Origin of the sequence: Paraburkholderia sp. JPY465 (assembly GCF_050436725.1) — a bacterium.
In the GTDB taxonomy this organism is placed as follows: domain Bacteria; phylum Pseudomonadota; class Gammaproteobacteria; order Burkholderiales; family Burkholderiaceae; genus Paraburkholderia; species Paraburkholderia youngii.
The window spans coordinates 173,015-403,700 of the sequence record NZ_JBNDMT010000007.1; the positions used below are offsets into that span (position 1 = coordinate 173,015).

The window sequence follows — 230,686 nt, forward strand, 5'->3', positions numbered from 1 at the left end:
AGCTCGACCTGGCATCGGGATGGGCTGATGCAGGAGCTGCGCGGTAAACCTCACCTGCTATGGCGTGCAGTCGATGAGGACGGGACTGAACTGTACATCCTGTTACAGAAGCGCTGCAACATGACCCTAAGGAGAACACAATGCCAACATCCGGGATCGTCCTGCGTGGACTTGCCGGCAAAAGGCTCGCGCGCATCGCAATAGGGTCACTTCTCGTGATTGCGCCCGCGTTGGCATCCACGTCAGCGGACAAGTTACGGCCCGTAAAGACACAATGGGGCACAGTCAACGAACCGTCACTACCTGCAACCGTCTGCAGGCGGCTCGAAGCATCGCTTGCGCCGGTCAACGGCTCCATCGATATGTGGGACGCGAATGCATCTTCGTCCAATCCGGACACCGCGCGCATCCAAGACGCAATCGACGCCTGTCCGGCAGGCCAAGCGGTTAAGCTTGTCACCGGTGCATCAGGAGATCCCGGCTTTCTCAGTGGTCCGCTCAGGCTAAAATCCGGAGTATCGTTGTGGATCGACCGAGGCGTGACGCTATTCGCCTCTCGCAATCCCGCAGACTTCGATAATGGTGCGGGAACGTGCGGTACTGCGACTACATCAAATAAAAAATCTTGCAATCCGCTCATACTTGCACAGACAACTACGGGCAGCGCGATTCTGGGTGACGGGACCATCGACGGTCGTGGTGGCAGCTTGCTCACCAGCGGCGCCAATGCGGGCAGGCGCACCTGGTGGGACGTCGCCTATCAAAACAAGATCTCCGGACTACACCAGCAAAATCCCCGGCTTGTCCAGGTGACGGGAGGCTCCGCTTTCACACTCTATCGCATCACCTTGCAGAACTCGCCCAATTTCCATGTTGTCACCGATGGCGTTGCGGGAGTAGTCGCATGGAATATAAAGGTCCTGGCACCAAGCTTCGCGTACAGCGTCAGCGGGTATGCTTGTCCCTCTGGCACCACACCTGACCAGAAGACCCCCGCTACATGTTTCACGCCGGACACCGTGAAGAACACTGACGGTTTCGATCCCGCTCAGTCACGCAACGTGTTGCTGGCTTATTCGTATATCAGCACAGGTGACGACCACGTCGCCATCAAGGCTAGTGCATCACCTGGCAGCAAGAACCTGATGTTCGCGCATAACCACTTCTACTATGGACACGGCATGTCGATTGGCAGCGAGACGAATGCGGGAATCAGTAACGTCGCGATCATTGATCTAACGATGGATGGAGGAGACAGTCCAAACGGAAACGGCTTGCGGATCAAGTCTAGTTCGTCGCGAGGTGGCAAGGTGAGCGCTGTATCATACAGCGACGTGTGCATGCGCAACGTCGCGGAGCCACTAGTGTTCGACTCGTATTACAGCTCATCGTCAGGCACACTGTACCCGAACTTCCTTCAGATTGCCGTCCACCGATTTCACTATCTCGGCAGCAAGAAGTATGGGGGCGGACGGCTGACATTCTCGGGGTATGAAAACAAGAAGCAGAAGAATCCACTCGTGATCAGCCTGGACAACGTGGTGTTCGATGATAAACAGCCAGCTCTCGCGGAAAGTTTTGCAACGCACTATGCGCTCGGTCCCGGCCCAGTGAGCTTTTCTGACAAGATTGTGACCTCAACGTCCAGGGACGTTCAGGTATCCGGATCACCCGGTCAAGCTGCGCCGGTCGATTGCAGCGGCGCCTTCATTCCCCTCAATGCCGTGGTTCAGGCTTCACCTATCTGATTTGGTCCTTGTTTATTCGTTTATGCTTTACTACATTCCGAGGCACAGGCTTAGCGGATGTAGGGACTTCCCCGTCCCGAGGCTGCGGCGGAAGCGCGAGTCGGCATCAATGTGCCACGATGACGTTGCGAACGTTCAGCGACACCAGCGAGAGAGGAAGTCCCTTTCATTCTCCAGGTTCTGTTCACATTCTCACGAGCGGTCCAAAGGCACAGACAAGCGAAGCGAAGGCGAGATAGTTCCCTGCGAGCTTGTCGTAGCGAGTGACGACACGACGAAAATGTTTGATACGACTGCAAAAGCGTTCGACGATGTTCCGGGTCCGATACAGCACGCGGCTATAGCGACGCTTGGTCTTCAGGTTCGAACGCGGCGGGATTACGGCCTTCGCACGAGTAGTGCGGATACTTTCCACAAAGGCGTTCGAGTCGTAGCCCTTGTCAGCGATGACCGCACCGGTGCGCAGATGCTCAACCAGTTCGTTCCCGCACGTAATATCGGAAACCTGTCCCTCGGTGGCAATCAACCGCAGGGGGCGTCCGGCGTCATCGACAGCCAGGTGCAACTTGGTGGTCAATCCATCTCGCGAGCGACCGAGCGCTTGCGGACCGTTTTTTTCGAGCTCCGGACGAATGCTGGTGCGCGCGCACGATGGTCGAATCGATCAACACATGCTTGATCTCGGTTTCGTCGGCCACAGCGTGGATCACGGTTTCCCACGCACCCTTGCGACGCCACCGGGAGAAACGCACGTACACCGATGCCATCTGCCGAACGCCTTCGGCAAATCGCGCCACGGGGAGCCGTCCGGCCGATCCAGAGGACAGCTCAACAAACCGACGATTGTCGGTCGCCGTTCGCCCCGGATCGCCTTCCCTGCCGGGCAAGACGGATTCGATTCGTGAGCTATTGTCGAATCTGGTGTACAGCGGGAGCGGCGGGAATTTGAGAAGGCGGTGGCGGTCTAGCGAGAATGTTGCTTGTCAAAGGCACAACCAGCGAACCCGAGAAGGCCGGACCCGACCACCATGAAGAAGATTACGCAAGAAGCGAACAGCAGTAAAGCGCAAACGAAAAGCGTGCTAGATGAGCTGATCCAGCAAGGCGCGCGGCAGATCATTCAGCAGGCAGTCGAGGTGGAACCGGCGACCATGCTCGAACAGTACAGCAACGTGAAGTCGATCGACGGCCGGCGTGCCGTGGTGCGCAACGGCTACCTGCCCGAGCGCGAGGTCGTCACAGCGATCGGTCCGGTGACGGTTCAGGTGCCGAAGGTGCGGGATCGTTCGGGCTCGGGCATCCGGTTCAATTCGACGATCGTGCCGCCGTACGTGCGCAAGTCCGCGCGCGTGTCGGCAGCGCTGCCGTGGCTGTACCTGCGAGGCATCTCGACGGGCGACATGAGCGAAGCTATGGGCATCATGCTGGGCGGCCAGGTCAGCGGCATGTCGCCGAACGTCGTGAGCCGGCTGAAGGCCCAATGGGCCGATGAGCATGAGCAGTGGAATCGGCGTGAGCTGTCGTCGGCGCGCTGGGTCTACTGGTGGGCCGACGGCATTCACACCGGTGTGCGCAGCGACGATTCCGACGGCCAGTGCCTGCTGGTGATCATTGGCGTCAAACCGGACGGGACGAAGGAACGTGTGGCCATCGGTGACGGCTACCGGGAATCGAAGGCATCGTGGAGCGCACTGCTGCTCGATCTGAAGAAGCGCGGCCTGCCGTCGGGGCCACTGCTGGCCTGCGGCGATGGCGCGATGGGATTCTGGGCCGCGATGGAGGAAGTGTTCCCGCAGACGAAGCATCAGCGCTGCTGGTTTCACAAGATGGGTAACGTGCTCAATGCGCTGCCGAAATCGCAGCAGGCTCGAGGCAAGAAGGCGATGCAGGACATCTGGATGGCGGCCACGCGCGCTGATGCACTGGCCGCATTCAATCACTTCGTCGACGCGTACTCGGCAAAGTACCCGAAGGTCGCCGAAAAGCTGACGGAAGATCGTGACGAGCTGCTCGCGTTTTACGATTTCCCGGCTGAACACTGGCAGCATCTGCGCACCACGAACCCGATTGAATCGACCTTTGCGACGGTGCGCCATCGCACGAAACGCACGCGCAACTGTGTATCGCGCGCGACGTTCCTCGGGCTGGCGTTCAAGCTGATCGAGTCGGCCGAAGAATCGTGGCGGCGCATCCGCGCCCCGGAAAAGCTCACTTCGATGCTTGACGGGATGACGTTCAAGGATGGAGAACCGGTGACCGACAGCACACCGGCTCAGCAATCGCTAGCCGCCTGATTACGCCGAGACCGCATACACCAGATTTGACTTTAACTCCGATTCGTGCCCATACATCATCGCTCAGTAACGTTCCAACCATCTTGGCCTGCTCGCGCAAAAGACGAGATGTACTCACATTTACATCGAATGTAAACAGACCCTGGTCGTGGAGTTCATTGCATCATGGAATTGGAACCCGGAAGCTCGCTCATCGAACCTGAGCGTTGGCGCAACTTTTTGGGGACAGCTCTCATCACTGTACTGCTCGGCGCGTGTTGTGGCGACAACGGGGGGTACGCCCCGCAAAGCCAGTCTCGCACCGACAGCGTCAATAACGCGACGGCGAAACCTTTCTCTTCAAGATCGCCTATCTGGCTGACGATCGCTGACGAGGGCGACGCGCTCACTGTAGACGCCGCGCAGACCGTGCGCTTTGGTGCAGGCGCCGTCTGGGTCGAGAAAACCGTAAATGATTCAGGGCGATGTGACTCTGGCTTCTTTGGGAAGAATCCGCTCTCCGGTGCGCCGAAGGTTTGCCAACGGCTTCAGAGCACTCGCGGTCTGCTCTGGCGTGGCGTCAGTTTGGCCGGCGCCGAGTTCGCGCCTGGCAGCCTACCGGGCAACTATGGCAGTGACTATAGGTATCCGACTGCCGACAGTGTGGCTTACTACAAGAACAAAGGTATGAACATTGTGCGTCTGCCTTTTCTCTGGGAGCGGCTGCAGCCGACCCTCAACGGACCGTTTGATGTCACAGAGCTGTCACGCCTTGTCGCCTTCGTCAAACCCGTGACGGCGTCCGGCGAGACCGTAGTGTTAGATCCACACAACTATGCACGCTATCGCGGCAATGTGATTGGCTCGAGCGCCGTACCTGATAGCGCCTACGCCGATTTCTGGTCGCGCCTCGCATCCCAATTCAAGGACAATAAGCGAGTTGTGTTCGGGCTGATGAACGAGCCGAATTCCATGCCGACCGAGCAATGGCTATCAGCGGCCAACGCCGCGTTGGCCGCGATACGCGCTGCCGGCGCGAGCAATATGGTGTTCGTACCCGGTAATGCGTGGACGGCGGCGCATAGTTGGACCCAGAACTGGTACGGCACTCCCAATGCAACGGTGATGAAGGACGTTAGGGATCCGGGGAACAACTTCGTGTTTCGAGGTGCATCAATATCTCGACAGCAACAGCGCGGGAAGTTCGCCAGATTGTGTGAGCGCCAGCATCGGCGTAGAGCGTCTGCAAGACTTCACCACGTGGTTGGAAAGTAACGGTTACCATGGGTTCCTCGGAGAAATCGGCACGGGTGCAAACGATACCTGCAACCAGGCTCTTGGCAATGTGTTGGCATTCCTGCACGGGAACGCCCATGTGTGGACAGGATTTGCATATTGGGCAGGTGGTCCGCTATGGGGCAACTATCCATATTCGATTGAACCAACCAATGGGGTCGACAAGCCGCAGATGTTCGTGTTGATGCCATATCTGAATCAGGCCTCAGACTAGAGAATGAAAGATCCTCTCAGGGGCTTTGTCCGGATGGCTACGAGTTCCCGTGCCATGGACGCGACTATGCATTTTTGACGCAAACCGGTTTGCCGAAGGCGTTCCACCGGTTCAGCAGGTTGGCGATGATTATGCCTTCGCCTTCCTGCGACGCAAGCTCCTGCGTCAGCAGGCGCTCGCCGATGCAGCGCTTGATGCGCGAGATCTGCGCCTCGACCAGCGAGCGCACACCGTAGCCGTATTTCTTGTGAAATGCATAGATGCCTTTGTCCTCGACGTATCTGACGATCTGGTCATGCCGGCGGGTTCGCTCCTCGCCGTGTACGACAGCGTGAGCTGGCGGTGGGATGACGGGCGTCACGCCCGCGCCTGAAAGCGCTTCGGTACGCTCGATGCTGTAGTACGCGCCATCGGCAATCACCCGATCCATCGGCACGTCAGCGGGCAGCACGGCGTCCATTCGTTCGCTGTCCGATACTTCTGTAGTGGTGATGCGGATCGCGTGTACGTTCATGTCAGCGTAGATCGACAGATGCATCTTGCGCCACGGCGTGCGCGCGGCCTTCTGGGCGTACTTTGCCTCGTACCACTGGCTCGCCCGCCCAAAGCTCAATCCCGTGCTGTCGACCATGAGACTGATCGTCCCGCCGCGCGCGAGACGTCGGGCCAGCTGTTCGCAACGCTGCGTGACGCTCACCTCCAGTGAAGCGAACCGTTCGCCCAGCTGACTGGCGCTGGGCACCGGGATGTCCAGCCCGCGAGTCTTCCAGTAGTCCTCCATATAGCCGGTGATCTGCCGCATCCCCCAACCGAACAGCCGGTAGAAGGTAAAGATCAGCTCGATGTACGCCGTGGTGTAGGTCGGCTCACGCCCCGACACGCCCGGCGTACGGATCTTTGCGTTGATAAGCTGCGCCTTCAGATCGCCGCCCGGCACATACAGGCTGATCATGCCGCCCTTTCTCAGGCTCTGGTTATACGCCCGCGCGTTCGTCACCCGGTACCCCGGCTTCTTGCGCTTGCGCGGTTCACCCGTCTTTAGTCTGGCTTTATATGGCATTATTCAACGCTGGCTTCATGATGTTGCGCTTCTACACAACCCGCACCATCTTTGCAATACCCCCATCCGGACAAAGCCCCTTGCAAGCACTTGTCTTTCGACAGCAATAATTGTCCGCTACGCGCGGCACGGTGGTCGCGCAACTTTTTCGTGACGAAGGGCCTTCCAATATCCCGCCAAAGCAGCGACCAATTTTTGGCCTCCGGCGGTCAGGCGAGCGAGGTTGACCGAGCTGGACACCACTTACGGCAATAGCCACGTAAAGCCGAGTTTCCTCTCAGTAAAGCCGAAGTCAAATGATCGCCCCGTTAGGGCGCCGGCTTGATCCAAGCGGTCGTAAAGCCAAGCTCCCGCAACATCGTAAACGTGTTGCAAACCGAAACGCCATTGTCGTGGCACACGTCTGGCACGCGGCGATTCGCTCGCTTTTTGCCCGGCGCAGATACTTCGATCGACACCACAACGCGGTTGTCGGGGTCCGCTGCTGCGTATGCGATCAAGAAGGGGTCTCGCCCAACTTCTTCAAGCTCCGTTTCATCAAGGTCCGGAGCGTAGCCGTTCGCGATGACATTCGTAACGATTTCTGGGTCGGCATCCTCTCGCAAAACCAGCTTCTCATAAACGTCTGCGCGATTGAGCCATGTAACGAGGGCATCCTTTTTAACTTTCCCGCCACCGTCGCGGACCTCCTCCAAAGTCTCAATCGGCATCTTCACATGCCCTCGCTCGGCCATGTGAAGCAGCCAGTCCCAGAATACCGGTACCATCTCCATCGAGTAGTAGTCGCGGTTGGCGGTGATCAGTACGTTAGCGTCAAGAAGATAGAGCTTCATGCAGCCCCTACCAACGCTTGAACATTGGTCGGCCGGACTCCTAAGATGCGACCCGCTTTGGTCGGTGTCACAAAGCCCTCTGCTATCGCTCTACGTGTGACTTCAACGAGGGCATTGCCTACCCGATGTCGCTTCACCACGTAGTAGTTCGGGCCTCCCGCCGCGTCTGCTAACTGTTCCTTCTTTTTGGCTCGCTCCGCCTCCCAGTTCCGACGGAACTCTTCCGTAAGCTCCGACCACTGCTTGCTATCAATCTGGCGGCGTTTAAGCAGTCTATAGACGACGAGGGCGCGGCTCACTTTACGTTGGCTCGCGAAAGTGCTGACAGCCGAAATCAGTTCGTGCCGATCGCCGCCCAAGTGCCGAAGTTCGTCCATCTCGGCCTCAGGCAGAAGAATCTCACTTGCGACCTCATTGCAGAACTGCTCGATCTTCTGCCCGAAATCGGCTCCGCTCACGCCAGTACGTCCAAGCCAGATATGCGCCAACTCATGAAGCAGAGTGAACGACCATGCGACCTTCGCATCCTGATCGTTGACAACGATGAACGGCGCCACTTTTTCTGCCAACGCGAAACCTCTGAATATCTCCGTGCTAAGTGCCGTGTGATGCGTGCCAAGGTTTCCGATGAGAAGCACAAAGACGCCCAGCTTCTCAGTCAGTCCGCGCAAATAGTTGAACGACTCTTCGACAGTTTTTCTACGCCGAAACTCGTCCAGATCTAACGAGAGCCGTTTGCAGATCACCTTGGCCGCTTCGTCCACAGGTTGAGTCAACGCGATACTGCCGACGAAATTTAGGGGCTCCGCCTCGTCCGCGTCTTCGAGAATCGATTTCACCAGGCGCTGGCGGACGAACACATCGCGGACGAGGGCATCCAACTTGGGGGCACTTTCGAACTCGCGGCCTCCGGGAAGTGTTCGGAAGTCCTCGCCCCGTGCGCTTTTCACGGGAGGTTGCTGGAGATAGAACGTAAGAAGCGGCCGCCGATAGACCTTCGCCATCTTAAGGAGCAAGGGTCGGCTCGGAGCCTTCGCGCCCTGCTCATACTCCTCGAGAGCTTCATGGCCGCTTTGCCGGGCACCTCCGAGTTGCAACGATTTGGCGGCCTCGTCGATGCCGAGGCCCGCAGCTTCTCTAGCCCATACGAGGATTTTGGGGTTGACCTGCGGCATCTTGATTGAATTCGATACTTAATAAGACAGACGCATTATAGGCGCAGATCGCGGCATCCGGCGCGGCGTGGGCGTCGCCGTTAGCTCAATGGCACGTCTGAATCACATCTTTCGGGCGGCGGAAGCGAGCCTCAGCGTTGGACTCCGTTCCGCGTGTCCTGAAACACCTTTCCGGCCGCGAAGTGACCGTCGGGAAGCATGCGTGCTCTCATGCACCGTTCACGGCATCCTTGAACGCCTTGCCCGCCGTGAATTTGACCGTCTTCGCCGCCGCAATCTGGATTTCGGCGCCGGTCGCCGGATTCCGCCCGACCCGCGCGGCACGCGCACCGGTCGAAAACGACCCGAAGCCGACCAGCTGCACGGTGTCGCCCCGCGTGACCGCGGCGGTGATGGTACCGATCACCGCATCGAGGGTTTCGCCGGCCAGCGCCTTGGTGGTGCCCGTCTTCGCGGCGACGGCATCGACCAGTTTCTGCCTGTTCATTGATTGTCCTCCAGAGGTGGAGAAGTGAAGCCGTCATCCTACCCGATCCGCGGGCGTGCCCCAACCGGCGCGGGCAAGCACGGAAGCGGTCCGCCAAGGTGTGGTCACGCGCGAGCGGCGACGACGAACACATTCCGGCTTGGTACCCGTGCCTGGGTCGATGGACAGCTGCGGCGAGGGACGGCGCTTTCCCGGGGAAGCGACACCGTTCGCTTCCCACAGGTGTCGCCCTGGCGGGCGGCCGCCGGCCCCACAGCCCAGCTACCTGGCCCGGAAAATCAGTAAAGTAATTTTCTGACTAATAAAATGTCCGCAAATGAAGGGGCGGATAGCCCCAACTATCCGACCCTTCATTTGCAGTGGGGTTATCGGCTTGATCTTGAGGGAGTCGCCGAACCGCGGCGTGGTGTCCAAGCGCTGTTAGTTTTTCCCTGAGCGTCCGAAACACGGACGAGCGCCTTTGTTTTCCCGTTGCGTCGCAGGCCACAAATGACCCAAGCGGCCTGCTTAAGGACGTCCATCGCAACCATGGCGCTACAGGTTGCAGACGCTCCCGCCGAAGCGTCACCAAGACTGACGCCACTCACGAAGCGCTGTACGGCGCCTTGCGCCAGTAGCTGGCCATTCTCAAGAAGCTGAAGATCGATGCGCTCGCTCCCCTGTCGCTGTCATGTATAACGCCCACCACGCTAGGATGGTTTCCGCTCACCGAGTTTTCATGGGACGAACAGAAAGACGTAAAAGCCGTGCTGGCCTGCCGGGGACTCGATCTACGTGACTTCAGGATCACGGACAATGACAGCCATCCGGCGAGCGCCAGCAAGGCGGTGAGCCGGCGGATCTCCGTAACACGGATCGCTAACGGGAAGACGGCAACCTACGACACCGATCACTTCGCTCCCTGGCTCTCGGATTTCGCTGAAGCACTCGAGGCGGGTGAGTTCGACGACTGAGACCGCGGCGTTCACACGTTTGTCCGACGACTGCTTGCAGAGGTTGCCCCGCCCGTCATGGTGTCTCGCATTCGAATGCTGACTTGTTTCCGTCGCAATTCGTCGCACATCCATGGCAACGACCAGCGGTTCTCCTGATACAACGCCCGGACGCTCGAGGACAGCCCTATCCTGAGCGTCGTGGACTCACCAACGTAGGCCCAGTAGCGCAACCGCACTGATTCGCTACCGCAGTTGAATACCTCAGCCTAGACTCTCAGAAGAATTGGCAACCGCGACTAATAAGGAGACCGTCGTGGAGCGCACCAGATTCCTCGCAGCCTCCCGACAACTGGCAGCCGCCGCCGAAATTCTGGCCAAGGCTGGTCCCCAAGACGGGCGGCTTGATGCGTTCGAAATGCTCGCGTTCTTTCGCCAATTCGACGAGCCTGGCCTCGGTTTGAATGTGGTCGAGACGTCCGACGACGAGCTCTTCGCGCGCACCAGTGACGCCGCTGTAACTATGGCTGGACGTAACGAGTTTGCCGCGTCGCATGCGCTTCTCAAACAAGCACGGTCGCTCCTGCCCTTTACATGAAAAGGCATGTGTGAATTGCGAGTTTCTGCCAAGAATCGCTCGGCAGCAATGCTATTAAGATAAGAAAGATTATCTTAATGGACGCCTTAAGCATTACAGTGTTGAAAGAACTGGACGCTCACACAACTAAAGTTGTTAAGGAAGGTCTGCAAAAGTCCTGGCATTGACGCCCCGTTCAGCTATCCTGGAAGCATCGCGAATTAGTTGAGGAGAAGAGTAATGTCGCAGTTGGGTCTTCACCTGGATCTGTCAACCAAGCGCACGCGCAAGCGGGAATTTCTCGATGAGATGCGGCGTGTCGTGCCTTGGTCGAAGCTGATTGCGCTGATCGAGCCGCACTATCCGGCAGGCAAAACCGGACGGCCGCCTTTCCCGATCGCGACGATGCTGCAAATTCATTTTATGCAGCAGTGGTTCGGTCTGTCGGACCCTGCAATGGAAGAGGCGCTGTACGACGTGCCGCTGTATCGCGAGTTCGCGGGTCTCGACGGCGGCATGGTGCGTTTGCCGGATGAAAGCACGATTCTCCGGTTCCGCCATCTGCTTGAAACACATGGGCTGGCCGCGCAAATGCTCGCACTGGTCAATGAGATCCTGACGGAGAAGGGCTTGATGCTAAAGGCTGGATCCGCAGTCGACGCCACCCTGATTGCCGCGCCCAGTTCGACAAAGAACGGTTCCGGCACCCGGGATCCGGAAATGCACTCGACGCAGAAAGGCGGCAACTGGTATTTCGGAATGAAATCGCACATCGGCGTCGACGCAGACTCCGGACTGGTTCATACAGTCATTGGAACGGCGGCCAATGTGCACGACACCACCGTTGCCCAGGCGTTGCTGCACGGCAAGGAGACGGATGTCTACGCTGACGCCGGGTATCAGGGAATCGAAAAGCATTGTAAGGCCGACGCAGCTCGTTGGCATGTTGCGATGAGACCGGGCAAGCGCAGACTACTGGACCAGAGTAATCCTCTGGACGCGATATACGATCAGATCGAGCGGCTCAAGGCCGGTATCCGTGCCAAGGTTGAGCACCCGTTTCGCGTCATCAAGCGGCAGTTCGGCTATGCGAAGACCCGCTATCGCGGTTTGATGAAAAACACTGCCCAGATCACCACGTTGTTCGCTTTGAGCAATTTGTGGATGGCGCGCAGAGCTTTGCGAAACGCTTAAGATGGAGCCGGTGCGGGCATATGTTTCACCGGTACAGCCTCCGACTGGTGACTGTACCGGGCGATCTCCGCACAAGGAATGTCGTCGCCGTTCAGACTGCGATGCGTGTGGAAAATCGCCGCTACGAAAACGACTTCTGCAGAGCTTCCTTAACAGTAGTGTCCGGTTTATTTGAGGTCGACAGGCTGGAGGGCGCCTGCTGACGCGGGGTTTGAGGATTTCGAGGGTGTCCACGATTTGAATTTCGAAAGCAGCATTTGCGATCCTTTCGGGTTTCGACGACCCGGGGTAGCGCATGAACGTGGGCAAGACGCTGTTTGCGCAAGTTATGGAGTTTGTGCCTTGGAAGACGTTTGGCCGCATCATCGATCGACATCGCGGCGACGCGGGTGTGCGCACGCTGGGTTGCGCGGATCTGTTTCGCATCATGGCCTTCGCGCAGCTGACCTGGCGCGAATCGCTGCGCGACATCGAGGCCTGCCTCGCTGCGAATCAGAGCAAGCTGTTTCATATGGGTTTGAAGAACGTGCCGGCACGCTCCACCTTGTCGGACGCGTTGAACCTGCGAGACTGGCGTATCTATCATGCGCTGGCAATGCGGCTTATCACCCGTGCCCGTGCGCTCTACGCGACCGAGTCGCTGGACATCGACCTCGATGCGACGGTCTATGCGCTCGATGCCACGACGATCGACCTGTGCCTGTCCTTGTTCCAGTGGGCGCCGTTTCGCACGACCAAGGCTGCAGTGAAGATGCATACGCTGCTGGATTTGCGTGGCGCAATTCCCGCGTTCATCCACATCAGCGACGGCAAGATGCACGAGGTGGGCGTGCTTGATTTCCTGCCCATAGAAGCCGGTGCGTTTTACGTCATGGATCGCGGCTATCTCGACTTCGCACGACTTTTCAAGCTGCATCAGGCGGGTGCTTTCTTTGTTACGCGCGCCACGAGCAACATGAACGCGCGCCGCGTCTACTCGACCGCCACCGACCGGAGCACGGGTGTGATCTGCGATCAGAGTATTGCTCTGAACGGTTTCCGCGCTTCGCAGGACTACCCGGGAACGTTTGCGGCGCATCCGTTTCAAGGATCCGGAATCTGGCAAGAACCTGATCTTCCTGACCAACAACACGACGATGCCGCCCTTGACCATCGCCGCGCTGTACAAGAACCGTTGGCAGGTCGAACTGTTCTTCAAGTGGATCAAACGGCACCTGCGCATCAAGCGATTCCTTGGCACAAGCGAGAACGCCGTCAAGATGCAAATCTGGTGTGCGGTCTCCACCCACGTACTGATCGCAATTGTCAAAAAGGAGCTTCAACTCGATGCCTCGCTCTACACATTGCTACAGATTCTTTCGGTCTCCGTGTTCGAGAAAACCGAGATTTCATGCGCCTTGAGGCCTGATCTACAGGCGCCAGAAATGACGCAATCCGCTAACCAGCTGAATCTATTCGAAATTTAACCGGACACTACTGATATTTCTTCACAGGTATGCCGGCCATCCAAATAACGCTTCATGCTAAGGAATTGTTCTCGCGAACCGGCAACCTGTTCAATTTCAAATCTTTCTTTTCCCACGATCATCGTTAAACGACCTGAAACATCGATGACAAGTGTGCAGTGACGCAGACGCGGTCGATTCCAGCGATCGAATGTCATAGTGGATGCCTCGGAAGAAGAGTCTATGCCGGATGGATCATTTAGTCTTTTCTTAACTCAGGTTCTGCTATCGCTGCGCACAACGTTGTACTAGATTAGTAACGGTGCATTCTTTTGGCAAGGAGAGGTTGCTCTCACTTCGACTTTGCTCGCGCCGCTCGAACTGACATTCCATAGGCCGATCGGTACGTCAGCAATCTGCAGACGCAGCCCGTTTCGCCTTTACCGTTCATATTTGGAGAATCAACATGGCTACGCAACCACTGACAGTGGTAGTCCCACGCGGAACGAAAGTCGACATCAAGGAAGTGGACGCACTATCGAGCGAAGACCCACGAGCGACAGACGACCGGGATGCGTTGATAATTGGCGGGGAAAATCTAAAGATTGCCGTCCGAAAAGCCGCCGCCCCCGCTGCTGGTGCTGCTGCCGCGTTCATTACAATGTGCGGGTAAGCATGAAGTGATTTGCATGTCAGCACATCGGAAACCGCTAACGCGGTTCCCGATGAATTGATCGCCGACGCTCTTTTCCCTGCCGAAAATCTATGCTGCTGTAATCGTACCGCTGTTTAACTCTCGCAGACGGATGCCGACGCCCCACTCTGGAGGAGACTTTGAAAGATAAACCTGCATTCAGCTATCCTGCAACCAGTCGGTATGACGGGCCCGAGTTCGAAGAGTACTGTATTAGCGAACAGAAGTACCTACCGGCAACGAGGGACCGCACACCGTGCCTTTCATGTCCACTTTCGAACCTTTGTCAGGCGGGATTCGATGAACAGGTCCGGCGCTTGCAAAAAGGAGAGAACCCAAGCCTTACCGAATGTTGTGCGTTTGATCCAAAAGCCTTGACACCGCAGGCGCTACTCGAAAACCTTACGCGCGAGCAGAAAGCGTTCGTTATATCCAAGATCCCGACGTTCAAGCTATCGGAGCCATCATGAGCCACGATATTGTTGCGTTGCAATTGGAAGCTAAGAAGCAGTTGGCACAGAAAGCAGACCTTCTATCAAAGCAACAACTCGAAGCAAAGAAGCAACTGGCGCAAAAAGCCGACTTAGTATCAAGACAGCAATTGGAAGCGAAGAAGCAGTTGGGGCAGAAAGCTGACCTTCTATCAAGACAACAGCTCGAAGCAAAAAAACAGCTAGCTGAGAGTCCTGATTGATTGCTATCGACTAGAGGCTGTTTGGGACAACGGTCTCGCAATCGAGACCAATTGCAATCTTGGGATCGGCAAAGCCGAAGTGAGCAGCATATTTCTCACTGATCCAGACGACTTTGGCCTGTCGGTCGACGATCAGGGTGCCCTCGCTTGAATTAATGAGGGTGTCGAAGAGCGAACGCACAGCGCGCCGCCAGACATAGCTGTAGTCGCTCAGGATTGTGCCGACCTCGGTTGCCATTCGGATCTTCTCCTCGTGTGACAGCGCCGCCCGGTCCAGCTTGCTATGAACCGTCTCGGACCAGAGACGAAGGCGAGCAGTGTCTCAAGTTGTGGATCCGCGCGGGAGTGGGATTTCCCCTACCAATCCAGTTCTGTGGCTGGTGCTAGCACATTTCCGGAAATGAAGTGTGGATTCCTCAATGTCGGACTGCATAGGGGTGGCGGAAAAGGATGGGAAAGCGGTCTTTGAGCGTTGAGGGACGCGCCTTGCCCGACGGTTACGTGGCTCCGCTGGCGCGATGCCGTATCCACAATGGGCATGGCATGGACGCTGCTTGTGGTTCGCGGCGGTGCTAGGGGCGGCGGTTCTGTCCGTTTGCTTCTCGACGAAGATGGCGAATTGTCACTTCGCATCGCGAACCAATCATCCCATCGAGTCTAAATGCCCCCACGTCCCGGGGTGCTTGCCTCTCGACAGCAGTGTCCATACAACTAAAGGAGACGTTATGCAACCGCTCTCACGACCCCAAAGACGATGGATTGTTGGCTTCTTCGTCGCGCTGGCGACGACTCCTGCGTTGGCCGCGGTCACGCCCGGACCCGGAACCTGGAGTGGGCAGCAGATCTGGGCCACAGATTCGGTGAATGGCGGCAACCTGACCGGCTATTACTATTGGCCGGCGAGCCAGCCCACCACTCCCAATGGCCAGCGGGCACTGATACTTGTGCTGCACGGTTGTCTGCAGACCGCGTCCGGCGACGTGATCAACAGCAGCAGTGCGGCCGGTTTCAACTGGAAAGCAATTGCAGATCAGTACGGGGCGATCATTCTGGCGCCGAACGCGACCGGCAACGTTTATAGCAACCACTGCTGGGATTATGCGAACACGTCCCCGAGCCGCGGTACCGGGCATGTCGGTGTGCTGCTGGATCTAGTGAACCGCTTTGTTTCCAATTCGCAGTACGCGATCGACCCCAATCAGGTGTACGTCGCGGGCCTCTCCTCGGGCGGTGGCATGACGATGGTGCTGGGTTGCATTGCCCCCGACATCTTCGCCGGAATCGGTATCAATGCCGGGCCGCCGCCTGGAACGACCACGGCGCAGATCGGTTATGTGCCAAGCGGCTATACGGCTACGACCGCGGCGAACCAGTGCAGGGCATGGGCAGGATCGAACGTCGGCAAATTCTCAACGCAGATCGCCGGCGCGGTCTGGGGGACGTCGGATTACACGGTCGCGCAGGCGTACGGCCCACTCGACACTGCCACTTTTCGAATCCTCTATGGCGGCACCTTTACCCAAGGGGCGAAGGTGACGATTCAGGGCGGCGGAACGAACACGCCGTATTCCGACAGCAGCGGAAAGGTTCGGACGCACGAGATCTCAGTTTCCGGCATGTCGCACGCATGGCCGGCCGGAACCGGCGGCAACAACGCGAACTACGTGGATGCAACCCGCATCAACTATCCGACATTCCTGATGGACTATTGGGTCAAGAATAACCTCCGCGCGGCGTCGGGGCCTGCACCGTCAGGCTCCGCACCGAGCGGCCTCGCAGTGTCGGGAACAACACAGACGACCGTTTCTCTCTCGTGGAATGCCGTTGCAAATGCCACCAGCTACAGCGTCTATCGCAACGGAAGCAAGGTGGGCTCGTCCGCATCTGCCAGCTATACCGATTCAGGGTTGATCGCTGGGACGACCTATTCCTACACCGTGACCGAAATCGATCCAAATGCGGGTGAGAGCGCCCAATCGTCGTCAGTCTCGGCGACGACGCAATCGAGCTTCGTGTGCACCGAGACGACGACCACTAACTATGCACATGTACAAGCGAGCCGAGCGCATGATTCCGGCGGCACGGCCTATGCGAACGGGTCGAACCAGAGTATGGGGCTGGACAACGTCTTTTATTCGAACACGCTGGCGCAGACGTCTGCCGGATACTATGTCATCGGCAATTGTCCGTAATACGGGACGCGTTTGATGAACGCCTGAACGGACATCCTGTCCGTTCAGGCAAACCTAACGATGGTTGTTTCCGACATGGTGGCCGCGTTTTTCGTTCGACCGGGCTTTGTTCAAGAGGGCCGCTTGCGCGGCGGCCGTGGGTCGGGTAGAAGGAGTCCGGTGATCTATCCGACGAGCGAGCTTTCATGCCTTACAAGGCAAGACTGAAGACGGGCGAACCGCGCAAACGAGCGAAGCCGGGCTATGCGGTAACAAACGCGCACGAGTACAACGAAAGCCTGAAGCGGCGCGGGCAACTCAGCCTGTATTGTCCCGACGGAGACCTGAAGGCGCTGTTCATCAACGACACGCCCTACCAGAAGGGCGTGTCGGGTCAGTCCCGGACGTACAGCGATGCGTACCTCGAACCGATCTTCATCTTCTATCGGCTGTTCGGCTGGGGCATGCGGCAGATCACCGGCCACATGCACGAATTCTGGGCGCTGCGCGGACTCGACATCGGGGTACCGAGTTTCGGGCTTCTGAGCGAGCGGTTCCGTACGCTCGAGGTTCAGGTCAAGCAACGCTGCGCTCGCGTGGCCGAACGCCTGCGCAACGGCGAAGCCATCAGCCTGATCGTCGACAGCAGCGGCATGAACTTTGGCCGGGCCAGCGAATGGCATCGGCAAAAGTACGGGCGCGACGCGAGCCAGACGCCGTAGCGCAAGATGCATCTGTCGATCGACCCGGAGATGAATGTCCACCAGATCGCGATTACCGAGGACAACGTCTCCGACGAGGCGGGCCTGAATGCGATGCTGGCAGTCGACGCGAACGTCGACTGCGTGATCGCCGACGGCGCGTACTACAGTATTGCGCAGACCGAGGCGTGATCAGCCTGCGGCGTGCTGCCGGTGATTCCCCCACCGGCCAATGCGGTCGTTCACAATCAGCCGGCGACGCGCTGGCACGACCATCTCGTTCGGTACATCAAGGACAAGGGCATCCATGCGTTCCGCAACAAATACGGGTACGGCCAGCGCGCGCTGGTCGAGGCGCAGATCTCGCGAATCAAGCGTTGCATCGGCGCGCGGCTACTGACGCGCAAAACCGAATCGCAGCAGCGCGAGGGCGTGATTATCGCGAACCTCGTGAATCTGTGGAACAGTTTCGGCAAGGCTGTTTGCGTCAAAAATGCCTAGTTGCGTCTGCAACCAACTGCGGCTCTGCCCTGCTGAACAAAGCCCACCGATGCCATCTTTGCTGGCTCGGTACAGGCTTCATGACGACAGCCTGCTTGATCTAACGGTTGTTCACGGCGATGGCACCACGACGGCCGCCAAGAAAGGCGGTGACAACCTCGGCTACAGCGGCCACAAACATCTGAAGGGTGACAAGGTGGTGCCATTCTGCGATCGCCACTGCAACGTCATCGCGCCCTTCGTCAGTGCCCCAGGTAACCGCAACGAATCGCCCCTGCTGCGCGAGGCGCTGCCGAAACTCACTGCAATGGCCCGCGCCATCGGCGCAGACCTGCAAGGCGCAATCGTCAGTCTGGATGGCGTCTACGACTGTCGTGCCAACCGACGCGCGATCTTCAATCGTGGCATGGCGCCCAACATGGTTCTGTTGCAGTAACGGTGTCGGGACGAGAAATGTCGATATGATAAGTATTGCTTATGACACAAGGGAGTAAAACTGCTGGGAAGCAGACGACGGGTCTTTGCCCGCACATTTCATCTGTCCTTTCCTGATCATGTGCATTACCTCGATGCCGCCGAGAATGACCCTCGCACGGTGGAAGTTCTTGAATCCCAGCATCGGCCGGATCCGGCGTTTGATAGCCCGATGGTCCTGTTCGACAATGTTGTTCAGGTACTTGATCTGACGGACCTTGATCGGCGTCTCGCAATCGGCATTCACTGCATCCAGTGCGGCCAGATTGGAGCCGCTTTTGTCGATGGTCACGGTCTCTGGCGTACCATTATGGGCGATCGCCTTTTCAAAGAACCGCCGGGCAGCGACCTTGTCCCGCCTGGCCATGAGCAGGAATTCGACCGTGTCGCCCGCCTTGTCCACTGCCCTAAAGATATTTCCACTCGCCTTTGATCTTGATATAGCTCTCGTCCATTCGCCAGCTTTCCCCAACCGGACGCTTGTGCTGGCGGAAGCTCCTTCCGAAGAGCGGCATCAGTTTGATGACCCAGCGGTACACCGTCGAATGATCCACCGCGATACCACGCTCGTCCATCATTTCCGCAAGATTGCGCAAACTCAGCGAATAGGCCACGTACCATCGCACGCACAGCAAAATCACTTCAAGCGGGTAGTGAAGGCGCTTCAGGACCTTGGCCAGGCCCGGCGCGAGGGTGGTTCGCGGTGTCTTCGTCTTCTTCATCGCACAGCTCAAAAATTCGCTACCCAATTTTAGCGTGGGCCTTACTGCAACAGAACCTGTCGGCCCCGGTCGTACCGGTCTTGCCCAGCAGTTCGATCTCGCCCGCGTCGATCGCGTAGGCGACCGTGATCGAGCCTTGTGAAAATCCAGTCCAACGTACACCGTGCTATCGTTTCGCATGCTGGCCTCCGTGCTGGAAATCGCCGGGTGTGGCACCGTCCACACCGTGCGGCTCTGGCAGCGATGCTAACCCGCGTTCAGTTTCCCCACGGCGGGCCAGCCCCTGCCTCACGCAAAGTCATACTGCCTTCCGGTTTAGCCTGAGCCTGCGCGACATCGAGGAGTTGTTGCTTGAGCGTGGCGTTGTGGTCGCATATGAAACGATCCGTTGCTGGTGCGACAAGTTCGGCGCTGGATTCGCTCAGCGTGCCAAACCGGTGCGGCCCAAGCCCGGCAGCACCTGGCATTTAGACGAGGTATTCGTGACGCTGCGCGGTGAGCCGTATCTCCTGTGGCGCGCGGTCGACGAGCATGGCGCCGAACTCGACATGCTGGTGCAAAAGCGTCGCGACAAGGCCGCGGCAAAGCGCTTCTTCCGGCGGGTGCTACGTTCAAACCCGGTGCCACGCAAGATCGTTACCGACCAGCTGCGCAGTTATCCGGCCGCGAAGGCTGATATCCCTGAGCTTGCTCAGGTAAAGCACGTTTTCGTCAAAGCGGCCGCACGCGTGAACAACCGCGCCGAGAACAGCCACCAGCCCACCCGTAGGCGGGAACGCCAGATGTGCGGGTTTCGCGAGGCGCATCGCACGCAGGCTTGTCTTTCGTGCTTCGGCCCGATCCGTCAGCACTTCGCGCTATCAAGACATCAGATGAACGCCGCTCGTCATCGCGCTATCCTGAAAGAACGTCTCGCAACATGGCATGGCTGGACCGTCTCAGACCCGGTTGAGACGGTTGACTGATAAGGATAACTATGCATGTGCCGAGACATTGGCCTACAGTACCCATGACAACGCCGCCCGGATTTCTTCCGCCGTCGCATTGGCAGCGTCCAGATTGAGGTCTGCGATGGCGACCAGCGCGCCTTCGCGTGCATAGGTAATGGCGATTTCCTTGCCGATGCCACTTGCCGCGCCCGTGATAATGACGGACTTGCCTTGCAGTTTCATGATGGTTCTCCTCACTCGGCAAGATAGTCGTGAACCACCGTGCCAAGGCCAAGAGTCAGATCGGAAAGGATGTGCACGCCCGAGATCACTTCCAGTACCGGCAGCGACGCGACAGGCGCGAGCGCATGATGGAACAGTTCTAGCGCTGCTGGACCTTCCCACGCACCCTTGACGGCGATGTCCTCGCAGAAGTAGCGCACGAGTTCGCAGATTCGCGCCGTGCCATCGACATGCGGAATGATCTTGAGTAGATAGTTCGGCGCCGAAAGCGACGCGAGAATCTTGTCGTGCGGCAGCGCGCGATGCTTGTAACCCATCGTCGCGACTGCTACCGGAACCGGGCCGTACCTCAGGACACCGCCAATCGTGTCCTTTTCGATCCGCAATTGCGGAGATGCAAGCTTCTTGGGAAATCCCCAGATTTCGCGTCCACCGGCAATTGGCGGCTCATCGTCGAGAAACATGGCGTGCACATAGTCGCCCACCTGGCCCTGGAACCGGACCGGGATGACCTGGCCGCTTTCCGTGTAATCCCCGAAGCCGGTCGAATCAGGCATCCGGATGAATTCAAATTTTACGAGTGGATCGGTCATCTCCAGCGGCGCGGGTATCACTTCGGCAAGTACGTCCGGATTCAGTCCGATAGGTAATGATGAGGAACTCGCGATCGACGAAGCGATACGGGCCCGGCGGAAACGCAGGGCTCGTGAGCGGCATCGCGAAGGCGCGCTCTTTTACATCGGTTTCGGTCATGATGTGTGCTCCTGTTGCGGAGGTTTATCTATGGTCACCCCCGTTTTTGCAATGCTGAATTTTTTGGCGCGTTGGGTTTGCGTAAATCTATCCGGCGTCAGAGCGGGATGAGCCGTCGCGCCTCGATGAGAATCGCGCCTGATGGTCCTGATAACAGGGGCAGCTTCAGAAGCTGGTTAACCTCTCAGGGTTTCCGTCAGGCCGGTTTGCCGTTCACGTCATCAGTATTCAGCAATCGCAAAACCAGATGGATCGACTTCGGTAAAGCAGTTCGGCGGGAGGTGGCTCATCGAGGGGCGCTTCGCGTGCATGGGTCGAATACAGCGTCGCGACTCGCAATGGCCCAGGCTATTCGCGCGAACTTGTTAGCGAGCGCACAGGCCACTACGTTTGAGTGTCGTCGCGCGAGCATTGAGCGCACCCAGTCGGCCATCTTGCCCGTGTGCCTGTTCAGATGCAGCATGAAGGCACGGGCACACTGGACGAGCAACCGGCGAATGTTCTTGTCCCCCCGCTTGGAAATTCCCAACAGGTTCGACCGGCCTCCCGTACTGTACTGGCGGGGGACCAGTCCGACGGCAGCGGCAAAGTCGCGGCCGCATCGATACTGCTTTCCATCGCCGAGTTCTGAGGCAAGTAAGCTTGCGGTAATCGGTCCAACTCCCGGAATGGTAAGCAGTCGCTGGGCTATAGCGTCATCCGCAAGCTGCCGGTTGAGCTCCTTCTCGATCTCGCCAATCTGCTCCGAAAGATATTTGAAATGCGCATGCAGGCGCTCAAGAATCGCGACGAGACGTGGCGGGAGGGAGTGCTCGGCCAGCAACGCGGGCAGGCGCCTGACAACGGCATTGCCGACAGGTAGCGTGACGCCGAATTCAAGCAGGAATCCATGCATCTGATTGGTCGTGCAAACCTTGTCCCGAACGAGTGAGTCGCGTACCCGGTGCAGGGCAGACAGTGTCTGCTGCGATACAGTCTTCGGCGTTACGAAGCGCATTGACGGTCGGGAAGCTGCTTCGCAGATTGCCTCGGCATCGACGAAATCGTTCTTGTTGCTCTTCACGAACGGGCGTACGAACTGCGGCGAGATCAGCTTTGCCTCGTGCCCGAGTTCGGCGATCTTGCGTGCCATGCAGTGCGCACCAGCACACGCCTCCATGACTATCGTGCATGGATGGAGCGTGGCGAAGAACTCAATCAGTTGCTTGCGCGATAACTTTCTGCGAAACACCGCTTTACCCGCCGCATCCTGACCATGAAGGTGAAAAGCGTGCTTACCCAGATCAATACCGACCAATGTGACGTTTTGCATGGCAGATCTCCCAAGGAATCCCGGCAGAGTACCCCTGCTGCGGGGAGGGGGTGACCATCCCATTACAGGGGGGGAGGTCGTAGATGTGAATGCCAGGGGCGACCTCCATTGCGCTCGGCCATTCCGGATGAGCAGTCGAGTAGCGTACGTCGCTTTGACCGAAGTCCCACAAGTCCATCACAGTGGCGCAAATGCCTTTTGCTGCGGTGGCCCGCGCCGTCGGCGAGTCGTGGCACCGCGTGCACGCGATCTGCAAGCGCTACGTCGAACTGGCGTTGGCCGAGATCGATCTGTCGGACGTGACGAACGCTGCCGTGGACGAGACCTCCTATAAGCGTGGGCACAACTATCTGACTCTCGTGGCCGACGCCAAGCAACGCAAGGTCGTGTTCGTTACCGAAGGCCGGGACGCCGCCACCATCGAGCAGTTTGCCGCCCATCTGCAAGCGCACAACGCCACGCCCGGGCCAATCACCTCGGTCAGCATCGACATGTCGCCTGCCTTCATCAAGGGCGTCAGCGAGCACCTGCCCAACGCCCGCATCATCTTCGACAGATTCCACGTTGTCGCTCAGGCATCGTTTGCTCTGGACAAGACGCGCGGCTCGAACAGAAGACCGACCCGGCCCTCAAGGGCCTGCGCTGGGCACTGCTCAAGGACCGCGATCGGCTGAGCGTGGCGCAGCGTGCCGATCTGGACGCGCTCGTTGCTAACGTCACGACCAAGCGCACCGCCCGGGCCTGGCTCTATCGCGAGCAATTGCGCGACATCCTCGATCGCAAGCAGATCAACGTCGTCTCCGAGATGCTCGAGCAGTGGTGTATCAACGTGATGCGCTCCAAGGTCGAACCCATGAAGGAGGTTGCGCGCATGATCCGCAAGCACTTCGACGGCATCGTCGCCTGGACCCAGACGCGTCAGACAAACGGCTTCCGGGAGGCCCTCAACGGCCTTTTTCAGGCCGGCAAGCGACGCGCGCGCGGTTACGCCAACCTCACGACCATGCGTACGGTGCTGTTCCTGATCGCCGGCAAGCTCGACTTCACTTCGATCAACCCGCACGCGGCACAACCCACTCAAATCTCAACAGAGCCACATTTTTCTTACGATTGTATTCGAACGGTGGTCTTCCACCTGCACACATACGGGCGCGCCCCTCGCCAGTAAAGGCGTCTGAAGATTTTCAGAGGGACGGTTCGCAAGTTTTACGCGCGATCGTTCAGAAGGGTAAGCGACAACTCAGTTTTGTCTGATAATAGTAGACGCCCCCGATCTGGAGCGCAACATCTGTTCGCATGAAGTGTACGTTCCGGTAGGGACCGCGCGCTCTTTGTGGGACAGGTGGTGAAACACCTCAGGCCTCATCGGTCACTTCTCGTGATTGCGCCCGCGTTGGCATCCACGTCAGCGGACAAGTTACGGCCCGTAAAGACACAATGGGGCACAGTCAACGAACCGTCACTACCTGCAACCGTCTGCAGGCGGCTCGAAGCATCGCTTGCGCCGGTCAACGGCTCCATCGATATGTGGGACGCGAATGCATCTTCGTCCAATCCGGACACCGCGCGCATCCAAGACGCAATCGACGCCTGTCCGGCAGGCCAAGCGGTTAAGCTTGTCACCGGTGCATCAGGAGATCCCGGCTTTCTCAGTGGTCCGCTCAGGCTAAAATCTGAACCGCCCCGGGTTTTCCGGAGACTCCACTTCTTGAGAAAATGGAGCTATGGAAAACACGAAGAAGAAATCCCCAAGATACTCGCCGGAAGTGCGTGAGCGGGCTGTGCGAATGGTGCTGGAACATCAAGGCGACCGGGAATCGCAATGGAAAGTGATCGCGTCGATTGCGGCGAAGTTTGGCTGCTCGGGCGAGACGCTGCGTAGCTGGGTGCGCAAGGAGGAGCGGGATCGGGGTTTGCGCCCGGGCACGAGTACGCAGGAGCAGGATCGGCTCAAGGAACTGGAGCGGGAAGTACGTGAGCTTCGGCAGGTCAATGAAATCCTGCGCAAGGCGTCAGCGTATTTCGCACAGGCGGAGCTCGACCGCCGACCGAAGTGATGATCACGTTCATCGATGATCACCGGCACGTCTACGGGGTCGAGCCGATCTGCAGGGTGCTGCCAATCGCACCGTCGACGTACTACACCCATGTGGCTCGCCGCGCCAATCCTGACCTGGTGCCGCCGCGGGCCCAGCGTGACAGGATGCTCAAGGATGAGATCCGGCGCGCGTGGGAAGAAAACTTCCAGGTCTATGGCGCAGACAAGGTCTGGACGCAATTGAAGCGCGAAGGCATTGTCGTGGCGCGCTGCACGGTCGAGCGGCTGATGAAGCAGATGGGCCTGCGCGGCGTGGTGCGGGGCAAGACGGTACGTACGACAGTGAGCGATGGTTCGACGCCGTGCCCGAAGGATCTGGTGAAGCGGCAATTCACGGCCGAACGGCCCAATGCGCTGTGGGTTTCAGATTTTACCTATGTATCGAGCTGGCAGGGCTTCGTCTATGTCGCGTTCATCATCGACGTGTTCGCCCGACGCATTGTCGGCTGGCGCGTGTCGAGCTCGGCGCGCACGGACTTCGTTCTGGACGCACTGGAGCAGGCCTTGTACGAACGACAGCCGGCGCAGCAGGACGGGCTGATCCATCACAGCGACCGCGGCGTGCAATACGTATCGATCCGCTATACGGATCGGCTGGTCGAGGCGGGCATCGAGCCGTCGGTGGGCAGCGTGGGCGACTCCTACGATAACGCACTGGCTGAAACGATCAACGGCTTGTACAAGGCAGAGGTCATCCATCGCCTCGGACCGTGGCGCAATCTGCAGGCCGTTGAAATGGCGACGCTCGAATGGGTGGACTGGTTCAACAATCGTCGGCTCTTCGGCCCCATCGGCAACATTCCACCCGCGCAGGCCGAAGCCGCTTATTATGCAAATCTCGCTGGGTCTGCCGCCGTGGCATGACTCAAGCAAAATAGTCTCCGGGAAACCCGGGGCGGTTCAATCCGGAGTATCGTTGTGGATCGACCGAGGCGTGACGCTATTCGCCTCTCGCAATCCCGCAGACTTCGATAATGGTGCGGGAACGTGCGGTACTGCGACTACATCAAATAAAAAATCTTGCAATCCGCTCATACTTGCACAGACAACTACGGGCAGCGCGATTCTGGGTGACGGGACCATCGACGGTCGTGGTGGCAGCTTGCTCACCAGCGGCGCCAATGCGGGCAGGCGCACCTGGTGGGACGTCGCCCAGCCTATCAAAACAAGATCTCCGGACTACACCAGCAAAATCCCCGGCTTGTCCAGGTGACGGGAGGCTCCGCTTTCACACTCTATCGCATCACCTTGCAGAACTCGCCCAATTTCCATATTGTCACCGATGGCGTTGCGGGAGTAGTCGCATGGAATATAAAGGTCCTGGCACCAAGCTTCGCGTACAGCGTCAGCGGGTTGCTTGTCCCTCTGGCACCACACCTGACTAGAAGACCCCCGCTACATGTTTCACGCCGGACACCGTGAAGAACACTGACGGTTTCGATCCCGCTCAGTCACGCAACGTGTTGCTGGCTTATTCGTATATCAGCACAGGTGACGACCACGTCGCCATCAAGGCTAGTGCTCGTACGAATTCTTCGATCAGTGTCCGCACCGCATGGCTTGCGCACGTTGCGACTTTTACATTCCGAAGGAATCGTCCCGCGCCGACCTGCTCCAATCGAAGACTGGAATGATACGGATGCTGCAGGAGATACCGCTGACCGACGATGAACGTGCAGCAGTGGAAGGCGACCAGAAAGCTATAGACCGTCTACTCCTGCGACTCAAGAAGACGCCGACGCCTGACCGGCTCACCGCACCAGATAGAAAGAAACAAAGGTAGAAAAAGCCCTCAATTCCATATAATGACGAGCAATTTGCCATTCGGCCAGTGGGACCAGACCTTCGCCGACGACGCCACGCTCACGGCGGCACTCCTCGATCGACTGCTTCATCACGCACACGTCGTCCCGATCTCCGGCGACTCGTACAGACTGAAGGAGAAACGTCAGGCCGGCATGATCAACCGTGTCCCGCCGCCATACCTAAGCGACGAGAACGACGTCAAACGCAAACGCAATTCGAAGGAGGTCAGCGCCACCCAATAACCGCAGGACGGGGTGTATCAAACTACGATTGCGTTCGCGTCCGAAGCTGTATCAACTTGAGATTGCGTTTGACATCAGCAACCGGATCGGTCGCAACGGGTGATCTGCCGGGACGAACTCCTCGAGCTTGACCGTCGTGAACAGGGGTTCCTGCATCTCATCCATTCCGCCATCGCAGCCGCTGCCAAAGATCATGAACACGATATCAATAACGCCCGTCCCTCAAACCCCGTTTACACGGGACCCAAATTCAACAGCCTGCTTCTATGAGCAGTAAATTTTCAAGGACTATTTTTAACTGAACCGTTTCTTTCCCCTCCACACATGTGCGTCAAGGGCTAGGCAAAGCCTCGGGGCCGGTCAGGCCCGAACCCTTGACGCCCACCGGGCCAATATGCTGCCTCATGGTGGAGGGCGCGGGGGTATCGCGCCCCCCCACCATGCAGGCACATGGGGTGGCTGCTGTTGGCATCGGAACTGCATCCTCCTCTGGTCTGAAGCCGATGGTCGCGCACGTGAGACATCAACGTCTCACTTCCTTCTATCCGCCGACGGGCATCGCCGGCCTCATCCTATGCGCGTAACGCTGGAAGGCTTGCCAGGAACATGCCCCATCTAGAGAATCGGTTGCGTGGGCAACCCGCAGGCTGTACGGGCATGTTCACTTCGACCAAGTGGAATGTTTTCCTCATCCAACGGTTGTGTTGCTACTCAATAGGTTTCCTCATGGTGTTTTCAGTTGTGCACCCTCAGGAATCACGGCGTCCGTCAGGTAGCGCCACAGTGCAACGACCAGGCGCCGTGCCACCGCGCCGATCGCAATGCGTCGGGCGCGCCGGTTCGGGCCAGTGCCCTGCGTGCGCTCGTTGAACCAGCGGGTGAGCGCACTGCGGGGCTGGTAGCGGATCCACGTCCACGCCGTTTCGATCAGTAACGCGCGTACGCGGCGGTTGCCCTGTTTACTGATGCCCTGGTCCACCTGACTCTCGCCGCTGTCATAGGGCTGCGGGACCAGTCCCGTACAGGCGCCGACCTGACGGCGGTTGGCGAACTGCCTCCAGAAGAGCTCCAGCGCGAGTCTCGAGCCGCTGACCGGTCCAATGCCGCTCAAGCGTGTGAGCTGATCGATACGCTCGCGCGCAGGTTCGGGCAACTGGGCACGGTACGCCTTCTCCAGCGCGGCCAGCTGCTGCTCGGCCAGCGCCAGCCGCTCGCACTCGCGCAGCAGCCGTTGGTGGAGCTCTTCGGGCAGCGGCGCACCATCGTGACAGCGCACTTCACGGCGCGCGAGCCTGGTGGCGAATTTCCTGCTGTCGACGTCATCCCAGCAGCCCAGTGTGGCCAGCAGCTTGCGCATCCGGTCACGGTGCTGCAGCACTTCCTTCTGCAGCTGGCCGCGCTCACGCATCAGGTGGCGTGACGCTTCGTCCTGCGGTGATGGTACGTGGACCACGTGCATGCGGTCGCGTTCGCCGCGCAGCCAGGCACGCAGGTTGATGACCAGCTTCGTGCCGTCGAGCCGGTCGGTCTTCGCGCGCCGCCTGTGGCGCTCCACCGGGATGCTCGCGGGATCCACGACGTAACATTCAATGCCGTGGGTCTGCAGGGCCCGGCAGATCCAGAATGCGTCCTGGCCGGCTTCGTAGCTCACGACGACCCGTGTATTGTGCGGCAGTGACCATGCCTGCCTTTGTGTTGCAATCAGCGTCAGCACCGCCTGCAGGCGGGCAGCCGGGTCCGTTTGCGCGACCGTGTGAATCGACGGACTCTCGCGACATCCGTCATGCAGCGCGACCTTCCACTTGGCCGCCGCCAGTTCAACCGATACAGCCAGCACCGCGTCCGTCGCGTTGACCCAATCCGTTCCGTGTGTACGCATGACGCTCTCCCATAAGCAGCTCCATCCCGACAGGCTGATTCTACCGATCAGCCTATGGCCCCCTGCACATAGGATCTAGGGAACTCTATCCCCCTACATCGCGACCCTCCAGAGAGATATTGTCGCTTTCATTAGGCGATTGACGGGGCGACAGCTGCTAGCGGCGAGCATATCAATGCGGGGCAGCGAGCAGCGATGTGCTGCACAAAGTGATCGGCCAGTTAACGAAAGCAAGTAATGCGGCAGTGTATTGCAATATTTTACATGAAAAATAGTAGCCTTCAGGGATGGTTGGACATTAAATCCATTTGTCATTAAATCATTTAACTTTCTTCGCATTAACAACCTGATTTAAAGGAGATCGCCATGAGTGTTCGTAACTACCTTGCACATCGCAACATTGTCCGCCGCATGGAACGTGAAGAACGTGCCTATCGCAGTTATCACGTTACCTTGACGGATGACGGGGAGTGGATGCACGCGGCCGGCTCGGACTTTCTGTTCGCGTACCTCGAGAACTCCTGGCCTGCGGACGTGAAAACCCAGGTGGTGGACGCGTTCAAGCAGGCGTTGACAATGTCCTCGACCATCAAAACAGCCGTTCTGAATACCTCAGGACAGGCAGTGGAATCGGGGCTGTACCTTGTCGACCAGAGCACGATGACGCAAGCCATGAATTCCGTCGCGGGCATGGGCATTACGAGCGTTGACCAGAATAGCGAGAGCGGTTCCGGTACCGCGGTCTCCATTACCGAGCAGTTCTTTTCTGCAATTCTCGGCGGTCTCGGCGGAGACGTGGCACCGATGCTTGACTATCTCACGACCGAGATGGGCGATGTACAGGCACAAACGAAAAAGAGTACTGTCACGTCGAAATTCGGCACGGTGATCGGGACCATTTCAGTCATGCCTGTGCTTAACGTTCCGGTCACCAACTTCGTCTACGCCTACTCGGACTCTCAAGCGAGCTCATGGTTCGTCAAGGTCAATTGCGGCAGCGAGGAGCACGAATCCTACTCGTACGCCTATACGGCCGTTAATTACAACTACGTCAAACCCGACGCCAAGTAATGGTTAGCCGATGCACAGTAATTGGCTTGCTGCGCATCGGTGCTGTCGATTCCGACGCCTTCAACGTTTTCCGCCTCGCGGGCGTCCAGATCTCGTTTAGAGCGGCGAACACAACCTGGACATCAAGCCCTAGAGGGTGTTAGGCACTTTTGTTAAGGGATGCAAAGTGGACAAGCATAAGCACGGAGAATACGACGAAGTGCAATCCAGCCAGGGTTTCGGGCAACCGCTCGTAGTCTCTGGCCAGTCTGCGGAAGCGGTTGAGCCAGCCGAAGCTGCGCTCGACCACGCAGCGGCGCGGCAACAGCACGAAGCCCTTTTTCGCCTCCGGCAGCTTGATCACCTGCAGTTCAATACCCTCATCGAGTGCCGCCTGCGCAGGCTCTTCGCCGGTATATCCCTGCTCCGCAAACGCCCCCTTGACCGTGCGGCCCGTGGCCTGCTGAACCTGACGCGCCAGTTCACCGACCTGCGCGCGCTCCTGCTCATTGGCCGGTGTCACATGCACCGCAAGCAACTGCCCCAAGGTATCAACCGCCATGTGGACCTTGCTGCCGCGCTTGCGTTTGTAGCCGTCGTAACCGGCTCGAGACCCACTCTCGCAGGTCGACTGCAGCGTACGCCCGTCGAGAATGACCGCGCCGGGTCGACCACGGCGTTCCTGCGCGACGCGGATGATCGAACGCAGGTCGCTCACCATGGCCTCGAAACAGCCTGCCTGAATCCAGCGTTGCGTTTGCTGGTAGACCATCTCCCACGGCGGAAAGTCGTTGGGCAACAACCGCCACGGTGCACCCGCGCGCACGATCCAGCGCAGCGCGTTGAACATCTCGCGCAGTTCGTAGCGGCGCTACGGTGCGTCTTTGCTCATCAAGGTCAGGTATGGAGCGGCGAAGTACCACTCTTCATCCGATACATCCGTTGGGTAAGGCCTGCGTTTTTTCATTCCGCCAGGTTACCAGGTCTGGCCGAAAGTGCCTAACACCTTCTAGCTAAGAGAAAGGAGCAAACAACATGAACGGTAAAGCGATTCGCCGCATTTGCAATCTTGTGCCCTCTAAAGGCACAGAACGCGACTGGCGATTTGAGCATGCGATCGAAGCTGAAGCAGTAGGAGCAGTAGCAGCATTACCGTCCAGTTACGATCTCCGCGTCCCTTGGTGGGCGATCGGTGATCAGCAGGCGACGGGCTCCTGCGTTGGATGGGGGTCGACGGACGGCGTGATGCGCTATCACCTGGTCAAGGCTGGCAAGTTGGGGCAGAACGAATTGCTGTCACCACGCTATACATGGATGGCATCGAAGGAGTCCGATGAATTTGTCGCGCGACCAGAATCCTTCATAGAGGAAGCGGGAACGAGTCTGAAAGCAGCGATGGAGATTTGCCGCAATTATGGTGTGGTAACCAATGAGCTATTGCCTTTTCACATCAACACCTTGATGTATACGGATGGTGAGGAAAAATTTTACGCCACTGCCGCGACACGACGCTTATCCGCGTACTTTAATTTGGGAAAAGATCTGAATCGTTGGCGGGTATGGCTTGCGTCGCACGGTCCGATCCTGGTCGGCGTTAACGTCGATGCCACGTGGGACAATGCAACCACGACGAACGGGAACCTCGACGCGTTCCAGCCCAGTACGGTCGGCGGCGGACATGCGGCGTGCGTTGTGGGTTATACGCAGGACCACCGTTTCATTATTCGGAACAGCTGGGGCGACTCCTGGGGGGACAAAGGTTTTGCTTACGCGAGCGAGGCATATATCAATGCAGGGTTCTTTAACGAGAGTTATGGCATCACGGTATGAGTCCATGTATTGGTGGCTGGCTCCGATTACGCATTCCGCCGCGCGCGGCGACATTGAGATGGTGCCTTGCCATCTTGGGTTTGGTCTTGCTTGTACTCCTATTGAAGGTGCGAAAGCTTTGAGACATAACGATAGCCGGACGATAGCGGAAGCCGACAACGGCACGACCATGGAGCTAGGTGCGGGCGAGACGTTCGTGCTGTATCTGTCTGAAAATGCGACGACCGGCTATCGCTGGGCGTCGATGGATTGGACACCGGCCTCGTGGAACTGCAGGAGAGCGACTATATCGGCGGTTCGGAAGCGGTTGGAAGCGGCGGCAAAGCACACTGGACTTTCCATGTTATGGCACCAGGTACGACTTATCTCAAGCTTAAATTGTGGCGCCCTGGGAGGGCGACCGCGCCATTCTGAAGCGTTTCGCGGTCACGCTGAAGATACTGCCGCCATCAGTAGTGTCCGGTTAAATTTCGAATAGATTCAGCTGGTTAGCGGATTGCGTCATTTCTGGCGCCTGTAGATCAGGCCTCAAGGCGCATGAAATCTCGGTTGAGCTATTGTCGAATCTGGTGTACAGCGGGAGCGGCGGGAATTTGAGATGGCGGTGGCGGTCTAGCGAGAATGTTGCTTGTCAAAGGCACAACCAGCGAACCCGAGAAGGCCGGACCCGACCACCATGAAGAAGATTACGCAAGAAGCGAACAGCAGTAAAGCGCAAACGAAAAGCGTGCTAGATGAGCTGATCCAGCAAGGCGCGCGGCAGATCATTCAGCAGGCAGTCGAGGTGGAACTGGCGACCATGCTCGAACAGTACAGCAACGTGAAGTCGATCGACGGCCGGCGTGCCGTGGTGCGCAACGGCTACCTGCCCGAGCGCGAGGTCGTCACAGCGATCGGTCCGGTGACGGTTCAGGTGCCGAAGGTGCGGGATCGTTCGGGCTGGGGCATCCGGTTCAATTCGACGATCGTGCCGCCGTACGTGCGCAAGTCCGCGCGCGTGTCGGCAGCGCTGCCGTGGCTGTACCTGCGAGGCATCTCGACGGGCGACATGAGCGAAGCTATGGTGAACCGCCCCGGGTTTCCCGGAGACTATTTTGCTTGAGTCATGCCACGGCGGCAGACCCAGCGAGATTTGCATAATAAGCGGCTTCGGCCTGCGCGGGTGGAATGTTGCCGATGGGGCCGAAGAGCCGACGATTGTTGAACCAGTCCACCCATTCGAGCGTCGCCATTTCAACGGCCTGCAGATTGCGCCACGGTCCGAGGCGATGGATGACCTCTGCCTTGTACAAGCCGTTGATCGTTTCAGCCAGTGCGTTATCGTAGGAGTCGCCCACGCTGCCCACCGACGGCTCGATGCCCGCCTCGACCAGCCGATCCGTATAGCGGATCGATACGTATTGCACGCCGCGGTCGCTGTGATGGATCAGCCCGTCCTGCTGCGCCGGCTGTCGTTCGTACAAGGCCTGCTCCAGTGCGTCCAGAACGAAGTCCGTGCGCGCCGAGCTCGACACGCGCCAGCCGACAATGCGTCGGGCGAACACGTCGATGATGAACGCGACATAGACGAAGCCCTGCCAGCTCGATACATAGGTAAAATCTGAAACCCACAGCGCATTGGGCCGTTCGGCCGTGAATTGCCGCTTCACCAGATCCTTCGGGCACGGCGTCGAACCATCGCTCACTGTCGTACGTACCGTCTTGCCCCGCACCACGCCGCGCAGGCCCATCTGCTTCATCAGCCGCTCGACCGTGCAGCGCGCCACGACAATGCCTTCGCGCTTCAATTGCGTCCAGACCTTGTCTGCGCCATAGACCTGGAAGTTTTCTTCCCACGCGCGCCGGATCTCATCCTTGAGCATCCTGTCACGCTGGGCCCGCGGCGGCACCAGGTCAGGATTGGCGCGGCGAGCCACATGGGTGTAGTACGTCGACGGTGCGATTGGCAGCACCCTGCAGATCGGCTCGACCCCGTAGACGTGCCGGTGATCATCGATGAACGTGATCATCACTTCGGTCGGCGGTCGAGCTCCGCCTGTGCGAAATACGCTGACGCCTTGCGCAGGATTTCATTGACCTGCCGAAGCTCACGTACTTCCCGCTCCAGTTCCTTGAGCCGATCCTGCTCCTGCGTACTCGTGCCCGGGCGCAAACCCCGATCCCGCTCCTCCTTGCGCACCCAGCTACGCAGCGTCTCGCCCGAGCAGCCAAACTTCGCCGCAATCGACGCGATCACTTTCCATTGCGATTCCCGGTCGCCTTGATGTTCCAGCACCATTCGCACAGCCCGCTCACGCACTTCCGGCGAGTATCTTGGGGATTTCCTCTTCGTGTTTTCCATAGCTCCATTTTCTCAAGAAGTGGAGTCTCCGGAAAACCCGGGGCGGTTCAATGGGCATCATGCTGGGCGGCCAGGTCAGCGGCATGTCGCCGAACGTCGTGAGCCGGCTGAAGGCCCAATGGGCCGATGAGCATGAGCAGTGGAATCGGCGTGAGCTGTCGTCGGCGCGCTGGGTCTACTGGTGGGCCGACGGCATTCACACCGGTGTGCGCAGCGACGATTCCGACGGCCAGTGCCTGCTGGTGATCATTGGCGTCAAACCGGACGGGACGAAGGAACGTGTGGCCATCGGTGACGGCTACCGGGAATCGAAGGCATCGTGGAGCGAACTGCTGCTCGATCTGAAGAAGCGCGGCCTGCCGTCGGGGCCACTGCTGGCCTGCGGCGATGGCGCGATGGGATTCTGGGCCGCGATGGAGGAAGTGTTCCCGCAGACGAAGCATCAGCGCTGCTGGTTTCACAAGATGGGTAACGTGCTCAATGCGCTGCCGAAATCCGCAGCAGGCTCGAGGCAAGAAGGCGATGCAGGACATCTGGATGGCGGCCACGCGCGCTGATGCACTGGCCGTATTCAATCACTTCGTCGACGCGTACTCGGCAAAGTACCCGAAGGTCGCCGAAAAGCTGACGGAAGATCGTGACGAGCTGCTCGCGTTTTACGATTTCCCGGCTGAACACTGGCAGCATCTGCGCACCACGAACCCGATTGAATCGACCTTTGCGACGGTGCGCCATCGCACGAAACGCACGCGCAACTGTGTATCGCGCGCGACGTTCCTCGGGCTGGCGTTCAAGCTGATCGAGTCGGCCGAAGAATCGTGGCGGCGCATCCGCGCCCCGGAAAAGCTCACTTCGATGCTTGACGGGATGTCGTTCAAGGATGGAGAACCGGTGACCGACAGCACACCGGCTCAGCAATCGCTAGCCGCCTGATTACGCCGAGACCGCATACACCAGATTTGACTTTAACTCCATGGACTGTGCGGGTCGGCGAAGAATACCTGTACCCCGGACTCGACCGTGAAACGGGCGTGATCGGATAGTTCTTTGCCACGATCCCAGGTCAATGACCGCCACAACTGGGCGGGCAGGTCAGTCACGGTCTTCTTGAGCGCATTGGCCATCGTGACAGCTCCGTAGCCAGCCAGCGCAGGACCATTCTTCGTTCTGGGAATCAGCCCGTAGCCCTCCTCGCGAGGCAGATGGACGAGCATGGTGAACCGGCTTGACCGCTCAACCAGCGTTCCGATCGCGGACCGGTTTAGGCCGATGATCAGGTCACCTTCCCAATGCCCTGGCACAGCACGATCTTGCGCTTCAGCAGGCCGGCTGGAGATCATCACCTCCTCGCTAACGTGCGCCCAGGCCTTGGCCTGTGCCCGGGCCCTCGGCACGCGCAACGCCCGCCCAGTGCGCAAGCAGTTGACCAGCTCGCGCTTGAGAGCACCTCGGCCCTGGATATAAAGAGCCTGGTAAATGGCTTCGTGAGAGATGCGCATGGATTCGTCATCCGGGAAGTCGATCTGCAGCCGATTGGAAATCTGTTCGGGCGACCAGCCATTGACCCATTTGCGATCACCGCGATGCGGTTTGTTTCTCCCTTTGAATGGTGCTTGCCGTGGCCCAGAAATCTCACGACCATCAGCGTCGCGAACCTTGCCCTCCAGACGGTCTTGCACGTAGTGGCGCAGCCGCGAGTTAGTCACCAGTTTCGAAGGTTTGGGTCTTTTGGCAACCAGCTCCGCCTTCCACTGCGCAACCGAGAGTTAAAGTCAAATCTGGTGTATGCGGTCTCGGCGTAATCAGGCGGCTAGCGATTGCTGAGCCGGTGTGCTGTCGGTCACCGGTTCTCCATCCTTGAACGTCATCCCGTCAAGCATCGAAGTGAGCTTTTCCGGGGCGCGGATGCGCCGCCACGATTCTTCGGCCGACTCGATCAGCTTGAACGCCAGCCCGAGGAACGTCGCGCGCGATACACAGTTGCGCGTGCGTTTCGTGCGATGGCGCACCGTCGCAAAGGTCGATTCAATCGGGTTCGTGGTGCGCAGATGCTGCCAGTGTTCAGCCGGGAAATCGTAAAACGCGAGCAGCTCGTCACGATCTTCCGTCAGCTTTTCGGCGACCTTCGGGTACTTTGCCGAGTACGCGTCGACGAAGTGATTGAATGCGGCCAGTGCATCAGCGCGCGTGGCCGCCATCCAGATGTCCTGCATCGCCTTCTTGCCTCGAGCCTGCTGCGGATTTCGGCAGCGCATTGAGCACGTTACCCATCTTGTGAAACCAGCAGCGCTGATGCTTCGTCTGCGGGAACACTTCCTCCATCGCGGCCCAGAATCCCATCGCGCCATCGCCGCAGGCCAGCAGTGCCCCGACGGCAGGCCGCGCTTCTTCAGATCGAGCAGCAGTTCGCTCCACGATGCCTTCGATTCCCGGTAGCCGTCACCGATGGCCACACGTTCCTTCGTCCCGTCCGGTTTGACGCCAATGATCACCAGCAGGCACTGGCCGTCGGAATCGTCGCTGCGCACACCGGTGTGAATGCCGTCGGCCCACCAGCAGACCCAGCGCGCCGACGACAGCTCACGCCGATTCCACTGCTCATGCTCATCGGCCCATTGGGCCTTCAGCCGGCTCACGACGTTCGGCGACATGCCGCTGACCTGGCCGCCCAGCATGATGCCCATAGCTTCGCTCATGTCGCCCGTCGAGATGCCTCGCAGGTACAGCCACGGCAGCGCTGCCGACACGCGCGCGGACTTGCGCACGTACGGCGGCACGATCGTCGAATTGAACCGGATGCCCCAGCCCGAACGATCCCGCACCTTCGGCACCTGAACCGTCACCGGACCGATCGCTGTGACGACCTCGCGCTCGGGCAGGTAGCCGTTGCGCACCACGGCACGCCGGCCGTCGATCGACTTCACGTTGCTGTACTGTTCGAGCATGGTCGCCAGTTCCACCTCGACTGCCTGCTGAATGATCTGCCGCGCGCCTTGCTGGATCAGCTCATCTAGCACGCTTTTCGTTTGCGCTTTACTGCTGTTCGCTTCTTGCGTAATCTTCTTCATGGTGGTCGGGTCCGGCCTTCTCGGGTTCGCTGGTTGTGCCTTTGACAAGCAACATTCTCGCTAGACCGCCACCGCCTTCTCAAATTCCCGCCGCTCCCGCTGTACACCAGATTCGACAATAGCTCCGCAACCGAAGCCCGATACTCAAGCTGCCCGCCACGCGTTGCAGCGTTACGTGTCAGTTCCCGGGAGACCGTTGATGGGTTGCGTCCAATACGGCGAGCAATCTCGCGCACCCCGACGCCTTGATGCGAAAGTAGTCCAATCTCTTCTCGCTCCGCGAACGACAGGTACCTCCCGGATATCGGGCTCAACATGGAAAGTGGCATGCCGCCATTATGTCGGAACCAGCGAGTGCCTACTGCCTGCGACACGCCAACCGCCTCTGCAGCCTTCTCGCTTGTAATGCCTGTTGCGATTTGCTCCCAGAATCGCCGCTCGATCTCGCGCCGATGCGACGGCGCACCGGGCGAGCGCATCGCTCCTCGCCCTGTCAACTTATGCATCCAACCCGCTGGTCGTCCCATAAACATCTCCTCGATCAAAGGTGTTGCGACGACCGGTTGAATCCGCCTTGCACGCCGCGGTCGCTGTGATGGATCAGCCCGTCCTGCTGCGCCGGCTGTCGCTCGTACAAGGCCTGTTCCAGTGCGTCCAGAACGAAGTCCGTGCGCGCCGAGCTCGACACACGCCAGCCGACAATGCGTCGGGCGAACACGTCGATGATGAACGCGACATAGACGAAGCCCTGCCAGCTCGATACATAGGTAAAATCTGACACCCATAGCGCATTGGGTCGCTCGGCCGTGAATTGCCGGTTCACGAGATCCTTCGGGCACGGCGTCGAACCATCGCTCACTGTGGTGCGGACCGTCTTGCCCCGCACCACACCGCGCAGGCCCATCTGCTTCATCAGCCGCTCGACCGTGCAGCGCGCCACGACAATGCCTTCGCGCTTCAATTGCGTCCAGACCTTGTCTACGCCATAGACCTGGAAGTTTTCTTCCCATACGCGCCGGATCTCATCCTTGAGCATCCTGTCGCGCTGGGCCCGCGCCGGCACCAGCTCAGGATGGGCGCGGCGGGCCACATGCGTGTAGTACGTCGACGGCGCGATTGGCAGTACCCTGCAGATCGGCTCGACCCCGTAGACGTGCCGTTGATCATCGATGAACGTGATCATCACTTCGGTCGGCGGTCGAGCTCCGCCTGTGCGAAATACGCCGACGCCTTGCGCAGGATTTCATTAACCTGGCGCAGCTCACGGTTCTCCCTCTCCAGCTCCTTGAGCCGATCCTGCTCCTGCGTGCTTGTGCCCGGGCGCAAACCCCGATTCCGCTCTTCCTTGCGCACCCAGCTGCGCAGTGTCTCGCCCGAGCAGCCAAACTTCGCCGCGATCGACGCGATGACTTTCCATTGCGAGTCGTGATCGCCTTGATGTTCCAGAACCATTCGCACAGCCCGCTCACGAACTTCAGGCGAGTACCTTGGGCACTTCTTCTTCGTGTTTTCCATAGCTCCATTTTCTCAAGAAGTGGAGCCTCCGGAAATCCCGGGGCGGTTCAGTTCCGCCGTGACGACTTTCGCGCCGGGGCCGTTCAGCTTACCGGCTTCCGACGCTGTGAGCCAGTTGCGCAGCGTCTGCATCGACATGCCTAGTTCGCGGACCACGGCGCTCACGCCTTGCCCGTCCTTGACTCGTTGCACGGCAGCTTCCTTGAACTCCGCCGTGTACACCTGGTGCGGTACCTTAAAACATTTCTTCTTTCCCTCCTTTCGGTCGAGTTTATACACGACCTGCGGGAAGGCGAAATTTCAGGGGAAGCTCACCAAACGCCGCCTGAATGGGTGGTTGACCAGCCTTTTCTTCTATATTGCTTCAAATGTCGCGTGCTCAATGACGTCGACTCGCCTGCGAGACCGTGAAAGATCGCTTGCGCACATCGGCGGGCTCTCGTCCGCTATACAGCCGCCACCCGGTTGCGACCCTGACGCTTGGCGTGGTAGAGCCGCTGGTCGGCTGCCCGAAGCAGTGCGTCAATCGTACTGCCATCCCTACCGAACTGCGATATACCGATACTGACTGTTATCGACACCTTGCGTCCGACCTCACCGGCGAACGTCGTGCTTGCAATTGCCGCGCGAATGCGCTCGCCAACTGCAAGTGCGGCATCCAGCGACGTACGGGTCAACAGCACCATGAACTCTTCACCACCCACGCGTGCTACGCCGTCGTACGGCCGGATCGCGTCGAGGCATGCTTGCACGAATCCCTGCAGGACTGTGTCGCCGACCTGATGCCCGTAAGCGTCGTTCACCCACTTAAAATTGTCGAGGTCGAGCGCCAGGAGTGAGAACGGGGCACCGTCACTCTTTGCGCGAGCGACCTCTGCTTCTAAACGCTCAATGAAATGACGCCGGTTGGCGGCCCCTGTTAGCGGGTCGGTCGCCGCCAGATGCTCAAGTTTCCGGTTGGTACGCTGCAGCTCCTGCAGAGCGCTTTCGGTGCGGGCCATCGCATGGGCGAGCCGTGCGTTCAGTTCCTCGCGACTATAGATCGTCGCAAATGAGCGTGTTGTCAAAAAGGCATACGCCACGCCATAGCTGAGAAGAAAGAAGCCGCTGGCGAAAATGACATGAGCAAGCCACCACATGTGATTCCATGGGCGACCAAGGAGGAAAGCGACCGACGACAGCGCGAACGACGTGATGGAGATACCGTACACCAACATCAACGGCGACCGAGGCCGACTCAGCATCAAGATGGCGACGTTCAGCGTTGACAGAATGAGTGCCGTAGCCTCCGTGAACCGAAGCAGGACTATCCCAGCAACCGTAGAATGCGCCAGAAGCGCGACCAAAACGTCCACGACGAGGAAGATTGCGGCCCAGCTTAGCCAGTACCGGGCTCCGGCGCGGCGGTCGGCTGGGTCAGGCGGCCGGTGATACGACAGAAGCCCGACTAGCAGCAGGATTGACATCGTCAGGCGCGACGCCGGTCCGTACAACAGGAATAGCCAAATGTTGTCATGTGCGAGCCCGGTGAATGCTCCATGCAAGGCGTAGATCAGTACAAATCCCAGGAAAGCCAGTGTCATCCATCGCAGCAGCGGCTCTCCGGAGGACCGATAACACTGCCATGCCACGTATGTGACAAAAAGGGCCTCAAGCGTCGCTGCTGCAATTGCAAATTCGTGGAACGGATGGTTCTCGAACTTGAGTGTCGGGTTCTGAAATAAATGCAGATAGGCGATCAGATAGGACGGAACAAGAGCGAAAGCGGCCAGCACTAACTGTGCGTAGACTCGCGTGATAAACCGAACAAGCGGAAGTGGCTGGTCAGTCTGCACCGCAGTGGTCGCGCTCATGGATTTGGTTCTCTCGGTCTGTCGTTGGCATACCTCGATGTACTCGCCCGAGTGTTTGCGTGGTTGCCGCAAACGACGAGAACGCTGCCAACTCCCATCTTCAGTACAATCCGACAAGCTTTCGCTTGTGTTCCTGACACACCTTCGTCGAGAGGCCCACGTATTGCCGGGCTTGCGATACGCGGCCTGAATCTGATGTGCAAAGCGAGCGCCGAATTTGTCGCATCAGCGTCGTACGGTTTCGCAACTCATACGGCTCCCCGCACAGGCAACCCTCAATGTCGCGCAGAGTCAACTGGAAGCACCTCGGCGATTCTTACCTGACCGGTGTATCAAATAGTGCGCACTTGATCAGTGCGGCGTAGCGGACATGCTTTTCCTTGAACAGGTTGCGGATCACGTGCGGCTCCTTCTGTCGACGATGCAGATGCCGGCGGACGGTGCCGATCATTTCCGCCTTGCTGGTCGGTCGGCTCTTGCCGAGCGCATTGGATTTCACATCCTGATTCAGGAGTTCGTCCGGGTTCAGCTCGGGACAATACCCCGGCAGCCGGATCAGGCGCAGACGTTCGGCGTTATCGGCGACGAACTGCCTGACGGCAACGGATCGGTGCACTGGGTGTCCATCGACGATCAGGTAGATCTTGCGCGTGACCTGCCTGAGCATGCGTTTCATGAATTCGATGACGGTCGCGTTCCTGAAGGTTCCCTCAAAGACCATGAAGCTCAACTCCCCGCGGTTCGTAATGGCCGAGACCATGTTGCAGCCGAAGCCTTGTCCTGTCGCGCGCACCACCGGCGTTTGGCCCTTAAGCGCGAAGCTCGTGCCGCTGATGTGATCACTACGCAAGCCCATTTCGTCACCCCAGTAGATCGTTGCTTTCTCAAGCTTCGCCTCTTTCGCTGGCACTGTCACGTTGGCGAGGTAGTCACGTAAGATGTCACGATGAAGAAAAGAAAATCGCTTTATCACGGCCACCGGTTGCCGGCGGCAATCATTAGTCTCGCGGTTCGGTGGTATTTCCGGTTCCAACTTGGCCTGCGTGATATTGAAGAACTGCTGTTCGAGCGCGGTGTCGTTGTCCGTTACGAGACGATCCGCCGCTGGTGCGACAAATTCGGCGCGGGCTTCGCACATCGCGTCAAAGCTGCTCGCCGCAAGCCTGGCTTGCACATGGCATCTTGACGAAGTCTTCGTGACGTTGCGCGGTGAGCCTTATCTGCTCTGGCGGGCAGTCGACCAGCACGGCGCCGAACTCGACATCCTGCTGCAGAAACATCGCGACAAGGCCGCAGCAAAGCGCTTCTTCAATCGCGTGCTGGCCGCCTGTGCCGACGCGCCACGAAGGATTGTCGCCGATCAATTGCGCAGCTATCCGGCCGCGAAGGCCGAAATTCCCGAACTGGCAAACATCAAACACGTCTTCGTCAAAGCCAGTGCCCGGGTGAACAACGGTGCCGAAAACAGCCATCAACCTACGCGTGAGCGCGAACGCCGGATGCGTGGTTTCCGCGATCCTGATCGCACACAAGCGTTCTTATCGAGCTTCGGTCCGATTCGCCAGCACTTCGCGCTCAAGCGACATTTACTGCGTGCATCACTCTATCGCAAACAGCTCGCCGCACGCTTTGTCGGGTGGCATCGCTTCACTGGGCTCACCTAGGATCCGTCCAATTTCTGAGCAAATGTACGTCCCGTGCGCTCTTGCGTCTCGTATACCTTAACGTGACAACGCCTGAAAAAGGCTTTTGCCGCCTCCACGTCGCGCTTTGCATGGAACAAAATCAGTCTATTCGAAAACTCTGAATAGGCATCGAGAAAAATACATAATTGTCGACGTGGATCAAATTTTAGTTCACTTCCTTTATAGGCACGTGTTGCCTACAGATCGAAGCGTTCTTCGCCGCTCATCCGCAGCTCACGGAACGCCCCCGGGCATTGATTGCTGTCGCACAGCGAAGCGCAATCGTGCCATGGGAACAGTTGCGCCTGCCCCACGAGGTCGATGGTTCGCACGGCAGTTTCCGGGCCCCGCGCGAGGCCTGCACGCTGAACGCAACGAACGACTACGAGGCGGTGCAGGCGTGGCTTGCACTGCACGAGACGGTTGCCACGCAACGCGCCTACCGCAAGGAAGCCGAAGGTCTCATCCTGTGGGCCATTGTTGAACGTGGACGGGCGCTGTCGTGCCTGACGACCGACGATGTGATCGCGTATCGGGCGTTCGTCAGGCGGCCGACGCCGCGCGAGCGCTGGGTCGGTCCGCCCCGATCGCGCGATTCGGTTGAGTGGCGACCCTTCGCGGGCGGACTGTCGGCGCGCCTATCTCTTCCTCTCGCTTTGCTACCCTCCCTTGCTGCCTAGTCTGTTCGCGCTCATCGAGACATTTGTTAGCGGCACCAACTTACGAATGGCGTACTCGGCGTACGATAAGATCACACTCCGCCTTGGCAACAAGCCGACATATTTCGTCGTGGATTGAACAAAAAGGACAGCCACCTTCAAAGCTTGTCGACAAGCTGATTGTTTTTCGCGGTTTCACGCGGGGTGACTATAAGGCATACAGATTGCGCGTGTTTTCACCAAGCACGGTGAACTTTCCGTCACGTTCGCGTGAGCGGAGATGGTGCGCTCATTTCTAAGTCCCACTTGACCAAATCGTGCTGCGATTCAACCATGCTGAGGAAAGTAGCTGACGAATTGCACCCAAAGAAAGGCTAATAACCCAACGTTTTGGGGCACGTTTATGGTGAAGCAAAACAGTATGGCTCCCGATAGGGCTGGCTTGCGGTGTGGAATCATACGCGGGCTACCGATGCCGCCAGAGCCGCACGGTGTGGACGGACACCTCCGCGGGGAGAATGGGACTCGATCATAGCTGATAATCGGTTGGCTCGAGCGAAGTCGAATTGTTTGACAGGGGATGGACAACGCGGACCGACATCTCGCTGAAAAAGCGGCGCGAACAAGTCCTCTATCAAGCAGAGCCGGAGGTTAGCAAATCGGACCATATCCGTTGCGCAGTCCGTTCGCGGGTCGGGCAAGCTGCCTTCAGGAGAGACTTCCTCCAGTGGTTACGTTGATTTCAATGGACTACTCGGCAGCTGCATTGCATCGCACAGACCTCATGCGACCTAGGAACGACATCCAAAGACGAACGCCTTGAGCCATCGGACGATCGGGATCACCGCAATGTTTTCTCGTTGCCGCACGCGACGAGTTTACGATAGCGTCGGCACAGTCGAAACTGCGTCTTATCCACAGTCGATGATGGGCTTGGGAAAGGCGATTAGTTCGCCTGAATGCACGAAGAGCGAGAGATCGCCCAATTCGGCGAGCATGCCCACGGTAGTAGGATTCTGCGCGATGGGTGCGACAGGACTGCTTTACGAGACGGATGCAGGCTCGTTCGCACGTAGGTAACGCAGATAGGCGTCCGCGTCGCTTTGCCACGCCGCAGCGTGCGGCCGAGCATAACTGACCCAAGTCGCTCTTCTGTAATCAAGCTGATAACTATTTGATCTTCACTGACCAAGTGTTTCACCATCGTGACGCTCATATGGTAAAAATTTCGACAAGGTCTACGGAAAAATCGGCCCAACGGCTGCGTTGAAGCACGCGGAGATTTGAATGTCTTTTCAAGAGCTTACAGATGAGGAATGGGCGCAATTGTCGGCGCTTTTGTCAAACCCGCCAGACGGCCGCCGCGTGCTTCGACGCGGACGACCCTGCGCGCCAGCCCGCACGATCGCCAATGCCATTTTGTGGCTCCTGTCAACTTGTCAGCCGTGGTCGAAGCTTCCCCCTTACTATCCGTCCCAGCCCACTTGCCGGCGGCGTCTTACGGAGTGGCACACCAATGGTACGTTGGCCGAGATGATACGACTGCTGACACTCAACGGCCGCAGTCTCTCCTATGTGCCTGAAACGCCGCGCGCCGCGGCAAAACCAGTACAGTCAAAAATAGTGCACAGGCCGCCGGAAACATTCGAGCAGTCTGTTTTCTGGAGTAGTCCTGAAACGTGGCAACGTGGCACTCAGCAAGAAGACGATACGCTCCCGCTGTGTTCACTTGAGCCTCTGGCACGCATTACGCATCAGCTGACTTCCCCTGTCGCCATTGAAGCATGTAAAACCACCTCCCTAGCCAAAACTGCTGAGGTGTACCCGCCGTTCTCCTCCTTGGAAAAGTACAACTTTCATAGTCGACCAGACCAGACTTTTAGCCTCGAGAGCAAAGACTGCCGACAACCACTTGCCGGTGCGCAGCGTAAGACCAGCGAGACACATAACGAACTCGAACCCAACAGCCGGCAGCAGATGCCGTTGTGGATGAGTTGCGCAAGGCCGCGCGGCGTGCGTGTGATTGGACCTAATGGCTACATTATCTACGTTGTCGCAGAACTTGTGCGTAACGGTGAATATCGCACAAGTGTTGAAATCGTCAGGAACGGCGAGCGCATTGAACGCTCCGGCCTCATCGGACCGCCTTTCGCCGATATGGATACCGCGCATCAATTTGCTCTTGAACGGGCACGCGAATGGATCGATCAATGCCAACTGGATGCCACCCGTCGGCGGTAAAACTCGGATTGGTTTGCGCCTTGATTTCGAGGCTCTCCCAGTATTCCAGCGGACCGAGTATGCCTAGCGAGACCTTGACCCGGTTTTGGAACGATTGCCAAAAGTGGGGCATGTATGTGGTCCGACATGATCGGGCGGCCTGCACGTGAGGCGTTAGTCTTTTTTAATCGCCGGGGGTGCGTCCTCGCGGAGTATCCCTTCAGAAGGGTCTTGATCTTCTCCGTACCGCGGATTTTCCTCTCTACTGGTTGCAGGTTTGATTTGATCGGCCATGATGGGGTTTTCTTCATATCGTACGGAATGCAAATTGATTCTACACTGCTGAATTGAAGACCGGATTTAGATGATAAGGGGAATGTGGGGCAAGACACACGTGACGTGTGATGGATCATGGCGCACTGCGCCGGATCTGAAAGCTGCGACGACGCCGTTCGATTAACTGCGACAGTAGTGCCGCAGGTTGATCATCGTGCAGGCGAGTGTCTTGAACGCGTAGTGAAGAGGGCTGAGACGTTCGAAGCGCAACAGCAGGCGGCGAAACTTGAAAATCATCTAGGGGGCCTCCCACCGTCGTCGTGGAGGCGGCGGGGTTAAAGTGAGTTTGCGAACAGCTTTAACCAGAGGGAGGCTGAGATGAAATATAGCGGAATCGACCTGCATTCGAACAACAGCGTCGTAACGGTGACCGATGAAAATGGCCGGGTGGTGGCCGAAAAGCGCCTCCCCAACGATCTGGCGAAGATTCGCGGAATACTCACGCCATGGCGCGACGAGCTGGCGGGAGTCGTCGTCGAATCAACGTTTTATGGACGCCCCGGAATTATGCACGGTTTGTCGGTCATTCTGAGGTGCAACACCCAATTCCTCTGGGTGCCAAGTAGTGAGCCGCCCCGGGTTTTCCGGAGACCGTTTTGCTTGCGTCATGCCACAGTGACAGACTCAGCGAGATTTGCATAGTAAGCGGCTTCTGCCTCGGCAGGTGGAATGTTGCCGATGGGGCCGAAGAGCCGACGATGGTTGAACCAGTCCACCCATTCGAGCGTCGCCATTTCAACGGCCTGCAGATTGCGCCACGGTCCGAGGTGATGGATCACCTCTGCCTTGTACAAGCCGTTGATCTTTTCAGCCAGTGCGTTATCGTAGGAGTCGCCCACGCTGCCCACTGACGGCTCGATGCCAGCCTCGACCAACCGATCCGTATAGCGGATCGATACGTATTGGGCGGATTCAACCGGTCGTCGCAACACTCGATTATTGAGCAGACCTCAGGTATTCGTCCAGTGCTTCGGCAGGTGTCTTCCAACCAAGTGTTTTCCGGGGTCTGGTATTCAGTGCATTGGCAACGGCCTGGATTTCTCGAGCGCTCCACCGGGACAGGTCTGTACCCTTTGGGAAGTATTGTCGCAAGAGACCGTTCGTGTTCTCGTTCGTGCCGCGCTGCCATGGACTGTGCGGGTCGGCGAAGAATACCTGTACCCCGGACTCGACCGTGAAACGGGCGTGATCGGATAGTTCTTTGCCACGATCCCAGGTCAATGACCGCCACAACTGGGCGGGCAGGTCAGTCACGGTCTTCTTGAGCGCATTGGCCATCGTGACAGCTCCGTAGCCAGCCAGCGCAGGACCATTCTTCGTTCTGGGAATCAGCCCGTAGCCCTCCTCGCGAGGCAGATGGACGAGCATGGTGAACCGGCTTGACCGCTCAACCAGCGTTCCGATCGCGGACCGGTTTAGGCCGATGATCAGGTTACCTTCCCAATGCCCTGGCACAGCACGATCTTGCGCTTCAGCAGGCCGGCTGGAGATCATCACCTCCTCGCTAACGTGCGCCCAGGCCTTGGCCTGTGCCCGGGCCCTCGGCACGCGCAACGCCCGCCCAGTGCGCAAGCAGTTGACCAGCTCGCGCTTGAGAGCACCTCGGCCCTGGATATAAAGAGCCTGGTAAATGGCTTCGTGAGAGATGCGCATGGATTCGTCATCCGGGAAGTCGATCTGCAGCCGATTGGAAATCTGTTCGGGCGACCAGCCATTGACCCATTTGCGATCACCGCGATGCGGTTTGTTTCTCCCTTTGAATGGTGCTTGCCGTGGCCCAGAAATCTCACGACCATCAGCGTCGCGAACCTTGCCCTCCAGACGGTCTTGCACGTAGTGGCGCAGCCGCGAGTTAGTCACCAGTTTCGAAGGTTTGGGTCTTTTGGCAACCAGCTCCGCCTTCCACTGCGCAACCGAAGCCCGATACTCAAGCTGCCCGCCACGCGTTGCAGCGTTACGTGTCAGTTCCCGGGAGACCGTTGATGGGTTGCGTCCAATACGGCGAGCAATCTCGCGCACCCCGACGCCTTGATGCGAAAGTAGTCCAATCTCTTCTCGCTCCGCGAACGACAGGTACCTCCCGGATATCGGGCTCAACATGGAAAGTGGCATGCCGCCATTATGTCGGAACCAGCGAGTGCCTACTGCCTGCGACACGCCAACCGCCTCTGCAGCCTTCTCGCTTGTAATGCCTGTTGCGATTTGCTCCCAGAATCGCCGCTCGATCTCGCGCCGATGCGACGGCGCACCGGGCGAGCGCATCGCTCCTCGCCCTGTCAACTTATGCATCCAACCCGCTGGTCGTCCCATAAACATCTCCTCGATCAAAGGTGTTGCGACGACCGGTTGAATCCGCCCAATACGTATCGATCCGCTACACGGATCGACTGGTTGAGGCTGGCATCGAGCCGTCAGTGGGCAGCGTGGGCGACTCCTACGATAACGCACTGGCTGAAACGATCAACGGCTTGTACAAGGCCGAGGTGATCCATCGCCTCGGGCCGTGGCGCAATCTGCAGGCCGTCGAAATGGCGACGCTTGAATGGGTGGACTGGTTCAACAATCGTCGGCTCTTCGGTCCCATTGGCAACATTCCACCCGCCGAGGCAGAAGCCGCTTACTATGCAAAACTCGCTGGGTCTGCCGCCGTGGCATGACTCAAGCAAAACAGTCTCCGGGAAACCCGGGCCGGTTCAATCGCGGTGGATCATTCGACGGTGTACCGCTGGGTCATCAAACTGCTGCCGCTCTTCGAAAGGAGCTTGCGCAAGCACAAGCGTCCGGTTGGGAAAAGCTGGCGAATGGACGAGAGCTATATCAACATCAAAGGCGAGTGGAAATATCTTTACCGGGCAGTGGACAAGGCGGGCGACACGGTCGACTTCCTGCTCAGGGCCAGGCGGGACAAGGTCGCTGCCCGGCGGTTCTTTGAAAAGGCGATCGCCCATAATGGTACGCCAGAGACCGTGACCATCGACAAAAGCGGCTCCAATCTGGCCGCACTGGATGCGGTGAATGCCGATTGCGAGACGCCGATCAAGGTCCGTCAGATCAAGTACCTGAACAACATTGTCGAACAGGACCATCGGGCTATCAAACGCCGGACCCGGCCGATGCTGGGATTCAAGAACTTCCACCGTGCGAGGGTCATTCTCGGCGGCATGAGTTAAAGTCAAATCTGGTGTATGCGGTCTCGGCGTAATCAGGCGGCTAGCGATTGCTGAGCCGGTGTGCTGTCGGTCACCGGTTCTCCATCCTTGAACGTCATCCCGTCAAGCATCGAAGTGAGCTTTTCCGGGGCGCGGATGCGCCGCCACGATTCTTCGGCCGACTCGATCAGCTTGAACGCCAGCCCGAGGAACGTCGCGCGCGATACACAGTTGCGCGTGCGTTTCGTGCGATGGCGCACCGTCGCAAAGGTCGATTCAATCGGGTTCGTGGTGCGCAGATGCTGCCAGTGTTCAGCCGGGAAATCGTAAAACGCGAGCAGCTCGTCACGATCTTCCGTCAGCTTTTCGGCGACCTTCGGGTACTTTGCCGAGTACGCGTCGACGAAGTGATTGAATGCGGCCAGTGCATCAGCGCGCGTGGCCGCCATCCAGATGTCCTGCATCGCCTTCTTGCCTCGAGCCTGCTGCGGATTTCGGCAGCGCATTGAGCACGTTACCCATCTTGTGAAACCAGCAGCGCTGATGCTTCGTCTGCGGGAACACTTCCTCCATCGCGGCCCAGAATCCCATCGCGCCATCGCCGCAGGCCAGCAGTGGCCCCGACGGCAGGCCGCGCTTCTTCAGATCGAGCAGCAGTTCGCTCCACGATGCCTTCGATTCCCGGTAGCCGTCACCGATGGCCACACGTTCCTTCGTCCCGTCCGGTTTGACGCCAACGATCACCAGCAGGCACTGGCCGTCGGAATCGTCGCTGCGCACACCGGTGTGAATGCCGTCGGCCCACCAGTAGACCCAGCGCGCCGACGACAGCTCACGCCGATTCCACTGCTCATGCTCATCGGCCCATTGGGCCTTCAGCCGGCTCACGACGTTCGGCGACATGCCGCTGACCTGGCCGCCCAGCATGATGCCCATAGCTTCGCTCATGTCGCCCGTCGAGATGCCTCGCAGGTACAGCCACGGCAGCGCTGCCGACACGCGCGCGGACTTGCGCACGTACGGCGGCACGATCGTCGAATTGAACCGGATGCCCCAGCCCGAACGATCCCGCACCTTCGGCACCTGAACCGTCACCGGACCGATCGCTGTGACGACCTCGCGCTCGGGCAGGTAGCCGTTGCGCACCACGGCACGCCGGCCGTCGATCGACTTCACGTTGCTGTACTGTTCGAGCATGGTCGCCAGTTCCACCTCGACTGCCTGCTGAATGATCTGCCGCGCGCCTTGCTGGATCAGCTCATCTAGCACGCTTTTCGTTTGCGCTTTACTGCTGTTCGCTTCTTGCGTAATCTTCTTCATGGTGGTCGGGTCCGGCCTTCTCGGGTTCGCTGGTTGTGCCTTTGACAAGCAACATTCTCGCTAGACCGCCACCGCCTTCTCAAATTCCCGCCGCTCCCGCTGTACACCAGATTCGACAATAGCTCTCCTCCCCCGCACATCCTAACAGCATTAAGAAGTGGGACTTTGTGCGACCAGGGAAGGCAATTCCCCTATTTTGGTGAAGTTCCGTTGGGTAACCTGCACTCGTTGGACAAGAGGAGAAATCCAGTGTGGCAAATCAATCATCACCCGATCAATGATGCAGACCCCGCCGCGATACCAGAGGAGGAAGGTTTCATTCACTCCATCGGAGGCGCGGGCCTGTTCGCAGAGAAATCTCGCGAACCGTGTATCCGATTTTGCGAGCGCAATCGCGACCGCGTGTAAATTTGTCTGCCCAACTCGTTGGCTGACGTGGTGCGTCCAACCAGCTTTGGCATGATGCTTGATCTGGTGAAAGCCCATGGTGGGTGTCGACTTTACCTACCAACGCGCCACGAAAAGTTCTTCCACCGAACCGGCCTGTACGTGCCAGAACCAATATACATCCGGTGGCGCGATACTGCCGACGTGAACGGCCAGATCGATATCCCCAACGTTTGGGGGCTGCTCCAGGCACTTAGGCGTGCCGCTATCCGAACGGCGCTCGCGCGCGGCTGGTCTCCAGACGCGTTGCACTCAACATTTGGCATATCCCGTCGTCAAATCAAGGCTTATCTTCTCGACGAATACGAGACGGCACCGTCCTAGTTTCTCTCAGGCGGGCGATGTATTTCGCCGATGTGGCACCCGTAGGCCCACTGCGATGAGCAGTGGATTTTCTTTACCGTCGCACTAACGAACAGACCCCTAATACCCGTAGACACAGGAGTATCCCATCATGCCTTCGGCGATTCCCTACGATCCCGCGCTTGCGCTCGGAAATCTCGTCAGTATAGAGCGCCTGCATTTGCTCGAGCAGGTTGTGGCTGCTTGTGCGCCTGCCGATGCCGCAGAAGACACTCTCAATTCCCTAATTTCCGCCAAGCGCTCGCTTGACATGACGTCTCAGGAACTGGCGGGGATGGGTATCGACACCTCTCATGTCGATGCCGAGTCCGTAGCGGTAGGCAAGGATCTCGCCGCCGCAGCGCAGGAGTTTGCAAAAGCGAAAGTTGCTGCGATCAAGTCAGTCCAGCCGCTCAAGAAAAAAATGTCCAGTATCAGCGACTCGGCGGAGAGTCCGGTCGACTTCGATCGCTCGCAGATCAAGCAGATACCACTGTCAGCTGACAGTCTCAAGATGAACGTTCAGTTCTTTTCCAATGATGCAAGCGACTTCCGATCAGGGACACATTCGTCCATAATTGGCTCATTCGTCAGCGGTCAGGTCGGTATTTTCGGAGATGAGTTCGCGACACATACCTCCAGCGCTGCCACGAGCCAGGTTATCAGTCAACTCCAGAACCACGACATCGCCGGTACGCTCGTCATCAGCGTGACATGTTCGCATAAGAATGCCGCACTCCTAGCACCGTTCATTCTAGATGTGGACAAAGGCATCCGTGCGTTCAATTCCTCTTTCCCTGATGCGATGATTAAGACTGACTCGATCGCCTCAATGCAAAAGATTGCAGCCCAGTCCGACACCAAGGACGAAAAGGCGCTAACCATTCTATCCGGCGCGACGATGGGTTCGTGCTTTATTGGCATGGTCCACGTGCTAAACACAACTGAAACGCGAAACCGCCAAGCCATGGAGAGCGTTACTGCGTCGCTTCAAACGCAATTCAAAATCGCGAGCTGGTTTGAAAACGCCTCGGGTGGCTTCGGCGTAAACAGTTCGTTCAGCAAGGACGCGAAATCGCTGCTCTCCGCGCAGAATGTTACTTCCCACTGCACGCTCGTCACTGTCGGTTCTATTCCTTCGATCAAGTCGAACGAAGTGCAGATGGGGGTCAAGCAATTCGCCGATGCGGATGGCGCCAAGTCGATGACAGCGCTGCTCAAGCTGCAAGGAGCTACGGCGACGGACCAGGAATCGGTCTCATCGGCAGCCGCTCGCGCCCGTACCGGCCAGGAATTGCTGGCCATGAAGTCGAGCCAGGTCGAAAGCGCACTGTCCGCGCTCTCGGACATCGATGATGGCAGGAACAAGATCATCGATACGAATTCAATGATGAATGCTCTTGACGACTACATCCAGAAATGTCTTGCGGGCAATATGGGCGCTCCGATCACTTACTACCTCAAAAGGATCACTGCCTCGCAACTTGCGCAAGCATGGATGGCGAAGTACTTCCCGGCAAAGTTCATCAGCTTGCCGGCTGATGATTCCGGCACAGGTCGCGACGGTGGTGCCAGGGAGGCGTCGGGGGGTAACAGTGGCGGCAAGGGAAGCGGCGATGGCGGCGACACCTAATCGCGCAAGGTATTGCATCAACTAGCCACTGTAAGGCCGTGAAGGGATCGAGGACCGCGCAATCGCTGGCTGCAACCTCGGGAACATTTTCGTATCGGGATAGGCCACGTCCTGCCTGCCCCGATATCGATCGTACTAGGGCTCTAGCTATGGATATGCATCGCATCGCCCGCGTCATCCAGTCGCTCACAGAAGCCCGAACACGCGCGTGAGATCGAGCGGACGCTGAAAGTCGCGATGTTGTTTGACCTGCTCCTCACAGCAGGTCTCATGCAGGTACACCATTCACGCGAGACGTCGCGGAGCGTCATCCGCTGCATTGGGGCCATCTTCAGCGAGCCGCGTATGGAAGTCGTGCGCGGTAAGCCACGCATCGTGATTAATCAAGCCGGAGACTATACAGAGGACCCAACTACGATAGTTAACTGCGCCGGGGAGGTTCTGTACCGCAGCGCGCGACTCGGGCAGGACGCTTTTGATCTTCTTGAAGAGGCGACTCACGGGATGTTGCAAATTCAACCCGTCGAGCGGGCTGCATTGCTCGCTGCTATCGGGGTACCGGACCGCCCGAACGCAATGGTGAGTTCTCCCGAAGGAGGCCATGCACTGAATCAAACTGACGTTGGGGAGGTCACCGACGACCGAGACGATGACGAACGTACGCAAGCGCGCCGCAGTATGCCGAGCGCGGATGCTCTACATACAGAAGAGCATCCGAGCCGGCGAGAACCACAGGCAGTTGCTGTCTCTCGAATTGAGAACAGCGGTCAGAAACAGTCGCAGTCCGCGCGGATGCGCGCCCCGAGCACTCCGACAAGATGGCCCCGATGTTGGTTAGTCATATTGTCCATACTCGCTCTTCTTTGCGTCCTAGCGGCTGAATTCACGGTTGCAAATCGCAACTGCAATCACGCGGCGCATAAGAGTGAGGGCGAAGCGCCGAAAACGAGCGAACCCACATTACAAGCGCCAGCGCCTGCTGTCGAGAGCTACGGCAAATTGAAAGGTTCTGTTGCAGTAAGGGTGTCGGGACGAGAAATGTCGATATGATAAGTATTGATTATGACACAAGAGAGTAAAACTGCTGGGAAGCAGACGACGGGTCTTTGCCCGCACATTTCATCTGTCCTTTCCTGATCATGTGCATTACCTCGATGCCGCCGAGAATGACCCTCGCACGGTGGAAGTTCTTGAATCCCAGCATCGGCCGGGTCCGGCGTTTGATAGCCCGATGGTCCTGTTCGACAATGTTGTTCAGGTACTTGATCTGACGGACCTTGATCGGCGTCTCGCAATCGGCATTCACTGCATCCAGTGCGGCCAGATTGGAGCCGCTTTTGTCGATGGTCACGGTCTCTGGCGTACCATTATGGGCGATCGCCTTTTCAAAGAACCGCCGGGCAGCGACCTTGTCCCGCCTGGCCCTGAGCAGGAATTCGACCGTGTCGCCAGCCTTGTCCACTGCCCGGTAAAGATATTTCCACTCGCCTTTGATGTTGATATAGCTCTCGTCCATTCGCCAGCTTTTCCCAACCGGACGCTTGTGCTTGCGCAAGCTCCTTTCGAAGAGCGGCAGCAGCTTGATGACCCAGCGGTACACCGTCGAATGATCTACCGCGATACCACGCTCGCCCATCATTTCCGCAAGATTGCGCAAACTCAGCGAATAGGCCACGTACCATCGCACGCACAGCAAAATCACTTCAAGCGGGTAGTGAAGGCGCTTCAGGACCTTGGCCAGGCCCGGCGCGAGTGTGGTTCGCGGTGTCTTTGTCTTCTTCATCGCACAGCTCAAAAATTCGCTACCCAATTTTAACGTGGGCCTTACTGCAACGGAACCGTTTGGTCTGCTAAAATCTGCACCGACTCGAGACCTGATTATCGGGATTCTTCTGGAGACGTATCACTTCGTGCGGTTGAGCACACGACACATTGGGGCCGCCATCAACTCTGCCGAGGATGATTTTGCCGCTGGACTACTAAGTCGTTATCTCACTGAGGAATATTCTCACTATTCGCTCATAGCGACATGTTTACGGAAACTCGGCCTTGCGGAAGAGCATATCGTCACTGCGCATCCACTCATTGGTACGGCGTCGCTCGTGAGCATGTTTTCAGATGTCGCGCGTAGTTCCACCCTCGGCTATCTTTGCTGTCTGAACCTCATCGAAATGCGGTCGGAAGACGTTGCCGAAGCGGAGGACGCATGGGTCGACATTGCTCGCAAAGCCAATTTGCCGCCTGATACATTTTCTGGATTGCTGCTGCATATGCAGACAGACGTCAATTCAGGCCAATATGCACGATATTAAGCACTCTTTCGATCAATATCATGACCAAATTGTTCAATATTACTCGGACGTTTCAAACTACATTCCACGGTTAAAGGTAGACTACTTTTCGTTTTGAAGTGGTGCCGATAGGAGCGTTCACGGGCTTCGTCCGCCTTCGGTTTTCGGGCAGCATGATCCCCCTCAACATTGCGGTCGGAATAACGTCCGTGAAATAGTGCACCTGATAACTGCCGTTGACCGGTTGCCAACCCCAACAGCCGAGAAAAGTCGTCAAGGTAAGCCGCTGCGGGGCGACTAAGGCAACGCTGAACAAGCCGTTGTATTCATCGATTCGGGCGCAAACGGAGGCAGATTCATCGTGAGTGAAGCTTTCCGGCTGCATTTCCTGCCCACCAGGGCGTTGCGCACGGGCCTGCGGCCCGCTTTTCGCCCATTGCGGGCGTACCTGTGCCATCAATCGCCTGCGCGAGAGATAGACGTTGGTCAACGCGAGCGCGACGAAGGCGCGATTGGCGTTCTTCGCCAGACCGCGATAGCGCACCTTCGTGAAGCCCCACAGGCGCTTGACAACAGCAAACACGTGCTCAACCCGAGCGCGGATCTTCGACTTGTTGCGATTCTTGCCGCGCGCTACCTCGTCAACTTCGCCCGCACGGCGCGTACGCTGATTGGTGAAGTCGCGTGCCTTGGGGGCCTTGCCGCGGATCAGCGCTTTCTGGCTCGCAACAGATTGCGGGTTTCGGCCTCTTGCAACTCACGGATTTTTCGCGACATTCATGAGCGGGCGAAATGGGCGGGACCGTTGCGAAAAATGATGGCTATAAAATCATACGACGACGTATTATCATTAGGAATGCGAACGTAATGGACGTTGCATTGCATGGCACGGTGAACCGACCATGGAGCCGTAGGTCCTGCGATGATTTTCAGCAATAGTGCCGAAGGTTGATCATCGTATAAGCGAGCGTCTTGAACGCGTAGTGCACCTCGCTGATGCGTTCGAAGCGCAGCAACAGACGGCGAAACTTGTCTTCCAGGCGAAGACGCGCTCGAAGGTTCTGAAGCGCTCCTCGGAGATGGCCGGATCAAAGCGCCGCTTGCGACCGCGTTTAGGCGTTTTGCGCCCACGCGGGTTCTCGGGAATGTTGGGCGCCATGCCACGATTGAAGATCGCGCGTCGGTTGGCACGACAGTCGTAGACGCCATCCAGACTGACGATTGCGCCTTGCAGGTCTGCGCCGATGGCGCGGGCCATTGCAGTGAGTTTCGGCAGCGCCTCGCGCAGCAGGGGCGATTCGTTGCGGTTACCTGGGGCACTGACGAAGGGCGCGATGACGTTGCAGTGGCGATCGCAGAATGGCACCACCTTGTCACCCTTCAGATGTTTGTGGCCGCTGTAGCCGAGGTTGTCACCGCCTTTCTTGGCGGCCGTCGTGGTGCCATCGCCGTGAACAACCGTTAGATCAAGCAGGCTGTCGTCACGAAGCCTGCTTACCGAGCCAGCAAAGATGGCATCGATGCAACCCTCGGCCTGCCAGCGACGAAACGATCGATAGATACGCGTATAGTGAATTTCGGGGAGACCTTTTGCATTCCTCTCGATAGGCAACATCTTCCATTGACAGCCCATGTACAGCACCTGCAAGATGTAGTTGAAGGTCTTGTGCAAGGGTCAGTGAGGCCGTGGTCCGCGCCGACCCGTGCTCAGATGCGGCAAGACAAATTCTTCGAACTGCGCCTGGCTGAATTTCACGGGAATTACCTGCCAGCGTGGGTTTCCGGTCATGCGCTGCGTCCAGAAATCTGGACGTTATAGCTGATCTCGCGACCTGATCGGAAATCCAGTCCTCAGCGGCTCGCACGCAAATTCGATGGCATTGAAAAACTAGCAACCAGTTGCATGAAATCCAGCATTGGCGCGGCCCCAGACAAATCGGGCTGCCCGGAAAGACTAGCAACCAGTTGGCAATTTGCGCACCCTATCAACCTGGACAGGGGCCAGCACGGGAACCATGAAGTAAGCTCAATTCGTTCGGATAACAGATTGTTCGTTTGGTCGATGCACTCTCGCTCCGACGACCGGTGATCGGGCGTCGATTGACAAGACCGTGTGCCTGCAAAGCGTAACCGGTCTTTCATTCCGAACAGGAAAGTTACAACAAGATTTTGCTTACACGTTGGCGTCGGCCGCCTTACGGGCAGCGGTTGCATTGCCCACCACCCCGCGTTGTGTGGCGAGACGAGGGCTGAAGAACGCCGCACGATACCAAGGAGATCCCATGTCCACCCCCCTGTCTGCAGTCGAATTCAAGGAAGCCGAGTTTGCGAGGTTGTCCGTCAGTCCCACCTCGGAGTGGGCAAACCTCGGCGGGCAGTTTCGCGGCTTGCCCACACCCGTCTACGGCATTGTCACGTTATCGAGATGGTCGGGTAAGATCGCATGATGAAAAATGCAAAATCGCTGTACCGCGGTCATCGCTTTCCCGCATCGGTCATCAGTTGCGCGGTGCGTTGGTATTTCAGGTTCCATCTCAGCCTGCGCGATATCGAAGAGCTGCTGTTCGAGCGCGGGGTTATCGTCAGCTACGAAACGGTACGACGCTGGTGCGATAAGTTCGGCGCGTGCTTCGCACACCGTGTGAAAGCGTCGCGTCGCAAGCCCGGCACCACATGGCACCTTGACGAAGTATTTGTGACGTTGCGCGGTGAGCCGTACCTGTTGTGGCGCGCCGTCGAACAACACGGTGCCGAACTCGATATCCTGCTACAGAAGCACCGCGACAAGGCAGCAGCGAAGCGGTTTTTCGAGCGCGTGCTTGCCGCGTGCTCTGAGGCACCGCGCAAGATCGTTACTGACCAGCTGCGCAGCTATCGGGCGGCGAAAGCCGAGATTCCCGCACTGGCTTGCGTCAAGCACGTCTTTGTCAAAGCCAGCGCGCGGGTCAATAACCGGGCTGAAAACAGTCATCAGCCGACCCGCGAACGCGAGCGACGCATGCGTGGCTTTCGCGATCCAGAGCGCACGCAGGCTTTCCTATCGAGCTTCGGTCCGATCGGGCAGCACTTCGCGCTGAAGCGACACCTGCTACGCGCCTCGCTCTATCGCAAACAGCTTGCCACACGCATCGCCGCCTGGCATCGCTTCACAGAGATCACCCAAGTTCCGCCGGTTTTCTGAGCAAGCGCGTTGCCCCCCACTATTACGTCGCGAGCAAATTAACGTGACAGTGCCGTCCCGACATTTAAAAATGGCCTTGACAACGCATGCGCCGATTCAGGGAAAATAATTGCACATGCCATTAAATAGATCTTGAACCGCGCAAACGTTGTACTAAATTATCAAGTGCGGACGAATATCTACCAATGAATCATCCGCACAACGGATGAAAGGAAATAAACCCACGTTCTCATTTCATTCCGGATTTCACTGTAAATCATCCAGCCCGATTGTTCGAATCAGATCGGATGCCCTTTCATTTTTTAAACGGTGATCGATATGGCAAATTCACATCAGCCAACGGTTCATGAAGTGAAAAACGCCGAACCGGCCAAGAACGTGTTCGACGGCCACAAGGTGGATCTCTACATCAATACGGGCACGCTCGGCGGCAAGCACTACCTTGTCACCGTCAACAAGCCCGACGGCACGCCGACGCTGATCGCGATCCACCTGTAATCGCCGCGGCACAGGTTCCGCCAGTTGCGGGGCGAGCCGCGCGCCCGCCCCGTGCGCCCACTTCGGGAGCCTCATCATGGAACAGATCGAATCGCCCGCAGCCCGCCCGCGGCTGGTGGCGCCCGTGACGCTGCGGCAGGTCGACGCGCCGCCCGACAGCCCGTACGCCGCCGTCGCGCTGGCCCGCACGCTCGACCAGTTCGACGGCCGCCACGATCTCGACGAGATCGCGCGCGATGAGCCCGCGTTGCCGCGCGCGCTGCTCGACGAGCTGGTCGGCACGCTCGACGAGGCCGGCCTGATCGACGACGACGCGCCGGTCGCGAGCCGCGCGGGCTCGGAAGTGATTCTCGAGATCGAGGATCTCGTCGAGCAGTACTGCGAAGAGACGCTCTACCGCAATCCGTTCTGGCGCGCGTGCCTCGACACACGCTCGCCGGGCGACCTGCCCGAGCGGCTCGCGATCGGCATGGTGATCGAGAACTGGCACTTCCTGTTCCGCGAAAGCTATTTCGATGCGCCCGTGCTGTCCTACGTGCCGAGCACGCCGGTGCGACTGACGCTCAACCGTTTCTTCTCCGAAGAGTACGGACACGACGAAATCCTGCTGCGCGCGCTGAATTTCGCAGGGCTGAGCCGCGCCGACATGCTCGATGCGATCCCACTGCCAGAGACGATGGGGCTGTGTAACGCGCTCGCGTACTGGTCGCACAGCGATCCACTGTTCTTCTTCACGACGCTTGGCTTGCTCGAAGGCCAGGGCATGCAGCACGACAGCTTCATCCAGGCGTGCGAGCGCGCGCAACTGCCCGACGGGCTCGTCGGCCCGCTCAAGACGCACGCGAACATCAACCTCAACGCCGCGCACGGTAGCCTGACACGCGCGATTTTCCAGGACGTCCCTGTGCTCGATGCCGTCACCGTCGCGCGCGTGAAGGCCCAGCTACGGCTGTTCGTCGAGCTCTACGACGACTTCTACACGGCCGTCTGGCACTACTACACTTCCGACGCGCCACTGCTGCGGCGTGTGTCCGACCTGTGAGGCGACCACCATGGACAGCTCGCTAGCAGCTCCCGCGATGCCGAAATTCCGCGGCATCGTCACCTCGCAGCTCACGGATAGCGACGCCGTGCTGAGCGCCGGCGGCCGGCAATGCGCGTTCCGCTTCGCGCCGGACGAGGCGACCGACGTCGCGCGCCTGATCGGCGACCTGCACGTGGGCGGCCTGACGCCCGAGGAACTGGCCACGCGCTCGCCCCGCATCGCCGACAAGATTCCACCGCTGCTCGCCGATTTCAACGTACTGCGCCTGCTGATCGAATCCGATCCGCGCCGCGCCGCGGTGGCGACGAGCGGCGCGCAGCTCTACCGCGACATCCGCCGGATCGCAGACCGCACCGCCGCGCGCAGCGCGCGCTCGGCATTCCTGCGCGCGCTGGTCGAACAGCGCGCGACGCGCCGTCAGTTGATCGGCTATGCGCTCGAGTATTACTGGATCGTGCGCGCGGCGCCGGGGCTGATCGGCCCCGCGCTCGGCTGGGCCGCCAGTCCCGCGGAGCGCACGCTGCTGCAGGACTTCCTGAAATCGGAGCTCGGCCACGACCGGTTTCTCGAGGGGTCGCTGAAGGCCGCAGGGCTCGGCGATGCCGAGATCGAGCAGCACCAGCCGCTGCCCGCGACTTTCTCGCTCGCGGCCGCGCTCGGCGTGCACGCGCGCCAGCATCCGCTGTCGTTCAAGGCGAACCTGTTTCTGTTCGAGCGCGCGCAACCTGCATTCATCGACAAGTTCGACGCGCGCTGCGTCGCCCTCGGCATGCCCGAAGCGTTCTACCGGCCGCTGCGCGCACACGCGGACCTGAACGACACCTACCGGCACGAGGACATCTCGCGGCAGTTGATGGCGCTCGACACCGCGATCGACCCCGAAGCCTGCACGGTCACGAAACGCAACGTCTCGCTGATGGTCGAGACGCTGGTGCGCCAGGAACACACCATCCTCGCCTACTACGCAGACGACAGCGCGCCGCTGCCGCGCATCTTCCACTGAGGGTCGCCATGGATCTCTGGACATTTCAGCGTTATCAGTCGCCGCGCCTCGTCATCGACGCGATTCACCACGAGCCCGGCTCGGCGCTCGTCAGCATGCGCGCGGGCGCGCACGAATACCGGCTGGCGTTCGACGCCAGCGACGCCGCGGACCAGATCGCCGCGGAGCTCCACAGCCTGACCGACACGGCGTCGCCGCTGTGGTGGACGCTGCGCGAAAGCGAACCCGACTCCGGCTGGCACGCGCTCGGCACGTTTCTCGACACGCATTCGCTGATTGGCGAGGCCGACGACACGGCCGCCGATGCGCTCGCCGCGCAGGCCGCGCGGATCGACTCGTGCATCGCGCAAACGGTCGTCGCCAGCCTGGCCACGCTCGACTCCGCGCGGCGCGACGCGATCGCGCGCGACGCTGCGATGCTGCGGCTGCACCTCGACCGGCCCGCCTCCGCGCGCACGCTGTTCGACGCGCACGACGATCCGTTCGACGCGCAGGTCGAACCCAACTTCCATCTCGCGTTGCTGCGCATCGAGTTCGAATACTTCCGCCGCGCGGCACCGCTCACGCTGGCAGCCGTCGACTTGATGCTCGACGCGTTTTCCGGCGCGCCCCGCGCAAGCGCCGCGCACGATGCGCGGTTCGACACGGCCGGCCTGTACGATGAGCACGACCTGATGTCGCATCTGTGGCTCGTCGCGTCGAGCCTCGTCGCCGCGAGCGGCGACGAGGCGCAGCGGCTGCCGTGCGCGGACCTGCCGGCCGTGTCGCTGTCGAGTGGGCTCGAGTTCATGCGCCAGACCGAACTGATCACGCGCGAAACGCTGAACCGCTGGGGAGAGAATCCATACGTGAGCGCGGTCGACGCGCTGAACGGCGGCTATTCGCCGCTCGTCGCCGGCCCGTTTATCGAGCAGTACCACGTGACGCGGCGCTTCGTCGAGATCATCGCGCCGCTGCTGAGCATGCGGCTCAGCATCCCGCTGCGCTCGATGATGTTCCGCTACTACGGCGAGGAATACGGCCACGAGGCGCTCGAAAGCACGACCTGCGAGGCGCTCGGCGTCGCGCCCCCGCATGCTCGCGAAGATCGTGCCGCTGCCGCTGCACTTCGCGTTCGTCGACGCGCTCACGCTGCTCGCCGATGTCGATCCGGTGTCATCATTCGCCGCGATCATGGTCGTCGAGGGCATCTTCGGCGAGCCGCCGAAGATGTCGCTGCGCCTGATGGCCGCGGTCAAGGACAACGAGGCGTTCCACAGCGTGTCCGGCGACCACGAGGAACTGAACGAATCGCTGAACCACAACAGCATCTCGCGCGACACGTTCGAGCAGATCGCCGCGATCGATCCCGCGCGCCAAGCAATCGCGATGCGCCGCATCCTGTTCCTGCTCGAACTCAACCACCGCGCCTGGAGCGGCATCGCCGGCTTTTACGGCGCGCAGCCCACGCTCGCGCTGCACGGCCCGTACGGCCGGCTGCTCAACCCGCGCGGCTGACGGCGCCGCGCCAGCTCGCACGCAGAAGGAGAGCCCCTTGGACGCACACTGCGACTACATCGTTATCGGCTCCGGCTCGGCGGGTAGCATCGTCGCCGCGCGGCTCGCCGCCAACCCGTCGATCAAGGTGCTCCTGCTCGAGGCCGGGCCGCTCGCGTCGCATTACCCGCCGATCCGCGACCCGAACCAGATCAACTGCCTGTATCGCATCGACGCGATTCACTGGGGCTACAAAAGCGTGCCTCAGACGCGCATGAACGACCGCGTGATGGACGTCTGGCGGGCGAAGGTAACGGGCGGCTGCACCGCGCACAACGACATGGTTTACGTGCGCGGCGCGCCCGCCGACTTCGACCAGTGGGCGCGCCAGTACGGCTGCGCGGGCTGGCGCTACCACGACGTAGCGCCGCACTTCGAGCAGGTCGAAAGCATGCTGCAACCGACCACCACGACACGCAACGCTTTCGGCCAGGCGTTCGTGAGCGCGAGCGAGCAGCTCGGCCACCGCTACAACCCGAACTACAACGACGGGCGCCCGATGGCCGGCGTGTCGCCGTTGCGCTCGACGATCGACACGCGCTTCCAGCGCGTGACTAGCTACCAGCGCTACGTCGAGCCGCTGCTCGCGCGGCAGTCGAACCTGACGTTGGCCGCCGAATCGCTCGTTGAACGGATCGAGTTCAACGGCACGCGGCGCGCCGCCGCGGTGCACTACATCCGTGGCGGCGCGCGCGTGCGTGCGGCCGCCGACCGGGAAATCCTGCTGTGCGCGGGCGCGATCAACTCACCGCAGATCCTGATGCGCTCGGGCGTCGGCGACGCCACGCAGTTGCGGCAGCTCGGCATCCCCGTGCAGATGGACCTGCCGGGCGTGGGCGCAAACCTGATGGACGCGCTGATCTTCCAGGGCATCTGGACGTCGCGGCAGCCGATTCTCGACCAGCCCGTCAACGAGGGCTACGCGATCGTCTGGGCCAACGCGAATGCCGACGGCCAGCCGGCCAATGCGGCCGAGATGATGCGCGGACGCTATACGTGCGGCCAGTCCGAGCAAGAACTGCGCAGTTTTTATTCGGTGACGGGCGACATGATGCGGCTACAAAGCCGGGGCCGCGTCGCGCTCCGCTCGGCCGATGCGACCACCGCGCCGCTGATCGACATGAACTTCCTGTCGGCGCCGGGCGACTTCGAGCAATGCGTGCAGGGCTTCGAGCTGATGCGCGCGCTCGGCAACGCGCCGGGGCTGTCGGCCTGGCGCGGCGAAGAGCAGACACCCGGCCCGTCGGTACGCACGCCCGCCGAGATCCGCAACTGGATCTTGAGCAATGCGGGCTCGCTCAGCCACCCCGTCGGCACGTGCCGGATGGGCACCGGCAACGATGCGGTGGTCGATCCGCAGTTGCGCGTTCACGGGGTCGAGGGGCTGCGGGTCATCGACGTGTCAATCATGCCGCGCATTACGTCCGGGCACACGCAGGGGCCAGCGCTGATGATCGGCGAGAAAGGCGCCGCGCTGGTGCTCGCGCACGCGTGACAGCGCGCGCGGCTCGTAACGCATGCGTCTGCGCGGGGCTCATCGCGAGGAACGGCGCGACGCGGCGCCGATCGTCTCGGCCCATCGATCGTCGTGCGACGAGGAACACGATCCCGTCCGCGCGTTGCGGCGGGGGAATTTTCTGAGAACGTTTTGCGTTCGTCGGGCTGGCTCCAAAGTGGTAGGGGTGTTGTGCGTGGCCGGGGCGTTGTCACGTTAAGGTATACGAGACGCAAGAGCGCACGGGACGTACATTTGCTCAGAAATTGGACGGATTCTGGGTGAGCCCAGTGAAGCGATGCCACCCGGCAAAGCGTGCGGCGTCACGATGCTGCCTGACAGCGACATCGTTCAACCCTGACGAAGAAGCCGAAAATGAATTGTTCAGGACCGGCTACTGAGGATGGGAGTTGGCAGCGTTCTCGTCGTTTGCGGCAATCACGCAAACACTCGCGCGAGTACATCGAGGTATGCCAACGACAGACCGAGAGAACCAAATCCATGAGCGCGACCACTGCGGTGCAGACTGACCAGCCACTTCCGCTTGTTCGGTTTATCACGCGAGTCTACGCACAGTTAGTGCTGGCCGCTTTCGCTCTTGTTCCGTCCTATCTGATCGCCTATCTGCATTTATTTCAGAACCCGACACTCAAGTTCGAGAACCATCCGTTCCACGAATTTGCAATTGCAGCAGCGACGCTTGAGGCCCTTTTTGTCACATACGTGGCATGGCAGTGTTATCGGTCCTCCGGAGAGCCGCTGCTGCGATGGATGACACTGGCTTTCCTGGGATTTGTACTGATCTACGCCTTGCATGGAGCATTCACCGGGCTCGCACATGACAACATTTGGCTATTCCTGTTGTACGGACCGGCGTCGCGCCTGACGATGTCAATCCTGCTGCTAGTCGGGCTTCTGTCGTATCACCGGCCGCCTGACCCAGCCGACCGCCGCGCCGGAGCCCGGTACTGGCTAAGCTGGGCCGCAATCTTCCTCGTCGTGGACGTTTTGGTCGCGCTTCTGGCGCATTCTACGGTTGCTGGGATAGTCCTGCTTCGGTTCACGGAGGCTACGGCACTCATTCTGTCAACGCTGAACGTCGCCATCTTGATGCTGAGTCGGCCTCGGTCGCCGTTGATGTTGGTGTACGGTATCTCCATCACGTCGTTCGCGCTGTCGTCGGTCGCTTTCCTCCTTGGTCGCCCATGGAATCACATGTGGTGGCTTGCTCATGTCATTTTCGCCAGCGGCTTCTTTCTTCTCAGCTATGGCGTGGCGTATGCCTTTTTGACAACACGCTCATTTGCGACGATCTATAGTCGCGAGGAACTGAACGCACGGCTCGCCCATGCGATGGCCCGCACCGAAAGCGCTCTGCAGGAGCTGCAGCGTACCAACCGGAAACTTGAGCATCTGGCGGCGACCGACCCGCTAACAGGGGCCGCCAACCGGCGTCATTTCATTGAGCGTTTAGAAGCAGAGGTCGCTCGCGCAAAGAGTGACGGTGCCCCGTTCTCACTCCTGGCGCTCGACCTCGACAATTTTAAGTGGGTGAACGACGCTTACGGGCATCAGGTCGGCGACACAGTCCTGCAGGGATTCGTGCAAGCATGCCTCGACGCGATCCGGCCGTACGACGGCGTAGCACGCGTGGGTGGTGAAGAGTTCATGGTGCTGTTGACCCGTACGTCGCTGGATGCCGCACTTGCAGTTGGCGAGCGCATTCGCGCGGCAATTGCAAGCACGACGTTCGCCGGTGAGGTCGGACGCAAGGTGTCGATAACAGTCAGTATCGGTATATCGCAGTTCGGTAGGGATGGCAGTACGATTGACGCACTGCTTCGGGCAGCCGACCAGCGGCTCTACCACGCCAAGCGTCAGGGTCGCAACCGGGTGGCGGCTGTATAGCGACGAAAGCCCGCCGATGTGTGCAAGCGCTCTTTCACTGTCGCGCAGTCGCGTATCTGCAGGACGAGCCAGGCAGCGAGCTTGGGATACCGCTCGAGCAGCAAGGAAAGCGCACCGACAGCACCGCCCCGTTCACTACGCAAGGTGACGGGCAGCAGGCGTGTATATTCCGTCACGCGGACATGAACGACAAGAGCAGGAAAGCCGTATATCCGCCCATCGGCATGTAACGAGAGGGTTCTGATAATCATATAGCCGGCCCCACGCCGTTGTGGTGAAGCGGCGGGCGTAGAGTTGAGGTTGCGAGACCCACTTGACGCACAGGAGGCCGGCATGGACAAGTTTAGCGGAATCGACCTGCACTCGAATAACAGCGTGGTTGTGGTCAGCGACGAAACTGACCGTGTTCTCTACCAGCGGAGGTTACCGAACGATCCCGTCCAGATTCGCGCAGCACTGGCACCCCACCGTGCAGATCTCGTGGGAGTGGTTATTGAAGCAACCTTCAACTGGTACTGGCTTGTGGATGAGTTGATGAGCGACGGCTACCGGGTGCATCCGGCCAACCCTGCAGCGATCCGGCAGTATGATGGCCTGAAATACAGCGGTGACTTCACCGATGCGATCCATCTCGCGCAACTGCTTCGTCTCGGGCTTTTGCCCGAAGGGTACATCTATCCGGTGGAGCAACGTCCGCTGCGCGACCTTGCGCGCAAACGGATGCAACTGGTTCAGGGTTCTGGTGCAGTAACGGTGTCGGGACGAGAAATGTCGATATGATAAGTATTGCTTATGACACAAGGGAGTAAAACTGCTGGGAAGCAGACGACGGGTCTTTGCCCGCACATTTCATCTGTCCTTTCCTGATCATGTGCATTACCTCGATGCCGCCGAGAATGACCCTCGCACGGTGGAAGTTCTTGAATCCCAGCATCGGCCGGATCCGGCGTTTGATAGCCCGATGGTCCTGTTCGACAATGTTGTTCAGGTACTTGATCTGACGGACCTTGATCGGCGTCTCGCAATCGGCATTCACTGCATCCAGTGCGGCCAGATTGGAGCCGCTTTTGTCGATGGTCACGGTCTCTGGCGTACCATTATGGGCGATCGCCTTTTCAAAGAACCGCCGGGCAGCGACCTTGTCCCGCCTGGCCATGAGCAGGAATTCGACCGTGTCGCCCGCCTTGTCCACTGCCCTAAAGATATTTCCACTCGCCTTTGATCTTGATATAGCTCTCGTCCATTCGCCAGCTTTCCCCAACCGGACGCTTGTGCTGGCGGAAGCTCCTTCCGAAGAGCGGCATCAGTTTGATGACCCAGCGGTACACCGTCGAATGATCCACCGCGATACCACGCTCGTCCATCATTTCCGCAAGATTGCGCAAACTCAGCGAATAGGCCACGTACCATCGCACGCACAGCAAAATCACTTCAAGCGGGTAGTGAAGGCGCTTCAGGACCTTGGCCAGGCCCGGCGCGAGTGTGGTTCGCGGTGTCTTCGTCTTCCTCATCGCACAGCTCAAAAATTCGCTACCCAATTTTAACGTGGGCCTTACTGCAACAGAACCCTTTCGTCCGCGACTTGATGTTGCGGTGGTCCTGCTCGACCAGTTTATTGGGATATGTCGAGGATCGGACCTTCGGGTCCTCAGGCAGCAAGCCATCGGCCTTCATCTCGCGCACGGCGCGGTGCGAGGCCGCCTAGCCGTCAAGCGTGGTGGTCTTCGGTGTATGGCCTTGATGTTTGATAGCCTTCCTGAAAAAGGCTTTCGCCGCCTCCCGTCCCGCTTTGCACGGAGCATGAAGTCAACCGTCTGACCCACCCGATCCTCTGCCCGATAAAGATAGACCTACTTGCCGCGCAGCCTGAGATAGGCTATTTGCACCAGCACCGCTGGCTGGGCCGGTGTTCGTTTTCCCGGCGCCTCGCAGCACCTTGCCTTTGACGAACACCGGCGCACGATCGAAGACCGGCCTGCGCAATGCGCCCGTCTCGAAACAGCCTCCCGCGTAGCGATAATCTCCTGACGCTTCTTAGAACCCGTTTCCCGATTTCTTTATTGCGACACAACCGCTCTGAGCCCTCTATCATTCTGATTTCCAGCACCGCTTGTCCAGAGCCCGACATTGCCAACATCCGTGGGCGCAATTGTAAGAAGTGTGTCACACCACCCGCTGTCAACCCGGCTCCATTGGCGGAACCTTATTTGCATGCACCCGCAACGTTCCGACCTGCGTCTACCTCTTGAACTTGTTCACCGGATTTCTCAGTGCTGTCCGCTCCCGCTGTTCAATTGGCCGGTGACACTTCTACTCTGGCACATGGATGCTGTTATAGGTGGGCGCATCCATCATGCATTGCTTACCGCTCAGAATCACAAGGCTCGAGTCATCACAGCCGATTGAGTTGGAGGGCGGGTGGGCCCGAAGCGCCTTGATGATCGATACACCTATCTTGGCATTGGCACAACCATTGCATATGCTCCTCGAAGATCACCAGAAATGGAATCAGGGGATGATTAAACAGCAAACCATACCTAATGAATCGCAGGCAAAGCCTCTGGGAACGATAGTCGATGGCTGCGTCGTCACCGCACCGGCGGCCGATGTTTTTTCATCCCCGGCCAACACGGCTGAGCCGTCTGCGCCTGCATCAGGCGCAGCCACGACGTCGTCCTCCGGCTACGATCGGCCTCCCAAGCCGATCCTCGACGTGATGCTCGCGCCATCGCTCCGGGTGCCATTCCTTAGCCCGACTGGCACCCGGATGCTGCTCGTATCGTGGCAGAAATGTTTTTCCATCGCACGGATGGCAAGGCCATTCCTGCGCCTCGCCGGCGTGCGTGTGGACCCCGGCAACCACGGCCGTCGCGGCATGGCCGGCGGCGGCATCAGGGAGCTCGTACTCGCGCAGGTGCCCAGCGGTGCAACGCGCCCCGTGGTGCTGCCGGAAAACGGTTGCGCGGGATACCCGCGATGGAGCGCCGATAGCAGGTATTTCGCCTTCGAAAACGTGACGGCGAATTCGGTCGATCTGTGGATCGGTGATGGCGACACTGGCGAGGTGCGTCAGGTGTCGGGCGTGCGACTGAATCCGATGTTGGGGAGTGAGCTCCGTTGGATGCCGGATCAGCGCACGCTGCTGGTAAAGCTCGTTCCCGCGCACCTTGGCCCGCCGCCTGCCACACCGAGCGCGCCGGCAGGGCCGATCATCCAGGAATCGGACGGCCGGTCGGGCGAAAGCAGCACCTACGAGGCACGCGATACGCTCAAGGACGCACACGATGTTGCGCTCTTCGACTACTACGCCACATCCCAACTCGCAGTCGTCCGTATTCGCGATATGAGCGTCGCGCTGGTTGGCTCGCCCGGTCGCTACTATGGGGTCCATCCAGCACCGGATGGACAGCATCTGCTGGTGTCGACGATACAGAAGCCGTACTCGTACCTTACGACTGTTGCGCGCTTCCCACGCGACATTGCCGTGTGGGACATTTCGGACCAAGCCCATGTCGTTGCGCATAAAATCGCATCGCGTCCTCTGATGGAGCGCGTACCGATTCACGGTGTGCCAACCGGACCGCGCCAATTTTCGTGGCGCACCACCGAACCGGCGACCCTTGTTTGGGCAGAAGCTCTAGACGGAGGCGACTGGAACGTCAATGCTCCGCAGCGCGACCGGCTCATGACGTCGACGGCGCCGTTTGACCAGCCGCCGCGAGAAGTGATGCGACTCGCGCAGCGATACTGCGGCATCGACTGGACGGCGCAGTCGGATCTGGCATTGCTGGCCGAATACGACCGCAATCGCCAATGGTGGAGCGCCTACCTCATCAACTTCGACGCGCGCATTCCCGCGCCGCGCCTGCTGTGGGATATGTCGTCTCACGAACAGTATGCAGATCCTGGAAACCCGGTAATGCGCACGCTGCCGAATGGCTTTTCGGTCATCCGTAAGGAGGGCGATTCAATCTTTCTCGCGGGTGCCGGCGCGTCGCCGCATGGCGACCGGCCGTTTCTCGACCGGCTCGACCTTGCGACGTTCAAAACGCAGCGACTGTTTCGCAGCGATAGGTCGAGTCTGGAGTCCTTCTTCGCGTTCACCGAAGATGACAGCCGCTCGTTCCTCACTTCGCATCAGTCGCCGACTGATCCGCCCAACGTCTACGTGCGCAGACTCCGTGCGGCAATCGACGCGCCGCCAGGCGAGGCAACGTTCACGTCGTCAAGTGCGGCGGTTACGCACACCACGGACCCGACGCCCGCCGTCCGGCAGATCAGGAAGCGCCTGGTGAGATACCAGCGGGCGGACGGGGTGGAGCTGTCTTTTACGCTCTATACGCCGCCCGGCTACCAGGAAGGCACGCGCATACCAGCGATCCTGTATGCGTATCCTCGTGACTATGCCGACGAATCGAAGGCCGGCCAGACCAGCGGCTCGCAGGAGACCTTCACGCAGCTCAGCAGGCACCGCCTGCTGCTGCTGGCCGGCTACGCAATTATCGACAACGCATCATTCCCGATCATTGGCGACCCGAAGCGGGCGTACGACACCTACATTGAGCAGATCGTCGCCGACGCACAGGCCGCGGTGGACGAGGCGGTTCGACTCGGCGTCGCAGACCCGAACCGCATTGGCGTAACCGGCCACAGCCACGGCGCACTGATGACCGCGAACCTGCTCGCGCATTCAAACCTGTTTCGTGCGGGCGTCGCGACGAGCGGTGCGTACAACAAGACGCTCACTCCACGTGGGTTTCAGAATGAACGGCGCACCGTCTGGCAAGCGCAAGACGTCTACCTCAAGACGTCGCCGTTCTTCTATGCAGACAGATTAAAGGCTCCACTGCTGATCGTGCACGGCGCCGACGACCCGAACCCTGGAACGACGCCGCAGCAGGCCAGCCTCCTTTACGAGGCGATCCGCGGTAACGGCGGTATTACCCGACTCGTGATGCTGCCGCATGAGACACACGGGTACGCCGCGTGCGAATCGAATGAACAACTGGTTTATGAGATGCTGCGGTGGTTCGACCGCTACCTGAAGAGCGCACCGCCGGGCAACGCAACGCATTGTCGCGTTGCTGCCTGAGTCCGGTAGGGCCCTGTCAACTTGGCTGACTTCGTCGATGACGATCCACAACGCACGGGGGCTCAGAAGCCAGTCGACGGAGCTTGGATGACGTTGGTAAATTCGCGCCACGCGAAAAACCGGGCCCCGAGGTGTTTGCGATAGAGAGAAGCGCAGCAAAAGTCGTTCCAGTGCAAAGTGCTGCCGGATCGGACTGAAGCTCGACAGGAAGGCCCGGGGCACGAAAGCCTCGCATGCGCCGCTCCCTTGTGGGCTGATGGCTATTTTCAGCCCGGTGTTGACACGGGCCGCCGCCTTGACGAACACATGCTTCACGTTCTGCCGTTCCCGGATGTTTGCTTTCGCCGCCGGATAGCTGTGCAATTGATCGGTGACGATCTTGCGGGACACCGGCGTCGAATGCAGCACCCGGTTGAAGCACAAGCGTCCGGTTGGGAAAAGCTGGCGAATGGACGAGAGCTATATCAAGATCAAAGGCGAGTGGAAATATCTTTACCGGGCAGTGGACAAGGCTGGCGACACGGTCGAATTCCTGCTCAGGGCCAGGCGGGACAAGGTCGCTGCCCGGCGGTTCTTTGAAAAGGCGATCGCCCATAATGGTACGCCAACTGGTTGCTAGTTTTTCAATGCCATCGAATTTGCGTGCGAGCCGCTGAGGACTGGATTTCCGATCAGGTCGCGAGATCAGCTATAGCGTCCAGATTTCTGGACGCAGCGCATGACCGGAAACCCACGCTGGCAGGTAATTCCCGTGAAATTGAGCCAGGCGCAGTTCGAAGAATTTGTCTTGCCGCATCTGAGCACGGGTCGGCGCGGACCACGGCCTACACTGACCTTGCACAAGACCTTCAACTACATCTTGCAGGTGCTGTACATGGGCTGTCAATGGAAGATGTTGCCTATCGAGAGGAATGCAAAAGGTCTCCCCGAAATTCACTATACGCGTATCTGAGCCGCCCCGGGTTTTCCGGAGACCGTTTTGCTTGCGTCATGCCACAGTGACAGACTCAGCGAGATTTGCATAGTAAGCGGCTTCTGCCTCGGCAGGTGGAATGTTGCCGATGGGGCCGAAGAGCCGGCGATGGTCGAACCAGTCCACCCATTCGAGCGTCGCCATTTCGACGGCCTGCAGATTGCGCCACGGCCCGAGGCGATGGATCACCTCGGCCTTGTACAAGCCGTTGATCGTTTCAGCCAGTGCGTTATCGTAGGAGTCGCCCACGCTGCCCACTGACGGCTCGATGTCAGCCTCAACCAGTCGATCCGTGTAGCGGATCGATACGTATTGGGCGCCGCGGTCGCTGTGATGGATCGACCCGTCCTGCTGCGCCGGCTGTCGTTCGTACAGAGCTATTGTCGAATCTGGTGTACAGCGGGAGCGGCGGGAATTTGAGAAGGCGGTGGCGGTCTAGCGAGAATGTTGCTTGTCAAAGGCACAACCAGCGAACCCGAGAAGGCCGGACCCGACCACCATGAAGAAGATTACGCAAGAAGCGAACAGCAGTAAAGCGCAAACGAAAAGCGTGCTAGATGAGCTGATCCAGCAAGGCGCGCGGCAGATCATTCAGCAGGCAGTCGAGGTGGAACCGGCGACCATGCTCGAACAGTACAGCAACGTGAAGTCGATCGACGGCCGGCGTGCCGTGGTGCGCAACGGCTACCTGCCCGAGCGCGAGGTCGTCACAGCGATCGGTCCGGTGACGGTTCAGGTGCCGAAGGTGCGGGATCGTTCGGGCTGGGGCATCCGGTTCAATTCGACGATCGTGCCGCCGTACGTGCGCAAGTCCGCGCGCGTGTCGGCAGCACTGCCGTGGCTGTACCTGCGAGGCATCTCGACGGGCGACATGAGCGAAGCCATGGGCATCATGCTGGGCGGCCAGGTCAGCGGCATGTCGCCGAACGTCGTGAGCCGGCTGAAGGCCCAATGGGCCGATGAGCATGAGCAGTGGAATCGGCGTGAGCTGTCGTCGGCGCGCTGGGTCTACTGGTGGGCCGACGGCATTCACACCGGTGTGCGCAGCGACGATTCCGACGGCCAGTGCCTGCTGGTGATCATTGGCGTCAAACCGGACGGGACGAAGGAACGTGTGGCCATCGGTGACGGCTACCGGGAATCGAAGGCATCGTGGAGCGAACTGCTGCTCGATCTGAAGAAGCGCGGCCTGCCGTCGGGGCCACTGCTGGCCTGCGGCGATGGCGCGATGGGATTCTGGGCCGCGATGGAGGAAGTGTTCCCGCAGACGAAGCATCAGCGCTGCTGGTTTCACAAGATGGGTAACGTGCTCAATGCGCTGCCGAAATCGCAGCAGGCTCGAGGCAAGAAGGCGATGCAGGACATCTGGATGGCGGCCACGCGCGCTGATGCACTGGCCGCATTCAATCACTTCGTCGACGCGTACTCGGCAAAGTACCCGAAGGTCGCCGAAAAGCTGACGGAAGATCGTGACGAGCTGCTCGCGTTTTACGATTTCCCGGCTGAACACTGGCAGCATCTGCGCACCACGAACCCGATTGAATCGACCTTTGCGACGGTGCGCCATCGCACGAAACGCACGCGCAACTGTGTATCGCGCGCGACGTTCCTCGGGCTGGCGTTCAAGCTGATCGAGTCGGCCGAAGAATCGTGGCGGCGCATCCGCGCCCCGGAAAAGCTCACTTCGATGCTTGACGGGATGACGTTCAAGGATGGAGAACCGGTGACCGACAGCACACCGGCTCAGCAATCGATAGCCGCCTGATTACGCCGAGACCGCATACACCAGATTTGACTTTAACTCGCTCGTACAAGGCCTGCTTCAGTGCGTCCAGAACGAACTCCGTGCGCGCCGAGCTCGACACGCGCCAGCCGACAATGCGTCGGGCGAACACGTCGATGATAAATGCGACATAGACGAAGCCCTGCCAGCTCGATACATAGGTAAAATCTGACACCCACAGCGCATTGGGCCGTTCGGCCGTGAATTGCCGGTTCACGAGATCCTTCGGGCACGGCGTCGAACCATCGCTCACTGTGGTGCGGACCGTCTTGCCCCGCACCACACCACGCAGGCCCATCTGCTTCATCAGCCGCTCGACCGTGCAGCGCGCCACGACAATGCCTTCGCGCTTCAATTGCGTCCAGACCTTGTCTGCGCCATAGACCTGGAAGTTCTCTTCCCACACCCGCCGGATCTCATCCTTGAGCATCCTGTCGCGCTGAGCCCGCGGCGGCACCAGGTCAGGATGGGCGCGGCGGGCCACATGCGTGTAGTACGTCGACGGCGCGATTGGCAGTACCCTGCAGATCGGCTCGACCCCGTAGACGTGCCGGTGATCATCGATGAACGTGATCATCACTTCGGTCGGCGGTCGAGCTCCGCCTGTGCGAAATACGCTGATGCCTTGCGCAGGATTTCATTAACCTGGCGCAGCTCACGGTTCTCCCTCTCCAGCTCCTTGAGCCGATCCTGTTCGCCGCGATCGACGCGATGACTTTCCACTGCGAGTCGTGATCGCCTTGATGTTCCAGAACCATTCGCACAGCCCGCTCACGAACTTCCGGCGAGTACCGTGGGGACTTCTTCTTGGTATTTTCCATAGCTCCATTTTCTCAAGAAGTGGAGCCTCCGGAAAACCCGGCGCGGTTCAGGCAAGGCAAGGGCGGAGGCAGTTCAGCGCTCAAAGGGAAAAGACAAAGCGTGCGTGAACCCCAACCGATAAGCATTCCTATTTTAATATACACTGTTCGGAGCGTAAGTGGCGCCCCCAGAACGGGCCATCCAGCGCCGGGGCGCTCTGCGCGGGCCACGCTTCCCTTCACGATGAATCCGTCCGATCATGGGGTCCAGCGATAAACTGTGACGCTGTTGCCCTTGACGTTGTTCTTTGTGACCACGTACTCGCCCGTCGATCGAAGGTATGCCCTGATGCCGTACATCGAATCCATCGCGCTGCTGGCGTCCACGGTGCCGGGACTGGTGTTGACCAGCGTGATGTCAAGGTTGCCGGTAGTGAGACCGAAGGCATCGATGTCTGGCCGCTCTGGTCCGCTGATGCCGCTGAACCAGTAGCTGACAAAGAGATAAGCGCCGGCCGCGTCCATTGCCTTGGCGTCTCCGTGGGGGAGGTTGATCACCGGATCGGGTGTGGTAGTGTTGCCCGCGCTCCAGCCGTGGTACACCTCGATGCGCGTGCCAATTGAAGTCCAGTCCGTGCTCCCGACGATGCCCTGCGCGAGAATCATGATGTCGCTGTCTGCGAGGTAGATGATGCGCGCGAGCGGCTGGATGCTCGCGGGAATTCGGATGGGGATGCCCGGGCCCCATGCAGGCTTGCCGCTGCCATCGAAGCCGGTGAGCGGGTAATGGTAGATATCGCCGGTCCTGTCGAGACCTGCCCACACGCCGCCTCTGCTGTCGATGCAAAATCCGTGTGTGACCCGCAGGGTCGTATTGAACGCGGGGCCCGGAATCGATGCGTCCGGAATGGCAATGTAGCCGTTCGACGCGTTGAAATGGAAAAAGTAGAACGTCGAGGGGTTCTGTCCGGACGCCACGAGAATCCGGTTAGCGCCGACGGTAGCGAGTTGTCCGAAATGCTCGTCGCGCGAAATATCGTTCATATTGATGCGCGGATCCGACGGATAGGCGAAAGGATCGACAGTATTCGCGACGAAGGTACCTCCCGCGCGGCCGGTGTAGAGGTTGGTGCCGCCATAGAACAGGGAACCATCCGTGGTCGGGTCGGGAGCGGCAACGCCCTCGAAGTTGAGGGACTGCAGCGTCCACTGGAGGTTGCCCGCCCGTCCATACGAGTGAATGTCGGTGCCACCGTCGCGGCCGAGGTCCCAGCTGCCGCCCCACGGGTTATTGAGCACGTAGAGGTTGCCGGCCGTGTCCTTGCCGATGCCGGCGATGCGGGTGAAGCGCTTCGCGCCAACCTGGCCTTTGATTCCCGTCGTGGTGTCGAGATAACCGCCCGGAATGCCGAATGTACCGGCCAGCGTCGGCGTGCGCGAGAGCGCATAGCGCTTGATGTTCATGTCGGGACCCTCGTCTCCGACCATGAGTTGTCCCGATGACGCATCGAAATAAAGCGCCGATGGGTGCGACCCGCCGGGCATGCGAATGGTATTCAGCAACTGGCCGGTTGGGCTGAACCCGACGATTGTGCCCTCACTCTTCTGTGCGATCCAGACGTTGCCTGCTCCATCCAGCGCGAGAGCGCCCGGGCCCGAGACATTGATGTCCCGCTGCCAGACACCGTCAGTGGTGTAGATCCGAACACGACTACCATAAAAGTCGCTCGCATAGAGGAGTGAGCCCGTAGAGGCAAGTCCGGTGACGACATCGATCCGAGGCTGGTTGTTCGACGCACTGACCTGAATGAAAAGGTCGCGAATCCCAGTCCTGCGATCGTATCGTCCCACCGCACCGCTTCCGTACGAGCTATCGTACTGTAGTGCCGCGAAGACTGACGTGGCATTACCTGCAATGGCGCTGCCCTGAAACTCGCCGTGGGTGCCGATGGAGCCGATGGTGCGGCCGTTCTGGTAGATTGCGACGCCGCCCCCATACTCGTCCCACATGGAGGCCGTGTAAATCGCGCCTTCAGGCGCGACCCACATGGAACGCGCGGCATTGCCCACATGCGCGGCGAGTGTGCCATATGTGTTCGCCAGCCAGTCGGTGGTGTTTTGCGCCGGACCTGCCGGCGCAATCGCGGCAAGCGCTGCGAACAGGAGCGCAGCATGAATTCGTTGTTTCTCGACCATGACTGACGCTCGTCAGAGTGTAGTGAAAGTACGGGAAAATGGCCGGCCCATAGAGGTCGGCGCGTGAGCGTTACTGTAATAAACAACGATGTGGGCGCTTCGAGCTTCCGGGTTGTCGGAAGCGAGAGCGCGGCATTTCCGATCATCTGGCGTTCCCGGTAGGGCCGTGCACGCCATTCACGCAGAAGGCCGGCGAGTGATTCATAGCTGACAACCACGCCCACGTGCGGAGGCAGTGACCACTTCTGTTCGTGCCCGGATCAGATCGAGAACGGCCTCCAACCCCACGTCCGCCGTGCGGCGCTGACCGTATGAACGGCCGACTTCGTCCTGAATCCGTGTTGAACCGCAACCTGCATTTACTCCAGTAACGTGATTTGTGTCCATGATGCCGCCCCGCCGAGCAAGCTGTCTTCGGCCGACGCCTGCGGGCTAGGACACGCAAACTCCGGGCGAGGCTAAGAAGCGACGTGATGGTGATCCGACAGGAATGCTCGTCGGAGTTGGGTTCTGCAGTTTTCTGCAATAGGCCGCCTGCAACTTTCAGAGAACGCTTTAACGCGACAATGTCGACATATGTCGTCGGGAGTTGGACAAACAGGACGACCATCCAGACAATTGATCCCGCCCCTCCAGTGTCCCAGAAACCGTTTTGTATAGGCGTCTGATCCTTCCGAGGATGGAATCGGCGGTGGCCGTCCACATAAACGGGCGTTTATCAGGTTGTACTGATCGACGTAACGTTGGATACTGGAAATCAATTGACGCACGCTCTCGAACGATCCACGACGAATGGCTTGTTGGGTGATTAAGACGGGTGAACCGTCACGGATCTTGTGGAGGCGCCAACTCTTGAGAGTGATTCATCGGGTTTTGCCCGACCCCGAAGGATGAAGCACACCACTGCTGCGGGCGGATCCGGGAAAAATACGATGAGGAGGCAGAGGTGGTCGAGGTCGGCCAGTGCAGACTATTTTAGCCGGCACGACATGCAAAGCACCGTTAAGCGATTGCTAAAACGCCTCACGGATCCTGGCTAACCGGTGCAGCCAGTTTCTTCGTCATAACGCCTTCTTATCAGAATGGATGCGCATATCGTGACGTTGGCTCAGCTATTGCATACGCCCCTGGCCAACCAACAGGGGCGGACTGAAGTGAAGAATAAACAGGGCTGCATACCTCACGAATCGCAGGGAAAGACCCGGCGCGCCGGGCTCGACCTGACATCGGGATGGGCTGATGCAGGAGCTGCGCGGTAAACCTCACCTGCTATGGCGTGCAGTCGATGAGGACGGGACTGAACTGTACATCCTGTTACAGAAGCGCTGCAACAGGACCCTAAGGAGAACACAATGCCAACATCCGGGATCGTCCTGCGTGGACTTGCCGGCAAAAGGCTCGCGCGCATCGCAATAGGGTCACTTCTCGTGATTGCGCCCGCGTTGGCATCCACGTCAGCGGACAAGTTACGGCCCGTAAAGACACAATGGGGCACAGTCAACGAACCGTCACTACCTGCAACCGTCTGCAGGCGGCTCGAAGCATCGCTTGCGCCGGTCAACGGCTCCATCGATATGTGGGACGCGAATGCATCTTCGTCCAATCCGGACACCGCGCGCATCCAAGACGCAATCGACGCCTGTCCGGCAGGCCAAGCGGTTAAGCTTGTCACCGGTGCATCAGGAGATACCGGCTTTCTCAGTGGTCCGCTCAGGCTAAAATCCGGAGTATCGTTGTGGATCGACCGAGGCGTGACGCTATTCGCCTCTCGCAATCCCGCAGACTTCGATAATGGTGCGGGAACGTGCGGTACTGCGACTACATCAAATAAAAAATCTTGCAATCCGCTCATACTTGCACAGACAACTACGGGCAGCGCGATTCTGGGTGACGGGACCATCGACGGTCGTGGTGGCAGCTTGCTCACCAGCGGCGCCAATGCGGGCAGGCGCACCTGGTGGGACGTCGCCTATCAAAACAAGGTCTCCGGACTACACCAGCAAAATCCCCGGCTTGTCCAGGTGACGGGAGGCTCCGCTTTCACACTCTATCGCATCACCTTGCAGAACTCGCCCAATTTCCATGTTGTCACCGATGGCGTTGCGGGAGTAGTCGCATGGAATATAAAGGTCCTGGCACCAAGCTTCGCGTACAGCGTCAGCGGGTATGCTTGTCCCTCTGGCACCACACCTGACCAGAAGACCCCCGCTACATGTTTCACGCCGGACACCGTGAAGAACACTGACGGTTTCGATCCCGCTCAGTCACGCAACGTGTTGCTGGCTTATTCGTATATCAGCACAGGTGACGACCACGTCGCCATCAAGGCTAGTGCATCACCTGGCAGCAAGAACCTGATGTTCGCGCATAACCACTTCTACTATGGACACGGCATGTCGATTGGCAGCGAGACGAATGCGGGAATCAGTAACGTCGCGATCATTGATCTAACGATGGATGGAGGAGACAGTCCAAACGGAAACGGCTTGCGGATCAAGTCTAGTTCGTCGCGAGGTGGCAAGGTGAGCGATGTATCATACAGCGACGTGTGCATGCGCAACGTCGCGGAGCCACTAGTGTTCGACTCGTATTACAGCTCATCGTCAGGCACACTGTACCCGAACTTCCTTCAGATTGCCGTCCACCGATTTCACTATCTCGGCAGCAAGAAGTATGGGGGCGGACGGCTGACATTCTCGGGGTATGAAAACAAGAAGCAGAAGAATCCACTCGTGATCAGCCTGGACAACGTGGTGTTCGATGATAATCAGCCAGCTCTCGCGGAAAGTTTTGCAACGCACTATGCGCTCGGCCCCGGCCCAGTGAGCTTTTCTGACAAGATTGTGACCTCAACGTCCAGGGACGTTCAGGTATCCGGATCACCCGGTCAAGCTGCGCCAGTCGATTGCAGCGGCGCCTTCATTCCCCTCAATGCCGTGGTTCAGGCTTCACCTATCTGATTTGGTCCTTGTTTATTCGTTTATGCTTTACTCCATTCCGAGGCACAGGCTTAGCGGATGTAGGGACTTCCCCGTCCCGAGGCTGCGGCGGAAGCCGCGAGTCGGCATCAATGTGCCACGATGACGTTGCGAACGTTCAGCGACACCAGCGAGAGAGGAAGTCCCTTTCATTCTCCAGGTTCTGTTCACATTCTCACGAGCGGTCCAAAGGCACAGACAAGCGAAGCGAAGGCGAGATAGTTCCCTGCGAGCTTGTCGTAGCGAGTGACGACACGACGAAAATGTTTGATACGACTGCAAAAGCGTTCGACGATGTTCCGGGTCCGATACAGCACGCGGCTATAGCGACGCTTGGTCTTCAGGTTCGAACGCGGCGGGATTACGGCCTTCGCACGAGTAGTGCGGATACTTTCCACAAAGGCGTTCGAGTCGTAGCCCTTGTCAGCGATGACCGCACCGGTGCGCAGATGCTCAACCAGTTCGTTCCCGCACGTAATATCGGAAACCTGTCCCTCGGTGGCAATCAACCGCAGGGGGCGTCCGGCGTCATCGACAGCCAGGTGCAACTTGGTGGTCAATCCATCTCGCGAGCGACCGAGCGCTTGCGGACCGTTTTTTTTCGAGCTCCGGACGAATGCTGGTGCGCGCGCACGATGGTCGAATCGATCAACACATGCTTGATCTCGGTTTCGTCGGCCACAGCGTGGACGGTTTCCCACACACCCTTGCGACGCCACCGGGAGAAACGCACGTACACCGATGCCATCTGCCGAACGCCTTCGGCAAATCGCGCCACGGGCAGCCGTCCGGCCGATCCAGAGGACAGCTTCAACAAACCGACGATTGTCGGTCGCCGTTCGCCCTGGATCGCCTTCCCTGCCGGGCAAGACGGATTCGATTCGTGCCCATACATCATCGCTCAGTAACGTTCCAACCATCTTGGCCTGCTCGCGCAAAAGACAAGATGTACTCACATTTACATCGAATGTAAACAGACCCTGGTCGTGGAGTTCATTGCATCATGGAATTGGAACCCGGAAGCTGGCTCATCGAACCTGGGCGTTGGCGCAACTTTTTGGGGACAGCTCTCATCACTGTCCTGCTCGGCGCGTGTGGTGGCGACAACGGGGGGTACGCCCCGCAAAGCCAGTCTCGCACCGACAGCGTCAATAACGCGACGGCGAAACCTTTCTCTTCAAGATCGCCTATCTGGCTGACGATCGCTGACGAGGGCGACGCGCTCACTGTAGACGCCGCGCAGACCGTGCGCTTTGGTGCAGGCGCCGTCTGGGTCGAGAAAACCGTAAATGATTCAGGGCGATGTGACTCTGGCTTCTTTGGGAAGAATCCGCTCTCCGGTGCGCCGAAGGTTTGCCAACGGCTTCAGAGCACTCGCGGTCTGCTCTGGCGTGGCGTCAGTTTGGCCGGCGCCGAGTTCGCGCCTGGCAGCCTACCGGGCAACTATGGCAGTGACTATAGGTATCCGACTGCCGACAGTGTGGCTTACTACAAGAACAAAGGTATGAACATTGTGCGTCTGCCTTTTCTCTGGGAGCGGCTGCAGCCGACCCTCAACGGACCGTTTGATGTCACAGAGCTGTCACGCCTTGTCGCCTTCGTCAAACCCGTGACGGCGTCCGGCGAGACCGTAGTGTTAGATCCACACAACTATGCACGCTATCGCGGCAATGTGATTGGCTCGAGCGCCGTACCTGATAGCGCCTACGCCGATTTCTGGTCGCGCCTCGCATCCCAATTCAAGGACAATAAGCGAGTTGTGTTCGGGCTGATGAACGAGCCGAATTCCATGCCGACCGAGCAATGGCTATCAGCGGCCAACGCCGCGTTGGCCGCGATACGCGCTGCCGGCGCGAGCAATATGGTGTTCGTACCCGGTAATGCGTGGACGGGGGCGCATAGTTGGACCCAGAACTGGTACGGCACTCCCAATGCAACGGTGATGAAGGACGTTAGGGATCCGGGGAACAACTTCGTGTTCGAGGTGCATCAATATCTCGACAGCAACAGCGCGGGAAGTTCGCCAGATTGTGTGAGCGCCAGCATCGGCGTAGAGCGTCTGCAAGACTTCACCACGTGGTTGGAAAGTAACGGTTACCATGGGTTCCTCGGAGAAATCGGCACGGGTGCAAACGATACCTGCAACCAGGCTCTTGGCAATGTGTTGGCATTCCTGCACGGGAACGCCCATGTGTGGACAGGATTTGCATATTGGGCAGGTGGTCCGCTATGGGGCAACTATCCATATTCGATTGAACCAACCAATGGGGTCGACAAGCCGCAGATGTTCGTGTTGATGCCATATCTGAATCAGGCCTCAGACTAGAGAATGAAAGATCCTCTCAGGGGCTTTGTCCGGATGGGTACGAGTTCCCGTGCCATGGACGCGACTATGCATTTTTGACGCAAACCGGTTGGTTTTGTCGCAATAACGCGGTCAAGTAAAATCCGCCGACGACAACGCATGAGAAGCATGATGACAAAGACGAAGACGCCATGCAAGAGGCTGCCCGCTGGCATTGGCAAGGTACTGAAGCGGCGGCACTACCCGCTGGACGTGATCCTGCTGTGCGTCCGGTGGTACGTGGCGTACTCACTGAGCCTACGAAACCTCGAAGAAATGATGGCCGAGCGGGGTGTCGAGGTGGACCATTCGAGCGTGCACCGGTGGGTTATCAAGCTGCTGCCGGTGTTTGAAAAAGCATTGCGCAAACGCAAACGGCCTGTCGGCAAGAGCCGACGCGTCGATGAGACCTATGTCAAGGTCAAAGGCCATTGGAAATACTTGTACCGTGCCGTGGACAAGGCGGGCAACACGGTGGATTTCCAGCTGCGCGCCCATCGGGACAAGGCCGCGGCGCGCCGCTACTTCGAGAAGGCGATTGAACAGAACGGCGAGCCCGAGACAATCACCGTGGACAGGAGTGGCGCCAATCTGGCTGCGCTTGAAGCGCTCAATGCCGAGCGTTTAACGCCGATCAAGGTCCGGCAAAACAAATACCTAAACAACGTCGTCGAGCAGGATCACCGTGCCATCAAACGCATCATCAAACCGATGATGGGCTTCAAGGATTTCCGGTGTGCGCGCATCATCCTTTCGGGCATCGAGGTGATGCACATGATCCGCAAAGGACAGATGTGTGACGATGGCGTCGCCTCGACTGCAGCCGAACAATTCTATTCTCTCGTGATGTAAGCAATCCTCTTCACCTTAGGCGCCTGATCGCCGCATCGTCCTTAACGCGACACAACCTCGCATTCAGGCCCGCCTCGTCGGAGACGTTGTCCTCGGTGATCGCGATCTGGTGGACATTCATCTCCGGTCGATCGACAGATGCATCTTGGCCACGGCGTCTGGCTCGCGTCGCGCCCGTACTTTTGCCGATGCCATTCGCTGGCCCGGCCAAAAGTTCATGCCGCTGCTGTCGACGATCAGGCTGATGGCTTCGCCGTTGCGCAGGCGTTCGGCCACGCGAGCGCAGCGTTGTTTGACCTGAACCTCGAGCGTGCGGAACCGCTCGCTCACAAGCCCGAAACTCGGTACCCCGATGTCGAGTCCGCGCAGCGCCCAGAATTCGTGTGCGTATTCCACGCCAAACCGAACGCTGATTCCACAGCAAACCGAACGCTGATTCCACAGCAAACCGAGCACGGATTCCACAGCAAGGCGAGCGCCGATTCCACGGCAAACCGAGCAGGGATTCCACGACTGCCCGAGCGCGAATTCCACGCGTAACCGAGCAGTAAGCTGGGCAGACGGCGACGCGGATAACCATGGCACGCTCGACGATTTTGTCGGGCGGCCGAATGTCGAATAAATGTAACCGCGAATTTAAGCACACCGTAGCGAGAAGCTTTCGCGATGGGAGGTCGAGCAGGGCCGCATCGCGGCGATCGAAGTCGATCAGCGATGTCCTGACGTTGGGAGATGTGAGTTTGATGACGCACGGACGGATGGTCCGCGCCTCATCGGGTGTCTCTCAGACGGTGGATGCCCCGGATTTCTGTTGTTTCGCGTAGTTGAACGGCAGCAGGTCCGTGACGTCGGCGTCCGGTGCGCGCTGCGGTAGTTCCTTGAGCACGTGCAGCACGTACGCGTAGGGCTCGACGTTGCACGCGCGGCATGTGAGCATCAGGCTGAACACCATCGCGCTCGCCTTTGCACCCTCAACCGTGTCGCTGAACAGCCACGATCTTCTCGAAGTGGCAAACGGCCTGATGTCGCGCTCAAGGACGTTGTTATCTACGCCGACGCGCCCGTCGGTGACGTAACGGCTGAGATATTCCCACTGGTTACGCGTGTAACTGATCGCCTTGCCCAGCAGACTTTCGGGCAGTACCAGCGGCGCCTTTTCATCCAGCCATTCTCTGAAGGCTTCCAGCAGCGGTACGCTGTGCTGCAATCGCAGCCGGTAGCGGTAATCTGCTGGCGTCTCGCTTTCCGGGATATCGGCGCGAGCAAGCGTCTCGACCTGATACAGCGCCCTGAAGTATTCGAGCGCCTGGTGAACGAGGGTGCCCGTTTTCTTTTTACTGCCTTTGTGCGCATCGACGAACAGCCGGCGCGCGTGCGCCAGACATCCGAAGTGCGTCACGCCTTTGAGCGTACGCCACGCGGCATAGCCATCGGTCAACAACATGCCTTCATAGCCGGCCAGGAAGGCTTGCGGGTACGCCTGGCCACGCCCGGGCTGGTAATCGAACAGCACCACCGGCTGCTCGCAATCCTCGGCGCTACGGAACACCCACATGTACGAGTTGCTCTGCGGTGTCGAGTTAAAGTCAAATCTGGTGTATGCGGTCTCGGCGTAATCAGGCGGCTAGCGATTGCTGAGCCGGTGTGCTGTCGGTCACCGGTTCTCCATCCTTGAACGTCATCCCGTCAAGCATCGAAGTGAGCTTTTCCGGGGCGCGGATGCGCCGCCACGATTCTTCGGCCGACTCGATCAGCTTGAACGCCAGCCCGAGGAACGTCGCGCGCGATACACAGTTGCGCGTGCGTTTCGTGCGATGGCGCACCGTCGCAAAGGTCGATTCAATCGGGTTCGTGGTGCGCAGATGCTGCCAGTGTTCAGCCGCGAAATCGTAAAACGCGAGCAGCTCGTCACGATCTTCCGTCAGCTTTTCGGCGACCTTCGGGTACTTTGCCGAGTACGCGTCGACGAAGTGATTGAATGCGGCCAGTGCATCAGCGCGCGTGGCCGCCATCCAGATGTCCTGCATCGCCTTCTTGCCTCGAGCCTGCTGCGATTTCGGCAGCGCATTGAGCACGTTACCCATCTTGTGAAACCAGCAGCGCTGATGCTTCGTCTGCGGGAACACTTCCTCCATCGCGGCCCAGAATCCCATCGCGCCATCGCCGCAGGCCAGCAGTGGCCCCGACGGCAGGCCGCGCTTCTTCAGATCGAGCAGCAGTGCGCTCCACGATGCCTTCGATTCCCGGTAGCCGTCACCGATGGCCACACGTTCCTTCGTCCCGTCCGGTTTGACGCCAATGATCACCAGCAGGCACTGGCCGTCGGAATCGTCGCTGCGCACACCGGTGTGAATGCCGTCGGCCCACCAGTAGACCCAGCGCGCCGACGACAGCTCACGCCGATTCCACTGCTCATGCTCATCGGCCCATTGGGCCTTCAGCCGGCTCACGACGTTCGGCGACATGCCGCTGACCTGGCCGCCCAGCATGATGCCCATAGCTTCGCTCATGTCGCCCGTCGAGATGCCTCGCAGGTACAGCCACGGCAGCGCTGCCGACACGCGCGCGGACTTGCGCACGTACGGCGGCACGATCGTCGAATTGAACCGGATGCCCCAGCCCGAACGATCCCGCACCTTCGGCACCTGAACCGTCACCGGACCGATCGCTGTGACGACCTCGCGCTCGGGCAGGTAGCCGTTGCGCACCACGGCACGCCGGCCGTCGATCGACTTCACGTTGCTGTACTGTTCGAGCATGGTCGCCGGTTCCACCTCGACTGCCTGCTGAATGATCTGCCGCGCGCCTTGCTGGATCAGCTCATCTAGCACGCTTTTCGTTTGCGCTTTACTGCTGTTCGCTTCTTGCGTAATCTTCTTCATGGTGGTCGGGTCCGGCCTTCTCGGGTTCGCTGGTTGTGCCTTTGACAAGCAACATTCTCGCTAGACCGCCACCGCCTTCTCAAATTCCCGCCGCTCCCGCTGTACACCAGATTCGACAATAGCTCCTGCGCAACCAGCCGCGACGGTAAGGGTGGACGTTGCGATGCGCGCACAGGCTCTCGGCGCACCGGCGCAACCGATGGTTCAGACTTCACGGACAGTGCGGACTCGACACTGTCAACTTCGACTACAGGAGCAAACGCGGTTAGTCCTTCTTCGCGCACGGGTCGGGCCGCAGCATTACCCTTCTCCTGATGTTTGCGGACCCACTTGCGCAGCAGGTTCGCATTCACACCAGCCTTCAGCGCCAGACCTGCCAGGGATGCGCCCGGTTGCAGGCAGGCGTCGATCAGTGCCTGTTTTGCCTGCTCGTCGTAATAGTGCCGCTGCCCATCGTCGCTCACGCCAACAGGCTCAAGCTTCGGGAAGTCGCGATTCTCACTCATGAGGTGTCCACCTGTTCAAAAGAGGTGGACGCATGTTGCCCTCTTGCAACTCCGGAATCCACGTGCTGCAGATTTAGCGCTTACGAATAAATGGTTATCCATGCGTCAGATCAGGGAAGTGCTGCGCCTGCGCTTCGTATGTGAACGTAGCCAGCGCGAGATCGCGACGACGATCGGCGCTTCGAGCGCGACGGTCTGGGACTACCTGGACCGTGCGCGGCGTGCGCAACTGGACTTCGGGAAGGCGATGTCGCTGGATGACGCGGCGCTTGAGGCGCTGCTGTTTCCGCCGCCGCCGCCGTTGAGCCGGACACGCCCTCTGCCCAACTGGGCGCTTGTGCATCGCGAGCTTGGCCGGCGAGGCGTAACGCTGGACCTGCCCTGGAACGAGTACAAGGCCCAGGAGCCCGAGGGTTACGGCTACGATTGGTTCTGCAAGCACTACGAGCGCTGGGCGGCGGCCCTGCCGGTCACGCTCCGCCAGTCACACACTCCGGGCGAGAAGCTGTTCATCGACCACTCGGGCAACAGGCCGGGCATCGTTGATCCGCACACACCGGCGAGATCCGCGAGGCGGAACTGTTCGTCGCGACGCTCGGCGCATCGAACTACACCTATGCCGAGGTCACCTGGACCCAGCAGCTTGAGGACTGGATCGGTTCGCATGTGCGCGCACTGAACTTCATCGGCGGTTGTGTTGAGATCCTGGTGCCCGACAACCTGAAGTCCGGCGTACATAAGGCCGACTTCTACGATCCGGTTCTGAACCGGGCATACGGCGAGATGGCTGCCCATTACTCGATGGCGATCATCCCGGCACGCAAACGTCGGCCCCGCGATAAGGCGAAGGTAGAGCAGTCGGTGCTCCTGGCACAGCGCTGGATTCTGGCCCGGCTGCGCAACCAGCGGCTATTCAGCCTCGACGAAGCCAATCGGGCAATCGCAGCGCTGCTCGTCGAACTGAACAACAGGCCGTTCAAGAAGCTGCCCGGCTGCCGCCGCAGCGCCTTCGAGGAACTTGATCGCCCGGCACTTCGCCCTTGCCAGAAAGGCCTTACCAGTACGCGCAGTGGAAGGTTGCCCGCGTCGGCATCGATTACCACGTCGAACTCGACGAACACTATTACTCGGTCTCGTACTGCCATGCCCGGGAGCAGGTCGACGTGCGCCATACGAAGACAACTGTCGAGATCTTCCTGCGCGGTCAGCGTATTGCCGCGCATGCGAAGAGCGAGCGGCGTGGCCATCACACCACGATCGCTGCGCACATGCCTCCGAATCATCGGGCTGCCACCACGGAGTGGAATCCGCAACGGCTGATCGACTGGGCCACCGACATCGGTCCGCACACCGCTGCGGTCATCGAACACCTGCTCGGCGGTCGCCAGCATCCGCAGCAGGCTTACCGCGCCTGCCTAGGCGTGCTGCGCATGGGCAAGGACTACGGCCGTACGCGGCTGGAAGCCGCCTGCCAGCGTGCCATTGATCTGAAAGCGCCGAGCTACCGGTTCATCGCCTCAACGTTGAAGAATGGTCTGGAGAGCAAGGCCGATGCTCCCGTCGGCCAGACCGAACTGCCGCTCGTGCACGCCAACGTGCGCGGGCCGTCCTACTACCACTGAAAGAAGATCATCGACATGCTGCATCACCCCACCGTTGAGCGGCTGCACGAGCTGCGCCTGTTCGGCATGGCCGCGGCGCTGGCCGACCAGCAATCCCAGAACAGCATCGATCAGCTCGGCCTCGAGGAGCGCCTCGGGCTGCTCGTCGAACGCGAAGTAAGCGAACGCGAGTCACGCCTTCTCACGGCGCGGCTGCGCCGCGCGAAGCTGCGCTTCCCTGACGCGGTACCCGAAGACATCAACTACCGCGAGCCCCGCGGACTCGACCGCGCTCTACTCGCCCGACTGCTCACTGGCGAATGGATCCGGGCGCACCAGAACGTGATTCTGGTCGCGCCGACCGAATACGCGACATAATGCTCACCTCGCCACGTCACTGAAGTTCAAGGGGAATTTGCTGCGGGTCTTCTGGTAGCGGGCGCCGCGACGCACCGAACGAACCCCTCTGTACCTCAGAGAGCTGCAGATCGGCAGCCTTGATGACCCAGGGAGCGCCCTTGCAGGCCTGTGAGGCGTCGAGCGTACCGGAGCTTATCAATCGCAATACTGTCATCTTGCTCACGCTCAATAAGTTGGCGGCTTGCTCCAGTGTCAGTTCGCCCCGTTCACTTCGATCGAACGCTGTCGCAGAAGCGACAATTCCATCTCTGACATCGTACCCTTCATTCCCAGGAGCATCCGATCATTGATACCGCGAGGGTCATACGATCAGTCATGTTGATGCCCTCATCTGTTTGCTCGCGGGGCGATAACGAGATGGTCCCGCACCCCTGATTTGAGTTCCTGCAGTGCAGCGATGCTCTCTGCGGTGTCCGGAAACAGGAACCGCTTGTCGTGCGGGTCGCGCTCTGCCTTGATGACGCCGCTGTGAATGCGCCGCTTGACCCACGAGGTCGAAACCTGCAAGCATTGTGCAACATCGGCCATCGTCAACCAGCCAGAGATGTGGCGAGCACGCATTGATCTGGCATCGTGCAGCACACGGTGCCGCTGTCGGATGACCGTACCGTACTGGCTGGCACATGGCTGCATCGTGCCGAGTGGTGTCCCTCCTGAGTCAGTATTGCGGCGATCGTGGCATCGTCGATGCCTTGCCGCGCGAGTTCCAGCAGGCGAGCCAGCATTTCGGCGCCCCGGGAGAGCGCCGACACGGCATGCACCCGGGGTTCGACCTCCAGTTCGGAGACTTCTCCGCCTCTCCAGACAACCCGGATTGTGATGCGGTCACGCGTGACCCGATGCAGGACCACTTTATCAATAAGGGAGCGCAGCATGGTCTTCTTGCTCTCGCGACTAACTTGCGGTCGCTGCCAGATTTCCGGTAACTGGACGCCGAGCGCGAGAAAGTCATTTTGCTCTTCATCACTCAGGGCCTCCGGCTTACACGCCTCCGCCTGACGACGGGCGAACGAGTCCTCCGCCTGCCGCAGTTCGCGCAGCGCCGCCTCCCATCTTCGCTCGAGCTCGGCTGCGATCAGGCGGTTATCGGGGTCGACCCGATTGTATTGGCGCTCGGCCAGGAGCGCCTGATAGCGTAGCCGTTCGACCTGCTGCGCCTCAGCCCGGTTGGCGGCGTCACGGGTCTGTTGTCTCGCATCTTTTGCACGGGCCCAGTTTTCGAGCTCGGCCGGTCCTATTGCCGCGAGAAAGGCCTCTACGACCCGCGCATCGATCAAATCAGCGGGGAGGTGCTGGCATAACGAACCGCCCTGGCTGCGCAGCAGATAGTTACAGACGTAGCTGTTGGCGTTCTTGTACTGCACCGCCATCTTGTGGCCACACTGTCCGCACCAGACGATGCCCTGAAGTACGGCCGCGCCATCGCGGGGCACCCCACGTGTCTGGTTTCGCTGGTATTCCGCATGGTTATCGCGCAGCATGGCCTGGACCCTCTCGAAACCGTCCCATTCGAGATACATAGGATAACGGTCTTTCAACACGATTTTCCATTCTGACATAGGACAGCGCTCCGTAATCAGCTTGCCGTTGGCATAAGTCGAATGGCAGGATCGGGTGCGGCCGTAGACGAAGGCACCCGCGTAGGCAGGATTCTTCAGGGTCGCCGTGAGCATACCGGCCGTTGGTGCGCGCCATACGACGTCACCAAACCGGTCACGCCGCGGCAAGGTTAAGGCATGGTCCCGGAAGCGGCGCATCACTTTGCCAACCGACCCAAGATCCAGAAACGTCGTAAAGATCAGGGATACGCGATCTTGCACCTCCTGGTTTGGATCTTTATGCACTATGCCGTTGGTGTCACGCTCGAATCCTGCAGGTAGCAGCAACGCAAGTTCACCACGCTTAGCCTTGTTCAGCAATCCGGCCGTCAGACGGCCGCGAAGTGTGTGTAGCTCGACCTCGGAAATCGTGCCCTTCAAACCCAGCAACAGGCGTCCGTTCGCAGAACCAGGATCGTATACGCCATCGCGGTCGCCGATAAGACATTGACGAAATCCGCACAGATCCAGCAAGGGATACCAGTCCGTGCAGTTACGCGCAAGCCGGGTCACCTCGTAGGAGAGGATGATGCCGACCTCGCCCAGGGTCACGCGGGCAATAACATCCTTGAAGCCCTCACGATGCGAGAGCGTCGAACCACTCAGCCCAAGATCGACGTCGATCACCTCGATGTTCGCCTCCTCCCAACCGAGGTCGCTTGCGCGCTGACGCAATGCGTACTGCAATCGCAGACTTTCCTGATTGGTCACTACCTGGTTCGGTGTGGACTGCCGGATATAGATCATGGCCTTACGGCAAAGATGTTGGGCTGTGACGAGTTCCGATGTCATGGCCTCTCCTTCGGAGAATAAACCAGATCATTGGCTTTCTGATCCTCGTTTATTATCAAGCAGTCCTTATTAGAATTCCAGGTTGATATTTGCGTTTCTGGCGATCCGAATTCTCTGCCTATGCGAACCAGCTCCCGGATGCTATCGGTCGATAGTTTGCTCGATGGTAGACGTGGAGACGCCGGATGGAGGGACGTCGCCACTACCGGAATCTTTAACAGGATGTCGTTGCGATAAGCGACAGTGACTTGCCCCGATGCACCGACCGTGCTCGCTGGCGCCACTACAGCAAACGTACGGCCATACAGTGGATGGGCATGATCAGTGACGGTGACCTGCTCCGACCGCCCAGTTAGCAGTCGAACAGGGGTATCAAGGTGTGTCCTCGTACACACCGTCTTCATCAACGATGACACATCCAACCAGCGCGCAAAATTCCAGCAGCGTGTGCCAGTCTCGCCCGTTACGTGCCAGGCGGGAGGCTTCAATGCAGAGTACGGCGCCAGCCTGTCCACTGCAAATCGCAGCCAGTAAGCGTTCGAAGCCCGGACGGGCCACTCCACCGGCAGAAACTCCAAGGTCGTCGTCAATCACGACTACCTCCGACCAGCCAAGTAACCGTGCGCGATCTGCAAGACCATACTGACGTCGACGACTCTCCGTGTTGTTACGGAGCTGATCAGTCGTTGATTGCCGCACATAGACATAAGCGCCGCGCGACAGGTGTTCACGGCTGATCTTGCTCATCGCTGTTCTCCGGGCTTCGTGTTGCATCGGCGTTGTCGACTACTTCCCACAACAGTTGGCTTAGCAGCGCGACGAGTTGATCGTGAACCTGCTCCAGGCGTGCCCGGGGCAGCGGCAGTTGAACACTGTCGAACAGATCCGTTTGGGCGGGTTGCCGCGTGCGCAGCGGAAGAGACTTCATCGGCGCCTCCGATTGGCTGGATACCTGCCGAAGAAGATAGAACAACGTCGAGCTCCTGACGCAGCGCCAGCAGCGCCGCCATCGGCAGGCGAGCCGGTAAGTGGGTAGGCACGTCCCCCGCCGACAGCAGTGTCATCCACCGCGGAAGATAAGCGCGGGTGCCGTCGGGCTGGCGAACGATGAGAAAGTCTTCCGCGCCTAGCGTCGAGCGCCCCAGCACCTCGACCTCACCGCCGGCACGCGGATGGAACGGATAGTAGATGCGAACCAGCTCAGGGAGCTGTTCGCGGGCAGTATGTCTCTGCTTCGACCGGCCTTGGCAAAAGCTGGCTCGCATGCGCGCTGGTCAACCAGGCATGCCGTCAGGGCTTCTCGGCCCGCTATCTACGCATGCCGAAATTCAATGAGGAGATGGCCATCGCGCACGGTAGCGGCGGTTACGCGAAGCTGCTGTCACGGATCGGCGTAATCGAGCCGGGGATGATCGGCGTAATGAGGCCACCTGGAATGGCCCCGAAACGCGATTTCGAAGGGACTCAAGAATGCGTTTTTTTGCCTGATTTTGCAACCGCGTTTTCGCTGTTTTCGGGCATCGGTTTCGGCTTGCGGAAGCTTTCACCTTCTATGACGACACGGTAGGCGCCATGCCGTATCCGATCGAGCGTGGCAGCACCGAGGATGCGGTTGTCGGGGAACGCGTCGCCCCATTCGCTGAAGTCAAGATTCGACGTCAGGATCGTCGCCGCGCGCTCATACCTGGCGGCAATCAGATCGTGGAAGTCTTCGTCGTGGGGTGCACGCAGGGGTTTCAGCGCGAAGTCATCGACGATCAGCACCGGAACGCGCACGAACTGCTGGAGCTTGCGTTCATAGAGCTTAGTCGCCCGTGCTGCATGCAGCTTCTTGAGCAGTTCGGTTTGCGTGATGAACAGAACGTCGCGGCCCTGGCGTGCGGCGCAGTGGCCCAAGGCCTGCGCGAGATGCGACTTGCCGACGCCGGTTTGACCGACCATCAGCACGCAGACCTTCTCGTCGATATAGCGGCCGGCGGCAAGATCATGGATGTGAGCGCGGTTGAGTTTGGGCACGCGGTCGAAGTCGAAGTTCTCGAGGGTCTTGCCCAGGGAGAAGCCAGCGCGGGCGAGCCGCACGCCGAGCTTCTTCTGCTCTCGCCGTGCAACCTCGTCGTGCAGAAGCGTGGCGAGGAACTCCGTGTAGGCAAGTTGGCCGTCGATGGCCTGACGGTTGCGTTGCTCGAGCGAGTCGAGGATGCCCGAGAGGCGCAACTGCTTGAGGATCGTGTTCAGTTCTGGACTGGGATGCATGGGCGTTCAATGGATCAGAAGGGAATGGAGGTCACGGCCGAAGCGGCCGCCGTTCAGATAGGTGTCGGCAGGCGCCGGCGCTGGTGCTGCGGTGGGCTGGCTGTCCAGCCCCTTGTCGAGGATCGTCTTGACGGTGCGGTACCTGGGGCTGGCAAACACGAGCGCACGCTCGCACGCAGCCTCCAGCCGTTGATCGCCGACCTTCTCGCGAAGCCTCACGACGCCCTGCGCGCCGCGCAGGTTGACGAGCACCTTGTCGTTGAACATCGCGAGAACGAGCGCGTGGCAGGCCGGCCCGATATCCTTTGCCCGCGCCAGGCACCACTGTGGGTCGTGCTCGAGCCACGCTTGCGCTTCAGGCGGCTGGTGGTCACGCACCGTGTGGCGATCGCCGGGCGTGCGCAGCCGCGGATCGGTCCCGACGAGTTCCATGGCGGTGGAACACCTGTACGACCGTGTCGGTCGCCTTCAGCCACAACTGCTTGCCGACGAGAGTGAACGGCACCGAGTACAGTGCCTTCCTGTAGACGACGTGCCCGTCGGTATGCACCTTGACCTCGCACCATACGGCCAGCACTGGCGGCACATCGGGCAGTCCGGCGAGCAGCGGCTTCTCGATGGCGAAACGTGCAAGCGGCTGCTCGCGCGTCGTGCCGTGCTCGCGCGTGCCGGCCTGCTGCATCACCCAGTCGCGCAATTGACGGTAGCTGCGCTGCGTCCGCCGGAGCGAACTCCAGGATCGTCGTTGCTCTCGCGCCGCGCTCGGCCTTCAGGTGCAGCAGGAAGCGCCGCACTGCAGAATAGCTGCCCGTATAGCCGTGATTGCGCTGAAGCGCGTTGAAGATCGTCGTGCCCTGCACGTCGGCGTTAAACCAGCCGCGGACCAGATCGCGAAACGGTTCAATCGTGGAGACGCAGCTACGCGGCAGCTTCGGATTGTGTCCGAAGATCGCTGCCAGTTCGGCGTCGTCCGGCAAGGGCCGACCGGGATCGAGCCAGCCCCGAGCGAGCGCGACCTGCCTGACGGTCTTCAGCTTCCCACGCCCCATCAGGCGTGCGCTGGCAATGTCGCGGTCGGAATCGCCCTGACGCATACGCGCCAGGACCTGTCGATACTCAAACACTTCGAACCTCCTTCGACTCATCGGCCCTCCGGGCAAAAAGACCGAAGGTACCGGGTTGCGGAAATTCGAAATGCGTTTCGGGCCGGCGCCCGACAGAACACTGAGCCCGCTACGTGGCTCGATTACGCCGATCCTGCGGTGGCTCCAATACGCCGATCATCGAGTGGCCCGATTGCGCCGATCATGCACTGGCTCGATTGCGGCGATCATCCGGTGGCTCGCGACGACCGGCACGGCCGGCGTTCGACAATCGTAACCAGCCAGATTCCAGTCGACAGCTGGCATGCCGCCATCGGCGATCCAACGCTTGCAGACGCGATCCTCGACCGGCTGGTTCACAACGCGCATCGGCTCACACTATCGGGCGAGTCGATGCGCAAGCGCCGAAATGGTTTGACCATCGAAGACGAGAAGGAGTAAAAGAACTCACCCCGCGTCGCCACGTCCGCAGCGCTCGCTTTGCTGTGGAATCTCCGCTCGGCTTCGCGTGGAATGCCTGCTCGCTTTGCCGTGGAACGGCTGCTCGATTTGCGTGGAATACGCATTCGTGCATGTGGCCGGTGATCTGCCACATGCCCCAGCCGAACACCCGGTAGAAGATGAAGATCAGTTCGAGGTACGCATCGCTGTACGTCCGGGACTGACCCGACACGCCCTTCTGGTAGGGCGTGTCGTTGATGAACAGCGCCTTCAGGTCTCCGTCGGGACAATACAGGCTGAGTTGCCCGCGCCGCTTCAGGCTTTCGTTGTACTCGTGCGCGTTTGTTACCGCATAGCCCGGCTTCGCTCGTTTGCGTGGTTCGCCAGTCTTCAGTCTTGCCTTGTAAGGCATGAAAGCTCTCGTCGGATAGATCACCGGACTCTTTCTACCCGACCCACGGCCGCCGCGCAAGCGGCCCTCTTGAACAAAGCCCTGAAAGACGACATCGAGGGGCCTGCCCTCATCGATCAAACAGCTTTCATAGCACAGATCCCGCCGCTTTTTTGCGATTTCCAGCTCCATCTGCAAGCGCTTATTCTCCGCTCGCAGACACGAGAGCTCCATTTGTTCCGCCGTGACGACTTTCGCGCCGGGGCCGTTCAGCTTGCCGGCTTCCGACGCTTTGAGCCAGTTGCGCAGCGTCTGCATCGACATGCCTAGTTCGCGGGCCACGGCGCTCACGCCTTGCCCGTCCTTGACTCGTTGCACGGCAGCTTCCTTGAACTCCGCCGTGTGCGCCTGGTGCGGTACCTTAAACATTTCTTCTTTCCTTCCTTTCGGTCGAGCTTATACGCGACCTGCTGGAAGGCGAAATTTCAGGGGAAGCTCACCAGACGCCGCCTGAATGGGTGGTTGACCAGCGTTTTCTTCTATATTGCTTCAAATGTCGCGTGCTCAATGACGTCGACGCGCCTGCGAGACAGTGAAAGATCGCTTGCGCACATCGCCGGGCTCTCGTCCGCTATACAGCCGCCACCCGGTTGCGACCCTGACGCTTGGCGTGGTAGAGCCGCTGGTCGGCTGCCCGAAGCAGTGCGTCAATCGTACTGCCATCCCTACCGAACTGCGATATACCGATACTGACTGTTATCGACACCTTGCGTCCGACCTCACCGGCGAACGTCGTGCTTGCAATTGCCGCGCGAATGCGCTCGCCAATTGCAAGTGCGGCATCCAGCGACGTACGGGTCAGCAGCACCATGAACTCTTCGCCACCCACGCGTGCTACGCCATCGTACGGCCGGATCGCGTCGAGGCATGCTTGCACGAATCCCTGCAGGATTGTGTCTCCGACCTGATGCCCGTAAGCGTCGTTCACCCACTTAAAATTGTCGAGGTCGAGCGCCAGGAGTGAGAACGGGGCACCGTCACTCGTTGCGCGAGCGACCTCTGCTTCTAAACGCTCAATGAAATGACGTCGGTTGGCTGCCCCCGTTAGCGGGTCGGTCGCCGCCAGATGCTCAAGCTTCCCGTTGGTGCGCTGCAGCTCCTGCAGAGCGCTTTCGGTGCGGGCCATCGCATGGGCGAGCCGTGCGTTCAATTCCTCGCGACTATAGATCGTCGCAAATGAGCGTGTTGTCAAAAAGGCATACGCCACGCCATAGCTGAGAAGAAAGAAGCCGCTGGCGAAAATGACATGAGCAAGCCACCACATGTGATTCCATGGGCGACCAAGGAGGAAAGCGGCCGACGACAGCGCGAACGACGTGATGGAGATACCGTACACCAACATCAACGGCGACCGAGGCCGACTCAGCATCAAGATGGCTCTTTCTGTCGACGATGCAGATGCCGGCGGACGGTGCCGATCATTTCCGCCTTGCTGGTCGGTCGGCTCTTGCCGAGCGCATTGGTTTTCACATCCTGATTCAGGAGTTCGTCCGGGTTCAGCTCGGGACAATACCCCGGTAGCCGGATCAGGCGCAGACGTTCGGCGTTATCGGCGACGAACTGCCTGACGGCAACGGATCGGTGCACTGGGTGTCCATCGACGATCAGGTAGATCTTGCGCGTGACCTGCCTGAGCATGCGTTTCATGAATTCGATGACCGTCGCGTTCCTGAAGGTTCCCTCAAAGACCATGAAGCTCAACTCCCCGCGGTTCGTAATGGCCGAGACCATGTTGCAGCCGAAGCGTTGTCCTGTCGCGCGCACCACCGGCGTTTGACCCTTAAGCGCGAAGCTCGTGCCGCTGATGTGATCACTACGCAAGCGCATTTCGTCACCCAAGTAGATCGTTGCTTTCTCAAGCTTCGCCTCTTTCGCGATCTGCGGATAGTCCTCGTTCAGCCAGCGTTCGATCACCGCACCGTTGCGCTCGTACGCTCGCCGCACAGGCTCCTGGGCACTCATGCCCCATGCCTTGGTTTCGGCCGGCCGTCCACGCCGACACCGTGATGCCATACTCCCGCTCGATCAGTCGCGCCACCGACTCGCGCGTCCACAGGTAAACGGCAGCGCCAGTTGATCCGGCAGCCGCTCGATGATCAACCTGCGGATTCTCACAGCCTGTCGGCTGTATGGGACCGGAACATCGTTGAACGCTTTTTCAGTCGTATCAAACATTTTCGTCGTGTCGCCACTCGTTATGACAAGCTCGCAGGGAACTATCTCGCTTTCGCGTCGCTTGCTGTGCCTTTGGACCGCTCGTGAGAATGTGAACAGAACCTAGATTAGAGATTGTCCCTTAGCCAATTTGATCCGGTTTCGTTGAACCCGAACCATGCGCCGACACCGGAACACTGTACAACTAGCAGCTTGTCGTCGCGATGCATGTGCGGACGCAAAGTGTCTGCTACTTGCACTGCTGTCAGATCAGTGACGATTACCCAAGTCGAATCCAGGTGATGCAACCACGGCGAGAATGAAGACTCCAGTGTCTGAATGAGATTCGTATAGTCGTGACCATCTATTCGGGTGAGGTCATACCCGACAATGTACGAACTCTGAATACGCCGTGCCATAAAACCCCCGATCGTAATGATGGAGCTTGATATTGCACATTCCATCATACTAATTAATTACAGGCTCGCCCGCGATTTATCCGATTTTAATTGACTTGGATCAAACAGACCGGATTTAAGATTCGATCTGGCACAAGATATTGAAAATCATTCTTGTTTTCGGCAATTCATGTGTGTACACCCGGAAAATGACGCGCCAATACCAAACCGGAATTACTGCTTTGCCTAGTTCGCCTGCGTCGGAGCTGAAGGTCGACAGATGGCGAAGCGATCGGATTTTGAGTCGTTCGGCTTGGTCGGATTTGAAATCCGGGCAAGGCGCGCTGGGCAGCATGGCAGTGGCGACGTTGAAGACGCCATGCTCAACGACAACCATTTATTGGGCACTCGGGCAGGCTGAGAAGATTGTCCGCAATGGTCATGTCGTGCCCGGTCCTGAGGTATTTGTGGCCTTGCGGGGTTTGCCAGACGAGCACATCAGCAGTCTCGCCACCTTCGACAACATAGAAGTTCCACTTACCCGCCTCAATCCCGTCAATAGCGTCTTTCTCGCTGACGTTCCACCGACTCCCGTCGGCATTCTTTCCGCCGATACGCGAAATTGCCTCGTGCCTACGCTGCCTATTTGTCTTCCTGATGCAGAGAACCCGAATACGCTGCGTCATAAAAACCCCCAGTCTTTATGATAAAGTTTGATATTGTGCGGTCCATCATATTAAGGAATTGCAGGGTTACTGTGATTTATTTGATGTGCATTAGCGCTGCGTCAAGCATAGCCTGATTAACGAAAGCAAAAATGATTTTCAATGCCTTCTGCGAAATCGGATTTTATTGATCCGGCAATAAAATATTGAAACTTTGGGCGCAACACTTGGTCGGAGGTGGTATGGAAAAAATCGACTCCCGAACCTTGCCGATGGCGGCACTGAATGAACGCCGTCGCCGCGCGGTGAAGATGCGCATCGAAGGCGTAGCGTTGAAAGAGGTGGCGCTGCGTTGGGATCTGTCGCAATAAGTCGGTCTGCTATGCTGACGGGCCTTAATGCGTGACGTAATCGATGACCGAGAAGCTGAGTCCGGGTGTGGGAAAAGTACTCAAACGCTTGCATTACCCGCTGGACGTGATGTTGCTGTGCGTTCGGTGGTACGTGGCTTATCCGCTGAGCCTGCGCCATCTTGAACAGATGATGGCCGAGCGCGGGATTGCGGTCGATCATTCGACCGTTCATCGTTGGGCACTCAAACTGTTGCCGGTCCTCGAGAAGGCGTTTCGACGGCGCAAACGGACGGTCGGCAAGAGTTGGAGGATGGACGAGACCTACATTCGCATCAGGGGTGAGTGGCGGTATCTCTATCGGGCTGTCGACAAGGCAGGCAACACCGTTGATTTTCTGCTGCGAGCCCCACGGGATAAGGCTGCGGCCCGGGCCTATTTCGACAAGGCAATCGACCAGAATGGCGAACCCGAGACCGTGACGATCGACAAGAGCGGATCGAATCTGGCTGCCTTGCGGGCGATCAACGCCCCGCGGGAGGTGCCGATAGAGGTGGCGCCGCTTGTTCGGGCAGGGTCCCGAGATTTTTAAGTGGAACCACCGGGGCGTTCATGCTGCCGATTTGATCGCAGGCAGTGTCGCGAAGTATGCCTCATCCGGCGTGCGGTCTTCCAGACTCGAATGAGGTCGTCTCTGGTTGTACAGATTGATGTAATCGCCGATTGAGCGCCGGGCGTGGCTGACCGACTCATATGCCTTCAGATACACCTCCTCATACTTGACGCTTCGCCACACTCGTTCGACGAACACGTTGTCGCGCCAGGCTCCCTTGCCGTCCATGGATAGTTTGATGCCGCGACCCAGAACCGCGTTGGTGAAAGCGGTCGCCGTGAACTGACTGCCCTGGTCGGTGTTGACGATTTCAGGCTGGCCGTATTTCGCGAATGCCTCTTCAAGCGCCTCGACCGCATGGATCGCTTCCAGCGTGATCGCCACGCGATGTGCCAATACCTTTGTAAGCATTCGATCAGTACCGTCACGATTGACGTTGACGCGCGCGGAGCTCGACTGCTAGCGAACGGGATCGATATGTGCTGAGGCGGGCAACAGAGGAGCAACGTTCCAGGGTAATAGTTCGTCGATCCGGTTCACCGAGTGGTCGGCAATGCGTTCGATGACGTAATGCAGGTAGGCTTCTGGATCAATTCCGTTCAGGCGGGCAGAACCAATCAGGCTGTACATCGCGGCTGCGCGTTCCCCGCCTGAGTCTGCGCCGGCAAATAAAAAATTCCGTCTCCCGATTGCCACGCCTCTTAGCGCCCGCTCGGCGATCAGATTGTCGATCTCGGCCTGACCATCGCTGCAGTAATAGACCAGTGCAGGCCAGCGATTCAACGAGTATTGGATCGCTTTGGTGGTGTCCGATTTCGCGGAGAGCGTGAGAAGCGTCGCCTCGAACCACTGCTTCATGTCGTCAAGCAGCTGAGCGGCTTGTGCCTGGCGGATACGCCGTCGCTCTTCGGGTGGCTTGCCCCGTATGTGCTCTTCGATGCGATAGAGTGCGCCGATACGCTTCAGTGCTTCGCCAGTGATCGGCGATGGCCGGACAGCGTGCAGATCGTGCAGCTTCCGACGTGCATGGGCCATGCATGCTGCCTCCTGAATCTGATCGCCCACGTACAGCTCCGCATAGCCGGCGAACGCGTCTGCCTGAAGCACGCCCTTGAAGTTGGCAAGATGCCGCTGTGGGTGTTCGCCGCGACGATCCGGTGTATAGGCAAACCAGACCGCAGGAGCCTCGGCGGAACCACTGGGCCGGTCATCGCGCACATACACCCAGAGCCGGCCGGTCTTCGTCCTGCCATTGCCCGGCGCGAGTACCGGCAGCGGCGTGTCGTCACCGTGAACCTTGGCGCCGCCAAGCGCGTGGCGGCGCACTGCGTCGACCAGCGGGCTGAGCAGCCATGTCACGCTGCCCAGCCAGTGGCCCATGGTGCCCGGTTCGATCTCGACGCCGTCGCGCGCGTACATGACAGACTGCCGGTAGAACGGGATGTGGTACGCGAACTTCGATGTCGCGATATGTGCGAGCAGCGCCCGCCTTGGAAGGCCACGATCGATTGGCCGGCTCGGTGCTGCGGCCTGCACGATGCAGTCGCAACACGAACAGGCGAATCTGGGACGGCGATGATGGATGACGCGGAAGTGTGCGCGCACGTATTCGAGCTGCTCGGACACGTCTTCGCCCAGAGGTTTGAGCGGGCCGCCGCATCCTGGGCAGTGCTCATCGAGGGGCAGATGTAGGCGTTCTTCCCGCTCAAGGTGACCGGGCAATGATTTGCGGCGGGGACTCTCGCGACGTTGCTGCGCCTTCCTGGCGTCAGCCTGAGCGGCCGCACCTTCGTCGGTCTGCAGATCCTCAAGTCGCAACTCAAGCTGCTCGATCTGACGCTCCAGCTTCTCGGACCTACGGCCGAATTGCATGCGGCGCAGCTTTGCGATCGTCAGCTTCAGATGTTCAATCTCGAGCGCGCGAGAGCTGAGCTGATCCTGCAGTTCTGCGACCCGCTGGGCGTTTGCCTGGGCCGACGCAGCATGCATGCGCACCAGCGCCTTCAGCGCATCAATGTCGTCGGGCAGGCCGGCATCGATCAGGTCCATTGCTGCAGTTTACGACCATCTGCTGCGCCTGGATCATCGGGTAACAGACGTTTACAAAGCGCTGCGCGGGCGAGCCGCATCGACCGGCTCGCGCCAATCAAACCCTTCGAGAAGAAGGGCAAGTTGCGCCGTTGTCAGCGCAACAACACCGGAGTCGGCACGGGGCCATGCGAAACGTCCCTTCTCAAGTCGCTTCATCAGCAGGCACATGCCATCGCCGCTCCACCACAGCACTTTAAGCAGATCGCCAAACCACACGACATTCAACATACCGATCGCAAATTGTGGTGATCGCATACCGCTGGCACCCCGCCTACGGCCAGGAATACAGGCTGGTCCGCCGCACTGGGCGCCGCGGGAATCAGATGGTTCACCTCGACGTCCCGCAACAGATCTCCCGCGAACTGCCAGCCTGGATGCTCGATGCGTCGATATGCTCGGCGATGTCGCTTGGCGAACCGCAGGTGAGCGCCGAGGCGCTGGCCTTCTTGTGCCGCGTCCTGTCTGATCGGAAGCGCCACTCCGCCGCAGGAGGATCATCGAAGCCTCTGTCAACGGAGGGCCATTCCGATGAGACGACTGCAAAGAGAACCCGGCGCACAGCTTCCGCTGGAACTGCACCTAGATCCCACCTTCGACGCAGCCATAGTGGGGAATCGACGGGAGGAAGTGATCGACGCGCTCGCAGCACTTCTGCTGGAAGCGCTGGGCAAGCCGGCGAACATAACCGACCCAGGAGATCGCGATGAACCAGAAGATCTCCGCTGAACATCTCTGCCGAGGCGCGGTGGTCTACGTCCGTCAATCAACCATGAGCCAGGTGGTGGAGCACACGGAGAGCCAGAATCGTCAGTACGCGCTCGCTCAATCTGCACGAACCATGGGCTTTGCTTCAGTGACGACGATCGACGATGACCTTGGACGTTCGGGCTCCGGCAGTATCGAACGTCCCGGGTTCCAGAAGCTGGTCGCGTCAGTGTGTGCAGGATCCGTCGGCGCCGTGTTCTGTCTCGAGGCTTCACGACTTGCGCGCAACGGCCGCGATTGGCACCATCTCATTGATCTTTGCGCGCTGGTCGGCACGGTCGTCGTTGATCACGACGGTATTTACGAGGACACACCTTGATACCCCTGTTCGACTGCTAACTGGGCGGTCGGAGCAGGTCACCGTCACTGATCATGCCCATCCACTGTATGGCCGTACGTTTGCTGTAGTGGCGCCAGCGAGCACGGTCGGTGCATCGGGGCAAGTCACTGTCGCTTATCGCAACGACATCCTGTTAAAGATTCCGGTAGTGGCGACGTCCCTCCATCCGGCGTCTCCACGTCTACCATCGAGCAAACTATCGACCGATAGCATCCGGGAGCTGGTTCGCATAGGCAGAGAATTCGGATCGCCAGAAACGCAAATATCAACCTGGAATTCTAATAAGGACTGCTTGATAATAAACGAGGATCAGAAAGCCAATGATCTGGTTTATTCTCCGAAGGAGAGGCCATGACATCGGAACTCGTCACAGCCCAACATCTTTGCCGTAAGGCCATGATCTATATCCGGCAGTCCACACCGAACCAGGTAGTGACCAATCAGGAAAGTCTGCGATTGCAGTACGCATTGCGTCAGCGCGCAAGCGACCTCGGTTGGGAGGAGGCGAACATCGAGGTGATCGACGTCGATCTTGGGCTGAGTGGTTCGACGCTCTCGCATCGTGAGGGCTTCAAGGATGTTATTGCCCGCGTGACCCTGGGCGAGGTCGGCATCATCCTCTCCTACGAGGTGACCCGGCTTGCGCGTAACTGCACGGACTGGTATCCCTTGCTGGATCTGTGCGGATTTCGTCAATGTCTTATCGGCGACCGCGATGGCGTATACGATCCTGGTTCTGCGAACGGACGCCTGTTGCTGGGTTTGAAGGGCACGATTTCCGAGGTCGAGCTACACACACTTCGCGGCCGTCTGACGGCCGGATTGCTGAACAAGGCTAAGCGTGGTGAACTTGCGTTGCTGCTACCTGCAGGATTCGAGCGTGACACCAACGGCATAGTGCATAAAGATCCAAACCAGGAGGTGCAAGATCGCGTATCCCTGATCTTTACGACGTTTCTGGATCTTGGGTCGGTTGGCAAAGTGATGCGCCGCTTCCGGGACCATGCCTTAACCTTGCCGCGGCGTGACCGGTTTGGTGACGTCGTATGGCGCGCACCAACGGCCGGTATGCTCACGGCGACCCTGAAGAATCCTGCCTACGCGGGTGCCTTCGTCTACGGCCGCACCCGATCCTGCCATTCGACTTATGCCAACGGCAAGCTGATTACGGAGCGCTGTCCTATGTCAGAATGGAAAATCGTGTTGAAAGACCGTTATCCTATGTATCTCGAATGGGACGGTTTCGAGAGGGTCCAGGCCATGCTGCGCGATAACCATGCGGAATACCAGCGAAACCAGACACGTGGGGTGCCCCGCGATGGCGCGGCCGTACTTCAGGGCATCGTCTGGTGCGGACAGTGTGGCCACAAGATGGCGGTGCAGTACAAGAACGCCAACAGCTACGTCTGTAACTATCTGCTGCGCAGCCAGGGCGGTTCGTTATGCCAGCACCTCCCCGCTGATTTGATCGATGCGCGGGTCGTAGAGGCCTTTCTCGCGGCAATAGGACCGGCCGAGCTCGAAAACTGGGCCCGTGCAAAAGATGCGAGACAACAGACCCGTGACGCCGCCAACCGGGCTGAGGCGCAGCAGGTCGAACGGCTACGCTATCAGGCGCTCCTGGCCGAGCGCCAATACAATCGGGTCGACCCCGATAACCGCCTGATCGCAGCCGAGCTCGAGCGAAGATGGGAGGCGGCGCTGCGCGAACTGCGGCAGGCGGAGGACTCGTTCGCCCGTCGTCAGGCGGAGGCGTGTAAGCCGGAGGCCCTGAGTGATGAAGAGCAAAATGACTTTCTCGCGCTCGGCGTCCAGTTACCGGAAATCTGGCAGCGACCGCAAGTTAGTCGCGAGAGCAAGAAGGCCATGCTGCGCTCCCTTATTGATAAAGTGGTCCTGCATCGGGTCACGCGTGACCGCATCACAATCCGGGTTGTCTGGAGAGGCGGAGAAGTCTCCGAACTGGAGGTCGAACCCCGGGTGCATGCCGTGTCGGCGCTCTCCCGGGGCGCCGAAATGCTGGCTCGCCTGCTGGAACTCGCGCGGCAAGGCATCGACGATGCCACGATCGCCGCAATACTGACTCAGGAGGGACACCACTCGGCACGATGCAGCCATGTGCCAGCCAGTACGGTACGGTCATCCGACAGCGGCACCGTGTGCTGCACGATGCCAGATCAATGCGTGCTCGCCACATCTCTGGCTGGTTGACGATGGCCGATGTTGCACAATGCTTGCAGGTTTCGACCTCGTGGGTCAAGCGGCGCATTCACAGCGGCGTCATCAAGGCAGAGCGCGACCCGCACGACAAGCGGTTCCTGTTTCCGGACACCGCAGAGAGCATCGCTGCACTGCAGGAACTCAAATCAGGGGTGCGGGACCATCTCGTTATCGCCCCGCGAGCAAACAGATGAGGGCATCAACATGACTGATCGTATGACCCCAGGCTGGTCAACGATCGGCTCCTGCTTGGACTCAAAGGCACGATGTCGGAGTACGAACTCAGTCTGCTGCGGCAGCGTGGCATTGCCGCGCGTGATTCGAAGGCCCAGCGTGGCGAATTGCGCTTTGCGCTACCTCCGGGCTACTGCTGGAACGAGCTTGGGCAGATCGAGATCGATCCAGACGAACGGGTTGCCGAGTCCATCCGGGTGCTCTTCCGTAAGTTTCGCGAACTCGGCAGTGCCCGTCAGGTGCTGCTATGGGCCATACAATCCGACGTGAAACTGCCGGTGACACGGCACGGCCCCGCGGGCATCCGGATCGAATGGAGCAGGCCTGCATATCACACGGTCGTCCAGATCCTGGAGCATCCGGTTTATGCTGGGGCGTATGTGTTTGGAAGGACGACCCAGCGCACCGCGGTCGTCGACGGACGGGCTCGTAAGACTGAAGGCCACTCCAAGCCAATGAAGGACTGGAGCGTCCTGTTGCGCGATCATCACCCAGGGTACATCACGTGGGATCAGTTCGAGGAGCATCAGAGGATGATTGCCGAGAACACACACATGAAGAAGCGGGCTTCCCGTCGATCTGCTCGTGGTGGGCGGGCATTGCTTACTGGCCTGGCGCGATGTGGCCGGTGCGGCCGAATGATGCGAGTCAACTACGGCATGAGAGCCGGCCACGCGCATCGCTATTACTGCCGTGGCGACGAAGCACATGTCGGAGCATTCCGCTGTATCGGAATCGGCGGAATACGTATCGACAAAGGAGTTAAAGTCAAATCTGGTGTATGCGGTCTCGGCGTAATCAGGCGGCTAGCGATTGCTGAGCCGGTGTGCTGTCGGTCACCGGTTCTCCATCCTTGAACGTCATCCCGTCAAGCATCGAAGTGAGCTTTTCCGGGGCGCGGATGCGCCGCCACGATTCTTCGGCCGACTCGATCAGCTTGAACGCCAGCCCGAGGAACGTCGCGCGCGATACACAGTTGCGCGTGCGTTTCGTGCGATGGCGCACCGTCGCAAAGGTCGATTCAATCGGGTTCGTGGTGCGCAGATGCTGCCAGTGTTCAGCCGGGAAATCGTAAAACGCGAGCAGCTCGTCACGATCTTCCGTCAGCTTTTCGGCGACCTTCGGGTACTTTGCCGAGTACGCGTCGACGAAGTGATTGAATGCGGCCAGTGCATCAGCGCGCGTGGCCGCCATCCAGATGTCCTGCATCGCCTTCTTGCCTCGAGCCTGCTGCGGATTTCGGCAGCGCATTGAGCACGTTACCCATCTTGTGAAATCAGCAGCGCTGATGCTTCGTCTGCGGGAACACTTCCTCCATCGCGGCCCAGAATCCCATCGCGCCATCGCCGCAGGCCAGCAGTGGCCCCGACGGCAGGCCGCGCTTCTTCAGATCGAGCAGCAGTTCGCTCCACGATGCCTTCGATTCCCGGTAGCCGTCACCGATGGCCACACGTTCCTTCGTCCCGTCCGGTTTGACGCCAATGATCACCAGCAGGCACTGGCCGTCGGAATCGTCGCTGCGCACACCGGTGTGAATGCCGTCGGCCCACCAGTAGACCCAGCGCGCCGACGACAGCTCACGCCGATTCCACTGCTCATGCTCATCGGCCCATTGGGCCTTCAGCCGGCTCACGACGTTCGGCGACATGCCGCTGACCTGGCCGCCCAGCATGATGCCCATAGCTTCGCTCATGTCGCCCGTCGAGATGCCTCGCAGGTACAGCCACGGCAGCGCTGCCGACACGCGCGCGGACTTGCGCACGTACGGCGGCACGATCGTCGAATTGAACCGGATGCCCGAGCCCGAACGATCCCGCACCTTCGGCACCTGAACCGTCACCGGACCGATCGCTGTGACGACCTCGCGCTCGGGCAGGTAGCCGTTGCGCACCACGGCACGCCGGCCGTCGATCGACTTCACGTTGCTGTACTGTTCGAGCATGGTCGCCAGTTCCACCTCGACTGCCTGCTGAATGATCTGCCGCGCGCCTTGCTGGATCAGCTCATCTAGCACGCTTTTCGTTTGCGCTTTACTGCTGTTCGATTCTTGCGTAATCTTCTTCATGGTGGTCGGGTCCGGCCTTCTCGGGTTCGCTGGTTGTGCCTTTGACAAGCAACATTCTCGCTAGACCGCCACCGCCTTCTCAAATTCCCGCCGCTCCCGCTGTACACCAGATTCGACAATAGCTCCCCGATCAGCGTGGCGTCGACAATCGTGCCGCTCTTGAGCTTTGCCCCCCGCGCCTGCAGCACCGCGCCCACTTCCGCGAAGATCCGCTCGCCCAGCTTGTGCTCTTCCAGCAGATGCCGGAATTTGAGCAGCGTGGTAGCGTCCGGAACCGTTTCGCTGCCAAGGTCAATGCCAACGAAACGGCGCAGGCTGAGGCTGTCGTACAGCGCCTCTTCGCATGCAAGGTCGGCAAGATTGAACCAGTGCTGCACAAAGTGAATCCGCAACATGCGCTCCAGCGCAATCGGCGGGCGACCATTGCCGCGTTTCGGATAAAACGGCTCCACCACTGCGCACAGCTGCGCCTATGGCACGATCGTGTTCATTTCATCGAGAAACGCTTCGCGTCGCGTAGGTTTGCGCTGCGGCCCGAATCCCGCGCATTGATCGACAGCCATCGCCAGTGTCAGTTGCTTCATCGTTTTTCGCTTTCGCCGTTGCATCCTCACGCTATAACGCGTGACAGTCGTGAACGGTGGACTTGATCAGCATTGCCCTAAACGGTTTATTTTTGCGATCCGCCCGCGAAGATGCTTCTTCCAGCGAAGGCGAACCCCAGCAGTCGTTGCGCCATCCTGACTCCGTATCGATCGGTTATCGCCAACGGCACGACCCCGAAGTTAAGCGCCGGGCTCGGTCGGATCAACGGAAACGTTGATGAAATATCGTCAATCGTCCTGTAAGCGCGAGATGGCCGGCAATCGCGTGGCCGTTCCAAGGCAGTTGAAAAAGGAGCATTCCAGTACCTGCTGCGCAACGCGCTTTGTCCGGATGGGTACAAGTTCCCGTGCTATGGACGCGACTATGCATTTTTGACGCAAACCGGTTTGCCGAAGGCGTTCCACCGGTTCAGCAGGTTGGCGATGATTACGCCTTCACCTTCCTGCGACGCAAGCCCCTGCGTCAGCAGGCGCTCGCCGATGCAGCGCTTGATGCGCGAGATCTGTGCCTCGACCAGCGAGCGCACACCGTAGCCGTATTTCTTGTGAAATGCATAGATGCCTTTGTCCTCGATGTATCTGACGATCCGGTCATGCCGGCGGGTTCGCTCCTCGCCGTGTACGACAGCGTGAGCTGGCGGTGGGATGACGGGCGTCACGCCCGCGCCTGAAAGCGCTTCGGTACGCTCGATGCTGTAGTACGCGCCATCGACAATCACCCGATCCATCGGCACGTCAGCGGGCAGCACGGCGTCCATTCGTTCGCTGTCCGATACTTCTGTAGTGGTGATGCGGATCGCGTGTACGTTCATGTCAGCGTCGATCGACAGATGCATCTTGCGCCACGGCGTGCGCGCGGCCTTCTGGGCGTACTTTGCCTCGTACCACTGGCTCGCCCGCCCAAAGCTCAATCCCGTGCTGTCGACCATGAGACTGATCGTCCCGCCGCGCGCGAGACGTCGGGCCAGCTGTTCGCAACGCTGCGTGACGCTCACCTCCAGTGAAGCGAACCGTTCGCCCAGCTGACTGGCGCTGGGCACCGGGATGTCCAGCCCGCGAGTCTCCCAGTAGTCCTCCATATAGCCGGTGATCTGCCCCATCCCCCAACCGAACAGCCGGTAGAAGGTAAAGATCAGCTCGATGTACGCCGTGGTGTAGGTCGGCTCACGCCCCGACACGCCCGGCGTACGGATCTTTGCGTTGATAAGCTGCGCCTTCAGATCGCCGCCCGGCACATACAGGCTGATCATGCCGCCCTTTCTCAGGCTCTGGTTATACGCCCGCGCGTTCGTCACCCGGTACCCCGGCTTCTTGCGCTTGCGCGGTTCACCCGTCTTTAGTCTGGCTTTATATGGCATTATTCAACGCTGGCTTCATGATGTTGCGCTTCTACACAACCCGCAGCATCTTTGCAATACCCCCATCCGGACAAAGCCGACATGCTGCAATGAGCAAAGGCCGGACGCTGCGACAGCGCAGCCATACACGCAAAACATGGATACAGGGTCATGCAAAACCCAACCTCACCACGCCGCAAGCGCGGGCCCCGCTTCCTCGATATCGCCGAAGCCGCTGGCGTGAGCCCCGCAACGGTGGACCGCGTGCTGAACGAACGGGGCAGCGTGTCCGCCGCGATGCGGGCACGCGTTGTGGCGGCCGCACGCGAACTCGGCGTGCCTCGCGTGCTGCCCAATCCAAGGCACGGACTCCTGCATATCGACGTGCTGATCCCGCGCAACGACACGCCCCTCTTTCAGCGGATTAATCTCGCGCTGCAACGGTCGATGCAAATGCTCGATCGGAGAATCGTCCTGCATCGGCAAATCGTTCCGGAGGCCGACGACGAAGTCATCACGCATGCGATCCTTCGACCGAATCACAAGCGTGCCGGGCTGATCGTCACGACGCACGACACACCCGCGGTGCGCGATGCGCTGCGCGCAGTGATCGCCCAGGGCGTCCCCGCGGTCACGATGGTGACCGATATCGCCGACATCGGCCGTTTGCATTACGCCGGTATCGACAATGCAAGCGCAGGCCGCACGGCTGGGTATTTCGTAGGACGGCTCGCGACGCAGCCCGGTCGCGTGCTGCTGCTTTGCTCGCACAAGGACTACCGCGCGCACGTCGACCGGATCAGCGGATGCCGCGCGACGCTGGTCGAGTCGTTTCCGCACCTCGTCTGCGAACACGAAGAGATGGAAACGCTGGATGACCCAGACCGTTGCCATCGTGCCGTACTGAACGCACTCAAGCGCGGCAACGTGGTCGGCAGGAGCTATTGTCGAATCTGGTGTACAGCGGGAGCGGCGGGAATTTGAGAAGGCGGTGGCGGTCTAGCGAGAATGTTGCTTGTCAAAGGCACAACCAGCGAACCCGAGAAGGCCGGACCCGACCACCATGAAGAAGATTACGCAAGAATCGAACAGCAGTAAAGCGCAAACGAAAAGCGTGCTAGATGAGCTGATCCAGCAAGGCGCGCGGCAGATCATTCAGCAGGCAGTCGAGGTGGAACTGGCGACCATGCTCGAACAGTACAGCAACGTGAAGTCGATCGACGGCCGGCGTGCCGTGGTGCGCAACGGCTACCTGCCCGAGCGCGAGGTCGTCACAGCGATCGGTCCGGTGACGGTTCAGGTGCCGAAGGTGCGGGATCGTTCGGGCTCGGGCATCCGGTTCAATTCGACGATCGTGCCGCCGTACGTGCGCAAGTCCGCGCGCGTGTCGGCAGCGCTGCCGTGGCTGTACCTGCGAGGCATCTCGACGGGCGACATGAGCGAAGCTATGGGCATCATGCTGGGCGGCCAGGTCAGCGGCATGTCGCCGAACGTCGTGAGCCGGCTGAAGGCCCAATGGGCCGATGAGCATGAGCAGTGGAATCGGCGTGAGCTGTCGTCGGCGCGCTGGGTCTACTGGTGGGCCGACGGCATTCACACCGGTGTGCGCAGCGACGATTCCGACGGCCAGTGCCTGCTGGTGATCGTTGGCGTCAAACCGGACGGGACGAAGGAACGTGTGGCCATCGGTGACGGCTACCGGGAATCGAAGGCATCGTGGAGCGAACTGCTGCTCGATCTGAAGAAGCGCGGCCTGCCGTCGGGGCCACTGCTGGCCTGCGGCGATGGCGCGATGGGATTCTGGGCCGCGATGGAGGAAGTGTTCCCGCAGACGAAGCATCAGCGCTGCTGGTTTCACAAGATGGGTAACGTGCTCAATGCGCTGCCGAAATCGCAGCAGGCTCGAGGCAAGAAGGCGATGCAGGACATCTGGATGGCGGCCACGCGCGCTGATGCACTGGCCGCATTCAATCACTTCGTCGACGCGTACTCGGCAAAGTACCCGAAGGTCGCCGAAAAGCTGACGGAAGATCGTGACGAGCTGCTCGCGTTTTACGATTTCCCGGCTGAACACTGGCAGCATCTGCGCACCACGAACCCGATTGAATCGACCTTTGCGACGGTGCGCCATCGCACGAAACGCACGCGCAACTGTGTATCGCGCGCGACGTTCCTCGGGCTGGCGTTCAAGCTGATCGAGTCGGCCGAAGAATCGTGGCGGCGCATCCGCGCCCCGGAAAAGCTCACTTCGATGCTTGACGGGATGACGTTCAAGGATGGAGAACCGGTGACCGACAGCACACCGGCTCAGCAATCGCTAGCCGCCTGATTACGCCGAGACCGCATACACCAGATTTGACTTTAACTCTGCGGTCGGCATCTACAACAGCGGATACGGATCGGAAGGGATCGAAGCGGCGTTGCGCAGGGTGGGCGCGGCGGGCAAGATAGTGTGGGTCGGCCATGAAATGCTCGACCGCCACAGGCAATACATCGAGCAAGGCATGATGGATATCGCCATCGACCAGGACCCTGACGGGCAGGTGATCTCAGCATTGCAGCATGCGCTCAATGCGTGCGGCGTGGTGGACGCGCCCGCGCCTCCCGGGCCCGTCGAGTTCCGCATTTTCTGCTCGGCCAACCTGCGCCGAAGCCCTTATCTGGTCGACCACCTTGCGAGGCGAACCCGATCCTCGGCGTATCGACGAGCTGAAAGCGACCGCATTGGCCGGTGGGGGAATCACCGGCAGCACGCCGCAGGCTGACCACGCCTCGGTCTGCGCAATACTGTAGTACGCGCCGTCGGCGATCACGCAGTCGACGTTCGCGTCGACTGCCAGCATCGCATTCAGGCCCGCCTCGTCGGAGACGTTGTCCTCGGTAATCGCGATCTGGTGGACATTCATCTCCGGGTCGATCGACAGATGCATCTTGCGCCACGGCGTCTGGCTCGCGTCGCGCCCGTACCGTTCACAATCAGCCGGCGACGCGCTGGCACGACCATCTCGTTCGGTACATCAAGGACAAGGGCATCCATGCGTTCCGCAACAAATACGGGTATGGCCAGCGTGCGCTGGTCGAGGCGCAGATCTCGCGAATCAAGCGTTGCATCGGTACGCGGCTACTGACGCGCAAAACCGAATCTCAGCAGCGCGAGGGCGTGATTATCGCGAACCTCGTGAATTTGTGGAACAGCTTCGGCAAGGCCGTTTGCGTTAAAAATGCCTAGTTGCGTCTGCAACCAACTGCAGCCATGCCCTGCTGAACAAAGCCAGGAAGCTGCGCCTTTTTTGCGCATACGTTCTTGCTGCTTTGCTCGACCGCAGCATTGCGCCGGCCTGATGCGGGTGCATCGAAGAATGAATTGTTCAGGGCCGACTATTGAATTTCGAAGAATTTCGAAAAAATCGGCGGTTCCAGCTTATAACCCCTACAAGCGAATGATCTCGTTGGCATCCCAATGGCCGTGCCACTTTCAATCCTCAGGTCCACGACCGCTGAGGCGAGAAATTTTCAAGCGCCAGAGCGAGTACGATCGCCAACGCGCAACGGCATTGACCCCACTGCTTTCGGCGTAGCGCCTGAACGACGGCGACGCTCAGCGACCGGCGATGACACTGCGCCGGTCTCCCACACGAATCTTGCGGGCTTGCGTTCAACGAAGGCAAACAATAGCAGTCCTGAGCCCAACGTAAACGATTGAATGTGACTATAGAAAAACCTATGAACTCAATGTCACGGCGATCAGTATAAAGGATCATCAACTCGACGGAAAATGCGTCGATGTGGCATTCCAATTAGGCGGGTCTTGCCCGAAAACATTGCGAACGAAGAAATCCATGAGCTTACGCTCGGTGAAGATACCGGGGGCCCCATGATCAGCACCAGGCACATAGACCATTTCGAATTCCTTTCCCGCCTTAATGAGACTGTCGGCGAGCGCAAAGGTGGAGGCCGGATCGACATTGTGGTCCATTTCGCCCACGACAAGCATAAGTTTGCCGCGCAGATTGTCGGCATTGTCGATGGCGGAGGACTGTGAGTATTCGATGCCGACGGGCCAGCCCATCCACTGTTCGTTCCACCATATCTTGTCCATACGGTTGTCATAGCAACCACTGTTGGCTACCGCAACCTTATAGAAGTCCGAATGGAATAGCAGTGCATCAACGGCGTTCTGGCCGCCAGCTGATGTACCGAAGATTCCCAAATTCGAGATGTCGTACCAGGGATATACAGAGGCAGCCGCCTTATGCCACAGAATGCGATCGGGAAGGCCTGCATCTTTCAGATTCTTCCACGCGACGTCATGGAAAAGGCGTGAACGGTTGTTAGTGCCCATTCCGTCGATTTGCACAACGATAAAACCCAACTGGGTAAGGGGCTCTGTTGTGGTTGTGAATGACTTTGGGACGTATGAGCCTTGCGGGCCGGCATATATTGATCCGGCAATAAAATGTTGAAACTTTGAGCGCAGCACATGGTCGGAAGTAGTATGGAAAAAATCGACTCCCGAACCTTGCCGATGGCGGCACTGAATGAACGCCGTCGCCGCGCGGTGAAGATGCGCATCGAAGGCGTAGCGTTGAAAGAAGTGGCTCTGCGTTGCGAGATGTCGCCCACGACGGTGATTGCGGCCTGCAAGGCGTACGAGGCGGGCGGCTGGCGTGCCGTGGATGTCGGACCTCGCGGTCGTCCGTCGGGTACCGGACGCAGCCTGAGCGCAGATCAGGAGCGGGTCGTGCAGAAAATCATCCGGGACCGCACACCTGACCAGTTGAAAATGCCTTATGCCCTGTGGACCCGTCAGAGCGTGGCCGAAGTGATCGAACAACGGTTCGGCATCCGTGTGCCGGTTCGTACGATGGGGCTGTATCTGTCGCGCTGGGGCTTCACCCCGCAAAAGCCATTGAAGAAGGCTTATGAGCAATCGCCGGCGGCGATCAGGAAGTGGCTCGATGAAGACTATCCTGCCATTGCGCAGCGGGCCCAGGCTGAAGGAGCCGAAGTCCACTGGGGCGATGAAACCGGACTGCGCTCCGACGATGTTCGGGGCCGCGGTTACGCGCCCACGGGAAAGACACCGGTGCTCAAGGTCAACGCGAAGCGTGCCGGCCTGTCGGTCATCTCCACCGTGACGAATAAAGGACAGATGCGCTGGAAGATCTTCGACGGTGCGCTGAACACCGGCATCCTGATCGACTTCATGCGACGGCTGATCACCGGGGCGAAGAAAAAGATCTTCCTGATCCTGGACAATCTGCGTGCCCATCACGGCAAGGCCGTGATGGCCTGGCTGGACAGGCACCGCGACCGGATCGAGGTGTTCTATCTGCCCAGCTACAGCCCTGAGCTCAATCCCAACGAGATGGCCAACGCCGACCTCAAGCAAAGCGTCACACGGCGGGCGCCAACGCGTACCAGGCTGCAACTGGTCAAGGCCACCGCGCACCATTACAGGGTTGTGCAGAAGCAACCCGAACGCATCCGGCGATACTTCCAGCACGATCCTGTCCGTTATGCGGCTTGATTTCAACATTTTATTGCCGGATCAATATATCCTCCACCACAGGATACTTCAGATGTGGATCGAATCTATCTGGTAGATGAATGATTCCCCAAATATCGGTCTTACCATCGCGCCCTTTGGCAACAATATTGATTGGTGCTCTCCATCCATTAGATTCGAGTTGGGAGATGTCGGTGCTCTCGATCTGCATCAGTTTAGCGTTGTCGCTAGACCGGAAAAGCGCCATGCGTGGGGGAAGGTCGATACGCGACCAGAGGTCGACGTAGAATCTACCGTCCGGAGAAAACTCGATGTGATGATTGGCCGGTTCTGGCGTAAGTGATGTCAGCCCCTTTCCGTCGAAGCCAATTCGGTAGGCATGAACGAAATAAGGGTCCTCACCGAAATTCATTCCGCTTGCTTCAAACCAGATTTCCCTTCTGACCGGATCGATGTGGTCCACCGCGCGGACAACCCAGTCACCTTTGGTGATTTGGTTTTCTAAAACACCGGTACGGCCATTAAAGAGGTACAGATGTTCAAATCCATCGCGCTCGGATGCCCAGATAATTTCCTCTCCATCATTAACGTTGTAACGAAAGTGTTTTCCGGCACTTCTTTGGTTATTTCTTAAATCTGTATAATCGACCAACGTGGAGCTGACCTCATCGATCAAAGAGCGCGTACGGCCGGTGGCTGCCTCCACCTCGATTACTCGGTAGAGCTGATGGCCGCGCTGGTTGTACTCAAATGTAAAGCTTTCCCCACCCTTCCACCAATTAATTTCGGAAAGGTCAAAAGGATTCGGGAACAAGGCATTGTCGATATTGACCATGCGCTTGTTGACTATGTCGAATAGTACCGGTTGCCGTCGCGGAAGAATATCTCCCGCTTTGGGATACGCTAATGGCTCATACCTGGCTTGATGGTTTGTTGCTGAGGAATTGACAAGCATGATTTGACGCGGTTGGCCGACGGCGACACGGTAACCTGCGAGGTGATTCGAGTCAGGGGACCACTTTAGGGATGAGAAGACGTAATTGTTCGCTTCTGTCCCGTCCGAACTTAACGGTACATTTACTGACCCGTCCTTACTCATTAGAAAGACGTTGTAGTTTTTGATATATGCTTTCCACTTGCCGTCCGGTGAATCGCTTGTTATTCGACTATCGCTTTCAGCCGTGGGCGTGAAGTCGTTATGAAATGACAAGATTTTGCCCTGAGAGATCCTAGTGCAGATGTAGCTTGAAAGATCACAACTCCACTGAACGGAATCAATGGAGAACAGCAACTGGTTGCCGTCTTGTCCGATTTCGAAGCGGTCAAAGGGCAGCGAATTGCCTCGGAAATTCGAGGAGGCCGCCTTATTTAATGCTTCGGCAAGGCGGCTATGATCGAAAGCCGGTTGCTTCTTCCCAGTTTTGATATTGAATTTAATGAACTGGCGCTCACCATGTGTCGTCCGTCGGTAGGCAAGGGTCTCGGGCGAAAGCCAGAAAGGGGGGGTATCGACGAAATTGACAATCTTATCCGAGTACTGGTAACGAACTGTGAGAGCCCGCTGAAAGTCTGAGGGGGTAAGAGCAAAGGGTGGGTGTATGGTGCCGTTCCCCTGGTTGTTAGCAGCCGATAGCAACGTGCAGTAGGAAATTAGAAGCAGAAAGATGGTGACAATTTTTTGCATGGATGTTTGGCCTTGACTATGTACAGGTTACGCCGTCGGCTTACCTTGGAGCAATTGTTATGCCATCAGTGAATGCGAGTGGGTATGATCAGTGTCCGCTGATCGCAAGCGAGGCGACCGGTGAGGTACTGTCGCGATAACGGGAAGTAGAGTGGCCGGTCTTGGAAACTGCAAGTCGGCAGATGAATAAGCCAGCGAAGACGCCGCGACAGGTGGCCTCGTTCGTTCAAACGAGGGAGTTAAAGTCAAATCTGGTGTATGCGGTCTCGGCGTAATCAGGCGGCTAGCGATTGCTGAGCCGGTGTGCTGTCGGTCACCGGTTCTCCATCCTTGAACGTCATCCCGTCAAGCATCGAAGTGAGCTTTTCCGGGGCGCGGATGCGCCGCCACGATTCTTCGGCCGACTCGATCAGCTTGAACGCCAGCCCGAGGAACGTCGCGCGCGATACACAGTTGCGCGTGCGTTTCGTGCGATGGCGCACCGTCGCAAAGGTCGATTCAATCGGGTTCGTGGTGCGCAGATGCTGCCAGTGTTCAGCCGGGAAATCGTAAAACGCGAGCAGCTCGTCACGATCTTCCGTCAGCTTTTCGGCGACCTTCGGGTACTTTGCCGAGTACGCGTCGACGAAGTGATGGCGGATTCAACCGGTCGATGCAACACAATGAACGCTGCATGAGCGGCGGGAGTGTTGCAAATGAAACAGCGACACCGGATTTACTACAGCGAGAAGCAGAAAGCGCTGATGTGGGAGCGCTGGCGAAAGGGTGAGTCTCTCGAGCATATCGCCCAGCTCTTCGATCGCCACCACTCGTCCGTGCAGCGGATCATCGGCGAAGCCGGTGGAATCCCGCCGGCAAAGCGACATCGTTCGCGGCTGGCGCTAACATTAGCCGAGCGGGAAGAGATATCGAGCGCGCTTGTTGCTGGCGATTCGATCCAGTCAATCGCCAGTCGGCTTGCGCGGGCTCCCTCTACCATCTGCCGCGAGATCAAACGCAACAGTGGGCAGGATGGCTATCGGGCAAGTCACGCCGATCAGCTTGCCTGGGATCGGGCGCAGCGGCCCAAAGTCTGTAAGCTGGTCGAACACCGGATGTTGGCACGCATCGTGGCAGACAAACTTCAACTGGAGTGGTCGCCCGAGCAGATCGCGGGATGGCTCAGGCGCGCGTACCCGGACAACGAGGATTACCACGTGTCACACGAGACCATCTACCGCAGTCTCTTCATCCAGGCCCGTGGTGTCTTGAAGAAGGAATTGCTCGAACATTTGCGGCGTACCCGGGTCATGCGGCGTTCCCGCCATTACACGCAGAAGACGGGCGACCACGGCAGGATCCGCGACACGGTGTCGATCAGCGAACGTCCAGCCACGATCGAGGACCGCGCAGTGCCGGGACATTGGGAGGGTGATCTGCTTTGCGGCAGCGGGAGCAGCCAGATTGCGACGCTCGTCGAGCGCCAGACACGCTATGTGATGCTGGTGAAGATTGCCAGCAAGGACAGCGAGGTGGTTGCCGATGCGCTCATCAAACATGCCTGCAAATTGCCCCAGGAACTCTACAAATCGCTAACCTGGGATCGCGGCACTGAGATGGCCAGCCACAAACGCTTTACTGTTGCCACGGACATTGCCGTCTACTTCTGCGACCCACAACATCCCTGGCAGCGTGGGTCGAACGAGAACACGAATGGACTGTTGAGGCAATACTTCCCGAAAGGTACCGACCTGTCGGTGTATTCACAGACTAGGCTCAATGCTGTGGCGAGACGGCTCAATGAACGTCCGAGGAAGACACTGAATTACGAAACGCCAGCCGAGCGGTTTAACCAAACTATTGCATCGACCGGTTGAATCCGCCGATTGAATGCGGCCAGTGCATCAGCGCGCGTGGCCGCCATCCAGATGTCCTGCATCGCCTTCTTGCCTCGAGCCTGCTGCGGATTTCGGCAGCGCATTGAGCACGTTACCCATCTTGTGAAACCAGCAGCGCTGATGCTTCGTCTGCGGGAACACTTCCTCCATCGCGGCCCAGAATCCCATCGCGCCATCGCCGCAGGCCAGCAGTGGCCCCGACGGCAGGCCGCGCTTCTTCAGATCGAGCAGCAGTTCGCTCCACGATGCCTTCGATTCCCGGTAGCCGTCACCGATGGCCACACGTTCCTTCGTCCCGTCCGGTTTGACGCCAATGATCACCAGCAGGCACTGGCCGTCGGAATCGTCGCTGCGCACACCGGTGTGAATGCCGTCGGCCCACCAGTAGACCCAGCGCGCCGACGACAGCTCACGCCGATTCCACTGCTCATGCTCATCGGCCCATTGGGCCTTCAGCCGGCTCACGACGTTCGGCGACATGCCGCTGACCTGGCCGCCCAGCATGATGCCCATAGCTTCGCTCATGTCGCCCGTCGAGATGCCTCGCAGGTACAGCCACGGCAGCGCTGCCGACACGCGCGCGGACTTGCGCACGTACGGCGGCACGATCGTCGAATTGAACCGGATGCCCCAGCCCGAACGATCCCGCACCTTCGGCACCTGAACCGTCACCGGACCGATCGCTGTGACGACCTCGCGCTCGGGCAGGTAGCCGTTGCGCACCACGGCACGCCGGCCGTCGATCGACTTCACGTTGCTGTACTGTTCGAGCATGGTCGCCAGTTCCACCTCGACTGCCTGCTGAATGATCTGCCGCGCGCCTTGCTGGATCAGCTCATCTAGCACGCTTTTCGTTTGCGCTTTACTGCTGTTCGCTTCTTGCGTAATCTTCTTCATGGTGGTCGGGTCCGGCCTTCTCGGGTTCGCTGGTTGTGCCTTTGACAAGCAACATTCTCGCTAGACCGCCACCGCCATCTCAAATTCCCGCCGCTCCCGCTGTACACCAGATTCGACAATAGCTCCGTTCAGACAGGATCCGCGAGTTTTTAAGTGGAATCGCTGAGGCAATCAGGCTGCCGATTTTATCGCTGGCAGCGTGGCGAAGTATGCTTCATCCAGTGTCTGGTCGGCCAGCCTGGCATCAGGCCGGTTCTGGTTATACCCGTTCAGGTGATCGCCGATTGAGCTGCGGGCGTGGCTGACCGAGTCATAGGCTTTCAGATAGACCTCTTCATATTTGACGCTGCGCCACACCCGTTCGACGAACACGTTGTCACGCCAGGCGCCCTTTCCATCCATGGACAGAGGAACGTTCCGGCTGAGCACCGCGTCGGTGAATCGGTTGCGGTGAACGGGGCTGCCTTGATCCGTGTTGACGATCTCAGGCAGCCCGTATTTCGCAAACGCTTCCTCCAGCGCCTCGACAGCGTGGCAGCTCTCCAGCGTGATCGCCACCCGGTATGCCAGCACCCGACGACTCGCCCAGTCCACGACGGCCGTCAGATAGACGAAGCCGCGCGCCATCGGGATATAGCTCGTATCGAGTGCCCAGACCTGATTGGCCCGGTCGATCTTCCGGTTGCGTAGCAGGTATGGCCAGATCCTGTGGGCTGCATGCTTGCGGCTCGTGTTCGGCTTGCGATACAACGCCTCGACGCCCATGCGCTTCATCAAGGTGCCGGCGTGCCTGCGCCCGACCTTGCTGCCTTCGCGACGCAGCACCCCACGCGATTGGTAATAGGCGCTCGCCCGGCTGATGCCTACCAGCCGCCACGATCAATCATCGCCTTACGCCCAGCAATCCCGGCCTTGCTGAGCGCGCTTTCTAAAAAATCATTCTCCAGCGTCAACTGCCCGATCTTCGCGTGCAGTACCTTCACGTCGACTGGCGGTGCCGCTGGCGCCGAGTTGCCCGCTTCGAACACATCGGCAACCCGCTCCTGCAGTTGCTTCTTCCAGTCCGTGATCTGATTCGGATGGACATCAAACTGCTGGGCCAGCTCTGCCAGCGTCTTGTCGCCCTTGAGCGCCGCGAGTGCCACCTTTGCCTTGAACGCTGCTGAGTGTGTCCGTCGGTTTCGTTTCGTCATCTTCTGGTTCCTTGTTGCCGCCCATTATGACCGACTCACGCCCCTGCTTTTCCACTCAACGAACTGTCCGAATTCTCGGCGCCACCTCTGTTTGTCCGCAACCCAACATTTCCTACAACCGTCGGCCCGATTGGCGGAAATGCGTCACTGCACACGGAGATGGCCAGCCCCCCCGTTGACTAAGTCGTGCTCGTATGCAGCGCCAGCGACCTTGAGCCGTACGTCTACCTCGTGCACAGGCTCACTGAATGGCCACCGCGCAACCTGCTGCGATTTGTCCGAACGCGTACCGCTCCGCATCTCAAAACTCGCACGATCGCGGGCATTGAATTCGACTGCGGCCCAACGGGGTAGTTGTCATTCGCATGAAGCTTCCCTGCCAGTACGGCCCCACCCCGTGCAGGCCCGCGAGCTCAAGCAGGCTGACATCGTCTTGCATGCGTCGCGTTGTGACATGCGGGCATCGAGTTGCTCCCAGGTTCTGCGGTAAGCCTAACGCGGGAACAGTGCGTCACGAATCGCTAGGGTTCTGTCGCGATAACGATGGCAGATCAAATGAGTGAATGTACATAGGATTGCTTACATAGCCAGCAGGTAGAACTGCCCGGCAACCGTTCGGGCGACGCGATCGTCTTGCATCTGTCCCTTGCGGATCATATGCATCACTTCGATGCCAGACAGAATGATGCGGGCACAGCGAAAGTCCTTGAATCCCATCATCGGTTTGATGATGCGTTTGATCGCTCGGTGGTCCTGCTCGATGATGTTGTTCAGATACTTGTTCTGGCGGATCTTGATCGGCGTATCGCGCCCGGCGTTGAGAGCCTCGAGCGCAGCCAGATTCGCACCGCTCTTGTCCACGGTAATCGTCTCGGGCTCGCCGTTCTGGTCAGTCGCCTTCTCAAAGTAGCGGCGCGCAGCGGCCTTGTCTCGATGGGCACGCAGCAGGAAATCGACTGTGTTGCCCTGCTTGTCGACAGCGCGGTACAAATACTTCCATTGGCCTCTGACCTTGACGTACGTCTCGTCCATCCTCCAGCTCTTGCCCACCGGGCGCTTGTGGCGGCGAAACGCCTTCTCAAACAGCGGTACGACCTTGATAACCCAGCGGTGCACGCTCGAATGGTCGACCTCGATGCCTCGCTCTGCCATCATCTCCTCGAGATTTCGCAGGCTCAACGAGTAAGCCACATACCAGCGTACGCACAGCAGGATCACGTCCAACGGATAGTGCAGTCGCTTGAGACCTTTGCCGATGCCCGGAGGCAACGTCGCGCGTGGTGTCTTCTTCGTCTGGCCCATGCTGTTCGTCACTCAGGATCGAACGCAAATTTTAACCCGGCACCTTGGCGCGACAGAACCCCGATTATATCGCACAGACGACCGGCTCACGACCTCGGCAATTGGGAGCTTCCCGGGAACCGTTGTAAGCGGCTTAGCGAAACCTGCGAGCGGTTATTCGCTTCAACTTAATACTAATTCCGCCGATAATCCAGCCTATTGCGCACAGAATGGATTTCATTCGGATTGTCGAGTGTGGCAGCAATCCGTTTATTCACCTGACCTTCCGAATTCGGAGCCTGGGCCTCAAGGTCAAGTTCCCGTGGGGCCGCAAATATTTATTCAAGATTGGATATTGCTGAAAAATAAAGACGATTTAGCTAAGCTGAAAATGGCTAAACCTAGTCCATGCCCCGCCGGCTGGACAGAAAGTCCAAACGAGGGGTGCTACAAAAACAGTCCCGCTCTTGCGGCACCAGACATTCCCGTATGTTGTTGCAGACGCAACTATAGATCTTTTACGCACACGCACTTGCCGAACGCGTTCCACAGGTTGACGAGGTTGGCGATGACGACACCCTCGTTTTCCGGCTCCGTCGCGCTAAGGAGGTACTGTAAAAGCAGGGCATGAAGAATTCGCCCGAAGAGCCAGTGGAGAAGGAACGAATTTTGCGAAAGACGTTGGCGGCTGGCGTTGCGAAGGTTCTGAAGGCCTGACCCGCCTATAAGGACCTCCCCATTTTGACAAGCGGGTTTTAATGCGTCGCTGACCAAGCTTCGGTGTCGTTCGAGACGTTGGTGGTGCGGACGGCGGCGAGACAGACTGCATGCCCATAAACGGCCTTACTGGGCGCTGTGGTTCCGCCCGGGCCCGGATAGTAACCGCGCAGCGGGACTCCATCCCTGGGACGGCGAATAGATGCGATTTGGCGCCTTACGGTTCATCGAGTTCGCCCGCTGCCGGTCTGACCTGTCGCTATCCTTTACCTGTTGCGTCTTCGAGTGCAAAGTGGATCGTGGTTGATGGCTGACTCAGCTGTCTGTTGCGCAAATCACCGCGCGCGGAGCAATACATACGTGCGATGGATCGAATTTCTCGCCTTTCGCGAGCACGCCCAGAGAATAAGCGCGGGGCAGGTGCAGCCCGCAGCTACCCGCCGTTCATCCGTCGGTCGTTGCAGAAGCGCGAAAGCTTGTCAGACCGCGCGTTGTGCCCTGCCTGGAGTAGTTTGGTATGTCAAACGGTGTCATCGTGCGTCGCGGCCGTTACTACTGGCATCTTTCTGTGCAGGCTCTCTACGACGGCAAAACAGCCTGCATCGACTGGCGCTCCTTGCTGCCTTTGAACGGTGGAACCACAAAGCAACGGCAGAGTTTGTTGGCATCATCGAAAGGTTTGCTGATTGCCTTGGTCGAATCGCCGCGCGACCACAGAGGAGAGAGACTCGCGCATTCGACCGTCCTTAACTGGGTTCACGATCTTCGTCGGCTGATCAGATGGATGACGTCAAAAGACGTCTGGTCGTTTTCGGATCTGCGCGTGACCGACATAGTCGACTACATGACATTCAGCACTATGCGGAAAGATGGAGGCGGCGAAGTCGCCCCACACACATTGTACATGCGGGGAAAGCTGCTCCATGAGATGTGGGAGGTCCGGCACCAGTATCCGAGCCCCCTTCTCATTGACTCTACGCACTGGATATTGAAGCGACGCGACGACGGGGACGCAGTTCGACGTGGAGGGCACTTGACGAGTCAGTTGCTCTTCCCTTGCTCGGTGCCGCGATAACGTGGTTACGTACACACGGCGACTATCTGCTCGAAGTGTATGAGCGCGGCGAACGTCTACTAATCGACCAAATAGGAACTACGCAGTACCAGCCCAGAAAGATCAGGGGCGGCTTCTTCAAAGCCCTGCCAACCGAGGAAGGATACTAGCGTCTAGCTTACCAGATACCGCACGATGGAATGAACGAACATCATGTCGTATGGCGTGCATTGGTTTTGACAGATGGTGCCTGCTTCACGATCATGCTGTTTCTCGTAGGGATGCGACTGGCTGAGCTGGTCAGGCTCGACTCCGGCTGTTTGCGGAAAGAGATCGGATATGGTGGCGGGACGGTCACACATCTCGCTGGGATCGCGGCGAAAGGTGGCGGAGCGGCGCGACGTGGGTTACCTGTGATGCGGTGGTAGAAGTTGTGAGGTTTTACGAAAGGATGTTTCGCCGCGCGCGCGCCGACGCCGGCTTCGACGCTTTGATTGCCACCGCGGCGAGGCGCTGGCAGGTTTCATTCAATGTGACCTCGCGCGTCAATGCAAAAATCATTGCGAATAGAATGCGTCTCTTTACACAACACGTCGCGCAGCAACAAGAGCTATTGTCGAATCTGGTGTACAGCGGGAGCGGCGGGAATTTGAGAAGGCGGTGGCGGTCTAGCGAGAATGTTGCTTGTCAAAGGCACAACCAGCGAACCCGAGAAGGCCGGACCCGACCACCATGAAGAAGATTACGCAAGAATCGAACAGCAGTAAAGCGCAAACGAAAAGCGTGCTAGATGAGCTGATCCAGCAAGGCGCGCGGCAGATCATTCAGCAGGCAGTCGAGGTGGAACTGGCGACCATGCTCGAACAGTACAGCAACGTGAAGTCGATCGACGGCCGGCGTGCCGTGGTGCGCAACGGCTACCTGCCCGAGCGCGAGGTCGTCACAGCGATCGGTCCGGTGACGGTTCAGGTGCCGAAGGTGCGGGATCGTTCGGGCTCGGGCATCCGGTTCAATTCGACGATCGTGCCGCCGTACGTGCGCAAGTCCGCGCGCGTGTCGGCAGCGCTGCCGTGGCTGTACCTGCGAGGCATCTCGACGGGCGACATGAGCGAAGCTATGGGCATCATGCTGGGCGGCCAGGTCAGCGGCATGTCGCCGAACGTCGTGAGCCGGCTGAAGGCCCAATGGGCCGATGAGCATGAGCAGTGGAATCGGCGTGAGCTGTCGTCGGCGCGCTGGGTCTACTGGTGGGCCGACGGCATTCACACCGGTGTGCGCAGCGACGATTCCGACGGCCAGTGCCTGCTGGTGATCATTGGCGTCAAACCGGACGGGACGAAGGAACGTGTGGCCATCGGTGACGGCTACCGGGAATCGAAGGCATCGTGGAGCGAACTGCTGCTCGATCTGAAGAAGCGCGGCCTGCCGTCGGGGCCACTGCTGGCCTGCGGCGATGGCGCGATGGGATTCTGGGCCGCGATGGAGGAAGTGTTCCCGCAGACGAAGCATCAGCGCTGCTGGTTTCACAAGATGGGTAACGTGCTCAATGCGCTGCCGAAATCGCAGCAGGCTCGAGGCAAGAAGGCGATGCAGGACATCTGGATGGCGGCCACGCGCGCTGATGCACTGGCCGCATTCAATCACTTCGTCGACGCGTACTCGGCAAAGTACCCGAAGGTCGCCGAAAAGCTGACGGAAGATCGTGACGAGCTGCTCGCGTTTTACGATTTCCCGGCTGAACACTGGCAGCATCTGCGCACCACGGATGAAATACACAAGCCCTCACGCCGTACTTCGCTCGTTCGCTATGTCCGCGCTTCCGGCCACCGTATCGGCGCGCTGTCTGATTTGGGGCGCGACTGCTTCCATCGGTTAAACAGTCTCTGATAGGTTCGCTCGGACTGCTCGGCCATGGCTCGCTCCTGCTGGCGGACGCTCTTCAGACTGTAGGCGGCAGCCGAACCTTTGCGCGAGCCATGCTGCGCCGGCATTCCAGCCTGCAGTTCCAGCGCGCGCAGCTTGTGCGCGGTTAACGCGGGACGATCCCACGCGAACGGTTCGCCACGTGTCATCACATACCAGACGATCACGGCGAGCTTGCGAGCGGTCGCTACGACGGCAATTTGTTGGCCGCGGCGATCGCGCACGCGCAGGAAGAAGGCGCGCAGTGGCCCGGGCGCCTGCGTGGCGCCCCAGGCAGCCTCGACCAGCATCGCCCGTGCGTAAGAGCGGCCGCGCTTGGTGATGTGGCCGTGCCTGGCCGGTGTTGGGCCGGATTGATAGACCGACGGATTGAGCCCGAAGTAGCTCACCAGCTTCTCCGGATTCGGAAACCGCTCGATGTCGCCGATGGCCGATAGCAGCCCGATCGCCACCGTGGTATTGACGCCGGTAATCGTCAGCATCACGCGTAGTCGCGCGTCGTCGATGGTCGCTTGCGCGAGTGCCTGCTCCACCTCACGCAGATCTTCGCCGAGGCGGTCCAGTTCGCGCAGTCGCTGCTCGATGCCCAGGCGTTCATCCAGCGGCAGCGGTTGAACGCTGAGCCATGCACGCCCCTTCCTGCCAAACAGATCGGTGGCAGGACACCGCTCGATCAGATGCGCCGCCAGCACGGCGTGAACCTCGTTCTTCAGCCGCGTGCGTTGCCGCACCAGCTGCGAACGGCGCGAGATCTGCCGACGCAACGCCAGCGTGCGCTCGTCTGGCATCCAGACTTCCGGCAGAAAGCCGCTTGCATACAGTTGTGCCAGCACGGCCGCATCGATCTTGTCCGTTTTGACGCGGGCTTCGGCGATCAGCCGGACTTGCAGCGGATTCGCAATCGCCACACGCGCGACGTGACGGCGGAGCACGTTGACGATGGCGGCAGTGTTGCCGGTTGCCTCGAGCACCACGTGATCGGTGGCACGTAGGTTCTCGGCAAAGCGTTCCAGCTGGTCGCGTCGCAACCCGGTACGGCCGCCGGCATGCATCAGGCCATTCTCCAGGTACGCGATCTCGGCCACGGAGCGCGAAACATCAAATCCCACGATTCGCATAACCGTCTCCCGTATCAGATCACTGTTGGGAGCCGGTGGGGCAGCACGACAACTACGGATTCGCGCTCACAGCGCAACCGGGCGGGTCGCAGGGGCGGCCAACTACTAACACGAGCTCGCGGCTCATCATGTAACAACGGCCTGCCCACCCGAAGTGCTCCCCAGTGCCCCTGTCCCGGATGGTCACACCATACGCTCAAACCGCTGGGCGCGGGAACGCGAGGCACCGGCTATATCATGCCGGTTACGAACCCGATTGAATCGACCTTTGCGACGGTGCGCCATCGCACGAAACGCACGCGCAACTGTGTATCGCGCGCGACGTTCCTCGGGCTGGCGTTCAAGCTGATCGAGTCGGCCGAAGAATCGTGGCGGCGCATCCGCGCCCCGGAAAAGCTCACTTCGATGCTTGACGGGATGACGTTCAAGGATGGAGAACCGGTGACCGACAGCACACCGGCTCAGCAATCGCTAGCCGCCTGATTACGCCGAGACCGCATACACCAGATTTGACTTTAACTCACGGCCCAGATCCTCGCGATTGAGAATCTGTTCTCACGCCATACTGGTGGGCAGATGCAAGGTGAGCGGGTCAAGCGCCTGGATGAGATGCAGGTGAATGGATTCGGTTTTGCGTAAGCGCGAACTGAATGTGCCCGAAATTCGTGAACTGTTCGTCCGCTCGGAAAACCAAGCGCAGAAGGTGCGAGACTTCCGGACCGAACGTTTGGGCAAGCTCCTGTCAGGTGATGCGCCCTGCAGGCTCGCCGAAGGCCCACTCTGGGTGCTGCATCTGATTCCAACCCAAGCCGCGCTCGGCACAGGCAGCATCGACCCTCTACCCTATCTCGATTTCGCTCGCCAGATGCCCGCCATTGGCGGAACACCGACAAACTCCCGGGTCAACCTCGACGGCGCACTGGGGCTCAGAAACGAGGTGAATGGCGTAGTACAAGGGTACACACAGTTTTTCCGCAACGGCTTCGTCGAAGGCGTGTACGTGATATCCGCCAATGAGCGCGGCGCCCGCGTCCTGCCGGGCACACGGTACGAAGTGAACAGCTCAGGATGCTTGCGATTCACCGAACCCATTTGAAGTGCTTCTCGTTGACCAAGTGGTGGCAGGTGCCCGGCAGATCGCCGCCGCGGAGCCGGGCGTGTAATACGCTATCGGTCACGGTGAGCCCCTGGGCGGCATCAATCGCCGCGTCGTGCCGCTGGAGGCCGGTTTTCAGGAGTGGGCTGTTGATCTTCAGCCGTATTCCCTTCCTGACCATCTCCGAGCAGCTTCCCAAACTCGTCCTCGACATAGAGATCGCGGCTAAAGCGCCGCAGGCCTTCGGCCGCATAGAACGTTTCACGAGCCGCCGCGAGGTGCTCACGGTATGCGTCGTGTGCCTGAACCATGGCCTGATCCATCGGCAGGCCATTGCCTTCCGCCTCCGTGTACGCCCGTATAAGCTCCTCGACGTAGGTCATTTCATTGGGCTGAGCCTCCGCCGGTACAACCGGGTCGTCACCGCGCTCCGGCTCGATTCCAAAAAGGGCACAGTGAGCGATGGAGTCGTGCGCGTGCCAGTCCAGCAGATCCACAACCTGACACTCCTCGAACCGCGTGAAGTCGAATGCATTAATGAACGCTTCCATTTGAGCAGTCAGCTTTGCGACATGGCTTTTCAGACCTTGGGTACCGGCCTTCCATGCAACGAGAAGCCCTGCCCGCAGATCGGCAGGACTGGCCAACAAATCGTGCAGTTCCGGGCCCGCGTTCTTTGGCGCACAGAAGTAGTACTTTCTCGGCACCGGGAAGCTCTTGGCCAGCAGATGACCGAAGAATTTCACAAGCTCAGGATAGGCATCACTTGGCGTGAGACGATGTTCATAGTGCTTGGCCTGGTACAAATCCCAGCCGTCCGGAACCAAGGTGGCATGCAGCCGCGCTTCGACGTCTCGCCGCTTGTCACCGGCGTTCCCGAGCACCTTGACGGAGACATACCTGGCGGCGCCAATCGTCCGCTGGCGACACGCGGCAGCAATGAACTCCTCCCATTCCTTATCTGAAACCGTGTGCAGGAAAACGGATGGCGGGACCGTACCTCGCTTCACTACCAAGCGATTGGCCTTTGGTTTTTTGAGCTTCGCTTGGGCAGACATTCCGTTCTTGTTTGAGTTGGCGAGAAATTCAGAACCGAGAGCGCCGCCGCGGCGGGCACGGCGGCTTAGCTGTCTTCAGATGATTGCATATTCTAGTATTTCTGGCTCGCCAGATCCGCGCGATTCGGTAGGCGGCTGACGGCAATCGCGCTACGGATACGCACGCGACAGACTCCCCTGACTACGCCAAATTGGCCGCCGCGTCGCGCCCGTTGTTCTCGTCGCCGCGCGACCAGTCGTGTGCCATTCCTGCTTTAAGCGAGTGATGGATCCGGTGACGCAACGCCCGACAGTTCCCGTTCGAGCCGAAAGACCGAATCCTTCGCCGCGTCGAGCGAAAGCGCGGATTGTAATCCGGGTGTTCCTACATGGCTTCGAGGGAACCGGGGAGTCCCTGCCCCCTCTGCGGTTCGAGTGAGAGGTACGTAACGTTAAGCGTCTTGACTTCGTCGTAGCGAAGGACGAACACATCGCCGGCGATCGGGTAAAAGCGCGTGGTGTCCTCGATGAACAGTTCGTTCGCGGCGTCGTATTTCCGGTCGCTCTCGAGCCTGCGCCGTTGTGCCTGGACCAGCATCAGCCTGCCGAGCTGGCCGTCCGCGTTGACCTCGTAGCCGTCAAGGACGCCGGTATAGAGGAAGGAACCCTCCTTGAATTCAACGACGGCGGCAATCATCGCACCGTCGATGGCGCCGTCCCTCGGGTGATCGAGGCCGGAGAAAAGGTAATACCAGGGCGCATCCCCGCGCGCGAGGCGCGAGAGCCGATGTCCTTCCCGATCGAGCTCCCAGTGCTGAACCGCACCACGCCACACGAAAGCTGCGATAAGCGCGAGCCCGTTGGTAAGCAGGAAATAACCCGCGCCGGCGACGGGATGAATGTTGAGCCAGGTCAGTCGGCCGTCGAGGTCCTTGAGGGAAGACGGTCCACCGACGAGCAGGCGAATGACGTCACCAAGTTCAATTTCGTACCCCGCGGCCCGCGCCGCGACGGAACCGGCCGCATTGAAAAGCGCCGCACAAAGGAGCGCCTTCAGTACCACCGCGCTAAATGGGGTGTGATCAAATGTGCGTACTTCGTTGCGCTGGAAGAACTGGCGGAAGAGGAAACCGGGGAGGACGACGAGGAAGAGAAATAGGGCTGGAAATGCAACGTTCATGCGCCCGACCCGGCCACACGGACGAGTCTGGGCTGATAGCGCACGGCGTTACCCTTGGAATCCTGGACTGTAATTTCGACGTCGCTGGGACGCGCGAGCGAGGCCGACGCCAGAAATGCACGCAGTTGCTCGGCGGCCTTCGGGTCTTTCAGGACGTTCTCGAGGCGCTTGCTGCGGATGACTTTCATGGGACCTCCTTTCGGTACTGCAATCATATAGTTGCGCGGCCCTGTAAATCAACCTGGCGCGCGCAACGGAGCAACGCTCAGAAAAGCCCGCCCTGTCTCAGGTCCCGCGCCGGCGGCAGCGATGCGCGGGCGCGCCGGGCGCCGGGCGCCGCAGCGGCGCGCGAGCCGCCGCACGTGGGCGACTAGCTCCGTCTTTACCGCCCCGCTCGTGAGCGCCAGCGCGTACAGCCGCACGCCGTCCGGGCCGGGTTCGGAGCTTGACCCCGGGCGCGCGCGCAGCGAGGCACGCAGCGCTAGGCGCCGCGCCCGGTCGAGCAGCTGGGCGCGGCTCATGCCCGGCCAGCAGGCCGCGTCAACGTTCTGCATTACGTGACTGGCAGGCGTCCGACCGGGCTCTTCCGCCAATGTCCAGAAACGAAGGGTATGAAAGCCCCAACTTTCATACCCTTCACTTTTTATGTCCAAACGGGTACATTTCTGGTCGATCCCGTACGAACGCCCGTCGGTAAAGGGCCGCGACGCTGGCTGCGAATGCACCGACGCTTGGGGCACGCGCTGACTCCAACCGCAGGTCGTCCGACGAAGTGAAAGTTGATCCATTCCAGAAGTAAGACTTGTACCGGTCCGCGAAAGGGCTCTGAGCCCAACCACATTCTCAGTCGTCAGCGCGGCAACCACATTCTCAGAACAGCTGCGCTAGAAGCGGCGCCAGATTCTTCCACTTCACCGTGCTCCGGAAGGCAAGGCCATCTTCGTCAAGTGATTCGATGATCACGCGCTGACCGCGCGCTTCGGCCACCACCCGCACCACTCGCTCCCCATAGCGCATCAGCACGCCGATGTCCGGGCAGACATCCTTCCGTCGACCGCGTCCTGTGCGACTCATGTCTTCGCGCCGGACTTGCGTACAGCTTTCACAGGCCCGGCAGACTGCCGGCCCGCGCGGCGCGGAGCGCGGCGTGCGGCACTGCCCGGACCGGACGCTTTCTGCCGCAGGAATTCCAGCTCCTGCGCCTGGGCCTCGTGGCTCGCCCGCATCGCTTCAAATCGCCCCTCCAGCATACCCGCCGAATGGCGTAAATCTCCCAGTTGCGCCTGCAATGAATGGATCTCGGCCTGCGCGCGCTCGCCGTCGCGAGACGCGCGTTGCTGTACACCTTCAAGTTCGCGCTGCAGGCGCGTAGCCGCGGCCCGTTCGCGCTCGATCTCAAGCAGCGCGCGCTTCTCCGCGGCCTGCAAACGGGACTCGGCCAGTTCGGTGCTGGTCCGCTGTTTGTCGAGTTCAGCGGCGAAGTCGGTGCGGGCCTGCGCCAGAGCGGCGTCCCGCTCGCGTAGCGCCTGCTGCGCGCGCTCCAGCTCGCCTTCAAGCGCGTGACGGGTCGCCGCGGCCGCAGCCTGCGCCTGCTCGAGTTCCTGGATGCGTACTTGGGCGGCAAGCAGCGTGGTTGTCCGCTGCTCAAGCGCCGTTTCGGTGCGCGCCAGATCCGCCTGCACGGCCGTGACAGACGCCTCGGCGGCGAGCCGCGCGGCTTCGACTTCGGTCCGCAGCGCCTGGAGGGCGTCATCGGCCGCGCCGGCAGCACGCTTCCAGAGTATGGCCACCAGGTCGCCTGCCGCGTCACGCAGCTCCCCGGGCAGTTCGGCGTGTTCGATGCGCACGCGGCTTTTCTCCCGAAGCTCGGCCCAGAACGCGTCGAGCACCGCGACGGGCGTACTCATGCTGCCGCGGCGCACGAGCTGGTAGAGGCGGTTCGCCGTCGGCGTGACGCCGAAGCGTGACACCCCAAGACCACCGGATCCCATGAAAACCGCCCTCATCGCGCCGCGCCCGCTCGACGTCCTCGAACTGCCCGATGATCTCGACGGCCGCACCGGTGTCAATCGCGCCACCGGCCGCCGCCAGATCGCCGCCGATGACGACCTCGCGGCCGTGCGCGCATGGCTGGCGCGCGTCGCCGACACGAAAACCACCTTCGAGAACTACCGCAAGGAAGCCGAACGGCTGCTGCTGTGGTCCATCGTCCAGCTCGGCAAGCCGCTGTCCTCGCTCACGCACGAGGATCTGCTCGTGTACCAGCGCTTCCTCGCGGACCCGCAGCCGCGCGCGCGGTGGGTCAGCGGTGGGGAAAACGGCAGCGGCCGGAAGTTTTCGCGCGAGGATCCGCGCTGGCGCCCGTTTCACGGGCCGCTCGCCCCAAGCAGCCAGCGCCAGGCGATGGTCATCCTCAACGCCCTTTTCTCCTGGCTCGTCGGTGCGGGCTATCTGGGCGGCAACCCGCTGTCGCTCTCACGCCAGCGCGCGCGACGCTCAGCGCCGCGCGTCACGCGCTTTCTGGAGCGCGACCTGTGGCAGGAGGTCAAGGTCTACATCGATTCGCTGCCTCGCGAGACGGCCCGCGAACGCTACTGGCGCGCGCGCTGGCTGTTCACCCTGCTCTATCTGGCCGGCCTGCGCATCTCGGAAGTCAGTGGCAACACGATGGGCTGCTTCTTCTGCCGGCGCGACACCGACGGGCACGAGCGCTGGTGGCTCGAGGTCACGGGCAAGGGGGGCAAGGACCGGCTCGTGCCCGCCTCCGCCGAGATGATGGTCGAGCTTGGCCGCTACCGCCGCGAGCGTGGGCTGCCGCTGATGCCCGCGCAGCACGAGGACACGCAGCTCGTGCTGCCACTCGGAAAATCCATGAAACCGCTCACGCGCGCGGCGCTGCACACCATCGTCAAGGTCATCTTTGCCGGCGCCGCGAAAAAGCTGCGCCTGCGCGGCGACGAGTACGCTGCGCGCGCCGCGCAGCTCGAGCGCGCCTCGGCGCACTGGATGCGTCACGGCGCGGGTTCCCACATGGCCGACGGCGACGTCGATCTGCGGTTCATCCGCGACAACCTTGGCCATGCGTCGCTGACCACCACGAGCCTGTATCTGCACGCCGACGATGACCAGCGGCATCGCGAAACAGAAGAGAAGCACCGCATCGACTGGTAACCGGCGATCCCGCGCGGCATGCCGCGCTGCGCCGATGTAACCGGTTTCCGCAGCGAAGCCCAGTCCACTTGCCTGGACCGCGGAGTTCCCAGCGTTCGCCCGGGATCGACGCACCCAGCTCAGAACAGGCCGCCGCGCTCGGCGTCTTCACAAGAACCGGACACGATGGTGGTGCGGCCTCGGGTCTGGAAACATCGCACGCGGGTTTCCCCGGCCAGTACCGCACGCACCCGGGCGAGTTGCCGACCCAGCTCCGGCGAGTCGCCGGAGCCTGCAACAGGCGCCGGTTGCGCGAGCGTCGCCGCAAGGCAATCAGGCAGGCGGCAAATATCGGTGGCAGCGGGCATCCGCTGCTGAACGGACTGAACCAAATTACGCTCCCCGGTAGCGGACACGCCCCCACTCTAGCATGCTAGCTTCGTCCATGCCGCCCAGGAAATCGAGCGCAAGCTGGGCGTCGCGCAGCGTTGCCGCGGCCTGCCCCGGACAGCACAAGCCGTCGCCGGACCGGGCACGGCGACGCGCAGGACATCGCGATGGAAGGCGACATCGGCGGTGATCCGCACGAGTTCGCCTGGCGGGCCGTCCCGCGAAGTGATGTTGTTTCATCCCCAAAGAAAGTCCCATGGTGCGGTAACCCAACGTGCCGTGAGTTCAACTTTACTTTCCAGAAAAGCAAACTAAACGTGGACCTTGTTGACGAAGGGAAGTAAATCTGGAACTTTGCGGATGTTTGCTGGTGGCTGACGTTCGTCTGGTCGATCCTTGAGCGCTATTTGCACCACAACCGTTTTGCGAAGGCAGAGTCGAAAAAGTATCAGCCGGCTCTTTGTATTCTCTTGGGCGTTTCCTCGATCGAGGAACTGCTGGTGCTTTTCAAGACCGCCGAGGATTGCGGGATGTTGGAAGGGTATCGTTTCAACTCCTCGTTAGGCCGCATTCCGTTCAGGAAGTTGATGAACTACGACGGACTTTCAAAGGTTTCGTAGACTGCGGCATCGAGAGGGGCGGAGGGACCGCCCCTCGCATACTAATGAAAAAACGATCTTTTCAGTTTGCCTGTCGCTTCCCGATGCGTGGGTCTTCCATACGATATCCGTACATGATCATCGGACGATGTTGGTCCACGTCGCGTACCCTATGCAGGTGTCTCGCCGACAGCCAGAAAATCTTCAGGCGGATCCGCTCGAAGACTCATGTATTCGAGGCGCCACTGATCAACCCGTCGAAGATCTGCCAGCGAGAGATGTGTATCCGCGACGGCGACACTACTTTCAAGAGCAATTTCCTTAGCTTCCTCTGGCTTGCCATAGACGCTCGTGAATAGTTCGGAAATCTCGCTGGCCGCTTTCTCGGCTGCAGCACGCGCAACCGGGCCCCCTTCTGTAGCGTCATACGCAACGGTGATGCGTAGGAAGTAAGGCTCACCGTCTTCGAGGTCCTGAAAGCGCGCTGTGTCGAGGTCGAAGAAAACGCCCACCAGATGGGCGTTGTATGGCTCGAGGAGCTTGCCGGTCAGTTGCTCAACCGTCTTGCCCTTATGTTTTCGGCGAAGGCGATTCTCGAACGCATTCGGGAAAGCCGGACGACCATACCGCGCGGCCAGCCATTGCTTGAGTGCCCTCTTCTCGTCGGCATTCAGTGTGACTGACGCATCCGGATTGGCAGCGATCGCATCGAACATCGCCGTACCGACCACGCTTCGGGCATCGTGACGCAGTTCAAGCGCGAGCGTCTGCCCTTCCCTCGTGGTGTAGGAGAGATGAAGCCGGCGTACGTTTCGGGCACGAGTGAACGTTGGCTCCGCCGTCGCAACGATGTCCGCGACGATGCACTCGACAAAGGGCTCCCTGTCGTTGGCGAGATCGCAGTCGTGCGAGGTGACAACGACGCGATGTTGACCGCCGTCATCAAAGACGAGTCCGAGGTTCAACGCATGAGCGTCAACGATGAGACTGCCTTGCCGCCAAGCACTGTCACGTCCCGGCATCCCGCCCTCTCAGCGATCCTCGGCAGCACCTGGAATCGAAACATCCGATTGCCAGTCTGCTGTGGCTGGAGCCGCGCTATTCGAAAGACCTGAGAGTGCATAGGATCGCTCCATTGCCCGAGCCTCTTCAATCAAAGTCCGCACTGCCGCCGAACTGTCCTCCCCGGCCTTCAGGATGTCGAACAGGGAGCGATCTTCAAACGCTTTCATTTTCAGGAGACTTGACGCGCGCGCGACTCCTGCCGCCTTGAACGCGTCAGCGATCTGACTCAACGTCCTGATGCGCGCGAGCTTGTCCGCGTCCGGCATCGACTCTTCGGACAGCCACTTGTAGATCGCCTGGCGCGACACGTCGAAGAGAACCGCAAGGTTGCCAATAGCGGGATTCAGCACTGCGCGGACATTTTCCAGATGTTCCTTCGCCGTCCGGATATCCGCGCGCGGGCGCCTGCGCGGCGACCGCACCGCCGTGTCATCGCTGACAAAGAGTCCTGATCGAGGTGAAAGGTACCCGCTCCAACGGTCTACGTTCTCAAGCGGATATGCAGACCCCGTCCCAATGAACGGCCGCAACATCACCGGGTAATGCTTCGCAGCGCCAAACGCAGGCAATGATGATTGCATATGTCCGTCTCCTGATTAGTTTTTTACGACCAAGCCTTTAGGGCATGAGGCGTAACGATCGCCTCAAACGCCCGGCGGATATCTCGGTGTAATGCCTCGAGCTGGCTCGCGAGCGACGCGAAGTCAAGCGGAAATCGCCCCTGAACGAAATGGTCCGTGTCGATGACCGCATGACGCTGCGGCTCCTGCTTCGCGAACCGGTCTTTAATCACGAGTCCGTGCGGTGCTACGTCCGGCGGAAATCCAAGCGGAGCCACGGCGCGATGCACCCTCGCCACAAGGATGCCCCGGTCAGCCAAAACCCCCGGCTGCGTCTCGAATACCTGCTCGCTCGATGCCGATTGCTCGACCGCACCAAACTGGACGCCGCGCAGGCCGCCAGCAAGATACTGATCGACCGTCTCTGCCTCGCGCGGCTGCACAGCATCTAGGTACCGCAGACCTAGGCGACTCACATGATCAAGACCCACTACCTTGTGAACGTGTTCAAGCCCGCGCAATCCGTTTGGCAAAAACTGTCGGCGCGTGTCGTAGTGGGTAGTATGAAAGGCGATGAACGTCGGGCTGAGCACGAAACTGGACGTACGGTCTGCCGTAGTCATCCGCCAGACCTTCAGGGTCCCGACTTTGGGGACAGGCGGTGCGTCATTAGCTTCGAAGACGAACTCCAGTTGCGGCATCGCCTGCTCTTCGAAGAGCGTATACCCGTCGCGGCGCAGCAGATCCTGCACTTCCCCAGCGTATTTTTCCATCGCCGGGATCGGGTTGAACTGCGCCTGCAGCAAGGCATAGTAGACCGGCGCATTGGCCATTCGTCCATTCATGATCAGCGGGCGCGAAAACGTGAGGTTGACATTTCAGTTGTCAGTTTACACTGTAGTTGACACACGCACAAGGAGAACTGCTCAGAACCGGCCCGCGGCCTGCCGTCGCGGGGAGCGACATGTCGCGGGACACCCGACGTGGCGTGGGAACGAGCGCACGCGGACCATGAACCGGGCCCTTATATCCTCCACCGCTCACACCAGCGTATAGAGACCGGCGGCCGAATCAAAACCGGTGGCGTCGCTTCCCCGGCTCCGCCGCGGTGTTACGTCGATTGGGCTTTGTCCGGATGGGGGTATTGCAAAGCAAAGATGCTGCGGGTTGTGTAAAAGCGCAACAACTGAACCGCCCCGGGTTTCCCGGAGACTATTTTGCTTGAGTCATGCCACGGCGGCAGACCCAGCGAGATTTGCATAATAAGCGGCTTCGGCCTGCGCGGGTGGAATGTTGCCGATGGGGCCGAAGAGCCGACGATTGTTGAACCAGTCCACCCATTCGAGCGTCGCCATTTCAACGGCCTGCAGATTGCGCCACGGTCCGAGGCGATGGATGACCTCTGCCTTGTACAAGCCGTTGATCGTTTCAGCCAGTGCGTTATCGTAGGAGTCGCCCACGCTGCCCACCGACGGCTCGATGCCCGCCTCGACCAGCCGATCCGTATAGCGGATCGATACGTATTGCACGCCGCGGTCGCTGTGATGGATCAGCCCGTCCTGCTGCGCCGGCTGTCGTTCGTACAAGGCCTGCTCCAGTGCGTCCAGAACGAAGTCCGTGCGCGCCGAGCTCGACACGCGCCAGCCGACAATGCGTCGGGCGAACACGTCGATGATGAACGCGACATAGACGAAGCCCTGCCAGCTCGATACATAGGTAAAATCTGAAACCCACAGCGCATTGGGCCGTTCGGCCGTGAATTGCCGCTTCACCAGATCCTTCGGGCACGGCGTCGAACCATCGCTCACTGTCGTACGTACCGTCTTGCCCCGCACCACGCCGCGCAGGCCCATCTGCTTCATCAGCCGCTCGACCGTGCAGCGCGCCACGACAATGCCTTCGCGCTTCAATTGCGTCCAGACCTTGTCTGCGCCATAGACCTGGAAGTTTTCTTCCCACGCGCGCCGGATCTCATCCTTGAGCATCCTGTCACGCTGGGCCCGCGGCGGCACCAGGTCAGGATTGGCGCGGCGAGCCACATGGGTGTAGTACGTCGACGGTGCGATTGGCAGCACCCTGCAGATCGGCTCGACCCCGTAGACGTGCCGGTGATCATCGATGAACGTGATCATCACTTCGGTCGGCGGTCGAGCTCCGCCTGTGCGAAATACGCTGACGCCTTGCGCAGGATTTCATTGACCTGCCGAAGCTCACGTACTTCCCGCTCCAGTTCCTTGAGCCGATCCTGCTCCTGCGTACTCGTGCCCGGGCGCAAACCCCGATCCCGCTCCTCCTTGCGCACCCAGCTACGCAGCGTCTCGCCCGAGCAGCCAAACTTCGCCGCAATCGACGCGATCACTTTCCATTGCGATTCCCGGTCGCCTTGATGTTCCAGCACCATTCGCACAGCCCGCTCACGCACTTCCGGCGAGTATCTTGGGGATTTCTTCTTCGTGTTTTCCATAGCTCCATTTTCTCAAGAAGTGGAGTCTCCGGAAAACCCGGGGCGGTTCAGTTATCTTACATTCCGACCAAGGCTGGCAATACCAGATGCCGGTCTACCGGCGCCTTCTTGAGGCCCGCTCGATCACACAAAGCATGTCGCGCAAGGGCAACTGCTACGACAATGCCGCCATGGAGAGCTTCTTCGGAACGCTCAAAGCGGAGTTCTTTCGCTTGAACAAATTCGACAACCTTAACGAGCTGGAGACCGGCATAAAGGACTATATCCGATACTACAACCATGACCGTATCAAGCTAAAATTGCAGGGCATGAGCCCCGTCAAATATCGGGCTCGATTCGGTCAGGCGTAGTCATTTAACCGTCCAACTTCTGGGGGTCAGTCCAATTCGAGGTGGACACCTATGGCTGACAAAGACTCAGAGTTAAGAGTCGTACGACAGAGCTGTGATGGCCGGCGTCGCTACGACGAGCAAGGTAAGCGCACGCTGGTCGAGGCCGCGCTGCAACCCGGCGTTTCCGTCGCGCGCATGGCTCAGGAACACGGGATCAATGCCAATCTGCTACGTAAATGGATCACAAAATACCTGCTGGAGCGGGAGAAAGGCATCTCGCCTGCACCACAGGAGCCTTTTGCTGAACATCACGAGACGGCGCCTGCGGCAGAAGTGATCGATGGCGTGGCCATCGACCTTCTGGGTCCGTGCAAGGCCGCATCACCCACGAGAACGTCATCTGCATTCGTCCCCGTCGTTTCGGTGCCGCCGGCGTTGCTCCCCGAAGGAAGCGCCTTGGCGAGAGCGCCTATGCCCTCATCGCCGTCAATGGCGCTTGCGCTGCACGTGCGTCTGCCGAACGGCGTCGAGTTTGATATCGCGGACGCGACCATCGACGAACTGGCCACCGTGGTCCAGATGCTTGGGAGAATGCCGTGTTCCGGTTCGACGCGAATCTGAAGGTGTACCTGCACCGCGATGCCGTCGATTTCCGATACGGCATGAACAGCCTGTCGATTCTAGTTGAGCAGTCGATGCGCCTGAACCCGATGGACTCCTCGCTTTACGTGTTTGGAAACCGTCGCCGCGACCGGGTCAAGATCCTCGGCTGGGATGGCAGCGGCTTCTGGCTCCTGACGAAACGCCTTGAGACCGATAGGTTCATATGGCCCGACCGGAAAGCCGAGATCGTGACGATGACGCCTGATCTGTTACATGCGCTGCTTGAGGGCGATGACATCAGCACGATCCAGCGACATCCGAAGCGCGAGTATCTGCGCGTGAGCTGAACGCGTCATCGGGGTGCCGGTCTAATCCGCATGCCGGGCCAGGTCACGATCACCGCCGACGAACTGAAAGAGCTGCTCGCTGAGCGCGATGCCGCCCGTGCGCTGCGCGAAGAACAGGAGGCGCTACGCGGCGCCCTGCGGCTCGTGACAGCGGAACGTGATCTGGCCGAGGAACGGCTGCGTGCTTACCGTCGTGAACTGTTCGGCGCGAAAAGCGAAGCACGGGATTCCAATCAACCCGGGCTGTTCAACGAAGCCGAAGCACTTGGCGCGAACAGCGCGCCCGCCCTAGAAGACACTCCGGAAACGACGGTTGCCGCGCACACGCGCAAGCGGCGTGGTCACCGCAAACCGCTCGATCCCGAACTGCCGCGTGAGGTCGTGCGTCACGAACTGCCTGAAGCCGAACGCTTCTGTACGAACGACGGCCACGCGCTCGTCGAGATCGGCGTTGAGATCAGCGAGCAGCTCGATGTAATTCCGGAGCAGCTTCGCGTGCTCCAGCACCGGCGCGTCAAATATGCGTGTCCATGCTGCGATCTCGGCATCAAGGTCACGCCAGCGCCGCCGCGTATCATCCCGCGTGGGCTGCTGAGTGAATCAGCGCTTGCGTGGATCGCCACCGGCAAGTATCAGTTCGGGATGCCACTGTACCGTCAGGCCGGACTGCTACGTCGTTTCGGCGGTGACATCTCGTCCAACACGATCGCCGCAAGCATGGTACGCGTCGGTCTGGCGACCCAGCCGGTGATCAACCTGATGCGTGATGCGCTGCTCGACGCGGATCTGGTCTACTGCGACGAGACGACATTCCAGGTCCTGAAGGAGAAGGGGCGAAAGCCTCAAACGAAGAGCTACCTCTGGTCGCAGATGACCGATTCAGGACATCCGGTCCGCTGCTTCACGTACACGCCGGGACGCGGCGCTCAGCTGGCCGACAAACTGTTCATGGGCATCCGCAAGGGCGCGGTCCTGATGACCGATGGCTATGAGCCCTATAACAGCATCGCCGACCGATACCAGCTCGTGCATCTTGGATGCTGGGTTCACTGCCGACGCTACTTCGTCAAGGCAGAAGACAATGTGCCCAAGGCAGCGCGCTCGCCCGACCTGTTGGCCACACGCTTCATCAAGCTGATCGGAAGGTTGTTCGTCGCCGAGGCACGCAGCGCGAAATGGGAAGCCAACCGGCGACAGCGATTGCGACGGCGATACAGTGCACGAGTGCTCGACGCCATCCGCAATCTGATGCTCGAGCAATCTCCCGGTGTCGTGCCCAACAGTCTGCTCGGAAAGGCGCTAACTTATCTGCGCGAGCAATGGCCCAAGCTGATCCTCTACGTTGAGAACGGCAACTGGCCCATATCGAACAACGACTGTGAGAATTCGATCCGCCCGTTTGTAATTGGGCGCCGCGGCTGGCTGTTCTCGGACACGGTTGATGGCGCGACTGCGAGCGCCAATCTTTACTCTCTGGTCGAAACCTGCAAAGCCTGTCGAATCGACCCGTACCGCTACCTCCACTGGCTGTTCAGGCACATCCCTCTGGCGACCAGTGTCGACGACTACGACGCGCTTCTGCCCTGGAAAATGCCTGCTTCCCTGCGCTGAGCACACGCCACGCCTCTCTGCGATTCATGGCCTTCAACTCCACTCGCAGAGGGACGTCGATAATGGATCGCTTACGGTCAACCATCGCGAGCCAGCTGTTCAATGCGAAGGAACCAATGACGCTATTCGAACTACAGGCATGGCTCGGTCATCGTTCGCCAGTTACCACGCAGCACTATGTCGCCTTCACGCCTACGAAGCTGGCAAAGGCTTATTCGGAGGCGCAGTATTTCCAGCGGAACCTGTGAATGATGGAGGTGCTGATTGATCGGCAGGTGATAGATGAGCGAAGCATTGACCAGCCGTGGCGTTACTACGACTTGGGACACGGATTATGCTCGTACGAATTCTTCGATCAATGTCCGCACCGCATGGCCTGTGCACGGTGTAACTTCTACGTCCCGAAGGAATCGAACCGGGCCGAACTGATCGCATCAAAGGCAGGCATGATCCGGATGTTGCCGGAAATCCCGCTCACGGATGACGAGCGCGATGCGGTAGAGGGTGACCGGCAGGCTGTCGAGCGTCTTCTTCAGCGCCTGGAATTTACGCCCGCGCCAGATGGTTCAGTTCCGCGGAAGCGGTGAGGTACCTGTGCTAACACTTAAATCCTCAATGCAGTCGTGAAGCGCAAACTGACCAGATGCTCGCGTCAGCGAATATCTCCATGCTCACCTGAAGATTCGATCAGGTTCGGATGACCGATACGTTGCTTGCGCGGTTCGAACGCCAGGTGCAGGGAGAGACCAATTGCTGCGCCGATCAGCTCGGCGATGACGAAGCCGGGTACGCTCGACGGCGCAATGCCTGCGAAGCTGTCGCTGAACATGCGGCCAAACGCAGCGGCCGGGTTTGCGAACGACGTTGACGCCGTGAACCAGTATGCAGCACCAATGTAGGCGGCTACCAGGATTGACGCGCGCCCGGCCGGCGCGCGCAGGATGACGACCAGCAAGCCGGCGGTAGCCACTGCTTCGGCAATCCATTGCCCGGTTCCCGTACGAACCTTGCTCGATAGCTCGACGATGGGTAGATCGAACATTGCATGCGCAAGCCACGCGCCGAGCAGTGCGCCGACCAGCTGTGCAGCGATATGCGGCAGGAGTTCACGCACAGGCAGTTCGCCACGCAGCGTCATGACGGCGCTGACTGCCGGATTGAAATGCGCGCCGCTCAATGGCCCGAAAACTTCAATCAGCACATACAGGCCGCCCACCGTCGCCAGGGTGTTGGCGAGCAGGGCAATTGCGACATTGCCACCCGCAAGTCGTGCCGCCAGGATGCCGGAACCGATGACCACCGCGAGCAGCAGGGCCGTACCAAGCAGCTCGGCGAAGACCTTGCGCTTAAGCCCCATCACTGCGGTCATGATTTGGCGATCGCTGTGAGGGCACGCTGGAGGTCCTCGTTGCTGATCGCGTCCAGTGGCAGCGCGAGCAATTGCAGCATGCGATATCCGATCGCCTGACGGGTAAGTTCGAACGCGACCCGCTTGCCGTCGTCGTCGCCGGGCGCAACAGATGGATCGGCATATCCCCAGTGAACCTTGACCGGACTGCCCGGCCAGTAGGGACATGTCTCGGCAGCCGCGCTGTCGCAGACGGTGATGACGATACGCATGAGAGGGGCGTCGTCGTCGGCAAATTCATCCCAGCTCTTGCTGCGATAGCCGCTCACGTCGATACCCGCGCGTGTGAGTGCCTCGACGGCGAACGGATTCAGGCGACCGCCTGGTGCGCTGCCCGCGCTGAAAGCGCGCACGTTCTTGCCGAGCTTCGCAGCGAGGTGATTCAGCATGGCCTCGCCGAGCACGCTGCGCGCCGAGTTGTGCGTGCACAGGATCAGTACGTTGGTCGTCATGTGTTCCCCATTGAGTCGCGCGCAGGACTCAGCAGCACGACGAAGACTTGACCGGAGCTCCGACCGGTTTGCCCGATGATGGAGCGCAGCACGCTGCGACCTCGGAAGCGCGCGCACTGTTCTGCGCACTACGTGATTCACCGAATACGGGAATGTCGTTCAGCGTGTGATATGACTCCCATGCAATACCCTGCGGATCGACAGTCCAGTACTTGTTCGACTTCGCATAGCAGCAGGCGGTACCGATTTGCGCATCGACGGGAAGCGCTGCGCTCTCCAGCCGATCGTGCATCTCGGCCAGTTCGCCTTCGTTCTCGACCTGCACGCCAAGGTGGGCAAGCCCGGGCGTAGCGCCGCGTTGCGAGATAGAGAAATTGACGCGCGGGTCGTCGAGCATCCACTTTGCGTAGTCGTCCTTGACGACGGTTGGTTCGGCTGCAAACAACGCCGAGTAGAAGCGGATACTCGCTGTGAGATCTGTGACGGCGACGTGAATGTGAAAGCGCTTCATGACTGTTTCTCCCTGGCGGGCGAACACGCTGATGCCCGCGAACAGGGGTTGCCGCCACAGCAGTTCTCGGTGAGGTAAGCGAGCAGGCCGTTCATCGTCGCGAAGTTCGCGCTATAGAAGACGAACCGGCCTTCCTGACGGCTGGTAACGAGTTGTGTGTGGGTCAGTTCCTTCAAATGGAAGGAGAGCGACGACGGTGGCACATCCAGCAACGTGGCGATCTGGCCTGCGGACATGCCTTCGGGGCCTGCCTGCACAAGAGCGCGAAAGACCGCGAGTCGGGACTCGTGCGCGAGTGCCGCAAGCGCAGCGACGGTATCAGTCGTTTCCATAATTCGACTATAGTCGAATTATGGAAATAAAGCAAAGCGTGAATGTAGCGGGCTCACCTCAAACGGCGATCAGCGTGGGCGAATGTCCGATGGAGCTCGACGCGCCATTTGCCAACAAAAATTGGTTCAATTCCACATAATTGGGGCTATCCGGGCCTCCATTTCCGGACACCTTATTAGGTAAAAATTACATAACTGATTTTTCGGGCAAGGTAGCCGGCTGTGGGGGGGGCGGCGGCGCCCCAAAAGGGCGAAACCGGTGCGATGCGAGCCCGGTGTCGCATCTTCCAGGAGAGCGCCGTCGGCTGCCTGTCTCGCCGCAGTCATCCATCGAACCTGGGCGCAAGCGCGCAAGCGGTTGGCCACAAAGTGGTCACGCACGGGCGCCGATCGCAAAAACCTCCCGGTTTCGTTCCGGTCCGCGCCGGTTGCCCGGACGCCCGCGGATCGGGTAGGGTGACGGCTTCACTTCCCCACCTCTGCAGGAAAAATAATGAACAAACAGGAACTGCTCGATGCCGTCGCTGCGAAGACGGGCACCACCAAGGCGGAGACCACCGAAACGCTCGATGCGCTGATCGGCACCATCGCCAGCGCGGTCACGCAGGGTGATGCCGTGCAGCTCATCGGCTTCGGGTCGTTTTCGACGGGTGCGCGGGCCGCGAGGATCGGCCCGAATCCGGCGACCGGCGCTGAGATCCAGATCCCTGCAGCGAAGACGGTCAAGTTCACGGGGGGAACGGCGTTTAAGAACGCGGCGAACGGAGCCTGAAACGGCCGTCACGGCCGGCCCGGTTCGCGCGATGGCCTCGGAAAACTTGCCGGATGGCTCGGGCCGCTCCCGCGTTCTGTTGGCGATGAAGGGTCAACGGAAAGGCGAGGATGATCATTGCCGCCGAGGGTCAGCGACACACCTCTCTGGCACACGGGAACCGTCAGAGCCCGTCTCGACAACTGGTAAACGGGGCCAGTATCATGTGCGAATCATGGGAGAGGCACATGACTTACAAGACCCGCGCGCTCGGCGACCTTCAAACTCACGGAGGTTGAGTGGACACCAACGCGCCGCACTTCTGGATTCTCTGGGACATCGTCAATATCTTTGCCCCGATCCTTCTCACGCCCGCAGCGATGCTTCTAGTGGTCGCCGGAAAATCCGACGACCAGCGATACAAAGAAAATGGTCACCTGATGACCGTCCTCAAGGATGGGCAGATGGGCTTCGTCGCGGTGACGATGGCGCTTGCGATGGTAATGGAGATTTTGGGCAAGCAAATCGACGCTGATATGGGGATCGCGCTCGTGACGCTTGTCACATGTGCGATCGGCGGAGCGTTTGTGGCAGCGCTCGGAGCGGTCTATACCACCGAGCGCAAGGGAGCGCCCAAACTGTTTGGCAAGACGCTATTTCAGCACCTGCGGTACTATTCTTACATGTGGCTGTCATTTGTTTTCGTCGGCCTCGCGTCGGGCGTCACCCACTACACCCGTTGGCATCTGATAAAATAGGGTTGACTTACGGAGGTCTCCATGTTTGATGTCAAGCATCAAGAAAAGCTGGATCACACAGAGGGCGCACCGCGCTGGTTGGTGAGCATCCCGGCTTTCGCCGCAGTGGTGGCCGTGGTCGCCTACGTTGTGATGCTGTCGCTTCCGCTCCTGCGCTCATTCGGCCAAGGTTGAGCGTCCGCCAGAAACCCGCCGCGCGCGGGTTTTTTGTCTCGTGCCGGATCAACATTCTGAGCAACTGGCATCGCGCCTTCCTCACTAACCCCCCAGCGGATCTGGCCAGAGAGCCAACACTGCATCTCTTTCGATATCAGCTCGGCCTGCATCTTTGCAAGGATCGACCGGCCTTCCGAGAGTCAGGCCCAGTTCGGCAAGACCCCGGTCAGGGCGCTCAACTACGGCCTGCACTCCCACGCCCTCCTGGTCCGTATCGCTAAAGATCTGGGGCAGTCTGCTCTAGGCTAGTCTAGATTGGTCAATCGTGCGTCGGCGCTGTGGATCTGGCTGAATCAAAAATAAGACGGCCATTCAAGCAGAGGCTTTGTTCGCCGGCGTCTACGTCGCGGGAGGCCTGCGAGACCCATCGGTATCGAAAAGACCGCTAACGCTTCAGCGGTGCGGCGCGGATGCTCACAGCTGAGTTCTCAAGCGTGTGTAATCTGCACTGGCAAAGTATGTGATTACTTTGGCGCCGCTGTGAACACGGCGAGAGCCCCAATGAGATCTTTTACAGTTGCTTTGCAATCCGGGAATCGCTCGCCGCGGAGGTCGGCGCGCCAAGAGTCCGACTGAAGGGCGTTTAGACCGCTTACAATTGCGGTGGGGAAAGCAGTCGACCGCGAGCTGACGCGGACGGCAGTTCGTATCAAACAGTAGCGAATATCGGCGACTAAATCTAGAAGGTATGAGATCCGATCAATATATTGACACCGTAGTCGAGAAGTGCTCGGCGCTGGTGGCTTCGGGACTGTGGTGCCGGCAACCGATAGTGCGGCCGCGGGCATGCTCAACAATTTCGAGAGAGAGGATCAGGTCGCGGCCGCGGTGCTTCTTGACCACTTCACGTACTTCGCGAGTGGACTTGCCCCTGCATGACCGGACACGCGGTCACGCTTAGGTTGGAGAATTTGTTTGCTGGCGAAACTGGCGTGGCGAGCGGTATTTCAGGGCGCTGTGTGGATGTGACTCGTTGTAGTGGTCGAACGCAATGGCCAGGTTTTGCAGCGCCGTTCTCGCGTCAGGTTTGGGCATCCACGAAACGTAATCGCGCTTCATCGTCTTGACGAAGCTCTCGGCCATCCCATTGCTCTGCGGACTTCTCACCGGTGTCGTGACCGGCTTCAGACCGATTTTTCGCGAGAACGTCAGCGTGCCATCGGCAATGTAGCAGGAACCGTTGTCGCTCAGCCACTCGATTTCGCTCTCAGCCGCCAATGCACCGGCAAAGCGGCTTTCGACCGCCTGAAGCATCACATCCCGCACCATGTCGCCGGTGTAACCGCCGGTGGTCGCAGCCCAGCTCATCGCTTCGCCGTCATCCTGCGCGCCATTACGAACACGCCAGCTAGCCCGGTACGTTGCACGTAAACAACGGCCGGGCGCCTTTTACAAATTGACGTAAACCCACGGTGCACCGCGCTTCGCTATCCTGGAGCGCATGAAGAATGCATCCGACCTCAAGCGCGTACCCCAGGCTGTCCAGGGCTATATCCACGCCCTCGAAGCGCGGGTGGCCGGCGATGCGAAACACATCGACGAACTGAACCAGCGCGTCGGGCAGCTCGAGGAACAGGTCCGCCTGCTGCAGGCCGAGCGTTACGCGCCGAAAAGCGAAAAACGCAAGGATCGCGTGTTCGACGAAGCCGAGCAGATCGCCCGGACCGAACCATGCGACGAGGACGACGAAGGTCTCCAGCCGGCGCTGCCTGACACCGGCTTGCCACCGGCCGGCAAGCCTGAGCGGCGCAAGGTGGGACGCAAGCCGTTGCCGGCGTACCTGAAGCGCGAACGCATCGAGTACGATCTGCCGCAAGACCAGCGGGGTTGCCCGTGCTGTGGCAATCCGATGCATCGAATCGGCGAGGACATCAGCGAACAGCTTCATGTCGAGGTCAAATGGACGGTTCACCAGAACGTGCGTGCAAAGTACGCGTGCCGGCACTGCGAGCGTCACGCCGAACATACGCCGGTCGTGCTCGCACCGATGCCGGTACAGCCGCTTCCGGGCAGCCATGCGGATGCGTCGGTGATCGCGACGGTCGCGACCGCGAAATACGTCGACGGCATGCCGTTGTACCGGATGCAGGCCGCCATGGCCCGCTGGCAGATTCCGGTGAGCCGGGGCACGCTGGCACACTGGGTCATCCGCCCCAGCGAATTGCACTACACCCGCCTGTACGACGCGCTGTACAGGACATTGCTGTCGCAGCCGCTGATCCACGGCGACGAGACCACGCTTCAGGTACTCAAGAAACCCGGCCGGTCTGCGCAGAGTAAAAGCTATGCGTGGGTCTATCGCAGCGCCGAAGACTGTCCCGAACCCGTGGTGCTGTTCGAGTACCAGCCGGGGCGCGGCCAGGAGCATCCGAAGAAATTCCTCGGCGACTACAGCGGCATGTTGGTAAGCGACGGATACAGTGCGTGGCGCACGCTGAAAAAGGCAACGCACTTCGGCTGCATGGCGCACGCGCGCAGGCTGTTCGTCAAGGCGGACAAGGCGGCGCAGAAGAAAGGGGATGACGCAAAGCCGAAGCCGCCGAACGCTCGTGTGGCAAAGGCGCTTGAATACTTCCAGGCCCTGTACCGTGTCGAGGCGCTGGCCAAAGGCGATCTGCCTGCCGGCCAGACACGTGCCGACTACACATACGACCTGCGGCAGAAACACAGCGTGCCGGTGCTCGAGGCGTTCAGGGCGTGGCTTGACGAACTGGCGCCGAAGGTGACGCCGCAGAGCCTGCTCGGTAAGGCAATCGCCTATACGCGTAACCAGTGGGAATATCTGAGCCGCTACGTCACTGACGGGCGAGCCGCAATAGACAACAACGTCTGCGAGCGCGACGTCAGGCCGTTTGCCACGTCGAGGAAAAGCTGGCTGTTCAGCGACACAGTTGACGGTGCAAAAGCCAGTGCCACGATCTACAGTCTCGTGCTGACGTGCCGTGCCTGCGGTGTCGAACCGTACGACTACCTGTTGCACGTGCTCAAGGAACTGCCGCAACGGCCGCCCGACGCGGATGTGACGGACCTGCTGCCATTCAACTATGCGCGGCAGCAACAGGCCAGGAAACAGGACGGCTGACCCACCCGGCGCGCCTCGGCCGTGCCCCTATGCTCGCCCCTCACTTGCACGATTCTCCGTTCGGTGTGCTAAAGCTGCCGCTTACGGTTAAATTTCGAATAGATTCAGCTGGTTAGCGGATTGCGTCATTTCTGGCGCCTGTAGATCAGGCCTCAAGGCGCATGAAATCTCGGTTTTCTCGAACACGGAGACCGAAAGAATCTGTAGCAATGTGTAGAGCGAGGCATCGAGTTGAAGCTCCTTTTTGACAATTGCGATCAGTACGTAGGTGGAGACCGCACACCAGATTTGCGTCTTCACGGCGTTCTCGCTTGTGTCAAGGAATCGCTTGATGCGCAGGTGCTGTTTGATCCACTTGAAGAACAGTTCGACCTGCCAACGGTTCTTGTACAGCGCGGCGATGGTCAAGGGCGGCATCGTCGTGTTGTTGGTCAGGAAGATCAGGTTCTTGCCAGATTCCGGATCCTTGAAACGGATGCGCCGCAAACGTTCGGGGTAGTCCTGCGAAGCGCGGAAACCGTTCAGAGCAATACTCTGATCGCAGATCACACCCGTGCTCCGGTCGGTGGCGGTCGAGTAGACGCGGCGCGCGTTCATGTTGCTCGTGGCGCGCGTAACAAAGAAAGCACCCGCCTGATGCAGCTTGAAAAGTCGTGCGAAGTCGAGATAGCCGCGATCCATGACGTAAAACGCACCGGCTTCTATGGGCAGGAAATCAAGCACGCCCACCTCGTGCATCTTGCCGTCGCTGATGTGGATGAACGCGGGAATTGCGCCACGCAAATCCAGCAGCGTATGCATCTTCACTGCAGCCTTGGTCGTGCGAAACGGCGCCCACTGGAACAAGGACAGGCACAGGTCGATCGTCGTGGCATCGAGCGCATAGACCGTCGCATCGAGGTCGATGTCCAGCGACTCGGTCGCGTAGAGCGCACGGGCACGGGTGATAAGCCGCATTGCCAGCGCATGATAGATACGCCAGTCTCGCAGGTTCAACGCGTCCGACAAGGTGGAGCGTGCCGGCACGTTCTTCAAACCCATATGAAACAGCTTGCTCTGATTCGCAGCGAGGCAGGCCTCGATGTCGCGCAGCGATTCGCGCCAGGTCAGCTGCGCGAAGGCCATGATGCGAAACAGATCCGCGCAACCCAGCGTGCGCACACCCGCGTCGCCGCGATGTCGATCGATGATGCGGCCAAACGTCTTCCAAGGCACAAACTCCATAACTTGCGCAGACAGCGTCTTGCCCACGTTCATGCGCTACCCCGGGTCGTCGAAACCCGAAAGGATCGCAAATGCTGCTTTCGAAATTCAAATCGTGGACACCCTCGAAATCCTCAAACCCCGCGTCAGCAGGCGCCCTCCAGCCTGTCGACCTCAAATAAACCGGACACTACTGATTGCACATACAAAAACTGCAAGCTTTCAGGACTACGTTGGCCATGCTGACATCAAACCGACAGAGCTTGGGGAGGCCGACCACAACCTTCCCGCATCGCCTTCTTTTAAAGTCAGAGACTCGTCCGCTTTTGAAGACATGCGCCAGTCGATTCTGGACCGTTACTACGGCGTGCATGTCTCGAGGAGCTTTGAGGCAAACGGTCAGACGCTACGACTGCGTCCCGGTGATGGAACAACCTGCGGTTCGCAAATATCACCTCAGGCAAATCGCGACGCCGCCTCCATTCATCCTGCCCGCGAACCCCGATCGTGACGTAGCGAGTGCGCCGCCTCAGGACGGCGCAAGCATGCCCTCTTGTGGTAGCAATGCCGTCCCCTTGATGCGAGTCACGCTCGACACGCTTAGTAGATTCCCGACCGTGGAGGCGTTCTACAAAAAGGCGCCGCCGATGGCGATGACATCATCGGACGCGCAATCACCGAACCCAGACCCTGCGGCGGGTCACAAATACGCAGTGTTTGAGCAGAAGGTGGATAATCTCGGTGGCAATGTCACGTTCAATATCTGGAACCCGAAGGTGAATACGGGGATGGGCCAAGTATTCAGTTTGTCCCAAGTCTGGTATGTCGGGGGCGAGGAGGCAGGGCTTCAGTCGGAGGAAGCAGGCTGGGTCGTCTACCCCCAAATGTTTGGTGATAATCTCCCGCACTACTTCATTTTCAGCACGGCGGATAACTACCAACAAACCGGATCCTACAACGATAGCAAGCGGGATTTCGTGCTGGTCGCCGGAACCGCCGTGCTGGGACGAGCATTTACCGACATTAGTGCCCCCGGTGGTCCTCAGCACGAGTTCAGCACGGGATATCACCGTGACACTGAGGGAAACTGGTGGGTCATTTTCGACGGCGTCGCGATCGGGTACTACCCGGCGGCCTTCTACCAGGGCGGGCAGAACAGCCATAACGCGACTGATATCAAGTTCGGCACGGAAACGACCGGCCGTACCTCGTGGCCGGCTGCGGGTAGTGGAAACTGGGGCGACGCGCTGTATGGCCATGCCGAGTATCAGCGCAATCTTTACTATTACAATCTTGCCGATACCGCTACCTGGAGCGACTTTGTCCTTTTCCGAAATTCCAACTGCTATCACGCGGTTGGGCCATTGCGCAACGGGAAGGGCGGCAACGTGCCCACCAACACACCGTATCCTAGCTGGTGGACCCGATTCTTCTTCGTCGGCGGCCCGGGCGGCTCAAGCTGCAGTTGAAGACGCGTTCCCGCTCAGCGCGAGATTCTTTTTTGGGGCTCTTTCTCAATAAGGCTGTGCTCTATCAACTGGTTGCGCGTTTCGAGCAGGCTCGGCGCAGCGCGGTTGGACAAGCCCATGGGATGGGAGGGAATCGCGGCGGCCAGGCGTGCGATGCGACGATGTGTGTCGTTGTGCGAAGGGATCGGCACGGTGCGGGCGAGCGTGACCACGGCGCGATGGCCGGCGATGAAACAAAGGTCTCGAAGCGAGTGATCAGCTTCGGCAGTAGTGCCGAAGCTGATCATCGTGTAGGCGAGTGGTTTTCAAGGTTGTGGTGCAAATAGCGCTCAAGGATCGGTTAGAGTGTCGCCCTGACCGATTTGAGGAGCCGCGATGAACAAGCTGAAGAGTCTGGACGGGCTGAACCGCCCCGGGTTTTCCGGAGACTCCACTTCTTGAGAAAATGGAGCTATGGAAAACACGAAGAGGAAATCCCCAAGATACTCGCCGGAAGTGCGTGAGCGGGCTGTGCGAATGGTGCTGGAACATCAAGGCGACCGGGAATCGCAATGGAAAGTGATCGCGTCGATTGCGGCGAAGTTTGGCTGCTCGGGCGAGACGCTGCGTAGCTGGGTGCGCAAGGAGGAGCGGGATCGGGGTTTGCGCCCGGGCACGAGTACGCAGGAGCAGGATCGGCTCAAGGAACTGGAGCGGGAAGTACGTGAGCTTCGGCAGGTCAATGAAATCCTGCGCAAGGCGTCAGCGTATTTCGCACAGGCGGAGCTCGACCGCCGACCGAAGTGATGATCACGTTCATCGATGATCACCGGCACGTCTACGGGGTCGAGCCGATCTGCAGGGTGCTGCCAATCGCACCGTCGACGTACTACACCCATGTGGCTCGCCGCGCCAATCCTGACCTGGTGCCGCCGCGGGCCCAGCGTGACAGGATGCTCAAGGATGAGATCCGGCGCGCGTGGGAAGAAAACTTCCAGGTCTATGGCGCAGACAAGGTCTGGACGCAATTGAAGCGCGAAGGCATTGTCGTGGCGCGCTGCACGGTCGAGCGGCTGATGAAGCAGATGGGCCTGCGCGGCGTGGTGCGGGGCAAGACGGTACGTACGACAGTGAGCGATGGTTCGACGCCGTGCCCGAAGGATCTGGTGAAGCGGCAATTCACGGCCGAACGGCCCAATGCGCTGTGGGTTTCAGATTTTACCTATGTATCGAGCTGGCAGGGCTTCGTCTATGTCGCGTTCATCATCGACGTGTTCGCCCGACGCATTGTCGGCTGGCGCGTGTCGAGCTCGGCGCGCACGGACTTCGTTCTGGACGCACTGGAGCAGGCCTTGTACGAACGACAGCCGGCGCAGCAGGACGGGCTGATCCATCACAGCGACCGCGGCGTGCAATACGTATCGATCCGCTATACGGATCGGCTGGTCGAGGCGGGCATCGAGCCGTCGGTGGGCAGCGTGGGCGACTCCTACGATAACGCACTGGCTGAAACGATCAACGGCTTGTACAAGGCAGAGGTCATCCATCGCCTCGGACCGTGGCGCAATCTGCAGGCCGTTGAAATGGCGACGCTCGAATGGGTGGACTGGTTCAACAATCGTCGGCTCTTCGGCCCCATCGGCAACATTCCACCCGCGCAGGCCGAAGCCGCTTATTATGCAAATCTCGCTGGGTCTGCCGCCGTGGCATGACTCAAGCAAAATAGTCTCCGGGAAACCCGGGGCGGTTCAGGCTATTCGCCGGCCGTCATTTTGACCGTGAGGTGATCATTCTTTGTGTACGCTGGTATCTGCGCTACAAACTCAGCCTGCGCGATCTCGTCGAGATGATGGCTGAGCGAGGGTTGTCGCTGGCTCACACGACGATTCTGCGTTGGGTGCGCCGCTATACGCCCGAGTTCGTCAAGCGCTGGGATCATTTTGCCACGTCTGCAGGACGGTCGTGGAGGGTTGACGAGACGTACCTGAAGATCCGGGGCAAATGGGTTTATCTATATCGGGCGGTGGATCGGGACGGCCAGACGGTAGACTTCATGCTCAGGGCAAAGCGCGATGTGGCCGCGCCAAAAGCCTTTTTCGGCAAGGCGGTCAAACATCAAGGCCAGCCACCGGAGACGGTCACCCTCGATGGGTATGCCGCGTCGCACCGGGCCGTGCGTGAGATGAAAATTGACGGCCTGCTTCCCGAGGACACGAAGGTGCGCTCTTCGAAGTATCTCAATAATCTGATCGAAGTGCGACACGAGGTCGCTTACAGAAGTTGTTCTCACTTCTCGCAGCATAGAAGGAGAGAACCACCGGTGTCACCCGGTGAATCTAGGAGCCTGAATCAAGAGCGGCTCTGACAACGTAACTAGGCGCCGCAAGGCGCGGGGTATCAATCGCGAGAGGCGTACCCTTCTGGCAGCCATACGCCGGATGAGTGCCAGATACTCGGTATGGTGAAAACATTTGAATCTGCATTAGGGTCGTTAGGTTGAACGAGCGGAAATGGCTATCGCGCTCGAACCAAAACGGTACCGGAGGTGGGAACAGCGTTTTTCGATTACGCGTTCGTGACCCATATACCTCCCGGCCCAGAGCAGGCACCTAACCCGACGTACTTCCATAAGCGGAACGTGGAAACCCCGTATCGCTCCCTTCGGGGACAGCAGGCTGCGTGGTCTGCCCATGGCGGTGCGGGCACAGGAACGGGGAAAAAGCGAATGCCCGGCTGTAACGGACGGGATACGGGTTGCAACATCACCCGACGCGAAAGCGGGCAGACTTCCTCATGGTCTCTCCTCACCAGAGAGTTTGCAGAACCATCTATACGGGAGGAAAGCAAATGAGTGCAGCAACACAGGCGCGTGCACCTTCCGGCGTGACGTGGGACGGCATCAATTGGGCCAATGTTCAACGCCAGGTAAGAAGGCTGCAGACGCGTATTTTGAAGGCCGTACAGGCCGGCCGCCATAACAGGGTGAAAACCCTGCAATGGCTGCTGACCAACTCGTTCAGCGGCCGCGCATTAGCCGTGAAGCGGGTGACTGAAAACAAAGGCAGGAACACCCCCGGTGTGGACAAGGTAACGTGGAAAACACCGGCAGCAAAGGCCAACGCGATTGCGTCGTTGAAGAGGCGGGGTTATTCGCCCCTTCCGCTTCGGAGGGTTTTTATTCTGAAGAAGAACGGCAAGACGAGGCCCCTCGGCATACCCGTGATGCGGTGCAGGGCAATGCAAGCTTTACATTTGCTAGCGCTCGAACCCGTTGCGGAAACCACCGCCGACCTGAATTCTTATCGATTCAGGCCGGAGCGCTCCACTGCTGACGCTGGAGGACAATGCTTCAATTCTCTGGCGAAAGAGGCGAGTGCGGAATGGATGCTGGAGGCCGACATCCAGGGCTGTTTCGATAAAATTTCCCACGACTGGATGATCGCCAATCTCCCCACGGACAAGGTGATTCTAAAGAAGTGGCTCAAAGCGGGCTACGTGTATCAAAACGAACTCTTCCCCACTGACGCCGGCACCCCACACGGGGGAATCGTTACGCCGCCTACAATGTTGCATACTTTTCTCTCCTGCGTCTGAGTCGGTCGAATTTTCGCTGCCGCGAACCGGCGGTTGCGGATCGACACGGAACACGACGACGATCTCGTCCTTGTGGATTTCTACGCGCTTGACCAGGCCCAGAACGATCTTGCGTTTCGTTTCAAGATCAATCGCATCCAGCTTTTCAGTGACGGCGGCTGCAAACTCCTCAAGCCGGTTAATGACGAGAAACAGCTCGCTTTGCATCGCGCCGTGGCGCCGTGATTCCTGGATCTGCTGTTCAATCTGTGCGAGCCGACTCTTCAACTGCTGCATCCTTGGCTCGAAGTCAGCCTTGTCGATGATACCGTCGGAGTAGCCGTCGATCAGTCGCGATTTGCTCTTTTGGAGCTGAAGCCGCTGCTTTTCCAGACTGCCGGTATCGAAGCCGCGCTTTTCGCTACGCTCCATCACGTCGAGTCGACGTTCATACTCTTCTTTCAGTCGATCGGGATGCCTGAGCAATTCCACAACCTGATGCCATACCAGCTCATCGAGCTTGTCTGTCCGTACCTGCAGGTTGTCGCAGATACGTTCGCCGCCGAACCGGTAGGCGTCGGTTCCAACGCAGCGGTAATAGGCATAGTCTCGATGATGTCCCTTGGCCGCCGACTTGCTCACTTTCTTCGCGTAGTAGGCGTAACGGCACTGCCCACAAACAGTGAGCCCCTGCAGCAGGCGAAGCGGCGCATTATCCCGGCGCTGGCGTGCCAGCTTGCGGTTCTCGGCAAGCTGCTCCTGAACGATTTCGAACAGTGCTTCGCTGACGATTGCTGGCACCGGAATTTCGATCCACTGCTGCCGGTCCGCGCGTTTCGCTGAATACGGTTTCCTGGGCACGCAGGCGCTGTGACGCTGGGCACGCACGCGCACCTGATGATCGCACGCCTGCGTTTTGCCAAACGCAGCCCGCCCCATGTACGCCGGATTACGCAAGATGCCCCATACCACGCTGCGGTCCCAGTACGGCTTGCCCGATGCCGTCACGGTACCGGCCTCGCCAAGCCGACGTATCACTTCTCCGAGGCTCAGGCGCTCCAGCCCGACCCACTCGAAGATCGCTTTCACCGTGGCGGCTTGCGGCAGTTCGATGACGTACCGGGCTGGCGTCCCGTCGAGCTGTCTTCGGATATAGCGGTAGCCGTAAGGCGCCCCTGATAGCACGTTGACGGTACCGCGTTTCGCGCCGTGAAGCTTGCCGCGGCGGTGACGCTCTGCGATTTTTGCCCGCTCGTACTCCGCTATCATGCCCTGCATCTGCAGCAGCAGTGATTCTTCCGGCGTCGTGCCAATTGCATGATTGAGAAACACGACCTGTACGCCGCACGAGGAGAATTCCTCCATCAACAGGGCCTGGTGCGCATATTTGCGCGCCAGGCGGTCTGGCGCGAGGATGTACAGCCGATCGACCGTCCCGAGCGCGGCGGCGTCGCGCAGGCGCTCCAATTGCGGCCTGACCAGCGTTGCACCGCTCACCCCGGCATCGACGAAGCACATGTCCTCCACAATCTGCGCCCCGTCGGCCTGAATTCGTTCTTTCAATGCAGCGATCTGGCTGTCTATCGTGCCGCGTTTGCTTTGCTGCTCGGATGACACGCGCGCGTAAAGCGCGACCATGGCAACGTTGCTCATCGTTTCCCTCGCTTCATCGCTTTCGCCGTTGCTGGCCTTGCATCCGATGCGCGCCTCGTGCTTCGGGCATCAATCGGACTGAGCTGATCATAGGCCTTCTCCAGTTGTTCGCTGGAATAGCGGTTCGGCTCGAAAGCGAGACGCACTCGCCAGTGTTTGCGTCGTCCCCGTGTCATCGACTGGGCTCCCGGTTAGCGGGAGCAACGGCCTCAAGCACGAGAACCGCATTACTGGCAGGACATTCTCTGGACCATGGCGCCAGACACTCCCTCGATATGCGAAGGCCCCATCTTACCCGCGAGTTTGCTATGTTGTTGCCGGGGCTATCACCCCGCCTTGCGGAACGCCTTGTTTACCCGAGGCCGTCAGCATCAGCTTCAGCAAATGCATGACGTCCCGGTCATTGACCCGACGCGCCACCTTTTCGAGCAGCAGATGATGCCGCACGGTGTCAAAGTAGGCACGCAAATCCAGATCTATGACTCGGGTCTTCCACTGAACAATTGCCGTCGCCACTCGAGTTAAAGTCAAATCTGGTGTATGCGGTCTCGGCGTAATCAGGCGGCTATCGATTGCTGAGCCGGTGTGCTGTCGGTCACCGGTTCTCCATCCTTGAACGTCATCCCGTCAAGCATCGAAGTGAGCTTTTCCGGGGCGCGGATGCGCCGCCACGATTCTTCGGCCGACTCGATCAGCTTGAACGCCAGCCCGAGGAACGTCGCGCGCGATACACAGTTGCGCGTGCGTTTCGTGCGATGGCGCACCGTCGCAAAGGTCGATTCAATCGGGTTCGTGGTGCGCAGATGCTGCCAGTGTTCAGCCGGGAAATCGTAAAACGCGAGCAGCTCGTCACGATCTTCCGTCAGCTTTTCGGCGACCTTCGGGTACTTTGCCGAGTACGCGTCGACGAAGTGATTGAATGCGGCCAGTGCATCAGCGCGCGTGGCCGCCATCCAGATGTCCTGCATCGCCTTCTTGCCTCGAGCCTGCTGCGATTTCGGCAGCGCATTGAGCACGTTACCCATCTTGTGAAACCAGCAGCGCTGATGCTTCGTCTGCGGGAACACTTCCTCCATCGCGGCCCAGAATCCCATCGCGCCATCGCCGCAGGCCAGCAGTGGCCCCGACGGCAGGCCGCGCTTCTTCAGATCGAGCAGCAGTTCGCTCCACGATGCCTTCGATTCCCGGTAGCCGTCACCGATGGCCACACGTTCCTTCGTCCCGTCCGGTTTGACGCCAACGATCACCAGCAGGCACTGGCCGTCGGAATCGTCGCTGCGCACACCGGTGTGAATGCCGTCGGCCCACCAGTAGACCCAGCGCGCCGACGACAGCTCACGCCGATTCCACTGCTCATGCTCATCGACCCATTGGGCCTTCAGCCGGCTCACGACGTTCGGCGACATGCCGCTGACCTGGCCGCCCAGCATGATGCCCATAGCTTCGCTCATGTCGCCCGTCGAGATGCCTCGCAGGTACAGCCACGGCAGCGCTGCCGACACGCGCGCGGACTTGCGCACGTACGGCGGCACGATCGTCGAATTGAACCGGATGCCCGAGCCCGAACGATCCCGCACCTTCGGCACCTGAACCGTCACCGGACCGATCGCTGTGACGACCTCGCGCTCGGGCAGGTAGCCGTTGCGCACCACGGCACGCCGGCCGTCGATCGACTTCACGTTGCTGTACTGTTCGAGCATGGTCGCCAGTTCCACCTCGACTGCCTGCTGAATGATCTGCCGCGCGCCTTGCTGGATCAGCTCATCTAGCACGCTTTTCGTTTGCGCTTTACTGCTGTTCGATTCTTGCGTAATCTTCTTCATGGTGGTCGGGTCCGGCCTTCTCGGGTTCGCTGGTTGTGCCTTTGACAAGCAACATTCTCGCTAGACCGCCACCGCCTTCTCAAATTCCCGCCGCTCCCGCTGTACACCAGATTCGACAATAGCTCTTCGCCACTCGCTGCACCGCTTCATGCGCAGTACGCTTTGGGCGATAGCCATACGACCCCGGCTGGGAGTCTGCCTCGAAGATCGGCTCCAGCATGAGCTTGAGCGCACCCTGGACCACACGGTCGCGGATAGCAGGAATCGAAAGGACGCGGACCTTGCCCCCATCCTTCGGTATCTCCTGTCGCCGTGCCCGCAGTGGCCGGTAGGTGCGCCCCATCAGTTCGTCCTGTATCTGCGCAAGGAAGCTCACCACACCTTGCGCCTCGATAGCCTCGAACGTCACGCCGTCGATACCCGGCGCTCCGTTGTTCTTTCTGGCTAACGCATACGCTTCGAGCAGCGTTTCCATCTTGCAGACATGGACGTACAAACCCCAGAAACGCCAGGACGGTTCAGCCTTCGCCTTGACGTATATTCCCCGCCTCAGGTCCTGCAAACTGCTGGACGCCTTTGTCATCTCGTCCTTGCCTCCCATGTTGTCGAGGACGTTACAAACAGCACGGCCCCTTCGCTCCACCAGCGTTACCCGGTTTCACGGCTAATACGGACCCATCCGCCACCCTCTCGCCTTCAGTCCATTTCCCGGGTTCGCCGGTTATAGGGCCTACCTTGCTCCGACGATTTCGCGCCGGGGCGAGGAGGGCTTCTCCAGTTGCTTAGCATGTCCTTGTCATCGTGCCGTCGCTTCCACCCCGCCGAAGTGGCGTAGCCGTGTCGGTCAGAATTCGGCTACCCATGCTGCCTTCACCCTCACGGTTGCGGGCTCGGCCCTCGGATCTATTCACTTTCGAGGCCACATCCACGTTCATCTTCATTACGGCCCGATGACTCGCACGTCCCCCAAGGAAACGGTCGTCGATAGGCTTCAGAGTCTTGGTTTCCCGCCACCCTGCTATCCCAGCTACGGAGCTTCTGACTTCTACTCCGGCAGGTCTATCTCCTGCTGAACACGCCAGCCTTACCTGGACACACAACCGTGCGTAAACCTCTCGATTTACACGGCTCCCGTTATCCAACCTGTTTCCCCTGATACTGCCAGTGCGCGAACTCTCGCGGGTACGCCTTCCTCATCTTGCGTAGCCACTCCTCACTGCACCGTTTGTGCCGTCGCAGTGTTTTGTACTTGCGCTGAACCCAGCGCACGAGCTTTCGGTCGAGATACCGACTCAACTCATGCATGGCTGTCCGATGGAAAGCCCCGTAGTAGTTCCACCAGCCACATATCTTGGGATTACATCGCTCAGCGAGTTCGAACAGTGATTTCGACGTTTGGCGCTGCAACCGCCACCCCCGCACCGTCTGTCTCATCCGTTTCAGGGCGTCAGGACTGACGCCAGGTACAAAGCTGGTCGAGACCTGCCCGTGCCTGGTCAACACCCTTCGCGGACGAAACTGAAAGCCCAGAAATGTGAAGGTCACATTCGGGTAGGTTTGGGTGCGACTTCTGTCCTTGCAATACACGATCTTTGACTTTTCAGGATGCGTCGTCAACCCACATTCCGCCAGCCGCGAGGCAATGGCGTGCATAACCTCTTGTGCCTGCTCCTGGCTACGGCAATGGACCACCGCATCATCGGCATAGCGCGCAAAGGGACACTGCGGGAAGTGACGCTGCATCCAGACGTCAAACGCATAGTGCATGAACAGATTCATCAGGATCGGACTGACAGCCCCGGCAACAACATAGCAAACTCGCGGGTAAGATGGGGCCTTCGCATATCGAGGGAGTGTCTGGCGCCATGGTCCAGAGAATGTCCTGCCAGTAATGCGGTTCTCGTGCTTGAGGCCGTTGCTCCCGCTAACCGGGAGCCCAGTCGATGACACGGGGACGACGCAAACACTGGCGAGTGCGTCTCGCTTTCGAGCCGAACCGCTATTCCAGCGAACAACTGGAGAAGGCCTATGATCAGCTCAGTCCGATTGATGCCCGAAGCACGAGGCGCGCATCGGATGCAAGGCCAGCAACGGCGAAAGCGATGAAGCGAGGGAAACGATGAGCAACGTTGCCATGGTCGCGCTTTACGCGCGCGTGTCATCCGAGCAGCAAAGCAAACGCGGCACGATAGACAGCCAGATCGCTGCATTGAAAGAACGAATTCAGGCCGACGGGGCGCAGATTGTGGAGGACATGTGCTTCGTCGATGCCGGGGTGAGCGGTGCAACGCTGGTCAGGCCGCAATTGGAGCGCCTGCGCGACGCCGCCGCGCTCGGGACGGTCGATCGGCTGTACATCCTCGCGCCAGACCGCCTGGCGCGCAAATATGCGCACCAGGCCCTGTTGATGGAGGAATTCTCCTCGTGCGGCGTACAGGTCGTGTTTCTCAATCATGCAATTGGCACGACGCCGGAAGAATCACTGCTGCTGCAGATGCAGGGCATGATAGCGGAGTACGAGCGGGCAAAAATCGCAGAGCGTCACCGCCGCGGCAAGCTTCACGGCGCGAAACGCGGTACCGTCAACGTGCTATCAGGGGCGCCTTACGGCTACCGCTATATCCGAAGACAGCTCGACGGGACGCCAGCCCGGTACGTCATCGAACTGCCGCAAGCCGCCACGGTGAAAGCGATCTTCGAGTGGGTCGGGCTGGAGCGCCTGAGCCTCGGAGAAGTGATACGTCGGCTTGGCGAGGCCGGTACCGTGACGGCATCGGGCAAGCCGTACTGGGACCGCAGCGTGGTATGGGGCATCTTGCGTAATCCGGCGTACATGGGGCGGGCTGCGTTTGGCAAAACGCAGGCGTGCGATCATCAGGTGCGCGTGCGTGCCCAGCGTCACAGCGCCTGCGTGCCCAGGAAACCGTATTCAGCGAAACGCGCGGACCGGCAGCAGTGGATCGAAATTCCGGTGCCAGCAATCGTCAGCGAAGCACTGTTCGAAATCGTTCAGGAGCAGCTTGCCGAGAACCGCAAGCTGGCACGCCAGCGCCGGGATAATGCGCCGCTTCGCCTGCTGCAGGGGCTCACTGTTTGTGGGCAGTGCCGTTACGCCTACTACGCGAAGAAAGTGAGCAAGTCGGCGGCCAAGGGACATCATCGAGACTATGCCTATTACCGCTGCGTTGGAACCGACGCCTACCGGTTCGGCGGCGAACGTATCTGCGACAACCTGCAGGTACGGACAGACAAGCTCGATGAGCTGGTATGGCATCAGGTTGTGGAATTGCTCAGGCATCCCGATCGACTGAAAGAAGAGTATGAACGTCGACTCGACGTGATGGAGCGTAGCGAAAAGCGCGGCTTCGATACCGGCAGTCTGGAAAAGCAGCGGCTTCAGCTCCAAAAGAGCAAATCGCGACTGATCGACGGCTACTCCGACGGTATCATCGACAAGGCTGACTTCGAGCCAAGGATGCAGCAGTTGAAGAGTCGGCTCGCACAGATTGAACAGCAGATCCAGGAATCACGGCGCCACGGCGCGATGCAAAGCGAGCTGTTTCTCGTCATTAACCGGCTTGAGGAGTTTGCAGCCGCCGTCACTGAAAAGCTGGATGCGATTGATCTTGAAACGAAACGCAAGATCGTTCTGGGCCTGGTCAAGCGCGTAGAAATCCACAAGGACGAGATCGTCGTCGTGTTCCGTGTCGATCCGCAACCGCCGGTTCGCGGCAGCGAAAATTCGACCGACTCAGACGCGGGAGAGAAAAGTATGCAACATTGTAGGCGGCGTAATTTCGCCATTGCTCAGTAACGTCTACCTCACTGAGGTGGACCGGATGCTGGAGCGGGCGAAAGAATCCACGCGTAACGGGAAGTATACCTACGTCGAGTATGCCCGCTTCGCTGATGATCTCGTCGTGCTGATCGATGCACACCCACGCCATGACTGGCTGCTGGGGGCGGTAAGCAGGCGACTACGGGAGGAGTTTGACAGGCTACAGGTCGAGGTGAACGAGGAGAAGAGTCGCACCGTGGATCTGAGATGCAAGGAGAGCTTCGGCTTTCTGGGGTTTGACTTCCGTCAACTCCGCAGCTTCGGGACACGGGCGTGGCGAGCGCACTACACGCCAAAGCTGAAGAAGCGTACGGCGTTACTGCACAGGCTCAAGGAGGTGTTCCGGCGATACCAGTCACAGCCGGTCAATCGGGTAGTCCAACTGATTAATCCGGTGCTGCGGGGCTGGGTGCATTACTTCGCTATCGGGGACTCTAACGAGTGCTTCAACTTCATCAGGGACTGGGTGGAAAAGAAGATCCGGCGCCATATGGGGCGATCCCGGAACCGACGGGGCTTCGGCTGGAAACGGTGGAGTAGGCGTTGGCTGTATGAGGAACTGGGGCTGTTCAATGGCTACCGGGTCCGCCGTACCGTCGCACCGAAAGCGCGCCCGGCATGATAGGTCCCATAAACCTTGACGTGAAGCAGAAAAGAGAGCGTAGTGCGGGAAAACCGCAAGCTGCGTTCGACGTGGCGGGAGCTGGAAACGTGACTATGGCAGCCGGAATGAGGGCCACCGCGAAAGCGATGGAGAGACCACCGGAGCCTACCGTGCGCGCGCCAGTTCTCGACCCTACCTGCGAGAGACTCGGGGCGCAATTCCCCGGGTCTACTCACCCGTATATCAAGCTCAAGGGACAGTGGAAGTACTTGTACCGGGCCGTGGACAAAGCGGGAGACACGATCGATTTCCTGCTGTGCGCCCACCGTGACAAGGCTGCCGCAAAGCGCTACTTTGAAAAGTCGATTGAGTGGAACGGCGAACCCGAGGTGGTGACGATCGACAGGAGTGGGGCGAATCTCGCTGCGCTTGGGGCTATCAACGCCGGGCGCGAGACGCCGATCAGGATCCGTCAGTCGAAGTATCTGAATAACATCATCGAACAGGATCACCGCGCGATCAAGCGCCGGACCCGCCAGATGCTCGGGTTCAAGAAATTTCGTTGCGCCCGCATTCTCCTGGGGGGCATCGAAGTCATGCACATGATCGTCAAGGGCCAATTGAACGATGGCGGCGTTGGCCAAACTCCCGCACAGCAGTTCTATTCGCTGGCTGGATAAGGAATCCATACCAATCGGTCTTGCCCGACCTCTCGCTCTTACTGCGACAGAACCCGGTGGAATCGAGGGGCCTGCTCATGGCCGAACTGAGCCAGCCAGACTTCGTCTGCCGGATCAAGCCCACAACTTTAAAAGAGGTCACTACCACTCTGCCGCTCGAAGGCCCGCTCCATGATCAAATGTTATCTTCGAGATGGCGCCACGAAAGGTCGACGGTTCGGTGAATCTCGATGCTGCGCCTCGCATAAACGCATCGATTTGCATAGCTGATCTCCAGCGGCGTGCTGATCGGCGGACGCACGCCCGTGCTATCTGTATGTCCTCACATCAGCGATGTAGTCAGAAGGGCTTGTACCATTCCTTGCATGTCGAGAATCCGTCATTCCAGCCCTGCGCGTACATCGAGTCTTGCGCGAAGCGGGTCGGGTCTTTGGTCGCCTGGACGTACGGGTTGCCTGCTGCGCTCAGTCCACTACGGCATCCATCAGCGTGCCCGTCGATGTAGGCGGGCGGCTCGCCTTCCCTCTGGAACTGCGCGGTGTAGCTGTCCGGCATCGTCTGGCACGCTGTCACGAGCAGCGACGACAGCACGAGTGCAATGCGGCATCGGGCTTTCATTTTTCGCAAACCTCCGCAACTCATCAATAAGCCCACGCGATATGTCCTCGCACATAATCGAGCGGCATCGTGGGACTGGCGTCGTCGCCGTCCACTGTCTTTCCGACCCACAGCGCACGACCGGCGACCGTTTGATTCGGCCACAGTCGACAGTGAAAGAACGCCTGCGGGTCCTTCTGGTAGCCGTCCTCGTCCAGATACATGACGTCCGGGCCCGCATCATGCAGACGCACAGCCTGGATATAGTCGCAGTGCATGAAGGAACGGATTTCCCGCAGGACAGTGGGGGCGTCGACTGCGGTGCGCTCTACCGCTTCCACGGTGCGCGTCCAGGGATCGATCAGGTAGGCGGTCCTGGTCATGGCTGGACGTACTCGCGCGATGCGTCGCCATCAGGTCGACGGCGACCCGGACTGCGGATGCCGGAGCCAGCCCTGCGGCTCGCTCGAGCCGTCCCACGCATCGAGCGCGGTGCGCGCCGCCTCTAATGAGTGAAAGTAGAACGTGTCGGTGCGCCCGCACGGACGAACGCCCGTCACGAGTGCCCACTCCCACGTGTTGATCTCCATCAGCGCGACCACGCGGCCATCGGGCAGATAGCGTAAGGGCCGCGAGTAGCCCATGCGCGCGAGCGCGGCATCATCGGGCTCGCCCTTGAAGGCGGGCGTGAGGAATCGCCGGAGTATTTCTAATGGCAACTGCATACTAGATGCCCTCCGGGTAGCGCGACGACAGGAGCCCGAGCGTGATCGCCTCGTCGCACGTACGCATGTTCAGCGACCGGAAGCCGAGGAAGCGGCAGTCCTCGCCCAGCACTACCTCGTCCCAAATGCCATGTGCATCGGAATAGATCATCCGGTCGCCATAGTCGAGCCAGCCGGCCCGGATCAGGTCGTCGATCACGCCTTCGATGTTGTTCGTGACACTCCGGCCGAGATTGAGATCCGTCACGCACACGAAGCGCACGGGCACACTGCCCGAGCGCACCATCCTCCACTTGACTTTGTAAACAGAGCGCATGGTATCGTTCTCTCCCTCGTTAACGGAATACAAAGGCTTGTCCGGCGAAAGGCAACAGTGTAACCGCGCCGCACTCTGACGCGCTGATGCGGGTCGCATCAACCCTTACCTCCGCCCGCCCTCGAGTCTGCCATCGGGAAAATTCCCGGGATTCCGCACGTTCGCGCACTATTTATTTTGCGTTTGCCACGTAGCCCCCTAACGATCTGCTGCTCGGACGGGCGCGTAAGCTTCTCTTGGGCTTCAGCGAGCGCCTTGTCGATCTCCGCGCAAATATCGAGGTACGCCTCGTGCCGGTTCTGTCGCAGTAAGAGCGAGAGGTCGGGCAAGACCGATTGGTATGGATTCCTTATCCAGCCAGCGAATAGAACTGCTGTGCGGGAGTTTGGCGAACGCCGCCATCGTTCAATTGGCCCTTGACGATCATGTGCATGACTTCGATGCCCCCCAGGAGAATGCGGGCGCAACGAAATTTCTTGAACCCGAGCATCTGGCGGGTCCGGCGCTTGATCGCGCGGTGATCCTGTTCGATGATGTTATTCAGATACTTCGACTGACGGATCCTGATCGGCGTCTCGCGCCCGGCGTTGATAGCCCCAAGCGCAGCGAGATTCGCCCCACTCCTGTCGATCGTCACCACCTCGGGTTCGCCGTTCCACTCAATCGACTTTTCAAAGTAGCGCTTTGCGGCAGCCTTGTCACGGTGGGCGCACAGCAGGAAATCGATCGTGTCTCCCGCTTTGTCCACGGCCCGGTACAAGTACTTCCACTGTCCCTTGACCTTGATATACGTCTCGTCCACGCGCCATCTCCTGCCGACTGCGCGCTTGCGACGTCGAAATGCCTTTTCCAGAACGGACAGCAACTTGATCGCCCACCGGTGCACGGTTGAATGGTCGACATCGATGCCGCGTTCAGTCACCATCTCTATATGAACGCGTCCCTTTGCGCCAGTTCTCGCTTGTTGTGACAGACAGGATGGGCTGCTGCTCTATGTCCGGGCTTGTTGCAGCCCAATAGGCTACGGCCCCCTATGAAATCCGCTGGCCCGCGCCTCATTCTTCAAACGAGCCCGAAGCTCTAGCAGGCTGTTGAAAAGCGCCTCGTCATGAAGACCGAAGCAATGTTCAGGAGTGTTGCGCGTGCAATTTCCCGCTGAAATCCGGATGCGCCGGCCAGTTCGTGCAGGCAATTCGCCTGCGCGGCGATGCCACGCCCCTCAGGCCACGCGCCCTGGCGGCTCATTGCACCGCTCCCGTAAACACCGCGTCCATTATTCGCGCCATGCGTGTGAGGTTGCTCGCCGCCACCATCGTCAGCTTGAAGTGCTGGTCGACCCGCTTGATGCCGCGATACACCGTCTGCCGGATCCGGCCGACCGTCTTGCCCCAGCCGAAATGCTCCTCAATACGCTTGCGGATGACCTGGCTCATTTGGTATCCCGCGTGCCGCGATGTACGGTCATCGATCGCGCTGCCACCTGGGCGGGCGTCATTGCGTGCGACATGCGGGGTCACGTTTCGCGCCCGGCAATCGTGTACGAAGTCATGTGTGTCGTACGCCTTGTCGGCACCGACTGTCTTGGCGTGAGTGCCCGGCACGCAGTCAAGCAGTCGCAGCGCATTGGCACGCTCGGCAAATCCATCTGCATGGCTTACCACGGCACCGACCACCAGCCCCGAGCGGTTCTCCATCAGGATGTGCCCCTGGTAACAGAGGATGGCCGGACTCTGCCTGCTCTTCTTGTACAGGCGCGAATCCGCATCAGTGCTCGACTCATGCGTCTCATTGCTGCGCCGCTCGCCCTTCCAGTCGGCCTCGGCGTTGCGCCCGCCACCTGGCGGCAGATCGTCCGATCCGTCCTTGCGGCGAAAACTCTTGTGACCTCGCCCATGCCTGGATCAGCGTGCCGTCCACCGAGAAGTGCTCCCGGGACAGCAGGCCCTGCTTGTCCGCCAGAGCCATGACTTCAGCAAAGAACGATTCCACGACTTCGTGCTCGATCAGTCGGTCGCGGTTCTTCGAGGAGACGGAGTGGTTCCACACCACGTCCTCCATTGCCAGTCCGACAAACCAGCGGAACAGCAGGTTGTACTGCATCTGCTCCATCAGCATGCGCTCGCTGCGCACCGAGTAGAACACCTGCAACAGCAACGCACGCACCAGCTTCTCCGGTGCGATCGAGGCCCGACCGCTATCCGCATAGATGACGCTGAACAGCCCGTTAAGACGCTTCAACGCCTGATTTACCAGCAGCCGGATGGGGCGCAACGGATGACCGGCCGGAACGAAGTCCTCCAGCTTGACCGTCGTGAACAGGGCTTCCTGCATCTCATCCATTCCACGCATCGAATTCTCTGCCAAAGGATCATGAACACGATATCCATAACGCTTGGCCCCGGAACCCCGTTTACACGGGAGCAAAATTCAACAGCCTGCTAGAGATGATTCAGGCTTGGCGGGCCCCGGTCCTACCTGGCTTGTCATCACACTCGACTACTGCGCAACTGAACCGCCCCGGGTTTTCCGGAGACTCCACTTCTTGAGAAAATGGAGCTATGGAAAACACGAAGAAGAAATCCCCAAGATACTCGCCGGAAGTGCGTGAGCGGGCTGTGCGAATGGTGCTGGAACATCAAGGCGACCGGGAATCGCAATGGAAAGTGATCGCGTCGATTGCGGCGAAGTTTGGCTGCTCGGGCGAGACGCTGCGTAGCTGGGTGCGCAAGGAGGAGCGGGATCGGGGTTTGCGCCCGGGCACGAGTACGCAGGAGCAGGATCGGCTCAAGGAACTGGAGCGGGAAGTACGTGAGCTTCGGCAGGTCAATGAAATCCTGCGCAAGGCGTCAGCGTATTTCGCACAGGCGGAGCTCGACCGCCGACCGAAGTGATGATCACGTTCATCGATGATCACCGGCACGTCTACGGGGTCGAGCCGATCTGCAGGGTGCTGCCAATCGCACCGTCGACGTACTACACCCATGTGGCTCGCCGCGCCAATCCTGACCTGGTGCCGCCGCGGGCCCAGCGTGACAGGATGCTCAAGGATGAGATCCGGCGCGCGTGGGAAGAAAACTTCCAGGTCTATGGCGCAGACAAGGTCTGGACGCAATTGAAGCGCGAAGGCATTGTCGTGGCGCGCTGCACGGTCGAGCGGCTGATGAAGCAGATGGGCCTGCGCGGCGTGGTGCGGGGCAAGACGGTACGTACGACAGTGAGCGATGGTTCGACGCCGTGCCCGAAGGATCTGGTGAAGCGGCAATTCACGGCCGAACGGCCCAATGCGCTGTGGGTTTCAGATTTTACCTATGTATCGAGCTGGCAGGGCTTCGTCTATGTCGCGTTCATCATCGACGTGTTCGCCCGACGCATTGTCGGCTGGCGCGTGTCGAGCTCGGCGCGCACGGACTTCGTTCTGGACGCACTGGAGCAGGCCTTGTACGAACGACAGCCGGCGCAGCAGGACGGGCTGATCCATCACAGCGACCGCGGCGTGCAATACGTATCGATCCGCTATACGGATCGGCTGGTCGAGGCGGGCATCGAGCCGTCGGTGGGCAGCGTGGGCGACTCCTACGATAACGCACTGGCTGAAACGATCAACGGCTTGTACAAGGCAGAGGTCATCCATCGCCTCGGACCGTGGCGCAATCTGCAGGCCGTTGAAATGGCGACGCTCGAATGGGTGGACTGGTTCAACAATCGTCGGCTCTTCGGCCCCATCGGCAACATTCCACCCGCGCAGGCCGAAGCCGCTTATTATGCAAATCTCGCTGGGTCTGCCGCCGTGGCATGACTCAAGCAAAATAGTCTCCGGGAAACCCGGGGCGGTTCAAACTTTGTCGCCCTGCTTGAGCCGACCAAACGCTTTCTTCAGCATCGTGCCTACCATGTCAAACAAAGGACGCCGGGCCATCTGGTACGCAATGATCTCGCCGTTATACAGGTCAAGCACTGGGGAGAGATAGAGCTTCTCTCCCCGAACGTTGAATTCGGTCACGTCTGTGACCCACTTCTGGTTAGGCAAATGCGCGTCAAACTGACGTTCAAGGATATTGGGCGCGATCTTGCCAACCTCGCCCTTATAGGCGCGGTATTTCTTGATCCGTACGCAGGACTTCAGACGCAGATCACCCATGAGACGCTGGATCGTTTTGTGGTTGACGGTCTGGCCCTCTTGTCGGATCGCAGCGGTGATTCGCCGGTAGCCGTATCGCCCTTTATGTCTGTCGAAGATAGCCTTGATCCGGGCCTTAAGGTCAGCATATTTGTCGACTAGCTGCAGCGCCTTCTGTTGATAATAGAAAGTGCTGCGCGCCAAGCCTGCCAGCTTGAGCAGACCGGCAAGAGGGTATTGGTGCCTTAGCTCGATCACGATTTGCGCTTTTTGCGCTGCGCTTGCGGCGCGGTCGTTTGAACCAAGGCATTGAGCTTTTTTAGATAGGCATTCTCCATGCGGAGGTTGTCCAGTTCCTTCATTAATTCGTCGCGAGTGCGCCCAGCGTCGCCCTTTGATGATCTCGGAGATTCTGTGGTCTGATGCTTTGTCATCTTCTTGCGGCGTAAGGAAGCGTGCGGAGACAAGGCCTCCAGTCCGCCTTGATCGTAGTTGCGCTCCCACGTAGCGATAATATTGAAGTTGCGAATATCAAACAGCGCGGCCGTTTGCCGATAGGAGAGGCTCTCGTCACGCATGCGTCGCAACACCGACAGCTTGAATTTTAAGCTATAGGTGGCCCGCGCCTTTTCCCTTACGCCAGCAGCACCATGCGAACGATAACCTGCCACCCATTTGCGTAGCGACGTAACATCCACATCATGGCGGCGAGCAACGACTTTGAGCCCCGCCGTTCCCGAACAATAATCCTTGACGACCGCGAGCTTGGTCTCTTCCGAATACTTGCCCACAAGACTCCCTGCAGAAGTGTCCAACTTCTCGGGGTCAGTTCAAATAGGTGGACGCCTATGCTCCTCGCTCCTGGCGATCACTGCCAGACGCTAAAGATGGACCGCTTGCGGTTGACCGAGCTCGGTGGCTGCTGATCTGGCCGCGGGCATCGGCCGCTGGGATTCCAGCCTTCCGACAGAGCATTGGAATCAGATGTCGGTTCAGATAATCATGCGGAATTCTCTTCGCACGATATGAGAACAGGAAGGCCACCTGTTCGCCGGTCTTGATGTCGAGTGCAAATGGCTGGACGGGACGCACTCTGGTGGTGCCGGTCCTATGAGTGATTTCACCGAACGGGGCGTGGCAAATGCGCGCGACGGGTCGAAGCGGCGCGGTATCCATTCCCATTCCTGAGCATCGACAAAGAAGCATCTTATCGAACCAAGCAAGGCCGTTTTGGTGCGGGCACTGATGGGTTTGCCAAACTTGTCGCCCAGACCTGCGGTTTTCCACACGTAGTCTCCGACTCGCATGCGGTCCACCGCGCCGACATATTCTGCTGCCAGCTCCCGGGTCCACTGATCGGCACGGGTGGTTTCGGGATGTCGGTCTTTCATCCAACGCCCCGCCTTCAGAATCATGCTTCGAAACTGGCGGCGACTACGTGCAGTCAGGGTACTGGTCGCGTCCCATTGCTCTGCCATCGCAACCCATTCGGAGGCGATATTCGCTATCCCCGCTGCATGGATGAATTCCCTGTCGACCGTATCACGCACTTTGGGTTCATCCACAGCCAATCCCGATGCCGTCAGGACACGCGTCAGTTGGAAGTACAGCGCGCTGCGGGCGACCGAGTCGCACCAGCGGTTGCGAGCTCCCTTGACAACCTCCGCCGTCAGGGATTCAAGTTCCGGCCGTCCATTCATGAGCAGAAGCTCTGCAACCATGCTCATGAGTTGTTGGTTGTGGCCTCGATAACCCCATGTTTCCGCAGTGTCGGTCACGCGCTTCAACGTGGCAGCAACTTGGTCCTTGCCGAACACCAATTCCGCCAGGGCTAGCCGTTTCAGCTCCTTGAAACAGGAGGTGTCATTGATGCACTGAAGTAGATACGCGACGGCGATCAATACCTCTCGCTCACCGCCACTTGCTATGCTGTTGGTCGAAACAAGCGAGCGTTGGCTCGTCCCTATCACCTCGCGCCATGCAGTGCTGTCCCATCCCCAGAATGTGCGATCTTGTCGCGCACAGTGATCAAGCAGGATCAGCCTGACACGATCGCCACATCCGCATTTGCCGTCGACCATGGCAAGCGCGTCATTGATCGGCGTCACTAACCGCTGGAGCCCTGCCAGGTGACCAGGCGCCGCCATTGCATTGCGCGTGGTTCCCATCGTCTCTGAAAGCTCTCGTGCCAACGTTCGTTGCTCTGCAACCGTGAGGCTGATGCTGCGGTCGTAGTCCTCGATTCGCAAAGGCCAGACCCACCGACACGCGTCGGAGCCTGGCGGCTGCAAGGATTGGAGACGGGGAGCTTTCATGACCGTTACTGCTTCTCCGCAATACCCGCCAGCGCTTCGATACGCCACGTATGAATCTGACGCATTGTCTTTGCGAATCGATCCGCCAGATCCTGGCCGGAAAGATGGATGTATTGCCGCGTCGTCTCCAGACTCTGATGGCCGGCAAATCGAGCGATGTCGTGGAGTTGCCAGCCCGACCGTACAAGGTCGGTCAGACAAAGATGTCGAAGCGTATGAGTCGAAAACGCCGGAACGTCGGCGCGGAGGGCGATGGACCGGACGACCTTGGACCACGTCCACAACGTGATTGCTGCTCCATGATTGCGGGGTGATTCAGACAGGAATACGGCGTGCCGGGGGAGTGTCTGAATTTTTGTGTGCAAGGCGTCTGAACATTTCAGGCGTGGCAGGCGATCAATTTCATTCTAGCTGTTGGGTCGTGTGAAGCGATCCTCGTAGATGATCGCGAACTGCCGCATGGCGGCCTTCCAGTCGTGGGCCGCACGGTGCCAGTCGCTGGTGATTTTGCGCAGCGCAAGCCAGAGCAGTTTGGTCGCCGCTTCATCGGACGGGAAGTGTCCGCGCGTCTTTATGATCTTGCGCAGCTGTGCATTCACGCTCTCCAGCGAATTGGTAACCGGCATGATATAGCCGGTGCCTCGCGTTCCCGCGCCCAGCGGTTTGAGCGTATGGTGTGACCATCCGGGACAGGGGCACTGGGGAGCACTTCGGGTGGGCAGGCCGTTGTTACATGATGAGCCGCGAGCTCGTGTTAGTAGTTGGCCGCCCCTGCGACCCGCCCGGTTGCGCTGTGAGCGCGAATCCGTAGTTGTCGTGCTGCCCCACCGGCTCCCAACAGTGATCTGATACGGGAGACGGTTATGCGAATCGTGGGATTTGATGTTTCGCGCTCCGTGGCCGAGATCGCGTACCTGGAGAATGGCCTGATGCATGCCGGCGGCCGTACCGGGTTGCGACGCGACCAGCTGGAACGCTTTGCCGAGAACCTACGTGCCACCGATCACGTGGTGCTCGAGGCAACCGGCAACACTGCCGCCATCGTCAACGTGCTCCGCCGTCACGTCGCGCGTGTGGCGATTGCGAATCCGCTGCAAGTCCGGCTGATCGCCGAAGCCCGCGTCAAAACGGACAAGATCGATGCGGCCGTGCTGGCACAACTGTATGCAAGCGGCTTTCTGCCGGAAGTCTGGATGCCAGACGAGCGCACGCTGGCGTTGCGTCGGCAGATCTCGCGCCGTTCGCAGCTGGTGCGGCAACGCACGCGGCTGAAGAACGAGGTTCACGCCGTGCTGGCGGCGCATCTGATCGAGCGGTGTCCTGCCACCGATCTGTTTGGCAGGAAGGGGCGTGCATGGCTCAGCGTTCAACCGCTGCCGCTGGATGAACGCCTGGGCATCGAGCAGCGACTGCGCGAACTGGACCGCCTCGGCGAAGATCTGCGTGAGGTGGAGCAGGCACTCGCGCAAGCGACCATCGACGACGCGCGACTACGCGTGATGCTGACGATTACCGGCGTCAATACCACGGTGGCGATCGGGCTGCTATCGGCCATCGGCGACATCGAGCGGTTTCCGAATCCGGAGAAGCTGGTGAGCTACTTCGGGCTCAATCCGTCGGTCTATCAATCCGGCCCAACACCGGCCAGGCACGGCCACATCACCAAGCGCGGCCGCTCTTACGCACGGGCGATGCTGGTCGAGGCTGCCTGGGGCGCCACGCAGGCGCCCGGGCCACTGCGCGCCTTCTTCCTGCGCGTGCGCGATCGCCGCGGCCAACAAATTGCCGTCGTAGCGACCGCTCGCAAGCTCGCCGTGATCGTCTGGTATGTGATGACACGTGGCGAACCGTTCGCGTGGGATCGTCCCGCGTTAACCGCGCACAAGCTGCGCGCGCTGGAACTGCAGGCTGGAATGCCGGCGCAGCATGGCTCGCGCAAAGGTTCGGCTGCCGCCTACAGTCTGAAGAGCGTCCGCCAGCAGGAGCGAGCCATGGCCGAGCAGTCCGAGCGAACCTATCAGAGACTGTTTAACCGATGGAAGCAGTCGCGCCCCAAATCAGACAGCGCGCCGATACGGTGGCCGGAAGCGCGGACATAGCGAACGAGCGAAGTACGGCGTGAGGGCTTGTGTATTTCATCCGTGGTGTAGATGACCTTGCGCACCTCAGGCGGAAACGCGAAGAACGGAATCACGCGAACCCATGCGCGGCGCCAGGCTGCCATGACCGTCGGGAACCTGCTTGCCCACGGGCCCCGTTCCAGGGCAAGCAACTCCGCCTCGGCTGCAGCAGCACTGGCCGCCGTGTAGATTGGACGCAGGGCTGCGGCCAGCTCCCGACGCTCCTTCCAGCCGGCATAGTCGAGCGAATTGCGGATGAGGTGCACGATACAGGTCTGCAGCGTGGTCGCCGGGAAGACCGCTTCAAGCGCGTCGGACATGCCCTTCAGTCCGTCGGTGACGGCAATCAGGATGTCCTGCACGCCGCGTGTCTTCAGATCGCTGAAGACCTTCATCCAGAACTTCGCGCCCTCGGTGTTCTCGATCCACAGTCCGAGAATGTCACGCGTGCCGTCGGGCAGGATCCCCAGCGCCAGATAGATCGCCTTGTTGCGCACCATCCCTTCGTCGCGGATCTTCACACGCAGCGCGTCGAAGAACACCACCGGATACATTGGCTCGAGCGGACGGCCCTGCCAGGCTGTGATCTCCTCAGTCACCGCATCGGTGACACAGCTGATGAACTCCGGCGATACTTCGGTGCCGTACTGTTCGGCCAGAAAGCCCTGTATCTCACGCACGGTCATGCCTCGCGCGTACATCGCAATGATCTTGTCGTCGAAGCCGGTAAAGCGGCGTTCGTGCCGTGGTATCAGGATCGGTTCGAAGCTGCCGTCACGGTCGCGCGGAATGTCTACCCGCAACGGGCCGTCCTCCGTCAACAGGGTCTTGCCGCTCCTGCCGTTGCGCTGGTTGGTCGACTCCGGCGGGCGTTGGCCTCCGCTCGGATAGCCCAGGTGATGTTTTAGCTCGGCGCCCAGCGCACGCTCGATCAGCGCCTTCTTGAACGCCATCGAGGCTGCCTGCACCGCTTCCGCCGTCATCGGACCCTTCACGAACTCATCGATGAGCTCCTCTGGAATCGCGGGCAGCTCAGGCGGGGGCGCAGACCCTGCTTTTGGTTTGCTTGGCATACATGCTCCTTTGGGTACATGTTATGCCTTGAACACAAAATTTCTGACAGGCTCATGGTAACGGAGTTGACGTCTGCTCAGGCTCCTCCAGCGACCAGTCAGCCTCCATGTCCACTGCATCCAACACCTTGGCCAGGTCACCCATCGCCAACTCGAGACCCTTCATCGTGGCCTCGTGAGACAGACAATCTTGCCCCTTCGACGTTTCGATCATCAGAAACTTGAAGAGCGTGTCGCCGCACCGATCCAGCGCACCCCGAAAGACCTCGAGGCTCGGACGTCCCACAACGTACGCAAACTCACCATCGGCATACTTCTGACAATCGTCACCTCCGACGGTGTCAGTTCAAGCTTTGACGCGGGCACGTCCTGAGCGGCTTGCTCAGCCTTGCGTGCCGCCAAATAGGAGCGGGTCGCGCGTCACTCGTTTCATCGAGCGCTTCCTGAATCGGGCCATCGTCGTCCCGGAACATACCCCTTCATCTGCTCAACCCTCGTTTCGAGGGAATCGACCGCGCCATTCAGTTCCCCGGCCACTTCCTTCCAGTTCACCGCAGGGACCGCAACATTCTCGACAGATTTCGTGTTCATAGTGCCTTCATCATCGTTTATTTGGCCTTTGCGTGGACGAATTTCCACGCTGACGTACAGGCACGTGGCGACCTACCCGGGGCCACATCTAACCCAGTTTGCGGAGTTTGCCCGGAAGAAGTGAAACGTAATCGGGATACTCTTTCTTATCATAAGGCATCTATTTCTACGATAAACTCGGCGTCATGACAATCTGCCTCACCTGGACCCCCGCCCCGGCCCCCACCGACCCGTACAGCTTTCCCAAGGCCGATGAACTCGCCGTGCTGCGTGCATGGTATGCGGGACTGCCCGTGCGCGAGGCGGTCGAGCGCTATCAGCCGGCGTCGCTGGGCGACGGTAAATCGGCTCGCGGCGTGCTCGGGCGCATCCGGCGCCGGCTTCAGGCCATCGCGCGCACCGCGCATCGTGACGACCTGGCCGCTCTCCTCGATCACCCCGCGGAAGATCGCACACGGCACGCCAAGGCAGTCGCGCACGCCATCGAATTGCTGCGCACCGCGCGTGCGCCCGAACCGCAGATCACCGATGACGTCGCGCAGTGGTTCGCACCACGAGCCGTGCGCGTGCTGCACGCCCACGCCATCCGCACGCTCGCGGATCTGACCGTACGCGTGCCGCGCCGCCGCCAGTGGTGGAAAGCGGTACCTGGCCTCGGCGCAGCCAGCGCCCGCGCGTTCGAGGCGTTTTTCGCGGCGTGGCCTGCCCTCACTGAAAAGGCATGGACGCTCATCATTGCAAGCCGCCGCGCCGAGCTCGTGCCCTGGGAATCGCTGCAGGTGCCGCACGAAGTCGATGGCTCCCAGGGGACCTTCCGCGCGCCCAGGGCCGCCTGCGCGCTGGACGCGGACAACGACTACGAAGCAGTGCGGACCTGGCTTGCCCTGCACGAATCCCCCGCCACGCAGCGCACCTACCGCAAGGAAGCCTAGCGCCTGATCCTGTGGGCGATCGTCGAGCGCGGCCGGGCACTGTCCTCGCTCACGACGGAAGATGCGATCGCGTATCGCGCGTTCCTGCGCCACCCGTCGCCGCGCGCCCGCTGGGTGGGCCCGGTGCGGCCGCGCACCTCACCGGACTGGCGTCCCTTCAACGGCAGCCTGTCGGCCCGCTCGGTCGCGCACGCGTTGTCGATTCTGGGCGCGCTGTTCCGTTGGCTGATCGAGCAGCGCTACGTGCTTGCCAATCCGTTCGCCGGCGTGAAGGTGCGGGAGGCCAGCGGCGCCAACGTGCTGGACACGTCCCACGCTTTCACCGAGGGCGAATGGGCGCTCGTGCGCACGAGCGCCGATGGACTCGAGTGGTCATATGGCTGGTCGGCCCCGGCGGCACAACGGCTGCACTTCCTGCTCGACTTTGGCTACGCAAAGGGGTTGCGTGCGAGCGAACTCGTCGGCGCCACGCTCGGGCACGTTGAGACCGACGCGCGCGGGGATCACTGGCTGCGCGTGACCGGCAAGGGAAAGAAGCTGGCGCGCGTCGCGTTGCCGCCACTCGCGTGGGAGGCACTCGCGCGGTACCTGGCCGAACGCAAGCTGCCGATCGCACCGGCTCGCTGGCGGCCGGAAACGCCGCTCGTCGGCAGGCTCGAGGCGGAGAGCGTCGCGGCGATCAGCAGCGCGCGTCTCTGGGGTGTGCTCAGACGCTTCTTCCTGCTCGCCGCGCAGGCTATCGAAGGCGATCATCCGCCGCTTGCGGAGAAGCTGCGGCGCGCGAGTCCGCACTGGATGCGCCACACGCACGCGACCCATGCGCTCGGGCGCGGCGCTGAACTGACGACCGTGCGGGACAATCTGCGGCACGCGTCTGTGTCGACGACGTCGATCTATCTGCACAGTGATGAGGTGAAGCGGGCACGACAGATCGGGGAGGCTTTTGGCAGTGACAGACGCCGGTAGTCAGGGCGCAACCGGCGTTGAGAAACACGGGCCTCCACGCAGTCCGAAGGGGCGCGCCATGATCTGCAACCCGCCAATTTCTCCCGCACCCGAAATGCATAACCTGTGCAAAAATCATCGTGACCTGATCTGAAGCGTCGTCCGTGCCGCCTATGGAAACCGTCGAACTAGAACCGCAAGTGCTCGCCAGTCGCCTCGGCGTGACATTTTCTCTCGTCTTCCAGAAACGCCCGGTCGAATGCATCATCACGATCACGGCGCTGGAAGCGTATTTCTGGCTCGAGCCACGCGCAGGCGACGAGCGCATCCTCAAGACCTTTCGCGATGGCTACGGTCGCATTCGCGCGATCGCTGAACGGAAGCTGCTTGCCCATCCCGCAGCACGACTTGAGCTGACACCGGCAGATTTCTCGCGCCCCTGAGACACCGGTTTTTGTCTGTGGGGTAATCCTTAAGTTCACATTGCAGACTCAACCTCCGACAGCGCGCGTGCAACCAGGCCGCAGTTGATTGAGCGACATGTTCAAGGCTCGCAGGTGGAGGCGCCTTGATAGAAGCGTACTGGTTGGCGTTAATCACCTGGATTCCTCCGGACGGCAACCAGGCCTGGTCACCTCTGTGGGCTGGTTTTGGGGCGAAGCCCGAGTGTGATGGGGAACGACAGTGATTGTTAGTTGCGATTTTAAATGGAAATCATTGAATGGCAGCGACTGCGGCGATATGCTTCGGATTGCCAATCAGGCCGTCTCACCGACCGACGTACCCGAAGGAAACGACACCATGCGATTGCGACGCATCACCGCACAACGCTCTCCCGTACATGGCATGGGAGTGTTCGCGCTACAGCCGATCGCCGCGGGCGAGCGGGTCATCGAGTACAAGGGGGAACTGACCAGCTGGCGGCGCGCCGCCGCCCGCCAACGCTCCGAGGCGGGCCACACGTTCGTGTTCGGCCTGTCCGATGGACGTGTGATCGACGGCAGCCGGGGCGGCAACAGCGCCCGCTTTCTGAACCACGCCTGCGCCCCCAACTGCGAAGCGATCGAGACGGGCGACCGGGTGTTCATTCACGCCCTCGCCCCTATCGCACCGGGAGACGAGCTTTTTATCGACTACGCTCTGTCCGTCGACGGTGCGGTCACCGACGACATCCGGATCCAGTACACGTGTCATTGCGGCGCATCGGGATGTCGTCGAACCATGCTGGGCAGCAATGCTGTGTCGGCATAGTCCTGCTGCAGCGCAGACGGTCCGATGCGCGATGTCTCCGGCGTCTGATGCAGACACAGTGCGCGCCGATATCTGAGCATGCCTTCTTGGCGGCACAGATGGGCGCCCGATTGCGACCGTTTGGCCCATTGCCGATCAGCAATGGCGTCCTCCCCTACGCCGTCACGTGTATGGTTCAACGTGAGGGGCGGTTGTCCGGGGCGTTACGGTCATTCAACCCCGGGTCTGAAGGAGCAGAGTTCGGCGAAAGCCGACATTGAGGGTCGCCCGGGATTCGTTAATATTTCGCCAAAAGTGCCTTAAGCGGCTGATCTGAAAGCGAAATCTATCGTTGGGTCGAGCGGGAGGATTTTCTTCATCAGGTCCAGCAGGTAGTCGCCGAACCGGTTGATGTGATCCAACCGGTATGGCGAGAGCGCCTTGAGCACGTCGGCGTCGACCGGATGCCCTTTTGCCTGCAACTCCTTGAGCACGCGCGACATCCACTGGACGTTGTAGAGGATCACCATGTTCGCGACGAGCTGTTGTACTTGATGACCTTGCGCTGCTCGTGGCGGAGGTTTTCAGCGATGACGCCCTCGCCGCCAAACATCAGCCACTGCGCGAAACCGTTGAACTGTTCGCTCTTGTTGGTCGCCGCGTGAATCGTGCGACGCAATTCGGGATCGTTGATGTATTTGAGCAGAAACAGCGTACGGATCACACGGCCGAGTTCACGAAACGCAAAGTACAGCTTGTTCTTGAGGCTCTCCGACCCCAGGCGTCGCAGGATCGTCGACGGCGTCATTTTACCCGCCTTGATCGAGACGGCACGCGTAGCATGTCGGGAACATGCCGCTCGATCAAGGCCCAGTCGACGGTCGCGCGAAACAGGGAGTCGATGTTTTTGTAGCTTCGGTTCCGGTCGGCCTTGAAGAACTTCAGGCCCTTGACGTTGCGGATGCGCGGCATCAGCTTGATTCCAAGCAGGTACGCGAGCCCGAACACCGGTGCGCTTTGCGCCTGCGTGTCGCCATGAACGGTGTCGGGCTCCACATCGGACGTATTCCTGATCAACCCGTCGAGAATATAGACAGCCTCGTGTACACCGCACGGAATGAAGTGGCTGAACAGCGCGATGTACATGTCCGACACGTGATAGTAGCCGATCCCGCCGTATCCTCCGTACCGGATATAGTATTCGGACAGCAGGTTCTGCTCGTAAAGAATCCACTTCGTGCCGTCGGCCGACACCTGTTTGCCGGAGCCCCAGAATTTCGGCAGCGCAAACTGGTTGTACGCATTGATGACCCTGACGATCGCCTTGTCGAGCCGCTCTTCGGTGACGTATCGCAGGTTCAGCCACGCGACCTGCTTGCGGCTCAGATTCTTGACACAGCGAGCGGTCTGGCTGGGCCCGAGATTGCAGCCGTAGCAGAACAGCGTCGTAATGAAGCGCTTGCGCGGGTCGTCGATCTTGGTCTCGAAGCCCGACAGCGGGCCGAACAGTGTATGCAGATCGAGCCACTGCTCGGTTTCGGTGAGGATGTCGAGAATACTGATGGGGCGCATCGCGGCCGTGATGGCCTGATCGATAAGTTTCTTGTTCGGCGGTTCGGGTTCCGTCTCGAGCTTGTGAAGGATGAGGCCCTGCTCGGTGATCTCGACGTAGTCGTTCGCCGGAAAACCCGCGTCGACTTCGTCGGCCAGCGTGCTGAGTTGGTCGCGCAGGCCGTTGACGAAGGCGCGCGCGTCGACCGGCAGCCCGACGAGTTCGCCATAGCGAGGCAGTTCCTCCTGGAATTCGTCCCACGACACCTGATGCTCACGAGGGTCGTCATACTGATCACTCTGCTCAACGTAGACATCGCCCGAGTTGAGTTCGCGCATGATTTGGCTGAACACGCACAGCTCGAAATATTTGCGATGCAGCAGCCGGGCGGACCGGCCATCCGGAAAGATGCTCTTTTCCCATTTCTCCGGGATCCAGTCGAGCGGCAAGGTGGCGACGTCATCGTCACTGAGCATCAGGTGTTCGCGGCGGGACGAGCGCAACGGCTGCATCCACGTCAGCGCGACGAGCAACGCGTCGTCCTGGGAGCTGGGTTTCAGCGGCAGCATGTCGAGACACTGGAAAAGCAGCGATCGCAGATTCCGGTACGGAGTCAGCAGGAAGGGAAAGGTGTGACTGCCGGCGTACGCGATGGGCTCATTGCAGCGGGTCAGCGCGGCGTCGGGATCGCCGTTCAGGGCAGCCCGCATGCGGGCGATGCGCTCGGCATCTGGTACCTCAGCGTCCTGCAGCACGTTGAGTACGTCACGAAACTGGCTGACGAGCGCTTCAAGCTGGTCGGCGTGGGCGAGCTGGTATTGCTGAAGCCGCAGCTTTGCGGTGCTCTCGAGATTGCGCACCGTCTTGATGAAGATTTCCGCGACATCGTCGAGCGCCTTCTGCAACTGCGAGAAGACAAAGAGCACGGCGAGCGTGTAACGTTTGGCGGGCTTGAGCGTGCGCATTTCGTGCACGTCGAGGGCGCGCGCTTCAATGACGAACTGCGTGCGCTTGGGCGCAGAAAGGATTTCCGGTGGCGGTGGCAGGCCATCGGCCAGTTCGCGCATCTGCTGGATATGCTCCAGGAAACTGGCCACCTCACGGGGGCGTGGCCGCTTCGGTTCGCGCTTCAGAGCGTCCCAGCGGGTCTGGCCCGTGTCGCTTACAAAAAGCCCATCGAGCCGCTCCACCTGTGAGGCATCCAGCGAGTCGACAAATGATCGGTAGAGGGTTTCGTAGAGGCTGCTGCGGGCGTGGACGGCGATACGCGAGAGCGTCGCAAGCGGCGACAGTTCATATCGATGCCGGACCAGTTCCTCGATGAGGACGTTGACGATATCGGGCAGTTCAGTTTTGGTGCGGGCGGCGTCGTCCGCCACGGTATCCAGCCAGCTGTATGTCTGCGCACTGGCGGGACGGATGTTGACGAACTCACGAAGGACTTTCTGATGACCTGACTTGCTGCCCGAGCGGTCATAGCGCACGAGCGTGGCGCGCGGGACTGGGCGCACCCCGAGTACCGCGCAGACGTGGTGAAGGATGGCGGCCGGAATGTCCGATACGGGTGGCAGATAGCCAAGCCGCTGCAACAGCTTGAGCTGCGCGAGGATCAGCACGCGTATCGGTGCCTGCCGGAACTGGCCGTACACGAAACGGATTTCGGTGGCGCTGGGCGTGAAGGCGGCACGGAGTTCGCCTTCACTGATTTCGGCAGGCAGCGCCGGATAGGCGGTTTCATGGACGTGATTCATGCGCGCATAAATTGGGGCGGAATGCGGGAGTCTGCCATCTCACGCATTCCCTGGGCGAAACCCCGCTATCCGGCGGGCTTGCCCCAGCCCAGCCGGTGACGCGTCTGGGTGGCCTGATGGCGCGCATCGTCTTCCGCGTGCAGATAGACGCTGGTGGTGGCGAGCGACGTGTGCCCAAGGTTGTCGCGCACGAAGCGCAGGTCGACCTGCTGGTCGGTCATGTGGGAGCCGGCGGTGTGTCTCACCCAGTGCGCCGAGGCGGCGGCCAGCACATCCGCGCGGGCGTGCCACTCGGGTCCACGGGCCCGCAGCCGCCCGGCAGCCAGCCGGAATACCTGCTTGACGATCAGGTGGATGGCGCCGCGCGACAGGGGCTTGTCATGACCGATCAGCGGCAACAGCAGCGGACGCGTTTCACCTGGCTGCGGCGACGGCGGCAGTCCGTGTGCACGCCGGTAGCGTGCCAGTTCGGCAATCAGTTCATCCGAAGCCGGCACCAGGCGGGTCTTGCTGCCCTTGCCGCACACCTCGATCCACCACCGTTCGACGCCGGCGGCGTCGCGCCGGCAGAATGCCGCGCCCATCGGGGTGCTGGCGATCTCCGCAGCACGCAGGCCGCCGAGATACAGGGTCGTGAAGAGCCAGCGACAGCGTGCCGCGTGCAACCGCTCGCGTTCGGTGCCCACCGGCAGGTTCTCGATAGTGATCCTCACCACATCCCACAACTCGTGCGTCAGATAACGCGTGACACGGGGGCTGGCTTTGACGCCGCGGCGTCGCGCGAGCGACAGGGGATTGCCGGCGAGATAGCCGGCGTCGACCAGCCACGCGAACATCGCGTTGAGAATTGTCATCGCATGGCGCACGCTCGTGGGCGACAGCGGTCCCGCGAAGGGCCTCCAGTCGGCAGACTTGCGGCCGGGCTTCTTGCGCGAAGTCATGATCCAGCGCCACGCCGGTTGCGGATCGGCGAGGAAATGCTGATAGACGAGCAGGTCCTCGTGCGTTAGCGATGACAGGGGTTTGCCGTGCTGCATGACGGCCCATAGCAGCAGGCGTTCGGCCTCCTTGCGGTAGGTCGCCAGTGTGCCGGGCACATCGGCGTAGCGGACCAGCCACGCGGCGCTCGCGGCCAGATCGTCCTCGGCACTGATTTGCGCGATTGAGTTGTGAGCGCGATTGGTGCGGGCAACGCCGGACAGCTCCGGCGGGATGCGCAGGCGTTCAAGCGGCGGCGCCGGGGCATCCGGCACGAGGGGGGCGAGAGGGCTGACGGGGCGGTTCATGGTGTGACGCTGCTGTTCTTCCGCTATTGCATCACGCCCACGGCGAACAAGCTCTACAGCCTGGTGCGCAAGGGCAGCATGACGACGCCCGCCGACGTGCTGAACCGGTTCTGGCAGGATCTGCGCGACAAGACCCGTGTGAAGATCCACCATCCGGACCTGCCCGACGCCATGAAGCAGGTCGCAGCCGACGCCGTGCTCAGCATCTGGCAGGCGGCATCGGAAGCGGCGACCGGCCAGTTGGCCACACTGCGCGCCGAGGCGCGTCATCAGGCCCACGAAGCCGAAGCAGTACGCGATCAGGTCGTCGCAGAACTCGAGCTCGCCCGGCAGGCGACGGCGGCGACACAGGCTGAACTCGAAGCGACGCGCGCGCAACTCGCCAGCATGCGCGATGCGCTAGCCACCGAACGCGAGGCGCATGCGGCAACCGAGGCCCGCCTGCAGGAAATCCGCCGGCAAGTTGACGAAGCCGCCCCTCAGTTCGCGCAGGTCAAGGCCGAATTCACCGCTGAACTGGAGCGCGCACGCGACCGTGTCACCACCGCCGAGGAGCGGGCCGTCAGTCATGAGAAGCGCGCTCTGCGAGAAATTGACCAGGAACGCACCGCTCGCCAGAAAAGCGAAAAGACCGCTGAAGAGCTGCGCGTTCAATTGGGCGGTGCACGCGCTGAACTGAAGGACACAGCGCTCCAGCATGCCGACGCGCTTGCCTCCTTGCGTACCGAGCTCCGGCTTTTACAGCAGCGGGATGAAAGCGCAACGCAACAGCACCTCGCCACCATGGATGAACTGAACAGCACGCGATCGCTGCTGCAGGACGCGCTGCAACGGGCTGAGCGCGCTGATGCCGAGGTTCAGGTCACGCGCCGATTGCTAGACGCGCTGAAAAGAACGCCGTCGGCCCTGACGGTGCCGAAACCCGAAAGGGGGATAACAGCACCGGCTGTAACCAGTGTGCCTGGGCAAATCCCAAAGGCCACCTTCCCGCAAACGTTGGCGCGTAAAATAGGCAGCCATCGCGGGCAACGGATGCCGGGAGGTCATGACAGGGACAGGAAGTCAACGTCTTACTCATCTCTGCCTGCTCACGCGTTGCCGTCATCGCTGGTCGAACATGTATGGATGGGTCACGGATGTCGTCAGTTTTTTATGACCGGGCGCAGATCGCGCGCTGGCTGGATTCCCGCACGCTCGCCAAGGCGCGTGATTACGTCCACGCGGTATCAAAGCTGCGCTGGCAGGACAATGTACTCAGCGGCGAGGTGCAGGGGACTGCGCGTCGCCCCTATACGGTGGATGTGCAGTTTTACGACACAGCGGATGGCCTGTGGGCCGAAAGTGAATGCTCGTGCCCGGTTGGATACGACTGCAAGCACGCAGCGGCGCTGCTGATTGCAGGCCTCGAACGCATGCCGAAGCCCCAGCCAGACGTACGTCATGAACTCGTCAGCTGGCTGGAAACGTTTCGTGCCGAACTGGCGACTACCGCGCCCAATGCAAGGAAGGCGGCCTCGAAACCGCCCCATACGCTCGCCTATGTGCTGGGCTGGTCGCGCTATCACCAGCGCCATGAAGTGCAACTCTTCAAGGCGCGCCGCAATGCCGACGGCACGATCCGCTCGATCGACGATGCGTGGAACAATGTCGAGGCCGCCCTCATCAAGCCGCCGAAATTCGTCACGGACGATGATCTGACGATCCTGCGTGGACTGTGGCTGGGCCGCTGTCGCGAGGACTATGGCAGCTTCGTGTTGCGCGGCTCAACCGGGGCGGATGTGCTGCAGAAGCTGATCGTGACCGGTCGCCTGTTCGCCGCAGTGAGCGCGAATCAGGGCGCATTGTCCACGCCTGTGGCGCTGTCCCAGGGCGATCCTCGTACGGGACAGATCGAGTGGCAGCCCCAGGCAGACGACCATCTGCGACCTGTATTGCGAACCGGGCCACTAGCCACGCTGCTGCTGGCAACCGAACCGCTCTGGTACGTCGACGCGCAGGCGGGTGTCGCCGGCATTGTGCAGTTGCCGTCGCAATCCCTGACATCGCAGCAACTGGCCACGTACCTGTCGATGCCGCCGATCTCGTTGGCTGAAGCACCGCTCGTGGCCGCCGTGCTGCGCGAGATTGCCCCCGATCTGCCGTCACCTCCGGCACACGACGCATCGGCCATCCGGGTGATCGACACCGAGCCGGTGCCGCTCCTGTCGCTCGACACCCGCTCGGTGTATTCCGCGAGCTTTGGCAAATATGACTACCACAGCGGCGTGCTGGATTTCGCGACCGTCGGTTTCGACTATGACGGGGTTTGCCTCAACGCGGATAGTGACGCGACCCTGGTCTCGCATCCCGACGGTGGCGTTGTTCAGCTCAGGCGGCGCCCTGATGCCGAGAAAAAGCGGCTGATAGAGTTACGCAAGACCGGGCTGCAGAAGATCCCCGCCAGTCGCGTACAGAGTATGCAATCGCTTCCCGATGCGATGCTCGGGCTGACGGAGCCAGAAGCGTGGTACGCGTTCGTGAATGATGTGTTACCGGTGCTGCGCGGCAAGGGCTGGCGCGTCACCATGACCGCTGGGTTCCGCTTCAACGTGATCGAGATCGACGCCATCGACGGGACGGCGCACCACGCCGGCGACGGCTGGTTCGATCTGGAAATGGGGATCACGGTAGGCGACCGTACGGAGCGCCTCGAGCCGCTGCTGGCGGAACTGTTCCGGCGCGACCGGCGCTGGCTGTCGGGCGAACTCGATACGATTGCCGATGACGAAATGATCGAGCTGAGAACCAATCGGAGCGAACGGCTGCGCCTGCGCGCCGACCGGCTCAAACCGGTCGTGCGGATACTGGTCGATCTGTTCGAGTCTGTTGGAGAAGGTTCCCTGCGGATTTCCGAACTGGATGCCGGCCGCCTCGAAGCACTGAACGATACGGGCCGCTGGCAGTTCCACGGCGATGCGTCAATTCGCCAGCTCGCGCAGCGCCTGCAGGCCGGACCAGGTCTGGCCGAGGTACCCGTGCCGCGCGGATTGCAGGCTGAATTACGCGCGTACCAGCATCAGGGCTTAAGCTGGATGCAGTTCCTGCGCGAGCACAACCTGTCGGGCGTGTTGGCCGACGACATGGGACTCGGCAAGACCGTGCAGACACTGGCCCATGTGCTCGCCGAAAAGGAGGCAGGTCGTCTCGAGCAGCCCGCGCTGATCGTCGTGCCGACCACGCTGGTCCACAACTGGCGCGAGGAAGCGGGACGTTTCGCGCCCGACCTGAAAGTCCTCGATCTGAACGGGCCCGAGCGCCGCGATCGTTTCGACCAGATCGGCGAACACGATCTCATCCTGACGACCTACGCGCTGCTGTGGCGCGATCAGGCCATCCTCGCGCGGCATGACTATCACCTGCTGATCCTCGACGAGGCCCAGTACGTCAAGAACGCCACGACCAAAGCGGCAGCTACCATCCGCGAACTGCGCGCGCAGCACCGCCTGTGCCTGACCGGTACGCCACTCGAAAATCACCTGGGCGAGCTGTGGTCCCAGTTCGATTTCCTGCTGCCCGGGTTCCTTGGCAGCCGGAAAGATTTTACGAAGCGCTGGCGCACGCCGATCGAGAAAGGCGGCGACACCGTGCGGCGCGAGCTGCTCGCACGCCGAATCCGCCCGTTCATGCTGCGCCGGCGCAAGGATGAGGTTGCGACCGAACTGCCGCCGAAGACAGTCATCGTGCGCACCGTGGACATTGAAGGTGCGCAGCGCGATCTGTATGAAACGGTACGCGCCGCGATGCAGGAAAAGGTCCGGACCGCCGTTGCCGCACAGGGACTCGCCCGCAGTCACATTATCGTGCTCGATGCGTTGCTCAAGCTGCGTCAGGTCTGCTGCGATCCGCGCCTCGTCAAGCTGGAGAAAGCGGCACAGGTCAGGGAATCAGCCAAGCTTGACCTGCTCCTCGAAATGCTCCCGGAACTGATCGACGAAGGGCGCCGCGTGCTGCTGTTCTCGCAGTTCACCGGGATGCTGGCGCTGATCTCGGCGGCGCTCGAGAAGGCCGCCATCCCATACGTCATCCTCACCGGCGACACCACCGATCGCATGACGCCCGTGCAGCGCTTCCAGCAAGGGGAAGTGCCGCTCTTCCTGATCAGCCTGAAGGCCGGCGGTGTTGGTCTGAACCTGACGGCAGCCGACACCGTGATTCACTACGATCCGTGGTGGAACCCCGCCGCGGAAAACCAGGCGACGGATCGTGCGCATCGTCTCGGCCAGGACAAGCCGGTGTTCGTCTACAAGCTGATCGCCGCCGGCAGCATCGAGGAAAAGATCGTCGCGCTGCAGGAGAAGAAGGCCGTGCTGGCCGACAGCATTCTGTCCGAAGACGGCGCCGGCGCGGTCAAGTTTTCAGCCGACGACCTCGATGCGCTGTTTGAACCGATTCCGGATGTCTCGCCGGCCGCAGCGGCCCGTCCGCGCGCCAGGACCGGGACGCAGGGCCGATGATGTCCAGTTTCTCTGCAAATTCCATGACCCCAGCCGATTTTCCGATCCCCGCACAAGCCGGCCACCGGCTCACCATCGCCCACGTCGAGGCCGCGCTCTCGCGCTGGCGTGAGCGCAAACCAGTCACCCTGCACACCTCGACCTCCCCGGGCGAAACCCTCGCCAAACTGATTGCGCGAATGACGACCCGCCGCGAAACCACCGTCCGGTGGATTGACCTCATTTTTGTGGAACGTCACGCGCTCGGTATCCTCTATCCGCATCCGGTCGGTAACGCCTGGCCCGGGTTGCCCCCTGACTGAAGCGACAATCAATTTCTCCAGTCGAGCCTGTGATGTTCAAGCCGTTGCCGATCGGTCAAATTTCTCTTTCTGGCTCATCGACTTAGCATCGTTTTGGCGAAAAATTGACGAATTGCGGCCAACCCTCACTCCCCGTTCGCGACCGAAATATTTGCGCGAGTGCCTCGCCTTTGCGGTCGGAGTGGCGGCAGCGAACTTCTGTCCGTCGATGGCACCGAAAAGCGCGCCCAGATCGGACGAGTAGTTGTAGCTGCTTGCAATCGAAACCAGTCTGGCTCGCAATCATCGGCTTTTTCGGCTCGAATTGGTTGCGACTGACGGCGAGCCGTGGGCTCACATTGCTTGCGACCGAGCTTGCAATCATCGGTCTCTGGCTTGCGTTCCATCGATACGGGCTCACAGTAGTTGCGACCATTGCGGTGACAATGAGGTTCGCTTTTTCAGAACTTCCAGTTTAAATTGCCTTGCACCGTATGATCGGATTGCCGGCTAGCCAGCGAACCCGAATATCCGATGCTGAGGCGTCCATTCTCGCCGATATCGATCCGGGCATCCACGCTTAGCACTGCCGCATCTTTCGCAACCGGCACGCTCGCGACCGAGAAACCGTCGCTGCCAGAAGCGAATGCAAGCGTCGCAACCGGACGGCCGCTCGTCAGCGCGTGCTGCCAGCCGAGGCTCCCTTGCAGCGTAAGCTGCATCATCGATATCAGCGTGAACTGCGTTGTGCCGCGCATGCCGAGCGTTGTACACGATACATCGTTGTTGCCTTCCTGAACGCGCAGCGTGGCCGCACCGCCTGTCTCGGCCATTCCATGATTGTTCAAATGAACCCCCGATGGGCGGGCAAATTCCCCCACCTGTGGGCACCTAAAATCCCCCACCTAGAGACACGCGGAGCATGACGCTGGCGCGGTCTGGCAGGACGTTACCTTACACCCCTCGAATGAAGAAAAAGAGGGGTTGTTGGAGTGAATGTCTTGAAGCCGCATCTGCAAACAACCATCGCCACGCTCATCGCCGCGGGCAAACGTCAGCGGGAGATTGCCCGGATTACGGGAGTCGACCGTAAGACGATCCGCAAGTACCAGGAGCAATTCGCGGCGGCGCAGGCAAATTCCCCCACGGTGCCCACCGGCTCCGGGCTGCAAATTCCTCCACCCTGCCCACCGGCAAAGAGCAACCAGATATCGGCCTGCGAGTCACACCGGGAGTTCATAGAGGCCCAGTTGCGGCTGCGGCGCAACGCCATGGCCATCTACCAGGATCTGGTGGACCGGTTTGGCTTTGCTGCCGGATACGACAGCGTCAAGCGGTTGGTGCGGACATTGCGCCAGCATGAACCGGCCCAGTTTGACCGGCTGGATTTCCAGCCTGGCGAAGAAGCCCAGGTTGATTATGGCGAGGGGGCCCTGACCAGGGTGCCGGGCACAAACCGTTACCGCAAGCCGCGGTTGTTCGTCATGACGCTTCGGTACTCGCGACGCAGCTTCCGCCGCGTTGTGTGGAAGTCCAGCAAACAGGTCTGGGCCGAGTTGCACGAGCAGGCCTGGCGCCAGCTGGGTGGTGTAACGCAATACGTCGTCCTCGACAATCTGAAGGAAGGCGTGATCAAACCGGACCTGTACGAGCCGGAGCTCAATCCGGTGTATGCAGCCATGCTCGCTCACTACGGCGTGGTGGCGGACCCAGCCCGCGTACGAGATCCGAATCGCAAGGGCACCGTCGAGAACGCTATCCAGCATACCCAAGGCACGGCCCTGAAGGGGCGCCGGTTCGAGTCGATCGAGGAGCAAAACGCCTTCCTTGATCAATGGGAATCGAACTGGGCGGCCAGAAGGATCCACGGCAGTACCCGTCGCCAGGTTCAGGCGATGTTCGAGGAAGAGCGCCCCCATCTGCGTGCCTTGCCGGCGCGCAACTTCGAATACTTCACCGACAAGGTCTACACGGTCTGCGACGACACGTGCGTACGGGTCGACCACAGCAGTTACGCTGCCCAACCGGCTCCCATTGGCAGCAAGGTGCTGGTGCGTAAATTTGCCCGTCACCTGGAAATCCGCAACCTCCAGACACAGACATTGCTGCGCACCCACATTCTGGCCGACAGGCCGGGAACAGTGATCCTGCCGCACGACGAGCGACCGTTCAATCCCTCCCGGGAAACGCGCCGCATCCTCGCGCAGGCCAGGACGATCGGGCCATCGGCCGAACGCCTGTGCCAGCATCTGTTCGACACCGAAGGGCGAGTCGGTCAGCGCAAGCTCTGGGGCATCGTCGGCCTGGTCCGGCGCTATCCCCGCCGCCTGATCGAATCGGCCTGCGAGATCGCAATGAGAGAAGGCATGCCCAGCTACAAACAGGTCAAGGCGCTGACCGAGCGTCTGCTGGAGCAGGCGCTGGCCGAACTGGACGCGCCCGTCCAGGGCGAACTGCCCTTGACTCAGGAACATCACCTCATCCGGGACGGCGACGACTACGCCGACCTGTTCACCCTCGGCGCCAAGCATAGCGCCGCCATGCCATCACCCAACGGAGATCTCTCTTGAGCATGAGCCTTGCCGAAATCGACCGCGCCCTGCGCGAACTGCGCCTGTCCGGCATCAGCGCGACACTGGAAACCCGGGTGCTGCAAGCCCAGGCCAGCCAGCAGCCATTCCTTGAAACCTTCTCCATGATTCTGCAGGACGAGCTCGATCGACGACAGTCCCGGCTTCTCGAACGACGCTTCCAGCAGTCCGGCCTGGACGAGCGCAAAACCCTGAGCGACTTCGACTGGTCCTTCAACACGAAAGTCCCCCGGCAGGCCTGCTTCGAGCTACACACGCTGAAGTTCGTCGCCGACAGCGACAACGCGCTGCTGATCGGCAAACCCGGCACCGGCAAAAGTCATATCGCCAAGGCTATCGCCTACAACGCCACCCTGCAGGGAATGAAGGTGCGATACGTCGAGTCCGACACCGTGTTCGCCGGCTATGCCGTGGAAACACGTGCCGATCAGGACCGGCTGCTCAAGGCCCTGGTCGAGCCCGAACTCCTCGTGCTTGACGATCTGTTCCTCGCCAAACGCATTCCCGATGCCGCGGCCGAATTGCTGCAGACACTGGTCCATCAACGCTACAAGCAACGTCGCAGCATCCTCGTCACGTCCAACCGTGTCGTCCAGGACTGGGGGCGCTACCTTCGCGACAGCACCATGGCCTCGACGATCCTTGATCGTCTGCTGCATCGCTCCAAACTCCTCGAGTTTGAAGGCAAGAGCTATCGACTCCGGGAAGCTGCTGCCAGGCTTGCCGTCACTGAGGAATCCGACGCATAATCCGCTCGTCCTGCCTGGGGGAATTTAGCCGCCCACAAGTGGAGGAGTTTGAACTGCCCATCGGGGAAATGAACATAGGCGAGCTGCCCGAACGGCTCCACGTCGGCTGCTCCGCTAAGGTTTAGACGATAAGCGGTCTCGGCGAACACCTGGGTCGTTTCTGCGTTCAGCGTGCCGCTTTCGTGCTCAGACGTCGCGCCATACTGCACATAGCGATCCATGCCACCTCGGTGCCACGCGTGCTCTACGCCCGCGCGCAGCCCGAGCGCGCTGGGCTGCCAGGCCGCATATGCACCGAGATGAAAGCTGTCGAATGATGCAGACGACGGCTGGTCACGCAGATTGACGCCGCTATGGCTGTAGCCGGCGAGGCCACCCACGCGAACACCATCGTGCACCATTGCATCTGCACCCGCGAGGAAGCCACCTGTCGAACTGGTGTATCCATTGACGCCATCACCCCGTGCTCCCCCCCACGAGCCCAACAGGCGCGCCCAAGCGCCTGACTGTGTCGAGGCGGTATCACGCGTAGCCCAGAGCCGCCCGAACACCGCGTCGGGTACCTGACGGCTTTCATTGATGAGCGTCGCGTAGGTGGCAGGATAAATTTCACCCGTCAGTTGTCCAAATGTTGCCTGTGGCACCTGTGCGGAGATTGCGAACAGCACACTGTTGTACACTGCGCTGCCCGGGTTCAGTGTCTCCATCGCGCGAGCGACACTGCGTTCGTTATCCGTACCCGCGACGCTCGCGAACGGCGTCGCGCTTCGATTCACGGTGAGACTGACGCTCGTCGGACCATATGCGAGCGACGGCAACACGAACAGGTAGCCACCAGGCGTCGCAAACTGACCTTCGACGCCTCCTGCGGCGTTCAAAATGTCGAAACGCTGACCCAGAATCGAGCGTGACTGTTCGAGACTAAGGGATGGGGGTGAATGTTCAAGCGCAAGGCTGAGCGTGCCATTCGCGATACGCGCTTTACCACCTGCGTCGATCCGGTCGCTTGCTCCGCTCGGCGAAAGTTCGACCGCATAGGTTGATCCTGTTGCGAAATTCGCGTCATTCGTTACTTTCAACAGGCCGATCGAATGTCCAGGGGCGACCGTTCCTCCTTCATTCACGTTCAGAGATTGCAGGGCGCCGTTGCCGCTAACGACCCCTCCGTTACCGACCGCGACGTTGCCGCTTGCTCCGTCGAGCGACGCAAAGCCGCGTGCCAGCAACACGTCACCCGTCCTCCCTGTATTCGTTACGGCTACGGTTCCGCCTTGGTCGATCGACAACTGTGCGCTTGTGCCGGCGATCGTTGCGCCGCCACCGTTCACCGCAACATCAGCCGTCCGGCCGGTCACTGTGAGCCGTCCAGCTGCATTGACCACCGCGCCGGCGACAATCGAGCCATCGATCCGCAGTTCCCCACCGTCAACCATTGTCAATCCGCGATAGGTGTTGTTCCCCGACAGGGTCAGCAGACCACTGCCTGATTTTGTCAGGCTACCTTTATAGGCACGTGCCTGGTAAGCAGACTCGCGCTCGGTGCCGATCTCGTACGCTGTCTTGTCGCTGTCGCTCGCATTCGAGGGCAGTCCCTGCGTCCAGCCCTTCGTTTTCAGCGTATCGAGCCACGATTGATGCTCTGCTGCGTCCTCTTTCTGACGCGCGGCGAGTGCAACGTCCGAAATGTCGTTCGACCATACGTCCGACATGCCAGAAGGCACATTCACATTGAACCGACCCGGCAACTGGCTGGGGCCGTTCATTGCCTTCTATAGATCTGGGAGTCCCCAGCCCGCCACCGCATTGGGAACATGTGTGTTACCAGGAATCAGGGCAGTGAAACCGCCGGAGGTGCCGGTAGTGTCGCGAGGCAGCTTGTTCAATGGTTTCGACGGATCGACTTTGGCGGGATCCGAAACCATCTCTCGCGAGGTCGTCAGCAGTGCTGTCAACGCCTGCTGGCTAGTCAGATAGGGGTAACGCTCCATGACCAGCGCAAGCGCACCGGAGGCGTACGGAGCAGACGCGGACGTACCGTTGAAGCCAGGGTCATAGCCGCCTCCAGCCTTGGGTGCCATCGCCACGGTCGGCGCCATGAGACACCACCATTTTGCAACACCGCACTGGTTATAAACTTGCCCGTTGTTGCTCGAATAGCCGGACACTGCTAGCCAGTCCCTTTCGACTTCCGGGCGATAGTAGGGTAACGCGGCTAGCACGTCCGGATTTCTCTGCGGGTCGTTCGACGCGGCAATGACTTCGATATAGCCATATTTCGTGGCAGCTTCTGCGGCTGCATCTATCCAGGTTTTCGAACCTTCGCGCGCGCGTTTAGCGAATCCCTGGTACGCGGTTTTGAGCTGGTCAACAGAATCTGTCCGATTCTCCGCTGAAATGGGAGAGTTCTGTCCCCAACTTTGATTGACGATATGAACACCGCTCTTTCCCAAGGCATCATAGGCAGCAGTAAAGTAACCGTAGTCTAAGCAGTTGGAGCCCTGCTCACGATTGTCGTCGGTCCCATTGGTGTTTGCGACATAAACATCTGCATTGAACGCAACACCCTGCATTCCTTTGCCGTCTCGTGCGGCACCAATGGCTCCGCTTACCTCGGTCCCATGCGAGTCATTGACGCCATCGACATGCGATCCGCGAACATTGAATGCGTCACCCTTCCTGACCGGGATCATCGAATCGTCGGCATAAAACTGGAACCCGTCTTCATAGTATGTACCGATAGTAGACACAGGATGGATCCGAGGCCCTGACAGTTCGGGATGTGTCGTATCGACGCCTGAATCCAGCACCCCGACTTTTATACCTCTTCCGGTAAACCCCATCGCATACGCGTATTGCGCCTTCATCGCGCCAGCCGACCAGCTCGCCTTGAATTCTTTATCGTTGCCCCAAGATTTGGCGGCTTGCTCCAGGCTGTCCGTTTTGCTACCGTCGGCATTCGTATAGAGTCGTTCCTGACCGAATGCTGGCTTTAGAAACAGAGATCCCACAAGAAATACATGAAGCAATGCGATCGACCTTGCCTTATACATCGCTTTAGCCTGTGTTCGGTATGATCGACGCTTAGAGCCGCCATCGTACCGGCGGAAGGAAGTCGTTCGGGCTGCAAGCAACGATTGCGCGATACGTATCGACAGGGATCAAGCGTGCGGCTGACCATATGCACAAGGTCGATCTGTAACGCGAGCGTGAAACGGCGGAGGTGTCGGCGATGATGAGCATGGCTCAACGAGCGGTTGTTGGCAAAAATTGTGCGGTGTCCGGTAGGAGACTCGAGCTGATGGGACGCATGCGAGATGGTGCGCATTCCGTGAGCTTCCCTCGGTTTTTCGCCTTCCAGGGGTCCGGGGTTATGCAGCCGTATCCTTTGTCCGCTGAGCCGCAAGCCAGTCTTGCATGAACTGAGTTGGCGACGTGAAGCCGAGCGATGAATGACGACGACTGCGGTTATAAAACACTTCGATGTATTCGAACAAGTCCGCAACGGCGTCGCGATGCGTGCGATACCGCGTGCCGTGTACCCGCTCGTTCTTCAAGCTGTTGAAGAAGCTTTCCGTCGGCGCGTTGACGCTCCTATGTCAAGAAGCGCGGGCCGAATCGGCCAAGTCGGCCAGAATGAGCGGGTACAACTCCCTGACGATATAGCGCTTCAGGCAGCGGTGAATTTCCTTGTTCGACATGCCTTCCTTGGTTCGTCGCTCGACGTACGCCCGGGTTCTCGGATCACTGCGCATGCGCACCATGGCGATGGTCCACAGGGCGTTGTTTGCAGCACGGTCGCCTCCGCGGTTCAGGCGATGCCGGACCGTTTTGCCAGAGGATGCTTGCAATGGGCTCGTGCCACAAAGCGCGGCGAGTGCAGCATCGCTTTTCAAGCGTTCCGGATTGTCGCCTGCAACGGCAACAAGCACAGCCGCCGTTTGAGGCCCAACGCCGAATCGTTCTCGAAGCCGTCTGGCATGCTTGAGGGTCAGGCGTTCGAGCATCGCGTCGAGCGTCTTGAGCTCTTCCGCGAGCGCGAGGTAGCGCTTTGCCAGCAAGCGCAACGTGGTTGCCAGAGTCTGCAACATAGGCGTATCACCCAACGAGCGCAGCCGTGCGCAGCTAGCAACGCATTCGGCAGTCTTTGTCTTCAGAAGACGCTCGCGGATGTCCTGCGGCGCGCTCACCAGCAAGGCCCGCAACTGATTGATCGCCTGCGTCTTGGCCTTGACGGCGCTACGACGAGCAACGGAAACAGTTCGCATCGCTTCGGCCGCTCCAGATTGCTCTTTGGGAATCGCCGTTGCTTTTTCGGCGAGGACCGCTCGCGCAGCGTTTTCCGCATCGGTCGGATCGGACTTTCCGCGCGATCGACGCGCAGCCCGATCAGGACGATTGACCTCCAGCACTTCGATCTCGTGATCGCGCAACACACGGGCAAGGCCTGCGCCATAGGTGCCGGTTCCTTCAACGCCAGCGCGGCGCAGATGACCAAGAGAATTTGCCCAGGTCAGCAGCTTGAGATATCCCGCCGTTTCGGCAGTCACCGACAGGGTTCCGAGGAGCTTCCCCGTTTCGCTGATTACTGCACCGACATGCGTATCGAGATGCGTGTCGACGCCAAGAATGACTTCGTGTTGTTCCATGCGTGTTTCCGTCGAAGTGGGCGCATCGCCAACCCCATTCGCTGGACAGGACACTCACGGTGCAGGACAAAGCTCCTATCAGGTCACAAACGCTGGGCCCGGCAACGCTCGGGGAACGACGGAGCCCGATCGACAGGTCAACGCCAAGGCAGCTCGGCCAATCCCAGCACGGGTCAGATCGGTCCGACGTTCGAGGCGTATTTTGGACTGAGTGTCCCAGCAATTGCCTTTGCGACTCATCGAGCAGCGCATCCCGTACGAGGCCAGCTTGCGCTGGAAGTCGTGGCTGGCGTATTGACTGCCTCTATCCGAATGATGCAGGACGCCGGGCGCGGGCCGGCGGCGGAACCACGCCATCGTCAATGCGTCGGTCACGAGGTCCGCCGTCATGCGCGGCTTGACGGACCAACCTACGACCTCCCGGTTGAACAGGTCCAGCGTGACCGCCAGATACAGCCAGCCTTCGTCGGTCCAGATGTACGTGATGTCCGAGGTGAACACCTGATTGGGCTCGGCCCGCGTGAACTGTCGGTTCAACACGTTTGCCGCAACCGGCAGCTTGTGTCGAGAATCGGTTGTCACCCGATAACGGCGCTTGTGGCGGGCTCGGATACCGTTGGCGCTCATCAGCCGCTCCACACGTGCTTTGCTGGCCGGAAAGCCGCGAGAGCGCACCTCGTCGGTCATGCGCGGCGAACCGTAGGCGCCTCTGACTTTGGCATGAATCGTTCGAATCAACGTGAGCAACTGGACATCGGTCAGCCGCTGTCGCTCAGGCGTGCCGCCGCGCTTCCACGCGCGATAGCCATTGACGCTTACTCCAAGGACCTCGCACAGCGCCGACAGCGGATAGTGCCGGCATTGCGTGTCAATCCAGGCGAACTTCACAGGAGGTCCTTCGCGAAGAACGCCGCCGCTTTTTTTGCGATTTCCAGCTCCATCTGCAAGCGCTTGTTCTCCGCCCGCAGACGCGAAAGCTCCATCTGTTCCGCCGTGACGACCTTCGCCCCCGGGCCGTTCAGCTTGCCGGCTTCCGACGCTTTGAGCCAGTTGCGCAGCGTCTGTATCGACATACCCAATTCGCCGGCCACGGCGCTCACGCCTTGCCCGTCCTTGACTCGTTGCACTGCAGCTTCCTTGAACTCCGCCGTGTACACCTGGTGCGGTACCTTAAACATTTCTTCTTTCCTTCCTTTCGGTCGAGTTTATATCCGACCTGCTGGAAGGCGAAATTTCAGGAGAAGCTCACACAGTCATCCAAGTCCGAAGATCGCTCTTGAGAACTCCGAGGCGCGATCTGTCCTCGCCTTTAGGAGAGACGCCAAGATTGTCGACGAGCGCGTGTAACTGTCCATTAGGTAGCCGTCGCCTGACTTCCAAAGCGATTCGGTCGATACTATCTAGGTCCGCGAGGTCTGCCTGTATGTGCGCTTGGCGCGCAGCAGGCCACTTGCAACTGTCCGAGAACGGCCGCCGGGAGACAGTGAACACCTCCCAGTTGTTCTCCTGAAAAAGCTTAACTGTGGCATGACCGATACCGCGGCTGGCGCCGGTCAGCAGCATATAACGAGTAACTTAGCCCATCTGTGCATGTCCAATTGGATAGATCGTTGCGGCGTGCAGTTGAGCGACTGCCGCCCTGCATGGGTGAGGTGTACCAACTCGCAAGCAGGCGTGCCAAACGCACTTCATGCTTGCGAGTATCTCGCCGACTTCCTAGCCGCTCGTTGTCTTCAATCAAATGTGCTGCGGATATGCTCAGCAACATTCGAAAGTTCCTGCAGTGCAGCAATTGACCAGTTTCCACGATACGTCACCGCGGTCACGCGACATGGTTAATTGTTGTTGCGAAAACGGAGAAGAGCAGTGAGTAACAAAGCAATATTGCGATTGGCGGGCAATGCGCGGCTTGGACAACAGCCGCCTCCGTTAGCCGATCTGCGGGATCGCTTCGACAAACACTGGCGTCAAGCGTCCGAGGGCCGGTCGCGTTTTGTGAGCATAGCAGACTTCCTTATGGCGAGGTGCCGCGCCACATTCGGGCAATTTGCACGCCATGAGAAAGAGACGCCCAGTCCCCGTCCCCAACGATTTCCGCCGTCGCTTTGTCGCGCTCCCGACATCCGCCCGTCTTAGATGCAACAAAATGGCCATTGCCGCCCTGCGATGGACGGAAAACCGATGGTGAAAATACATTGAAGCAGCGTAAAACTACCGCAGATATCCCTATCCTAAGAGGATTGTTTTTTCCAGTAACTATCGTCGGAGCTGAGGTTCGGACCACCAAAGTTAACGCAGGTATCATACCGTCCGGGGAAAGGGCGTCCAATCAGCTCTGGCACCGCGTAGAGAACATGGAGACCTAGCGGCATTCTTCTTAAGAGCGAGTCATTGCCGAACCCATCGGTAATATCTAAAAATGTTTCTATAACGCCCACTTGCCTGTTTTTGCAAGAAATCCATTTAGGAACCAAATCTCTACCAAAAGGACCGAATCGACCGATCCGATCCAACAGCACTTCGCCCTTCCCTGGCGTCAGACGAACCCCGCACATCATCGCGTCACACTCAAAAAACGCCTCGCGACAGGGCATGGGAATTCTTTTTGCACGGTCGAAACATAGCTTGTAAAAAACTACTTTTTTGTGGACACAGCCCAGCCTACAGCGGCCAACATGACGATGCCGTTGATGTCGCTCAAACTCAAGGAGTTAGAGCGCAAGGGGGAACTCGGTCGAAGCCGCGGTGCCCAAAGCACCTTCGCTTCAGATCCACTGCCTCGGCTCGAATTCCAGCGAAAGGTGCCGCTGCTCAACCCGGCGACTGACTTGATTTCTTTTCATATCGACGGGCCCACAATCATTCTGGCGAAAACTTCCCGAATCCTGGCCCACCGCGTATCATCGATTGGACGTTTGCATCGACATGCTACACACCCCGTGACATAGTTGCCGTCGCAACGGCGACCGCGAAGTCACGGAGCGCGTTCACCATCGGCACAAACTCACCCGTTCTTTCGACAGAGTCCTTGGCTGACCGCGCGCATGCAAGTCTCAGTAGCTGCTCAATTTCGGTGACTGGTTCCGGGTATCGCCTTTATAAGGACATGATATTTTGTAGCCAGTGCTGATAAATTCAGTCCAAAACATCACGGGCATGGACTCGTATCGAAGGTTGCGCGAGCTGATTTGTCTTAGCGCAAGCATATCTCCAATGGACAACACTGCACTTGGGGCCCACATCTCCGGGCGACTATGCGCAGTGCTCAGTTGAGCGGTAATGACGGTTAGACATCCGTGGACGGCATCCAAGCTCACGCGCCTTCGAGATTGAACACTTGTACTTGACGCCTTTGGTAGCCGGCAGTTAAATAGCTTTGTAGAGTTGAACGATGCCACACGGTGAAGATCGAAATCGTCGAAGAAAACCGGGACCGAAAGCATACGCCATCGATGTCACATCAAGCTACAGACACATCTTTTGATCGCGATTGAGCTGATTGCATACATTGGCACTATTTCATGGAAGTCGCGAAAGGAGTCGGAAATGAACAAGGAACTGAAAATAGAACCACCGCGTCCAATCTCGCCAGCCGAGATCGCGTCCGATTGGACCGAATGGGGCCGCAGACTTTTGACCCAGAACCAATTGCCATTTTCCGGTGACGTTTCACAGTGGATATCTGCATGGGGCGAGGCGGTAGGTCAAATCGGACTATTCAATCTGAACATTACGGGCGCGAGAGATCCTGCAAAGGAACGCGCTATTATAAAGCGATACTCATACGGCCATCAGCTCGGAGAAATACTTGCTGTCTTGACACCCATGGCCGATGAATTCTATTCCACTGATCCTCATAAAAGAAGCGCTCTTTCCCCTGCCAGTCGCGATGACTATGAGAGCTTCGTCTCCATGAGAGACGGAATTCAAGAGCTCAAAAATAATAGTCCCTCAACCGTCCAGCAAATTGTAGAGGCGATCAAACGCATGAAAGAAAAGTCACCATCAACTTATCGACGCACAGTCGATGAGCTAGTCGACGAACTAAAGAGGCTTTAGCGGGAGCATGAAAGCACGTCCGTCCGCCAACTCTCCACGAACTTATCGAATTACTGACTGAATGTCGTTTTGGGGGCTGGGACTATTATTCGCCTCACAACTGCGAATGCCAGAAATGAGAAGGCGGATTCAACCGGTCGATGCAATAGTTTGGTTAAACCGCTCGGCTGGCGTTTCGTAATTCAGTGTCTTCCTCGGACGTTCATTGAGCCGTCTCGCCACAGCATTGAGCCTAGTCTGTGAATACACCGACAGGTCGGTATCTTTCGGGAAGTATTGCCTCAACAGTCCATTCGTGTTCTCGTTCGACCCACGCTGCCAGGGATGTTGTGGGTCGCAGAAGTAGACGGCAATGTCCGTGGCAACAGTAAAGCGTTTGTGGCTGGCCATCTCAGTGCCGCGATCCCAGGTTAGCGATTTGTAGAGTTCCTGGGGCAATTTGCAGGCATGTTTGATGAGCGCATCGGCAACCACCTCGCTGTCCTTGCTGGCAATCTTCACCAGCATCACATAGCGTGTCTGGCGCTCGACGAGCGTCGCAATCTGGCTGCTCCCGCTGCCGCAAAGCAGATCACCCTCCCAATGTCCCGGCACTGCGCGGTCCTCGATCGTGGCTGGACGTTCGCTGATCGACACCGTGTCGCGGATCCTGCCGTGGTCGCCCGTCTTCTGCGTGTAATGGCGGGAACGCCGCATGACCCGGGTACGCCGCAAATGTTCGAGCAATTCCTTCTTCAAGACACCACGGGCCTGGATGAAGAGACTGCGGTAGATGGTCTCGTGTGACACGTGGTAATCCTCGTTGTCCGGGTACGCGCGCCTGAGCCATCCCGCGATCTGCTCGGGCGACCACTCCAGTTGAAGTTTGTCTGCCACGATGCGTGCCAACATCCGTAAGCGGCTCAGCTGGGCCGTTCGTCCATTCGCGTGCGCGTAAGGCAAGATGGTGACTGGAACTGCCAGTCAGGTAGAGGGATCTGGCGGACTGCTTGGTGTGTGCAGCTTGTCGGCCACACGCCAAGGCAGGAGTTCGTCGATGCGATTGATTTTGTGACCGGCGATATGGGTTAGCACGTAGTCGAGGTAGGCACGCGGATCGATGTTATTCAGTCTGCAAGTGCCAATCAATGCGTACATCGCGGCTGCCCGTTCGCCGCCGCTGTCTGAACCGGCGAATAAAAAATTTTTCCGACCCAGGCTTACACAACGCAGCGCGTTCTCCGCGATGTTGTTGTCGATCTCGAGCGTACCGTCTTCGCAATACAACGTCAGTGCACTCCACCGGTTCAGCGTGTAGTTGATCGCCTTGGCCGTATCGGACTTCGACGACAGCGTTTCAAGCTTTGCCCTAAGCCACGCTTCGTAGATTTGAAGCAGTGGTCTGGCTTTCTCCTGCCGTATTCGCAACCGCTCGGCGGCTGGCCTGCCGCGAATGGAGGCCTCGATTTCGTAGAGCCCGCCAATATATTCGAGTGCCTTTTGTGTTGTGTCCGACGGCGTGCGCACGTGGATGTCGTAGAACTTTCTCCTCGCGTGGGCATGGCATGCCGCCTCGCGTATCGAGCCATCGCGGAACAATTCGTCGAAGCCTGCGTACGCGTCCGCTTGCAGAATCCCTTTGAAGCTGGCGAGATGGGTTTGAGGATGGATGCCTTGCCGGTTCGGCGAGTACGCGAACCAGACCGAAGCCGGTTGCGCCGAACCCGAGCGACGATCGTCGCGCACGTAGACCCATAGCCGGCCGGTACGGGTCTTCCTGTTGCCCGGTGAGAGCACCGGGATCGGCGTGTCATCCGCGTGCAGCTTGGTAGCGGCCACGGTATAGCGGCGCAGCGCCTCTGTTAGCGGAGCGCACAGCGCCTCACACTGGCCAACCCAGCGCCCCATACTGGCCCGGTCAAGCGTCACGCCATTGCGCGCCGCGATCGTCGATTGCCGGTACAACGGCTGGTGGTCTGCATACTTCGAGACGAGGATGTCTGCCAGCAAGCTCGGATGGGCGATGCTCCGCTCGATCGGCAGCCCAGGCATCGGCAGCTGCGTGATAGTGCTGCAGCACGGGCAAACCAGTTTGCGCCGGATCGTGCGAATGACCTTGAACGCCGCTGCAACCCGGGCGAGTTGTTCGGATGAGTCCTCGCCGAGCGCCTGCATTGGTTGACCGCAATCAGGGCAGCTTGATTCAGGCTCGAGCACATGATCCTCGCGCGGCAGATGCGCGGGAAGCGCTTGCCTGGAAGCCGCTTCGTCCGCCGTTGTGTTCGAGGTGGACGCATTTGCACCGAGGGCCTGCGCACGCTGCACATCCACAACGCCGCGCCCGGCGGCCAGATCCTCAAGTTGAGTCTCGAGCGTCTCGATTTGCCGCTGCAGCTGCTCGGACTTGCGACCGAACTGCATGCGTCTGAGCTTGTCGATCTGCGCCTTGAGCTGCTCAATCTCGACATCGCGTTCGGCAAGCAGACTACGGGCCTCGACCAGCAAGGCCTTCAGCAGTTCGATATCGTCAGGGAGATCGGCGCCGTTCGACATGCGCCGTAGTTTACGAGTCTGCCTCGCCGTTTACAACATCGATAATGCGGCGGTGCGGCGGGGCTGTCGCCAGTCGATGCCCTCAAGCAGCATCGACAGTTGTGCAGAACTCAGATGGACCTTGCCACCGTCGGCCTTGGGCCATATAAAACGGCCTCGTTCAAGCCGCTTCGCGAGCAGCCAGATTCCGTCCTCCGTTGCCCAGAGAATCTTTACCAGATCGCCGCGACGGCCCCGGAAGATGTAGACGTTGCCGCCCAGCGGGTTCTCCTCAAGAGCTGTTTGTACCTTTGCGGCCAACCCCTGAAACCCGCAGCGCATATCAGTAACGCCCGCAGCGATCCATATGCGCGTGCCTGCCAGTAGGGAGATCATGAGCGCAGACTACCCAGCACGATCCGCAGCATATCCGCGTCAACCAGGCCATCCACTTTAACCACCGCACGACCGATCCGGATCTCGATCGTGCCGACAGGTGACGCGGACTTCGCGCCTTGCGCTTGCGGCTCTACCGGAGCTGACGCAATGACCTCCGTCGGCGTGTCGCTGAGCAATACGACCGGAATGAGCCCGGCAGATCGAGCTTGCTGATCGGCCAGATATCGCCGCCGCCAGGTGAACAGCATGTTCGCGTTGATGCCATTCTCCCGGGCCAGCTTCGCGACTGATACGCCAGGCTCGCAAGCTGCTGCTGCCAGTCGCTCACGCAGCTCCCGTGGGTAGTTCGGGCGTCCCGTCCGGGAACCAGGCTTCTTCTCCGCAGACTGTGTCAAAGTGGTGCCCATCAGATTGGAAATGATGGGCATCACTTTGATGTCGCCCTCAGCCACCGTCTATAACGGCCGGCACGAGCCGCTTACCAACATCCGGTGTTCGACCAGCTTACAGACTTTGGGCCGCTGCGCCCGATCCCAGGCAAGCTGATCGGCGTGACTTGCCCGATAGCCATCCTGCCCACTGTTGCGTTTGATCTCGCGGCAGATGGTAGAGGGAGCCCGCGCAAGCCGACTGGCGATTGACTGGATCGAATCGCCAGCAACAAGCGCGCTCGATATCTCTTCCCGCTCGGCTAATGTTAGCGCCAGCCGCGAACGATGTCGCTTTGCCGGCGGGATTCCACCGGCTTCGCCGATGATCCGCTGCACGGACGAGTGGTGGCGATCGAAGAGCTGGGCGATATGCTCGAGAGACTCACCCTTTCGCCAGCGCTCCCACATCAGCGCTTTCTGCTTCTCGCTGTAGTAAATCCGGTGTCGCTGTTTCATTTGCAACACTCCCGCCGCTCATGCAGCGTTCATTGTGTTGCATCGACCGGTTGAATCCGCCGAACCCTTGGGGCCGGAGAATGAATCCGTGCGCCCGCCTTCTGTCGCCCCGCCATCTTTGTGAGCGCTGTAATGAGAAGACTGACGTGAGCAATTTTTTGGGTTGCCCGAACCGCCCTTAACGCGAGGCAGTGCAATCAGAATAATAGGAAAGTCTGTCTGACTCAGTCCGCCTTTCCAAAGCCGCAATGGTACTCGCAATGGACCTGCTTACCTCGGTCGTGGCCATCGACAACATTACCGATTACGCCACAACTTCGCCTCCGTACATCATGTGTTTTTAATGGATAAGACTTTTCCGGAAAACGGAATCCTCTATCGGTCAATCCGCCGGACGCAGGTCCATCATGCAGGCTAAATGACCATTATTGCGATGCAGATACTGACGGCTGCCCTGTGCTGATTGGGCGGGCTAAATTTGATGCGTGCACGCCATGATGGCGATGCAACGTTCCTATCGGCCCGAGGGTGGGCCATTTCGGGAATTACGCTGGGTTTTCTGACGTGGCAAGTGATTTTCATGATGATCGGTGGCGAATGGTTTGGTATGTGGATGTCAAAGCAATGGTACGGTCTCCAAACTGCTTTTTACTTTTTCGTGACATTCCTCCTCGTACTCATCTACTTGGTGATGGCAGACGACGAGAACGGTCGACCGGCTACACCGCACCGAACATCCTAGGAGCCAGGCCTAAATGCAGCCGCTGTTGACCACCGTTCTAGCCCAGTACGCGCAGCGAACAGGCGGCGGGACGACGGCAGTGGGGCTGGCAATGATACGTAACCCAAGCATGTGATGGCGCGCACCGTATACGGTTTGCTTCCGGAGCACCGCCCCTAGCATCGGGCCGTGAACGGGACGATAAGTTTCTCCTTGGCGTACCAGCACCCCTGACGCTCTAGCTTGTTCTTGCACTGAGCGAATCACACATCCAGATTCTCCTAAGGGGAATCGAAACGGTTCACTTCCTCAGTCGCCTTCCGTTGCTTCCCGCGGCGACGGTCCGCATTCACTGTGCAGACTTCTACCCCACGAGCTTGTCGACTTTTTTCACGATCATGAGCTACCTCAAGTACTATTGCCCGCAGATGTGCGACTGTTGCAATTGGAACACCCGCTCGCACTACGATGCGACGGTACTGCATATGGGTCACGAACAGTGACCATGCTAGCCCCTGCCAGCTTCGCCAGCGGCCATGACGGGGCCGATCAAGACACTAATAAAACTGCGGGGATTGCGGCGTGGCGGTCCGCGCGACGCATTCGCACGACGACGCGTGGCATGCCTCACCAGCAACCACCATGACGAGCGGTGTCACGCGGGGCTTACCACGGGATCGCAAAGCCGGATGCGACGAATTCCTGACCATCGCATAACGGCAATAGATTTTCGACTTCGTACAGGCGAGCGTTATCACGACATCTCATGCGGGCACCGGATCTACTGGCATGAAGGCGACCGCCAGAATCTGCATGGCCATAGTTACCGCATCCACCTTGTGTGTGAGGCGGTGCCCGTTAACGGTCTCGGGCGTGATCGACTTCGCGTGGTTAAGACGCTGCTATGCGACTGGACCGAGGACATTGGAATCATCGTATATTGCTGTGAGCAGACGACCCTCTGCTGGTGGAAGTGCGAATTGAAGTCGTCTGCAATTGCAGTGGCATCTACCTGTTTTAGCCGCACCACCGGTCGGCGCCTGCTCGGAGTGTTGCCGCAATGGCGCGGAAACACGAAGATCCTGACGGATTGCTATTTGGTCGATTTTAATCATACCAGTATCCGCCCTTCCTTTTTTTGTATTAGTGCCGACGTCGATGGCAGCTTAATGCGCGCGCACTGGAGAACCTCGAAAATCGAAAATCGGTTTCCTGAGTCGTTTGATGCCGTGGCGATTCTTGTCAGCGACTTAGTTCGAGCGTTTGCATTGACGAACCGTGATGAGCATGTCCCGTCCAGCATCGGACGACCAAATTTCAGAGCGGTAATCCCGCTTTGCTGGGCTTGCTCGAACCACTCTCCCACTCCTTTGCCGAAGCGGGTTTGCGGTAGAACCGCAGCCGTGTCAGTTCGTCGCGCAGCACGTAAATGCATAACAGCGGCTGGTCAGCGGCCAGTAACTCCTTGAGGTGCACCGACTGCTCAGGTTCAGGGTGCGGCGGTTACGCAGCAGCAGCCATTGGCTGGACTCCAGGACCTTGCAGGCTAACCGGTCATGGCGAAGCTGGTTGGCCTGATCGACGCGCACGCGATCGATGACTTCCCGCCCGTATTTGGCGACGACGTGGAACAGGTCGCAGACGATTTCCGCCTGTGGGCAGTGGGCGGTGATCTCAAGTTCATAGGCCATCGCCAGATCGATGGCAACTGCCTGGATGTGCCCGGCTACGCCTTCAGGAAGCCGCTCGAAAAAGGCCCGCGCGATCTCGCGGGAACGTCCGGGACCGATCAAGAGCACCTGTCGGCCGATCGGATCGACCACCACCACCGCGTAGCGATGACCCTTATGAAGCGGAAACTCGTCCGTCGACAGATAGAGGATCATCGACCAGTCCGGCTCGGTCACACGAGCGCGCGGGCGCATCTTGTCGATCAACTTGACCGTGGTGTGCCAAGGCCTGCGAGAAGTTGGTGCAGGCGCCCGGCGTACAGGCGGTGGCTGCCTTCTACGATCTGGGCTGGCAGACGTGGACCATGCCCACCAAACCCGGTGGCGCAGCACATGCAGCACCACCCGGTACTCGAACGGCGGGAGATCGCGGACGCACCGAACCGTCGTCTCATGGATCTGCCGGCACCGCGCTCCGCACTGCTCGCGGTACATAGCCTTGCTTCACCGGCTTCAGTTACAGCGATAGCGTCTGGCCTTCACATTGCGGCCATTCCACGCACCCCAACGATAACCCATCCAGCACGCCAGTGCCTGCAGTGCAATGCGATCGAACCAACCCGCCTCCTGAGTTCCTTAAACTCAGGTCTCAGGCTACGCAATCGCTCCCTAAAGCTCCTCGGCTTCCTTCGATGAACCTTTTATCTTCGAAGGTTTGAAGCAAGTCGCGCGTTCCGGCGCAGCCCGCGCTCAGGTCAGTAATCGGGCCGCAAGCAGTCCTCAGTCGGCGACAGGTGAACGCGAGCGACGCATGCGCGGCTTCCGCGATCCTGAGCGCACGCAGACTTTCTCATCGAGCTTCGGTTCGATCTCACAGCACTTCACGCTCAAGCGACATCTGCTATGCGCCTCACCCTACCGCAAACAGCTCGGGGAGCGTTTCGCCGCGTAGCGGCGTTTCACAGAGATCACACAAGTTCCGTCCGTTTTCTGAACAAGCGCTTTCCCTCCCCGCTATTCGGCAACGGCAGCCTCGACCGCAAGTGACCCATTACCCGACAGGCCTGACTGACATTGCCAAGTTGATGGGCCAACCCGAGCGTGCCGACCTTGGCACGGATTACCTTTTGCTCCTCAGTCTCGCACTCCTCGGTGTTCGCGACGTGCATCGCCGCTACCCGCTACGTCCTCCGCGCCGATGCGCGCCAGCATGAAAACCCAACAAGTGTCAGATTTTGCCTAGTCCACCGCATATCGCTGGTTGATTCACGATAACGGATCTCGGCCAACTGCAGCGCTCAAAACGACTACGTCCTAGTCGCTCCACCTTTTCACGCACATTCCTATCCCGTTGCAGTTTCAGCCCTAGGGTGTGATACGCGAGCAGCGACGGTCGATGCCCGACACTCACAGAGGTCCTGCTCGACGGGAAAATGCGCACGGCCACGCAGATAACCCCGCACCAGGTCGCGTGTCAGTCACGCGTGCCGGTGCAAGGTCAACCGACTGACTATAAGCTGGAGAACAGATAACCACGCCACCATTGATCACAAGACTCACCAACGTAAAAAGGGCGAACAGGTGGCAGTAATGCACCGCGCCCCGATGGGCGGGCAAATTCCCCCACCTGTGGGCACCTAAAATCCCCCACCTAGAGACACGCGGAGCATGACGCTGGCGCGGTCTGGCAGGACGTTACCTTACACCCCTCGAATGAAGAAAAAGAGGGGTTGTTGGAGTGAATGTCTTGAAGCCGCATCTGCAAACAACCATCGCCACGCTCATCGCCGCGGGCAAACGTCAGCGGGAGATTGCCCGGATTACGGGAGTCGACCGTAAGACGATCCGCAAGTACCAGGAGCAATTCGCGGCGGCGCAGGCAAATTCCCCCACGGTGCCCACCGGCTCCGGGCTGCAAATTCCTCCACCCTGCCCACCGGCAAAGAGCAACCAGATATCGGCCTGCGAGTCACACCGGGAGTTCATAGAGGCCCAGTTGCGGCTGCGGCGCAACGCCATGGCCATCTACCAGGATCTGGTGGACCGGTTTGGCTTTGCTGCCGGATACGACAGCGTCAAGCGGTTGGTGCGGACATTGCGCCAGCATGAACCGGCCCAGTTTGACCGGCTGGATTTCCAGCCTGGCGAAGAAGCCCAGGTTGATTATGGCGAGGGGGCCCTGACCAGGGTGCCGGGCACAAACCGTTACCGCAAGCCGCGGTTGTTCGTCATGACGCTTCGGTACTCGCGACGCAGCTTCCGCCGCGTTGTGTGGAAGTCCAGCAAACAGGTCTGGGCCGAGTTGCACGAGCAGGCCTGGCGCCAGCTGGGTGGTGTAACGCAATACGTCGTCCTCGACAATCTGAAGGAAGGCGTGATCAAACCGGACCTGTACGAGCCGGAGCTCAATCCGGTGTATGCAGCCATGCTCGCTCACTACGGCGTGGTGGCGGACCCAGCCCGCGTACGAGATCCGAATCGCAAGGGCACCGTCGAGAACGCTATCCAGCATACCCAAGGCACGGCCCTGAAGGGGCGCCGGTTCGAGTCGATCGAGGAGCAAAACGCCTTCCTTGATCAATGGGAATCGAACTGGGCGGCCAGAAGGATCCACGGCAGTACCCGTCGCCAGGTTCAGGCGATGTTCGAGGAAGAGCGCCCCCATCTGCGTGCCTTGCCGGCGCGCAACTTCGAATACTTCACCGACAAGGTCTACACGGTCTGCGACGACACGTGCGTACGGGTCGACCACAGCAGTTACGCTGCCCAACCGGCTCCCATTGGCAGCAAGGTGCTGGTGCGTAAATTTGCCCGTCACCTGGAAATCCGCAACCTCCAGACACAGACATTGCTGCGCACCCACATTCTGGCCGACAGGCCGGGAACAGTGATCCTGCCGCACGACGAGCGACCGTTCAATCCCTCCCGGGAAACGCGCCGCATCCTCGCGCAGGCCAGGACGATCGGGCCATCGGCCGAACGCCTGTGCCAGCATCTGTTCGACACCGAAGGGCGAGTCGGTCAGCGCAAGCTCTGGGGCATCGTCGGCCTGGTCCGGCGCTATCCCCGCCGCCTGATCGAATCGGCCTGCGAGATCGCAATGAGAGAAGGCATGCCCAGCTACAAACAGGTCAAGGCGCTGACCGAGCGTCTGCTGGAGCAGGCGCTGGCCGAACTGGACGCGCCCGTCCAGGGCGAACTGCCCTTGACTCAGGAACATCACCTCATCCGGGACGGCGACGACTACGCCGACCTGTTCACCCTCGGCGCCAAGCATAGCGCCGCCATGCCATCACCCAACGGAGATCTCTCTTGAGCATGAGCCTTGCCGAAATCGACCGCGCCCTGCGCGAACTGCGCCTGTCCGGCATCAGCGCGACACTGGAAACCCGGGTGCTGCAAGCCCAGGCCAGCCAGCAGCCATTCCTTGAAACCTTCTCCATGATTCTGCAGGACGAGCTCGATCGACGACAGTCCCGGCTTCTCGAACGACGCTTCCAGCAGTCCGGCCTGGACGAGCGCAAAACCCTGAGCGACTTCGACTGGTCCTTCAACACGAAAGTCCCCCGGCAGGCCTGCTTCGAGCTACACACGCTGAAGTTCGTCGCCGACAGCGACAACGCGCTGCTGATCGGCAAACCCGGCACCGGCAAAAGTCATATCGCCAAGGCTATCGCCTACAACGCCACCCTGCAGGGAATGAAGGTGCGATACGTCGAGTCCGACACCGTGTTCGCCGGCTATGCCGTGGAAACACGTGCCGATCAGGACCGGCTGCTCAAGGCCCTGGTCGAGCCCGAACTCCTCGTGCTTGACGATCTGTTCCTCGCCAAACGCATTCCCGATGCCGCGGCCGAATTGCTGCAGACACTGGTCCATCAACGCTACAAGCAACGTCGCAGCATCCTCGTCACGTCCAACCGTGTCGTCCAGGACTGGGGGCGCTACCTTCGCGACAGCACCATGGCCTCGACGATCCTTGATCGTCTGCTGCATCGCTCCAAACTCCTCGAGTTTGAAGGCAAGAGCTATCGACTCCGGGAAGCTGCTGCCAGGCTTGCCGTCACTGAGGAATCCGACGCATAATCCGCTCGTCCTGCCTGGGGGAATTTAGCCGCCCACAAGTGGAGGAGTTTGAACTGCCCATCGGGGCACCGCGTGGCGCAACAGCAGTGCAACCCTCATTTCTGTGGTGAGAAACGACAGCTTGGCACCGAGTGCAGTGTCCACGATCGAAAACGCAACATGCACACCGACAGGAGCCACGAACGCCACGCGCGCGGGCGCGTCCGCGCCAGTCCGATGAAGCGCCGGAAGAATCGGCCGTCAATACTGTAGACTGCCTCGAATTTCTGATCACCAGCAAGGATTCGCGTTGGCCTGCTCCCTCTAGTTCTGCGTCATTTCGTTCTGTAACTTCGCTACTGACGACGCCTTGAGCGCTGCATCGTCGTTGAAGGCGCACCACTTCTTCGCTCCTGACTGACCCTCGATGATTTCAGGCCCAACGACATCGTATTGAGGCAGCCATTTCTTGACCGTTTCCTTCAGCCTTAAATAGACGTCACGACCAATCTGTCGTATTCCTTTCCGTTCACATAGAACATCAGTGACCGAATGCTACGCCCTCCCAAATAATCGAAGACTTTCTCGCCTTTAGCCACTTTCAGTTGCACCATCTTGATCCTCCGGAGAACCTGCCTGCTGTTCGGCGAAGGGGTTTTCGTACCGCACCGTGACTAAGATCTTCATTCCCGCCGCGCGCGACGTGTACGCCGACCGCCTTCTGGGCATGGCTCTGCCTCAGTACGCGACCGAGCGACCCCGGGAGCCGCAAGCACGACGTTCATCGTGCCCTTCTGCTGCCAGCGCTTGGAGTTGTGCCGGGCGGTAATGTGTGACGGGAAGCCGAGGTTCTGCAGCAGATGCCCCAAGCGGCATTCCTTGGTCAGCACATGCACGATGGCTTTCAGCCCGCAGACTGGCGACGCGCGGACGGCCAAGGCCAAGCGTCTGCGAACCGAAGAGCGGCTCAACCATCACCCATTCGTCGTAAGTGAGCGGCAGGTAGATCAAACGTCGCTTACCTCTTCTTCGACCGATCGTTGAGCGGTCTGGCCGTCCAGCACTTCTATCCGGAACGGGCCACGGACTCCCGTTGAAAATTCGGCCGCCGCAGCCAAAGCGCGTTCGAGTCTGACGTCCGGCCGCATCGGCACACCGACGGTGGTATGCAGTGAGCCCAGCGCCGCCTGTTCGCCGCTACCACAGGCATCGAAGTTCACGGCGCGTTCAGCAACCTGATAATCGCCGCGAATCTGGAAGATGCGCCCCATGTACCCAACCAGAAAAGTGCCAGCCGATTCGCGTTCACCGTCCTTGCGCGCGAATCCGCCGCGGGTAAAGCAAGCGCGTACCGCCTCAATGAACGTCGTGCACATGAAGGCGAACACATCGGTGCCCTCAGGGCGCGGCGCGACGGTCAGACTATGGCCCAGAAGCTGCCCCATCCTGAAGGATGTGGTGAAGCCGATCAGGAACGGTCCCACCCGATAAATCTTGGGGTCGGCGCGCACGGTGATGGCCCCCCCCCCCGCTCCTGCCGAATCCGCACCCATGTAAACCTTCTTGCCATCTGTCAGCGCCACAATGCAGGTCATGCTGCCTCCGTAGGTGTTGCCCGATAGAACGCGACGCGCACGCCCTCGCACGGCTCAGCCGTGGTCGAATCCATGCAAGTACGCCCATTGCCGCCCAGAACTGCCTCGCGGGTCTATGACGTCCCGCCGGCAGGTAACTTCATCAGATCAGCGCGACAATCTTGTGCCACTGATTTTCAGTGGCCCGCATTGCCCGTGATTGGCGTTGTTCCAACGCAGAAACCAAGTCATTGGCCTTTTCAAGCGTGACAGTTCCTGTATAGGATATTATGCTGGTCAATACCGCATCGGGTCCGGCGGAGTCCCGGACAGTGATAAATCGCCATGAGCCGATCCTGCACAAAGAACGCATAGCAGCAACACAGCGCCGAGAACGTTTTCGCGAAAGAAATTCATGCCTTCCTTTGTAAGTAAAACACTCGTCAACTAGCCATCATCCACGTCGGCAACGAAGGCCATCGAGCGCCAGACGGGGATGCCTATAACTGCGCAAATTCGTTGCCGCGCACAAGGTCTAAACCTCGGATTCTGATACTGTGCAAAATAAATGCCACGATATCACTAATTACCAGTCACACTGATATAAAACGTTTTTTTAATGCCATAACGATTGTTTAATATTTTAATCGTTTGGAAGTGCGTTCTACCGCGCCATCCGTCTACATATGCCCGATGGTCGGCTCAATCGCGCTACGCCGCCGGATCATGACGCGCAACGTTCGCGTGATGCCACGGCGCAGACCGGGGTGGTAGACCCTAACGCTGTCCGGTTCGGCGCCCCCGGCAACCACGGTCGACGATCACGATTTCAGGTTGGACGTCACTGAGAATCGCCGCGTAGTCCAGCGCTTCTTCCATGAGATGACCGTCGTGCGCATTGCCCGGCATCGAGCGGGTCCTAATTACCCGCGTCCTCCGACGCGTCGCCGTGATCAATACCTCTACACCGTAAGCGCTAGATTTAGCACAGCGAATGAGGAATCGTTTGCATTCTGCGCGCGTGAGTAGCCCCATCGCGACGGTCGATATTGACCGGCGATGTTTCCAATTGTGTTCGGGGAGTGTGCGCCGACGTGGCGGCCTGCGCGCGTCTTGTGTGTCAGCTCGCTTTCGACTCGGCGCTGCGCTTCGCATAGTTGAACGGCAGCAGATCGCTGATGTCCGCATCCGGCGCGCGTTGCGGCGACTCGGTCAGCACGTGTAGCAGGTACGCATAGGGCTCGACGCCGCAGGCCCGACAGGTCCGGATCAAGCTGTACACCATGGCGCTCGCCTTTGCTCCGGCAAAGGTGTCGCTGAACAGCCCCGAAGTTCTGCCTGTGCAGAAGGGGCGGATATCGCGTTCCATGACGTTATTGTTTACCGGGGCAAGCCCATCTGCCACATAGCGGCTCAGGTATTCCCACTGGTTGCGTGTATAGCCAATTGCCTTGCCCAGCAGGCTCTCGGGCAACACCTCAGGGGTCTGCTCATCGAGCCATTTCCTGAATGCTTCGAGCAATGGAACACTGTGCTGCTGGCGCAGGCGGTACATGTAGCCGATACGCGTCTCGCCTTCAGGCCGATTCCCTTTGGCAAGCCGCTCGACCTAGTACAGTGCCTCTAAGTACTTGAGTGCCTGCGCTACGCGGCAACCGGGTTTCCTCTGCCCCTTGAGCGCGTCGACGAAGCTCCGTCTCGCATGGGCCAGGCAGCCGGAGTGAGTTGGGCCTTCGAGCGTGCGCCACGCAGCGTAGCCGTCGCTCATGAGCAAGCCCCTATAGCCCGCGAGGAACCTCTTCGGATGTTCCTGACTGCGCTCCGGCTGGCGCCACCGGCTCCCCGCAGTCCTCGGCACTGCGGTACGCCCACATATAGCTCTTCCTCTGCGCGCTCTTGCCGGGCTCCTTGAGTACCTGCACCGTGGTTTCGTCGCCGTGAATCAGCGGCTGCGAGAGCAGCGTCTTACGCAGCGCTGCGTACAGGCGGCTGTAATGCAGCTCGGCGGGCCGGATGATCCAGTTGGCCAGTGTGCCACGGCCTACCGGAATGTCTGCGCGCGCAAATACGTCTGCCATCCGGTACAGCGGTGTACCGTCGACAAACTTGCCGGCCGTGACGGTGGCGATCACCGACGCGCTGGCATTGCTGCCCGGCAGCGCCTGCAGGCATCGACGCAATCAGGACCGGCGTGCGGTCTGCGTGGCGCTCGCAATGCCGGCATGCGTACTTGAACCACACCTGTTGCAGCACCGACGCCTTGACGTCGATGTGCAACTGCTCGCTGTTATCCTCGCCCATGCGGTGCATACCGTGACCGCAGCAGGCGCAAATCTTCTGGTCCTCGGGCACGTCGTATTCGATGCGCTGGGGCGGCAGGTTGGCCGGCAGCGGTTTGCGCCCGCGCTTGCCGCCTTCCGGCTCGTTGACTTGCGGCAGTCCGGTGTCAGGCAGCGCGAACGCATCATCAGCGTCGTCGTAGGCCTGGGCCATTTGTTCGGCTTCGTTGAACACGCGATCCTTGAGCTTCTCACTGCGGGGCGCAAAGCGCTGGCTTTGTGCAAGCCCCAACTGCTCGTCGAGGGTCTGTATGCGCGGGGCCAGGTCAGCAGTACCCTGCTCAAGCTCACGGATATAGGCTTGGGCGGCCGGCGGAAGTCCAGAGAAGATGTGTGTCCATGCCTCTCACGATAGCGATGAAACCGCCGAAACAGGTTTACGTGCCGCCTTGATATCAATCAAGGTTTGTGTCGATCGTCTCGGGCCGATAGCGGCGGGATGGATGTCGACGAACCGCTTCAATGTCGATGCCCTCAAGCAGCCAATGCAGCTGTTCGGTCGTCAGTTCGATGACGGCCTGCTGCCGGCGCGGCCACACTAACCGGTCTGCTTCCAGGCGGCGCAGCATCAGCCGGAAGCCGTTACGCTCCCACAGCAACAGTTTGATGCGGTTAGCCCGCCGGTTGCTGAACGCGTACACGGCGCGTGCGAGCGGATCGATCTGCATCGACTGCTCAACCAGGTTGACGAGGCTGTGGATCCCAGCCCTGAAGTCGATCGGCTCGCGGTGCAGATAGACTCGCAGCTCCGTATCGAAGCGGAACATCAGCGCGCTCGCAATGCTGCGGTCATCGCCGTCACGAGTGAAGCGTCGCGCCCGGTACACTCGAGCTCAACGAGATCCCCATTGGGAAGCGTCGCCGACAGGCCCGCCAGCGATGCCGGGCGCGGCGAAGGACGAGAAGGTTCACGCTGTGGCGCCGATTCCGATGCGGGTGGCACAGCTCCCCTTGGGACCAACGCCGGGGCCGCGTCGTCGATTGTGACGACTGTCGCGAATGCCGATGGTGCTTGCCCAAGATCGGCATTTGGACAGCAGTACATTCACGCTGCTCTTCCAGGCGCACCCACTTGTGCAACTGGTTCGCATTCACCCCGGCCTTCAGCGACAAGCCAGCCAGCGATGCGCCAGGCAGGCGGCAGGCCTCGATCAGCTTGCGCTTGCCCTCCGGGTTGGATCCATGCTTGCCATCAGCACATGTCCGGATCACCCGCAGGGGGAAAAGTCAAAGTCAGTGTCGGTCATTATCTGCGTCCGCAATCCAAGTCTGCGGGCGCAGCTTGCATCTTCCCGACTACGGAGGCTAGGTGCGCCTTATTTCGCGCTTACTTTACACCTTATATGGTCGCGCCCGGTTTATCAGGCTTTCTTTCAAGTGGTGGCGACGCTGGTAATCGACTGCTTCCGTATATCCAGACTGTCAAACGAGCCAGATGAACTCTAGGCCTTCGATGCAATCTGCTGTCCGGGTTCTAGTTGAACTCTCGGGCTCGAACGTGTGGTGCGTGGGGTGATTCAGGATCTCCTGGCCACGGTCTAACCTAGCGGGGAGGGAAAACGCTGGCTCAGAAAGCGGACGGAATTTCGGTGACGTCTGCCAAACGCCGCCACGCGGTGAAGCGTGCCGCGAGCTGTTTGCGCGCGTTCAGGATCGCGAAAGCCACGCATGCGTCGCTCGCGTTCACGGTCGGCTGATTACCATTTTCGGCACGGCTATTGAGCCGCGCGCTGGCTTTGACAAAGATGTGCTTGACGTAAGCCGGTTCGGGAATCTCGGCAGGCCAAACGGTCATCCCGGCCGCCGCTCGTTTTACCGTGAACTTGGTGGAATCACCCTTGGACGGTATCGAAGCGCTGCATTATCTAGCGCCACTCGGCGACGTAGCGCCATCGTGATACAGGCCAAACGCGTGACTGAGCTTGACGGACGTTATCGGCATTTCGCGGATCACCGCTGGATGCAAGCAAAGGCTTACCGGTCCAAGTCAAATCCCAATTCCGTGGAGCAATATCTGTAGGAGCGGTAAAATTCGATTACCCGGTCGCGAAATGTGAATCGCTGGCAGATACTTCTTACAATCCATTGCGCCAGCCATCCTTAGCGCCCGCAATGTCGCCCGCGCGGCAAGAGAAATGCGTGCGAACTCGCTGACGACCACTCGTAACTTCATTTCATCAGGCGATTGCCAGCATCCTTCTACTCGACGATCAGCCCATGCCGGATCGCGTATCTAATCAACTCGGCGTTGTTGGACAGTCCGAGTTTGCGCATTAATCGCATCTTGTGTGTACTGATAGTTTTCCCACTGAGCGTACATGTCTCGGCGATTTCATTGATGCTCCTGCCCGCCGCGAGCATCTGCAGCACCTGGAATTCGCGATCCGACAGTACTTTATGAGGAGGCACGTCGTCGCGCTGAGTATCGAAGACCATTGCATCGACGAGCTTCGGGTCGAGGAAACGCCCGCCCTCCGCGAGCTTGCGGATCGCTGCGAGCAGCACTTCCGGGTCACTGTCCTTGGTCAGATACCCCGTCGCTCCCGCGCGCAGCGCGCGGGACGCGACCTGAGCCTCATCGTGAATGCTCAGTACGAGCACCGGCAATGAAGGATGTTCCGCCCGTACTCTGCGAATCAGGACGACACCGCTGATGCCTGGCATCGTCATGTCGAGCAACAAAAGGTCGACTGCCCGCGAGCGCAACCCATCGATCACTTCTGACCCCTGTGCCGCTTCCGCCACAACGACGATATCGCTCGTAGTAGCTATGATTTGTCTGAGTCCACCACGGACGATTGCATGATCGTCTGCGATGAGTATCCTGATCATGTTCGAAGTCCGCCATCGAGCGGAATGTGAATTGAAACCATGGTGCCCGCGCCCGGCGCACTTTCGATTGAAAGCGATCCGCCAATCAGCCGCGCGCGTTCGTTCATGCCGAGCAGGCCATATGAATAGTCGCCCCTCACGACTTGCTGGTCGAAGCCGCGGCCATCGTCACGCACCTGCAGCAGGAGCTTCGCCGCCGTCGAAACAAGCGTCACCTCGACATGTGTGGCGACGGCATGCCGCGCGACGTTCGTCAGCGACGCCTGTGCGATGCGGAATAAGGCCGTGGCATGTGAATCGGACAGCGAGGGTTCTCCGCCTTCGATGCGCAATTCACACACAATAGCATTCCGGAGGTTGAACTCGTCGACAAGCCATTCAAGGGCAGACGCAATTCCGAAGTTGAGCGCGGCGGGCCGCAAATGACTCGCGACATTTCGCACCATCGAGATCGTGCCTTCGACTAGTTGGCGCATATCGTCGGCTTTTTTTGACGCTTCCGCGTCGTACGCTATACGCATCTTGAGCAGGGACACGTCCATCTTAAGCGCAGTCAGCAATTGCCCCAGTTCGTCGTGAATTTCCATCGCAATGCGCCTTCTTTCTTCTTCGCGAACCGCCTCCATATACGCGGACAGTTCGCGCTGCTCCTCGCGCGATTCGACGAGCTCCTGCTCCATTTGCTTGCGCGCAGTGATGTCGTTCAGGCCAACATAGATCGCCGGAGAATCGTCGTAAGTCGCAACGCGTGCCGTCACCATCGCCCAGAATCGTGTACCGTCAAGACGCCGCAATTTGACTTCTGTATTGCGCAAGCCACCCTTCGTTTGTAGATGCTCGATCAGACGCTCATGCTCGCCACGTTCGGCATAGAAATCGTCGATATTGGCGGACGAGGCTTCTTCCATACCGAAGAGCTCACGCAGCGGCCGGTTTGTGTAAAGGATGTGTCCGTCAGGCATCGACGTGATGCACAGCGGCACCGGACTCGTTTCGACAATCGCGCGAAAGCGAGCCTCGCTTTCCTTGAGACGAGCGTCTGCACGCCTCCCCTCGTCGATCTGCGCCAGCAAGCTCGTGTTGGCATGCGCGAGCTCTTCGGTGCGCAACGAGACGCGGTGCTCCAGATCGTCGCGCGCTGCCGATAGCACCGCTTCCGTCTTCTTTCGCACGGCTACTTCCGCGAGCAGCAGGTGGTTCTGCGCGAGCACCTGCTTGTGCGTCATCCGCAGTTCAAGGTGCACGCCAACGCGAGCCAGCGTCTCATCGACACGTAACGGCTTGGTTACATAATCGGCGCCGCCCACCAAAAAACCTTCGACGCGGTCCGCGTTGCCTGAGAGCGAGGTCATGAATATGACCGGGATGTCGCGCGTGCGCTCATCGTGCTTGAGGCGTCGACAGGTCTCAAAGCCGTCGATGCCTGGCATCTCCACTTCAAGCAGGATCACGTCCGCCTGCGCAAAGACCGCACGCTCGACCGCTTCCGTCCCATCGAGCGCCGTCAGCACCCGAATGCCGTGCGCCTCGAAGCTGTCGACAATCACACCAAGATTCCCCGGCGTATCGTCGACGATAAGAATCGTGCCCTTGTGCGCGACTAAAGCGGCCAAATCGGTCATGATGCGGTGTTTCCTTCGAGATACCGCTCCACGAGTTGCAAGATCGCTTTCCACTCACAGGTTCACGCGAACCGGTTCCTATCCCAAATATTCGCGCGAGTGCCGCCATTGTGGGAGTCCAATATTTGGACCTCGATCCAGAGCCTAGTCTGCGCGCCCTTGCCGGCTTCAAGGTCCGCTGCGACAACGCGCACCGCAGCGTCAAATCCGCCGCACGCTCCACGAATTTTGCGCTTATGCTTGCATTTTCTCTCCCTACTCCGCTCGCGCCATCAGCGTGACTCTGCGCGGCGCGGCCAATTCGTCGATCAGATCTGCCACTTCGCAGAGCGCGCGGAAGTCACAGTCGTCGATCCGATTCGCGTGATTCCGCCGCAAATCGCGAAGTGTTTCGCCAAGGCGCCTGAGCGCGCTGGGGCTACTGTCGCGCAATAGCCAGCAAAGCATCAGATACGCAAGTGCCGTCAAGCTGCGCGTCTCGCACCAAGTGTCGAACAGTCGCAGACATATCGCGTCGATCTGCGAGACGACGTTCTCCCTCTCCGACAGATAGCCCATCATAATTCGTCAAGTCGACGTTGCATGTCTTCATGTTCATTATCGACTAGCAGACTTCCTACCGCATTCAGCGCTTACTGCAAAATCAGAGTATGAGATGCTGAATCACGCGTCAGGACATCCTGACGCCATTAGCGCAGAAAGCCCGCCGATAGGTAAACCTTCAATTTCCGCCGCACAAGGGCGATCCGATTCAGGAAGTCCTGACGGCCTCAACCAGCGCTTCCTGAGACAACATTCGTCCGGCTCCGATTGGACGCCCGCACCGATCGCCATACCATCGAATCATCGTAGATCGAGGGGAAAACCATGGCGGCCTACACATCGCTGCGCTCTAAACACGAAAAGCTCGTTGGCCCGACGCGCGATTACTGGGCGGTTGTCCGCCTGCTGGACCACTTCGTTTCACGTGGGAGCATGCCGCCCGCGCATACAGATGGGTCCGCCGACCGGTGCGTGCTCGGTCGACCTCTCTCGCCATGCCAACGCAACGTGGCACGTCTTCTCACCGCCGCCTCATCGTTCAGCGAACCGGGGAAAGAAATATGCACGACGATGCCTTGAGCATTCTGCCGAAGGAAATGATCCAACTTCGCGCGTGGCTCAGCGACTGGTACGACCAGGCATTCGCCGCGGGCTACATTCACCGCCCTTCATTCTCGACGAAGTGACCGCCGACCGGTTGGAAGGCTACTTCAAGGCGGGCCTGACGCAGCCGAAGGCGCAATTTTGTTCTTCGGCGTCGTGCATTGAGCGCAAGCGATGATGTTCGAAGAACTCGGCTCGATGTGCTTGTCGACCGCGAGTGCCGGATGTCGACGTCCGAAGCGTCGTCACGGCTTTGTCCGGTAAGGCCTTGATCAAGCATGCCGCCTGGCTAATCATAGGCCTCACCATTGGCCGGTTCTCAGGGGCGCGATGCAAATTGCTCCGTATATATTTCACCTTGCTCGCGTCGCTTCAGCACACCGAATTCACTTCTAGCTAACGTACTGTCGTCAACAGCGCAAGCAGGGCGACTGAGCCTTTGCTCCCTGAAAAGTGCGGACAAAAACCGACGATTGCGAACCGAACCCGCGGCATTCACTGGCCGCCGCTCGAAACGGACAGGCCATAACTCGCTTGTTTAGGTGAAACTGCAAGCGATCAACCAAATAGGCGAATAGGTGTACGGATCACATGGCAGAGGAACATATTCCTGATGCGGTTCTGTTGCGTGGAGCGGAATCGGCGTTTCGCGGGCACCCAGCTCGCATGGAAGTGGGTGCGGGGCTGGTGCATGTCCGGCGCCGGAAAACAAAACCCGCAGGCAACTGACTAACGCGACATCATCAGCATACTGACGTTCTGCATCACCCAGACCGTGCCGAGGATCAGGAACGCAGCGGCTAGTATCGTGTAGCAGAGTGAAAGCACGTTCCATCCCTGCCCAGGCGAGAGGGTCAGATGTAGGAAGCACACAAGGTGCACGACAACTTGCACAAAGCCGAGTACGGCGATCGCGATCATAGCCGTAGTTGCATCGAGGGCATCGTACAGCCCGACACCGAATGCGCCGGCCGTAAGTAATACCGAAAGAAAAAAGCCCGCGAGATACCTAGTGAGGCTGCCATGAGACCCCGCGTGAGTCTGCGCATAAGCCATTAGAGCATGCTCCCCAGATAGACGAAAGAAAACACGAAGATCCATACTACGTCGAGGAAGTGCCAGAATAGGCTCAGGCACGTTAGCCGGCGGACCTCCTGCTCACCAAGCTGAGGCACCCGCAGCACTTGCATCATTAGTACGAGCATCCACAGCAGGCCGAAGAAAACGTGAATTCCGTGCGCAGCGACGAGCGTAAAGAAGGCTGAGAGAAACGCGCTGCGCTGCGGGCCCGCGCCTTCCGCGATCAGCTGCGAGAACTCGCGAAGTTCGAGCGCGAGGAACGACGCGCCAAGAATGAATGTGATCACGAGCCAACCGAGCACGACACCGCTCCTTGCCCGCGGCACACCCAACATCGCGAAACCATAGGTGATACTAGAAAGCAACAGCACAGAGGTTCCCAGCGCCACGCCGGTTAGATCGAAGAGATCGTGACCCGTAGGGCCACCGGCGAACTGGTGCCTCAGCACACTGAACGTAGCAAAGAGCGCCGCGAACAGCATACAGTCGGTCATCAGATACACCCAGAAGCCGAACACTGAGTGCGATTGTGGATGATCTTGATAATCGACTTCTGAAAAATCTGCGCCAACGGTTTTCTGTAACATCAGTAAGCCTCCTCGGCGACTGAACCGTTAATGCCCATCGGGTCTCTCGTGCCAAACCGCCGTTCTTCGATCTCACGGACCATCGCCGCGGGAATGTAATATCCGTCGTTCTTGTCGAAGCTCTTTATGATCATCGTGAGGACGATCCCAATGAAACCTAGCAAAGCGAGCCACGCGACGTGCCATACGGCCGCGAAACCCAGCACCAAGCTGCACATCCCCGTGAAAAAACCCGCCGATGTATTGGATGGCATATGGATGTCCACGTACTTTGACGCCAGCCCAAGGCCGCAGCCCGTTTCTTTCATGTACGCGAAGGCGTCAATGTCCTCCACTTTCGGAACGAGAGCGAAGTTGTAGACCGCCGGCGGTGAGGAAGTTGCCCATTCGAGCGTGCGCCCATCCCATGGATCGCCTGTCATATCCTTGTATTCGGCCTCATTGCGGTTCACGAATGCCATCACCCACAGCAGAACCTGTAACAGGATCCCCACCGCGATGATCGCCGCGCCGAGCGCCGCAACAATGAAGTATGGTTGCCATTCAGCCACATCATAGTGATTTGTGCGGCGCGTCGCGCCCATGAAGCCGAGCACATAAACAGGTACGAAGGCCACATAAAAGCCGACGAACCAGCACCAGAACGACGCCTTGCCGAGCTTGTCATCGGGCTTGACACCGAACACCTTCGGAAACCAGTACTGCAGGCCAGCTAAATAGCCAAACACCACACCGCCAATAATGGCGTTATGAAAATGAGCGACCAAGAAAAGCGAATTGTGCAGCACAAAGTCCGCGCCCGGAATCGCCATCATCACGCCGGTCATGCCACCGATAGAGAACGTCACCACGAAACCGATGGTCCAGAACACGGGCGCAGCGAATTGAACGCACCCGCGATACATCGTGAATAGCCAATTGAAGATCTTGACGCCGGTTGGAATCGCGATAATCATTGTGGCGATGCCGAAAAATGCGTTGACGTCGGCGCCTGAGCCCATGGTAAAGAAGTGGTGCGCCCAAACAAGAAACGAAAGTAACATGATCGCACACGATGCGTAGACCATCGTCCTGTAACCGAATAGCGGCTTCTTGCAGAAGGTAGCCATCACTTCCGAATAGATGCCGAAAGCGGGCAGCACTAGAATATACACTTCGGGGTGGCCCCACGCCCAAATCAGGTTCAAGTACAACATGGCGTTGCCACCAAGTTCGTTCGTGAAGAAGTGCGTGCCAATGTAACGATCGAGGCCGAGCAGCGCTACCGCGACCGTGAGAATGGGAAACGTCGCCATGATGAGGACATTCGAGCAGAGCGCCGTCCATGTGAACACGGGCATCTTCATGAGCGACATCCCCGGCGCGCGCATCTTGATGATTGTGACAAAGAAGTTCACGCCCGACATCAAGGTGCCGACACCCGAGAGCTGAATCGCCCATATATAGTAGTCCACTCCAACGCCAGGACTAAATTTCAGCTCGGAAAGCGGCGGATACGCGAGCCAGCCGACCTTCGCGAATTCGCCAGCTACGAGGGACAAATTGATCAACGCCGCGCTGACTGCGGTCAACCAGAAGGAAAGCGAGTTCAGGAACGGAAACGCCACGTCGCGCGCGCCGATCTGCAATGGCACGACGAGATTGAAGAAGCCTACCATGAGCGCCATCGCCATGAAGAAGATCATGATGACGCCATGCGCCGTGAAGATCTGGTCGAAGTGATCCGGCGGCAGATAGCCTGGCGAATTGAACGCCACGGCTTGTTGAAGGCGCATCATTACGGCGTCGGCAAAGCCGCGCACCAACATGAGCACGGCTACAATCATGTACATGACGCCGATGCGCTTGTGGTCCACGCTCGTGAGCCACTCGACCCAGAGGTACTTCCACTTGCCTTCTAAGGTGACCAGCCAGAACACGCCGAGGACAACAAGCGCCATGAACACCGACGCCCCCATGACGATGGGCTGATCGAAAGGCATCGCGTCTAATGTGAGTTTTCCGAACATGGCTGTTTACCCTTTGGTTACGCACGATGATGCAGTGAAATCCGCGACGTTGCCGTTGTTGTATTTGCCGACGATTTTGTCGAAAAGCCTCCGGTCGACCTTCGAGAAGTACTGCACGGGCGCGTTTGCGTGCGGCTGCGTGACCGTTGCGTACCGATCCATCGTAAGCTGGGTCGATGAAGCTTTTACCGTCTCCACCCACGCATCGAAGCCCCGCTGGCTCGTAGCCACCGTACGGAACTTCATATCGGAGAAGCCTTTGCCGCTGTAATTCGACGAGAAGCCCGTGAAGTCGCCCGCTTCGTCGGCGATCAGGTGTAACCGCGTTTGCATGCCGGCCATCGCGTAGACTTGAGTGCCAAGTTGCGGGATGAAGAAAGAGTTCATCACCGAGTCCGACGTGATGCGAAAATTGACCGGCGTGCTGACAGGCACCGCCAATTCGTTCACTGTAGCGATGCCGAGGTCAGGATAGATAAAGAGCCATCTCCAGTCGACCGCGACGACTTCGACGTTGATGGGCTTCACGTCCGATTCCAGTGGTTTATAAGGGTCGAGCTCATGCGTGGTACGCCACGTAAGGATGGCGAGGAATAGAATGATGGCAGCGGGTATGGCCCAGACCACCACTTCAATCGCCGTTGAGTGAACCCAGGTCGGGACGTAGCGTGCGCTGCGGTTCGACGCGCGGTAGCGCCACGCGAAGGTAAGCGTGAGGATAATAACGGGAACTACGATCAGCAGCATGGCCCATGTGGCCGAGGCGATGAGTGATCTCTCCGCCGCGCCTACGCTACCCTTGGGACTCAGGACGAGAAACTTGGGGCTACACCCAGCAAGAGAAACGAACAGCCAACCACCGATAGGGATTAACCACTCCTTAAAAGCTTTCCTCTCTGTCATGCCCATCTTCTCCCAAGTTAACCACTGTACAAGGAGCGAAGCCAGCCGTTCACTGAACCGTCTGTCGCTTGAGATTCGCAACGTCTAGAACTTCACCCCGACGCCAATACCAATGACCAGCGGATCGAGATGCAAGGCGCCAATTGTCGAGCCGCTAAGCGATGCGTCAGTCTTCATCCATATCTTCTTGATGTCGGCGTTAACGAATAGACTCTTTGATGCCTGCACGTCAATCCCGACCTGCAGCGCAGGACCAAAGCTGTGATTCTTTATAGAGACGGGTACACCTCCCGCATGCAATCCGTTGTTATAAAAGAGCGTGTAGTTGAGTCCGGCACCAACGTACGGTCGAACGCGTCCCGCATGATTAAAATGATATTGCAATAACAATGTCGGTGGCAGCACGTTAACGCCACCAAGGTCGCCGAGATTCGACGTCAGGTGATGACGTGAGGTACCAAGAATCAACTCCACGCCGATGCTGTCCCGTACCATATAAGTGAAATCGACCTCTGGCACCAGCGCGTTGCTTACGCCGACATCGAGCGCGGAAAGCGTGTCAGTGCTGCGAACTTGCGGTTCAATGCTTATCGCGCGGAGGCGTACCAACCAATCACCTGCGTAGTTTCCGACGACTTCACTGTCGGCGGCGTTAGCTGCGTGCGGTACAAATGGTGACATAAGGAGTAGTGCAGCAGCCACATTACGGAGTTGCTTTATCATTGTCATTACCTTTAGCCATTAACCTTCTACACTGTGTCCGAATTCGTGGCCGATAGCGTTGATCGCAATCAACTGATGTTTTACGCAGTGCTTGTGTGCGTTACCGCGTCGCAGGCCATATGAGTTCTTGCACTTCTCCGTCCGCGCTCCGAATTGCGCAATGCGTCCCGAAATGTTTTGCAACCGATCGTGGGATTGCGATATGCCGTGTGGCTCTCCGTAGCACTAAGAAGCCTTAACAAAATGATTGCTTTGATCTGTTAACTTCCAACGATTGCTGTTAACCTCGTCATTGTTTCGGTGACGAGGAGGCCATGGCCAAACTACTCGTTGATGCGTTGTGGGCACTCATTGAACCCTTGATGCCCCCACCCAAACCTCGCCGCTCACGGTATCCCGGACGCAAACCACTGGATGACCGGGCCATGCTTACCGGGCCTGCGCTGGGACCTGCTGCCCCGCGAGATGGGCTGCGGCAGTGGCATGAGTTGCTGGCGCCGTCTACGAGACTGGCAGGCTGCCGGCGTCTGGGACCGGCTACACGAAGTGGTGCCCGCGAAGCTACGCGAGTCCGACCGGATTGACTGGTCCCGTGTCGTCGTCGACTCCTCCTCGATCCGCGCGGTGGGTGCAGGTCAAAAACGGGACCGAATCCCACCGTCCGCGCGCAACCTGGTTCAAAGCATCCCGCTCGCGGCAATCCTCACCGGCGCCAACCGTCACGATCTCACCCAGCTTCACACGCTGGTTGATGCGATCCCACCCATTGCCGGCAAGCGCGGCCGGCCGCTTTCGAAGCCCCGCATCGTTCAGGGCGATCGGGGCTACGATCACGACAAATACCGCCGTCCGCTGCACGCAGCCGGCATCGCTACCGAAATCGCCCGACGTGGCCACCCTCATGGCAGCGGCCTTGGCAAAACCCGCTGGGTCGTCGAGCGAACCATTTCGTGGCTTCACAACTTCCGGCGACTGCGCATCCGCTTCGAACGCCTTGCCTTCATCCACCAAGCCTTCATCAAACTCCCCTGCTGCATCATCTCTTGGCGAAGGCTGAAGGACTCATTTTGTTAGCGCCTCTAAGTAGCGCTATGAATGGCAAAATGCAGCGCGGAGGAGTCGATCGTCATCTTCTGGTCGACTAACCGCCGACGCTTCGCGAAAGGTCCGGCGCAATCGTCGCGCCGCTCCTAATGTCGATTCTTGCCTTCGCGCTTCGGTCTTGAGGATGCTATTGGAACAGCAACGCAGCCGAAGCCAGCGACGTCGAGCAATTAGGGAGACCCAATATCCATGCTTTCCGGCGGGTTGAACTGCCCCCCCTTTTAGCACTCGACACTGAGCCCAGCCCCGAACGGGTCCACCCCTCACCGGATGATGTCATAGCTGTAATCGGTCTTCGAGATGTCAATCGTGCTTGCATCGAGTGTCTCGAAGAATTCATCCAGCAGCGCTAACAGAACGCGTAATGCCCCCGCATACCCCCACGTCGGATAGCGGTGGTAATGGTGGCGGTCGAAAATCGGAAACACGAGTCGGACGAGCGGCGTACCAGTGTCGCGCTCCAAGTACTTTCCGTGTGTATTGCCGATCAGGAAATCCACTGGTTCCGTAAATAGCAGCGAGCGCAAGTGCCATAGATCGCGCTTTGGATAGACCTTGCATCCTTCACCATATGGCGACGCGTCCAGCAATGCCCTAACCTTTTCCGCCCACCCCTCGTTACCGTTCGTCGAGAGCACGTGCACCGGCTCCGCGCCCAACTCAAGCAGGAAGTTCGTGTAACCGAGCATCTGATCTGGATCGCCATAGAGCGCATACCGCTTGCCGTGCAGACTCGCCTGACTGTCTGCCATCGCATCAACTAGTTGCCCACGCTCCCTTTCAAGTTCAGCCGGGATTGGTCTTCCCGTCACGCGCGAAATCTCCATGAGGAAATGATCTGTACCTGAAACGCCGACAGGCGCATTCAGTGACACGACTTCGTGGCCATGATCGGCGAGGAACTTGCTGGTCTTTTCACAGCAATACTCCTGAAAGACGAACGTTGCCTTGGCGTTCAGCGCACGTTCGACCTCCTCTTTCGTAGTCCCGCCCTCGTACATCCGAAATTCGCCATCAGTCGGCGTGTTCCAAGTTCCCGATGGATCGCAAATAATATTCACGCTTACGCCAAATAAATCGAAGATACGCCGAATCTCCTTCATGTTTCCGACCACGAAGCCGTCGAACCCTCCGATAAAGTTCACGCTCTCGTCAGGAACTCGCAAAAGTGGTGCAGTAGTGCCCGCCTTGCCGTCCCAAAAGTACTTCAGGATGCCCAGGAGCGCATTGTCGTAGCCGGTCACGTGGCTGCCGACAAACGCGGGCGTATGCGCGAACGGCACGTCGTAATCTTGTGGCACGCTGCCCTTCTGCCTGCTATTCTTGATGAACGCGTCGAGGTCGTCGCCAATCACCTCCGCCATGCAGGTCGTGGATACGGCGATCATGTCGGGCTTGTAGAGATTGTATGCATTCGCGAGACCGTCGATCATGTTGTTCAGACCACCGAACACGGCCGCATCCTCTGTCATGGACGAACTGACGCACGACGTCGGCTCTTTAAAATGTCGCGAAAAGTGCGAACGGTAATAGGCCACGCAGCCCTGCGAGCCATGCACGAAAGGCAGTGTCTTATGGAATCCGTTCGCGACGAATACGGCACCAAGAGGCTGACACGCCTTGGCTGGATTTATGGTCAGGGAGTCACGGGCGAAGTTCTTCAGTTTATAATCTTCTGTCTTCGTCCATTCGGCAACCCGCTTTATCGCCTCGTCGGAATGGTTGAACTCGAAGTTATCTTTCTTATTGCGAAGGAGCTCTTGATACTCCGGCTCGCGAAACAGCAGTTCGTGATCGAGAATTTTGTCGCTTGATTGGGGCATGATTGGCTCCTGTATTGATGTTCTATGCAACCGGCGATCGGCGCGGCCATGCCGCTAACAGCGCTCACGCCGCCTTCTTCCACGGTGCTTTCGACAGACTCCAGACAGGACTCGAGATCGCCATGTCCATGTCCCGCGCGAAGATAGCGAAGCCGTCGTAGCCATGATATGGGCCAGAATAATCCCAGCTGTGCATCTGGCGGAATGGGACGCCCATCTTCTGAAAGACGTATTTTTCTTTGATGCCGGAGCCGACGAGGTCTGGTCGCGTATGTTCGACAAACTTCTCGAATTCGTAGCCAGTCACGTCGTCGTAAATCAGAGTGCCTTCTTTTATGTGATGCGTTGTGCGCTGGTAGTCGTCGTTGTGAGCAAACTCGTAGCCGGTACCGACAACTTCCATCCCAAGATCCTCGTACGCGCCTATTACGTGGCGTGGGCGAAGGCCACCTACAAACAGCATCACTTTTTTCGTCTGAAGCCGCGGCTTATATTTGGCTATGACGGCATCCATCAACGGACGGTATTTTGCGATCACCTTCTCGGCGTTTTCCATAATGGTGTCGTCGAATCGGCTTGCAATCTCGCGCAAGCTCTTTTCGATCATTGTCGGGCCGAAAAAATTGTATTCGACCCATGGAGTGCCATACTTCTCCTCCATGTGCCGGCTGATGTAGTTCATCGAACGGTAGCAGTGAAGCAGGTTGAGCTTAGATCGCGGCGTATTCTCAAGTTCTGCGAGAGTGCCATCGCCTGACCACTGCGCGATGACCCGCAGGCCCATTTCCTCGAGGAGAATGCGGCTCGACCACGCATCACCGCCAATGTTGTAGTCGCCAATGATCGCGACATCGTACGGTGTGGACTCCAGCGCGGATCGCTGTCTCGGCTCGGCGCGGTCGAACACGCAGTCGCGAATCGCATCGTTTGCGAGGTGATGCCCGAGTGACTGCGATACGCCTCGAAAGCCCTCACAGCGCACCGGTACGATCGTGTGCCCGCCGTACTGCGCGCTCTTCCTTTTAGATACTGCCTCAATATCGTCACCGATGAGGCCGATTGGGCATTCGGTTTGGACGGATATGCCCCTGTTCAGCGGAAACAGCTCCTGAATCTCGTCGACGATCTTATCGAGTTTCTTGTCGCCGCCGAACACAATGTCCTTCTCTTGGAAGTCGGACGTGAATTGCATCGTGACAAACGCATCGATTCCTGTCGTCCCGACGTAGTAGTTGCGGCGCGATCCCCACGAGTACTGCCCGCATCCGACAGGTCCGTGACTGATGTGAATCATGTCCTTGATCGGCCCCCAGACGACGCCCTTCGAGCCCGCGTAAGCGCAGCCCCGAATCGTCATCACCCCCGGCAAAGACTTGATGTTTGACTTCACACCACAGTCAGGCTTGCCCTGTTCGAAGGAACCCAAATGCTTGGCCCGCCGTTTAGCCATTTTTTCAGGGTAAGCTCGCAGCACTTCGTCAATCAAGGCCTTATTAGCAGCTTTGCGTTCTTCAACCGTCGCGGTCATTGAATATCCTATAAGTGAAGACTGTCGTTGGCGGAAACGGTAGCCGTGCGCCGCACGGCAACCGTCGTCCAGCACTCGTCAGGCGGTGAGCTCGGCGGCGGTCTTGCCGACTTGGGACTCATCGACTTGCACCATAATTCCTTTTTCCATCAATAAGTCTTCGAGCTGATCCATTGTGATCGGGGTTGGAATCACGCCATTGCCGCCGTTATGGTGAACCTTCTCCGCAAGCGCGCGATATTGCCCAGCCTGCTCGCTGTCCGGCGCGTACTCAATCACGGTCATCCGACGAAGTTCCGCATGCTGCACAATGTTGTCGCGCGGGACGAAGTGAATCAATTTAGTGCCTAGCATCGCTGCCAGTGATTCGGCCAGTTCAAGTTCCTTGTCGGTTTTGCGCTCGTTGCAAATGAGTCCGCCCAAACGCACACCCCCACTGTTCGCATATTTCAAGATTCCCTTCGAGATGTTATTAGCGGCGTACATCGCCATCATTTCTCCCGACATCACGATGTAAATTTCCTGTGCCTTGTTCTCGCGAATAGGCATTGCGAAGCCACCGCAAACGACGTCGCCGAGCACATCGTATGACACGTAGTCGACTCCGTCGTAGGCGCCATTCTCCTCAAGGAAGTTGATCGATGTGATGACACCCCGACCCGCACAGCCGACGCCTGGCTCAGGCCCGCCCGACTCGACACAGCGGATATTCTTGTAGCCTATCTTCATAACGTCATCGAGTTCGAGGTCTTCGACCGAACCGGCTTCCGCCGCGAGAGAGAGGATGGTGTCCTGAGCTTTCGCGTGCAATATAAGACGTGTCGAGTCGGCCTTTGGATCGCACCCAACGATCAAGATCTTTTGCCCAAGGTCGCTAAGCGCTGCAAGCGTATTCTGCGACGTGGTCGACTTACCGATGCCGCCCTTTCCGTAGAAGGCAATTTGTCGAAGTTGAGACATTGTTTTACTCCATTGAGATTAGAAGGTAAAACCATAGGTGCGAATCAGCACTGAAAAGCCACGACCAAGTCCTCAGCCTGCTGTGTCTATATGGTCTTCTTCTAGAGTCACGCATCGGCCGGAGTGTGTCCGCGCCCTTCGTCCCTGCAACGTCCATGCCACAAGCCCCTGAATCCGCCAAATGCTTGCTCAGCGAGGCCATCCGCAAACTCTCCAATTTCGGCCACCGACAATTTCGACGTCGTCTTCCTGACAAACCGCACGCCCCTTTGCCCCAAATGGACATCCACGTGCAGAGTTGTTGCCCGCTTGACCCGGCTTACCGCAGTATTGGCCAGCATGCAGCATTGGTACGGATGTTGCGAGTTTCTGGCTGCCCGCTGAAAAGGCACGATCCAGCACCAGATTAACTATGCCAAGCTATTTCTCCAATTAGGATTACAGAATGCCTGATACGCTAACCTCTGCTGCACTCAGTGGGACACCATTTGCCCGCCTCGATCGCGAGGGGCGCCTCCTCAACCCCGTCTTTAAGGGCCGCACAAATGCGGCTGACAGGTTCGGCTTTCGCGGTGAGCTGGCGCTACGATTTGGGCCTCACCTCGCCGACGAGGCCCGCCCGCCCGAGCTCTCTTGCGAGCAGGTGATGGCTGTCGCGAATGCTGGCGACCCACACGTCCAATTCTTCGCAGGGTGGTTACTGAGTTTTGAACACTTGACGAATGTCGGAGAAGTACTCGGCGAGGCCCTGTCGCACCACGGCAAGTACTTCCTGTTCTGTGACAACATCGATCTGTCCAGCCGCTTTCAGGTGCCGTACAAAGAAGCGACGTTTTATGTTCTGCCGATACTCGAATCGACAGTCTACAACGAGATGCTCGAACTCCTTTATCTGGAGAAGGGCGACCTCAAGAGGACAGACACTGCCGGGAAGCTCGATGCTATCGTCGATGCGGCGATGCAATTTAGCTTTTCCTTTGACACGATAAGTTACGCGGAAGGCCTCAAACTGATGGGACCGATTCGCGATCCAAATGAAAACAGGCCCGTCTGACGACAGCGTCACGGCAGGTCGCCCGCATGTAATCGCTGCCTCGCGTTTCAGAATGTGACGGCGATTCCAATCACCTCCACCGGAGTGAAAGCATGTCACTGCGCACCAAGACCGCATCACGTCAAACCGCGTCACTCGAGACTCCCCTACTCGAAAGCCCGAGCCACACGCACACGGATATCCCGAACGCCGACGCAGATCTTCATGCACCTCCGTGCGTGGCGGTTGCGAAATGGCTCGATGCTCACGACTTCCAGGACACTCAATCGCGCAGCATTGACGGCATTACGCCCTTAATGCTGGCGGCGCTGCACGGCGAAGACTACATTGTCGCTGCGCTACTCGAATCAGGCGCACGCATCAGCGCCCTCGACGACGAAGGAAACCATGCGCTGTGGTATGCATGTTTGGGCGGCGCACCAGGACCGATCCTTCGGTTGGTCGGTGCAGGACTCGCTCTTGATCACCTAAACGCGGACGATATGACGTGTCTGATGCAGGCGGCCGCCACCGGTCGAATTGAGGTTATGTGGCTGTTGCTGTCGCTCGGCGCGAATGACAGTCTCGTTGCGCCAGACGGCCGTGACGCCCTCGACATGGCTGCCGATTTGGGACTCCAGTTACTGCACGCGGCACACGAACGCAGGAGCCCCAAATTGGTCTCAGCCGGCGAATCGCCTTATTATGGCCCGGGGAGCGCGCGCGGCGTCTTCTCCGATAATGTTTCCCGTTGACCTGCCCCTCGTCATGCCGCTCTACGACTATGTATGTCGCAACTGCAGGTTGCGTTTCGAAACTCTCGTGCGCACGAACTCGCCCGTGGCCTGCCCCCGCTGTCAGAGCACCGAACTGGAGAAGCAGGTCAGTGCACCGTCCGCCCCAGCGCGCAGCAGGGCAATCATCGCTGCGGCCCGCCGTCAAGCGGCGCACGAGGGACATTTCAGCAACTACTCGACGGCGGACCGCAGCAAACTGTTGCGTGGGGGTTAATAAAGGCGCAG

160 protein-coding genes, 83 pseudogenes and 7 other annotated features are annotated in these 230,686 nt (G+C 59.4%); of the genes and pseudogenes, 110 read left to right on the forward strand and 133 right to left on the reverse strand.

Translation table 11 applies throughout. The features are described from left to right. Positions 1-140 precede the first annotated feature (140 nt). Positions 141-1,748, forward strand: coding sequence for a glycoside hydrolase family 28 protein (locus tag QFZ94_RS41340; protein WP_429463811.1), 1,608 nt, complete (start codon positions 141-143; stop codon positions 1,746-1,748). Between the two features lie 184 nt (positions 1,749-1,932). On the opposite strand, the pseudogene QFZ94_RS41345 reads toward QFZ94_RS41340, so the two are convergent. Next, positions 1,933-2,677 (reverse strand): annotated as a pseudogene (locus QFZ94_RS41345) (IS5 family transposase). Positions 2,678-2,776: 99 nt separating this feature from the next. Between QFZ94_RS41345 and QFZ94_RS41350 the strand changes: the two are divergent. The 3 genes from QFZ94_RS41350 to QFZ94_RS41360 all read left to right on the forward strand — a co-directional run bounded on the left by QFZ94_RS41350 (position 2,777) and on the right by QFZ94_RS41360 (position 5,531). Next, positions 2,777-4,042: an IS256 family transposase gene (locus QFZ94_RS41350; protein WP_429463813.1), complete on the forward strand. Its 1,266-nt coding sequence runs from the start codon at positions 2,777-2,779 to the stop codon at positions 4,040-4,042. 165 nt (positions 4,043-4,207) lie between these two features. Beyond that, positions 4,208-5,296: a cellulase family glycosylhydrolase gene (locus QFZ94_RS41355; RefSeq protein ID WP_429463815.1), complete on the forward strand. Its 1,089-nt coding sequence runs from the start codon at positions 4,208-4,210 to the stop codon at positions 5,294-5,296. After that, positions 5,238-5,531, forward strand: a complete 294-nt coding sequence (locus QFZ94_RS41360) for a cellulase family glycosylhydrolase (protein ID WP_429463817.1) — start codon at positions 5,238-5,240, stop codon at positions 5,529-5,531. Before QFZ94_RS41355 ends, QFZ94_RS41360 begins: the two co-directional genes overlap by 59 nt. Positions 5,532-5,595: 64 nt before the next feature. Here QFZ94_RS41360 and QFZ94_RS41365 read toward each other — a convergent pair whose 3' ends face one another. The 4 genes and pseudogenes from QFZ94_RS41365 to QFZ94_RS41380 all read right to left on the reverse strand — a co-directional run. Beyond that, on the reverse strand, positions 5,596-6,591 hold the full coding sequence (locus QFZ94_RS41365; RefSeq protein ID WP_429463819.1) for an IS5 family transposase: 996 nt from the start codon (positions 6,589-6,591) through the stop codon (positions 5,596-5,598). A 308-nt stretch (positions 6,592-6,899) separates the two neighbouring features. Continuing rightward, positions 6,900-7,424 carry a DUF4411 family protein gene (locus QFZ94_RS41370; protein WP_410852715.1) on the reverse strand — a complete coding sequence of 175 codons (525 nt, stop codon included), beginning with the start codon at positions 7,422-7,424 and terminating at the stop codon, positions 6,900-6,902. After that, on the reverse strand, positions 7,421-8,599 hold the full coding sequence (locus QFZ94_RS41375; RefSeq protein WP_410852716.1) for an ImmA/IrrE family metallo-endopeptidase: 1,179 nt from the start codon (positions 8,597-8,599) through the stop codon (positions 7,421-7,423). Before QFZ94_RS41375 ends, QFZ94_RS41370 begins: the two co-directional genes overlap by 4 nt. 208 nt (positions 8,600-8,807) lie before the next feature. Beyond that, positions 8,808-9,089: pseudogene (locus QFZ94_RS41380) on the reverse strand (HU family DNA-binding protein); the annotation flags it as partial. Between the two features lie 1,245 nt (positions 9,090-10,334). Here QFZ94_RS41380 and QFZ94_RS41385 point away from each other — a divergent pair. The 3 genes and pseudogenes from QFZ94_RS41385 to QFZ94_RS41395 all read left to right on the forward strand — a co-directional run bounded on the left by QFZ94_RS41385 (position 10,335) and on the right by QFZ94_RS41395 (position 13,255). Continuing rightward, positions 10,335-10,616 (forward strand): hypothetical protein, encoded by a 282-nt coding sequence (locus tag QFZ94_RS41385; RefSeq protein ID WP_429463822.1) that lies wholly within the window; start codon positions 10,335-10,337, stop codon positions 10,614-10,616. A gap of 219 nt (positions 10,617-10,835) precedes the next feature. Next, positions 10,836-11,789, forward strand: coding sequence for an IS5 family transposase (locus tag QFZ94_RS41390; RefSeq protein ID WP_429462112.1), 954 nt, complete (start codon positions 10,836-10,838; stop codon positions 11,787-11,789). Positions 11,790-12,084: 295 nt separating this feature from the next. After that, positions 12,085-13,255: pseudogene (locus tag QFZ94_RS41395) on the forward strand (IS4 family transposase). Here QFZ94_RS41395 and QFZ94_RS41400 read toward each other — a convergent pair. Continuing rightward, positions 13,252-13,452 carry a hypothetical protein gene (locus QFZ94_RS41400; protein ID WP_429463824.1) on the reverse strand — a complete coding sequence of 67 codons (201 nt, stop codon included), beginning with the start codon at positions 13,450-13,452 and terminating at the stop codon, positions 13,252-13,254. The pseudogene QFZ94_RS41395 and the gene QFZ94_RS41400 sit on opposite strands and share 4 nt — an antisense overlap. A gap of 942 nt (positions 13,453-14,394) precedes the next feature. Here QFZ94_RS41400 and QFZ94_RS41405 point away from each other — a divergent pair. Continuing rightward, a complete protein-coding gene (locus QFZ94_RS41405; RefSeq protein ID WP_429463826.1) occupies positions 14,395-14,622 on the forward strand; it encodes a hypothetical protein in 228 nt (75 codons plus the stop codon). A 13-nt stretch (positions 14,623-14,635) separates the two neighbouring features. Here QFZ94_RS41405 and QFZ94_RS41410 read toward each other — a convergent pair. After that, a pseudogene (locus QFZ94_RS41410) lies at positions 14,636-14,860 on the reverse strand (AAA family ATPase); the annotation flags it as partial. Between the two features lie 487 nt (positions 14,861-15,347). Between QFZ94_RS41410 and QFZ94_RS41415 the strand changes: the two are divergent. From QFZ94_RS41415 to QFZ94_RS41435, 5 genes are all read left to right on the forward strand, one after another. Then, entirely contained in the window at positions 15,348-16,814 is a 1,467-nt protein-coding gene (locus QFZ94_RS41415) for an extracellular catalytic domain type 1 short-chain-length polyhydroxyalkanoate depolymerase (protein ID WP_410852986.1), read from the forward strand. 185 nt (positions 16,815-16,999) lie between these two features. Beyond that, positions 17,000-17,515 carry a transposase gene (locus QFZ94_RS41420; protein ID WP_429463828.1) on the forward strand — a complete coding sequence of 172 codons (516 nt, stop codon included), beginning with the start codon at positions 17,000-17,002 and terminating at the stop codon, positions 17,513-17,515. A 6-nt stretch (positions 17,516-17,521) separates the two neighbouring features. Then, positions 17,522-17,686 (forward strand): hypothetical protein, encoded by a 165-nt coding sequence (locus tag QFZ94_RS41425; RefSeq protein ID WP_429463830.1) that lies wholly within the window; start codon positions 17,522-17,524, stop codon positions 17,684-17,686. 21 nt (positions 17,687-17,707) lie between these two features. Beyond that, entirely contained in the window at positions 17,708-17,995 is a 288-nt protein-coding gene (locus QFZ94_RS41430; protein WP_368599725.1) for a transposase, read from the forward strand. Between the two features lie 49 nt (positions 17,996-18,044). Beyond that, positions 18,045-18,431, forward strand: a complete 387-nt coding sequence (locus tag QFZ94_RS41435) for a hypothetical protein (protein WP_429463832.1) — start codon at positions 18,045-18,047, stop codon at positions 18,429-18,431. 39 nt (positions 18,432-18,470) lie between these two features. Here QFZ94_RS41435 and QFZ94_RS41440 read toward each other — a convergent pair. Both QFZ94_RS41440 and QFZ94_RS41445 read right to left on the reverse strand, forming a co-directional pair. Then, positions 18,471-19,191 (reverse strand): IS6 family transposase gene (locus QFZ94_RS41440; RefSeq protein ID WP_429463834.1). Its coding sequence is split into 2 segments (ribosomal slippage): positions 18,471-18,879 and positions 18,878-19,191, totalling 723 coding nucleotides; the frame shifts between segments, so codons are not numbered across the junction. A 49-nt stretch (positions 19,192-19,240) separates the two neighbouring features. Further along, a pseudogene (locus tag QFZ94_RS41445) lies at positions 19,241-19,371 on the reverse strand (IS110 family transposase); the annotation flags it as partial. Between the two features lie 128 nt (positions 19,372-19,499). On the opposite strand from QFZ94_RS41445, the pseudogene QFZ94_RS41450 reads away from it, so the two are divergent. Continuing rightward, positions 19,500-20,156, forward strand: a pseudogene (locus QFZ94_RS41450) (IS6 family transposase); the annotation flags it as partial. Between the two features lie 51 nt (positions 20,157-20,207). Here the strand turns inward: QFZ94_RS41450 and QFZ94_RS41455 are convergent. The 3 genes and pseudogenes from QFZ94_RS41455 to QFZ94_RS41465 all read right to left on the reverse strand — a co-directional run. Then, a pseudogene (locus tag QFZ94_RS41455) lies at positions 20,208-20,363 on the reverse strand (SDR family NAD(P)-dependent oxidoreductase); the annotation flags it as partial. Positions 20,364-20,374: 11 nt separating this feature from the next. Continuing rightward, a pseudogene (locus QFZ94_RS41460) lies at positions 20,375-21,116 on the reverse strand (acetoacetate decarboxylase). A 286-nt stretch (positions 21,117-21,402) separates the two neighbouring features. Next, positions 21,403-22,428: an IS110 family transposase gene (locus tag QFZ94_RS41465; protein WP_410853355.1), complete on the reverse strand. Its 1,026-nt coding sequence runs from the start codon at positions 22,426-22,428 to the stop codon at positions 21,403-21,405. A 188-nt stretch (positions 22,429-22,616) separates the two neighbouring features. On the opposite strand from QFZ94_RS41465, the pseudogene QFZ94_RS41470 reads away from it, so the two are divergent. From QFZ94_RS41470 to QFZ94_RS41485, 4 genes and pseudogenes are all read left to right on the forward strand, one after another. Continuing rightward, positions 22,617-23,497, forward strand: a pseudogene (locus QFZ94_RS41470) (ISL3 family transposase); the annotation flags it as partial. Positions 23,498-24,152: 655 nt separating this feature from the next. Then, positions 24,153-25,390 (forward strand): IS3 family transposase gene (locus QFZ94_RS41475; RefSeq protein ID WP_429458928.1). Its coding sequence is split into 2 segments (ribosomal slippage): positions 24,153-24,456 and positions 24,456-25,390, totalling 1,239 coding nucleotides; the frame shifts between segments, so codons are not numbered across the junction. Then, positions 24,443-24,559: a sequence feature (AL1L pseudoknot), on the forward strand. (Overlaps the previous gene by 117 nt.) A gap of 596 nt (positions 25,391-25,986) precedes the next feature. Beyond that, entirely contained in the window at positions 25,987-26,160 is a 174-nt protein-coding gene (locus QFZ94_RS41480) for a hypothetical protein (protein ID WP_429464308.1), read from the forward strand. A 168-nt stretch (positions 26,161-26,328) separates the two neighbouring features. Then, positions 26,329-26,574: pseudogene (locus tag QFZ94_RS41485) on the forward strand (ATP-binding protein); the annotation flags it as partial. Between the two features lie 724 nt (positions 26,575-27,298). Here QFZ94_RS41485 and QFZ94_RS41490 read toward each other — a convergent pair. Next, positions 27,299-28,453, reverse strand: a complete 1,155-nt coding sequence (locus tag QFZ94_RS41490; protein ID WP_429463836.1) for an IS110 family transposase — start codon at positions 28,451-28,453, stop codon at positions 27,299-27,301. A 366-nt stretch (positions 28,454-28,819) separates the two neighbouring features. On the opposite strand from QFZ94_RS41490, the gene QFZ94_RS41495 reads away from it, so the two are divergent. Further along, complete coding sequence (locus QFZ94_RS41495; protein ID WP_018435896.1) at positions 28,820-29,524, forward strand: hypothetical protein; 705 nt, start codon at positions 28,820-28,822, stop codon at positions 29,522-29,524. A 139-nt stretch (positions 29,525-29,663) separates the two neighbouring features. Here QFZ94_RS41495 and QFZ94_RS41500 read toward each other — a convergent pair. Beyond that, a pseudogene (locus tag QFZ94_RS41500) lies at positions 29,664-30,470 on the reverse strand (IS5 family transposase). A 68-nt stretch (positions 30,471-30,538) separates the two neighbouring features. Between QFZ94_RS41500 and QFZ94_RS41505 the strand changes: the two are divergent. From QFZ94_RS41505 to QFZ94_RS41515, 3 genes and pseudogenes are all read left to right on the forward strand, one after another. Further along, on the forward strand, positions 30,539-31,333 hold the full coding sequence (locus QFZ94_RS41505; protein WP_429463838.1) for a C1 family peptidase: 795 nt from the start codon (positions 30,539-30,541) through the stop codon (positions 31,331-31,333). Positions 31,334-31,597: 264 nt separating this feature from the next. Further along, positions 31,598-31,747: a protease inhibitor I42 family protein gene (locus QFZ94_RS41510; protein WP_429463840.1), complete on the forward strand. Its 150-nt coding sequence runs from the start codon at positions 31,598-31,600 to the stop codon at positions 31,745-31,747. A gap of 262 nt (positions 31,748-32,009) precedes the next feature. Then, positions 32,010-32,396, forward strand: a pseudogene (locus tag QFZ94_RS41515) (transposase); the annotation flags it as partial. A gap of 40 nt (positions 32,397-32,436) precedes the next feature. Here QFZ94_RS41515 and QFZ94_RS41520 read toward each other — a convergent pair. Continuing rightward, positions 32,437-33,674, reverse strand: a protein-coding gene (locus tag QFZ94_RS41520; protein WP_429462140.1) for an IS3 family transposase whose coding sequence is annotated in 2 segments (ribosomal slippage) — positions 32,437-33,371 and positions 33,371-33,674 — 1,239 coding nt in all. Because the reading frame shifts where the segments join, the coding sequence is not laid out codon by codon here. Beyond that, positions 33,268-33,384 (reverse strand) — a sequence feature (AL1L pseudoknot). (Overlaps the previous gene by 117 nt.) 47 nt (positions 33,675-33,721) lie before the next feature. Between QFZ94_RS41520 and QFZ94_RS41525 the strand changes: the two are divergent. Beyond that, positions 33,722-34,607: pseudogene (locus tag QFZ94_RS41525) on the forward strand (IS256 family transposase); the annotation flags it as partial. A 38-nt stretch (positions 34,608-34,645) separates the two neighbouring features. On the opposite strand, the pseudogene QFZ94_RS41530 reads toward QFZ94_RS41525, so the two are convergent. The 7 genes and pseudogenes from QFZ94_RS41530 to QFZ94_RS41560 form a co-directional block, all read right to left on the reverse strand. Then, positions 34,646-35,437 (reverse strand): annotated as a pseudogene (locus QFZ94_RS41530) (IS30 family transposase); the annotation flags it as partial. 39 nt (positions 35,438-35,476) lie between these two features. Then, positions 35,477-36,742: pseudogene (locus tag QFZ94_RS41535) on the reverse strand (IS256 family transposase). Between the two features lie 104 nt (positions 36,743-36,846). After that, positions 36,847-37,248 (reverse strand): annotated as a pseudogene (locus QFZ94_RS41540) (helix-turn-helix domain-containing protein); the annotation flags it as partial. A gap of 68 nt (positions 37,249-37,316) precedes the next feature. Further along, positions 37,317-38,257: pseudogene (locus tag QFZ94_RS41545) on the reverse strand (IS3 family transposase); the annotation flags it as partial. Beyond that, positions 37,851-37,967, reverse strand: a sequence feature (AL1L pseudoknot). (Overlaps the previous pseudogene by 117 nt.) A 51-nt stretch (positions 38,258-38,308) precedes the next feature. Beyond that, positions 38,309-38,536: pseudogene (locus QFZ94_RS41550) on the reverse strand (transposase); the annotation flags it as partial. Between the two features lie 167 nt (positions 38,537-38,703). Then, positions 38,704-40,110 (reverse strand): GGDEF domain-containing protein, encoded by a 1,407-nt coding sequence (locus QFZ94_RS41555; protein WP_410852979.1) that lies wholly within the window; start codon positions 40,108-40,110, stop codon positions 38,704-38,706. Positions 40,111-40,426: 316 nt separating this feature from the next. Beyond that, positions 40,427-41,089 (reverse strand): IS630 family transposase, encoded by a 663-nt coding sequence (locus QFZ94_RS41560; protein ID WP_429463842.1) that lies wholly within the window; start codon positions 41,087-41,089, stop codon positions 40,427-40,429. Here QFZ94_RS41560 and QFZ94_RS41565 point away from each other — a divergent pair. The 4 genes and pseudogenes from QFZ94_RS41565 to QFZ94_RS41580 all read left to right on the forward strand — a co-directional run. Further along, positions 41,057-41,774, forward strand: a pseudogene (locus QFZ94_RS41565) (IS6 family transposase). The gene QFZ94_RS41560 and the pseudogene QFZ94_RS41565 overlap by 33 nt on opposite strands. Positions 41,775-41,995: 221 nt before the next feature. Further along, positions 41,996-42,433, forward strand: a pseudogene (locus QFZ94_RS41570) (integrase); the annotation flags it as partial. A gap of 1,308 nt (positions 42,434-43,741) precedes the next feature. Then, on the forward strand, positions 43,742-44,695 hold the full coding sequence (locus QFZ94_RS41575; RefSeq protein WP_429463844.1) for a transposase: 954 nt from the start codon (positions 43,742-43,744) through the stop codon (positions 44,693-44,695). Between the two features lie 633 nt (positions 44,696-45,328). Beyond that, positions 45,329-45,499, forward strand: a pseudogene (locus QFZ94_RS41580) (IS110 family transposase); the annotation flags it as partial. Between the two features lie 116 nt (positions 45,500-45,615). Here the strand turns inward: QFZ94_RS41580 and QFZ94_RS41585 are convergent. Continuing rightward, positions 45,616-45,918: pseudogene (locus tag QFZ94_RS41585) on the reverse strand (integrase core domain-containing protein); the annotation flags it as partial. Positions 45,919-45,946: 28 nt separating this feature from the next. Continuing rightward, on the reverse strand, positions 45,947-47,299 hold the full coding sequence (locus QFZ94_RS41590; RefSeq protein WP_429464310.1) for an IS30 family transposase: 1,353 nt from the start codon (positions 47,297-47,299) through the stop codon (positions 45,947-45,949). 65 nt (positions 47,300-47,364) lie between these two features. Here QFZ94_RS41590 and QFZ94_RS41595 point away from each other — a divergent pair. Both QFZ94_RS41595 and QFZ94_RS41600 read left to right on the forward strand, forming a co-directional pair. Next, positions 47,365-47,667 (forward strand): annotated as a pseudogene (locus tag QFZ94_RS41595) (integrase core domain-containing protein); the annotation flags it as partial. Positions 47,668-47,706: 39 nt separating this feature from the next. Continuing rightward, positions 47,707-48,174, forward strand: a pseudogene (locus QFZ94_RS41600) (IS6 family transposase); the annotation flags it as partial. Between the two features lie 38 nt (positions 48,175-48,212). Here QFZ94_RS41600 and QFZ94_RS41605 read toward each other — a convergent pair. Together QFZ94_RS41605 and QFZ94_RS41610 are read right to left on the reverse strand one after the other, a co-directional pair. Then, positions 48,213-49,479 (reverse strand): annotated as a pseudogene (locus tag QFZ94_RS41605) (IS256 family transposase). 150 nt (positions 49,480-49,629) lie between these two features. Next, positions 49,630-49,965: a hypothetical protein gene (locus tag QFZ94_RS41610; protein WP_429463846.1), complete on the reverse strand. Its 336-nt coding sequence runs from the start codon at positions 49,963-49,965 to the stop codon at positions 49,630-49,632. A 415-nt stretch (positions 49,966-50,380) separates the two neighbouring features. Here QFZ94_RS41610 and QFZ94_RS41615 point away from each other — a divergent pair, with 415 nt between their 5' ends. Then, positions 50,381-51,901, forward strand: coding sequence for a hypothetical protein (locus QFZ94_RS41615; protein WP_429463848.1), 1,521 nt, complete (start codon positions 50,381-50,383; stop codon positions 51,899-51,901). 1,060 nt (positions 51,902-52,961) lie between these two features. Here the strand turns inward: QFZ94_RS41615 and QFZ94_RS41620 are convergent. Continuing rightward, positions 52,962-53,684, reverse strand: a complete 723-nt coding sequence (locus QFZ94_RS41620; protein ID WP_429463850.1) for an IS6 family transposase — start codon at positions 53,682-53,684, stop codon at positions 52,962-52,964. Between QFZ94_RS41620 and QFZ94_RS41625 the strand changes: the two genes are divergently transcribed. Next, on the forward strand, positions 53,656-54,213 hold the full coding sequence (locus QFZ94_RS41625; RefSeq protein WP_429463852.1) for a hypothetical protein: 558 nt from the start codon (positions 53,656-53,658) through the stop codon (positions 54,211-54,213). The genes QFZ94_RS41620 and QFZ94_RS41625 overlap by 29 nt on opposite strands. 433 nt (positions 54,214-54,646) lie before the next feature. Here the strand turns inward: QFZ94_RS41625 and QFZ94_RS41630 are convergent. Continuing rightward, a pseudogene (locus QFZ94_RS41630) lies at positions 54,647-54,919 on the reverse strand (transposase); the annotation flags it as partial. Positions 54,920-55,144: 225 nt separating this feature from the next. After that, positions 55,145-55,864 carry a transposase gene (locus QFZ94_RS41635; RefSeq protein ID WP_429463854.1) on the reverse strand — a complete coding sequence of 240 codons (720 nt, stop codon included), beginning with the start codon at positions 55,862-55,864 and terminating at the stop codon, positions 55,145-55,147. 610 nt (positions 55,865-56,474) lie between these two features. Here QFZ94_RS41635 and QFZ94_RS41640 point away from each other — a divergent pair. The 5 genes from QFZ94_RS41640 to QFZ94_RS41660 all read left to right on the forward strand — a co-directional run bounded on the left by QFZ94_RS41640 (position 56,475) and on the right by QFZ94_RS41660 (position 59,919). Beyond that, entirely contained in the window at positions 56,475-56,639 is a 165-nt protein-coding gene (locus tag QFZ94_RS41640) for a hypothetical protein (RefSeq protein ID WP_018432837.1), read from the forward strand. Beyond that, positions 56,639-57,373 carry an IS6 family transposase gene (locus QFZ94_RS41645; protein ID WP_429463856.1) on the forward strand — a complete coding sequence of 245 codons (735 nt, stop codon included), beginning with the start codon at positions 56,639-56,641 and terminating at the stop codon, positions 57,371-57,373. The genes QFZ94_RS41640 and QFZ94_RS41645 overlap by 1 nt, the downstream gene beginning before the upstream one ends. A 318-nt stretch (positions 57,374-57,691) precedes the next feature. Next, on the forward strand, positions 57,692-57,871 hold the full coding sequence (locus QFZ94_RS41650) for a hypothetical protein (RefSeq protein WP_018437908.1): 180 nt from the start codon (positions 57,692-57,694) through the stop codon (positions 57,869-57,871). Positions 57,872-57,947: 76 nt separating this feature from the next. Continuing rightward, a complete protein-coding gene (locus tag QFZ94_RS41655) occupies positions 57,948-58,913 on the forward strand; it encodes an iron-containing redox enzyme family protein (protein WP_429463858.1) in 966 nt (321 codons plus the stop codon). Between the two features lie 10 nt (positions 58,914-58,923). Continuing rightward, positions 58,924-59,919, forward strand: a complete 996-nt coding sequence (locus tag QFZ94_RS41660) for a hypothetical protein (RefSeq protein ID WP_429463860.1) — start codon at positions 58,924-58,926, stop codon at positions 59,917-59,919. Here QFZ94_RS41660 and QFZ94_RS41665 read toward each other — a convergent pair. Then, positions 59,877-60,995, reverse strand: coding sequence for a hypothetical protein (locus QFZ94_RS41665; RefSeq protein WP_429463862.1), 1,119 nt, complete (start codon positions 60,993-60,995; stop codon positions 59,877-59,879). The genes QFZ94_RS41660 and QFZ94_RS41665 overlap by 43 nt on opposite strands. Between QFZ94_RS41665 and QFZ94_RS41670 the strand changes: the two genes are divergently transcribed. The 4 genes and pseudogenes from QFZ94_RS41670 to QFZ94_RS41685 all read left to right on the forward strand — a co-directional run. Next, positions 60,994-61,416 (forward strand): hypothetical protein, encoded by a 423-nt coding sequence (locus tag QFZ94_RS41670; protein WP_429463864.1) that lies wholly within the window; start codon positions 60,994-60,996, stop codon positions 61,414-61,416. The genes QFZ94_RS41665 and QFZ94_RS41670 overlap by 2 nt on opposite strands. 37 nt (positions 61,417-61,453) lie before the next feature. Further along, entirely contained in the window at positions 61,454-62,950 is a 1,497-nt protein-coding gene (locus QFZ94_RS41675; protein ID WP_429463866.1) for a GMC family oxidoreductase, read from the forward strand. A gap of 501 nt (positions 62,951-63,451) precedes the next feature. Beyond that, positions 63,452-64,858, forward strand: a complete 1,407-nt coding sequence (locus tag QFZ94_RS41680; RefSeq protein ID WP_410852979.1) for a GGDEF domain-containing protein — start codon at positions 63,452-63,454, stop codon at positions 64,856-64,858. Between the two features lie 333 nt (positions 64,859-65,191). Beyond that, positions 65,192-65,593, forward strand: a pseudogene (locus QFZ94_RS41685) (IS110 family transposase); the annotation flags it as partial. 55 nt (positions 65,594-65,648) lie between these two features. On the opposite strand, the gene QFZ94_RS41690 reads toward QFZ94_RS41685, so the two are convergent. Further along, positions 65,649-66,369, reverse strand: a protein-coding gene (locus QFZ94_RS41690; RefSeq protein WP_429463868.1) for an IS6 family transposase whose coding sequence is annotated in 2 segments (ribosomal slippage) — positions 65,649-66,057 and positions 66,056-66,369 — 723 coding nt in all. Because the reading frame shifts where the segments join, the coding sequence is not laid out codon by codon here. Positions 66,370-66,433: 64 nt separating this feature from the next. Continuing rightward, positions 66,434-66,726 (reverse strand): annotated as a pseudogene (locus QFZ94_RS41695) (DDE-type integrase/transposase/recombinase); the annotation flags it as partial. A 24-nt stretch (positions 66,727-66,750) separates the two neighbouring features. On the opposite strand from QFZ94_RS41695, the pseudogene QFZ94_RS41700 reads away from it, so the two are divergent. Next, positions 66,751-66,877: pseudogene (locus QFZ94_RS41700) on the forward strand (IS110 family transposase); the annotation flags it as partial. 418 nt (positions 66,878-67,295) lie between these two features. Continuing rightward, on the forward strand, positions 67,296-69,950 hold the full coding sequence (locus QFZ94_RS41705) for a prolyl oligopeptidase family serine peptidase (protein WP_429463870.1): 2,655 nt from the start codon (positions 67,296-67,298) through the stop codon (positions 69,948-69,950). A gap of 62 nt (positions 69,951-70,012) precedes the next feature. Here the strand turns inward: QFZ94_RS41705 and QFZ94_RS41710 are convergent. Then, positions 70,013-70,367, reverse strand: a pseudogene (locus tag QFZ94_RS41710) (IS6 family transposase); the annotation flags it as partial. On the opposite strand from QFZ94_RS41710, the pseudogene QFZ94_RS41715 reads away from it, so the two are divergent. Together QFZ94_RS41715 and QFZ94_RS41720 are read left to right on the forward strand one after the other, a co-directional pair. After that, positions 70,366-70,557, forward strand: a pseudogene (locus QFZ94_RS41715) (DDE-type integrase/transposase/recombinase); the annotation flags it as partial. The pseudogenes QFZ94_RS41710 and QFZ94_RS41715 overlap by 2 nt on opposite strands. 111 nt (positions 70,558-70,668) lie before the next feature. Next, positions 70,669-70,902: a hypothetical protein gene (locus tag QFZ94_RS41720; RefSeq protein WP_429463872.1), complete on the forward strand. Its 234-nt coding sequence runs from the start codon at positions 70,669-70,671 to the stop codon at positions 70,900-70,902. A 36-nt stretch (positions 70,903-70,938) separates the two neighbouring features. Here the strand turns inward: QFZ94_RS41720 and QFZ94_RS41725 are convergent. Further along, positions 70,939-71,301 (reverse strand): annotated as a pseudogene (locus tag QFZ94_RS41725) (integrase core domain-containing protein); the annotation flags it as partial. Positions 71,302-71,422: 121 nt separating this feature from the next. Here QFZ94_RS41725 and QFZ94_RS41730 point away from each other — a divergent pair. Further along, positions 71,423-72,688, forward strand: a complete 1,266-nt coding sequence (locus tag QFZ94_RS41730) for an IS256 family transposase (RefSeq protein WP_429463785.1) — start codon at positions 71,423-71,425, stop codon at positions 72,686-72,688. A 19-nt stretch (positions 72,689-72,707) separates the two neighbouring features. On the opposite strand, the pseudogene QFZ94_RS41735 reads toward QFZ94_RS41730, so the two are convergent. Continuing rightward, positions 72,708-73,527: pseudogene (locus QFZ94_RS41735) on the reverse strand (IS3 family transposase); the annotation flags it as partial. Then, positions 73,209-73,325 (reverse strand) — a sequence feature (AL1L pseudoknot). Its footprint overlaps the pseudogene before it by 117 nt. Before the next feature lie 237 nt (positions 73,528-73,764). Next, complete coding sequence (locus QFZ94_RS41740; RefSeq protein WP_429463874.1) at positions 73,765-75,702, reverse strand: SMP-30/gluconolactonase/LRE family protein; 1,938 nt, start codon at positions 75,700-75,702, stop codon at positions 73,765-73,767. 1,245 nt (positions 75,703-76,947) lie between these two features. Between QFZ94_RS41740 and QFZ94_RS41745 the strand changes: the two are divergent. Together QFZ94_RS41745 and QFZ94_RS41750 are read left to right on the forward strand one after the other, a co-directional pair. Then, positions 76,948-77,028 (forward strand): annotated as a pseudogene (locus QFZ94_RS41745) (IS6 family transposase); the annotation flags it as partial. 26 nt (positions 77,029-77,054) lie between these two features. Then, positions 77,055-78,662, forward strand: a complete 1,608-nt coding sequence (locus QFZ94_RS41750) for a glycoside hydrolase family 28 protein (RefSeq protein WP_429463876.1) — start codon at positions 77,055-77,057, stop codon at positions 78,660-78,662. Between the two features lie 185 nt (positions 78,663-78,847). On the opposite strand, the gene QFZ94_RS41755 is transcribed toward QFZ94_RS41750, so the two are convergent. Next, positions 78,848-79,600 (reverse strand): IS5 family transposase, encoded by a 753-nt coding sequence (locus tag QFZ94_RS41755; protein ID WP_429464312.1) that lies wholly within the window; start codon positions 79,598-79,600, stop codon positions 78,848-78,850. Between the two features lie 83 nt (positions 79,601-79,683). Between QFZ94_RS41755 and QFZ94_RS41760 the strand changes: the two genes are divergently transcribed. Continuing rightward, on the forward strand, positions 79,684-81,006 hold the full coding sequence (locus QFZ94_RS41760) for a glycoside hydrolase family 5 protein (RefSeq protein WP_429463879.1): 1,323 nt from the start codon (positions 79,684-79,686) through the stop codon (positions 81,004-81,006). A 147-nt stretch (positions 81,007-81,153) separates the two neighbouring features. After that, entirely contained in the window at positions 81,154-81,876 is a 723-nt protein-coding gene (locus QFZ94_RS41765) for an IS6 family transposase (protein ID WP_429464314.1), read from the forward strand. Between the two features lie 117 nt (positions 81,877-81,993). Here the strand turns inward: QFZ94_RS41765 and QFZ94_RS41770 are convergent, their stop codons facing one another. The 4 genes and pseudogenes from QFZ94_RS41770 to QFZ94_RS41785 all read right to left on the reverse strand — a co-directional run bounded on the left by QFZ94_RS41770 (position 81,994) and on the right by QFZ94_RS41785 (position 85,264). Next, complete coding sequence (locus QFZ94_RS41770; RefSeq protein ID WP_429463880.1) at positions 81,994-82,410, reverse strand: hypothetical protein; 417 nt, start codon at positions 82,408-82,410, stop codon at positions 81,994-81,996. A 250-nt stretch (positions 82,411-82,660) separates the two neighbouring features. Then, a pseudogene (gene tnpC / locus QFZ94_RS41775) lies at positions 82,661-83,473 on the reverse strand (IS66 family transposase); the annotation flags it as partial. Between the two features lie 19 nt (positions 83,474-83,492). Then, a complete protein-coding gene (locus QFZ94_RS41780; protein ID WP_429463882.1) occupies positions 83,493-84,758 on the reverse strand; it encodes an IS256 family transposase in 1,266 nt (421 codons plus the stop codon). After that, positions 84,755-85,264, reverse strand: a complete 510-nt coding sequence (locus QFZ94_RS41785) for a transposase (RefSeq protein ID WP_429463884.1) — start codon at positions 85,262-85,264, stop codon at positions 84,755-84,757. The genes QFZ94_RS41780 and QFZ94_RS41785 overlap by 4 nt, the downstream gene beginning before the upstream one ends. Positions 85,265-85,364: 100 nt before the next feature. Here QFZ94_RS41785 and istA (QFZ94_RS41790) point away from each other — a divergent pair. Both istA (QFZ94_RS41790) and QFZ94_RS41795 read left to right on the forward strand, forming a co-directional pair. Then, positions 85,365-86,886 (forward strand): annotated as a pseudogene (gene istA / locus QFZ94_RS41790) (IS21 family transposase). 15 nt (positions 86,887-86,901) lie between these two features. After that, positions 86,902-87,228: pseudogene (locus QFZ94_RS41795) on the forward strand (ATP-binding protein); the annotation flags it as partial. Positions 87,229-87,259: 31 nt separating this feature from the next. On the opposite strand, the gene QFZ94_RS41800 reads toward QFZ94_RS41795, so the two are convergent. The 5 genes from QFZ94_RS41800 to QFZ94_RS41820 form a co-directional block, all read right to left on the reverse strand. After that, complete coding sequence (locus QFZ94_RS41800) at positions 87,260-87,526, reverse strand: helix-turn-helix domain-containing protein (protein WP_429464315.1); 267 nt, start codon at positions 87,524-87,526, stop codon at positions 87,260-87,262. Between the two features lie 86 nt (positions 87,527-87,612). Further along, the gene (locus tag QFZ94_RS41805) at positions 87,613-87,813 is read right to left on the reverse strand and encodes a hypothetical protein (protein WP_429463886.1); all 201 of its coding nucleotides are present in this window, start codon (positions 87,811-87,813) and stop codon (positions 87,613-87,615) included. Between the two features lie 2 nt (positions 87,814-87,815). Beyond that, positions 87,816-89,675, reverse strand: a complete 1,860-nt coding sequence (locus QFZ94_RS41810; protein WP_429463888.1) for a recombinase family protein — start codon at positions 89,673-89,675, stop codon at positions 87,816-87,818. A gap of 372 nt (positions 89,676-90,047) precedes the next feature. Continuing rightward, positions 90,048-90,422, reverse strand: a complete 375-nt coding sequence (locus QFZ94_RS41815) for a recombinase family protein (protein WP_429463889.1) — start codon at positions 90,420-90,422, stop codon at positions 90,048-90,050. Then, positions 90,403-90,648: a hypothetical protein gene (locus QFZ94_RS41820; RefSeq protein WP_429463891.1), complete on the reverse strand. Its 246-nt coding sequence runs from the start codon at positions 90,646-90,648 to the stop codon at positions 90,403-90,405. Before QFZ94_RS41820 ends, QFZ94_RS41815 begins: the two co-directional genes overlap by 20 nt. A gap of 264 nt (positions 90,649-90,912) precedes the next feature. On the opposite strand from QFZ94_RS41820, the pseudogene QFZ94_RS41825 reads away from it, so the two are divergent. After that, positions 90,913-91,059: pseudogene (locus tag QFZ94_RS41825) on the forward strand (ATP-binding protein); the annotation flags it as partial. An 80-nt stretch (positions 91,060-91,139) separates the two neighbouring features. Here the strand turns inward: QFZ94_RS41825 and istB (QFZ94_RS41830) are convergent. Both istB (QFZ94_RS41830) and QFZ94_RS41835 read right to left on the reverse strand, forming a co-directional pair. Then, positions 91,140-91,928, reverse strand: a complete 789-nt coding sequence (istB, locus tag QFZ94_RS41830) for an IS21-like element helper ATPase IstB (protein WP_429463893.1) — start codon at positions 91,926-91,928, stop codon at positions 91,140-91,142. A gap of 6 nt (positions 91,929-91,934) precedes the next feature. Further along, a pseudogene (locus QFZ94_RS41835) lies at positions 91,935-93,052 on the reverse strand (Mu transposase domain-containing protein). A 222-nt stretch (positions 93,053-93,274) separates the two neighbouring features. Between QFZ94_RS41835 and QFZ94_RS41840 the strand changes: the two are divergent. Next, a pseudogene (locus QFZ94_RS41840) lies at positions 93,275-93,472 on the forward strand (ATP-binding protein); the annotation flags it as partial. Positions 93,473-94,031: 559 nt separating this feature from the next. Here QFZ94_RS41840 and QFZ94_RS41845 read toward each other — a convergent pair. The 3 genes and pseudogenes from QFZ94_RS41845 to QFZ94_RS41855 all read right to left on the reverse strand — a co-directional run. Beyond that, a pseudogene (locus QFZ94_RS41845) lies at positions 94,032-94,292 on the reverse strand (transposase); the annotation flags it as partial. 202 nt (positions 94,293-94,494) lie between these two features. Next, positions 94,495-95,301: pseudogene (locus tag QFZ94_RS41850) on the reverse strand (GGDEF domain-containing protein); the annotation flags it as partial. After that, a complete protein-coding gene (locus tag QFZ94_RS41855; RefSeq protein WP_429463895.1) occupies positions 95,292-95,936 on the reverse strand; it encodes an IS630 family transposase in 645 nt (214 codons plus the stop codon). The gene QFZ94_RS41855 and the pseudogene QFZ94_RS41850, both read right to left, overlap by 10 nt. A gap of 120 nt (positions 95,937-96,056) precedes the next feature. Between QFZ94_RS41855 and QFZ94_RS41860 the strand changes: the two are divergent. The 4 genes and pseudogenes from QFZ94_RS41860 to QFZ94_RS41875 form a co-directional block, all read left to right on the forward strand. After that, positions 96,057-96,185, forward strand: a pseudogene (locus tag QFZ94_RS41860) (IS5/IS1182 family transposase); the annotation flags it as partial. A 451-nt stretch (positions 96,186-96,636) separates the two neighbouring features. Then, the gene (locus QFZ94_RS41865) at positions 96,637-97,182 is read left to right on the forward strand and encodes a hypothetical protein (RefSeq protein ID WP_429463897.1); all 546 of its coding nucleotides are present in this window, start codon (positions 96,637-96,639) and stop codon (positions 97,180-97,182) included. A gap of 200 nt (positions 97,183-97,382) precedes the next feature. Further along, the gene (locus tag QFZ94_RS41870) at positions 97,383-97,511 is read left to right on the forward strand and encodes a hypothetical protein (protein WP_260186049.1); all 129 of its coding nucleotides are present in this window, start codon (positions 97,383-97,385) and stop codon (positions 97,509-97,511) included. 43 nt (positions 97,512-97,554) lie between these two features. After that, positions 97,555-98,046 (forward strand): annotated as a pseudogene (locus QFZ94_RS41875) (IS6 family transposase); the annotation flags it as partial. A gap of 54 nt (positions 98,047-98,100) precedes the next feature. Here the strand turns inward: QFZ94_RS41875 and QFZ94_RS41880 are convergent. The 3 genes and pseudogenes from QFZ94_RS41880 to tnpB (QFZ94_RS41890) form a co-directional block, all read right to left on the reverse strand. After that, positions 98,101-98,505, reverse strand: a pseudogene (locus QFZ94_RS41880) (transposase); the annotation flags it as partial. Positions 98,506-98,562: 57 nt separating this feature from the next. After that, positions 98,563-100,152 (reverse strand): IS66 family transposase, encoded by a 1,590-nt coding sequence (gene tnpC, locus QFZ94_RS41885; protein WP_429463901.1) that lies wholly within the window; start codon positions 100,150-100,152, stop codon positions 98,563-98,565. A gap of 51 nt (positions 100,153-100,203) precedes the next feature. Then, a complete protein-coding gene (tnpB, locus tag QFZ94_RS41890; RefSeq protein WP_429463904.1) occupies positions 100,204-100,422 on the reverse strand; it encodes an IS66 family insertion sequence element accessory protein TnpB in 219 nt (72 codons plus the stop codon). Positions 100,423-100,722: 300 nt separating this feature from the next. On the opposite strand from tnpB (QFZ94_RS41890), the gene QFZ94_RS41895 reads away from it, so the two are divergent. The 5 genes from QFZ94_RS41895 to QFZ94_RS41915 all read left to right on the forward strand — a co-directional run bounded on the left by QFZ94_RS41895 (position 100,723) and on the right by QFZ94_RS41915 (position 104,610). Further along, entirely contained in the window at positions 100,723-100,920 is a 198-nt protein-coding gene (locus tag QFZ94_RS41895; protein WP_429463906.1) for a hypothetical protein, read from the forward strand. After that, positions 100,898-101,278: a recombinase family protein gene (locus tag QFZ94_RS41900; RefSeq protein ID WP_429463908.1), complete on the forward strand. Its 381-nt coding sequence runs from the start codon at positions 100,898-100,900 to the stop codon at positions 101,276-101,278. Before QFZ94_RS41895 ends, QFZ94_RS41900 begins: the two co-directional genes overlap by 23 nt. Before the next feature lie 372 nt (positions 101,279-101,650). Further along, positions 101,651-103,510 (forward strand): recombinase family protein, encoded by a 1,860-nt coding sequence (locus QFZ94_RS41905; RefSeq protein ID WP_429463910.1) that lies wholly within the window; start codon positions 101,651-101,653, stop codon positions 103,508-103,510. 2 nt (positions 103,511-103,512) lie between these two features. Continuing rightward, positions 103,513-103,713: a hypothetical protein gene (locus tag QFZ94_RS41910; RefSeq protein WP_429463886.1), complete on the forward strand. Its 201-nt coding sequence runs from the start codon at positions 103,513-103,515 to the stop codon at positions 103,711-103,713. Positions 103,714-103,785: 72 nt separating this feature from the next. Further along, positions 103,786-104,610, forward strand: a complete 825-nt coding sequence (locus tag QFZ94_RS41915; RefSeq protein WP_429463912.1) for a recombinase family protein — start codon at positions 103,786-103,788, stop codon at positions 104,608-104,610. On the opposite strand, the pseudogene QFZ94_RS41920 reads toward QFZ94_RS41915, so the two are convergent. From QFZ94_RS41920 to QFZ94_RS41930, 3 genes and pseudogenes are all read right to left on the reverse strand, one after another. Continuing rightward, positions 104,552-105,818: pseudogene (locus QFZ94_RS41920) on the reverse strand (IS256 family transposase). The gene QFZ94_RS41915 and the pseudogene QFZ94_RS41920 sit on opposite strands and share 59 nt — an antisense overlap. A 125-nt stretch (positions 105,819-105,943) precedes the next feature. Continuing rightward, positions 105,944-106,402 (reverse strand): annotated as a pseudogene (locus QFZ94_RS41925) (IS5 family transposase); the annotation flags it as partial. A 383-nt stretch (positions 106,403-106,785) separates the two neighbouring features. Further along, positions 106,786-107,781 carry an IS5 family transposase gene (locus QFZ94_RS41930; protein WP_429463914.1) on the reverse strand — a complete coding sequence of 332 codons (996 nt, stop codon included), beginning with the start codon at positions 107,779-107,781 and terminating at the stop codon, positions 106,786-106,788. A 150-nt stretch (positions 107,782-107,931) separates the two neighbouring features. On the opposite strand from QFZ94_RS41930, the pseudogene QFZ94_RS41935 reads away from it, so the two are divergent. From QFZ94_RS41935 to QFZ94_RS41945, 3 genes and pseudogenes are all read left to right on the forward strand, one after another. Continuing rightward, positions 107,932-108,741, forward strand: a pseudogene (locus QFZ94_RS41935) (LacI family DNA-binding transcriptional regulator); the annotation flags it as partial. A gap of 82 nt (positions 108,742-108,823) precedes the next feature. Next, positions 108,824-110,089 (forward strand): IS256 family transposase, encoded by a 1,266-nt coding sequence (locus QFZ94_RS41940; protein ID WP_429463916.1) that lies wholly within the window; start codon positions 108,824-108,826, stop codon positions 110,087-110,089. Between the two features lie 43 nt (positions 110,090-110,132). Further along, positions 110,133-110,423: pseudogene (locus tag QFZ94_RS41945) on the forward strand (LacI family DNA-binding transcriptional regulator); the annotation flags it as partial. Here QFZ94_RS41945 and QFZ94_RS41950 read toward each other — a convergent pair. Further along, a pseudogene (locus QFZ94_RS41950) lies at positions 110,310-110,702 on the reverse strand (transposase); the annotation flags it as partial. The pseudogenes QFZ94_RS41945 and QFZ94_RS41950 sit on opposite strands and share 114 nt — an antisense overlap. 818 nt (positions 110,703-111,520) lie before the next feature. Beyond that, on the reverse strand, positions 111,521-112,240 hold the full coding sequence (locus QFZ94_RS41955) for a S9 family peptidase (protein ID WP_429463918.1): 720 nt from the start codon (positions 112,238-112,240) through the stop codon (positions 111,521-111,523). A gap of 15 nt (positions 112,241-112,255) precedes the next feature. Here QFZ94_RS41955 and QFZ94_RS41960 point away from each other — a divergent pair, with 15 nt between their 5' ends. Continuing rightward, positions 112,256-113,290 (forward strand): IS630 family transposase, encoded by a 1,035-nt coding sequence (locus QFZ94_RS41960; RefSeq protein ID WP_429455136.1) that lies wholly within the window; start codon positions 112,256-112,258, stop codon positions 113,288-113,290. Positions 113,291-113,300: 10 nt separating this feature from the next. Here the strand turns inward: QFZ94_RS41960 and QFZ94_RS41965 are convergent, their stop codons facing one another. Together QFZ94_RS41965 and QFZ94_RS41970 are read right to left on the reverse strand one after the other, a co-directional pair. Next, entirely contained in the window at positions 113,301-114,953 is a 1,653-nt protein-coding gene (locus tag QFZ94_RS41965; RefSeq protein WP_429463919.1) for a DPP IV N-terminal domain-containing protein, read from the reverse strand. Between the two features lie 275 nt (positions 114,954-115,228). Further along, a pseudogene (locus tag QFZ94_RS41970) lies at positions 115,229-115,582 on the reverse strand (transposase); the annotation flags it as partial. Positions 115,583-115,648: 66 nt separating this feature from the next. Here QFZ94_RS41970 and QFZ94_RS41975 point away from each other — a divergent pair. Further along, positions 115,649-116,809, forward strand: a complete 1,161-nt coding sequence (locus QFZ94_RS41975) for an IS30 family transposase (protein ID WP_429455971.1) — start codon at positions 115,649-115,651, stop codon at positions 116,807-116,809. Here QFZ94_RS41975 and QFZ94_RS41980 read toward each other — a convergent pair. The 4 genes and pseudogenes from QFZ94_RS41980 to QFZ94_RS41995 form a co-directional block, all read right to left on the reverse strand. Next, positions 116,806-117,727, reverse strand: a pseudogene (locus QFZ94_RS41980) (IS256 family transposase); the annotation flags it as partial. The gene QFZ94_RS41975 and the pseudogene QFZ94_RS41980 sit on opposite strands and share 4 nt — an antisense overlap. Positions 117,728-117,898: 171 nt before the next feature. Further along, positions 117,899-118,920 (reverse strand): annotated as a pseudogene (locus tag QFZ94_RS41985) (IS3 family transposase). A gap of 362 nt (positions 118,921-119,282) precedes the next feature. Further along, positions 119,283-119,445 (reverse strand): annotated as a pseudogene (locus QFZ94_RS41990) (IS21 family transposase); the annotation flags it as partial. 54 nt (positions 119,446-119,499) lie between these two features. Further along, complete coding sequence (locus QFZ94_RS41995; RefSeq protein ID WP_429463920.1) at positions 119,500-120,222, reverse strand: IS6 family transposase; 723 nt, start codon at positions 120,220-120,222, stop codon at positions 119,500-119,502. Between the two features lie 1,213 nt (positions 120,223-121,435). Between QFZ94_RS41995 and QFZ94_RS42000 the strand changes: the two genes are divergently transcribed. Continuing rightward, entirely contained in the window at positions 121,436-121,993 is a 558-nt protein-coding gene (locus QFZ94_RS42000; RefSeq protein ID WP_429463922.1) for a hypothetical protein, read from the forward strand. A gap of 711 nt (positions 121,994-122,704) precedes the next feature. After that, positions 122,705-123,745: pseudogene (locus QFZ94_RS42005) on the forward strand (IS256 family transposase); the annotation flags it as partial. Between the two features lie 32 nt (positions 123,746-123,777). On the opposite strand, the gene QFZ94_RS42010 reads toward QFZ94_RS42005, so the two are convergent. Beyond that, entirely contained in the window at positions 123,778-125,013 is a 1,236-nt protein-coding gene (locus tag QFZ94_RS42010) for an IS110 family transposase (RefSeq protein WP_429459802.1), read from the reverse strand. 246 nt (positions 125,014-125,259) lie between these two features. On the opposite strand from QFZ94_RS42010, the pseudogene QFZ94_RS42015 reads away from it, so the two are divergent. Beyond that, positions 125,260-125,496, forward strand: a pseudogene (locus QFZ94_RS42015) (IS256 family transposase); the annotation flags it as partial. Between the two features lie 136 nt (positions 125,497-125,632). Next, positions 125,633-126,109: a hypothetical protein gene (locus tag QFZ94_RS42020; protein ID WP_429463924.1), complete on the forward strand. Its 477-nt coding sequence runs from the start codon at positions 125,633-125,635 to the stop codon at positions 126,107-126,109. On the opposite strand, the gene QFZ94_RS42025 is transcribed toward QFZ94_RS42020, so the two are convergent. The 6 genes from QFZ94_RS42025 to QFZ94_RS42050 all read right to left on the reverse strand — a co-directional run bounded on the left by QFZ94_RS42025 (position 126,093) and on the right by QFZ94_RS42050 (position 130,296). Continuing rightward, positions 126,093-126,323: an ABC-three component system protein gene (locus tag QFZ94_RS42025; protein WP_429463926.1), complete on the reverse strand. Its 231-nt coding sequence runs from the start codon at positions 126,321-126,323 to the stop codon at positions 126,093-126,095. The two genes, QFZ94_RS42020 and QFZ94_RS42025, sit on opposite strands and share 17 nt — an antisense overlap. After that, positions 126,211-127,167 carry an ABC-three component system protein gene (locus tag QFZ94_RS42030; RefSeq protein WP_429463928.1) on the reverse strand — a complete coding sequence of 319 codons (957 nt, stop codon included), beginning with the start codon at positions 127,165-127,167 and terminating at the stop codon, positions 126,211-126,213. Before QFZ94_RS42030 ends, QFZ94_RS42025 begins: the two co-directional genes overlap by 113 nt. Before the next feature lie 364 nt (positions 127,168-127,531). Then, a complete protein-coding gene (locus tag QFZ94_RS42035; protein ID WP_429463930.1) occupies positions 127,532-128,326 on the reverse strand; it encodes a hypothetical protein in 795 nt (264 codons plus the stop codon). Further along, on the reverse strand, positions 128,323-128,514 hold the full coding sequence (locus QFZ94_RS42040; RefSeq protein WP_429463931.1) for a hypothetical protein: 192 nt from the start codon (positions 128,512-128,514) through the stop codon (positions 128,323-128,325). Before QFZ94_RS42040 ends, QFZ94_RS42035 begins: the two co-directional genes overlap by 4 nt. A 682-nt stretch (positions 128,515-129,196) precedes the next feature. Continuing rightward, positions 129,197-129,400 carry a hypothetical protein gene (locus tag QFZ94_RS42045; RefSeq protein ID WP_176112529.1) on the reverse strand — a complete coding sequence of 68 codons (204 nt, stop codon included), beginning with the start codon at positions 129,398-129,400 and terminating at the stop codon, positions 129,197-129,199. Then, the gene (locus QFZ94_RS42050) at positions 129,397-130,296 is read right to left on the reverse strand and encodes a DNA-binding protein (RefSeq protein WP_429463933.1); all 900 of its coding nucleotides are present in this window, start codon (positions 130,294-130,296) and stop codon (positions 129,397-129,399) included. The genes QFZ94_RS42045 and QFZ94_RS42050 overlap by 4 nt, the downstream gene beginning before the upstream one ends. A gap of 19 nt (positions 130,297-130,315) precedes the next feature. On the opposite strand from QFZ94_RS42050, the gene QFZ94_RS42055 reads away from it, so the two are divergent. Then, positions 130,316-131,497, forward strand: a complete 1,182-nt coding sequence (locus QFZ94_RS42055; RefSeq protein ID WP_429463935.1) for a tyrosine-type recombinase/integrase — start codon at positions 130,316-130,318, stop codon at positions 131,495-131,497. A 119-nt stretch (positions 131,498-131,616) separates the two neighbouring features. Here the strand turns inward: QFZ94_RS42055 and QFZ94_RS42060 are convergent, their stop codons facing one another. The 5 genes from QFZ94_RS42060 to QFZ94_RS42080 all read right to left on the reverse strand — a co-directional run bounded on the left by QFZ94_RS42060 (position 131,617) and on the right by QFZ94_RS42080 (position 136,554). Beyond that, positions 131,617-131,868, reverse strand: a complete 252-nt coding sequence (locus tag QFZ94_RS42060) for a hypothetical protein (RefSeq protein ID WP_152855076.1) — start codon at positions 131,866-131,868, stop codon at positions 131,617-131,619. A gap of 767 nt (positions 131,869-132,635) precedes the next feature. Then, on the reverse strand, positions 132,636-133,430 hold the full coding sequence (locus QFZ94_RS42065; protein WP_429463937.1) for a hypothetical protein: 795 nt from the start codon (positions 133,428-133,430) through the stop codon (positions 132,636-132,638). Between the two features lie 66 nt (positions 133,431-133,496). Next, complete coding sequence (locus QFZ94_RS42070; protein WP_429463939.1) at positions 133,497-134,111, reverse strand: hypothetical protein; 615 nt, start codon at positions 134,109-134,111, stop codon at positions 133,497-133,499. Positions 134,112-134,134: 23 nt separating this feature from the next. After that, positions 134,135-134,935: a TIGR04255 family protein gene (locus QFZ94_RS42075; RefSeq protein ID WP_429463940.1), complete on the reverse strand. Its 801-nt coding sequence runs from the start codon at positions 134,933-134,935 to the stop codon at positions 134,135-134,137. 381 nt (positions 134,936-135,316) lie between these two features. After that, positions 135,317-136,554 (reverse strand): IS3 family transposase gene (locus QFZ94_RS42080; protein WP_429458928.1). Its coding sequence is split into 2 segments (ribosomal slippage): positions 135,317-136,251 and positions 136,251-136,554, totalling 1,239 coding nucleotides; the frame shifts between segments, so codons are not numbered across the junction. After that, positions 136,148-136,264 (reverse strand) — a sequence feature (AL1L pseudoknot). (Overlaps the previous gene by 117 nt.) Before the next feature lie 53 nt (positions 136,555-136,607). Between QFZ94_RS42080 and QFZ94_RS42085 the strand changes: the two are divergent. The 6 genes and pseudogenes from QFZ94_RS42085 to QFZ94_RS42110 form a co-directional block, all read left to right on the forward strand. Next, positions 136,608-136,904 (forward strand): annotated as a pseudogene (locus QFZ94_RS42085) (IS3 family transposase); the annotation flags it as partial. 51 nt (positions 136,905-136,955) lie between these two features. After that, positions 136,956-137,507 (forward strand): transposase, encoded by a 552-nt coding sequence (locus tag QFZ94_RS42090; RefSeq protein WP_429463942.1) that lies wholly within the window; start codon positions 136,956-136,958, stop codon positions 137,505-137,507. Further along, a complete protein-coding gene (tnpB, locus tag QFZ94_RS42095) occupies positions 137,483-137,836 on the forward strand; it encodes an IS66 family insertion sequence element accessory protein TnpB (protein ID WP_429463943.1) in 354 nt (117 codons plus the stop codon). The genes QFZ94_RS42090 and tnpB (QFZ94_RS42095) overlap by 25 nt, the downstream gene beginning before the upstream one ends. Positions 137,837-137,866: 30 nt before the next feature. Further along, on the forward strand, positions 137,867-139,447 hold the full coding sequence (tnpC, locus tag QFZ94_RS42100) for an IS66 family transposase (RefSeq protein ID WP_429463945.1): 1,581 nt from the start codon (positions 137,867-137,869) through the stop codon (positions 139,445-139,447). A gap of 62 nt (positions 139,448-139,509) precedes the next feature. Then, positions 139,510-139,695 carry a hypothetical protein gene (locus QFZ94_RS42105; RefSeq protein ID WP_429463947.1) on the forward strand — a complete coding sequence of 62 codons (186 nt, stop codon included), beginning with the start codon at positions 139,510-139,512 and terminating at the stop codon, positions 139,693-139,695. After that, positions 139,696-140,034 (forward strand): hypothetical protein, encoded by a 339-nt coding sequence (locus QFZ94_RS42110; protein WP_429463949.1) that lies wholly within the window; start codon positions 139,696-139,698, stop codon positions 140,032-140,034. It begins immediately after the preceding gene. Between the two features lie 65 nt (positions 140,035-140,099). On the opposite strand, the gene QFZ94_RS42115 is transcribed toward QFZ94_RS42110, so the two are convergent. The 4 genes from QFZ94_RS42115 to QFZ94_RS42130 are packed head-to-tail and all read right to left on the reverse strand — an operon-like array spanning position 140,100 to position 142,150. After that, positions 140,100-140,816: an aquaporin gene (locus QFZ94_RS42115; protein WP_429463951.1), complete on the reverse strand. Its 717-nt coding sequence runs from the start codon at positions 140,814-140,816 to the stop codon at positions 140,100-140,102. Then, a complete protein-coding gene (locus QFZ94_RS42120) occupies positions 140,813-141,307 on the reverse strand; it encodes an arsenate reductase ArsC (RefSeq protein ID WP_429463953.1) in 495 nt (164 codons plus the stop codon). The genes QFZ94_RS42115 and QFZ94_RS42120 overlap by 4 nt, the downstream gene beginning before the upstream one ends. Positions 141,308-141,335: 28 nt before the next feature. Then, a complete protein-coding gene (locus QFZ94_RS42125; RefSeq protein WP_429463955.1) occupies positions 141,336-141,818 on the reverse strand; it encodes an ArsI/CadI family heavy metal resistance metalloenzyme in 483 nt (160 codons plus the stop codon). After that, positions 141,815-142,150, reverse strand: a complete 336-nt coding sequence (locus QFZ94_RS42130) for an ArsR/SmtB family transcription factor (RefSeq protein WP_429463957.1) — start codon at positions 142,148-142,150, stop codon at positions 141,815-141,817. The genes QFZ94_RS42125 and QFZ94_RS42130 overlap by 4 nt, the downstream gene beginning before the upstream one ends. Positions 142,151-142,643: 493 nt before the next feature. On the opposite strand from QFZ94_RS42130, the gene QFZ94_RS42135 reads away from it, so the two are divergent. From QFZ94_RS42135 to QFZ94_RS42145, 3 genes are all read left to right on the forward strand, one after another. Continuing rightward, entirely contained in the window at positions 142,644-142,922 is a 279-nt protein-coding gene (locus tag QFZ94_RS42135) for an HU family DNA-binding protein (protein WP_429463960.1), read from the forward strand. A 278-nt stretch (positions 142,923-143,200) separates the two neighbouring features. Further along, entirely contained in the window at positions 143,201-143,659 is a 459-nt protein-coding gene (locus QFZ94_RS42140; protein WP_429463962.1) for a hypothetical protein, read from the forward strand. Positions 143,660-143,680: 21 nt separating this feature from the next. Continuing rightward, on the forward strand, positions 143,681-143,833 hold the full coding sequence (locus QFZ94_RS42145) for a hypothetical protein (RefSeq protein WP_368592506.1): 153 nt from the start codon (positions 143,681-143,683) through the stop codon (positions 143,831-143,833). A 939-nt stretch (positions 143,834-144,772) separates the two neighbouring features. On the opposite strand, the pseudogene QFZ94_RS42150 reads toward QFZ94_RS42145, so the two are convergent. After that, positions 144,773-145,195, reverse strand: a pseudogene (locus QFZ94_RS42150) (integrase core domain-containing protein); the annotation flags it as partial. 121 nt (positions 145,196-145,316) lie between these two features. Here QFZ94_RS42150 and tnpC (QFZ94_RS42155) point away from each other — a divergent pair. After that, positions 145,317-146,957, forward strand: a complete 1,641-nt coding sequence (gene tnpC, locus QFZ94_RS42155; protein ID WP_429463964.1) for an IS66 family transposase — start codon at positions 145,317-145,319, stop codon at positions 146,955-146,957. An 87-nt stretch (positions 146,958-147,044) separates the two neighbouring features. Here the strand turns inward: tnpC (QFZ94_RS42155) and QFZ94_RS42160 are convergent, their stop codons facing one another. Continuing rightward, positions 147,045-148,214 (reverse strand): IS4 family transposase, encoded by a 1,170-nt coding sequence (locus QFZ94_RS42160; RefSeq protein ID WP_429463966.1) that lies wholly within the window; start codon positions 148,212-148,214, stop codon positions 147,045-147,047. A 371-nt stretch (positions 148,215-148,585) separates the two neighbouring features. On the opposite strand from QFZ94_RS42160, the gene QFZ94_RS42165 reads away from it, so the two are divergent. Further along, complete coding sequence (locus QFZ94_RS42165; protein ID WP_429463967.1) at positions 148,586-149,629, forward strand: neprosin family prolyl endopeptidase; 1,044 nt, start codon at positions 148,586-148,588, stop codon at positions 149,627-149,629. A 14-nt stretch (positions 149,630-149,643) separates the two neighbouring features. Here QFZ94_RS42165 and QFZ94_RS42170 read toward each other — a convergent pair whose 3' ends face one another. Next, positions 149,644-149,916, reverse strand: coding sequence for a hypothetical protein (locus QFZ94_RS42170; protein WP_429463803.1), 273 nt, complete (start codon positions 149,914-149,916; stop codon positions 149,644-149,646). A 166-nt stretch (positions 149,917-150,082) separates the two neighbouring features. Between QFZ94_RS42170 and QFZ94_RS42175 the strand changes: the two genes are divergently transcribed. The 3 genes and pseudogenes from QFZ94_RS42175 to QFZ94_RS42185 form a co-directional block, all read left to right on the forward strand. Further along, positions 150,083-151,320 (forward strand): IS3 family transposase gene (locus QFZ94_RS42175; RefSeq protein ID WP_429462140.1). Its coding sequence is split into 2 segments (ribosomal slippage): positions 150,083-150,386 and positions 150,386-151,320, totalling 1,239 coding nucleotides; the frame shifts between segments, so codons are not numbered across the junction. Next, positions 150,373-150,489: a sequence feature (AL1L pseudoknot), on the forward strand. It overlaps the preceding gene by 117 nt. Positions 151,321-151,376: 56 nt before the next feature. Then, a pseudogene (locus tag QFZ94_RS42180) lies at positions 151,377-151,973 on the forward strand (IS6 family transposase); the annotation flags it as partial. Positions 151,974-152,455: 482 nt separating this feature from the next. Further along, positions 152,456-153,106: pseudogene (locus QFZ94_RS42185) on the forward strand (reverse transcriptase N-terminal domain-containing protein); the annotation flags it as partial. Here the strand turns inward: QFZ94_RS42185 and QFZ94_RS42190 are convergent. The 5 genes from QFZ94_RS42190 to QFZ94_RS42210 form a co-directional block, all read right to left on the reverse strand. Next, entirely contained in the window at positions 153,077-154,834 is a 1,758-nt protein-coding gene (locus QFZ94_RS42190) for a recombinase family protein (protein WP_429463969.1), read from the reverse strand. The pseudogene QFZ94_RS42185 and the gene QFZ94_RS42190 overlap by 30 nt on opposite strands. Before the next feature lie 306 nt (positions 154,835-155,140). Further along, entirely contained in the window at positions 155,141-155,350 is a 210-nt protein-coding gene (locus tag QFZ94_RS42195; protein ID WP_429463971.1) for a hypothetical protein, read from the reverse strand. A gap of 41 nt (positions 155,351-155,391) precedes the next feature. Next, positions 155,392-156,657: an IS256 family transposase gene (locus QFZ94_RS42200; protein ID WP_429463973.1), complete on the reverse strand. Its 1,266-nt coding sequence runs from the start codon at positions 156,655-156,657 to the stop codon at positions 155,392-155,394. A gap of 79 nt (positions 156,658-156,736) precedes the next feature. Beyond that, positions 156,737-157,258 (reverse strand): hypothetical protein, encoded by a 522-nt coding sequence (locus tag QFZ94_RS42205; RefSeq protein ID WP_429463974.1) that lies wholly within the window; start codon positions 157,256-157,258, stop codon positions 156,737-156,739. A 533-nt stretch (positions 157,259-157,791) separates the two neighbouring features. After that, the gene (locus QFZ94_RS42210; RefSeq protein ID WP_429463975.1) at positions 157,792-158,607 is read right to left on the reverse strand and encodes a reverse transcriptase domain-containing protein; all 816 of its coding nucleotides are present in this window, start codon (positions 158,605-158,607) and stop codon (positions 157,792-157,794) included. Between the two features lie 169 nt (positions 158,608-158,776). Between QFZ94_RS42210 and QFZ94_RS42215 the strand changes: the two genes are divergently transcribed. The 3 genes and pseudogenes from QFZ94_RS42215 to QFZ94_RS42225 all read left to right on the forward strand — a co-directional run. After that, a complete protein-coding gene (locus QFZ94_RS42215) occupies positions 158,777-160,471 on the forward strand; it encodes a recombinase family protein (RefSeq protein WP_429463977.1) in 1,695 nt (564 codons plus the stop codon). 25 nt (positions 160,472-160,496) lie between these two features. Further along, positions 160,497-161,117, forward strand: a complete 621-nt coding sequence (locus QFZ94_RS42220; protein ID WP_429464317.1) for a group II intron maturase-specific domain-containing protein — start codon at positions 160,497-160,499, stop codon at positions 161,115-161,117. Between the two features lie 221 nt (positions 161,118-161,338). After that, positions 161,339-161,779 (forward strand): annotated as a pseudogene (locus tag QFZ94_RS42225) (IS6 family transposase); the annotation flags it as partial. 339 nt (positions 161,780-162,118) lie between these two features. On the opposite strand, the gene QFZ94_RS42230 reads toward QFZ94_RS42225, so the two are convergent. The 7 genes and pseudogenes from QFZ94_RS42230 to QFZ94_RS42260 form a co-directional block, all read right to left on the reverse strand. Then, positions 162,119-162,397 (reverse strand): hypothetical protein, encoded by a 279-nt coding sequence (locus QFZ94_RS42230; RefSeq protein ID WP_018437023.1) that lies wholly within the window; start codon positions 162,395-162,397, stop codon positions 162,119-162,121. 23 nt (positions 162,398-162,420) lie between these two features. Next, on the reverse strand, positions 162,421-162,759 hold the full coding sequence (locus QFZ94_RS42235) for a hypothetical protein (protein ID WP_018437024.1): 339 nt from the start codon (positions 162,757-162,759) through the stop codon (positions 162,421-162,423). Between the two features lie 30 nt (positions 162,760-162,789). Then, positions 162,790-163,101, reverse strand: coding sequence for a hypothetical protein (locus tag QFZ94_RS42240; protein ID WP_152854938.1), 312 nt, complete (start codon positions 163,099-163,101; stop codon positions 162,790-162,792). Position 163,102: 1 nt separating this feature from the next. Next, positions 163,103-163,417, reverse strand: coding sequence for a hypothetical protein (locus QFZ94_RS42245; RefSeq protein WP_152854939.1), 315 nt, complete (start codon positions 163,415-163,417; stop codon positions 163,103-163,105). Positions 163,418-163,766: 349 nt separating this feature from the next. Continuing rightward, positions 163,767-164,345 (reverse strand): annotated as a pseudogene (locus tag QFZ94_RS42250) (IS6 family transposase); the annotation flags it as partial. A 152-nt stretch (positions 164,346-164,497) separates the two neighbouring features. Beyond that, positions 164,498-164,662, reverse strand: a complete 165-nt coding sequence (locus QFZ94_RS42255; protein ID WP_429463980.1) for a hypothetical protein — start codon at positions 164,660-164,662, stop codon at positions 164,498-164,500. Then, positions 164,659-165,766, reverse strand: a pseudogene (locus QFZ94_RS42260) (IS5 family transposase). The gene QFZ94_RS42255 and the pseudogene QFZ94_RS42260 overlap by 4 nt, the downstream one beginning before the upstream one ends. A gap of 209 nt (positions 165,767-165,975) precedes the next feature. Between QFZ94_RS42260 and QFZ94_RS42265 the strand changes: the two are divergent. After that, positions 165,976-167,213 (forward strand): IS3 family transposase gene (locus QFZ94_RS42265; RefSeq protein ID WP_429458928.1). Its coding sequence is split into 2 segments (ribosomal slippage): positions 165,976-166,279 and positions 166,279-167,213, totalling 1,239 coding nucleotides; the frame shifts between segments, so codons are not numbered across the junction. Continuing rightward, positions 166,266-166,382, forward strand: a sequence feature (AL1L pseudoknot). Its footprint overlaps the gene before it by 117 nt. 57 nt (positions 167,214-167,270) lie before the next feature. On the opposite strand, the pseudogene QFZ94_RS42270 reads toward QFZ94_RS42265, so the two are convergent. The 4 genes and pseudogenes from QFZ94_RS42270 to QFZ94_RS42285 all read right to left on the reverse strand — a co-directional run. Then, positions 167,271-168,325, reverse strand: a pseudogene (locus tag QFZ94_RS42270) (IS3 family transposase); the annotation flags it as partial. A gap of 201 nt (positions 168,326-168,526) precedes the next feature. Next, the gene (locus QFZ94_RS42275; RefSeq protein WP_429463982.1) at positions 168,527-169,849 is read right to left on the reverse strand and encodes a hypothetical protein; all 1,323 of its coding nucleotides are present in this window, start codon (positions 169,847-169,849) and stop codon (positions 168,527-168,529) included. Between the two features lie 5 nt (positions 169,850-169,854). Continuing rightward, complete coding sequence (locus QFZ94_RS42280; protein ID WP_429463984.1) at positions 169,855-170,214, reverse strand: tyrosine-type recombinase/integrase; 360 nt, start codon at positions 170,212-170,214, stop codon at positions 169,855-169,857. Positions 170,215-170,256: 42 nt separating this feature from the next. Beyond that, positions 170,257-170,466: pseudogene (locus tag QFZ94_RS42285) on the reverse strand (transposase); the annotation flags it as partial. Between the two features lie 246 nt (positions 170,467-170,712). Between QFZ94_RS42285 and QFZ94_RS42290 the strand changes: the two are divergent. Then, complete coding sequence (locus QFZ94_RS42290; protein ID WP_429459802.1) at positions 170,713-171,948, forward strand: IS110 family transposase; 1,236 nt, start codon at positions 170,713-170,715, stop codon at positions 171,946-171,948. Here the strand turns inward: QFZ94_RS42290 and QFZ94_RS42295 are convergent. Together QFZ94_RS42295 and QFZ94_RS42300 are read right to left on the reverse strand one after the other, a co-directional pair. After that, positions 171,927-173,042, reverse strand: a pseudogene (locus tag QFZ94_RS42295) (IS256 family transposase); the annotation flags it as partial. The gene QFZ94_RS42290 and the pseudogene QFZ94_RS42295 sit on opposite strands and share 22 nt — an antisense overlap. 52 nt (positions 173,043-173,094) lie before the next feature. After that, a complete protein-coding gene (locus tag QFZ94_RS42300; RefSeq protein WP_429463986.1) occupies positions 173,095-173,256 on the reverse strand; it encodes a hypothetical protein in 162 nt (53 codons plus the stop codon). A 562-nt stretch (positions 173,257-173,818) separates the two neighbouring features. On the opposite strand from QFZ94_RS42300, the pseudogene QFZ94_RS42305 reads away from it, so the two are divergent. From QFZ94_RS42305 to QFZ94_RS42315, 3 genes and pseudogenes are all read left to right on the forward strand, one after another. Next, positions 173,819-175,531 (forward strand): annotated as a pseudogene (locus QFZ94_RS42305) (phage integrase family protein). A gap of 152 nt (positions 175,532-175,683) precedes the next feature. Next, a complete protein-coding gene (locus tag QFZ94_RS42310; RefSeq protein ID WP_429463988.1) occupies positions 175,684-175,953 on the forward strand; it encodes a DUF1488 family protein in 270 nt (89 codons plus the stop codon). A gap of 358 nt (positions 175,954-176,311) precedes the next feature. Then, the gene (locus QFZ94_RS42315; protein ID WP_410852725.1) at positions 176,312-176,761 is read left to right on the forward strand and encodes an SET domain-containing protein; all 450 of its coding nucleotides are present in this window, start codon (positions 176,312-176,314) and stop codon (positions 176,759-176,761) included. 299 nt (positions 176,762-177,060) lie between these two features. Here QFZ94_RS42315 and QFZ94_RS42320 read toward each other — a convergent pair. Both QFZ94_RS42320 and QFZ94_RS42325 read right to left on the reverse strand, forming a co-directional pair. Beyond that, positions 177,061-180,043, reverse strand: a pseudogene (locus QFZ94_RS42320) (Tn3 family transposase). Positions 180,044-180,108: 65 nt separating this feature from the next. Further along, positions 180,109-181,329, reverse strand: a complete 1,221-nt coding sequence (locus QFZ94_RS42325; protein WP_429463990.1) for a tyrosine-type recombinase/integrase — start codon at positions 181,327-181,329, stop codon at positions 180,109-180,111. Positions 181,330-181,392: 63 nt separating this feature from the next. Here QFZ94_RS42325 and QFZ94_RS42330 point away from each other — a divergent pair. From QFZ94_RS42330 to QFZ94_RS42340, 3 genes and pseudogenes are all read left to right on the forward strand, one after another. Beyond that, positions 181,393-181,602, forward strand: a pseudogene (locus QFZ94_RS42330) (DNA-binding protein); the annotation flags it as partial. A gap of 863 nt (positions 181,603-182,465) precedes the next feature. Beyond that, positions 182,466-185,822 (forward strand): SNF2-related protein, encoded by a 3,357-nt coding sequence (locus tag QFZ94_RS42335; RefSeq protein ID WP_429463992.1) that lies wholly within the window; start codon positions 182,466-182,468, stop codon positions 185,820-185,822. Positions 185,823-185,845: 23 nt separating this feature from the next. Then, on the forward strand, positions 185,846-186,124 hold the full coding sequence (locus QFZ94_RS42340; protein ID WP_429463993.1) for a hypothetical protein: 279 nt from the start codon (positions 185,846-185,848) through the stop codon (positions 186,122-186,124). Positions 186,125-186,564: 440 nt separating this feature from the next. Here the strand turns inward: QFZ94_RS42340 and QFZ94_RS42345 are convergent. Beyond that, positions 186,565-186,984, reverse strand: a pseudogene (locus QFZ94_RS42345) (autotransporter outer membrane beta-barrel domain-containing protein); the annotation flags it as partial. Between the two features lie 111 nt (positions 186,985-187,095). On the opposite strand from QFZ94_RS42345, the gene istA (QFZ94_RS42350) reads away from it, so the two are divergent. Further along, positions 187,096-188,673: an IS21 family transposase gene (gene istA, locus QFZ94_RS42350; protein ID WP_429455387.1), complete on the forward strand. Its 1,578-nt coding sequence runs from the start codon at positions 187,096-187,098 to the stop codon at positions 188,671-188,673. A gap of 2 nt (positions 188,674-188,675) precedes the next feature. Continuing rightward, positions 188,676-189,443, forward strand: a complete 768-nt coding sequence (istB, locus tag QFZ94_RS42355; protein ID WP_429455436.1) for an IS21-like element helper ATPase IstB — start codon at positions 188,676-188,678, stop codon at positions 189,441-189,443. Here the strand turns inward: istB (QFZ94_RS42355) and QFZ94_RS42360 are convergent. The 5 genes and pseudogenes from QFZ94_RS42360 to QFZ94_RS42380 form a co-directional block, all read right to left on the reverse strand. Further along, positions 189,386-192,493 (reverse strand): annotated as a pseudogene (locus QFZ94_RS42360) (S8 family serine peptidase). The gene istB (QFZ94_RS42355) and the pseudogene QFZ94_RS42360 overlap by 58 nt on opposite strands. 318 nt (positions 192,494-192,811) lie before the next feature. After that, positions 192,812-193,027: pseudogene (locus QFZ94_RS42365) on the reverse strand (IS3 family transposase); the annotation flags it as partial. 12 nt (positions 193,028-193,039) lie between these two features. After that, the gene (locus QFZ94_RS42370) at positions 193,040-194,089 is read right to left on the reverse strand and encodes an IS110 family transposase (RefSeq protein WP_368587999.1); all 1,050 of its coding nucleotides are present in this window, start codon (positions 194,087-194,089) and stop codon (positions 193,040-193,042) included. A 213-nt stretch (positions 194,090-194,302) separates the two neighbouring features. Next, positions 194,303-195,267, reverse strand: a pseudogene (locus QFZ94_RS42375) (IS3 family transposase); the annotation flags it as partial. Positions 195,268-195,334: 67 nt separating this feature from the next. Beyond that, the gene (locus tag QFZ94_RS42380; protein WP_429463995.1) at positions 195,335-195,652 is read right to left on the reverse strand and encodes an SDR family oxidoreductase; all 318 of its coding nucleotides are present in this window, start codon (positions 195,650-195,652) and stop codon (positions 195,335-195,337) included. A 1,112-nt stretch (positions 195,653-196,764) separates the two neighbouring features. Here QFZ94_RS42380 and QFZ94_RS42385 point away from each other — a divergent pair. Together QFZ94_RS42385 and QFZ94_RS42390 are read left to right on the forward strand one after the other, a co-directional pair. Further along, on the forward strand, positions 196,765-197,037 hold the full coding sequence (locus tag QFZ94_RS42385; RefSeq protein ID WP_429463997.1) for a hypothetical protein: 273 nt from the start codon (positions 196,765-196,767) through the stop codon (positions 197,035-197,037). 598 nt (positions 197,038-197,635) lie between these two features. After that, on the forward strand, positions 197,636-198,148 hold the full coding sequence (locus tag QFZ94_RS42390) for a hypothetical protein (protein WP_368587464.1): 513 nt from the start codon (positions 197,636-197,638) through the stop codon (positions 198,146-198,148). A gap of 129 nt (positions 198,149-198,277) precedes the next feature. Here QFZ94_RS42390 and QFZ94_RS42395 read toward each other — a convergent pair. The 5 genes and pseudogenes from QFZ94_RS42395 to QFZ94_RS42415 form a co-directional block, all read right to left on the reverse strand. Then, positions 198,278-199,045 (reverse strand): annotated as a pseudogene (locus QFZ94_RS42395) (IS30 family transposase); the annotation flags it as partial. A 66-nt stretch (positions 199,046-199,111) separates the two neighbouring features. After that, on the reverse strand, positions 199,112-200,680 hold the full coding sequence (gene tnpC, locus QFZ94_RS42400; protein WP_429461527.1) for an IS66 family transposase: 1,569 nt from the start codon (positions 200,678-200,680) through the stop codon (positions 199,112-199,114). 30 nt (positions 200,681-200,710) lie between these two features. After that, a complete protein-coding gene (tnpB, locus tag QFZ94_RS42405; protein WP_429463999.1) occupies positions 200,711-201,055 on the reverse strand; it encodes an IS66 family insertion sequence element accessory protein TnpB in 345 nt (114 codons plus the stop codon). Continuing rightward, a complete protein-coding gene (gene tnpA, locus QFZ94_RS42410) occupies positions 201,052-201,510 on the reverse strand; it encodes an IS66-like element accessory protein TnpA (RefSeq protein ID WP_429459834.1) in 459 nt (152 codons plus the stop codon). The genes tnpB (QFZ94_RS42405) and tnpA overlap by 4 nt, the downstream gene beginning before the upstream one ends. 24 nt (positions 201,511-201,534) lie before the next feature. Beyond that, positions 201,535-201,945 (reverse strand): annotated as a pseudogene (locus tag QFZ94_RS42415) (helix-turn-helix domain-containing protein); the annotation flags it as partial. Between the two features lie 343 nt (positions 201,946-202,288). On the opposite strand from QFZ94_RS42415, the pseudogene QFZ94_RS42420 reads away from it, so the two are divergent. Next, positions 202,289-202,687: pseudogene (locus tag QFZ94_RS42420) on the forward strand (DUF2165 family protein). Between the two features lie 1,270 nt (positions 202,688-203,957). Here QFZ94_RS42420 and QFZ94_RS42425 read toward each other — a convergent pair. Beyond that, positions 203,958-204,915: pseudogene (locus tag QFZ94_RS42425) on the reverse strand (transposase); the annotation flags it as partial. Positions 204,916-205,078: 163 nt separating this feature from the next. Between QFZ94_RS42425 and QFZ94_RS42430 the strand changes: the two are divergent. The 3 genes and pseudogenes from QFZ94_RS42430 to istB (QFZ94_RS42440) all read left to right on the forward strand — a co-directional run. Then, a pseudogene (locus QFZ94_RS42430) lies at positions 205,079-205,288 on the forward strand (IS6 family transposase); the annotation flags it as partial. A gap of 786 nt (positions 205,289-206,074) precedes the next feature. Next, positions 206,075-207,652: an IS21 family transposase gene (istA, locus tag QFZ94_RS42435; protein WP_429455387.1), complete on the forward strand. Its 1,578-nt coding sequence runs from the start codon at positions 206,075-206,077 to the stop codon at positions 207,650-207,652. 2 nt (positions 207,653-207,654) lie between these two features. Beyond that, on the forward strand, positions 207,655-208,422 hold the full coding sequence (istB, locus tag QFZ94_RS42440) for an IS21-like element helper ATPase IstB (RefSeq protein ID WP_429455436.1): 768 nt from the start codon (positions 207,655-207,657) through the stop codon (positions 208,420-208,422). Between the two features lie 986 nt (positions 208,423-209,408). Here the strand turns inward: istB (QFZ94_RS42440) and QFZ94_RS42445 are convergent. From QFZ94_RS42445 to QFZ94_RS42485, 9 genes and pseudogenes are all read right to left on the reverse strand, one after another. After that, positions 209,409-209,996, reverse strand: a complete 588-nt coding sequence (locus QFZ94_RS42445) for a hypothetical protein (RefSeq protein WP_429464001.1) — start codon at positions 209,994-209,996, stop codon at positions 209,409-209,411. Between the two features lie 662 nt (positions 209,997-210,658). Further along, a pseudogene (locus tag QFZ94_RS42450) lies at positions 210,659-210,947 on the reverse strand (IS5/IS1182 family transposase); the annotation flags it as partial. A gap of 148 nt (positions 210,948-211,095) precedes the next feature. After that, positions 211,096-212,609 (reverse strand): annotated as a pseudogene (gene tnpC, locus QFZ94_RS42455) (IS66 family transposase). A gap of 100 nt (positions 212,610-212,709) precedes the next feature. After that, the gene (gene tnpB / locus QFZ94_RS42460) at positions 212,710-213,081 is read right to left on the reverse strand and encodes an IS66 family insertion sequence element accessory protein TnpB (RefSeq protein ID WP_410851708.1); all 372 of its coding nucleotides are present in this window, start codon (positions 213,079-213,081) and stop codon (positions 212,710-212,712) included. Further along, positions 213,081-213,561, reverse strand: a pseudogene (locus tag QFZ94_RS42465) (IS66-like element accessory protein TnpA). The gene tnpB (QFZ94_RS42460) and the pseudogene QFZ94_RS42465 overlap by 1 nt, the downstream one beginning before the upstream one ends. A gap of 320 nt (positions 213,562-213,881) precedes the next feature. Continuing rightward, positions 213,882-214,094, reverse strand: a pseudogene (locus tag QFZ94_RS42470) (IS6 family transposase); the annotation flags it as partial. A gap of 419 nt (positions 214,095-214,513) precedes the next feature. Then, positions 214,514-215,146 carry a response regulator gene (locus QFZ94_RS42475; RefSeq protein WP_429464003.1) on the reverse strand — a complete coding sequence of 211 codons (633 nt, stop codon included), beginning with the start codon at positions 215,144-215,146 and terminating at the stop codon, positions 214,514-214,516. Next, the gene (locus tag QFZ94_RS42480) at positions 215,143-216,768 is read right to left on the reverse strand and encodes a hybrid sensor histidine kinase/response regulator (protein WP_429464005.1); all 1,626 of its coding nucleotides are present in this window, start codon (positions 216,766-216,768) and stop codon (positions 215,143-215,145) included. Before QFZ94_RS42480 ends, QFZ94_RS42475 begins: the two co-directional genes overlap by 4 nt. A 255-nt stretch (positions 216,769-217,023) precedes the next feature. Further along, positions 217,024-217,329: a hypothetical protein gene (locus tag QFZ94_RS42485; RefSeq protein WP_410851706.1), complete on the reverse strand. Its 306-nt coding sequence runs from the start codon at positions 217,327-217,329 to the stop codon at positions 217,024-217,026. 542 nt (positions 217,330-217,871) lie between these two features. Here QFZ94_RS42485 and QFZ94_RS42490 point away from each other — a divergent pair. Then, positions 217,872-217,997: a hypothetical protein gene (locus QFZ94_RS42490; protein ID WP_410851705.1), complete on the forward strand. Its 126-nt coding sequence runs from the start codon at positions 217,872-217,874 to the stop codon at positions 217,995-217,997. A 646-nt stretch (positions 217,998-218,643) separates the two neighbouring features. Here QFZ94_RS42490 and cyoD read toward each other — a convergent pair. The 5 genes from cyoD to QFZ94_RS42515 all read right to left on the reverse strand — a co-directional run bounded on the left by cyoD (position 218,644) and on the right by QFZ94_RS42515 (position 223,222). Beyond that, positions 218,644-218,970, reverse strand: coding sequence for a cytochrome o ubiquinol oxidase subunit IV (gene cyoD, locus QFZ94_RS42495; RefSeq protein ID WP_429464008.1), 327 nt, complete (start codon positions 218,968-218,970; stop codon positions 218,644-218,646). Further along, positions 218,970-219,581 carry a cytochrome o ubiquinol oxidase subunit III gene (gene cyoC, locus QFZ94_RS42500; RefSeq protein ID WP_018435035.1) on the reverse strand — a complete coding sequence of 204 codons (612 nt, stop codon included), beginning with the start codon at positions 219,579-219,581 and terminating at the stop codon, positions 218,970-218,972. The genes cyoD and cyoC overlap by 1 nt, the downstream gene beginning before the upstream one ends. Then, entirely contained in the window at positions 219,581-221,590 is a 2,010-nt protein-coding gene (gene cyoB / locus QFZ94_RS42505) for a cytochrome o ubiquinol oxidase subunit I (protein ID WP_429464010.1), read from the reverse strand. The genes cyoC and cyoB overlap by 1 nt, the downstream gene beginning before the upstream one ends. Before the next feature lie 6 nt (positions 221,591-221,596). Further along, complete coding sequence (cyoA, locus tag QFZ94_RS42510; RefSeq protein ID WP_410851703.1) at positions 221,597-222,493, reverse strand: ubiquinol oxidase subunit II; 897 nt, start codon at positions 222,491-222,493, stop codon at positions 221,597-221,599. 84 nt (positions 222,494-222,577) lie between these two features. After that, on the reverse strand, positions 222,578-223,222 hold the full coding sequence (locus QFZ94_RS42515; RefSeq protein ID WP_410851702.1) for an OmpW/AlkL family protein: 645 nt from the start codon (positions 223,220-223,222) through the stop codon (positions 222,578-222,580). A gap of 308 nt (positions 223,223-223,530) precedes the next feature. Between QFZ94_RS42515 and QFZ94_RS42520 the strand changes: the two are divergent. Beyond that, a pseudogene (locus tag QFZ94_RS42520) lies at positions 223,531-224,290 on the forward strand (IS5 family transposase). Between the two features lie 293 nt (positions 224,291-224,583). Here QFZ94_RS42520 and nifK read toward each other — a convergent pair. The 3 genes from nifK to nifH form a co-directional block, all read right to left on the reverse strand. Then, complete coding sequence (gene nifK / locus QFZ94_RS42525; protein WP_429464013.1) at positions 224,584-226,143, reverse strand: nitrogenase molybdenum-iron protein subunit beta; 1,560 nt, start codon at positions 226,141-226,143, stop codon at positions 224,584-224,586. A 64-nt stretch (positions 226,144-226,207) separates the two neighbouring features. Next, positions 226,208-227,671 (reverse strand): nitrogenase molybdenum-iron protein alpha chain, encoded by a 1,464-nt coding sequence (gene nifD, locus QFZ94_RS42530; protein WP_018435030.1) that lies wholly within the window; start codon positions 227,669-227,671, stop codon positions 226,208-226,210. Between the two features lie 78 nt (positions 227,672-227,749). Beyond that, the gene (nifH, locus tag QFZ94_RS42535) at positions 227,750-228,631 is read right to left on the reverse strand and encodes a nitrogenase iron protein (RefSeq protein WP_018435029.1); all 882 of its coding nucleotides are present in this window, start codon (positions 228,629-228,631) and stop codon (positions 227,750-227,752) included. 445 nt (positions 228,632-229,076) lie between these two features. Between nifH and QFZ94_RS42540 the strand changes: the two genes are divergently transcribed. From QFZ94_RS42540 to QFZ94_RS42550, 3 genes are all read left to right on the forward strand, one after another. After that, entirely contained in the window at positions 229,077-229,685 is a 609-nt protein-coding gene (locus tag QFZ94_RS42540) for a hypothetical protein (protein ID WP_429464016.1), read from the forward strand. 92 nt (positions 229,686-229,777) lie between these two features. After that, positions 229,778-230,419, forward strand: a complete 642-nt coding sequence (locus tag QFZ94_RS42545) for an ankyrin repeat domain-containing protein (protein WP_410851698.1) — start codon at positions 229,778-229,780, stop codon at positions 230,417-230,419. A gap of 13 nt (positions 230,420-230,432) precedes the next feature. Next, positions 230,433-230,675, forward strand: coding sequence for an FmdB family zinc ribbon protein (locus QFZ94_RS42550; RefSeq protein ID WP_429464018.1), 243 nt, complete (start codon positions 230,433-230,435; stop codon positions 230,673-230,675). Positions 230,676-230,686: the final 11 nt, after the last annotated feature.

Excerpts from the sequence above, each read along its gene's own strand:
- QFZ94_RS41340 (WP_429463811.1), top strand. The coding sequence starts at position 141 with ATGCCAACATCCGGGATCGTCCTGCGTGGACTTGCCGGCAAAAGGCTC.
- QFZ94_RS41350 (WP_429463813.1), top strand. The coding sequence starts at position 2,777 with ATGAAGAAGATTACGCAAGAAGCGAACAGCAGTAAAGCGCAAACGAAA.
- QFZ94_RS41355 (WP_429463815.1), top strand. The coding sequence starts at position 4,208 with ATGGAATTGGAACCCGGAAGCTCGCTCATCGAACCTGAGCGTTGGCGC.
- QFZ94_RS41365 (WP_429463819.1), bottom strand. The coding sequence starts at position 6,591 with ATGCCATATAAAGCCAGACTAAAGACGGGTGAACCGCGCAAGCGCAAG.
- QFZ94_RS41370 (WP_410852715.1), bottom strand. The coding sequence starts at position 7,424 with ATGAAGCTCTATCTTCTTGACGCTAACGTACTGATCACCGCCAACCGC.
- QFZ94_RS41375 (WP_410852716.1), bottom strand. The coding sequence starts at position 8,599 with ATGCCGCAGGTCAACCCCAAAATCCTCGTATGGGCTAGAGAAGCTGCG.
- QFZ94_RS41390 (WP_429462112.1), top strand. The coding sequence starts at position 10,836 with ATGTCGCAGTTGGGTCTTCACCTGGATCTGTCAACCAAGCGCACGCGC.
- QFZ94_RS41400 (WP_429463824.1), bottom strand. The coding sequence starts at position 13,452 with ATGACATTCGATCGCTGGAATCGACCGCGTCTGCGTCACTGCACACTT.
- QFZ94_RS41405 (WP_429463826.1), top strand. The coding sequence starts at position 14,395 with ATGAGCCACGATATTGTTGCGTTGCAATTGGAAGCTAAGAAGCAGTTG.
- QFZ94_RS41415 (WP_410852986.1), top strand. The coding sequence starts at position 15,348 with ATGCAACCGCTCTCACGACCCCAAAGACGATGGATTGTTGGCTTCTTC.
- QFZ94_RS41420 (WP_429463828.1), top strand. The coding sequence starts at position 17,000 with ATGCCTTACAAGGCAAGACTGAAGACGGGCGAACCGCGCAAACGAGCG.
- QFZ94_RS41425 (WP_429463830.1), top strand. The coding sequence starts at position 17,522 with ATGCATCTGTCGATCGACCCGGAGATGAATGTCCACCAGATCGCGATT.
- QFZ94_RS41435 (WP_429463832.1), top strand. The coding sequence starts at position 18,045 with ATGCCATCTTTGCTGGCTCGGTACAGGCTTCATGACGACAGCCTGCTT.
- QFZ94_RS41465 (WP_410853355.1), bottom strand. The coding sequence starts at position 22,428 with ATGCAAAACGTCACATTGGTCGGTATTGATCTGGGTAAGCACGCTTTT.
- QFZ94_RS41490 (WP_429463836.1), bottom strand. The coding sequence starts at position 28,453 with ATGCGTACACACGGAACGGATTGGGTCAACGCGACGGACGCGGTGCTG.
- QFZ94_RS41495 (WP_018435896.1), top strand. The coding sequence starts at position 28,820 with ATGAGTGTTCGTAACTACCTTGCACATCGCAACATTGTCCGCCGCATG.
- QFZ94_RS41505 (WP_429463838.1), top strand. The coding sequence starts at position 30,539 with ATGAACGGTAAAGCGATTCGCCGCATTTGCAATCTTGTGCCCTCTAAA.
- QFZ94_RS41555 (WP_410852979.1), bottom strand. The coding sequence starts at position 40,110 with ATGAGCGCGACCACTGCGGTGCAGACTGACCAGCCACTTCCGCTTGTT.
- QFZ94_RS41575 (WP_429463844.1), top strand. The coding sequence starts at position 43,742 with ATGTCTTTTCAAGAGCTTACAGATGAGGAATGGGCGCAATTGTCGGCG.
- QFZ94_RS41590 (WP_429464310.1), bottom strand. The coding sequence starts at position 47,299 with ATGCATAAGTTGACAGGGCGAGGAGCGATGCGCTCGCCCGGTGCGCCG.
- QFZ94_RS41610 (WP_429463846.1), bottom strand. The coding sequence starts at position 49,965 with ATGGGCTTTCACCAGATCAAGCATCATGCCAAAGCTGGTTGGACGCAC.
- QFZ94_RS41615 (WP_429463848.1), top strand. The coding sequence starts at position 50,381 with ATGCCTTCGGCGATTCCCTACGATCCCGCGCTTGCGCTCGGAAATCTC.
- QFZ94_RS41620 (WP_429463850.1), bottom strand. The coding sequence starts at position 53,684 with ATGAAGAAGACAAAGACACCGCGAACCACACTCGCGCCGGGCCTGGCC.
- QFZ94_RS41640 (WP_018432837.1), top strand. The coding sequence starts at position 56,475 with ATGTCCACCCCCCTGTCTGCAGTCGAATTCAAGGAAGCCGAGTTTGCG.
- QFZ94_RS41645 (WP_429463856.1), top strand. The coding sequence starts at position 56,639 with ATGAAAAATGCAAAATCGCTGTACCGCGGTCATCGCTTTCCCGCATCG.
- QFZ94_RS41650 (WP_018437908.1), top strand. The coding sequence starts at position 57,692 with ATGGCAAATTCACATCAGCCAACGGTTCATGAAGTGAAAAACGCCGAA.
- QFZ94_RS41655 (WP_429463858.1), top strand. The coding sequence starts at position 57,948 with ATGGAACAGATCGAATCGCCCGCAGCCCGCCCGCGGCTGGTGGCGCCC.
- QFZ94_RS41660 (WP_429463860.1), top strand. The coding sequence starts at position 58,924 with ATGGACAGCTCGCTAGCAGCTCCCGCGATGCCGAAATTCCGCGGCATC.
- QFZ94_RS41670 (WP_429463864.1), top strand. The coding sequence starts at position 60,994 with ATGCTCGCGAAGATCGTGCCGCTGCCGCTGCACTTCGCGTTCGTCGAC.
- QFZ94_RS41665 (WP_429463862.1), bottom strand. The coding sequence starts at position 60,995 with ATGCGGGGGCGCGACGCCGAGCGCCTCGCAGGTCGTGCTTTCGAGCGC.
- QFZ94_RS41680 (WP_410852979.1), top strand. The coding sequence starts at position 63,452 with ATGAGCGCGACCACTGCGGTGCAGACTGACCAGCCACTTCCGCTTGTT.
- QFZ94_RS41705 (WP_429463870.1), top strand. The coding sequence starts at position 67,296 with ATGATCGATACACCTATCTTGGCATTGGCACAACCATTGCATATGCTC.
- QFZ94_RS41720 (WP_429463872.1), top strand. The coding sequence starts at position 70,669 with ATGACCGGAAACCCACGCTGGCAGGTAATTCCCGTGAAATTGAGCCAG.
- QFZ94_RS41730 (WP_429463785.1), top strand. The coding sequence starts at position 71,423 with ATGAAGAAGATTACGCAAGAAGCGAACAGCAGTAAAGCGCAAACGAAA.
- QFZ94_RS41740 (WP_429463874.1), bottom strand. The coding sequence starts at position 75,702 with ATGGTCGAGAAACAACGAATTCATGCTGCGCTCCTGTTCGCAGCGCTT.
- QFZ94_RS41750 (WP_429463876.1), top strand. The coding sequence starts at position 77,055 with ATGCCAACATCCGGGATCGTCCTGCGTGGACTTGCCGGCAAAAGGCTC.
- QFZ94_RS41755 (WP_429464312.1), bottom strand. The coding sequence starts at position 79,600 with ATGGTTGGAACGTTACTGAGCGATGATGTATGGGCACGAATCGAATCC.
- QFZ94_RS41760 (WP_429463879.1), top strand. The coding sequence starts at position 79,684 with ATGGAATTGGAACCCGGAAGCTGGCTCATCGAACCTGGGCGTTGGCGC.
- QFZ94_RS41765 (WP_429464314.1), top strand. The coding sequence starts at position 81,154 with ATGATGACAAAGACGAAGACGCCATGCAAGAGGCTGCCCGCTGGCATT.
- QFZ94_RS41780 (WP_429463882.1), bottom strand. The coding sequence starts at position 84,758 with ATGAAGAAGATTACGCAAGAAGCGAACAGCAGTAAAGCGCAAACGAAA.
- QFZ94_RS41785 (WP_429463884.1), bottom strand. The coding sequence starts at position 85,264 with ATGAGTGAGAATCGCGACTTCCCGAAGCTTGAGCCTGTTGGCGTGAGC.
- QFZ94_RS41805 (WP_429463886.1), bottom strand. The coding sequence starts at position 87,813 with ATGGCCGATGTTGCACAATGCTTGCAGGTTTCGACCTCGTGGGTCAAG.
- QFZ94_RS41810 (WP_429463888.1), bottom strand. The coding sequence starts at position 89,675 with ATGACATCGGAACTCGTCACAGCCCAACATCTTTGCCGTAAGGCCATG.
- QFZ94_RS41815 (WP_429463889.1), bottom strand. The coding sequence starts at position 90,422 with ATGAGCAAGATCAGCCGTGAACACCTGTCGCGCGGCGCTTATGTCTAT.
- istB (WP_429463893.1), bottom strand. The coding sequence starts at position 91,928 with ATGCATCCCAGTCCAGAACTGAACACGATCCTCAAGCAGTTGCGCCTC.
- QFZ94_RS41855 (WP_429463895.1), bottom strand. The coding sequence starts at position 95,936 with ATGGCATCACGGTGTCGGCGTGGACGGCCGGCCGAAACCAAGGCATGG.
- QFZ94_RS41870 (WP_260186049.1), top strand. The coding sequence starts at position 97,383 with ATGGAAAAAATCGACTCCCGAACCTTGCCGATGGCGGCACTGAATGAA.
- tnpC (WP_429463901.1), bottom strand. The coding sequence starts at position 100,152 with ATGGACCTGATCGATGCCGGCCTGCCCGACGACATTGATGCGCTGAAG.
- tnpB (WP_429463904.1), bottom strand. The coding sequence starts at position 100,422 with ATGTTGAATGTCGTGTGGTTTGGCGATCTGCTTAAAGTGCTGTGGTGG.
- QFZ94_RS41895 (WP_429463906.1), top strand. The coding sequence starts at position 100,723 with ATGAGACGACTGCAAAGAGAACCCGGCGCACAGCTTCCGCTGGAACTG.
- QFZ94_RS41900 (WP_429463908.1), top strand. The coding sequence starts at position 100,898 with ATGAACCAGAAGATCTCCGCTGAACATCTCTGCCGAGGCGCGGTGGTC.
- QFZ94_RS41905 (WP_429463910.1), top strand. The coding sequence starts at position 101,651 with ATGACATCGGAACTCGTCACAGCCCAACATCTTTGCCGTAAGGCCATG.
- QFZ94_RS41910 (WP_429463886.1), top strand. The coding sequence starts at position 103,513 with ATGGCCGATGTTGCACAATGCTTGCAGGTTTCGACCTCGTGGGTCAAG.
- QFZ94_RS41915 (WP_429463912.1), top strand. The coding sequence starts at position 103,786 with ATGTCGGAGTACGAACTCAGTCTGCTGCGGCAGCGTGGCATTGCCGCG.
- QFZ94_RS41930 (WP_429463914.1), bottom strand. The coding sequence starts at position 107,781 with ATGCCATATAAAGCCAGACTAAAGACGGGTGAACCGCGCAAGCGCAAG.
- QFZ94_RS41940 (WP_429463916.1), top strand. The coding sequence starts at position 108,824 with ATGAAGAAGATTACGCAAGAATCGAACAGCAGTAAAGCGCAAACGAAA.
- QFZ94_RS41960 (WP_429455136.1), top strand. The coding sequence starts at position 112,256 with ATGGAAAAAATCGACTCCCGAACCTTGCCGATGGCGGCACTGAATGAA.
- QFZ94_RS41965 (WP_429463919.1), bottom strand. The coding sequence starts at position 114,953 with ATGCAAAAAATTGTCACCATCTTTCTGCTTCTAATTTCCTACTGCACG.
- QFZ94_RS41975 (WP_429455971.1), top strand. The coding sequence starts at position 115,649 with ATGAAACAGCGACACCGGATTTACTACAGCGAGAAGCAGAAAGCGCTG.
- QFZ94_RS41995 (WP_429463920.1), bottom strand. The coding sequence starts at position 120,222 with ATGGGCCAGACGAAGAAGACACCACGCGCGACGTTGCCTCCGGGCATC.
- QFZ94_RS42000 (WP_429463922.1), top strand. The coding sequence starts at position 121,436 with ATGTCAAACGGTGTCATCGTGCGTCGCGGCCGTTACTACTGGCATCTT.
- QFZ94_RS42010 (WP_429459802.1), bottom strand. The coding sequence starts at position 125,013 with ATGCGAATCGTGGGATTTGATGTTTCGCGCTCCGTGGCCGAGATCGCG.
- QFZ94_RS42020 (WP_429463924.1), top strand. The coding sequence starts at position 125,633 with ATGGATTCGGTTTTGCGTAAGCGCGAACTGAATGTGCCCGAAATTCGT.
- QFZ94_RS42025 (WP_429463926.1), bottom strand. The coding sequence starts at position 126,323 with ATGTCGAGGACGAGTTTGGGAAGCTGCTCGGAGATGGTCAGGAAGGGA.
- QFZ94_RS42030 (WP_429463928.1), bottom strand. The coding sequence starts at position 127,167 with ATGTCTGCCCAAGCGAAGCTCAAAAAACCAAAGGCCAATCGCTTGGTA.
- QFZ94_RS42035 (WP_429463930.1), bottom strand. The coding sequence starts at position 128,326 with ATGAACGTTGCATTTCCAGCCCTATTTCTCTTCCTCGTCGTCCTCCCC.
- QFZ94_RS42040 (WP_429463931.1), bottom strand. The coding sequence starts at position 128,514 with ATGAAAGTCATCCGCAGCAAGCGCCTCGAGAACGTCCTGAAAGACCCG.
- QFZ94_RS42045 (WP_176112529.1), bottom strand. The coding sequence starts at position 129,400 with ATGAGTCGCACAGGACGCGGTCGACGGAAGGATGTCTGCCCGGACATC.
- QFZ94_RS42055 (WP_429463935.1), top strand. The coding sequence starts at position 130,316 with ATGAAAACCGCCCTCATCGCGCCGCGCCCGCTCGACGTCCTCGAACTG.
- QFZ94_RS42070 (WP_429463939.1), bottom strand. The coding sequence starts at position 134,111 with ATGCAATCATCATTGCCTGCGTTTGGCGCTGCGAAGCATTACCCGGTG.
- QFZ94_RS42075 (WP_429463940.1), bottom strand. The coding sequence starts at position 134,935 with ATGAATGGACGAATGGCCAATGCGCCGGTCTACTATGCCTTGCTGCAG.
- QFZ94_RS42090 (WP_429463942.1), top strand. The coding sequence starts at position 136,956 with ATGGCTGACAAAGACTCAGAGTTAAGAGTCGTACGACAGAGCTGTGAT.
- tnpC (WP_429463945.1), top strand. The coding sequence starts at position 137,867 with ATGCCGGGCCAGGTCACGATCACCGCCGACGAACTGAAAGAGCTGCTC.
- QFZ94_RS42105 (WP_429463947.1), top strand. The coding sequence starts at position 139,510 with ATGGATCGCTTACGGTCAACCATCGCGAGCCAGCTGTTCAATGCGAAG.
- QFZ94_RS42110 (WP_429463949.1), top strand. The coding sequence starts at position 139,696 with ATGATGGAGGTGCTGATTGATCGGCAGGTGATAGATGAGCGAAGCATT.
- QFZ94_RS42115 (WP_429463951.1), bottom strand. The coding sequence starts at position 140,816 with ATGACCGCAGTGATGGGGCTTAAGCGCAAGGTCTTCGCCGAGCTGCTT.
- QFZ94_RS42120 (WP_429463953.1), bottom strand. The coding sequence starts at position 141,307 with ATGACGACCAACGTACTGATCCTGTGCACGCACAACTCGGCGCGCAGC.
- QFZ94_RS42125 (WP_429463955.1), bottom strand. The coding sequence starts at position 141,818 with ATGAAGCGCTTTCACATTCACGTCGCCGTCACAGATCTCACAGCGAGT.
- QFZ94_RS42130 (WP_429463957.1), bottom strand. The coding sequence starts at position 142,150 with ATGGAAACGACTGATACCGTCGCTGCGCTTGCGGCACTCGCGCACGAG.
- QFZ94_RS42135 (WP_429463960.1), top strand. The coding sequence starts at position 142,644 with ATGAACAAACAGGAACTGCTCGATGCCGTCGCTGCGAAGACGGGCACC.
- QFZ94_RS42145 (WP_368592506.1), top strand. The coding sequence starts at position 143,681 with ATGTTTGATGTCAAGCATCAAGAAAAGCTGGATCACACAGAGGGCGCA.
- tnpC (WP_429463964.1), top strand. The coding sequence starts at position 145,317 with ATGAAGAATGCATCCGACCTCAAGCGCGTACCCCAGGCTGTCCAGGGC.
- QFZ94_RS42160 (WP_429463966.1), bottom strand. The coding sequence starts at position 148,214 with ATGAACGTGGGCAAGACGCTGTCTGCGCAAGTTATGGAGTTTGTGCCT.
- QFZ94_RS42165 (WP_429463967.1), top strand. The coding sequence starts at position 148,586 with ATGGAACAACCTGCGGTTCGCAAATATCACCTCAGGCAAATCGCGACG.
- QFZ94_RS42170 (WP_429463803.1), bottom strand. The coding sequence starts at position 149,916 with ATGATCAGCTTCGGCACTACTGCCGAAGCTGATCACTCGCTTCGAGAC.
- QFZ94_RS42190 (WP_429463969.1), bottom strand. The coding sequence starts at position 154,834 with ATGAGCAACGTTGCCATGGTCGCGCTTTACGCGCGCGTGTCATCCGAG.
- QFZ94_RS42200 (WP_429463973.1), bottom strand. The coding sequence starts at position 156,657 with ATGAAGAAGATTACGCAAGAATCGAACAGCAGTAAAGCGCAAACGAAA.
- QFZ94_RS42205 (WP_429463974.1), bottom strand. The coding sequence starts at position 157,258 with ATGGGAGGCAAGGACGAGATGACAAAGGCGTCCAGCAGTTTGCAGGAC.
- QFZ94_RS42215 (WP_429463977.1), top strand. The coding sequence starts at position 158,777 with ATGAGCAACGTTGCCATGGTCGCGCTTTACGCGCGCGTGTCATCCGAG.
- QFZ94_RS42220 (WP_429464317.1), top strand. The coding sequence starts at position 160,497 with ATGCTGGAGCGGGCGAAAGAATCCACGCGTAACGGGAAGTATACCTAC.
- QFZ94_RS42230 (WP_018437023.1), bottom strand. The coding sequence starts at position 162,397 with ATGAAAGCCCGATGCCGCATTGCACTCGTGCTGTCGTCGCTGCTCGTG.
- QFZ94_RS42235 (WP_018437024.1), bottom strand. The coding sequence starts at position 162,759 with ATGACCAGGACCGCCTACCTGATCGATCCCTGGACGCGCACCGTGGAA.
- QFZ94_RS42240 (WP_152854938.1), bottom strand. The coding sequence starts at position 163,101 with ATGCAGTTGCCATTAGAAATACTCCGGCGATTCCTCACGCCCGCCTTC.
- QFZ94_RS42245 (WP_152854939.1), bottom strand. The coding sequence starts at position 163,417 with ATGCGCTCTGTTTACAAAGTCAAGTGGAGGATGGTGCGCTCGGGCAGT.
- QFZ94_RS42255 (WP_429463980.1), bottom strand. The coding sequence starts at position 164,662 with ATGAGCCGCCAGGGCGCGTGGCCTGAGGGGCGTGGCATCGCCGCGCAG.
- QFZ94_RS42275 (WP_429463982.1), bottom strand. The coding sequence starts at position 169,849 with ATGAAAGCTCCCCGTCTCCAATCCTTGCAGCCGCCAGGCTCCGACGCG.
- QFZ94_RS42290 (WP_429459802.1), top strand. The coding sequence starts at position 170,713 with ATGCGAATCGTGGGATTTGATGTTTCGCGCTCCGTGGCCGAGATCGCG.
- QFZ94_RS42300 (WP_429463986.1), bottom strand. The coding sequence starts at position 173,256 with ATGATCGAAACGTCGAAGGGGCAAGATTGTCTGTCTCACGAGGCCACG.
- QFZ94_RS42310 (WP_429463988.1), top strand. The coding sequence starts at position 175,684 with ATGGAAACCGTCGAACTAGAACCGCAAGTGCTCGCCAGTCGCCTCGGC.
- QFZ94_RS42315 (WP_410852725.1), top strand. The coding sequence starts at position 176,312 with ATGCGATTGCGACGCATCACCGCACAACGCTCTCCCGTACATGGCATG.
- QFZ94_RS42325 (WP_429463990.1), bottom strand. The coding sequence starts at position 181,329 with ATGAACCGCCCCGTCAGCCCTCTCGCCCCCCTCGTGCCGGATGCCCCG.
- QFZ94_RS42335 (WP_429463992.1), top strand. The coding sequence starts at position 182,466 with ATGTCGTCAGTTTTTTATGACCGGGCGCAGATCGCGCGCTGGCTGGAT.
- QFZ94_RS42340 (WP_429463993.1), top strand. The coding sequence starts at position 185,846 with ATGACCCCAGCCGATTTTCCGATCCCCGCACAAGCCGGCCACCGGCTC.
- istB (WP_429455436.1), top strand. The coding sequence starts at position 188,676 with ATGAGCCTTGCCGAAATCGACCGCGCCCTGCGCGAACTGCGCCTGTCC.
- QFZ94_RS42370 (WP_368587999.1), bottom strand. The coding sequence starts at position 194,089 with ATGGAACAACACGAAGTCATTCTTGGCGTCGACACGCATCTCGATACG.
- QFZ94_RS42380 (WP_429463995.1), bottom strand. The coding sequence starts at position 195,652 with ATGCTGCTGACCGGCGCCAGCCGCGGTATCGGTCATGCCACAGTTAAG.
- QFZ94_RS42385 (WP_429463997.1), top strand. The coding sequence starts at position 196,765 with ATGACGATGCCGTTGATGTCGCTCAAACTCAAGGAGTTAGAGCGCAAG.
- QFZ94_RS42390 (WP_368587464.1), top strand. The coding sequence starts at position 197,636 with ATGAACAAGGAACTGAAAATAGAACCACCGCGTCCAATCTCGCCAGCC.
- tnpC (WP_429461527.1), bottom strand. The coding sequence starts at position 200,680 with ATGTCGAACGGCGCCGATCTCCCTGACGATATCGAACTGCTGAAGGCC.
- tnpB (WP_429463999.1), bottom strand. The coding sequence starts at position 201,055 with ATGATCTCCCTACTGGCAGGCACGCGCATATGGATCGCTGCGGGCGTT.
- istB (WP_429455436.1), top strand. The coding sequence starts at position 207,655 with ATGAGCCTTGCCGAAATCGACCGCGCCCTGCGCGAACTGCGCCTGTCC.
- QFZ94_RS42445 (WP_429464001.1), bottom strand. The coding sequence starts at position 209,996 with ATGACCTGCATTGTGGCGCTGACAGATGGCAAGAAGGTTTACATGGGT.
- tnpB (WP_410851708.1), bottom strand. The coding sequence starts at position 213,081 with ATGTTCCGCTTCGATACGGAGCTGCGAGTCTATCTGCACCGCGAGCCG.
- QFZ94_RS42475 (WP_429464003.1), bottom strand. The coding sequence starts at position 215,146 with ATGATCAGGATACTCATCGCAGACGATCATGCAATCGTCCGTGGTGGA.
- QFZ94_RS42480 (WP_429464005.1), bottom strand. The coding sequence starts at position 216,768 with ATGACCGATTTGGCCGCTTTAGTCGCGCACAAGGGCACGATTCTTATC.
- QFZ94_RS42485 (WP_410851706.1), bottom strand. The coding sequence starts at position 217,329 with ATGATGGGCTATCTGTCGGAGAGGGAGAACGTCGTCTCGCAGATCGAC.
- QFZ94_RS42490 (WP_410851705.1), top strand. The coding sequence starts at position 217,872 with ATGCACGACGATGCCTTGAGCATTCTGCCGAAGGAAATGATCCAACTT.
- cyoD (WP_429464008.1), bottom strand. The coding sequence starts at position 218,970 with ATGGCTTATGCGCAGACTCACGCGGGGTCTCATGGCAGCCTCACTAGG.
- cyoC (WP_018435035.1), bottom strand. The coding sequence starts at position 219,581 with ATGTTACAGAAAACCGTTGGCGCAGATTTTTCAGAAGTCGATTATCAA.
- cyoB (WP_429464010.1), bottom strand. The coding sequence starts at position 221,590 with ATGTTCGGAAAACTCACATTAGACGCGATGCCTTTCGATCAGCCCATC.
- cyoA (WP_410851703.1), bottom strand. The coding sequence starts at position 222,493 with ATGACAGAGAGGAAAGCTTTTAAGGAGTGGTTAATCCCTATCGGTGGT.
- QFZ94_RS42515 (WP_410851702.1), bottom strand. The coding sequence starts at position 223,222 with ATGACAATGATAAAGCAACTCCGTAATGTGGCTGCTGCACTACTCCTT.
- nifK (WP_429464013.1), bottom strand. The coding sequence starts at position 226,143 with ATGCCCCAATCAAGCGACAAAATTCTCGATCACGAACTGCTGTTTCGC.
- nifD (WP_018435030.1), bottom strand. The coding sequence starts at position 227,671 with ATGACCGCGACGGTTGAAGAACGCAAAGCTGCTAATAAGGCCTTGATT.
- nifH (WP_018435029.1), bottom strand. The coding sequence starts at position 228,631 with ATGTCTCAACTTCGACAAATTGCCTTCTACGGAAAGGGCGGCATCGGT.
- QFZ94_RS42540 (WP_429464016.1), top strand. The coding sequence starts at position 229,077 with ATGCCTGATACGCTAACCTCTGCTGCACTCAGTGGGACACCATTTGCC.
- QFZ94_RS42545 (WP_410851698.1), top strand. The coding sequence starts at position 229,778 with ATGTCACTGCGCACCAAGACCGCATCACGTCAAACCGCGTCACTCGAG.
- QFZ94_RS42550 (WP_429464018.1), top strand. The coding sequence starts at position 230,433 with ATGCCGCTCTACGACTATGTATGTCGCAACTGCAGGTTGCGTTTCGAA.